This is a genomic window from Streptomyces sp. JLBJ103, from assembly GCF_058215575.1.
Genome location: NZ_CM177089.1, coordinates 1,138,709 through 1,365,943, shown reverse-complemented (window position 1 = coordinate 1,365,943; position 227,235 = coordinate 1,138,709). Strand labels below are relative to the sequence as shown.

Annotated in this window: 210 protein-coding genes, 7 tRNA genes, 6 pseudogenes and 1 riboswitch (2 of these 224 only partly in view); of the genes and pseudogenes, 140 read left to right on the top strand and 83 right to left on the bottom strand. The window is 71.4% G+C overall.

What is annotated here, in order from left to right:
- Positions 1–1,332, top strand: partial view of a class I adenylate-forming enzyme family protein gene (locus tag AC4BEG_RS05805; protein ID WP_490704830.1) — the 3' portion only. Its footprint begins 270 nt before the window's first position; the window shows 1,332 of its 1,602 coding nt (coding positions 271–1,602); the start codon falls outside the window, past its left edge; it ends in the stop codon at positions 1,330–1,332.
- A gap of 624 nt (positions 1,333–1,956) precedes the next feature.
- Here AC4BEG_RS05805 and AC4BEG_RS05800 read toward each other — a convergent pair.
- A pseudogene (locus tag AC4BEG_RS05800) lies at positions 1,957–2,259 on the bottom strand (transposase); the annotation flags it as partial.
- A 160-nt stretch (positions 2,260–2,419) separates the two neighbouring features.
- Here AC4BEG_RS05800 and AC4BEG_RS05795 point away from each other — a divergent pair.
- Both AC4BEG_RS05795 and AC4BEG_RS05790 read left to right on the top strand, forming a co-directional pair.
- Positions 2,420–2,716, top strand: a complete 297-nt coding sequence (locus AC4BEG_RS05795) for an NUDIX hydrolase (protein WP_490704829.1) — start codon at positions 2,420–2,422, stop codon at positions 2,714–2,716.
- Positions 2,713–3,321, top strand: coding sequence for an AAA family ATPase (locus AC4BEG_RS05790; protein WP_490704828.1), 609 nt, complete (start codon positions 2,713–2,715; stop codon positions 3,319–3,321). Before AC4BEG_RS05795 ends, AC4BEG_RS05790 begins: the two co-directional genes overlap by 4 nt.
- A 270-nt stretch (positions 3,322–3,591) precedes the next feature.
- Here the strand turns inward: AC4BEG_RS05790 and AC4BEG_RS05785 are convergent, their stop codons facing one another.
- From AC4BEG_RS05785 to AC4BEG_RS05740, 10 genes and pseudogenes are all read right to left on the bottom strand, one after another.
- Entirely contained in the window at positions 3,592–3,903 is a 312-nt protein-coding gene (locus AC4BEG_RS05785) for a transposase (protein ID WP_490706989.1), read from the bottom strand.
- Between the two features lie 135 nt (positions 3,904–4,038).
- A pseudogene (locus AC4BEG_RS05780) lies at positions 4,039–5,164 on the bottom strand (reverse transcriptase/maturase family protein); the annotation flags it as partial.
- A 524-nt stretch (positions 5,165–5,688) separates the two neighbouring features.
- Positions 5,689–5,772: a hypothetical protein gene (locus AC4BEG_RS05775; protein WP_490706988.1), complete on the bottom strand. Its 84-nt coding sequence runs from the start codon at positions 5,770–5,772 to the stop codon at positions 5,689–5,691.
- Positions 5,773–6,162: 390 nt separating this feature from the next.
- Positions 6,163–6,804, bottom strand: a complete 642-nt coding sequence (locus AC4BEG_RS05770; protein ID WP_490704827.1) for an MBL fold metallo-hydrolase — start codon at positions 6,802–6,804, stop codon at positions 6,163–6,165.
- A 476-nt stretch (positions 6,805–7,280) separates the two neighbouring features.
- The gene (locus AC4BEG_RS05765) at positions 7,281–8,273 is read right to left on the bottom strand and encodes an acyl-CoA dehydrogenase family protein (RefSeq protein WP_490704826.1); all 993 of its coding nucleotides are present in this window, start codon (positions 8,271–8,273) and stop codon (positions 7,281–7,283) included.
- Positions 8,273–9,352 carry an acyl-CoA dehydrogenase family protein gene (locus tag AC4BEG_RS05760; protein ID WP_490704825.1) on the bottom strand — a complete coding sequence of 360 codons (1,080 nt, stop codon included), beginning with the start codon at positions 9,350–9,352 and terminating at the stop codon, positions 8,273–8,275. Before AC4BEG_RS05760 ends, AC4BEG_RS05765 begins: the two co-directional genes overlap by 1 nt.
- A 5-nt stretch (positions 9,353–9,357) precedes the next feature.
- On the bottom strand, positions 9,358–10,152 hold the full coding sequence (locus tag AC4BEG_RS05755; RefSeq protein WP_490704824.1) for an enoyl-CoA hydratase/isomerase family protein: 795 nt from the start codon (positions 10,150–10,152) through the stop codon (positions 9,358–9,360).
- Positions 10,153–10,278: 126 nt separating this feature from the next.
- Entirely contained in the window at positions 10,279–11,043 is a 765-nt protein-coding gene (locus AC4BEG_RS05750) for an enoyl-CoA hydratase family protein (RefSeq protein ID WP_490704823.1), read from the bottom strand.
- Between the two features lie 72 nt (positions 11,044–11,115).
- Positions 11,116–12,426, bottom strand: coding sequence for an MFS transporter (locus tag AC4BEG_RS05745; RefSeq protein ID WP_490704822.1), 1,311 nt, complete (start codon positions 12,424–12,426; stop codon positions 11,116–11,118).
- 177 nt (positions 12,427–12,603) lie between these two features.
- Positions 12,604–13,842, bottom strand: a complete 1,239-nt coding sequence (locus AC4BEG_RS05740) for a CaiB/BaiF CoA transferase family protein (RefSeq protein WP_490704821.1) — start codon at positions 13,840–13,842, stop codon at positions 12,604–12,606.
- 135 nt (positions 13,843–13,977) lie between these two features.
- On the opposite strand from AC4BEG_RS05740, the gene AC4BEG_RS05735 reads away from it, so the two are divergent.
- Complete coding sequence (locus AC4BEG_RS05735; RefSeq protein ID WP_490704820.1) at positions 13,978–14,880, top strand: LysR family transcriptional regulator; 903 nt, start codon at positions 13,978–13,980, stop codon at positions 14,878–14,880.
- A gap of 214 nt (positions 14,881–15,094) precedes the next feature.
- On the opposite strand, the gene AC4BEG_RS05730 is transcribed toward AC4BEG_RS05735, so the two are convergent.
- Both AC4BEG_RS05730 and AC4BEG_RS05725 read right to left on the bottom strand, forming a co-directional pair.
- Positions 15,095–15,334 carry a hypothetical protein gene (locus tag AC4BEG_RS05730; protein WP_490704819.1) on the bottom strand — a complete coding sequence of 80 codons (240 nt, stop codon included), beginning with the start codon at positions 15,332–15,334 and terminating at the stop codon, positions 15,095–15,097.
- Between the two features lie 125 nt (positions 15,335–15,459).
- Positions 15,460–15,605 (bottom strand): annotated as a pseudogene (locus AC4BEG_RS05725) (3-oxoacyl-ACP reductase); the annotation flags it as partial.
- Positions 15,606–16,089: 484 nt separating this feature from the next.
- On the opposite strand from AC4BEG_RS05725, the gene AC4BEG_RS05720 reads away from it, so the two are divergent.
- On the top strand, positions 16,090–16,425 hold the full coding sequence (locus AC4BEG_RS05720) for a putative quinol monooxygenase (protein ID WP_490704818.1): 336 nt from the start codon (positions 16,090–16,092) through the stop codon (positions 16,423–16,425).
- Between the two features lie 161 nt (positions 16,426–16,586).
- A complete protein-coding gene (locus AC4BEG_RS05715) occupies positions 16,587–17,543 on the top strand; it encodes a GlxA family transcriptional regulator (RefSeq protein WP_490704817.1) in 957 nt (318 codons plus the stop codon).
- A 61-nt stretch (positions 17,544–17,604) separates the two neighbouring features.
- Here the strand turns inward: AC4BEG_RS05715 and AC4BEG_RS05710 are convergent.
- Positions 17,605–17,712: pseudogene (locus tag AC4BEG_RS05710) on the bottom strand (transposase); the annotation flags it as partial.
- Between the two features lie 55 nt (positions 17,713–17,767).
- A pseudogene (locus AC4BEG_RS05705) lies at positions 17,768–18,040 on the bottom strand (lantibiotic dehydratase); the annotation flags it as partial.
- Positions 18,041–18,058: 18 nt separating this feature from the next.
- On the opposite strand from AC4BEG_RS05705, the gene AC4BEG_RS05700 reads away from it, so the two are divergent.
- Positions 18,059–18,820, top strand: a complete 762-nt coding sequence (locus AC4BEG_RS05700; RefSeq protein ID WP_490704816.1) for a thymidylate synthase — start codon at positions 18,059–18,061, stop codon at positions 18,818–18,820.
- Complete coding sequence (locus tag AC4BEG_RS05695) at positions 18,817–19,329, top strand: carbamoyltransferase N-terminal domain-containing protein (RefSeq protein ID WP_490704815.1); 513 nt, start codon at positions 18,817–18,819, stop codon at positions 19,327–19,329. Before AC4BEG_RS05700 ends, AC4BEG_RS05695 begins: the two co-directional genes overlap by 4 nt.
- A gap of 142 nt (positions 19,330–19,471) precedes the next feature.
- On the opposite strand, the gene AC4BEG_RS05690 is transcribed toward AC4BEG_RS05695, so the two are convergent.
- On the bottom strand, positions 19,472–20,329 hold the full coding sequence (locus AC4BEG_RS05690; protein WP_490704814.1) for a 3-hydroxybutyryl-CoA dehydrogenase: 858 nt from the start codon (positions 20,327–20,329) through the stop codon (positions 19,472–19,474).
- 339 nt (positions 20,330–20,668) lie between these two features.
- Here AC4BEG_RS05690 and AC4BEG_RS05685 point away from each other — a divergent pair, with 339 nt between their 5' ends.
- Positions 20,669–21,901 carry a glycoside hydrolase family 10-like protein gene (locus AC4BEG_RS05685; protein ID WP_490704813.1) on the top strand — a complete coding sequence of 411 codons (1,233 nt, stop codon included), beginning with the start codon at positions 20,669–20,671 and terminating at the stop codon, positions 21,899–21,901.
- 17 nt (positions 21,902–21,918) lie between these two features.
- On the opposite strand, the gene AC4BEG_RS05680 is transcribed toward AC4BEG_RS05685, so the two are convergent.
- Both AC4BEG_RS05680 and AC4BEG_RS05675 read right to left on the bottom strand, forming a co-directional pair.
- Positions 21,919–22,122: a DUF1918 domain-containing protein gene (locus tag AC4BEG_RS05680; protein WP_490704812.1), complete on the bottom strand. Its 204-nt coding sequence runs from the start codon at positions 22,120–22,122 to the stop codon at positions 21,919–21,921.
- 48 nt (positions 22,123–22,170) lie between these two features.
- Positions 22,171–23,163 (bottom strand): DMT family transporter, encoded by a 993-nt coding sequence (locus AC4BEG_RS05675; RefSeq protein WP_490704811.1) that lies wholly within the window; start codon positions 23,161–23,163, stop codon positions 22,171–22,173.
- Between AC4BEG_RS05675 and AC4BEG_RS05670 the strand changes: the two genes are divergently transcribed.
- From AC4BEG_RS05670 to AC4BEG_RS05655, 4 genes are all read left to right on the top strand, one after another.
- Positions 23,162–24,610 (top strand): aminotransferase-like domain-containing protein, encoded by a 1,449-nt coding sequence (locus AC4BEG_RS05670; RefSeq protein WP_490704810.1) that lies wholly within the window; start codon positions 23,162–23,164, stop codon positions 24,608–24,610. The two genes, AC4BEG_RS05675 and AC4BEG_RS05670, sit on opposite strands and share 2 nt — an antisense overlap.
- 449 nt (positions 24,611–25,059) lie before the next feature.
- Positions 25,060–25,506: a GNAT family N-acetyltransferase gene (locus AC4BEG_RS05665; RefSeq protein ID WP_490704809.1), complete on the top strand. Its 447-nt coding sequence runs from the start codon at positions 25,060–25,062 to the stop codon at positions 25,504–25,506.
- 13 nt (positions 25,507–25,519) lie between these two features.
- On the top strand, positions 25,520–26,101 hold the full coding sequence (locus tag AC4BEG_RS05660) for a histidine phosphatase family protein (protein ID WP_490704808.1): 582 nt from the start codon (positions 25,520–25,522) through the stop codon (positions 26,099–26,101).
- A 223-nt stretch (positions 26,102–26,324) separates the two neighbouring features.
- Positions 26,325–26,834 (top strand): allene oxide cyclase barrel-like domain-containing protein, encoded by a 510-nt coding sequence (locus tag AC4BEG_RS05655; protein WP_490704807.1) that lies wholly within the window; start codon positions 26,325–26,327, stop codon positions 26,832–26,834.
- 52 nt (positions 26,835–26,886) lie between these two features.
- Here the strand turns inward: AC4BEG_RS05655 and AC4BEG_RS05650 are convergent, their stop codons facing one another.
- The gene (locus tag AC4BEG_RS05650; protein ID WP_490704806.1) at positions 26,887–28,131 is read right to left on the bottom strand and encodes a beta-ketoacyl-[acyl-carrier-protein] synthase family protein; all 1,245 of its coding nucleotides are present in this window, start codon (positions 28,129–28,131) and stop codon (positions 26,887–26,889) included.
- Positions 28,132–28,471: 340 nt separating this feature from the next.
- Between AC4BEG_RS05650 and AC4BEG_RS05645 the strand changes: the two genes are divergently transcribed.
- Positions 28,472–30,691, top strand: a complete 2,220-nt coding sequence (locus AC4BEG_RS05645; RefSeq protein ID WP_490704805.1) for an NADP-dependent isocitrate dehydrogenase — start codon at positions 28,472–28,474, stop codon at positions 30,689–30,691.
- 132 nt (positions 30,692–30,823) lie between these two features.
- On the opposite strand, the gene AC4BEG_RS05640 is transcribed toward AC4BEG_RS05645, so the two are convergent.
- Entirely contained in the window at positions 30,824–32,062 is a 1,239-nt protein-coding gene (locus AC4BEG_RS05640) for an SUKH-4 family immunity protein (protein WP_490704804.1), read from the bottom strand.
- Between the two features lie 41 nt (positions 32,063–32,103).
- On the opposite strand from AC4BEG_RS05640, the gene AC4BEG_RS05635 reads away from it, so the two are divergent.
- A complete protein-coding gene (locus AC4BEG_RS05635) occupies positions 32,104–33,768 on the top strand; it encodes a hypothetical protein (RefSeq protein ID WP_490704803.1) in 1,665 nt (554 codons plus the stop codon).
- Here AC4BEG_RS05635 and AC4BEG_RS05630 read toward each other — a convergent pair.
- The 5 genes from AC4BEG_RS05630 to AC4BEG_RS05610 all read right to left on the bottom strand — a co-directional run bounded on the left by AC4BEG_RS05630 (position 33,684) and on the right by AC4BEG_RS05610 (position 39,184).
- A complete protein-coding gene (locus AC4BEG_RS05630; protein ID WP_490704802.1) occupies positions 33,684–35,660 on the bottom strand; it encodes a hypothetical protein in 1,977 nt (658 codons plus the stop codon). The genes AC4BEG_RS05635 and AC4BEG_RS05630 overlap by 85 nt on opposite strands.
- Positions 35,661–35,679: 19 nt before the next feature.
- The gene (locus tag AC4BEG_RS05625; RefSeq protein WP_490704801.1) at positions 35,680–36,597 is read right to left on the bottom strand and encodes a hypothetical protein; all 918 of its coding nucleotides are present in this window, start codon (positions 36,595–36,597) and stop codon (positions 35,680–35,682) included.
- A gap of 137 nt (positions 36,598–36,734) precedes the next feature.
- A complete protein-coding gene (locus AC4BEG_RS05620) occupies positions 36,735–37,187 on the bottom strand; it encodes a TIGR03618 family F420-dependent PPOX class oxidoreductase (RefSeq protein WP_490704800.1) in 453 nt (150 codons plus the stop codon).
- A 276-nt stretch (positions 37,188–37,463) separates the two neighbouring features.
- Complete coding sequence (locus AC4BEG_RS05615; RefSeq protein WP_490704799.1) at positions 37,464–38,315, bottom strand: class I SAM-dependent methyltransferase; 852 nt, start codon at positions 38,313–38,315, stop codon at positions 37,464–37,466.
- A 542-nt stretch (positions 38,316–38,857) separates the two neighbouring features.
- Complete coding sequence (locus AC4BEG_RS05610; RefSeq protein ID WP_490704798.1) at positions 38,858–39,184, bottom strand: hypothetical protein; 327 nt, start codon at positions 39,182–39,184, stop codon at positions 38,858–38,860.
- A 343-nt stretch (positions 39,185–39,527) separates the two neighbouring features.
- On the opposite strand from AC4BEG_RS05610, the gene argC reads away from it, so the two are divergent.
- From argC to AC4BEG_RS05585, 5 genes are read left to right on the top strand one after another with little or no spacing between them, the layout of a single operon-like run.
- Entirely contained in the window at positions 39,528–40,556 is a 1,029-nt protein-coding gene (gene argC / locus AC4BEG_RS05605) for an N-acetyl-gamma-glutamyl-phosphate reductase (RefSeq protein WP_490704797.1), read from the top strand.
- On the top strand, positions 40,553–41,710 hold the full coding sequence (gene argJ / locus AC4BEG_RS05600; RefSeq protein WP_490704796.1) for a bifunctional glutamate N-acetyltransferase/amino-acid acetyltransferase ArgJ: 1,158 nt from the start codon (positions 40,553–40,555) through the stop codon (positions 41,708–41,710). The genes argC and argJ overlap by 4 nt, the downstream gene beginning before the upstream one ends.
- Positions 41,707–42,672 carry an acetylglutamate kinase gene (argB, locus tag AC4BEG_RS05595; RefSeq protein ID WP_490704795.1) on the top strand — a complete coding sequence of 322 codons (966 nt, stop codon included), beginning with the start codon at positions 41,707–41,709 and terminating at the stop codon, positions 42,670–42,672. The genes argJ and argB overlap by 4 nt, the downstream gene beginning before the upstream one ends.
- The gene (locus AC4BEG_RS05590) at positions 42,669–43,871 is read left to right on the top strand and encodes an acetylornithine transaminase (RefSeq protein ID WP_490704794.1); all 1,203 of its coding nucleotides are present in this window, start codon (positions 42,669–42,671) and stop codon (positions 43,869–43,871) included. The genes argB and AC4BEG_RS05590 overlap by 4 nt, the downstream gene beginning before the upstream one ends.
- 7 nt (positions 43,872–43,878) lie before the next feature.
- Complete coding sequence (locus AC4BEG_RS05585) at positions 43,879–44,436, top strand: arginine repressor (protein WP_490704793.1); 558 nt, start codon at positions 43,879–43,881, stop codon at positions 44,434–44,436.
- A 34-nt stretch (positions 44,437–44,470) separates the two neighbouring features.
- Here the strand turns inward: AC4BEG_RS05585 and AC4BEG_RS05580 are convergent, their stop codons facing one another.
- Positions 44,471–45,058 carry a pyridoxamine 5'-phosphate oxidase family protein gene (locus tag AC4BEG_RS05580; RefSeq protein WP_490704792.1) on the bottom strand — a complete coding sequence of 196 codons (588 nt, stop codon included), beginning with the start codon at positions 45,056–45,058 and terminating at the stop codon, positions 44,471–44,473.
- Between the two features lie 52 nt (positions 45,059–45,110).
- On the opposite strand from AC4BEG_RS05580, the gene AC4BEG_RS05575 reads away from it, so the two are divergent.
- Complete coding sequence (locus tag AC4BEG_RS05575; RefSeq protein ID WP_490704791.1) at positions 45,111–45,485, top strand: DUF488 domain-containing protein; 375 nt, start codon at positions 45,111–45,113, stop codon at positions 45,483–45,485.
- Between the two features lie 18 nt (positions 45,486–45,503).
- Here the strand turns inward: AC4BEG_RS05575 and AC4BEG_RS05570 are convergent, their stop codons facing one another.
- Positions 45,504–46,289: an FAD:protein FMN transferase gene (locus tag AC4BEG_RS05570; RefSeq protein WP_490704790.1), complete on the bottom strand. Its 786-nt coding sequence runs from the start codon at positions 46,287–46,289 to the stop codon at positions 45,504–45,506.
- Positions 46,290–46,447: 158 nt separating this feature from the next.
- On the opposite strand from AC4BEG_RS05570, the gene AC4BEG_RS05565 reads away from it, so the two are divergent.
- Positions 46,448–47,656 carry an RNA-guided endonuclease InsQ/TnpB family protein gene (locus tag AC4BEG_RS05565; protein ID WP_490704789.1) on the top strand — a complete coding sequence of 403 codons (1,209 nt, stop codon included), beginning with the start codon at positions 46,448–46,450 and terminating at the stop codon, positions 47,654–47,656.
- Between the two features lie 13 nt (positions 47,657–47,669).
- Here the strand turns inward: AC4BEG_RS05565 and AC4BEG_RS05560 are convergent, their stop codons facing one another.
- The 5 genes from AC4BEG_RS05560 to AC4BEG_RS05540 form a co-directional block, all read right to left on the bottom strand.
- Entirely contained in the window at positions 47,670–48,152 is a 483-nt protein-coding gene (locus AC4BEG_RS05560; RefSeq protein ID WP_490704788.1) for an FMN-binding protein, read from the bottom strand.
- Between the two features lie 36 nt (positions 48,153–48,188).
- Complete coding sequence (locus AC4BEG_RS05555) at positions 48,189–49,577, bottom strand: ferredoxin reductase family protein (protein ID WP_490704787.1); 1,389 nt, start codon at positions 49,575–49,577, stop codon at positions 48,189–48,191.
- A gap of 240 nt (positions 49,578–49,817) precedes the next feature.
- On the bottom strand, positions 49,818–50,060 hold the full coding sequence (locus AC4BEG_RS05550; RefSeq protein WP_490704786.1) for a DUF397 domain-containing protein: 243 nt from the start codon (positions 50,058–50,060) through the stop codon (positions 49,818–49,820).
- Entirely contained in the window at positions 50,057–50,887 is an 831-nt protein-coding gene (locus AC4BEG_RS05545; protein WP_490704785.1) for a helix-turn-helix domain-containing protein, read from the bottom strand. Before AC4BEG_RS05545 ends, AC4BEG_RS05550 begins: the two co-directional genes overlap by 4 nt.
- 243 nt (positions 50,888–51,130) lie before the next feature.
- A complete protein-coding gene (locus AC4BEG_RS05540) occupies positions 51,131–51,673 on the bottom strand; it encodes a Uma2 family endonuclease (protein WP_490704784.1) in 543 nt (180 codons plus the stop codon).
- A 140-nt stretch (positions 51,674–51,813) separates the two neighbouring features.
- Between AC4BEG_RS05540 and AC4BEG_RS05535 the strand changes: the two genes are divergently transcribed.
- From AC4BEG_RS05535 to AC4BEG_RS05525, 3 genes are all read left to right on the top strand, one after another.
- Positions 51,814–53,010, top strand: a complete 1,197-nt coding sequence (locus AC4BEG_RS05535) for an argininosuccinate synthase (RefSeq protein ID WP_201872816.1) — start codon at positions 51,814–51,816, stop codon at positions 53,008–53,010.
- A 121-nt stretch (positions 53,011–53,131) separates the two neighbouring features.
- Positions 53,132–54,577 (top strand): argininosuccinate lyase, encoded by a 1,446-nt coding sequence (argH, locus tag AC4BEG_RS05530; protein ID WP_490704783.1) that lies wholly within the window; start codon positions 53,132–53,134, stop codon positions 54,575–54,577.
- A 16-nt stretch (positions 54,578–54,593) separates the two neighbouring features.
- Entirely contained in the window at positions 54,594–55,568 is a 975-nt protein-coding gene (locus tag AC4BEG_RS05525; RefSeq protein WP_490704782.1) for an aldo/keto reductase, read from the top strand.
- Positions 55,569–55,776: 208 nt separating this feature from the next.
- Here the strand turns inward: AC4BEG_RS05525 and AC4BEG_RS05520 are convergent, their stop codons facing one another.
- On the bottom strand, positions 55,777–56,592 hold the full coding sequence (locus AC4BEG_RS05520) for an alpha/beta fold hydrolase (RefSeq protein ID WP_490704781.1): 816 nt from the start codon (positions 56,590–56,592) through the stop codon (positions 55,777–55,779).
- Between the two features lie 74 nt (positions 56,593–56,666).
- Complete coding sequence (locus AC4BEG_RS05515) at positions 56,667–57,341, bottom strand: lysophospholipid acyltransferase family protein (protein WP_490704780.1); 675 nt, start codon at positions 57,339–57,341, stop codon at positions 56,667–56,669.
- A 264-nt stretch (positions 57,342–57,605) separates the two neighbouring features.
- On the opposite strand from AC4BEG_RS05515, the gene AC4BEG_RS05510 reads away from it, so the two are divergent.
- From AC4BEG_RS05510 to AC4BEG_RS05500, 3 genes are all read left to right on the top strand, one after another.
- Positions 57,606–58,784, top strand: a complete 1,179-nt coding sequence (locus tag AC4BEG_RS05510) for a glycerophosphodiester phosphodiesterase (protein ID WP_490704779.1) — start codon at positions 57,606–57,608, stop codon at positions 58,782–58,784.
- A gap of 153 nt (positions 58,785–58,937) precedes the next feature.
- A complete protein-coding gene (locus tag AC4BEG_RS05505) occupies positions 58,938–59,468 on the top strand; it encodes a sigma-70 family RNA polymerase sigma factor (protein WP_490704778.1) in 531 nt (176 codons plus the stop codon).
- 122 nt (positions 59,469–59,590) lie between these two features.
- Positions 59,591–60,094: a GNAT family N-acetyltransferase gene (locus tag AC4BEG_RS05500; RefSeq protein ID WP_490704777.1), complete on the top strand. Its 504-nt coding sequence runs from the start codon at positions 59,591–59,593 to the stop codon at positions 60,092–60,094.
- A 93-nt stretch (positions 60,095–60,187) separates the two neighbouring features.
- Here the strand turns inward: AC4BEG_RS05500 and AC4BEG_RS05495 are convergent, their stop codons facing one another.
- Together AC4BEG_RS05495 and AC4BEG_RS05490 are read right to left on the bottom strand one after the other, a co-directional pair.
- Positions 60,188–60,637: a hypothetical protein gene (locus AC4BEG_RS05495; RefSeq protein WP_490704776.1), complete on the bottom strand. Its 450-nt coding sequence runs from the start codon at positions 60,635–60,637 to the stop codon at positions 60,188–60,190.
- Positions 60,630–60,998, bottom strand: coding sequence for a hypothetical protein (locus tag AC4BEG_RS05490; RefSeq protein WP_490704775.1), 369 nt, complete (start codon positions 60,996–60,998; stop codon positions 60,630–60,632). Before AC4BEG_RS05490 ends, AC4BEG_RS05495 begins: the two co-directional genes overlap by 8 nt.
- A gap of 635 nt (positions 60,999–61,633) precedes the next feature.
- On the opposite strand from AC4BEG_RS05490, the gene AC4BEG_RS05485 reads away from it, so the two are divergent.
- The 8 genes from AC4BEG_RS05485 to AC4BEG_RS05450 all read left to right on the top strand — a co-directional run bounded on the left by AC4BEG_RS05485 (position 61,634) and on the right by AC4BEG_RS05450 (position 73,302).
- Positions 61,634–62,701, top strand: coding sequence for a methionine ABC transporter ATP-binding protein (locus AC4BEG_RS05485; RefSeq protein ID WP_490704774.1), 1,068 nt, complete (start codon positions 61,634–61,636; stop codon positions 62,699–62,701).
- Entirely contained in the window at positions 62,698–63,498 is an 801-nt protein-coding gene (locus tag AC4BEG_RS05480; protein WP_490704773.1) for a methionine ABC transporter permease, read from the top strand. Before AC4BEG_RS05485 ends, AC4BEG_RS05480 begins: the two co-directional genes overlap by 4 nt.
- A gap of 97 nt (positions 63,499–63,595) precedes the next feature.
- Positions 63,596–64,417 carry a MetQ/NlpA family ABC transporter substrate-binding protein gene (locus tag AC4BEG_RS05475; RefSeq protein ID WP_490704772.1) on the top strand — a complete coding sequence of 274 codons (822 nt, stop codon included), beginning with the start codon at positions 63,596–63,598 and terminating at the stop codon, positions 64,415–64,417.
- 241 nt (positions 64,418–64,658) lie between these two features.
- A complete protein-coding gene (locus tag AC4BEG_RS05470; RefSeq protein ID WP_490704771.1) occupies positions 64,659–65,306 on the top strand; it encodes a GNAT family N-acetyltransferase in 648 nt (215 codons plus the stop codon).
- A 273-nt stretch (positions 65,307–65,579) separates the two neighbouring features.
- Entirely contained in the window at positions 65,580–66,836 is a 1,257-nt protein-coding gene (cbiE, locus tag AC4BEG_RS05465) for a precorrin-6y C5,15-methyltransferase (decarboxylating) subunit CbiE (RefSeq protein ID WP_490704770.1), read from the top strand.
- Between the two features lie 278 nt (positions 66,837–67,114).
- Entirely contained in the window at positions 67,115–71,071 is a 3,957-nt protein-coding gene (cobT, locus tag AC4BEG_RS05460) for a nicotinate-nucleotide--dimethylbenzimidazole phosphoribosyltransferase (RefSeq protein WP_490704769.1), read from the top strand.
- Between the two features lie 106 nt (positions 71,072–71,177).
- Positions 71,178–72,398 (top strand): uroporphyrinogen-III C-methyltransferase, encoded by a 1,221-nt coding sequence (gene cobA / locus AC4BEG_RS05455; protein WP_490704768.1) that lies wholly within the window; start codon positions 71,178–71,180, stop codon positions 72,396–72,398.
- 85 nt (positions 72,399–72,483) lie between these two features.
- On the top strand, positions 72,484–73,302 hold the full coding sequence (locus tag AC4BEG_RS05450; protein WP_490704767.1) for a TrmH family RNA methyltransferase: 819 nt from the start codon (positions 72,484–72,486) through the stop codon (positions 73,300–73,302).
- A gap of 230 nt (positions 73,303–73,532) precedes the next feature.
- On the opposite strand, the gene AC4BEG_RS05445 is transcribed toward AC4BEG_RS05450, so the two are convergent.
- Positions 73,533–74,870 carry a serine/threonine-protein kinase gene (locus tag AC4BEG_RS05445; protein WP_490704766.1) on the bottom strand — a complete coding sequence of 446 codons (1,338 nt, stop codon included), beginning with the start codon at positions 74,868–74,870 and terminating at the stop codon, positions 73,533–73,535.
- Positions 74,871–75,143: 273 nt separating this feature from the next.
- Here AC4BEG_RS05445 and AC4BEG_RS05440 point away from each other — a divergent pair, with 273 nt between their 5' ends.
- The 4 genes from AC4BEG_RS05440 (at position 75,144) to AC4BEG_RS05425 (ending at position 77,653) form a co-directional block, all read left to right on the top strand.
- The gene (locus AC4BEG_RS05440) at positions 75,144–75,392 is read left to right on the top strand and encodes a DUF8836 family protein (protein ID WP_490704765.1); all 249 of its coding nucleotides are present in this window, start codon (positions 75,144–75,146) and stop codon (positions 75,390–75,392) included.
- Between the two features lie 262 nt (positions 75,393–75,654).
- The gene (locus tag AC4BEG_RS05435; RefSeq protein ID WP_490704764.1) at positions 75,655–75,861 is read left to right on the top strand and encodes a hypothetical protein; all 207 of its coding nucleotides are present in this window, start codon (positions 75,655–75,657) and stop codon (positions 75,859–75,861) included.
- Between the two features lie 428 nt (positions 75,862–76,289).
- Entirely contained in the window at positions 76,290–77,279 is a 990-nt protein-coding gene (locus AC4BEG_RS05430) for a phosphotransferase (protein ID WP_490706987.1), read from the top strand.
- 74 nt (positions 77,280–77,353) lie between these two features.
- Positions 77,354–77,653 (top strand): TFIIB-type zinc ribbon-containing protein, encoded by a 300-nt coding sequence (locus tag AC4BEG_RS05425; RefSeq protein ID WP_201872872.1) that lies wholly within the window; start codon positions 77,354–77,356, stop codon positions 77,651–77,653.
- 67 nt (positions 77,654–77,720) lie between these two features.
- Here the strand turns inward: AC4BEG_RS05425 and AC4BEG_RS05420 are convergent.
- From AC4BEG_RS05420 to AC4BEG_RS05400, 5 genes are all read right to left on the bottom strand, one after another.
- Positions 77,721–77,792: transfer RNA gene (locus tag AC4BEG_RS05420), tRNA-Val, on the bottom strand.
- A gap of 11 nt (positions 77,793–77,803) precedes the next feature.
- A tRNA-Val gene (locus AC4BEG_RS05415) sits at positions 77,804–77,875 on the bottom strand.
- A 25-nt stretch (positions 77,876–77,900) separates the two neighbouring features.
- Positions 77,901–77,972: transfer RNA gene (locus tag AC4BEG_RS05410), tRNA-Val, on the bottom strand.
- A gap of 1 nt (position 77,973) precedes the next feature.
- A tRNA-Cys gene (locus AC4BEG_RS05405) sits at positions 77,974–78,044 on the bottom strand.
- Positions 78,045–78,073: 29 nt separating this feature from the next.
- Positions 78,074–78,146: transfer RNA gene (locus AC4BEG_RS05400), tRNA-Gly, on the bottom strand.
- Positions 78,147–78,329: 183 nt separating this feature from the next.
- Between AC4BEG_RS05400 and AC4BEG_RS05395 the strand changes: the two genes are divergently transcribed.
- From AC4BEG_RS05395 to AC4BEG_RS05385, 3 genes are read left to right on the top strand one after another with little or no spacing between them, the layout of a single operon-like run.
- Positions 78,330–79,400, top strand: a complete 1,071-nt coding sequence (locus tag AC4BEG_RS05395) for a chorismate-binding protein (protein ID WP_490704763.1) — start codon at positions 78,330–78,332, stop codon at positions 79,398–79,400.
- The gene (locus tag AC4BEG_RS05390) at positions 79,397–80,227 is read left to right on the top strand and encodes an aminotransferase class IV (RefSeq protein WP_490704762.1); all 831 of its coding nucleotides are present in this window, start codon (positions 79,397–79,399) and stop codon (positions 80,225–80,227) included. The genes AC4BEG_RS05395 and AC4BEG_RS05390 overlap by 4 nt, the downstream gene beginning before the upstream one ends.
- Before the next feature lie 52 nt (positions 80,228–80,279).
- On the top strand, positions 80,280–81,125 hold the full coding sequence (locus tag AC4BEG_RS05385; protein WP_490704761.1) for a GNAT family N-acetyltransferase: 846 nt from the start codon (positions 80,280–80,282) through the stop codon (positions 81,123–81,125).
- A 27-nt stretch (positions 81,126–81,152) separates the two neighbouring features.
- On the opposite strand, the gene AC4BEG_RS05380 is transcribed toward AC4BEG_RS05385, so the two are convergent.
- Positions 81,153–81,665 carry a DsbA family protein gene (locus AC4BEG_RS05380; RefSeq protein ID WP_490704760.1) on the bottom strand — a complete coding sequence of 171 codons (513 nt, stop codon included), beginning with the start codon at positions 81,663–81,665 and terminating at the stop codon, positions 81,153–81,155.
- Positions 81,666–81,844: 179 nt separating this feature from the next.
- Between AC4BEG_RS05380 and AC4BEG_RS05375 the strand changes: the two genes are divergently transcribed.
- Together AC4BEG_RS05375 and AC4BEG_RS05370 are read left to right on the top strand one after the other, a co-directional pair.
- Positions 81,845–82,288, top strand: coding sequence for a hypothetical protein (locus AC4BEG_RS05375; protein ID WP_490704759.1), 444 nt, complete (start codon positions 81,845–81,847; stop codon positions 82,286–82,288).
- 68 nt (positions 82,289–82,356) lie between these two features.
- On the top strand, positions 82,357–82,527 hold the full coding sequence (locus AC4BEG_RS05370; RefSeq protein WP_490704758.1) for a hypothetical protein: 171 nt from the start codon (positions 82,357–82,359) through the stop codon (positions 82,525–82,527).
- A 16-nt stretch (positions 82,528–82,543) separates the two neighbouring features.
- On the opposite strand, the gene AC4BEG_RS05365 is transcribed toward AC4BEG_RS05370, so the two are convergent.
- Both AC4BEG_RS05365 and AC4BEG_RS05360 read right to left on the bottom strand, forming a co-directional pair.
- The gene (locus AC4BEG_RS05365) at positions 82,544–83,113 is read right to left on the bottom strand and encodes a CGNR zinc finger domain-containing protein (protein WP_490706986.1); all 570 of its coding nucleotides are present in this window, start codon (positions 83,111–83,113) and stop codon (positions 82,544–82,546) included.
- A 279-nt stretch (positions 83,114–83,392) separates the two neighbouring features.
- On the bottom strand, positions 83,393–83,806 hold the full coding sequence (locus AC4BEG_RS05360; protein ID WP_003959770.1) for an SsgA family sporulation/cell division regulator: 414 nt from the start codon (positions 83,804–83,806) through the stop codon (positions 83,393–83,395).
- A 190-nt stretch (positions 83,807–83,996) separates the two neighbouring features.
- Here AC4BEG_RS05360 and AC4BEG_RS05355 point away from each other — a divergent pair, with 190 nt between their 5' ends.
- From AC4BEG_RS05355 to AC4BEG_RS05340, 4 genes are all read left to right on the top strand, one after another.
- Positions 83,997–84,455, top strand: coding sequence for a TIGR02611 family protein (locus tag AC4BEG_RS05355; protein WP_490704757.1), 459 nt, complete (start codon positions 83,997–83,999; stop codon positions 84,453–84,455).
- Between the two features lie 83 nt (positions 84,456–84,538).
- Positions 84,539–84,610, top strand: a tRNA-Val gene (locus AC4BEG_RS05350).
- Positions 84,611–84,764: 154 nt separating this feature from the next.
- Positions 84,765–85,259: an SRPBCC family protein gene (locus AC4BEG_RS05345; protein ID WP_490704756.1), complete on the top strand. Its 495-nt coding sequence runs from the start codon at positions 84,765–84,767 to the stop codon at positions 85,257–85,259.
- A gap of 66 nt (positions 85,260–85,325) precedes the next feature.
- Positions 85,326–85,397 (top strand) — tRNA-Val (locus AC4BEG_RS05340).
- A 103-nt stretch (positions 85,398–85,500) separates the two neighbouring features.
- Here AC4BEG_RS05340 and AC4BEG_RS05335 read toward each other — a convergent pair.
- Positions 85,501–86,226, bottom strand: coding sequence for a 3'-5' exonuclease (locus tag AC4BEG_RS05335; protein ID WP_490704755.1), 726 nt, complete (start codon positions 86,224–86,226; stop codon positions 85,501–85,503).
- Positions 86,227–86,389: 163 nt separating this feature from the next.
- Between AC4BEG_RS05335 and AC4BEG_RS05330 the strand changes: the two genes are divergently transcribed.
- From AC4BEG_RS05330 to AC4BEG_RS05315, 4 genes are all read left to right on the top strand, one after another.
- Positions 86,390–86,968 (top strand): DUF4365 domain-containing protein, encoded by a 579-nt coding sequence (locus AC4BEG_RS05330; protein WP_490704754.1) that lies wholly within the window; start codon positions 86,390–86,392, stop codon positions 86,966–86,968.
- Positions 86,968–88,167 (top strand): hypothetical protein, encoded by a 1,200-nt coding sequence (locus AC4BEG_RS05325; RefSeq protein WP_490704753.1) that lies wholly within the window; start codon positions 86,968–86,970, stop codon positions 88,165–88,167. Before AC4BEG_RS05330 ends, AC4BEG_RS05325 begins: the two co-directional genes overlap by 1 nt.
- 136 nt (positions 88,168–88,303) lie before the next feature.
- Complete coding sequence (gene thrS, locus AC4BEG_RS05320; RefSeq protein ID WP_490704752.1) at positions 88,304–90,283, top strand: threonine--tRNA ligase; 1,980 nt, start codon at positions 88,304–88,306, stop codon at positions 90,281–90,283.
- A 145-nt stretch (positions 90,284–90,428) separates the two neighbouring features.
- The gene (locus AC4BEG_RS05315; protein ID WP_201872933.1) at positions 90,429–90,989 is read left to right on the top strand and encodes an HIT family protein; all 561 of its coding nucleotides are present in this window, start codon (positions 90,429–90,431) and stop codon (positions 90,987–90,989) included.
- 82 nt (positions 90,990–91,071) lie between these two features.
- On the opposite strand, the gene AC4BEG_RS05310 is transcribed toward AC4BEG_RS05315, so the two are convergent.
- Positions 91,072–92,724 carry an AbeC-like domain-containing protein gene (locus AC4BEG_RS05310; protein WP_490704751.1) on the bottom strand — a complete coding sequence of 551 codons (1,653 nt, stop codon included), beginning with the start codon at positions 92,722–92,724 and terminating at the stop codon, positions 91,072–91,074.
- Between the two features lie 217 nt (positions 92,725–92,941).
- Positions 92,942–95,149, bottom strand: coding sequence for an elongation factor G-like protein EF-G2 (locus AC4BEG_RS05305; protein ID WP_490704750.1), 2,208 nt, complete (start codon positions 95,147–95,149; stop codon positions 92,942–92,944).
- A 206-nt stretch (positions 95,150–95,355) separates the two neighbouring features.
- Between AC4BEG_RS05305 and pgsA the strand changes: the two genes are divergently transcribed.
- From pgsA to AC4BEG_RS05230, 15 genes are all read left to right on the top strand, one after another.
- Positions 95,356–96,024, top strand: a complete 669-nt coding sequence (pgsA, locus tag AC4BEG_RS05300; protein WP_490704749.1) for a phosphatidylinositol phosphate synthase — start codon at positions 95,356–95,358, stop codon at positions 96,022–96,024.
- Positions 96,021–96,977 carry a phosphatidylinositol mannoside acyltransferase gene (locus tag AC4BEG_RS05295; RefSeq protein WP_490704748.1) on the top strand — a complete coding sequence of 319 codons (957 nt, stop codon included), beginning with the start codon at positions 96,021–96,023 and terminating at the stop codon, positions 96,975–96,977. Before pgsA ends, AC4BEG_RS05295 begins: the two co-directional genes overlap by 4 nt.
- Positions 96,974–98,134 (top strand): glycosyltransferase family 4 protein, encoded by a 1,161-nt coding sequence (locus AC4BEG_RS05290; RefSeq protein WP_490704747.1) that lies wholly within the window; start codon positions 96,974–96,976, stop codon positions 98,132–98,134. The genes AC4BEG_RS05295 and AC4BEG_RS05290 overlap by 4 nt, the downstream gene beginning before the upstream one ends.
- Positions 98,135–98,546: 412 nt before the next feature.
- Positions 98,547–99,089 carry a hypothetical protein gene (locus tag AC4BEG_RS05285; protein ID WP_490704746.1) on the top strand — a complete coding sequence of 181 codons (543 nt, stop codon included), beginning with the start codon at positions 98,547–98,549 and terminating at the stop codon, positions 99,087–99,089.
- A gap of 322 nt (positions 99,090–99,411) precedes the next feature.
- A complete protein-coding gene (pdxS, locus tag AC4BEG_RS05280; protein WP_490706985.1) occupies positions 99,412–100,260 on the top strand; it encodes a pyridoxal 5'-phosphate synthase lyase subunit PdxS in 849 nt (282 codons plus the stop codon).
- Between the two features lie 170 nt (positions 100,261–100,430).
- Complete coding sequence (pdxT, locus tag AC4BEG_RS05275; RefSeq protein WP_490706984.1) at positions 100,431–101,015, top strand: pyridoxal 5'-phosphate synthase glutaminase subunit PdxT; 585 nt, start codon at positions 100,431–100,433, stop codon at positions 101,013–101,015.
- 57 nt (positions 101,016–101,072) lie between these two features.
- Positions 101,073–101,825 (top strand): YebC/PmpR family DNA-binding transcriptional regulator, encoded by a 753-nt coding sequence (locus tag AC4BEG_RS05270; protein ID WP_490704745.1) that lies wholly within the window; start codon positions 101,073–101,075, stop codon positions 101,823–101,825.
- A 128-nt stretch (positions 101,826–101,953) separates the two neighbouring features.
- Entirely contained in the window at positions 101,954–102,487 is a 534-nt protein-coding gene (gene ruvC, locus AC4BEG_RS05265; RefSeq protein ID WP_490704744.1) for a crossover junction endodeoxyribonuclease RuvC, read from the top strand.
- Positions 102,484–103,095 (top strand): Holliday junction branch migration protein RuvA, encoded by a 612-nt coding sequence (ruvA, locus tag AC4BEG_RS05260; RefSeq protein WP_490704743.1) that lies wholly within the window; start codon positions 102,484–102,486, stop codon positions 103,093–103,095. The genes ruvC and ruvA overlap by 4 nt, the downstream gene beginning before the upstream one ends.
- Positions 103,096–103,162: 67 nt before the next feature.
- Positions 103,163–104,251 (top strand): Holliday junction branch migration DNA helicase RuvB, encoded by a 1,089-nt coding sequence (gene ruvB / locus AC4BEG_RS05255; protein WP_490704742.1) that lies wholly within the window; start codon positions 103,163–103,165, stop codon positions 104,249–104,251.
- A gap of 204 nt (positions 104,252–104,455) precedes the next feature.
- Positions 104,456–104,944 carry a preprotein translocase subunit YajC gene (gene yajC / locus AC4BEG_RS05250; protein ID WP_490704741.1) on the top strand — a complete coding sequence of 163 codons (489 nt, stop codon included), beginning with the start codon at positions 104,456–104,458 and terminating at the stop codon, positions 104,942–104,944.
- 146 nt (positions 104,945–105,090) lie between these two features.
- Positions 105,091–106,845, top strand: coding sequence for a protein translocase subunit SecD (secD, locus tag AC4BEG_RS05245; protein ID WP_490704740.1), 1,755 nt, complete (start codon positions 105,091–105,093; stop codon positions 106,843–106,845).
- A gap of 1 nt (position 106,846) precedes the next feature.
- On the top strand, positions 106,847–107,974 hold the full coding sequence (gene secF, locus AC4BEG_RS05240) for a protein translocase subunit SecF (RefSeq protein WP_490704739.1): 1,128 nt from the start codon (positions 106,847–106,849) through the stop codon (positions 107,972–107,974).
- Positions 107,975–108,108: 134 nt separating this feature from the next.
- A complete protein-coding gene (locus AC4BEG_RS05235) occupies positions 108,109–108,579 on the top strand; it encodes an adenine phosphoribosyltransferase (protein WP_490706983.1) in 471 nt (156 codons plus the stop codon).
- Positions 108,580–108,753: 174 nt separating this feature from the next.
- Positions 108,754–111,279 carry a RelA/SpoT family protein gene (locus AC4BEG_RS05230; RefSeq protein ID WP_490704738.1) on the top strand — a complete coding sequence of 842 codons (2,526 nt, stop codon included), beginning with the start codon at positions 108,754–108,756 and terminating at the stop codon, positions 111,277–111,279.
- Between the two features lie 83 nt (positions 111,280–111,362).
- Here AC4BEG_RS05230 and AC4BEG_RS05225 read toward each other — a convergent pair whose 3' ends face one another.
- A complete protein-coding gene (locus AC4BEG_RS05225; RefSeq protein WP_490704737.1) occupies positions 111,363–112,592 on the bottom strand; it encodes a DUF349 domain-containing protein in 1,230 nt (409 codons plus the stop codon).
- 208 nt (positions 112,593–112,800) lie between these two features.
- Positions 112,801–113,664 (bottom strand): peptidylprolyl isomerase, encoded by an 864-nt coding sequence (locus AC4BEG_RS05220; RefSeq protein ID WP_490704736.1) that lies wholly within the window; start codon positions 113,662–113,664, stop codon positions 112,801–112,803.
- 144 nt (positions 113,665–113,808) lie between these two features.
- On the opposite strand from AC4BEG_RS05220, the gene AC4BEG_RS05215 reads away from it, so the two are divergent.
- Both AC4BEG_RS05215 and hisS read left to right on the top strand, forming a co-directional pair.
- Complete coding sequence (locus tag AC4BEG_RS05215) at positions 113,809–114,525, top strand: MBL fold metallo-hydrolase (RefSeq protein WP_201873009.1); 717 nt, start codon at positions 113,809–113,811, stop codon at positions 114,523–114,525.
- Between the two features lie 13 nt (positions 114,526–114,538).
- The gene (hisS, locus tag AC4BEG_RS05210) at positions 114,539–115,801 is read left to right on the top strand and encodes a histidine--tRNA ligase (RefSeq protein WP_490704735.1); all 1,263 of its coding nucleotides are present in this window, start codon (positions 114,539–114,541) and stop codon (positions 115,799–115,801) included.
- A 72-nt stretch (positions 115,802–115,873) separates the two neighbouring features.
- Here hisS and AC4BEG_RS05205 read toward each other — a convergent pair whose 3' ends face one another.
- From AC4BEG_RS05205 to AC4BEG_RS05190, 4 genes are read right to left on the bottom strand one after another with little or no spacing between them, the layout of a single operon-like run.
- Positions 115,874–116,494, bottom strand: a complete 621-nt coding sequence (locus tag AC4BEG_RS05205) for a response regulator (protein WP_490704734.1) — start codon at positions 116,492–116,494, stop codon at positions 115,874–115,876.
- Positions 116,491–117,759 (bottom strand): sensor histidine kinase, encoded by a 1,269-nt coding sequence (locus tag AC4BEG_RS05200; RefSeq protein ID WP_490704733.1) that lies wholly within the window; start codon positions 117,757–117,759, stop codon positions 116,491–116,493. The genes AC4BEG_RS05205 and AC4BEG_RS05200 overlap by 4 nt, the downstream gene beginning before the upstream one ends.
- Positions 117,717–118,556 (bottom strand): ABC transporter permease, encoded by an 840-nt coding sequence (locus AC4BEG_RS05195; protein ID WP_490704732.1) that lies wholly within the window; start codon positions 118,554–118,556, stop codon positions 117,717–117,719. Before AC4BEG_RS05195 ends, AC4BEG_RS05200 begins: the two co-directional genes overlap by 43 nt.
- Positions 118,553–119,431 (bottom strand): ABC transporter ATP-binding protein, encoded by an 879-nt coding sequence (locus tag AC4BEG_RS05190; RefSeq protein WP_490704731.1) that lies wholly within the window; start codon positions 119,429–119,431, stop codon positions 118,553–118,555. The genes AC4BEG_RS05195 and AC4BEG_RS05190 overlap by 4 nt, the downstream gene beginning before the upstream one ends.
- A gap of 194 nt (positions 119,432–119,625) precedes the next feature.
- Between AC4BEG_RS05190 and AC4BEG_RS05185 the strand changes: the two genes are divergently transcribed.
- Positions 119,626–120,282: a vitamin K epoxide reductase family protein gene (locus AC4BEG_RS05185; RefSeq protein WP_490704730.1), complete on the top strand. Its 657-nt coding sequence runs from the start codon at positions 119,626–119,628 to the stop codon at positions 120,280–120,282.
- A 206-nt stretch (positions 120,283–120,488) separates the two neighbouring features.
- Positions 120,489–121,862 carry a replication-associated recombination protein A gene (locus tag AC4BEG_RS05180; protein ID WP_490704729.1) on the top strand — a complete coding sequence of 458 codons (1,374 nt, stop codon included), beginning with the start codon at positions 120,489–120,491 and terminating at the stop codon, positions 121,860–121,862.
- Positions 121,863–121,902: 40 nt separating this feature from the next.
- On the opposite strand, the gene AC4BEG_RS05175 is transcribed toward AC4BEG_RS05180, so the two are convergent.
- Positions 121,903–122,646, bottom strand: a complete 744-nt coding sequence (locus tag AC4BEG_RS05175; protein WP_490704728.1) for a DUF2470 domain-containing protein — start codon at positions 122,644–122,646, stop codon at positions 121,903–121,905.
- 193 nt (positions 122,647–122,839) lie between these two features.
- Between AC4BEG_RS05175 and rpsD the strand changes: the two genes are divergently transcribed.
- The 14 genes from rpsD (at position 122,840) to nusB (ending at position 136,838) form a co-directional block, all read left to right on the top strand.
- A complete protein-coding gene (rpsD, locus tag AC4BEG_RS05170) occupies positions 122,840–123,451 on the top strand; it encodes a 30S ribosomal protein S4 (protein ID WP_490704727.1) in 612 nt (203 codons plus the stop codon).
- 265 nt (positions 123,452–123,716) lie between these two features.
- A complete protein-coding gene (locus AC4BEG_RS05165) occupies positions 123,717–124,157 on the top strand; it encodes a DUF948 domain-containing protein (protein WP_490704726.1) in 441 nt (146 codons plus the stop codon).
- A gap of 8 nt (positions 124,158–124,165) precedes the next feature.
- Positions 124,166–124,489, top strand: coding sequence for a DUF6167 family protein (locus AC4BEG_RS05160; protein ID WP_490704725.1), 324 nt, complete (start codon positions 124,166–124,168; stop codon positions 124,487–124,489).
- Complete coding sequence (alaS, locus tag AC4BEG_RS05155) at positions 124,489–127,158, top strand: alanine--tRNA ligase (protein WP_490704724.1); 2,670 nt, start codon at positions 124,489–124,491, stop codon at positions 127,156–127,158. The genes AC4BEG_RS05160 and alaS overlap by 1 nt, the downstream gene beginning before the upstream one ends.
- A 5-nt stretch (positions 127,159–127,163) precedes the next feature.
- Positions 127,164–127,628 carry a Holliday junction resolvase RuvX gene (gene ruvX, locus AC4BEG_RS05150; RefSeq protein WP_490704723.1) on the top strand — a complete coding sequence of 155 codons (465 nt, stop codon included), beginning with the start codon at positions 127,164–127,166 and terminating at the stop codon, positions 127,626–127,628.
- 91 nt (positions 127,629–127,719) lie between these two features.
- On the top strand, positions 127,720–129,519 hold the full coding sequence (mltG, locus tag AC4BEG_RS05145) for an endolytic transglycosylase MltG (protein ID WP_490704722.1): 1,800 nt from the start codon (positions 127,720–127,722) through the stop codon (positions 129,517–129,519).
- A gap of 6 nt (positions 129,520–129,525) precedes the next feature.
- Entirely contained in the window at positions 129,526–130,371 is an 846-nt protein-coding gene (locus AC4BEG_RS05140) for a shikimate dehydrogenase (protein WP_490704721.1), read from the top strand.
- Positions 130,372–130,545: 174 nt separating this feature from the next.
- The gene (gene aroC / locus AC4BEG_RS05135; RefSeq protein ID WP_490704720.1) at positions 130,546–131,730 is read left to right on the top strand and encodes a chorismate synthase; all 1,185 of its coding nucleotides are present in this window, start codon (positions 130,546–130,548) and stop codon (positions 131,728–131,730) included.
- Positions 131,731–131,777: 47 nt separating this feature from the next.
- The gene (locus AC4BEG_RS05130) at positions 131,778–132,260 is read left to right on the top strand and encodes a shikimate kinase (RefSeq protein ID WP_490706982.1); all 483 of its coding nucleotides are present in this window, start codon (positions 131,778–131,780) and stop codon (positions 132,258–132,260) included.
- Positions 132,257–133,351 carry a 3-dehydroquinate synthase gene (gene aroB, locus AC4BEG_RS05125; protein ID WP_490704719.1) on the top strand — a complete coding sequence of 365 codons (1,095 nt, stop codon included), beginning with the start codon at positions 132,257–132,259 and terminating at the stop codon, positions 133,349–133,351. The genes AC4BEG_RS05130 and aroB overlap by 4 nt, the downstream gene beginning before the upstream one ends.
- A gap of 302 nt (positions 133,352–133,653) precedes the next feature.
- On the top strand, positions 133,654–134,550 hold the full coding sequence (locus AC4BEG_RS05120; protein ID WP_490704718.1) for a Pro-rich N-terminal domain-containing protein: 897 nt from the start codon (positions 133,654–133,656) through the stop codon (positions 134,548–134,550).
- An 82-nt stretch (positions 134,551–134,632) separates the two neighbouring features.
- Positions 134,633–135,748 (top strand): M24 family metallopeptidase, encoded by a 1,116-nt coding sequence (locus AC4BEG_RS05115; protein ID WP_490704717.1) that lies wholly within the window; start codon positions 134,633–134,635, stop codon positions 135,746–135,748.
- Positions 135,749–135,825: 77 nt separating this feature from the next.
- A complete protein-coding gene (gene efp / locus AC4BEG_RS05110) occupies positions 135,826–136,392 on the top strand; it encodes an elongation factor P (RefSeq protein ID WP_060950464.1) in 567 nt (188 codons plus the stop codon).
- A 2-nt stretch (positions 136,393–136,394) separates the two neighbouring features.
- Positions 136,395–136,838, top strand: a complete 444-nt coding sequence (nusB, locus tag AC4BEG_RS05105) for a transcription antitermination factor NusB (RefSeq protein WP_201873067.1) — start codon at positions 136,395–136,397, stop codon at positions 136,836–136,838.
- Between the two features lie 159 nt (positions 136,839–136,997).
- Here nusB and bldD read toward each other — a convergent pair whose 3' ends face one another.
- Positions 136,998–137,498: a transcriptional regulator BldD gene (gene bldD / locus AC4BEG_RS05100; RefSeq protein WP_014056259.1), complete on the bottom strand. Its 501-nt coding sequence runs from the start codon at positions 137,496–137,498 to the stop codon at positions 136,998–137,000.
- Between the two features lie 196 nt (positions 137,499–137,694).
- On the opposite strand from bldD, the gene pyrR reads away from it, so the two are divergent.
- The 14 genes from pyrR to AC4BEG_RS05030 all read left to right on the top strand — a co-directional run bounded on the left by pyrR (position 137,695) and on the right by AC4BEG_RS05030 (position 154,275).
- Positions 137,695–138,279: a bifunctional pyr operon transcriptional regulator/uracil phosphoribosyltransferase PyrR gene (gene pyrR / locus AC4BEG_RS05095; RefSeq protein ID WP_201873070.1), complete on the top strand. Its 585-nt coding sequence runs from the start codon at positions 137,695–137,697 to the stop codon at positions 138,277–138,279.
- A 133-nt stretch (positions 138,280–138,412) separates the two neighbouring features.
- Positions 138,413–139,384, top strand: coding sequence for an aspartate carbamoyltransferase catalytic subunit (locus AC4BEG_RS05090; protein ID WP_490704716.1), 972 nt, complete (start codon positions 138,413–138,415; stop codon positions 139,382–139,384).
- Positions 139,385–139,386: 2 nt separating this feature from the next.
- Positions 139,387–140,685 (top strand): dihydroorotase, encoded by a 1,299-nt coding sequence (locus AC4BEG_RS05085; RefSeq protein ID WP_490704715.1) that lies wholly within the window; start codon positions 139,387–139,389, stop codon positions 140,683–140,685.
- On the top strand, positions 140,682–141,269 hold the full coding sequence (locus tag AC4BEG_RS05080) for a PH-like domain-containing protein (protein WP_490704714.1): 588 nt from the start codon (positions 140,682–140,684) through the stop codon (positions 141,267–141,269). Before AC4BEG_RS05085 ends, AC4BEG_RS05080 begins: the two co-directional genes overlap by 4 nt.
- Positions 141,266–142,405 carry a glutamine-hydrolyzing carbamoyl-phosphate synthase small subunit gene (gene carA, locus AC4BEG_RS05075; RefSeq protein ID WP_490704713.1) on the top strand — a complete coding sequence of 380 codons (1,140 nt, stop codon included), beginning with the start codon at positions 141,266–141,268 and terminating at the stop codon, positions 142,403–142,405. Before AC4BEG_RS05080 ends, carA begins: the two co-directional genes overlap by 4 nt.
- On the top strand, positions 142,398–145,709 hold the full coding sequence (carB, locus tag AC4BEG_RS05070; RefSeq protein WP_490704712.1) for a carbamoyl-phosphate synthase large subunit: 3,312 nt from the start codon (positions 142,398–142,400) through the stop codon (positions 145,707–145,709). Before carA ends, carB begins: the two co-directional genes overlap by 8 nt.
- Positions 145,710–145,784: 75 nt before the next feature.
- Entirely contained in the window at positions 145,785–146,894 is a 1,110-nt protein-coding gene (locus tag AC4BEG_RS05065; RefSeq protein WP_490704711.1) for a quinone-dependent dihydroorotate dehydrogenase, read from the top strand.
- Positions 146,891–147,745, top strand: coding sequence for an orotidine-5'-phosphate decarboxylase (pyrF, locus tag AC4BEG_RS05060; protein ID WP_490704710.1), 855 nt, complete (start codon positions 146,891–146,893; stop codon positions 147,743–147,745). Before AC4BEG_RS05065 ends, pyrF begins: the two co-directional genes overlap by 4 nt.
- A gap of 204 nt (positions 147,746–147,949) precedes the next feature.
- Positions 147,950–148,273, top strand: a complete 324-nt coding sequence (locus tag AC4BEG_RS05055; protein ID WP_009713618.1) for an integration host factor — start codon at positions 147,950–147,952, stop codon at positions 148,271–148,273.
- A gap of 38 nt (positions 148,274–148,311) precedes the next feature.
- On the top strand, positions 148,312–148,878 hold the full coding sequence (gene gmk, locus AC4BEG_RS05050; RefSeq protein WP_490704709.1) for a guanylate kinase: 567 nt from the start codon (positions 148,312–148,314) through the stop codon (positions 148,876–148,878).
- 29 nt (positions 148,879–148,907) lie between these two features.
- Positions 148,908–149,180, top strand: a complete 273-nt coding sequence (rpoZ, locus tag AC4BEG_RS05045; RefSeq protein WP_005319902.1) for a DNA-directed RNA polymerase subunit omega — start codon at positions 148,908–148,910, stop codon at positions 149,178–149,180.
- Positions 149,181–149,306: 126 nt separating this feature from the next.
- Positions 149,307–150,524 (top strand): bifunctional phosphopantothenoylcysteine decarboxylase/phosphopantothenate--cysteine ligase CoaBC, encoded by a 1,218-nt coding sequence (coaBC, locus tag AC4BEG_RS05040; RefSeq protein ID WP_490704708.1) that lies wholly within the window; start codon positions 149,307–149,309, stop codon positions 150,522–150,524.
- Between the two features lie 242 nt (positions 150,525–150,766).
- On the top strand, positions 150,767–151,975 hold the full coding sequence (gene metK, locus AC4BEG_RS05035) for a methionine adenosyltransferase (RefSeq protein WP_201873118.1): 1,209 nt from the start codon (positions 150,767–150,769) through the stop codon (positions 151,973–151,975).
- 113 nt (positions 151,976–152,088) lie between these two features.
- Positions 152,089–154,275 (top strand): primosomal protein N', encoded by a 2,187-nt coding sequence (locus AC4BEG_RS05030; RefSeq protein WP_490704707.1) that lies wholly within the window; start codon positions 152,089–152,091, stop codon positions 154,273–154,275.
- Positions 154,276–154,342: 67 nt separating this feature from the next.
- Here AC4BEG_RS05030 and AC4BEG_RS05025 read toward each other — a convergent pair whose 3' ends face one another.
- Entirely contained in the window at positions 154,343–154,867 is a 525-nt protein-coding gene (locus tag AC4BEG_RS05025; protein ID WP_490704706.1) for a hypothetical protein, read from the bottom strand.
- A gap of 287 nt (positions 154,868–155,154) precedes the next feature.
- Between AC4BEG_RS05025 and fmt the strand changes: the two genes are divergently transcribed.
- From fmt to AC4BEG_RS05010, 3 genes are all read left to right on the top strand, one after another.
- Complete coding sequence (gene fmt, locus AC4BEG_RS05020; RefSeq protein WP_490704705.1) at positions 155,155–156,090, top strand: methionyl-tRNA formyltransferase; 936 nt, start codon at positions 155,155–155,157, stop codon at positions 156,088–156,090.
- Between the two features lie 205 nt (positions 156,091–156,295).
- Positions 156,296–158,218 carry an ABC transporter ATP-binding protein gene (locus AC4BEG_RS05015; protein ID WP_490704704.1) on the top strand — a complete coding sequence of 641 codons (1,923 nt, stop codon included), beginning with the start codon at positions 156,296–156,298 and terminating at the stop codon, positions 158,216–158,218.
- A gap of 42 nt (positions 158,219–158,260) precedes the next feature.
- Positions 158,261–159,739 carry an RsmB/NOP family class I SAM-dependent RNA methyltransferase gene (locus tag AC4BEG_RS05010; protein WP_490704703.1) on the top strand — a complete coding sequence of 493 codons (1,479 nt, stop codon included), beginning with the start codon at positions 158,261–158,263 and terminating at the stop codon, positions 159,737–159,739.
- 2 nt (positions 159,740–159,741) lie between these two features.
- Here the strand turns inward: AC4BEG_RS05010 and AC4BEG_RS05005 are convergent, their stop codons facing one another.
- Positions 159,742–160,668, bottom strand: coding sequence for a serine hydrolase (locus AC4BEG_RS05005; RefSeq protein WP_490704702.1), 927 nt, complete (start codon positions 160,666–160,668; stop codon positions 159,742–159,744).
- Positions 160,669–160,891: 223 nt separating this feature from the next.
- Between AC4BEG_RS05005 and rpe the strand changes: the two genes are divergently transcribed.
- The 3 genes from rpe (at position 160,892) to AC4BEG_RS04990 (ending at position 164,315) form a co-directional block, all read left to right on the top strand.
- Complete coding sequence (gene rpe / locus AC4BEG_RS05000; protein ID WP_490704701.1) at positions 160,892–161,590, top strand: ribulose-phosphate 3-epimerase; 699 nt, start codon at positions 160,892–160,894, stop codon at positions 161,588–161,590.
- Positions 161,591–161,702: 112 nt separating this feature from the next.
- Positions 161,703–162,692, top strand: coding sequence for a sugar-binding transcriptional regulator (locus AC4BEG_RS04995; protein WP_490704700.1), 990 nt, complete (start codon positions 161,703–161,705; stop codon positions 162,690–162,692).
- Between the two features lie 183 nt (positions 162,693–162,875).
- On the top strand, positions 162,876–164,315 hold the full coding sequence (locus tag AC4BEG_RS04990; protein WP_490704699.1) for a GuaB1 family IMP dehydrogenase-related protein: 1,440 nt from the start codon (positions 162,876–162,878) through the stop codon (positions 164,313–164,315).
- 382 nt (positions 164,316–164,697) lie between these two features.
- On the opposite strand, the gene AC4BEG_RS04985 is transcribed toward AC4BEG_RS04990, so the two are convergent.
- Positions 164,698–165,450 (bottom strand): DUF2637 domain-containing protein, encoded by a 753-nt coding sequence (locus AC4BEG_RS04985; protein ID WP_490704698.1) that lies wholly within the window; start codon positions 165,448–165,450, stop codon positions 164,698–164,700.
- Entirely contained in the window at positions 165,447–165,653 is a 207-nt protein-coding gene (locus AC4BEG_RS04980; protein ID WP_201873157.1) for a hypothetical protein, read from the bottom strand. The genes AC4BEG_RS04985 and AC4BEG_RS04980 overlap by 4 nt, the downstream gene beginning before the upstream one ends.
- Positions 165,654–165,955: 302 nt before the next feature.
- On the opposite strand from AC4BEG_RS04980, the gene AC4BEG_RS04975 reads away from it, so the two are divergent.
- The 4 genes from AC4BEG_RS04975 to AC4BEG_RS04960 all read left to right on the top strand — a co-directional run bounded on the left by AC4BEG_RS04975 (position 165,956) and on the right by AC4BEG_RS04960 (position 170,650).
- Entirely contained in the window at positions 165,956–167,428 is a 1,473-nt protein-coding gene (locus AC4BEG_RS04975; RefSeq protein WP_490704697.1) for an amino acid permease, read from the top strand.
- Positions 167,429–167,438: 10 nt separating this feature from the next.
- Positions 167,439–167,894 (top strand): Lrp/AsnC family transcriptional regulator, encoded by a 456-nt coding sequence (locus tag AC4BEG_RS04970; protein ID WP_490704696.1) that lies wholly within the window; start codon positions 167,439–167,441, stop codon positions 167,892–167,894.
- A gap of 177 nt (positions 167,895–168,071) precedes the next feature.
- Positions 168,072–168,878 carry a carbon-nitrogen hydrolase family protein gene (locus AC4BEG_RS04965; protein WP_490704695.1) on the top strand — a complete coding sequence of 269 codons (807 nt, stop codon included), beginning with the start codon at positions 168,072–168,074 and terminating at the stop codon, positions 168,876–168,878.
- Positions 168,879–168,943: 65 nt separating this feature from the next.
- Positions 168,944–170,650: a flavin monoamine oxidase family protein gene (locus AC4BEG_RS04960; protein ID WP_490704694.1), complete on the top strand. Its 1,707-nt coding sequence runs from the start codon at positions 168,944–168,946 to the stop codon at positions 170,648–170,650.
- Between the two features lie 37 nt (positions 170,651–170,687).
- On the opposite strand, the gene AC4BEG_RS04955 is transcribed toward AC4BEG_RS04960, so the two are convergent.
- A complete protein-coding gene (locus AC4BEG_RS04955; RefSeq protein WP_490704693.1) occupies positions 170,688–171,386 on the bottom strand; it encodes a DUF5995 family protein in 699 nt (232 codons plus the stop codon).
- A 152-nt stretch (positions 171,387–171,538) separates the two neighbouring features.
- On the opposite strand from AC4BEG_RS04955, the gene AC4BEG_RS04950 reads away from it, so the two are divergent.
- The gene (locus AC4BEG_RS04950; protein ID WP_490704692.1) at positions 171,539–172,189 is read left to right on the top strand and encodes an MmyB family transcriptional regulator; all 651 of its coding nucleotides are present in this window, start codon (positions 171,539–171,541) and stop codon (positions 172,187–172,189) included.
- A gap of 43 nt (positions 172,190–172,232) precedes the next feature.
- Here AC4BEG_RS04950 and AC4BEG_RS04945 read toward each other — a convergent pair whose 3' ends face one another.
- From AC4BEG_RS04945 to AC4BEG_RS04935, 3 genes are all read right to left on the bottom strand, one after another.
- Entirely contained in the window at positions 172,233–173,129 is an 897-nt protein-coding gene (locus AC4BEG_RS04945; protein WP_490704691.1) for an isocitrate lyase/PEP mutase family protein, read from the bottom strand.
- A gap of 54 nt (positions 173,130–173,183) precedes the next feature.
- The gene (locus AC4BEG_RS04940; RefSeq protein ID WP_490704690.1) at positions 173,184–173,891 is read right to left on the bottom strand and encodes an ArsR/SmtB family transcription factor; all 708 of its coding nucleotides are present in this window, start codon (positions 173,889–173,891) and stop codon (positions 173,184–173,186) included.
- 95 nt (positions 173,892–173,986) lie between these two features.
- Positions 173,987–175,225 (bottom strand): MFS transporter, encoded by a 1,239-nt coding sequence (locus tag AC4BEG_RS04935; RefSeq protein ID WP_490704689.1) that lies wholly within the window; start codon positions 175,223–175,225, stop codon positions 173,987–173,989.
- Between the two features lie 119 nt (positions 175,226–175,344).
- Between AC4BEG_RS04935 and AC4BEG_RS04930 the strand changes: the two are divergent.
- From AC4BEG_RS04930 to AC4BEG_RS04885, 10 genes and pseudogenes are all read left to right on the top strand, one after another.
- Positions 175,345–175,945 (top strand): annotated as a pseudogene (locus AC4BEG_RS04930) (ROK family protein); the annotation flags it as partial.
- Between the two features lie 88 nt (positions 175,946–176,033).
- Positions 176,034–176,164: riboswitch (FMN riboswitch) on the top strand.
- 152 nt (positions 176,165–176,316) lie between these two features.
- Positions 176,317–177,417 carry a bifunctional diaminohydroxyphosphoribosylaminopyrimidine deaminase/5-amino-6-(5-phosphoribosylamino)uracil reductase RibD gene (gene ribD, locus AC4BEG_RS04925; RefSeq protein ID WP_490704688.1) on the top strand — a complete coding sequence of 367 codons (1,101 nt, stop codon included), beginning with the start codon at positions 176,317–176,319 and terminating at the stop codon, positions 177,415–177,417.
- 1 nt (position 177,418) lies between these two features.
- Entirely contained in the window at positions 177,419–178,078 is a 660-nt protein-coding gene (locus AC4BEG_RS04920) for a riboflavin synthase (RefSeq protein WP_490704687.1), read from the top strand.
- 80 nt (positions 178,079–178,158) lie between these two features.
- On the top strand, positions 178,159–179,517 hold the full coding sequence (locus AC4BEG_RS04915; protein WP_490706981.1) for a bifunctional 3,4-dihydroxy-2-butanone-4-phosphate synthase/GTP cyclohydrolase II: 1,359 nt from the start codon (positions 178,159–178,161) through the stop codon (positions 179,515–179,517).
- A gap of 171 nt (positions 179,518–179,688) precedes the next feature.
- Positions 179,689–180,174, top strand: a complete 486-nt coding sequence (gene ribH / locus AC4BEG_RS04910; protein ID WP_490704686.1) for a 6,7-dimethyl-8-ribityllumazine synthase — start codon at positions 179,689–179,691, stop codon at positions 180,172–180,174.
- A gap of 36 nt (positions 180,175–180,210) precedes the next feature.
- Positions 180,211–180,483 carry a phosphoribosyl-ATP diphosphatase gene (locus AC4BEG_RS04905; protein WP_254741959.1) on the top strand — a complete coding sequence of 91 codons (273 nt, stop codon included), beginning with the start codon at positions 180,211–180,213 and terminating at the stop codon, positions 180,481–180,483.
- 101 nt (positions 180,484–180,584) lie between these two features.
- On the top strand, positions 180,585–181,433 hold the full coding sequence (hisG, locus tag AC4BEG_RS04900) for an ATP phosphoribosyltransferase (protein WP_490704685.1): 849 nt from the start codon (positions 180,585–180,587) through the stop codon (positions 181,431–181,433).
- 54 nt (positions 181,434–181,487) lie between these two features.
- Positions 181,488–181,943 carry a PH domain-containing protein gene (locus tag AC4BEG_RS04895; RefSeq protein ID WP_490704684.1) on the top strand — a complete coding sequence of 152 codons (456 nt, stop codon included), beginning with the start codon at positions 181,488–181,490 and terminating at the stop codon, positions 181,941–181,943.
- 245 nt (positions 181,944–182,188) lie between these two features.
- Positions 182,189–183,601, top strand: a complete 1,413-nt coding sequence (locus AC4BEG_RS04890; RefSeq protein WP_490704683.1) for a hemolysin family protein — start codon at positions 182,189–182,191, stop codon at positions 183,599–183,601.
- A complete protein-coding gene (locus AC4BEG_RS04885) occupies positions 183,598–184,743 on the top strand; it encodes a hemolysin family protein (protein ID WP_490704682.1) in 1,146 nt (381 codons plus the stop codon). The genes AC4BEG_RS04890 and AC4BEG_RS04885 overlap by 4 nt, the downstream gene beginning before the upstream one ends.
- Positions 184,744–184,751: 8 nt before the next feature.
- On the opposite strand, the gene AC4BEG_RS04880 is transcribed toward AC4BEG_RS04885, so the two are convergent.
- Positions 184,752–186,653, bottom strand: coding sequence for an AAA family ATPase (locus AC4BEG_RS04880; RefSeq protein ID WP_490704681.1), 1,902 nt, complete (start codon positions 186,651–186,653; stop codon positions 184,752–184,754).
- A 410-nt stretch (positions 186,654–187,063) separates the two neighbouring features.
- Entirely contained in the window at positions 187,064–187,738 is a 675-nt protein-coding gene (locus tag AC4BEG_RS04875; protein WP_490704680.1) for a uridine kinase family protein, read from the bottom strand.
- Between the two features lie 203 nt (positions 187,739–187,941).
- Between AC4BEG_RS04875 and AC4BEG_RS04870 the strand changes: the two genes are divergently transcribed.
- The gene (locus AC4BEG_RS04870; RefSeq protein ID WP_490704679.1) at positions 187,942–189,354 is read left to right on the top strand and encodes a C39 family peptidase; all 1,413 of its coding nucleotides are present in this window, start codon (positions 187,942–187,944) and stop codon (positions 189,352–189,354) included.
- Between the two features lie 97 nt (positions 189,355–189,451).
- Here AC4BEG_RS04870 and AC4BEG_RS04865 read toward each other — a convergent pair whose 3' ends face one another.
- Positions 189,452–191,110, bottom strand: coding sequence for a PucR family transcriptional regulator (locus tag AC4BEG_RS04865; protein ID WP_490704678.1), 1,659 nt, complete (start codon positions 191,108–191,110; stop codon positions 189,452–189,454).
- Positions 191,111–191,315: 205 nt separating this feature from the next.
- Here AC4BEG_RS04865 and AC4BEG_RS04860 point away from each other — a divergent pair, with 205 nt between their 5' ends.
- Positions 191,316–191,579, top strand: a complete 264-nt coding sequence (locus AC4BEG_RS04860; protein ID WP_490704677.1) for a UBP-type zinc finger domain-containing protein — start codon at positions 191,316–191,318, stop codon at positions 191,577–191,579.
- A 747-nt stretch (positions 191,580–192,326) separates the two neighbouring features.
- On the top strand, positions 192,327–194,600 hold the full coding sequence (locus tag AC4BEG_RS04855; RefSeq protein ID WP_490704676.1) for a putative bifunctional diguanylate cyclase/phosphodiesterase: 2,274 nt from the start codon (positions 192,327–192,329) through the stop codon (positions 194,598–194,600).
- 41 nt (positions 194,601–194,641) lie between these two features.
- On the opposite strand, the gene AC4BEG_RS04850 is transcribed toward AC4BEG_RS04855, so the two are convergent.
- Both AC4BEG_RS04850 and AC4BEG_RS04845 read right to left on the bottom strand, forming a co-directional pair.
- Positions 194,642–195,001 carry a DUF779 domain-containing protein gene (locus AC4BEG_RS04850; protein WP_490704675.1) on the bottom strand — a complete coding sequence of 120 codons (360 nt, stop codon included), beginning with the start codon at positions 194,999–195,001 and terminating at the stop codon, positions 194,642–194,644.
- 122 nt (positions 195,002–195,123) lie between these two features.
- On the bottom strand, positions 195,124–195,585 hold the full coding sequence (locus AC4BEG_RS04845; RefSeq protein WP_490704674.1) for a helix-turn-helix transcriptional regulator: 462 nt from the start codon (positions 195,583–195,585) through the stop codon (positions 195,124–195,126).
- On the opposite strand from AC4BEG_RS04845, the gene AC4BEG_RS04840 reads away from it, so the two are divergent.
- Complete coding sequence (locus AC4BEG_RS04840; protein ID WP_490704673.1) at positions 195,580–195,864, top strand: hypothetical protein; 285 nt, start codon at positions 195,580–195,582, stop codon at positions 195,862–195,864. The two genes, AC4BEG_RS04845 and AC4BEG_RS04840, sit on opposite strands and share 6 nt — an antisense overlap.
- Before the next feature lie 140 nt (positions 195,865–196,004).
- On the opposite strand, the gene exaC is transcribed toward AC4BEG_RS04840, so the two are convergent.
- From exaC to AC4BEG_RS04825, 3 genes are all read right to left on the bottom strand, one after another.
- Positions 196,005–197,528, bottom strand: coding sequence for an acetaldehyde dehydrogenase ExaC (gene exaC, locus AC4BEG_RS04835; protein WP_490704672.1), 1,524 nt, complete (start codon positions 197,526–197,528; stop codon positions 196,005–196,007).
- 200 nt (positions 197,529–197,728) lie between these two features.
- The gene (locus AC4BEG_RS04830; protein WP_490704671.1) at positions 197,729–198,994 is read right to left on the bottom strand and encodes a GAF domain-containing protein; all 1,266 of its coding nucleotides are present in this window, start codon (positions 198,992–198,994) and stop codon (positions 197,729–197,731) included.
- 46 nt (positions 198,995–199,040) lie between these two features.
- Complete coding sequence (locus tag AC4BEG_RS04825; protein WP_303331592.1) at positions 199,041–199,169, bottom strand: hypothetical protein; 129 nt, start codon at positions 199,167–199,169, stop codon at positions 199,041–199,043.
- A gap of 199 nt (positions 199,170–199,368) precedes the next feature.
- On the opposite strand from AC4BEG_RS04825, the gene AC4BEG_RS04820 reads away from it, so the two are divergent.
- Positions 199,369–200,091, top strand: a complete 723-nt coding sequence (locus AC4BEG_RS04820) for a hypothetical protein (RefSeq protein WP_490704670.1) — start codon at positions 199,369–199,371, stop codon at positions 200,089–200,091.
- 192 nt (positions 200,092–200,283) lie between these two features.
- Here AC4BEG_RS04820 and AC4BEG_RS04815 read toward each other — a convergent pair whose 3' ends face one another.
- A complete protein-coding gene (locus AC4BEG_RS04815) occupies positions 200,284–200,490 on the bottom strand; it encodes a zf-HC2 domain-containing protein (RefSeq protein ID WP_490704669.1) in 207 nt (68 codons plus the stop codon).
- 46 nt (positions 200,491–200,536) lie between these two features.
- Between AC4BEG_RS04815 and AC4BEG_RS04810 the strand changes: the two genes are divergently transcribed.
- Entirely contained in the window at positions 200,537–201,145 is a 609-nt protein-coding gene (locus AC4BEG_RS04810; RefSeq protein ID WP_490704668.1) for a sigma-70 family RNA polymerase sigma factor, read from the top strand.
- A gap of 267 nt (positions 201,146–201,412) precedes the next feature.
- Here the strand turns inward: AC4BEG_RS04810 and AC4BEG_RS04805 are convergent, their stop codons facing one another.
- The 4 genes from AC4BEG_RS04805 to AC4BEG_RS04790 all read right to left on the bottom strand — a co-directional run bounded on the left by AC4BEG_RS04805 (position 201,413) and on the right by AC4BEG_RS04790 (position 206,088).
- Complete coding sequence (locus AC4BEG_RS04805) at positions 201,413–201,883, bottom strand: copper chaperone PCu(A)C (protein WP_490704667.1); 471 nt, start codon at positions 201,881–201,883, stop codon at positions 201,413–201,415.
- The gene (locus AC4BEG_RS04800) at positions 201,883–204,360 is read right to left on the bottom strand and encodes a heavy metal translocating P-type ATPase (protein WP_490704666.1); all 2,478 of its coding nucleotides are present in this window, start codon (positions 204,358–204,360) and stop codon (positions 201,883–201,885) included. The genes AC4BEG_RS04805 and AC4BEG_RS04800 overlap by 1 nt, the downstream gene beginning before the upstream one ends.
- Complete coding sequence (locus AC4BEG_RS04795) at positions 204,357–204,590, bottom strand: hypothetical protein (RefSeq protein WP_490704665.1); 234 nt, start codon at positions 204,588–204,590, stop codon at positions 204,357–204,359. The genes AC4BEG_RS04800 and AC4BEG_RS04795 overlap by 4 nt, the downstream gene beginning before the upstream one ends.
- A gap of 181 nt (positions 204,591–204,771) precedes the next feature.
- Positions 204,772–206,088: a glycoside hydrolase family 18 protein gene (locus AC4BEG_RS04790; protein ID WP_490704664.1), complete on the bottom strand. Its 1,317-nt coding sequence runs from the start codon at positions 206,086–206,088 to the stop codon at positions 204,772–204,774.
- 416 nt (positions 206,089–206,504) lie between these two features.
- Here AC4BEG_RS04790 and AC4BEG_RS04785 point away from each other — a divergent pair, with 416 nt between their 5' ends.
- The gene (locus tag AC4BEG_RS04785) at positions 206,505–207,677 is read left to right on the top strand and encodes an acyl-CoA dehydrogenase family protein (protein WP_490704663.1); all 1,173 of its coding nucleotides are present in this window, start codon (positions 206,505–206,507) and stop codon (positions 207,675–207,677) included.
- 90 nt (positions 207,678–207,767) lie between these two features.
- Here the strand turns inward: AC4BEG_RS04785 and AC4BEG_RS04780 are convergent, their stop codons facing one another.
- A complete protein-coding gene (locus AC4BEG_RS04780; protein ID WP_490704662.1) occupies positions 207,768–208,148 on the bottom strand; it encodes a hypothetical protein in 381 nt (126 codons plus the stop codon).
- A gap of 228 nt (positions 208,149–208,376) precedes the next feature.
- Here AC4BEG_RS04780 and AC4BEG_RS04775 point away from each other — a divergent pair, with 228 nt between their 5' ends.
- The 6 genes from AC4BEG_RS04775 (at position 208,377) to fxsA (ending at position 215,414) form a co-directional block, all read left to right on the top strand.
- Entirely contained in the window at positions 208,377–208,817 is a 441-nt protein-coding gene (locus AC4BEG_RS04775) for an Lrp/AsnC family transcriptional regulator (RefSeq protein ID WP_020866923.1), read from the top strand.
- A 106-nt stretch (positions 208,818–208,923) separates the two neighbouring features.
- Positions 208,924–210,567, top strand: a complete 1,644-nt coding sequence (locus AC4BEG_RS04770) for an amidohydrolase (protein WP_490704661.1) — start codon at positions 208,924–208,926, stop codon at positions 210,565–210,567.
- 760 nt (positions 210,568–211,327) lie between these two features.
- Complete coding sequence (lnt, locus tag AC4BEG_RS04765; RefSeq protein WP_490704660.1) at positions 211,328–213,046, top strand: apolipoprotein N-acyltransferase; 1,719 nt, start codon at positions 211,328–211,330, stop codon at positions 213,044–213,046.
- 2 nt (positions 213,047–213,048) lie between these two features.
- Entirely contained in the window at positions 213,049–213,993 is a 945-nt protein-coding gene (locus tag AC4BEG_RS04760) for a polyprenol monophosphomannose synthase (protein ID WP_490704659.1), read from the top strand.
- Positions 213,994–214,416: 423 nt separating this feature from the next.
- Complete coding sequence (locus AC4BEG_RS04755; protein WP_490704658.1) at positions 214,417–214,605, top strand: Rho termination factor N-terminal domain-containing protein; 189 nt, start codon at positions 214,417–214,419, stop codon at positions 214,603–214,605.
- 167 nt (positions 214,606–214,772) lie between these two features.
- Positions 214,773–215,414 carry an FxsA family membrane protein gene (gene fxsA / locus AC4BEG_RS04750; RefSeq protein ID WP_490704657.1) on the top strand — a complete coding sequence of 214 codons (642 nt, stop codon included), beginning with the start codon at positions 214,773–214,775 and terminating at the stop codon, positions 215,412–215,414.
- Between the two features lie 110 nt (positions 215,415–215,524).
- Here fxsA and AC4BEG_RS04745 read toward each other — a convergent pair whose 3' ends face one another.
- Together AC4BEG_RS04745 and yczE are read right to left on the bottom strand one after the other, a co-directional pair.
- Complete coding sequence (locus AC4BEG_RS04745; RefSeq protein WP_014056358.1) at positions 215,525–215,899, bottom strand: RNA polymerase-binding protein RbpA; 375 nt, start codon at positions 215,897–215,899, stop codon at positions 215,525–215,527.
- 261 nt (positions 215,900–216,160) lie between these two features.
- Positions 216,161–216,859, bottom strand: a complete 699-nt coding sequence (yczE, locus tag AC4BEG_RS04740; RefSeq protein ID WP_490704656.1) for a membrane protein YczE — start codon at positions 216,857–216,859, stop codon at positions 216,161–216,163.
- A gap of 114 nt (positions 216,860–216,973) precedes the next feature.
- On the opposite strand from yczE, the gene AC4BEG_RS04735 reads away from it, so the two are divergent.
- Positions 216,974–218,497 carry an SCO1417 family PLP biosynthesis transcription factor gene (locus tag AC4BEG_RS04735; RefSeq protein ID WP_490704655.1) on the top strand — a complete coding sequence of 508 codons (1,524 nt, stop codon included), beginning with the start codon at positions 216,974–216,976 and terminating at the stop codon, positions 218,495–218,497.
- 38 nt (positions 218,498–218,535) lie between these two features.
- On the opposite strand, the gene AC4BEG_RS04730 is transcribed toward AC4BEG_RS04735, so the two are convergent.
- A complete protein-coding gene (locus AC4BEG_RS04730) occupies positions 218,536–220,188 on the bottom strand; it encodes a hypothetical protein (RefSeq protein WP_490704654.1) in 1,653 nt (550 codons plus the stop codon).
- Position 220,189: 1 nt separating this feature from the next.
- On the bottom strand, positions 220,190–220,384 hold the full coding sequence (locus tag AC4BEG_RS04725; protein ID WP_176179613.1) for a hypothetical protein: 195 nt from the start codon (positions 220,382–220,384) through the stop codon (positions 220,190–220,192).
- A gap of 303 nt (positions 220,385–220,687) precedes the next feature.
- Here AC4BEG_RS04725 and AC4BEG_RS04720 point away from each other — a divergent pair, with 303 nt between their 5' ends.
- The 5 genes from AC4BEG_RS04720 (at position 220,688) to AC4BEG_RS04700 (ending at position 225,400) form a co-directional block, all read left to right on the top strand.
- Positions 220,688–221,104, top strand: coding sequence for an ankyrin repeat domain-containing protein (locus AC4BEG_RS04720; RefSeq protein ID WP_490704653.1), 417 nt, complete (start codon positions 220,688–220,690; stop codon positions 221,102–221,104).
- 55 nt (positions 221,105–221,159) lie between these two features.
- Positions 221,160–222,416 carry an ROK family transcriptional regulator gene (locus tag AC4BEG_RS04715; protein WP_490704652.1) on the top strand — a complete coding sequence of 419 codons (1,257 nt, stop codon included), beginning with the start codon at positions 221,160–221,162 and terminating at the stop codon, positions 222,414–222,416.
- Positions 222,417–222,563: 147 nt separating this feature from the next.
- Positions 222,564–223,880 carry an ROK family protein gene (locus tag AC4BEG_RS04710; protein ID WP_490704651.1) on the top strand — a complete coding sequence of 439 codons (1,317 nt, stop codon included), beginning with the start codon at positions 222,564–222,566 and terminating at the stop codon, positions 223,878–223,880.
- 73 nt (positions 223,881–223,953) lie between these two features.
- Positions 223,954–224,820: a glycoside hydrolase family 16 protein gene (locus AC4BEG_RS04705; RefSeq protein ID WP_490704650.1), complete on the top strand. Its 867-nt coding sequence runs from the start codon at positions 223,954–223,956 to the stop codon at positions 224,818–224,820.
- Positions 224,821–224,944: 124 nt separating this feature from the next.
- Entirely contained in the window at positions 224,945–225,400 is a 456-nt protein-coding gene (locus AC4BEG_RS04700) for a peroxiredoxin (RefSeq protein WP_490704649.1), read from the top strand.
- 85 nt (positions 225,401–225,485) lie between these two features.
- Here the strand turns inward: AC4BEG_RS04700 and AC4BEG_RS04695 are convergent, their stop codons facing one another.
- Positions 225,486–227,235 carry the 3' portion of a glycoside hydrolase family 2 TIM barrel-domain containing protein gene (locus tag AC4BEG_RS04695; protein WP_490704648.1) on the bottom strand. The gene runs 1,214 nt beyond the window's last position, so the window shows 1,750 of its 2,964 coding nt (coding positions 1,215–2,964); the start codon falls outside the window, past its right edge; the stop codon is at positions 225,486–225,488.

Below are 227,235 nucleotides of genomic sequence, written 5' to 3'. Positions count from 1 at the left end.
GCACTGATCGGCGCGGTCATCGTGCCGACCGGTCCGCAGTGCAGCGTCGACGAACTACGGTACGTGTTCGACCACGCGCGGTGCCGGGTGATCATCTGTGGCGCCGAACAGGAGCCGACCGCCCGCGCCGCGTGCGGGCCCGGACAGACCGTGACCGTCACCGGTCCCGACTTCTCCACCCACTTCCAGGGGCCCGTCCCCGAACCGGACGCGCCGATCCATCCCCTCGACCCGCTCGCCGTCCTCTACACCTCCGGCACCACCAGCCGCCCCAAGGGCGTGGTCATCACCCACGCCGCCTACCTGGCGGCCGGCCAGGCAGTGGCCGGACAGCTCCGGATCCGGCCCGACGACCGCTGGCTGGTGGTACTGCCGTTGTTCCACGCGAACGCCCAGTACTACTGCCTGATGTCCGCGCTGGTGACCGGCGCGTCCGTGGCGGTCACCGCCCGCTTCTCCGCCAGCCGGTGGGCCGCCCAGGCCCGGCGGCACCGCGCCACCCTCGCCAGCCTGTTCGCCGCACCGCTCCGCATGATCCTCGCCCAGCCGACGACCGATCAGGACGACCACACCCCACTGCGTGCCACCCTCTTCGCCCAGAACCTGTCACCGCACCAGCTCACCGCGTTCGAGACGCGGTTCGACTGTCCGCTGATCCAGCTCTACGGAATGACCGAGACCGTCCTGCCGCCGCTGATGAACCCGCTGTACGGGCCACGTGACAACATGACGCTCGGTCTGCCCCTGCCCTCCTCACACCTGCGCGTCGTCGACGACACCGGTACCGATGTGGGGCCCGGACAGACCGGAGAGCTGCTTGTCGGTGGTGAACCCGGTCTCACCCTCATGTCCGGCTACCTCGACGATCCCGCCGCCACCGCCCAGGCCCTGAACGACGGCTGGCTGCGCACCGGAGATCTCGTCCAGATCCGCGGTGACGGCTTCGTCGTCTTCAAGGACCGGTGCAAGGACATGATCAAACGCTCGGGTGAGAACATCGCATCCGCCGAAGTCGAACGCGTCGTCAATGACCACCCCGCCGTCCTCGAATCAGCCGCCATCGGTGTCCCCGATCCCATCCGTGACCAGGCGATCAAGGTATTCGCCGTGCCGCACCCCGACGCCCAGGTCAGCGCGGAGGAACTGCTGGCGCACTGCGCACACCATCTCCCCCGCCACAAGAGGCCCGACCGGATCGAGCTCATCAGCGCCCTCCCGCGGACCTCGGTGGGAAAGATCCAGAAGCGTCTGCTGCACGCCCTCGATCCCCAGGAAGGAACCTGCCAGCCCGGCGAACGAACGAGCGCACCTCCCACCACCTCGACCAACTGAACAGCTTCTGACCAACCGCGGCCACGTTCCTGCGCGCACAGCGACGCGAGACTCGCCGCACGTGATGTAACGACGACACCGGCACCCTCCGTCACCACCGGAAGGTGAGACAGGGCCTCACAAGCGACTGATGCCCCGGACCTTAGGAGTCCTTGCAGAGTGATCTTCGTTCGGCACGGTGGAGGGCAAGTGATCTCGTTCCTCGGGGGGTGAGGATGGCTCGGCCAAAGCCGTGGGAGATCAGTGACGAGCTGCCGGCGCTTCCGGCGCGACGCGTTGGAACATCTCCCACAGCTCATCCGGCACCAGCCGCTCAACGATTCCCACACCAGGAGGCTATCGAACGCCCCAAATGAGATGACCTCTAAAGACGCCGGGAGAGAAGAGGCCACCGGATAGAGCACTCTCCAGCACTGCGGCGCGGCCCATCCACCAGATTCAGCAGACCGCTGACGACTCACGGGGCTTCAACCACCGGTTAAGTTTCCTTACACCCATTCCCTCTTCGCTTGCGGGCACGAACCGCCTGGTGGTGTCGATTCGCCCCTACGTTGTCGAGGCCGCTTCCGGCGCCACCCCCAACCCGGGGATCCACCTGCCTCCAGCTTCAACCAGTCACTGCGATGACCAGCGGCGGGTTCCTCCTCCCGCTCGATTCTCAGCGCCTCGTGGCGCACAGCCTGTCTCGTCGGTGATCAGGACACCGTCGGGCTCCCCGAGTCGTTCGGCCACGTATTCCTGCAGGTCATCAAGGACTTCGTCCGGATCCCACCGGGCCCGGTTCAGCAGGTGCTGCAGACCGGCCGGCACGTCATGGCCGACGTACTCGGCCAGCTGCCAGCCATTCTTCCGGCCGACAGGACCGAGCAGCCCGCGCACGTAGTCCCGCATCCGCCGCCGCAGATCGACCCGGCCGCCGCTCTCCCCCCGTAGCGGCGGCTGATCCCGCGGGTCACGGCCCCCGGGAAGCGCAGGCGGCGCCGGGCGGCCGCCCGCGAACGGCGGTGCCGGTGCGAGCTTCGTTTCACCGAGCCTCCCAAACCCGCGGGCGCACGGCACCCCCCCCGGGGGCCGCGGCTCCGTCCGCATGGGCGTCTTCGGCGTCGTCCGCGCCTGGACCGGCGAGCCGCACATCCGCGAACCCCACCTGTGCAGCGAGATGGCCTGGCACCCCCTGGACCGTCTCCCACCGGACATGGTCGCCTACGCCCACGCCGGACTGCAGGCCCTGCGCGCCGGACACCACTTCGCCATCCACTTCCAGCAGCCCGACGATCCCATCGCCCACACCGCGGACGACCCGAACCGACTGCGTCCGCTCCCCGAGACCGACTCCGCCCGAGGACCTCACGCTCCTTGGTCGTCCGCAAGGTTCCCGGTATGAGCGTGGGAAGCGAAGAGACCCGCCTGATTGTGATTCGGGGGAACTCTGCCTCTGGCAAGTCCTCGGTGGTGGCAGGGATCCGTGATCGCTTCGGCGGCGGCTTGGCTCTGGTCGGGCAAGACAACCTCCGCCGAGTCGTGCTCCGCGAAAGGGACCGGCCCGGTGCATCCAACATCGGCCTGATCTCCACTGTGGCGCGCTACGCGCTCGACTCCGGCTATCACGTGATCGTCGAAGGCATCCTGTATGCCGACCGTTACGGGGAGATGCTGGAGGACCTCGTACACGAACATCGCGGCACAACGCGTTGCTACTACCTCGACATCCCTCTCGCCGAAACCCTGGTGCGTCACGCGACCAAACCGGATCCGGAGTATCTCACGCAGGTCACCGAGAGGGAGCTGCGCGACTGGTACCGCCAACGCGACCTGCTGCCCCAGGGGGCTGAGACCGTCATAGGCACCGACAGCCCACTCAATGACACCGTCGACTTCATCATGCGCGACACCGGGCTCGCCGAGCTGCCCCCGGTGCGATCTCTGAGTCTGCAGGACAACTGTCGCCTCTCAGCCGGGGCTCGAGCGCACCGAGCCCTGGCGCCGTGAGCCACCACCGCGTACGCCTTGCCTGCCTCGTGGATGGCCACGACCACCTCCATGCGGCCATCTCCAGCGCGCCCGCAACGCCTAACCATCCGCCCCCTCGACCACAAGGAGCAGCCTCGGTGGGATACACGCAGCAGGACGAATGGCACGACCACTACGCCCGCGGTGAGAAGTTCCGGGCCCTGGGCCACCTTGGCCGCCAGAAGACCGCCGGGCCGGTCCGGCGCCTGGCGGAGCGCGGGTGGCTCCTCCTGGAGACGTCGGGGGCATTCAGTGCCGGTCGGCGGCCCGTGGCCGTGCCAGACGTCGGCTCATCCGCGTGACCATCGACCACCGGATCATCGCCTCGCTGGTGGCGGGCAGGGCCTCGTAGTCCCGGGCCAGACGGCGGGAGTTCATCAGCCATGCGAACGTGCGCTCTGCCACCCAACGCCTGGGCAGCACCATGAACCCTGTCATGTCGTCGGTGCGCTTAACGATCTCCAAGGTCAGGGCGAGCTTGTCCCGGCACCAGCCGACGAGGCCGCCGGTGTAGCCGCCGTCGGCCCAGACGAGGGTGCTGTCGCGGTGCAGGCGGCGCAGCCGCCTCAGCAGGCCCGTCGCGGCGTCCCGGTCGCCGGTGTTCGCGGCGGTGACGCAGGCGACCAGAGCAGACCGAGGGTATTGGTCACGATGTGTTGATCCGCATATCTCGCAGCAGTCCGCGAGGAGCCGCCCGATGGCACCGTTGACGGAGCGTCGTGGTCCCGTGAGCTTCGTGTCGCATCGCTGGGCTTTCACCTCGTAGCCGAGGAAGCGCGCCGCCTGGCTGGTGGCGTGCGTGACCAAGGTCTTGGATTCGGAGAGTTCCAGCCGGAGTTCATCCAGAAGGAATGCTGTGATCCGCGCCTTGATCTCCTCGGCTTCGTGCTTGGGCCCAGCGAAACCGAGCCCAGCCAGTCGTCGGCATACCTGACATACCGTAGGCGTCGAAAGCCTGGATCATAGGGGTCTTTGCTCGGCGGCTCCGCATTTGGAGCCGGAGTTGCCGTACTGCGGCGCGATCTCCGCGCCGCTTCGCCCAGTACATCCGGCTGTCGAGCCGATGGTACTCCGGATGATGCCGTCGTTTTCTGCCGCGGTTGAATTCCGGCAGCAGCTTCTGCTCAATGAACTGATCGAGCCTGTCAAGATAGATGTTGGAGAGGACGAGCGATGCCACACCGCCTTGGGGAGCCCCACTCAGCGTGGCGTTCCACCGCCAGTCTCCAAGTATCCGGCCCTGAGCATGGCCCTGAGCAGCCGCAGGAACCGGCCATGGTGGATCTTCTCCCCGAGGATCGTGAGCATGACCTCGTGGTCCAGGCTGCCGAAGCAGTCGGAGGTGTCTCCCTCGATGAACCAACGCGTTCCGGATCCAGTACTTCACCACGTCCTGCAACGCGGTGTGACAGCCCCTCTTGGGGCGGAACCCGTGGGAGCGATCGCAGAATTGGACGTCGTAGTACGCCTCCAATAACAGACGTATGACCTCGGCGACCAGTTTGTCCGACCACGTCGGCAGGCCAAGCGGGCGCTTCTTCTTCGCACCGCCTTTCTTGTCAATGTAGACCCGCTTGACGGGCGTCCATCGTTACGACTCCGACCGCAGTGTGCCGATGATCGTGTCAATCTTCGCCCGTGACATGCCGTCCACGGTCTCCCCGGTGGCCCCGGGCGTTATCGCACCCCAATTCCGGTAGATGCGCCCGTAGGCCATCAGAAAGTGCTGCGGATTGAACAGCTGCCGGTAGATCCTTTCCAACGGCAGGCTTTGCCTGCCGCGTTCCCGGATGACGTCCAGCAGCGTTTCGGCGCTCTGCATTGCGCATACCTCCCCTTACTGGACGTCGAGTTCACCTGTGCCCCTTCGCCCTCATTCCGGCTTTCCCGGACTTCACGGCCGGTCGCAACTCCGGCGACTACTATGGGCACTCCGTCGCCGTAGGGCTCGCGCCCCGTAGGCGATCCTGTGGTACGTCTTCGCTGTACGTATCGAGCACGACGTAGGCCGCCCACTCATCTCCTTGACCACCCTCACTGGGCGATGCCCCCTCCTTGGAGGTTGCCGTCCGAACCCGTTCTTCAGAGCCCGGCAAGGAAAGGGTACCGGTTTCAGGTATGGTTCCGATGAGTTTCTATTTTTGCCGCTGGAGATTGGGCTTCAAGCAATCCAGCCTTGGCCATATCACGCGGGTCTTGCGGCCCTCCGCCCTGGATACCTCCAGACGGCCATCGCTTTCCTGACATGCTGTTGTCCCCTTCGGCTTTCGCCTCCAGGTAAGTCAGGCGACCCAGAAACATTCCTCCAAGTTCCTCCCGAGTGAGTCGGGGATACAACGAAGCGCCTCACGGCGCACAGAAGGCGTAGACCCGGCTCCAGGCGGGAAAGTCCGCGGGCATCGCCCGCCAGGAGATCCCGCCCGCGACCAGGTGGCGGACCGCGTCCAGCAGCTGGCGGTGGCAGTAGCCCTCGGGCCGTCCGCCCCGCCCCTGGAGTCAGGCCGGCACCGGCAACAACGGCCGGATGGCCGCCCACTCCGCATCCGTCATGTCCGACGGGTACCGGCGAACCCGATCGGGATGATCGGCCGCGTTGCCGTACACGTGCGCGAAGCAATCGCACGACACTGCGGGCGAGTTGAAGCGGGCGGGCTCGGGCGCCTACAACAACGACAACAGGGCCTCCGGGAACCGCTCGGAGTGGGGTCGCACCCCCGAGCTACCAGGAGGCCCTGCCTTCATGCGCGTACCGCCGGAAGATCACCCGACCAGGAACTCCGTTCGAGCCGCACGTTCCAAGATCGGTTGAGATACGGCTTCTCAGCCGACCGCGGTGCTCGCGCCCGGGGTGAGCCGCCCGTGGTCGGAGCCTCCCAGTTTGTCGATCATGAAGTCGTAGAGCGGGCGCGCTTGGTCCCGGAGCAGGCTGTCGTGGACGTCGATGGCCCGCCGGGGTGCGACCGCGCGGACGTAGTCGATCACTTCGGCGACCTTGTTCCAGGGCGCGTGGACGGGCAGCAGCAGGGTGTCGACGGCGCGGCCCTCGGGGACGGTGAGGGCGTCGCCCGGGTGGAACACCGCGCCGCCGTCGAGGAGATAACCGACGTTGGTGACCTGGGGGACGTCGGGATGGATGACGGCGTGCAGCTGGCCGTGTACCTCGACCTCGAAGCCGGCCGCGGTGAAGGTGTCGCCTTCGCCCACGGTGTGCACCCGCCCGGGGAACGCGGCCGAGAGCTGCTCGGCGACGCTGGCCAGGGTCCAGATCTCGGCGCCCGGATTGGCCTCCATGCCCGCCCGCAGCCGGTCCTCGTTGAAGTGGTCCATGTGCTCATGGGTGACCAGGATCGCGTCCGCCCCCACGGCCGCGTCCTCCTCGCTGAAGCTGCCGGGATCGATCACGAGCGTCTGCCCGTCCTTCTCCAGCCGGACACAGGCGTGACTCTTCTTAATAAGTTCCATAAAACTATCTCATCTCCTGAGTTAAGGAAAAACTAGCGCGATTGACAACATCCCGGAACTAAGCCGCCGCCTCGGTGAAAGTGAATTCGACCTCGTCGCCGGGCGTATGCACCTGGCGGACCCGGCGCTCACGCGCAGGCTCCGCGAAGCATTGCCCCTTCCGGAGTTCGACAAGCAGCTACACCAACTACAGCTGAATTGGCGGTCTCTCCGCCGAAATCCATTCCCGGCGCTGGCGGGCAGAGGCGGCACGTGCGATGCGGCCGATCTGGACACGATCAAGCCAGACGAGAGAGCCCCCCGGCGGGCTGTCGGCACGGCGTGCGCGGGCTCCGTGCCGACAGCCCTGCCCTGTAGTCAGGCTTCACGGACCGTGACGCCAGCGACCGAAGCTCCTGAGCCCTCCACCGATCTTCTATCCGGAACAGTCGACGGCGCGAGGGCTGAACACGTCAGCGACGCTCAAGAGACCAGCCTTATGCTTCAGGCCCTTGCCCGATCGGTGCGGTGAGCGTCCACAGCTCCGACTCGTCCGTGGGCATAGCGTCCAGTCCCCGGTCGCGGGAGGTCACACCCTCGTCGCGGTCCGCCCACAGCAGCTTGGTGCGCCAGTGCAAACTCGCCTCTTCGGTGATGCCCATCGCGCCGTGCAGCTGGTGTGCCGTGGCGGCCACGTCCGTGGCGATGGCTGCGGCCACCGCGCGGGCGGTCGTTAGCGCAAAGCGCAGCGAGTGGCCGTTCCCCGTGAGGAAGCGATGGCGTGCCTCGTGGACCGATGTCTTCAACTGTAGCATGGATACGGTCAGTTCGCCGACGATCGTGCGGACCGCTGGGATCGTGATGAGCGGGCGGCCGAACTGGACGCGCTCGGTCACATAGCGGCGTGCTTCGGCCACCGCTCCCTCCGCGGCTCCGAGAATTTCCTGGAGCAGCAGGAGTTCGGCAATGTCCGCCACCCGCCGCGGGATCGTCTCACCGGGCTCACCACCTGCCTCGCCCGCCGTGCGGGCGAGGCTGTACGGGCGGTCCGCCAAGTCCACCTCGACTGCGATGCCGTCACCCGTCGCCGTGGTTGCCTTGCCGTCGGCGGCGACCAGCACGGTCGAGGCCGGCTCCCATACCCCGTACGCCGTGGGGTGGACGGCGATCACGTCGGCGGGTAGATCCTCGGAAGCTGCATAGCGTGCCACCAGGGTCTGGCGCAGGGGCAGGGCGAACCCGGCGCGGGCGAGTGCGGTCACCGCGCCACACGCTGCGTCCAGCAGTTCCCGGCTCTCGGGCGAGCCGGGGTCGGCGAAGTCGGCGTCGTCGAGGATGCCGGTCCAGCCCAGGTCCACGGCGGTTTGCCACTGGGCGCGGAAGGCATCGGTGTGGGTGAGGTCTTTGCCGACCTGAGGGCGGGGCCAGTCGGTGACGACCTCGCGGACCGCCTGGTCCAGGGCCGGGTCGAACTCTTCGGTAGTGCTCATCACTTCTGGCCCTTCGCGATGACGGACAGCATGACCTGGGCGGCCCCGCCGCGCAGGCCGGAGGCCGGGGACGCGGCGACGGCCTGGTCGTACAGGGCGCGGATATTCCGGTCGGCGCGCGGCATCAGCGGGCGCGCCCATTCGATGACGGCCATCTCGAACTTGTTGCCGAGATACTTGCTCATCGCAGCCTGGGTGACCGGGGTGTGTCCGGCGTCCATGGCGAGGGCGTTGTTCAGTGCCCAGCGCCGCAGTATCTGCAACTGCCCAGCCAGCGCAGGGAGTTCACGTAGGGCGGTTTCGTCCGCAAGACCGGCCTGCATCACGGCGGTGAGCAGGGGATACGTCGACAGGAACCGTTCGGGGCCGCCGCGCTCGAACGAGAGCTGCCCTACGACCTGTTGCCAGCCCGCGCCGATGTCGCCGATCACCCAGCGGCCGGGGATGTGCACGTCCTCCAGCACGACTTCGTTGAAGTGGTGCTCGCCGCGCATGTCGAGGATCGGGGAGACGGTGATGCCCGGAGAGTGCACGGAGAGGATGAACTCGGTGAGCCCGGCGTGCTTGTTCTCTTCCTGCGAGGTGCGGGCCAGCAGATAGAGATGGGTGGCGCGGTGGGCGACGCTGGTCCAGATCTTGCGGCCGGTGACGCGCCAGCCGTCCCCGTCGCGTACCGCTTTGGTGCGGACGGCGGCCAGGTCGGAGCCTGCATCGGGCTCGCTCATGCCGATGGCGAAGCGGTACTCGGCCCGGGCAAGCTTGGGGCAGAACTCCTCTTGGAGTGCGCGGGTGCCGTGGCGCAGGAGGGAAGGGCCGATCTGCCGCTCGCCGACCCAGTGGGCTGCCACCGGGGCGCCTGCTCGCAGGAGCTCCTCGCTCACCGCGAAGCGGTCGACATTGGTGCCCTCGCCGCCGCCGAACTCCTTCGGCCAGGTCACCGCGAGCAGACCGCGGCGTCCCAGCTCCTGGCTGAAGGAGGTGTCGTAGCCGCTTGCCCAGGAGTCGCAGCGTGGGGTGAAGTCCCACTCGGCGACGAGTTCGCGCACGCGGTGGCGCAGGTCCTCGGAGGTGTCGGTCATCTCGCTCACTTGCCTTCGAAGTGCGGGGGGCGCTTTTGGGTGAACGCGGCCATCGCCTCTGCCGAGTCCGCGGTCGCCTGGACGACAGCCTGGTGCGAGGCGATCAGATCGAGGGAGGTGCGCACGTCGGCGTGCTCGCCGGCGCGTACCGCGCTCTTGATCAGCTGAACGGCGACCGGTGGCTGCGCGGCGATCAGGGCGGCGAACTCGCCTGTACGGTCGCGGAGTTCGGCCGCTGGGTGCACCTCGTCGACCAGACCCCACTCCAGGGCCTGGCCGGCGCCGATGAACTCGCCGGTCCACAGCAGCCGCAGCGCCTTGGAGCGGCCGACGATGCGCGGCAGGTAGTGGCAGCCGCCGTCGCCGGGGACCAGGCCCAGGCGGACGTAGCCCTCGGAGAGGCGGGCCGTGTCGGAGGCGATACGGTAGTCACACATCAGGGCCATGTCCATCCCGGCGCCGACCGCGACCCCATTGACGGCAGCGATCAGCGGTTTGGTGAGGTCCTCGGCGGCGCGGGCGACGGGATGCACGTGGTCGGTCATCAGCCGACGGGTGTCGAGCGGGGCGCTGGCCCGCGTGCTGAGCACGCCGAGGTCGACCCCCGCGCAGAAGGCGTCCCCGTTACCGGTGACGACGACTACGCGGACGTCGTCGTCGGTCTGGAACGCGCGGTACGCCTCCGCCCAGGCATGGAGTGTCTGTGTGGTGAAGGCGTTCTTGCGCTGCGGGCGGTCCAGGACGATCCAGCCGACATGGTCCTTGGCGTGGATCTGGAGCCCGGCGTCCGTTTCGGGCATGTGTGACTCCTCAGATTTGGGCGCGATGCGGTGGGGCGGCGCCGCGTGGTGGTGGGGAAACGCCTTCGACGGCGGTCTCGATATCGCCGGTGCGGCCCGCGGTGGCGCGGCCGCACCAGGGATGGCTCAGGTGGCCCAGGCGGGCCGGCGCCGCTCCAGGAACGACGCCGCTCCCTCGCGGGCCTCGTCGGTGCCGAGCAGCCATGCGGCGACTGCAGGCAAGGTGTCGGCATTCTGGTGGAAGGAGCGCAGCACGTCGGCAGTTGTGAGGCGCTTCGTTGCGGTGAGGGCGTTCGGGGCGGCGGCGCGCAGTCCGTCGAGGATGGGTGAGAGCGCCGCGTCCAGGTCTGTCTCGGTGGCGAGGGTGATCAGGCCGATGCGCGCGGCCTCCGTGGGGCTGAACCGTTCGCCGGTCAGGAAGTAGCGTGACGCGGCCCGCGGGTCCATCCGTGGCAGGACCGTTGTCGCCAGCACGGCGGGCGCGAGCCCGATCCGTACTTCTGTGAACGCGAAGCTCGCCTGCGGGCCGGCGGCCACGATGTCGCATACGCCGAGCAGCCCGACGCCCCCGGCGCGGGCGTGCCCGGCCACGCGGGCGACCACAGGCTTGGGCAACTCGACGACGGTACGCAGCAGTTGGATGATGCGCCGGGCTCCTGTGGCCGTGTCATGGCCCGGGTGGCGGGCCTCGTACAGGTCGATGCCCGCGCAGAATGTGGTCCCGGTATGGGTGAGAAGCACCGCCCGAACGTCAGGTTCCTGTGCTGCCCTGCCCAGCTGGTCGGTCAGTTCGCCGATGAGGCGTGCGGACAGCGCGTTGCGGTTGTGCGGCGAATCAAGGGTGAGCGTCATGATGCCGCCCTTGGTCGCGCAGCGGACCACTTTCGTCATGCTCCTACGGCTCTCTCGGGATGCGGGTTGTTTGTACCTGGGGATGCCCGGGTGCGGGTTCGGGGGCGGATATCACTCGGGCAATGGCGCGCCATGGGTCTCGCGGAGCGTGAGGACGGTGATCATCGTGATGGCAGTGCAGGCCACGATGTACCAGCCGAACCAGTCGGCATGCCCGGCCGACTGCAGGGCGGTGGCGATCAGCGGCGAGGTGCCGCCGAAGACGGCCACGGACAGCGAGTAGGGGAAGCCGATGCCGCTCACCCGGACCCGCGCCGGAAAGAGTTCCACGCTGACTGCTGCCGCGATGGCGGTCATGCAGGCGAGCAGGATCAGGCCCATGGCCTGGACCAGGATCAGGCTCTGGACCGTGCCGCCGATGGCTCCCAGCAGTGGCACGGTGCCCACGATGAAACCGATCCCGTAGATGAACATCAGCGGTTTGCGGCCGATCCGGTCGGAGACCATGCCGACCAGCGGCTGGACGATGGCGAATGCCACCGCCGACACCGCCGCCGCCGTCAGCGTCTGCCCCTTGTCAATCCCGCCGACGGTCACCGCGTACGTGGGGAGATAGGCAGTCCAGGCGTAGAAGGCCACCGCCGGGCCGAGCGTGATGCCGAAGATCTGGCAGGTCTTGGCGGGGTAGCGGCGGACGAACTCGAACACTCCCGGACGCTCGATCGTGCCCGCCCGGATGCACTCGGCCTGGGCGGAGGTCTCCGCGGCGCCGCGGCGGATCCACCAGCCGACCACGGAAAGCAGTGCGCCGGCGCCGAACAGGATCCGCCAGCCGTAATCCTCCATCGCCCGCTCGCCGAGAGTCGCGATGAGCAGACCGCCCGTACCCGTGAGCGCGACCTTTCCGATGTTCGATCCGACGTAGAGGAAGCTCGAGTAGAGCCCGCGATGGTTGGGCGGAGCCGACTCGACCATGAACGCCGACGCTGCGCCCCATTCGCCGCCGGCGGCCAGGCCTTGTACCAGCCGGGCGACGACGAGCAGAGCCGGTGCGAGCACGCCAATCTGGGCGTAGGTAGGGGCTAGGGCGATCAGCAGACTGCCGCCGCCCATCAGCGCGATGGACAGGGAAAGCCCGGCGCGGCGGCCGTAGCGGTCGCCGAACGCGCCCAGGACCAGTCCGCCGAAGGGCCGGGCGAGGAACCCGACGGCGAACACCCCGAAGGTGTCGAGCAGCGGCCCCAGGCTGGAGCCCGACTGCTTGGGGAAGAACTGGTCGGCGAAGAAGATCGCGAGGTAGGCGTATGCCGACCAGTCGAACCACTCGACGAGATGGCCGATGGTGCCGGCGATCAGCTGTCGCCTGCGGTTGGTCACCTTCGTCATCGAAAGGCTGCTCGGGGCAGCGGTCATGTCGGTCATGGGGAGCGGTCCCGTCTGTACGATATGCAGGTGCAGGGAGATGGGGAGACCTGCGATGGACATGGCGAACTGGCGTGGTGGCTGAGCTGAGGAGCAGGGTTCTGCGTTCTGCGGCAGCCGGGGCCCTGCCAGCCCCGGGGGAAGGGCCGGTGGGAGGGCTTTGGGCGGACCGACGGATCAGCCGGCCAGCAACGGTTCGGACGCCGGTATGAGCGACGCCGGGTCGAAACCCACCTCGGCGAGCACCTCTTCGGTGTGCTCGCCGAGGTGCGGGCAGTGCCGAAACAGCCGGCCGGGCGTGCGGGAGTAACGGACGGGCGGTGCGACGTACTGGTAGGCACCCTCGCTCGGGTGCTCGACGGTCTGCAGCAGCCCGCCCTGGCGGGCGTAGCTGCTCTCCGCGGCCTCCTGGAGGCTGTGCACGGGGTGGGCAGGGATGCTCACCCGGTCGCAGAAGTCCTGCCACTGGGCGTTGGTGAACTTCGGGGTCACTTCGCGTACGTACGCGTAGAGCTCGTCGGCGTGCGCGATCCGCTGGGGCATGGTCGTGAAGCGGGGGTCGGCGGCCAGGTCGGGGCGGCCGGCGTGGGTGAAGAAGTCGCGCCAGTTGCGGTCGTTGTAGGGCAGGATGCACATCCAGCCGTCGGCCGTCGGACACGGCTTGCGCTCCTTGCTGAGCACGCGCGTGTATCCGTAGCCAGGCTCCTGGACCGGCTCCAGCGACGCGCCGGACAGATGCTCGACCAGGTTGAAGGCGATCATGGTGTCGGCCATTGGGACCTCCACGTGCTGCCCGGCGCCGGTGCGGTCCCGGTGACGGAGCGCGGCCAGTACGGACTGCACGATCACCAGGCCGCAGACCTTGTCCGCCAGGACGGTCGGTACGTAGTGCGCCTCGCCGCTCACCTGCTCGTTGAGTGACACCAGTCCGGAGGCGGCCTGCAGGATGTCGTCGTAGGCGGCGTTGTTGCCCTGGGGCGAATCGCTGCGGAAACCCTGGGCGTTGGCATACACCAGGCCCGGATTTGCGGGGGCCACGTCCTCGTAGCACAGCCCGAGCCGCTGCAGGGCCTGGGGGCGGACGTTGGTGATGAAGGCGTCGGCGGTGGCCAGGAGCGCGAGGAGCGCGCCCCGCCCGGCCGGGGTCTTCAGGTCCAGCCGCACACTGCGTTTGTTGCGGTTGAGGTTGAGGGTGGCACCGGCCATGCCCTCGTGGCGCCGGGGCTTGATGTGGCGGGTGGGGTCCCCGCCGGGGGCCTCGATCTTGATGACGTCCGCGCCGAGGTCGCCCAGTTGGGCTCCCGCGTACGGACCCATGATCACGGTGGCCAGTTCGACGATCCGCAGGCCAGCCAGCGGCCCGCCATTCGCGTTCTCGTCCCCGGCTGCGTCGTTCCTGTGGTGCTGTGGCGACATGCCTTGCGCCTCCTGCGTCCCTTCAGAAGCCCGGCCCCGCCAGCTGGACCGGACTGTGCTTCGGGCCACAATTCAACGCAGGGTCATTCATTGATCTCCAATACTTCTTCTAGACTTATTCATATGGCAGAGAGTATGGATCTGACGCAGCGCGTCCTGGAGCAGTTCGTGGTCCTGGCGGAGGAGCGACACTTCGGGCGGGCCGCCGAGCGGCTGTCGATGAGCCAGCCGCCGCTCAGTCAGGCCATCCAGCGCCTGGAGCGGCGCATGGGAGTGAGGCTCGTCGAGCGCAGCACCCGCGCCGTCCGGCTCACCCCGGCCGGCCAGGCGTTCGCCCGCGATGCGCGGCACCTGCTGCAGGCGCAGCACGCCACGGTCGAGCGTGCCCGCAGGATCGCCCACGGCACCGAGGGCGAACTGCACCTCGGCTTCGTCGGCGGTCTCACCTATGCCTTCCTGCCTCGCGTGCTGCGCTCGGCTCGGGAGCGACTGCCCGGTATCCGGGTCCACTTGCACCAGGGTGTCTCCGCTGAGCTGGCCGCGATGGTTCGCTCCGGCCGCCTGGATATGGCCTTTGTCCGCGGGCCGCTCGCGGACGCCGACGCGCTCGACCTGCGCACGCTCGCGGACGAACGGCTGGCCGTGGCCCTGCCCGAAGGCCACACCTTCGCCGGCCGCGAGGCCCTGCACCTGCTCGACCTGGCGGAAGAGGGCTTCGCACTGCCCTCCCCGACGGCCCTCGCGGGCATGGCGGAACAGGTGACGTCGGCCTGCCTCGCGGCAGGGTTCGCCCCGCGCGACACGGCGCGGGCCAACAGCCTTCCCGGCCTGCTTGCTCATGTCGCGGCGGGGAATTGCGTCGGCCTCGTGCCGGAACAGGTACGTGCCAGCGCTGTGCCCGCCGTGGTCTTCCGGCCCCTGCGGGACACCTCCAGCCACCTCGCTCTCAGCATCCTCGCCGCCACCCGCACCGGACAGGAAGATCCAGCAGTGCGCCGCATCCTGGATCTCCTCAACCAGCAGAGCCGCGAGGGGTGACGGGCGGGGGAGCCGAGGCCCGGACGCCAGCGCCCGCCAGGTGGCGGCACACATGGACGGTGGCCCGCTGGAAGCGGGACCGCCCTGTGAGCGCAGCCGAGGAGGCGTGGTCAGCCTCGGTGGCCTGAGGCCGTGGTCCGGGCTGCCCCGGCGGGTGCGGAAGGTCGTGGGGCGGCGGATGGTGGCTTCTGGTCGTGGCGCAGCTTCATGGCGATCAGCACGGCGAGCAGGCAGAGGGCCGCGGAGAAGGACCAGATGGGACGTATCCCCCCTCGCTCGCGAGGCCGGCCGCGCGGGCTTCGGGAGTGTCGATCAGCATCCGGTTGAGGATGCTGCCGAACAGGGCTCCGCCGATGCCGCCGGCCAGGGATTTCAGTGTGTTGTACAGGCCCGTGCCGATGGCGGTCCGGTCCTCTGGCGTGCGGCGGAGGATCAGCGTCGGCAGGGCGCTCATGGCCAGGCCGGCGCTCAGTCCGCTGGCGAACAGGCCGAGGCCGAACTGCCAGGGGGACTCGCCGCTGCCCTGTGCTGCTACAAACGCCTCGTCCGCCTCACCACATAGGACACTGTCAAAAAGGCGAGTACGTCGAGGACGTTGGAGCGCGCGATCGTGCGCGAAGTCGCGACGACGGCATAGCCGAGCTTGCGGTACGCCGCGACCAGTCGACTCCCATACCTTGCGACGCGCCGGTGATGACAGCGACCTTCTGCGCAGCAGAACTCATAGTGGCCTTCTCGATGGGAGGGGACTGGGCTCGACCATAAATAGCCGACCGGTCGCCTAATTGACGGTAAGCGGCCGGGTCCGCCCACGTCAAAGGGCCGTCCCGGCTGATGCGGAGCCGTCCACCGCCACTACCTGCGGGGGAAGCCTGCACCTATCGGAAGGGAGAAAGGCGGTCCTGGCGAGCACAGTGCGGCGGGCGCACGGTGAGCGCGAAAGCACCACATCCAGGCGCCCTTCTTCGGGGCGGGAACGCTCCAGGGCCGTGCCCTGCTGCTGTCCGGGGATCTGGGCGCAGCCTCAACTGCCCGCGTACAGGCTGCAGGCACGTCTGCACAGGTGATGGAGGGAAGCAACGACACCCCTATCCGCGCGACGGGAACCCTATTAACCGTGTCGTTTCTGCCGCTGACGTGGTGACGGGCTGTCACCGTACGTTCGTTGTGCGCCGGGAGTCCGGCAGTTCGTGAGCGAGGAGTGGTCACATGAAGGTCGGCCTGTTGGTACGCATCGAGGCGAAGCCGGAGTACGCCGACGAGGTGGAGGCCATGCTGCGCGGCGCGCAGGAGTTGGCCGAGCAGGAGCAGGGCACGGTGACGTGGTTCTCGTTCCGGGAGAACGCCACCACCTTCGGGGTGTTCGACACCTTCGAGGACGAGCAGGGACGTCAGGCGCACCTGACGGGCCGGATCGCCGCCGCACTGGGCGAGGCCGCACAGACGAAGCTCAGCGCGCCCCCGGTGGTCGCCCCGGTCGACCTGCTGGGGACCAAGGTACCGCCGGGGCGTTCGCCGTCATCGAAGCCGATCCCACAACCCTGACTTCATCGATCCAGCGCGAGAAAACTGAATCCACCCAGTGATATAGCGTTGCCCCCGTCCGGGAGGCGGCCTCCGGCAGTAGGCGGCGGCCGCCTCCCGGACAGTGCGATGCCTTCGAGGTATGTGCAGTTCAAAACATCAGGGAGAAAGGAATCCCCGCCATGCAAGTAGCAGTCGTCGTCTATGACGGGGTCTTCGACTCCGGACTCGCAGCGATCCTCGACGTACTGAGCAACGCCAACGCGCTGGGCGGGCAGATCCACCAACCGCCGACCTGGAACGTGACCATGGTCGGCGCCGGCCCGTCCGTGCGGACCGGGGCCGGGCTCCTCGTGGCGCCCAGACCACTCGCGCACGCGGACACGGCGGACCTGCTGGTCGTGCCGGCGCCGACGTTTAGCGATCCTTCGGCGCTGCTCGACCATGTCGGCGGCGACGAGTCCCTGCCCGTCCGCGACCTGATCGGCAGAACCCGTGCCCGCGGTACGACCATCGCCTCCGCGTGCTCGGGTACCTTCCTCCTGGCCGAGGCGGGAGTGCTCGATGGACTGCGCGCCACGACCACCTGGTGGCTGTCGCCGGCATTCCGCAACAGGTATCCCAAGGTCCATCTGGATCACAGCCAGATGGTCATCGGCAGCGAGGGCATCACCACCGCCGGAGCGGCCTTCGGTCACGTCGACCTCGCACTGGCGATCGTCCGGGCTGGTAGCCCCGCGCTCTCCGACATCGTCGCCCGCTACCTCGTGATCGACGAATGCCCGTCACAGGCGGCGTACACCATCCCCAGCGCTCTGGCCCAGAGCGACCCCACCGTCGCCGCCTTCGAACTCTGGACCCGCGAGCATCTGGCCGATCCCATCAGCATCCCCGAAGCGGCCAAAGCCATCGGCGTCAGCGAGCGGACCCTGCAGCGCGCCGTGCATCGCACCATCGGGACATCTCCCATCCGGTTCGTCCAGGACCTGAGAATCGAACGCGCTTCCCACCTGCTGCGGTCCACCGACATGTCTCTCGAGACCATCGCCCGGAAGGTCGGCTACGAACACCCCAACACCCTGCGGGTGCTCCTCCGCGAACGCACCGGCAAGACCACATCCGCCCTGCGCAGCAAGTAATTCCTTTCTTGGGTACGTCTCGCGCCGCTCCTCAGCCGATCCTCAGGAAGTTCCACGTCTGACGCCGCCAGCACGTCATCCCCGAGCCGAAGCCCAGTTCATGAGGCAGGAACTCCCAGGGAATGCCGGTGTACAGCACGAACAGGATGCCTGACAGCACCTTGCGGTCGGCCGGTGGAGAGCTGCACGAGGTGGAGGTTGCGGGCGTCGGCGGGTGACACCGATGTTCTCCAGGGCAATCGAACGGCGTCCTCGACGGGGGGCTCGGCGAGCGGGATCACGGCGGGCAGAAGCTGGGGAGTGCGGGAGACGTTCTCGTTGCGGCGACGGCGCGGGGTGAAGGAGAACTGTGCGGTGATGGCGTCGGGCCCGGTCGTATAGGAGTCGGCGATCAGGCGCTGTTGTTTGGTGTGCAGCAGGTGGGCGAAGCGCCCGAGCATGCTGCTTCCAGGGCAGGGTACGCCGGTGATTTCGAGGCTGAATTCGCCTCGAGCCAGGGCGTCTGTCGAAGGAGCGTGGACCTCGAAGCCGAGTTCGCAGCGGTCTGCGTACAGCGGATCTTCGACTACAACGGGCGGCTGCAGCGGTACGCCGACGACGGCATCCTCCGCCGCGCGTATGGGCCCAGGATGCGGAACTGGGGTGGGGAGGTCGACCAGCTCCACCGCGTCGTGGAGATCCTCAAGGACGACCCCGACTCCCGGCGGGCGACCATTCAGCTCTACGACCCTGCTCGCGACACCGCCGGCCACAAAGACGTCCCCTGCACACTCGGCTTCCGCTTCCACCTGCGTGGCGGACGACTGCACATGTCGACCACGATGCGCGGCCAGGACGTGTGGATCGGCATGCCGTACGACCTGTTCTTCTTCACCACGCTCCACGAACTCGTCGCCGGCTGGCTGGACGTCGACCTGGGGGAGTACCACCACCACGTCGACTCCCTCCACATCTACGAGCGCGACATCGAGAAGGCCGACGCGTTGACCGATGTGGCAGCGAGTCCGGTGATGCCTGAACTGTCTACGCCTTGGGAGGGGTTCGAGAAGCTCCTCGACCGGGTTCAAGCCGGTGGCGAGACAGGGCACCCGGGCTGCGATGCCATGGCTGAGACGATGCGCAGCTACCGGCTGTGGAAGGGCGGAGAGCGCGAGCAGGCGTGGCGTATCGCTGACGCCATCGAGGGGCCGCTCGGCGAGGCCCTGACCGGCTGGTACGGCGAGCTGAATCGTCGAGTTGGCGGCACGCCGCCTTCCGCACCGATGGGGACGAGGTGACCACCGCCGTGGACCACGTTCCGTCCGTCGTTCTGGGTGTGTGCTCCTTCACCCACGACTCCGCCGCAGCTCTCCTCATCGACGGCGAGCTGGTGGGCTTTGTCGAAGAGGAGCGCTTGTCCCAGCAGAAACACACCCGTGAGTACCCGCGTCAGGCCATCGGGTGGCTGCTGGGGGAGGCGGGCATCACGCCTGGTGACGTCGATGCCGTCGCGTACAACTTCCAACCCATCCGCTACCTCGCCGAGACTCCTGCTGCCCTGCGGATGGCTCTGTCGGGCACGACCCGCTCACGGGCCATACCGCGTGCGGCAGGGTTCGCCAAGGTCGCCGTGCGTACCCGGCGTCGCTTGCGGCTCCTCGCTCAGGACTTCCCCGACGCCCGCGTCACCCCTGTACTGCACCACCGCGCGCATCAACTGGCCGCGTTCACCGCGTCGGGCTGGGATGAGGCGGCTGTTCTCGTCGTAGACAGCCTCGGCGAGCGGCACAGGGCTACCCCTCGGTAGAGGCCACGCTGGCTGGGCAGGGCTCAGTGGCTGAGGAAGGGCACCGGGGCCGCGTGAGCCAACCTAGGGCGCTAATTTAGTTGGCGCTGCTTCAGGTGAACTCCCCCTGAAGCAGCGCCAGTTGGCGGCATCGTCGGACTCTTTAGTACGGGTAGAACCCCGACCCCGACTTCCGGCCCAGCCGCCCCGCGTCCACCATGCGCAGCAGCAGCGGGGGAGCGGCGTACAGCGGCTCCTTGTACTCGGAGTACATCGAGTCGGCGATGGCCGCGATGGTGTCCAGACCGATCAGATCGGACAGCTTGAGCGGGCCCATCGGATGGGCGCAGCCCATCTCCATGCCGTTGTCGATGTCCTCCCGGCTGGCGATCCCGGACTCGAACATCCGGATCGCGGAGAGCAGATACGGGATGAGCAGCGCGTTGACCACAAATCCGGAGCGGTCCTGGGCCCGGATGGCGTGCTTGCCCAGAACATCGTGCACCAGCGCCTCGGCGCGCTTGATGGTCTCGTCGCCGGTGGTCAGCGCCGGGACCAGTTCGACCAGCGCCTGCACCGGGGCCGGATTGAAGAAGTGGATACCGATGACCTGGTCCGGCCGCGAGGTGGCCACGGCCAGCTTGACCAGCGGAATGGAGGAGGTGTTGGAGGCCAGGATCGCGTCCGGGCGGGTCACCACCTGGTCGAGCACCTGGAAGATCTCGGTCTTGACCTGCTCGTTCTCCACGACGGCCTCGATGACCAGATCGCGGTCGGCGAATTCCCCCAGGTCCGTGGTGAAGCTCAGCCGCTCCAGCGTCGCGTCCCGCTCCTCCTCGGTGATCTTGCCGCGTTCGGCGGCCTTGCCGAGGGAGTTGGTCAAGCGGGTCCGGCCGATCTCCAGGGCCTCGCCGGTGGTCTCCGCGACCATGACGTCCAGGCCGGAACGGGCGCACACCTCCGCGATGCCCGCGCCCATCTGGCCGCAGCCCACCACTCCGACGCGTTCGATGTCGGTCACATCGTGCCTTTCGCTGATCACTGATCTGTCTGCCGGCTGTGTCGTCCCCCTGCCGCCCCAGACGTTACCTGCCGGTTATGGGCAAGGGACGGGTCGGGGCCGGATTCACCCGGCGCGCTCCGCCCGCTGTCACTGCTTCGTCACCACCCGTTTCCGCGTGGACGCGCGCGCCCGGACGCCCGCGCGGGAAGAGTGAAGTCACCGGGGTTCGGCGGCCGGCGGGGCCGACCGTCGCGGGAACCGCGGCAAGCATTGCCGGACGCGCCCAAGAGCCGCATCATCAGCGGGAGTTGTGGGCTACAGCGGGAGTCATCGGCACGCGGCGAGTGAGGAGTCGGCATGGGACAGATCACGCGCAGAAGTCTGACGGTGGCGGCCGCCGGGGCGCTGGCGGGCGCCGCCACGGCGGGCGAGGCGGCGGCGGCCGGACGGGAGACGCGTCGGCGCCCCGAGTTCCGCGGGATGTGGCTGGCCACCGTGGCCAACCGGGACTGGCCCTCCCGGCCCGGTCTCCCCGCCGAGCAGCAGCGGGCCGAACTGCTCGCAGCCTTCGACACCGCCGTCATGCGCAGGCTCAACGCGGTGATCTTCCAGGTGCGGCCGACCGCCGACGCGCTGTGGCCCTCGCCGTACGAGCCGTGGGCGGAGTACCTCACCGGCGCGCAGGGGCGGGACCCGGGCTGGGATCCGCTGGGCACCGCCGTACGGGAGGCGCACCGGCGCGGCCTGGAGCTGCACGCCTGGTTCAACCCCTACCGCGTCGCCAATCACACCGATCCCGGCAGGCTGGTCCCCGCCCACCCCGCTCGCCGCCACCCCGAGTGGATCGTGAGGTACGGCGGAAAGCTCTACTACAACCCCGGGCTGCCCGAGGTCCGCCGCTTCGTCCAGGACGCGATGCTGGACGCCGTCGTCCACTACGACGTCGACGCCGTCCACTGGGACGACTACTTCTACCCCTATCCGGTGGCGGGCCAGGTCTTCGACGACAACGACGCCTACGCCCGCTACGGCGCGGGCTTCCCCGACCGGGCGGCCTGGCGCCGGGACAACATCGACCGCCTGGTGCGCGAGACGGCCGTACGGATCAAGCGGCTCAAGCCGGGGGTGCGCTTCGGCATCAGCCCGTTCGCCGTATGGCGCAACGCGGCCACCGATCCGCGCGGCTCACGGACCACCGCCGGGGTGCAGACCTACGACGACCTGTACGCGGACACCCGCGGCTGGGTGCGGCGGGGCTGGCTGGACTACATCGTTCCGCAGGTGTACTGGAACATCGGATTCGCCGCCGCCGACTACGCCGAACTGGTGCCGTGGTGGGCGGACACGGTGCGTGGCACCGGGGCGCGGCTGTACATCGGTGAGGCGCTGTACAAGGCGGGCGATCCGGCGCAGCCCGCCCCCTGGCAGGACCACGCCGAGCTGTCCCGCCATCTCACCTTCGACCGGGACTACCCCCAGGTCAGGGGAAACGTCTTCTTCTCCGCAAAGGAAGTGGCCGCCGACCGCAACGGCGCCATGGCGCGTGTGGTCGCCGACCACTACGAGTGCTGGGTGCGTCCGCCCCGCTGAGCCGGATCGGCGGCGCGCTAGCGCCGCTTGCCGGTGGGCAGGTGGCGGACGACCGAGTCGGGACCGGGAGAGAACAGGCACTCGTGGCCGTCGTCCTCATAGCGGACGCGGTAGGGCGGTTCGCCGTGGTCCCCGAGCACTTCGATGATTTCCGCGGTCCGGTCGTGAATGCCGACAACCCTGCCGTGCACCAGCAGCTTGTCGCCTACGGTCGCCTCCATCTACATGACCTCCTACGGATTTCCTCCAGGACAATCCTTGAGGCCAGTTTATGGCCGGTTCTCCATGTTTGCGCCTGCCGGGATGCGGGTCCGTTCCGGCTTTTCCGGCATCCGGGCACGCTGGGTCACCCCGATGCACACCAGGACCGCGACCGCGGCTGCCGGGGCGGCGGGGGAGAGGTCCTCGTTCAGCAGCAGCACCGACCACACCAGTGTCAGCAGCGGCTGGGCCAGCTGGAGCTGGCTGGCCCGAGCCACCCCGATGGCCGCCATCCCGCGGTACCAGACCAGCAGCCCCAGGAACTGCGAGCCCACCGCCAGCCACAGCAGACCGGCGACCGCGTGGCCGCCGAGGTGCACCGGCTCGTACCGCAGTGCCAGCGCCGCGCCCGCCGCGGCGACCGGCAGACACCCCACCAGGGCCCAGCCGATCACCTGCCACCCCGGCATATGGGCGGCCAGCCGTCCGCCCTCGGTGTAGCCCGCGGCACACACCAGCAGCGCGGCGAACAGATACAGATCACCGGTGGTCGGGGCGCCGCCGCTCTGCTGCACCGCGAAGGCGATCACCACCGCGGCCCCGGCCAGCGCCGCCGCCCAGAACGCCGGGGACGGCCGTACGCCGGTGCGCACCGCGGAGAAGGCGGCGGTGGTCAGCGGCAGCAGCCCGACCACCACGGCCGCGTGCGAGGTGGTGGAGGTCTGGAGGGCGAGCGTGGTCAGCAGCGGAAAGCCCACCACCACCCCGGCGGCCACCACCAGCAGTCCGGGCCAGTGGCGGCGGTGCGGCGGCCGAACCCGCAGCGCCGCCAGCGCCCCGCCCGCGACCAGCGCGGCGAGCACCATCCGGCAGGTGGTCACCGACCAGGGGCCGAACCCCTCCAGACCCCAGGCGGTGGCGGGGAAGGTGAGCGAGAAGGCGGCCACGCCCAGCGCGGCCTGAAGGGTGCCGGTCGTCCCGGAGCTCTCGGCGCGCGCGGTGCCGCCGCCGCTGTTCACCGCTATCGTGCAGGGCTCGGTAGCGCTATCATCTACTGTCATGCATGAGCGTAGCAGTGTGGCTGAGTTGGCCGAAAGCCTGCGGAATGAGCTGAACCGCTACTCACCGGGTGAGAAGCTGCCATCCAGTCGGGCTCTGGTCGAGCGCCACCGGGTGAGCCCGGTGACCGTCTCCCGCGCACTGGCCGTCCTCGCCGCCGAGGGGCTGGTGGTCACCCGCCCCGGCGCGGGTGCCTTCCGCGCCGTCCGCTCCCGCCCCGAGGCGTCCCGGCCGGGCGACACCTCCTGGCAGGAGGTCGCGCTCAGCGTGGAGACGGCGGGCGAGGCCGTGCCGCGTTCGGTCGACGCCTCGGGGGTGCTGGCCACGCTTGCCGCCCCGCCGCCCGGCACCCTGGAGCTCAACGGCGGCTATCTCCACCCCTCCCTCCAGCCCGAACGCGCTCTGGCCGCCGCGCTGGCCCGCGCCGGGAGGCGGCCCGGCGCCTGGGGCCGCCCGCCCATGGAAGGGCTCACCGAGCTCCGCGAGTGGTTCGCCCGGGAGATCGGCGGCCCGGCCGGAACCCTCGCCGCCGCCGATGTCCTGGTCACCGCGGGCGGCCAGGCCGCGCTCACCTGCGCGCTGCGCTCCCTCGCCCCGCCCGGCGCCCCGGTGCTCGTCGAATCCCCCACCTACCCCGGGATGCTGGCCGCCGCCCGCGCCTCCGGGGTGCGCCCGGTCCCGGTCCCGGTGGACACCGACGGAGTGCGCACCGATCTGTTCGACGAGGCGCTGCGCGCGAGCGGCGCCCGCGTCTTCGTCTGCCAGCCGCTCTTCCAGAACCCGACCGGCGCGAGCCTGGCCGCCGAGCGGCGCCGCGAGGTGCTGCGGATCGCCCGCGCGGCGGGCGCCTTCGTGGTGGAGGACGACTTCGCCCGCCGTCTCGTCCACGAGGACTCCCCGCCGCTGCCCGCCCCGCTCGCCGCGGACGACCCGGACGGGGTCGTGGTCCACGTCTGCTCGCTCACCAAGGCCACCTCGCCCAGCCTGCGGGTCGGCGCGCTCGCCGCCCGCGGCCCCGCCTTCGAGCGGTTGCGCGCGATCCAGGTCGTCGACAGCTTCTTCGTCCCCCGGCCGTTGCAGGAGGCCGCCCTGGAACTGGTCGGCGCCCCCGCCTGGCCCCGCCATCTGCGCACCGTCGCGGCCGAGTTGCGCGCCCGCCGCCAGGCCATGGTCACCGCCGTCCGGCAGGAGCTGCCCGGTCTGGACCTGCCGCATGTGCCGCTCGGCGGCTACCACCTGTGGCTGCGGCTGCCCCAGCGCACCGACGAAGCCGCACTGGCCTCCGCCGCGCTGCGCGCCGGGGTCGCCGTCGCCCACGGCCGTCCGTACTTCTGCGCCGAGCCGCCCGCGCCGCACGTACGGCTGAGCTTCGCCTCGGTGGCCGGGGCCGGTGAGCTCGCCGAGGGTGTCCGCCGGCTCCGTACCGCCTGTGCCGAGGTGCTGGGCTGAATGGGACGAGGAGCCCTCGGCCGCGGGGGAAATCGCTGCCCTGTCGACGGGGCTTCCCCGGTCACGGGGGCAATGCGTCGGTCCCGCCGGCAGGCGGCTGGGCTGAGCTTCGCCTCGGTGGCCGGGGCCGGTGAGCTCGCCGAGGGTGTCCGCCGGCTCCGTACCGCCTGTGCCGAGGTGCTGGGCTGAATGGGACGAGGAGCCCTCGGCCGCGGGGGAAATCGCTGCCCTGTCGACGGGGCTTCCCCGGTCACGGGGGCAATGCGTCGGTCCCGCCGGCAGGCGGCTGGGCTGAGCTTCGCCTCGGTGGCCGGGGCCGGTGAGCTCGCCGAGGGTGTCCGCCGGCTCCGTACCGCCTGTGCCGAGGTGCTGGGCTGAATGGGACGAACGCCGCCGGTCACAGGGGAAACCGGTCGTCCCGCCGACGGGTGGCTGATAGGAACACCCCCATGACCGACGGCTTCGAGATATCCACCGACCCGGCGCGGCTCGACCCGGCCCGTATCCACCACTGGCTGTCCACCGACGCCTACTGGGCCCTCGGCCGCACCCGGGAGAAGCAGGACCGGGCGATCGCCTCCTCGCTCAACTTCGGCGTGTACGACACCGCTTCGGGCGCCCAGGTCGCCTACGCCCGCGTCCTCACCGACTACGCCACCTTCTCCTGGCTGTGCGACGTCTACGTCGACCGCTCCGTCCGCGGCAGGGGTCTGGGCACCGAGCTGGTCACCGCCGTCCGCGACCATCTCGCGCCGTACGGGCTGCGTCGCATCCTGCTGGCCACCGAGGACGCCCACGACGTCTACCGGAAGGTGGGCTTCGAGCCGCTGGACGTCCCGTCCCAGTGGATGCACCTTCTCTTCGCCCGGCAGTCGTCCGCCCGCGGCGAGGGGTGAATACCATGCCGGGATGACGTTCCGGTTCACGCTGGTCGCCGCCGCCCGCAGCTCCTCCCGGCTCGGCGAGCGGTTCGACGACGAACGACCTCTGGACATGGCGGGCCGCATCGCCGTGGAGCGGGCCGCGCCCGCCCTGCTTCCGCTGGCCGCGGCGGAGCTGCGCTACTGCTCGCCGTCGCCGCGCAGCCGGGAGACCGGTGGCGCCCTCGGCTTCACCCCCCTCGCCCAACTCGCCCTGCGCGACTGCGACATGGGCCGCTGGCGGGGCCGTACCCTGGCGGATGTGATGGCGCGCGAACCGGCGACCGTGGACGCCTGGCTCGCCGATCCGCGTTCCGCGCCGCACGGCGGTGAATGCCTGCTGGACTTCATCACCCGCGTCGGCGGCTGGCTGGATACCCGCCCGGCCGAGCACCCCTCCAAGATGCTCGCCGTCGCCGACCCCGGGGTGATACGCGCGGCCATGATGTACGCGCTCAAGGCACCCCCGCACTGCTACTGGAACGTGGACATCCAGCCGCTGTCCACCGTCACCCTCACCGGTCGGCCGGGGCAGTGGCGGCTGCGGATGGACGGTGACGCGCTCCGCTGACCGGGGATGCGCCGGGGGTTCGTCGGGGGTTCGTCGGGGGTGCGCCGGGGGTGCGCCGGGGATGCGCCGCACCGCCGCGCTGCGCCGTCCGGGGGCGGTCGTTCACCTGGATGATCTTGTCCGGTCGCCGTGGTGCGCGGCTCCGATGAGGCTGACTCCGGAGCGTTCATGGCATGACACAGGGTCAGGCCGGGCGGCTCCACAGAACCTCGGGAGACGTACGATGCCCCGCTTTGCCCCCCTCGCGCTGAGCGCCGCCGCTCTGGCCACCACCCTCGTCTGGGCCTCCCCGGCGGTGGCGGCCGCGCCGGTTCCCCTCGGTGGACACTCCGCGAACACCAGCCGCGAGCAAGTCCTCGAACTGGTCGCGCGGCAGACCCAGATCAACTTCATCGACAACGATGGCCCCGGCACCAGCCAGGGGGACGAACTCGTCCTGGCCGGGGATCTGTTGCGGGGCTCCGCCGTGGTGGGGAGCTTCGACGAGGTCTGCACCCTGACCCGGGTCGGCCCCGCTCCCGACACCTTCAGCCAGCAGTGCGTGGGCACGCTCAGCCTTGCCGACGGGGACCTCACCATCCAGGGGGTGGTCAGGGTCACCGCGGGCGGTCCTGGTGAGGTGACGGTCGCGATCACCGGAGGCACCGGGCGCTATCGCACGGCCCACGGGTACATCAACGCCGTCAACACCAGCGACACCGAGACCGAGCTCACCCTCCACATCATCCGCTGAGTGCGATAGGCGGGAGGGGAGCCAGGAATCCCGGACGACCGCCCGTCCCGCGTCAGGGCGCGGAGGTGAAGACCAGCGAGGCGTTGTGGCCGCCGAACCCGAAGGAGTTCGCCAGCGCGGCCGTCAGCGGGCCGCGCCGGGGGTCGCCGGTCACAACGTCGAGCTTCACCTCCGGGTCGAGGGTGTCCAGATTGCGGGTCGGCGGGATGACGCCGTCGCGTACCGCGAGAATCGCGGACAGCGCGCCGACGGCTCCCGCCGCCCCGAAGAGATGGCCGGTCATCGACTTGGTCGCGGTGACGGCCGGATGCAGCCCGATGGCCTCGGCGATCGACCGGGCCTCGACCAGATCGCCCTGGGGGGTCGAGGTGGCGTGGGCGTGGATGTGCCCGACCGCGAGCGGGGACAGCCCCGCCGAGGCCAGCGCCCTCCGCATCGCGCGGACCTGACCCTCGGGATGGCCCGCGGTGATGTGGTACGCGTCGGAGGTGACCCCCGCGCCCGCGAGCGCCGCATGGGCCCGTGCCGCCCGCGCCGCGGCGAACCCGGCGCGCTCCAGCACCACCACCGCCGCGCCCTCCCCGATGACAAAGCCGTCGCGGTCCACATCGAACGGGCGGGAGGCCAGGGCGGGTTCGTCATTGCGCGTCGAATGCGCCCTGGCCTGGGCGAACCCGGCCAGCGGCAGTGCGCAGACACAGGCTTCGGTGCCGCCCGCCACCACCACATCGGCCCGGCCCAGCCGGATCAGATCCAGGCCCATCGCGATGGCCTCGGCTCCCGACGCACAGGCGCTGACCGGGGTGTGGGCGCCGCCGCGCGCGCCGAGCTCGATGCTGACCCAAGCCGCGGGCCCGTTCGCCATCAGCATCGGCACGGTGTGCGGCGACACCCGCCGCACCCCCGACCTCTCCAGGACATCGTCCTGGCCCAGCATGGTCAGTGCCCCGCCGGTGCCGGTCCCGATCACCACGGCCAGCCGCTCCGGGTCGACGCCGGGCGTCCCCGCGTCCGCCCATGCCTCCCGCGCGGCGATCAGCGCGATCTGCTCACAGCGGTCCAGCCGCCGCGCCTGGACCCGGTCCATCACCTCGGTGGGCTCGACGGCGAGCCGGCCCGCGATCCGCACCGGCAGCCCGGCCGCCCATTCCTCCTCGATCGGGCCGATCCCGGACCGCCCGGCCAGCATCGCCTCCCAGGTCGAAGCCACGTCCCCGCCCAGCGGTGTGGTGGCCCCGAGCCCGGTGACCAGCACCGGTTCGGCCACCGGGCCGGGATGGGTGTGCGCTGTGGACATTCAACAACCCCCTTTGTCGTAGTGATACAACCCCTCCCATGGGTCGGAGCGGGCGGGGTTGTCTCTCGATGGCCAATCTGCCAGGGGTGTTGAGCGTGATCGCATGTTGTCCGGTGTCGAGAGTAGCGCCGGAGAATTGTAGGGATCCCTTATGGCGGGGTGTGGATCTCTCCGGTCGGAGCGCTCTCTGTGGACCGGCTGCCGCAGCGAGCGCCGGTGCGCGGCCGCGACCATGCCCAGCGTCACACGGCCGATTCCCGAGGGCTCTTTCGAGAGGGGCCCGAACACGAGATATCTTGATGTCGAGCAATGTTGCAGACGTGGAGGAGCGGAGCACCCGGTGACTGACTCGACGATCATCTACACGCACACCGACGAGGCCCCGGCCCTCGCGACGTATTCCTTCCTCCCCGTGATCGAGGCGTACGCCTCGACCGCCGGGGTGACCGTCGAGCGCCGGGACATCTCCCTGGCCGGACGGATCATCGCTCAGTTCCCCGAGCGTCTCGAGGAGGGCCAGCGGATCCCCGACGCCCTCGCCGAGCTGGGCGAGCTCGCCAAGACCCCCGAGGCGAACATCATCAAGCTGCCGAACATCTCGGCGTCGATCCCGCAGCTGAAGGCCGCGGTCGCCGAGCTCCAGCAGCAGGGCTACGCGCTCCCGGACTACCCGGACGACCCGAAGACCGACGAGGAGCGCGACATCCGCGCCCGCTACGACAAGGTCAAGGGCAGCGCCGTCAACCCGGTGCTGCGCGAGGGCAACTCCGACCGCCGCGCCCCCGCCTCGGTCAAGAACTACGCCAAGGCGCACCCGCACCGCATGGGCGCCTGGACGGCCGACTCCAAGACCAACGTCGTCCACATGACCGGCGACGACTTCCGCTCCACCGAGAAGTCCGCGGTCATCGCCGAGGACGGCACCCTGCGTATCGAGCTGGCCGGTGACGACGGCTCCACCACGGTGCTGCGCGAGTCGGTACCGGTGCTCGCGGGCGAGGTCGTGGACGCGTCCGTGATGCGCGTGGCCGTGCTGCGGGAGTTCCTCGCCGCGCAGGTCGCCCGCGCCAAGTCCGAGGGTGTGCTGTACTCGCTGCACCTGAAGGCCACGATGATGAAGGTCTCCGACCCGATCGTCTTCGGCCACGCGGTGCGCGCGTTCTTCCCGAAGACCTTCGCCGCCCACGGTGAGACCCTGGCCGCGGCCGGTCTGACCCCGAACGACGGCCTCGGCGGCATCCTCAAGGGCCTGGAGTCCCTCCCCGAGGGCCCGGCGATCAAGGCGTCCTTCGACGCCGAGCTGGCCGAGGGGCCGGAGCTGGCCATGGTCGACTCCGACCGCGGCATCACCAACCTGCACGTCCCGAGCGATGTCATCGTGGACGCCTCCATGCCCGCCATGATCCGTACCTCCGGCCACATGTGGGGCCCGGACGGCGAGGAGGCGGACACCCTCGCGGTCATCCCGGACAGCAGCTACGCCGGGATCTACCAGGTCGTCATCGACGACTGCCGCGCCAACGGCGCCTTCGACCCGGCCACCATGGGCTCGGTGCCCAACGTCGGTCTGATGGCGCAGAAGGCCGAGGAGTACGGCAGCCACGACAAGACCTTCGAGATCCCCACCACCGGCACCGTGCGCGTCCTGGACGCCTCCGGCGCCGTGGTGCTGGAGCAGGTCGTCAGCACCGGTGACATCTTCCGGATGTGCCAGACCAAGGACGTGCCGATCCGCGACTGGGTCAAGCTGGCCGTCACCCGCGCCCGCGCCACCGGCGACCCGGCCGTCTTCTGGCTCGACGAGGGCCGTGCCCACGACGCCAACCTCATCGAGAAGGTCACGGCGTACCTGCCCGAGCACGACACCGAGGGCCTCGAGATCAAGGTCCTGTCGCCGGTCGAGGCGATCAAGTTCTCCCTGGAGCGGATCCGCCGCGGCGAGAACACCATCTCGGTCACCGGTAACGTCCTGCGTGACTACCTGACCGACCTGTTCCCGATCCTCGAGCTCGGCACCAGCGCCAAGATGCTCTCCGTCGTCCCGCTGATCAACGGCGGCGGGCTGTTCGAGACGGGCGCGGGCGGCTCCGCCCCCAAGCACGTCCAGCAGCTGGTCAAGGAGAACTACCTGCGCTGGGACAGCCTGGGTGAGTTCCTGGCCCTCGCGGTCAGCTTCGAGCACCTCGCGCAGAAGACGGGCAACGCGCGCGCCCAGATCCTCGCGGACACCCTGGACCGCGCCACCGGCAGCTTCCTCAACGAGAACAAGTCGCCGAGCCGTCGCGTGGGCGGGATCGACAACCGCGGCAGCCACTTCTACCTCGCCCTGTACTGGGCCCAGGAGCTGGCCAAGCAGACTGACGACGCCGAGCTCGCGGGCGCGTTCGCGGCCCTGGCCAAGACGCTCACCGAGCAGGAGCAGACCATCGTCGACGAGCTGATCGCCGTCCAGGGCTCGCCCGCCGACATCGGTGGCTACTACCAGCCCGACGCGGCCAAGGCGTCGGCGGTCATGCGGCCGTCGGCCACCCTCAACCAGGCCCTCGCCACCCTCGGCTGACGCCGACGACGCGAGCGCCCGGCGCCGTCTCCTCCGTACCGCCCCGGCCGGCATCCGCCCGGCCGGGGCGGTCGTGGTTCACCGGTGCGCTGAAGAAGCGCAGTTGGCTGCCGAAGCCCCGGCTGCCGAAGCTCAGTTGGACAGCAGCCCGCCGGTGTACGGATCCTCGGCCAGCATCCGCCAGGAGTGCGCGGAGGTCCGGAACGCCTCCGGGTCCACCGCCTCCACCAACGCGTCGACCCGGCTGCTCAGCAGGGCGAACGGATCGAACACCCGCCAGGTGTCCGCGGCGGCCCCGTTGTCCCAGTGGTGCCACTCGTCGCGCAGCCGCTCGTAGATCCACCAGGCGTACAGCAGCGCCGACAGATCCCGGTTCAGATAGGCCGCGGGCTCGTCCTCCCCGTACCAGTCCGGCAGTTCCAGCCGTCCGGTGGCACCGTCGAGGGCGACCGAGAGGTCGTGCGGCCACCATCCGATGGCGAGGAAGTCGCGCTGGTGGCTCCGGCCCGTGGCCGTGCCGGAGCCGTCGTGGTCCGCCCCCGGCTCTCCTGTCCCCGCGAAGGTGTCGGGGTGGGCCTCCGCCATGGTGCGCAGCGGCTCGTCGCCGACGCCGAACAGCTCACCGTCGAGCGGCAGTCCGATCTCGGTGAGCAGCCGCCGGGTCGGTTCATGGCTCAGCCGGTCCGGCAGCTCCTCCGGGCGGTAGTGGCGCACCCGGCCCTCGCCGTCCAGCCGCGCGAGGTCCCGCACCAGGTCCGGACCGAAGAGATAGGCCGGCCCGTCCGCCGGACCGGGCCGGGCGCCCCAGGCCAGGGAACGCACCAGCAGACAGGTGCGCCAATGCGCGGGAGCGGCCTCGGTGCCGAACAGCTCCGGGTCGGCGGCGCGCAGCCGCCCCGCGGCGGCCTCGATCACCTCGGCCATGACACCCGGGCCGCGGCGCCCGTCGTAGGCGTCGGCCCGCAGCGCGGACTCCGACACCCACTCACAGGTGTCGATCAGCTCCGCGAGGGCGGGCAGTGAGGAGGCCAGCGGATCGTGGACCGGCTCCGCTCCTGCCGAGCCGCGGGAGGCGGCCCCGGCCCACCCGGCCAGCACCACCGCACCGGTGGCGCCGTCGAGCACCACCCGGCTGCCGCAGTAGTCGGTCGTGCCGAGCACCAACAGCCGTCCGTCGCCGATGAGTTGGCCGCCACGCGTGGTGAGGGGCGCCGGCCCCTGCCCGCGCAGCGCGGTGAAGTCGAGGTCGGCGGCGGCCTCGGGCAGCCCGCACTCGACCAGGAACTCCCGGCTCGGCCCGTGGGTCAGCCCTTCCGGCAGTGCCTCCACGGCCAGTGGGCACCCATTTCTCGCCGTCGGTCCGGTGTCCATACTTCGCCTCCCCCGCGATAGCGAGCTGCCAGTATGACGCCATGTCGAACTCGCGAGCGATGCCTGAGGGAGAGCGGACCGTTCGCACGCTGTGCGGCCTCGCGGCCAACCCCGCCCTGCCGCCGGAGCTGATCGACCGACTGATCGCACTCACGGACATCGCGGACCTGACGGACAGGGTGGACAGGGCGGCGGAGGCCGGGGACGCCTCGTTCGCCGACCTCGCCGACAGCCTGGCGGGCCGCGCGGACCTCAGCCGTCCGCAGGCGCTGGCCCTGGCCGCGCGGTCGGAAGGGGCCGCCGTATCGCTCGCGTACGAGGGGAAGCTGACCGCCGGTGACGTGGACCCCGTGACCCGGCCGCGGGCCGCCCTCGCGCTGCTCGACCAGGGGGCCGGACGGCCCGAATGGGCCCGCCGGTTCGCGGTGGACCCGGACGCCGGGCACAGGGTGACGCTGGCGGGCTGCCCCGGCCTGCCGCCCGATGTGGTGGAGACACTGGCCGCCGACCCCGACACCGAGGTGGTGGCGGAGCTCGCGCTCTTCGCCCCTCCGGAGGTGGCCGCCCGGCTCGCGGCACATCCGCACACCGCGGTCCGCTGCGCGGTGGCGGCGAACAAGGCGACACCACCGGCCGTACTGGCCGCCCTCCTCACCGGCGACGGGCTGCCGCCCGCGCGATGGTGCCCGGAGTGTGCCCCCGAACCCGGTGGTTCCGCGCCGCCGGACGCCCGGCGCGGTGGGGACCATGAGGCCGGCATGCAGACCATCCGTCAGCTGGCCCTGCGGAATCCGGCCACCCCCACCGAGGCCGTCATCGCCTTCGCCGACGACCCGTCCCCCCTCCTGCGCTGGGAGTTGGCCGCGCGCCCCGATCTGCCGCCCGGGACCGGCGCCCGGCTCGCCACCGACCCCCTCCCCGGCGTCCGCGGCGACCTCGCCGCCAATCCCGCCATCGACGAGGTCCTGATCCGTACGCTCGCCACCGACCGCGACGACACCGTACGGCGCGACCTCGCACACCATCCGCGGGTGCCGCTGGACGTCCTCGCGGAGCTGGCCCGCACCACCCGCATCGGCCCCACCCTGCTGCCGCGTATCGCCGCGGCGTCGCCCGCGGAGGTCACCGCCCTGGCCGCTTCACCGCATCCCGCCGTCCGGATGCTGCTGGCCCTACGCCGCGATCTGCCGCCCGCGGTCCGGGACGCCCTGGCCACCGACCCTGACGCCAAGGTCCTCGCCGCCATCGCGCCCCATCCGGGGCTGCCGGACGCCCTGTTGCGCACCATGGCCGACCGCCACGGGGTCCGGGTCGCCGGGAAGGTGGCGGCCAACCCCGACGCCTCACCGGCCCTGCTGGAGGAGTTGTCCCGCCGTGAACCGCCCGTGCGCAAGGCCCTCCGCGAGATCGCCCGGCACCCCCACGCCACACCCCGGGCCCTCGCCGTCTGCCTCACCGACCCCCGCGCCCGCCCCCTGGCCGCCGCCCATCCCGCCCTGCCGCCCCACCTCGCCACCGACCTGCTCACCGACCCCGACGACGAGGTGGCCGAAGCGGCGGCCACCCACCCCGCCCTGCCCCGCGCCGCCATGGAGCAACTGATCGCCCGGGGCGAAGCGGCTCACGCGGCCGCCGCGAGCAGCGCGTCAACCGCCGCGCGGAGGGACTCGTCCTCGGTGAACGCCCGCCACCCGGCGGAGGAGTGAAGACGACGATCGTCGGCCGGTACCTCGCGCAGCAGGCGCGCGGCGGGCCGGGCGGCGGGGCCCATACGGGTCAGGTGCCGGACCGCGGCGAGGGTGACCGGCAGGTATCTGCCGTCCGCCAGCGGCCGCACGGCCGTCAGCAGGGCGGGGACGGTGTGTTCGGTGTCGCCCGTCGCGGCCCACAGGGCGTGGGCGGCCTCGACCCCGGTCCAGTCGCCGACCGCGATCAGGGTCCGCAGCCGGTCCGCGTAGCGGGCGGCGTACGGGCCGAGCTCCGCCAGTCCGCGCAGGGCGGCACCGGGGTACGCACCGTCGGTGGCGGCGGGCCCCAGCACCGCCAGGGCCACATCGGGTTCACCGCCGGTCTTCCAGTACGCCCACGCGGCGAGTTGCACATCGGCGCCACCGTCGAGCACCCGGGCCCGCAGCAGTTCACCTGCGGCGCGGTCCGTCACCCCGATCCCCGCCAGGGCCGTCGCCGCCGCCGTCCACCGCCGGTCGTCCGCCAGCAGCGGCACCAGCCGCGGAACGGCCGGCTCGGCAGCGGTTCCCCAGGTGGCGAGCGCCGTGCCGAGTGCGGCGCGCAGATCGTCCTCCGCGGCGGTGGCGAGCCGGTCGCAGATCACCGGCAGCAACTGTTCGGCGTGGTCCGGAAGGCGCGCGAGGACCTCATGGAGCCCGGCCAACGCGGGGTAGTGAACGCCTCCGCGTGCGCTGCTGTACGGCGAGACCCAGGTGAAACCGGGGCGGGCCCCCGTCAGCAGCTCGATCACGGCCGGTACACAGCGCGGGTCGTTCATCCGGGCCAGCGCCCACAGCGCCGCGTCGCCGACCGTGCCGTCCCGGTGTGCCGCCGGGAGCCCGGGGTCGTCCAGCAGCCCGGCGACCGCGTCCGCGTGGGCAGCGGCCGATGGTCCGAGGCACGCCAGCAGCTCCGTCGCCAGATACCGTGCCTCGGCGGCCGGGTCGTCCAGCCGCGCCGCCAGGGCGGGCAGCAAGGCGGCGGTGGGTGACCGCCACTCCACCAGCAGCCCGCCCGCCCGTTCCAGCGCGCCGATCCGCTGCGCCTGGTCGGGGTGGTCGGCCAGCAGGCCCAGGACGAAGGCCGGGGACGGGCCCGTGAGCAGGGCGGCCGTCATCGCCTGGGCGCCCCTGGCCCCGCCGTTGTCCACCATGCTGGTGCCCTGCCACTCGGCCACGCTCGGATGCCGGATCGCCGCCAGGACGAGGTCCAGCTCTCGCGCCGGACGGCCGGGATCGGTCGGCGCCAGGGCGTGCCACGCCGCCAGCCGCACCTGCGGCTCCGGGCCGTACAGCAGCCCGCGCAGCAGATCGTGCACCCGGGCCGCCTCCGGACCGGTCGGTTCACGCAGGGCCGCCCGGCCGAGTGCGAGGACCAGGTCCAGCCGGGTCTTCGGCTCCTCCTCGGTCTCCCAGCACCGCAGCAGCGCGGGCAGGACAACCTCTCCGGGACTCTGGCAGACACCGAGGATCTCGGCCGCGGCCCGTCGGATCTCCGCCGCCGGGTCGGTCAACAGGGCCACGACGTCCGGCAGTACGCCTGCCCATGAGGGCGCCCACCCGGGATCCAGGAACCGTTCGGCGACCTGCCCGGCCTCGTACGCCAGCATCGCCACCAGGTCCAGTACCGCGCGACGGCTCGGCACCTCCGGCCGCGCGGCCAGCCGCAGCAGAAAGGGGAGCGCGGCCGAGGCGGCCGGGCAGATCCAACCGCCCTGGTGGTAAAGGAGATTGAGCAGATCGTCCGCCGCGTCGTCGGCCTCCTCCGGATCCGGCCCGACACAGCGGCGCAGCAGGTCCGGTACGGCCTCGGCGGATCCGCAGCCGTGGCTCAGCCCCGCCCAGCCGACCGCGTCCAGCCCCTCCCACATATGCGGGACCGTACCGCACTCAGACGGTGGCGGCCGGTCGGCGGATACCGACGAGCGCGCGCAGCATGCCGATGCCCGCCACCACGGCGGCGCCGTGCAGAACGAGGGCGACAGCAGGGTTCTCCGGCAGGGTGGCATCGGCAGGGTGGGCGAGCGCCACGAACAGGGTGAAGGGCAGTTTCCAGCCGCTCCAGGCGAAGAGCGAACCCGAGCCGAGCCAGCAGAGCGCGAGCAGCAGCCGGTGGGGCGGCCGTGGCCGATGCGGGCGGGTGAGCAGGAAGAGGGCGGCGGCCCCCGCGAGTGCCCAGAGAGCGCCCAGACCGGTCAGCACGGAACCGTCGGTGGTCCGCCGCCCGGGGTGCGCGATGCCGAGGGTGCCGCCAGCCGCCCAGTACAGCCAGCCCATCCCGACCACGGCCGCGATCGCCGCCGCCCAGGGCGCCGGGGCGTAGCCTTCCGCCCGCCGGGTGAAGGCGTCCGGCCAGCGCCGCCGCAGATAGGCGGGCAGGGCGACGGCCAGACCGGCCCCCATCCCCACAAAGCCGAACTGGACCAGGAACGCCTCCCACCCGGGCATCCCGGGCCCATCGTCTCCCTGGTCACCGCCACCGGAGTCCACCAGCGCGGTGAGCACGGCATACGGCAGCACCGACACCAGAAAGCCCGACCCCACCCAGGCACAGAACACCACCGGCCGCCCCGGGAGTTGCATCCCCCACGGCCGCACCAGGGCGAGCGCCAGCGCGATCCCGATCGCCGCCATGCCGACGGTCACCGTGTTGAGGACCACCCACCCGGTCAGGTCGAAGCCCTCTCCGATCGGCAGCAGCCCCAGCAGCGAGCCCACCACCCAGGACGCTTTGATCAGCGCATACGGCGTCAGTGCCACCGCCGCCCCGTACGCGGCCCAGCGCCCCGCCCGGTCCCACCGTTCCATCTGGATCCCCCTCGTCGGGATCCACTCTCGGGCCTCCGCGCGCCCACCGCGTCCACCGCCGGTCCGGTTCACCTCCGCCGCCCGGCGGAACCCGGCTCTCCTCCTCCCGGCCGAGCACACACCCGTGACCGAGTGCTTCAGCTGCCTGGCCTGGGGACGGGGCCACCGGGCCGGAACCGCTCGACCCCGACGATGTGCCGCACCTTGACCGGGCGCACGATCACCGCGACCCGCTGCTCTCCCGGCATGATCCACTCGAAGCGCTCGCTGCCCAGATACTTGCGGGCCAGCCGGTCCATCCGGTCGTGCGCCTCCTGGCCCTCGATGAAGCGGGTCACCACACCACTGATCTGTACGCGGTCGAAGGGATCGATGGCGTCCGCGTGCGAGAGATAGACGCGGGGGTCATGGCGCAGGTTCTCCTCCTTCACCCGGCCCACCGAGGTGTTGAACATCAGCTCCCCCTCTCCCTCCAGATCCACCCACATCGGGCTGACCTGCGGTGCTCCATCGGCGAACACGGTGCCGACGTACCAGATGTTGGGGGCTCGCAGCCGGGCGCGGACGGCTTCGTCGAAGATCACAGTCATCCCGGGAGGCTACCAACCTGAGACTCTGCGGCCGATCTGGCGGACTGAGCGGCCGATCTGGCGGATTGAGCAGCTGACTTGGCGAGGCTGATCTCGCCCGTTGGCGCCGCCGATGGCCCGCTGAGCCATGATGGGCTTGCCTGTCCAGACGGTCGATTCCAAGGGGGCCTGATGAGCGGAGCCAGGTTCATGCGCGGCCCGCCGGTCATGCGCGCACTGACGGCCTACGACCACTGAACCCCTTGGAATCGATCATCGAGGGAACCGGAAGGCGCTCTACCGGCGGACCGCCGAGATCAGTCCGCCGGGCCGTTCCTCGCGCTGCGGCGGGGTGCTGATCGGACGGCCGTAGGCGGCAGCGCACTCGTGCAGGGTGTGGCTGCTGGCCTCCCAGCCGTGCCCGGCCAGCCAGCCCACCGGGTCGTCGGGCATCTCCGAGACCCACATGGATGCCGCCGATCCCGGCGCGGCGTCCGCGCCGAAGCGCTCGATCACGCCGCGCGAGCCCAATGTCAGCCCCATCCGACTGCCTGCCGCCGACTGCGCGCTGATCCGGGCCAGCAGCAGCTCCACCGCGTCCTCGGGCAGATAGATCAGCAGTCCTTCGGCGATCCACGCGGTCGGTACGGCCGGGTCGTGCCCTGCGGCGGCCAGCGCGCCTGGCCAGTCCTCACGCAGATCCACCGCGACGGTGATCCGCTCGCAGCGTGCGACGGCCCGCTCCTGGCGCAGCACCGAAGCCTTGAAGTCCAGTGGCGCGGCGGTGTCGACCTCGAACAGCCGGGTGCCCTCGGGCCAGTTCATCCGGAAGGCCCGGCTGTCCATGCCGGCGCCGAGCAGCACGACCTGCCGGACCCCGGACGCGGCGGCCTGCCGCACCAGGTCGTCGAGGAACTTCGTCCTGATGACGATGGAGTACGACACGGCCCGTCGGCGGCGTCGCGCGGCCTCGTCATCGGGCAGCGGCGGCGAGGAGGGCCACAGGCCGCCGGCGGTGGCGAAGGCCTGTGCCAGTGGGTCGCGGAACAGCGCGTTCTCCCGCTCGGTCTCCAGCGCCCGCACCCTGGCCACCCCCACCGCCGTGGCCCACACTCCCGACGGCTGCACCCGCTCCTGCTCATCAGTCACCGCGCCACCCTAGGTGATCGATTCCAAGGGGGCTTGTGGGGCCAGGTTCATGCGGAGCGAAGAGGTGCTCGCCATGCGTGATGAGTGTCCAGATGAACACTGAGGCATCCTGGCGCTTGCGGTCATCGACCACGGGACGGATCGGGCCGGGGATGCGTGGGAGTTCGCTGACCAGCGCATCCCAGGTCCATCGATCGAGCGCCCAGTGTCGAAGGGCGTGTCGTCGGCGCTGGTAGTCGATAAGCGGTCGTGGATGCATCCGCAACTCTGAGGCGAGCTCACGGAGGGCTGCCTCGAATTCGATGGGATCACATCGCGTCGTTCCCAAAAATGAGCGAGATGGCGTTGATGCCATTCCGACTCCAGGAGCGCCGGGATGTGCTCGGGTCGGTAGTCATCGAGCATCGGTGCCCGGGTGCCCCGTTGGCCGCCAACCCTACAGGCCTCGGCGGCGCCAGGCGGTCGTGGCGCTGGCTGGCCGCACCCACCTGGTAGTGCCCTCGCGCTCCGTAGGGAGCGCGAGGGCACTACCGGTCAGGTGGTCAGCACTTCGGCATGTGGACCACGGAGTCGAAGTGGTCCGCTTCGGCCCAGATGGGATCCTGGCTCGCGTCAGGGATCTTGTACCACCCAGTCGTGGACATGCAGATGACCGGGGCGCTCTCGCCCTTGCGTATGCCCCTGCCCACCTTCGGGGAATGGGTGGTGGCCTCCTCGTAGGTCGGGGCATTCTCGAAGGCGTGCACCCAGATCTGCCCCTGCGCCTTGGGGGCCGGGGCCTGGCCGGCCGCATAGGCCACCGGCGACAGCACCGCCGCCAGCGCGAACCCCGCGCCTGCCACTACCGCGCTCCGCGCGAACTTCCTCATAGTCACACTCCTTGAAGGTCCGAAGGCCGTCGGTCTGGACACAGGTGGTTGTTCGCGGGCCGGACCTCTCTCAGGCACCGTGATCACCTGCGCCCTCCACCCTGTTGCCCCAGGATTCCGGTTTGCCGAGGCCAGGTCGTTAGCGCTGAGTGCACAGCCGCATTGGAGATGAGTCCACTCAAAGGGGAACTGGCGGCCTTCATCCTCGGGAAGCGGGCCAGCGAGGGTGCGGTGACAGACGGCGCGACCAGATGACAGCTATCTCGACCAGTCACAACAACGCAGCGCTTTGCATAAAACTGCCATCGATCGTATAGTCATGCCATACCTGAGGAGGACAGCGATGGCGGTACGTGCTGCGGTGGCAGGGGCGAGCGGATACGCGGGCGGCGAGCTGCTGCGTCTGCTGCTGGCCCACCCCGAGGTGGAGATCGGCACCCTGACCGGCAACTCCAACGCCGGACAGCCGCTCGCCGCCCTCCAGCCGCATCTGCTCCCACTCGCCGACCGCGTACTCGAGCCCACCAGCGCGGACGCCCTGGCCGGGCATGACGTGGTCTTCCTGGCGCTGCCGCACGGGCAGTCCGCCGCCGTCGCCGAGCAGCTCGGCGACCAGGTCCTGGTCATCGACTGCGGCGCCGACTTCCGGCTGACGGACGCGGCGGACTGGGAGCGGTTCTACGGTTCGCCGCACGCCGGTACCTGGCCCTACGGCCTCCCCGAGCTGCCCGGGGCCCGCGCCGCGCTGGAGGGGTCCAAGCGCATCGCGGTTCCGGGCTGCTATCCGACCGCCGTCTCGCTCGCGCTCTTCCCCGCCTACGCGGCGGGCCTCCTCGAGCCCGAGGCCGTGATCGTCGCCGCCTCCGGCACCTCCGGCGCGGGCAAGGCGCCCAAACCGCATCTGCTGGGCAGCGAGGTCATGGGCGCCATGAGCCCGTACGGCGTGGGCGGCGGCCACCGCCACACCCCCGAGATGATCCAGAACCTCTCGGCCGCGGCGGGCGAGCGCGTCTCCGTCTCCTTCACCCCGACCCTCGCGCCCATGCCCCGCGGCATCCTGGCCACCTCCAGCGCCAAGGTCAGGCCCGGGGTGACGGGGGAGGCGCTGCGCGCCGCGTACGACAAAGCGCTGCGGGACGAACCGTTCGTCCGGCTGCTGCCCGAGGGCCAGTGGCCCTCCACCGCCGCCGTCCACGGATCCAACACCGCGCTGCTCCAGGTCGCCCTCGACGAGGCGGCCGGCCGCGCCATCGTGATCAGCGCCATCGACAACCTCACCAAGGGCACCGCGGGTGGCGCGGTGCAGAGCATGAACATCGCCCTCGGCCTCCCCGAGGAGCTGGGACTTTCCACGATCGGAGTCGCTCCATGAGCGTTACGGCCGCCAAGGGCTTCACCGCCTCCGGCGTCGCGGCAGGGATCAAGGAGAACGGAGGCCCCGATCTCGCCCTCGTCGTCAACAATGGGCCGCGCCTCGCCGCCGCGGGCGTCTTCACCTCCAACCGCGTCAAGGCCGCCCCGGTGCTCTGGTCCGAGCAGGTGCTGGGGGGCGGACAGATCTCCGCGGTGGTCCTCAACTCCGGTGGCGCCAACGCCTGCACCGGTCCGCTCGGCTTCCAGGACACCCACGCCACCGCCGAGAAGGTCGCGGACGTCCTCGGGCACAACGCGGGCGAGGTGGCCGTCGCTTCCACCGGGCTCATCGGCATCCGGCTGCCGATGGACGCCCTGCTGCCCGGTGTGGAGAAGGCCGCCGCCGCCCTCTCCCCGCACGGTGGCGAGAAGGCCGCCATCGCCATCAAGACCACCGACACCGTGCACAAGACGGCCGTCGTGCAGAGCCCGGACGGCGCCTGGACGGTCGGCGGTATGGCCAAGGGCGCGGGCATGCTCGCCCCCGGCCTCGCCACCATGCTCGTCGTCCTCACCACCGACGCCGAGGTGGACACCCCCGCCCTCGACACCGCCCTGCGCGCCGCCACCCGCACCACCTTCGACCGGGTGGACTCCGACGGCTGTATGTCCACCAACGACACCGTGCTGCTGCTGGCCTCCGGCGCCTCCAAAGTCGCCCCCGGCCAGGCCGAGTTCGCCGAGGCCGTCCGCGCGGTCTGCGACGACCTGGCCCGCCAGCTGATCGGGGACGCCGAGGGCGCCTCCAAGGACATCCGGATCGAGGTCATCGGCGCGGCCACCGAGGACGACGCCGTGGAGGTGGGCCGCTCCATCGCCCGGAACAACCTCCTCAAGTGCGCCATCCACGGCGAGGACCCCAACTGGGGCCGGGTGCTCTCCGCGATCGGCACCACCTCCGCCGCCTTCGAACCCGACCAGCTCAACGTCGCCATCAACGACGTATGGGTCTGCAAGAACGGCTCGGTCGGCGAGGACCGCGAGCTGGTCGACATGCGCTACCGCGAAGTGCGGATCACCGCCGATCTGTCCGCGGGCAGCGCCTCGGCCGTCATCTGGGCCAACGACCTGACCGCCGACTACGTCCACGAGAACAGCGCCTACTCCTCATGACGCAGACCACTCCCGCCACCCCTGACCCCAACGCCCGGCCCGCCGCCCGTAAACACACCGCGCTGCCCAAGGCCCGCATCCTCATCGAGGCGCTGCCCTGGCTGACCCGTCACCACGGCAAGACCGTCGTGATCAAGTTCGGCGGCAACGCGATGGTCGACGAGGAGCTGAAGGCCGCCTTCGCCCAGGACGTGGTCTTCCTCCGGCACGCCGGACTGCGCCCCGTCGTGGTCCACGGCGGCGGCCCGCAGATCAGCGCCCAGCTCGACAAGCTGGGCCTGGTCTCGGAGTTCAAGGCCGGTCTGCGGGTCACCTCGCCCGAGGCCATGGACGTCGTCCGGATGGTGCTGGCCGGACAGGTCCAGCGTGAGCTGGTCGGTCTGCTCAACCAGCACGGCCCGCTCGCCGTCGGCCTGACCGGCGAGGACGCCCACACCATGACCGCCACCAAGCGCTGGGCCGACATCGACGGCGAACGCGTGGACATCGGCCGGGTCGGCGAGATCACCGAGATCGACCCGGGCGCGGTCCGGGCGCTGCTGGACGACGGCCGGATCCCGGTGGTCTCCTCCATCGCCCGCAGCGCCGACGACGGCCATGTCTACAACATCAACGCCGACACCGCGGCCGCCGCGCTCGCCGCCGCCCTGGGCGCCGAGACGCTGATGGTTCTCACCGATGTCGAGGGGCTGTACGCGGACTGGCCCAACAGCGACGAGGTGATCAGCCAGCTCACCGCGAGCGAGCTGGAGAAGCTGCTGCCGGAGCTGGCCAGCGGGATGGTGCCCAAGATGGAGGGCTGTCTGCACGCCGTACGCAACGGCGTCCACACCGCCCGGGTGCTCGACGGCCGGGTCCAGCACTCCATCCTGCTGGAGATCTTCACCGATGAGGGCATCGGCACCATGATCCTGCCGGACCCGGAGGGCACGGCCGACGACGACAAGGGGGAGGACCAGTGAGCAACACCGCACTCGCACAGCGCTGGCAGGGGGCGCTGATGGAGAACTACGGCACCCCCCGCCTCGCCCTCACCCACGGCGAGGGCGCCCGGCTGTGGGACGCCGACGGCAAGGAGTACCTGGACTTCGTCGGCGGTATCGCCGTCAACGCCCTCGGCCACGCCCACCCCGCTGTCGTCCGGGCGGTGTCCGACCAGATCGCCACTCTCGGCCATGTCTCCAACCTGTTCATGGCCGAACCGCCGGTGGCGCTCGCCGAGCGGCTGCTCCAGCGCTTCGGCCGCGCCGGGCGGGTCTACTTCTCCAACTCCGGCGCGGAGGCGGTCGAGGCCGCGTTCAAGATCGGGCGGCGGACCGGCCGTACCCATATGGTGGCCACCACCGGCGGCTTCCACGGCCGCACCATGGGCGCCCTCGCGCTGACCGGCCAGCCCACCAAGCAGGAACCCTTCCTTCCGCTGCCCGGTGACGTCACCCACGTCCCCTACGGCGACACCGAGGCGCTGCGCGCGGCCGTCACCACCGACACCGCCCTCGTCATCGTCGAACCGATCCAGGGCGAGAACGGCGTTGTGGTGCCCCCCGCGGGCTATCTGGCCGCGGCCCGCGAGATCACCCGGGCCACCGGCACCCTGCTGGTGATCGACGAGATCCAGACCGGTATCGGCCGCACCGGCCACTGGTTCGAGCACCAGGCGCAGGGCGTGGAGCCCGATGTGGTCACCCTCGCCAAGGGGCTCGGCGGCGGTCTGCCGATCGGCGCGACCGTCGCCTTCGGGCCCGCCGCCGAGCTGCTGACCCCAGGTCAGCACGGTTCCACCTTCGGCGGGAACCCCGTGGCGTGCGCCGCCGCCGTCGCCGTGCTGGACACCCTGGAAGCCGACGGGATCCTCGACCGCGTCAAGCGCGCGGGGGAGCGGCTGCGTGACGGAATCGAGTCACTCGGCCACCCGCTGATCGGGCAGGTCCGTGGCGCCGGGCTGCTGCTGGGTATCGTGCTCACAGAGTCCCTCGCGCCACAGGTGCAGCAGGCGGCTCAGGACGCGGGACTCCTGGTGAACGCGGTCGCTCCGGACGTGGTCCGGCTGGCCCCGCCGCTCGTCGTCGCCGACGGAGAGGTGGACACCCTCCTCCGGGAGCTGCCCGCCGTCCTGGACGCCGCACGCGGGGGCCACGGGGAACGACGATCCGGAGAATGACGAGACGATGACCGAGGCGCAGCACACCGAGGCCCAGGACGCCGGGACGAACCACAACGGACCGTCCGTGCCGCAGACCCGCACCGCGCGCCACCGCCGGATCGTGGACATCCTGAACCGGCAGCCGGTCCGCTCCCAGAGCCAGCTCGCGAAGCTGCTCGCCGACGACGGACTCTCCGTCACACAGGCGACGCTCTCCCGCGACCTGGACGAACTGGGCGCGGTGAAGATCCGCAACACCGGCGGCGAACTGATCTACGCGGTGCCCAGCGAGGGCGGCGACCGCACCCCGCGCGCCCCGCTCGGCGAATCGGCGAGCGAGGCGCGGATGGCGCGGCTCGCGGGTGAACTCCTCATCTCCGCCGAGGCGTCGGCCAACCTCGTGGTGCTGCGCACCCCGCCCGGTGCCGCCCAGTTCCTGGCCTCGGCCATCGACTCGGCGGAGCTGCACGCCATCCTCGGCACCATCGCGGGCGATGACACGGTGCTGCTGATCAGCCGTGACCCGGCGGGCGGCCAGGCGCTCGCCGACCATCTGCTGCGACTGGCCCAGAAGGCGCGCTAGCTGGTACGGGTACGGAGCCGGGGCCGCCGATCGCTCAGGCCGGGCTCGGCGGCAGGGGCAGCGGCAGCCCCGGCAGCCCGTCGATGCTGTGCCCGATGTGCTCCTTCTTCTCGAAGTAGCGGCCGAGCGAGGCGTCGTCCTCCCGCCGGAAGCGGTCGCCGTGCAGGGTGCGCTCCTCGCGGTAATCCAGATACGGAACGGCGTAGCCACAGGTGTCCCGGATCAGCTCGGCCGTCACCACGATGACCGCCCGCAGCCCGTGCGCGTCGAGGTCCACCCCGGGAAAGTGCTCCAGCAGCGCGGTGAACCGCGGATCGTCACGGAACACCGGCTCCCCGCGGCCGTGCACCCGCACGATGTTCGGCGGGCCGTCGAAGGCGCACCACATCAGCGTGATGCGCCCGTTCTCCCGCAGATGGGCGATGGTCTCGGCGTTGCTCCCGGCGAAGTCCAGGTACGCCACGGTCCGTTCGTCGAGCACGGCGAAGGAACCGGCCAGCCCCTTCGGGGAGAGATTCACCGTGCCGTCGCCGGCCAGCGGGGCGGTGGCGGTGAAAAAGATCTTCTGCTGTTCGATGAAAGTCCGCAGCCTGCCGTCGATCCGTTCGTACACCTTTCCCATATGGCGCATTATCCGCCGGGGTCCCGGCCGCGGAGATGGTTCCATAGGTGATATGGCCGACAGAAAACGGCCCGGCATCCGTGTCCGCCGGGTGTACGAGGCGCCGGAGCCGGACGATGGCACCCGCGTCCTGGTGGACCGTATCTGGCCACGGGGCCTGGCCAAGGACGACGCCGAGCTGGACGACTGGGCCAAGGCCGCGGCCCCCTCGACCGAGCTGCGCCGCTGGTACGGCCACGAGCCCGAGCGCTATGCCGAGTTCGCCCGGCGCTACCGCGCCGAACTGGCCGAACCGGAGCGGGCCGAGGCCGTGGACCGGCTGCGGGAACGCGCCGAGGCCGGGCCGCTCACCCTCCTCACCGCCACCAAGGACCTCGACCACTCCCACGCCCCGCTGCTCGCGGACGCCGTCCGCGGCCACCGCTGACCGCGGGCGGTCCCCGCTCTACACTCCGCACAAGTCCGCCACATACCGGGCGAAGCCGGAGGTGTGCCAGGTGGCGCCGTCCGCCGTCACCACGAACGCCTCGGCGCCCGCGAGCCGTTGCAGCCACGGGCGGGCCCGTTCCGCGCCCATCGCGCAGGCCGCGGTCGCCCAGGCGTCCGCGTCGGCCAGGCTGGTGGCGATCACGGTGACCGAGGCGAGGCCCTGCGCCGGGGGAAGTCCGGTGCGCGGGTCCAGGATGTGACAGCCCCGCTCGGCCGGGCCCGAGGTCGCCACCCCCAGCTCGCCCTGTGCCTCCACGACGGTGATCAGCTCACCGCGCCGGTGCGGATCGGCCACCCCCACCCGCCACGGCCCGCCGTGCACCTGGACATCCCCGCCGCCGTTGACACATACCGATCCGGCGCCCGCCGAGACCAGCATCCGCGCCGCGCGCTCCACCGCCCACCCCTTGACCAGACCGGTCGGATCCAGCTGCCCTCCGGCAAAGCGGGCGCTGAACCAGCCGCCGCTGCGGTACTCGGCGTCCTCGCACATCCGCAGCACATCCCGGACGTCCGGATCGCACTGCGCGAGTGTCAGCTCACCCCGGGCCAGCCGGCTGATCTGGCTCTCCGGCCGGTACGGGGAGAACAGCTCGTCCACCCGGTGCAGTCCGACCACGGCCCCGTCCAGCGCGGCCTGCACCCGCGGCCGGGCCGCGTCGGGGACCTCGCGCACATCGAAGGAGAAGACGGTGCCCATGACATGTTCGACATGGCGCAGCGGTTCGTGTTCACGGCTCATCGGGATTCCTCCGTGGATACCCTGGCCTTCAGGCCGGGGAGGAAACGGACTTCTGCGGAGCAGGGCAGGGAAAGCCGAGTCGCCGTCAGGGCGATTCGGCGTGTGCCGACCAGCGACCGAAACCCTTCAATCACATAGGAATTGATAGAGTGTGAGGCATGACGCGGCAGGTGAAGCGGGCGTTCAAGTACCGCTTCTGTCCCACGGGCGAGCAGGCGGCGGAGCTGTCGCGTACGTTCGGCTGCGTGCGTCTCGTCTACAACCGGGCGCTGGAGGAGCGCACCCGTGCCTGGTACGGCGAGCAGCGCCGCGTCTCCTACGTCCAGTCCTCCGCCGCGCTGACGGAGTGGAAGAAGACCGAGGAACTCGCCTTCCTGAACGAGGTGTCCTCCGTTCCGCTCCAGCAGGGGTTGCGCCACCTTCAGGCGGCGTTCGGGAACTTCTTCGCCAAGCGGGCCAAGTACCCCCGGTACAAGAGCCGGAAGAAGTCTCGCGCGAGTGCGGAGTACACCCGCTCCGCCTTCAAGTGGCGTGACGGGCGCCTGACGTTGGCGAAGATGACGGCGCCGCTGGACATTCGCTGGTCGCGCCCGCTCCCGGAGGGGGCGGAGCCGACCACGGTGACCGTCTCCCGTGACGCCGCGGGGCGCTGGTTCGTATCCCTGCTGTGCGAGGACACCATCGCCCCTGCCCCGGCCACGGACGCGGCGGTCGGTATCGACGCCGGGATCAGCTCGCTGGTGACCCTGTCCACCGGGGAGAAGATCACCAACCCCAGGCACGAGCGCCGCGACCGGACCCGGCTTGCGAAGGCTCAGCGGGAGCTGTCCCGCAAGGCCAAGGGCTCGAACAACCGAGAGAAGGCCCGCCGGAAGGCCGCCAGGGTCCATGCTCGGATCGCCGACCGCCGCCGGGACTTCCTGCACAAACTCACCACTCGGCTCGTCCGTGAGAACCAAACGGTCGTGATCGAGGACCTCACCGTCCGCAACCTGCTGAAGAATCACACCCTGGCGCGTGCGATCTCGGACGCGTCGTGGACGGAACTGCGCTCCATGCTGGAGTACAAGTGCGCCTGGTACGGGCGCGAACTCGTGGTGATCGACCGCTGGTTCCCCAGCTCGAAGCTGTGCGGGGCCTGCGGCACGGTCCGCGAGAAGCTGCCGCTGAACGTCCGTGAGTGGACGTGCGACTGCGGCACCGTGCATGACCGTGACGTGAACGCGGCACGCAACATCCTGGCCGCCGGGCTGGCGGCGTCTGCCTGTGGAGACGGTGTAAGACCTCAACGGGAGTCCTCCCGGACGGGGCGGTCGTCGGTGAAACAGGAACCCCAGCGGGTGACCGCTGGAATCCCCCGCCTTTAGGCGGGGGAGGAAGTCAATTGACACCTGCCTTGTCGAGTGCGCTCTGAAGCGAGGTGGCGTACCCCTGACTGGTGTAGGTGGCACCGGAGACGGTGTCCACCTTCGCCGCGGTCACCGCCTGCTGGTTCAGCTTGGGTACGGCGTTCTTGGCGATCTGTACGCTCTGCGGCTCGGAGTCGGGGGTCTTGACCGCCTGCGCTGCGGTGATCTTCGTCCCGCTGAGGGTGAGGCTCACCTGCACCGGCCCGTACTGGGTCCGGGCCTCGTCCCCGGTGACGGTCCGGGTGCCCGCGCCACCGCCGCCCGCCCTCCCGCCGCCCGCGCCACCGCCGTCCGCCGGTGCGGTGGCGGCGGCCGGTGGCGCCTGCCCCGCTCCGGGCTGGGCGACGGTCTCCCCGCCCGAACCGGGCTGCTTCAGGGCGAGCAGCGCCACCACACCGGCGACGGTCGCGGCCGTGCCCAGGATGATGCGGCGCAGCGGATGCTTCCTCTTCATGGCTTCACCTCGGCGTTGGTCACAGCGTTCGGAACGTCAGAGCTCGAAGGATTCGTGGTGGATACGGCGGTCCGGCACCCCGGCCTCGTGCAGCGCCTCATACGCGTGCTCGGCAAGACCCGGCGGTCCGCACAGATAGACGTCGTGGTCCTCGACATCGGGCAGCAGCGACCGCAGCCGCTCCGCGGTGATCTCCGGACGGGCGCCGTCCGGGCCGTTCACCGCGTACAGCAGGTGGGCCCCGCGTTCGTTCGCGATCTGCTTCAACTCGTCCCACAGCGCCAGATCGTCCACGCTCCGGGCGCGGTACAGCAGGGTGAGATCGCTGCCCCGGCCCGGCAGCGTCTCGAACAGCGCCCGGATCGGGGTGATCCCGGCCCCACCGGCGATCATCAGCACCTTGCCGCGGCTGCGCCGCGCCGCGGTCATCGCCCCGTACGGCCCCTCCGCCCACACCCGCGTACCGGGCTCCAGCGAGGCCAGCCCGGAGCTGTGCCCGCCCACCGCCTTCACGGTGATCCGCAGCAGCTCGGGCCGGGGCGGCGCGGACAGCGAGTACGGATGCGAGCCCCAGCGCAGGCCCGGCGCCAGGAAGCGCCACCGGAAGAACTGCCCCGCCTCGGCGCCGAGTCGGTGCAGGCGATGCCCCTTGATCAGCACCGACACCATCCCGGGCGCCTCCGGCACCACGGCCTCCACCCGCATCCGGTGCATCAGGTTCAGCTTCAGCGGCATCAGCAGCCGGTACCAGACGACCAGCGCGGTGACCGTGCCGTACAGCGCGTACCACGCGGTCCGGGCCATCTCGTCGCCGACGAACTCCGCACCGGTGGAGAGCTGGTGCCAGAACGTCAGGAACACCGCGGCGTAGGTGAGCAGATGCAGGTAGTACCAGAACTCGTAGGAGACCCGGCGCCGCACCATCCCCGCCGAGACCAGCCCGATCACCACCAGGGTCACGGTGCCGATGACGGCCTCGATCATGTCGGGGAAGTCCGTCACCACGGTCACGGCCTGCTCGACCAGCCCGGTGCCCGCCTGCTCGGCGTACCCGGCGACGATCAGCCCCACATGGGCCAGGATCAGGCACAGCGCATACCGCCCGCTCATCGCGTGCCACCGCGCCACCCGGTCCGACCCCACCCGCCGCTCCAAGGCGGGTACGCGTGCCATCAGCAGCACCACCAGCGCCAGTACGTACCCCGCGAGCAGCCCGCTGAGCCGCCCGGCCCCGGTGAGCCACTGGGTGGTGCCCTCGACGTTGGGGGTGTTCTGCCACCACAACGACAGCACCGCCGCGGCCCCCACCCAGCTCAGCACGAGCAGCGGCACGGCGGGCGAACGGCGCGGCTGGATCCGGCGCATCGCCTGCCGCCGCCCGGCCCGGCTGTTGAGTAGCGTCGTCACGGCCTGTCCCCTTCGCATAAGAGCTCCGGCGAAGGGGGATACGGCTGGGGGAGCGGACTGTCTCAATGACCGCCGAGATTCACCGGGTCGGGCCCGCTGCTTTCCTGGCCCGAGCCCTGCCGAGGAACCACGCGATCAGGCCCGTCAGCACGGCAACCCCGACCGCGTAGACCGGCAGCCACCGGGTCGTCGTGGCAGCCAGGCAGTCGGTCACGGCGTCATGGCCCTGGGCTCCCGCTCGGTTGGACCTTACGGGACTTACGAAACGCAGGAGGAGACGAACGCCGTCCAGGCGGTGGGGGAGAAGGCGAGCTGGGGTCCCTGCGTGTCTTTGGAGTCGCGTACGTGGACGGTGTGGGGGCAGGTGGCGACCTCGACGCAGTCGTCGCCGTCGCCTCCGCTGTGCGTGGATTTGCGCCAGGAGAGCGCGACTTCAACGCAGCTGTCGCCGTCGCCTCCGCTGTAGCTGCTCTTGAACCAGGCAAGCTCGGTGGTGGTCATAGCGCCCCTCGGATCTGCTTCAACAGGCTCGCGGAGTCCTCGGCGGTGAGAGCCTGTGAGCGCAGTTTGGCATACCGCATCTGGAGCACACTTACTTCTTTCCGGTCAGTGACCAACTGGCCGCTGCGTTGCACTTCGCAATACCCCAGCCATCGGTGGTCTGGGGTCTCCAGCAGTTGCATGGGCCCTTCCAGCCCGGCGTGATGCTCTTGTGCGAGCGGCATGATCTGCAACTCGACGTTGCGTAGCTCGGCGTGCTCCAGCACATGCCCGATGAGCTCTCGCATCGTGTCAGCGCCCCCTGTGCGACGCTGGAAGAGCGCCTCCTCGATGATGAAACTGAACGCCGTGTTGGGCCTGTCCCTGAGCAGGCGCTGCCGCTCTTGTCGGGCGGCGAGCTGAGTCTCGATCTGCTCGTCGGCCAGTGGCGGCACCCTGTTGTGGAACACCGCCCGCGCATACGCCTCCGTCTGCAACAGGCCCGGCACGACCCGGCACTCATACGTGCAGAGGCTGATCGCCTGCTCCTCCAGCCCCGCCCACTGCCGGAACCAGGACGCCAAGCCCTTCCGCCGCGCCAAGTGCTTCGCCGCCGCCCGCAGCACACCGAACGCGTCGAGCACATCCTCCGCCCGCTCGACGAAGTCCTGCTGCGGAAACCGCCGCCCCTGCTCGATCGAGGCGACGGTCTGCGCCGAATACTGCACCAGCGGGGCCAGTTCCTCCTGGGTAAGGCCCGCCCGTTCTCGGAAGACCTTGACCACGGCCCCGAATGCCCGCAGGCCGTCCGAAGGCTCCGGTTCGCTGTTGTTCGCGCTTTCCGCCATCTCGGCCACCTCCGGTGCGCGCTGTCCTGAGCCTGACTATCTGCTCAACGCGCCCAGGGGCGGGGTCGGTTACGCGTACAGTCGGATCAGCCGTACCCGTACGGCCCCTTCCCGTACGCGCCGCTGACCTGGTTCGACCCGTCGGGCAACCGGCCGTCCCGGACGGCCGCCGCCGCGATCGTCGCTGAGCGGCGTGGGCCGGGAAAAACGGTCTGGGCCGAGATCGGCTGCTGACCGCGAACGTCAGCCCCGGCGCTTGAACTCGGCCGTGGGGATCTCGACCGTGCTGCCATCCGTCAGATGGAGGGTGACGGTCTCGCCGTAGGCGTATTCATCACGTGACGCGTAGCTGTCGTCCTTGGGGCGGGTCAGCAGGATGCACTGGCCGAGGAACGGGTCGATGATCAGGTAGATCGGAACGCCGAACCGTGCGTACTGCCGCACCTTGACCGCGTAATCGTTGCCGTCGTTCTTCGCGGAGACGATCTCGACGGCGGCCAGGATGTCCTCGTACGAGTAGGGCTCGGTCGCGCCTTCCTCGAGGATCGTCACATCTGGTACTCGGGGGGATTCCCCCGGGAACTGGATCAGTACGTCGGACAGCAGGCGGGACTTGTCGATGCCCGCTGCCATTGCGGCCATCTGAACGTCGAGAATGGTCCAGCTCTGGATGCTGCTCTGCGGCGTCATGACGATCCGGCCCCCCACTACCTCGATCTTGAAGCCTTCGAACTCCGCCGCAGCGTGCTCGGCTGCCTGCCAGAGGATGTCGTCTTGCACGCTCATGCTGGCTACCTCCCCTTCAGGGCACCTGATAGCCGCATCGTAGCGCCGCCCGCCGACAGGCCCGTCCGGGCCGCGTTGACGAACCATACGGTCCAGTGCATACTTATGCCAGTCAGTGCATGGACCGTAAGGAGAAACCCGTGACCGAGCGCGTCGTACTCGCCTACTCGGGCGGCCTGGACACCTCCGTCGCCATCGGCTGGATCGCCGAGGAGACGAACGCCGAGGTCATCGCCGTCGCCGTGGATGTCGGCCAGGGAGGCGAGGACCTGGATGTCATCCGTAAGCGCGCGCTCGCCTGTGGGGCTGTCGAGGCCGAGGTCGCGGATGCCAAGGACGAGTTCGCCGATGAGTACTGCCTCCCGGCGATCAAGGCCAACGCACTGTACATGGACCGCTACCCGCTGGTGTCGGCGCTCTCCCGGCCGACGATCGTGAAGCACCTGGTCGCGGCGGCCAAGAAGCACGGTGCCAGCACCGTGGCTCACGGCTGCACCGGCAAGGGCAACGACCAGGTGCGGTTCGAGGCGGGCATCTCCTCCCTCGCCCCGGAGCTGAAGTGCATCGCGCCGGTCCGGGACTACGCCATGACCCGGGACAAGTGCATCGCCTTCTGCGAGGCGAAGGACCTGCCGATCGCCACCACCAAGAAGTCCCCCTACTCGATCGACCAGAACGTCTTCGGGCGGGCCGTGGAGACCGGCTTCCTGGAGGACATCTGGAACGCGCCGATCGAGGACGTCTACGAGTACACCTCGAACCCGGCCGACCCGCGGGAGGCCGACGAGGTCGTCATCACCTTCAAGGAGGGCGTGCCGGTCGCCATCGACGGCAAGCCGGTGACCGTTCTCCAGGCGATCCAGCAGCTCAATGAGCGGGCGGGGCTCCAGGGCGTCGGCCGGATCGACATGGTCGAGGACCGGCTCGTGGGCATCAAGTCCCGGGAGGTCTACGAGGCCCCGGGCGCCATCGCGCTGATCACCGCCCACCAGGAGCTGGAGAACGTCACCGTCGAGCGGGAGCTCGCCCGGTACAAGCGGCAGGTCGAGCAGCGCTGGGGCGAGCTGGTCTACGACGGCCTGTGGTTCTCGCCGCTGAAGCGGGCCCTGGAGGGCTTCATCAACGAGGCCAACCAGCAGGTCTCCGGTGACATCCGGATGACCCTGCACGGCGGGCGGGCCGTGGTCACCGGCCGGCGGTCCGAGCAGTCGCTGTACGACTTCAACCTGGCGACCTACGACACCGGCGACACCTTCGACCAGTCGCTCTCCAAGGGCTTCATCGAGATCTTCGGCATGTCCAGCAAGATCGCCGCCAAGCGGGACCTCCAGCAGTAGCCTCGGACCCGAGACGGTCGGACTACAGCGACAGTCGGACCCGAGACAGACCGCATGAGCCGCCTCCCCGCCCCGTCCGCGGGGAGGCGGTCGCACACCCACAGCCTTGAGGAGCAACAGCGTGAGCAACGGCAACAGCGGCGACGTCCGGCTCTGGGGCGGCCGCTTCGCCGACGGGCCGTCCGAGGCACTGGAGAAGCTCAGCGCCTCCGTGCACTTCGACTGGCGTCTGGCGCCGTACGACATCGCCGGGTCCCGCGCCCACGCCCGGGTGCTGCACACCGCCGGGCTGCTCACCGCGGACGAGCTGGCGCGGATGCTCGAGGGGCTCGACCGGCTGGAGGCTGACGTCGCCTCCGGCGACTTCACCGGCACCATCGCCGACGAGGACGTGCACACCGCCTTGGAGCGCGGACTGCTGGAGCGGCTGGGCCCCGACCTCGGCGGCAAGCTGCGCGCCGGACGGTCCCGCAACGACCAGATCGCCACCCTCTTCCGGATGTATCTGCGTGATCACGCCCGGATCATCGGCGGGCTGATCGCCGATCTCCAGAGCGCCCTGGTCGGGCTGGCCGAGGCACACCCGGATGTGGCGATGCCCGGCCGTACCCACCTCCAGCACGCGCAGCCGGTGCTCTTCGCCCACCATGTCCTCGCGCATGTCCAGGCGCTGTCGCGGAACGCCGAGCGACTGCGGCAGTGGGACGAGCGGACCGCCGTCTCGCCCTACGGCTCGGGCGCGTTGGCGGGGTCCTCGCTCGGGCTGGACCCGGAGGCCGTCGCCGCCGACCTCGGTTTCGAGCACGGCTCGTCCGCCAACTCGCTGGACGGCACCGCCTCCCGTGACTTCGTCGCCGAGTTCGCGTTCATCACCGCGATGATCGGCGTCGATCTGTCGCGGATCGCGGAGGAGATCATCATCTGGAACACGAAGGAGTTCTCCTTCGTGACCCTCCACGACGCCTTCTCCACCGGCTCGTCGATCATGCCGCAGAAGAAGAACCCGGACATCGCCGAGCTGGCGCGCGGTAAGTCCGGCCGGCTGATCGGCAACCTCACCGGGCTGCTGGCCACCCTCAAGGCGCTGCCGCTGGCGTACAACCGCGACCTCCAGGAGGACAAGGAGCCGGTCTTCGACTCCTGCGACCAGCTGGAGGTGCTGCTCCCGGCCTTCACCGGCATGATGGCCACGCTCACCGTCAACCGGGAGCGGATGGAGGAGCTGGCCCCGGCCGGGTTCTCGCTCGCCACCGACATCGCCGAATGGCTGGTCCGGCAGGGTGTGCCGTTCCGGGTGGCGCACGAGGTCGCGGGCGCCTGCGTCAAGGAGTGCGAGCTGACCGGTATCGAGCTGGACCAGCTGACCGACGAGCAGTTCGCCAAGATCTCCCCGCACCTGACGCCCGAGGTCCGCTCGGTGCTCAATGTGCCGGGCGCGCTCGCCTCGCGCAGCGGCCGCGGCGGCACCGCCCCCTCGGCGGTGGCCGTACAGCTGGCGGAGGTCAAGACGGACCTGGCCGCCCAGTACGAGTGGGCCAACGCCAAGGCTGCCGACGCCAAGGCTTAAGCGCACAATGGGCCCCATGGGCTTCTCGCGTCTCGCGGAGACCACCGCTCCCGCGGCCAGGATCGGACTCGGCCTGGCCGCGGTCGGCCGTCCCGCCTACATCACCCTCGGCCGGGACCGGGACCTCCCGGCAGAACGCACCGTCGAGGCGATGCGGCGGCGCAGCCAGGAACTGCTGGACACCGCCTACGTCCACGGAGTGCGCTATCTGGACGCCGCGCGCTCCTACGGCCGGGCGGAGGAGTTCCTCGCCGACTGGCTGGCGGACCACCCGGAGGTCCGGGACGTGGTGGTGGGCAGCAAATGGGGCTACACCTATGTCGCGGACTGGCGCACCGACGCCACCACCCACGAGGTCAAGGACCACACCACCGCCGCCTACGAACGGCAGCGCGGGCTGACCGACGCCCTGCTCGGCGACCGGCTCGACCTCTACCAGATCCACTCGCTCACCCCCGACAGCCCCGCCCTCACCGACCGCGCGCTCCACGAGCGGCTGGCCGCGCTCGCCGCCGAGGGCGTCACGATCGGGGTGTCCACCAGCGGACCGCACCAGGCCGACGCCATCCGCGCCGCGCTCGCCGTCGAGACCGATGGCGCGCCGCTGTTCCGCACCTTCCAGACCACCTACAACCTGCTGGAGCCCTCGGCCGGGGCCGCGCTCGTCGAGGCACGGGACGCGGGACGGTCGGTCATCATCAAGGAGGCCGTGGCCAACGGCCGGCTCGCCGCGCCCGAGGCGGCGCCGCCCGCGGTGCGGCAGGTCGCCGAGGAGACCGGGGTCACTCCGGACGCCGTCGCGCTCGCCGCGGTGCTGCACCGGCCGTGGGCGGATGTGGTCCTGTCCGGCGCGGCCACCATCCCCCAGCTGCGTTCCAACCTCGCCGCGGCCACCCTGCGGCTGAACGAACGCCAGCTCGCCCTGCTGGACGGGCTCGTGGAGGAGCCGGAGGCGTACTGGCGCCACCGCGCGGAGCTGCCCTGGGCCTGACCGCCCTGCTGCAAAGCCCGCCCGGCCCGGACTGCGGGGCGGCTAGGTCCTGTCCTGTCGATCTTCGTGGATCAGGCCGCGGCGTCTGGTGCCGTGGATCGCAAGGCGGAGGGTCCGTCCTCGTCCTGGGCGTACTCGGACGATCCCGACAACGCGGCGAGGCGCGGTGCCAGGCGTCGCGGGCCCGCGAAGATCGACAGGACAGGGCCTAGAGGGTGTTGAGGAAGGTGCCCACCGCGCGGGCGTACGCGCGCGGCGCGTCGTCGTGGATCCAGTGGCCGCACCCCCCGAACTCCCGCAGCCTGGTGTGCGGACGGCGGTCCGCCATCTCCCGGGCGTGACCGGGCGGCAGCAGCGGGCTGTGCTCACCGCGCATCAACAGCGCGGGACATGTCGAACCCAGCCATTCGTCCCAGAAGTCACCGCACAGGGCCCGCTGGGACTCCATCATGTGGGCCGGCTGGAACAGCAGCCGCCAGCCGCCCGCCGCGCGGTCCGGCTCCGCGCTGTCGACGAAGTACGTGGCGTCGGGGATGCCCCGGGCCTCGATCGCGGCCCGCAGCGCGTCCCGGTCCACCGCCCAGGTCGGCCACGCGGACACATCGAGCACCGGATGGGTGACCACCGGGCGGTCCGTCACCGCGCCGATGTCCTCGACGATCAGTGCGGACACCAGCTCCGGATGGCGGGCGGCCAGCGCGTAGGCCGCGACCGCGCCGGTGGAGTGGGCGACCACCGGGACGGGTCCGAGATCCAGCTCGGCCAGCAGCGCCGCGGCGTCGGCCACGTACTCGTCCAGGGTGAACGGACCACCGCCCCCGGTGAGCCCGTGCCCCCGCTGGTCGAGCGCGATCACCCGGCGGGCGGGGGCGAGCGCGGCGGCCAGCGGTGCGTACATCCGGCCGCGGCCGAAGTGGCCGTGGAGCGCGAGGACCGGGGTGCCCGGCCCGCCGAAATCGGTCACGGCGAAGCGCCGGCCCCGCAGCCGGACAAAGGCAGGGGAGGGCACGGTGGAGGTGGTCATCGGCGCACCCTAGTGGCCGTACCCGGCCGGTGGCCAGGGGGTTTGCCCTGGGGTGAAACAGGGATCCGCAGCCGTCAGGCGGCGGCCTTCGCCTTGGTGGCGTACATGTCCACATACTCCTGGCCGGAGAGCCGCATGACCTCGCTCATCACCTCGTCGGTCACCGCCCGCAGCACATACCGGTCGCGGTCCATGCCCTCGTAGCGGGTGAACTCCAGCGGCTCGCCGAAGCGCACCCCCACCCGGCCCGGCCGCGGCAGCCCCTTGCCGCCCGGCTGGATCCGGTCGGTGCCGATCATCGCGAACGGCACCACGGGGGCGCCGGTCATCAGCGCGAGCCGGGCGATACCGGTCCGGCCCCGGTAGAGACGGCCGTCGGGGGAGCGGGTGCCCTCGGGGTAGATACCGAAGACCTTGCCCTCGTCCAGCACCCGGCGGCCGGTCATCAGTGCCGCCACGCCGCCGCGACCGCCGTCCCGGTCCACCGGGATCATGCCGACACCGGTGAAGAACCAGGCCATCAGACGGCCCTTGAGCCCCTTGCCCGTCACATACTCGTCCTTGCCGATGAAGAAGACCTGACGGTCACAGACCAGCGGCAGGATCATCGAGTCGATGAAGGTGAGATGGTTCCCGGCGAGGATCACCGGGCCCGAGCCGGGAATGCGCTGTGCCCCCTCGACCCGCGGGCGGAACATCAGGCGCATCAGCGGACCGAGTACTGCCTTCAGAAACGCAAATCGGGACAACGGGTCCTCCGGTCGGGGTCATGGTCTGGTGCGTGAGGTGTACGGTCCGTCAACCCGGAACCGGACACCTGCGCCGCTTCAGGACGATACTCGCCGGTCGTACCCCGGCGCACACCGGGTTCACCCACCTGATACGCAGTGTTGACACGCGTTTCCGCTGCGTTTCCGCTGACGTCTCCCGTACATAAGGCGCTCCCGCCTACCATCGGCCCGTTCTCTGACGGTCGTTGACAGGTGTTACGGACACCAGAGCGAGGAGTGCTCATGGAGCGGGAGCAACAGCCCGGACGGCGCGCCCTCCTGGGGGCCGCGGCCCTCGGCGCGGGAGCGATGGCGCTCGGTGGCGCGGGCACGGCCGCGGCGGCCGGAACCTCCGGCGAGGCGGGTACGGCCACGGCGGGCGCGGCGAACTCCGGCGGGGTGTACGGGCTGCCGGTGCCCACCGTCATCGGCCACCGCGGGGCCAGCGGCTACCGGCCGGAACACACCCTCGGCTCGTACCAGCTCGCTCTCGACCTGGGCGCGGACGTCATCGAGCAGGACCTCGTCCCCACCAAGGACGGCCATCTGGTCTGCCGTCATGAAAACGACATCACGGCCACCACGGACGTCTCGGACCACCCCGAGTTCGCCGACCGCAAGACCACCAAGACCGTGGACGGGACCAATCTCACCGGCTGGTTCACCGAGGACTTCACCCTCGCCGAGCTGAAGACGCTGCGCGCCAAGGAGCGCATCCCGGGCACCCGCCAGCGCAACACGCTCTACGACGGCCGCTGGGAGGTGCCCAGCTTCGAAGAGGTGCTCCAGTGGGCCGAGCGGGAGGGCCGCAAGCGCGGCCGCCGGGTCTGGCTGCACGTCGAGACCAAGCACCCCACCTACTTCCGCAAGCTGGGTCTCGGCCTGGAGGAGCGGGTCGCCAAGCTGCTGCGCCGGTACGGCCGTCACAAGAAGGACTCCCCGACGTTCCTCCAGTCCTTCGAGCCCAGCAGCATCCAGCGGCTGCGCAAGCTGGTCGAAGCCCCCTCGGTGGTGCTGCTGTCCACGGTCACCAGCCGCCCCTGGGACTTCGTCGAGGCGGGCGACCCGCGCACGGTGGCCGACCTGGTCAAGCCCGAGGGGCTGAAGTGGATTGCGGGCTTCGCCCAGGGCATCGGCCCTGATCTGTCGGTGATCATCCCACGCACCCCCGACGGCAAGCTGGGTACGCCCACCAGCGTGGTCAAGGACGCGCATGCGGCGGGGCTGTTCCTGCACCCGTACACCATGCGCAACGAGAACAGCTTCCTGCCCGCCGACTTCCGCCGGGGCACGGACCCCAACGCCTACGGTGACGCCTTCGGCGCGTTCAAGGTGTACTTCGCCACCGGAATCGACGGCATCTTCTCCGACAACGCCGACACCGCCCTCCTCGCGCGGGCGGATTTCCTCGAGAAGCACTGAGCGAGCACTGAGAGAGCGCTGAGGGAGCACTGAGCGGTCCCGTACGACGGCCGCCGGGACACAGGCGTCAAGCCCCGTCCCGGCGGCCACCCGGTCGGGTGAGACGGCGGCGCAGCGGCAACCACGCCGCGACCGGCCCACGTCCCGCCCGGCATGGACCGCATAGACCTCGTGGAGGAACTGCGCCCGCTGCTGGCCGCCGAGGCGGCGGCCGAGGCGTACGCCGCCGGTGTCGAGCCCGCCGAACTGGAACAGGCCGTCTGGCTGCGGCTGCTGGAGCGCACCCAGAACACCGGCCCGCCATCGGAACCCGCCCGCTGGCTGCGCGGCGCCGTCCGCGCCGAGGTGCGCGGCGCCCGCCGCCGGGCCCGCCGCGAAGTGCCGTACGACCCGGTGGACGACGGACCGCCGGAGGGCCCCGAGCCCCGTCCCGCCGAAGAGGCCGTACTGACCGCTGAGACCCGGCGGGTACTGCGCGCGGCGGTGCGCAGGCTGCCCGGCCGCTGCCCCCGGCTGCTGGGCGCGATGCTGTCCCGTTCGGACCCGACATACCGGGAGATCGCGGGCGCGTTGGAAATGTCACAGGGCAGTCTGGGGCCGGTACGTTCCCGATGTCTGGGTTGCCTGCGCAGAATGCTCCAGGCGGAGATTGCGGCTCCTGAACCTTGGGGAAAGGAGCGTTAGACAATCGGCGCCCGGAGGCGACCGCGAACCACGCGGCGCTTCCGATCCCAGGGCCATCAACCCCGGTCGCACCCTCACCCTCACCGCGGCCGGAGGACCGAGAAAAGGGGAGGCATGCGCACATGGGCATGAGCGTGACCATCTCCGCGGCGACCGCGGACGACGCCGAGCAGATCCTCAAGCTCCAGTATCTGTGCTACCAGGGCGAGGCCGAGCTGTACGGGGACTACTCCATCGAGCCGCTGACGCAGTCGCTGGACGATCTGCGCGCCGAACTCGGTAAGGGATGCGTGCTCGTGGCCCGGCTCGGCGCGGAGGTCGTCGGCTCGGTGCGCGGTGCGGTCGACGACAAGGGCACCGCCGCCATCGGCAAGCTCATCGTCCACCCCCGGATGCAGCGCCACGGTCTGGGCGGGCGGCTGCTCGCGGCGATCGAGGCGCGGCTGAGCGAGGAGCGGGCCGCCAAGCGCTACCGCCTCTTCACCGGTCACCGCAGCGACGGCAATCTGCGGCTGTACCGCCGTAACGGCTACGCCCAGGTGGGCACCGAGGAGGTCAACCGCCGGCTGAGTGTGGTCACGCTGGAGAAGGACGCCTCGGCATCCACCTTCGCGGCCAGCGCATAGCGCTCCGCGGGACGTGCCGCGAGGCGCCGTCGTTCGTCCGCGGCCGCGTCGGATGAGACGAGGCACTGCCGGACGGGCCGGGCGGGATACCGCTCAGTCCGTCCGGCGCAGCCAGAGCAGACCGGTGACCGGCAGGAAGATCGGGATGAAGAGATAGCCCATCCCGTAGTCCGACCACACCGTCTGGTCGGGGAAGGCGGAGGGGTCGGCCAGTGTCCAGGTGCCGATGGTCAGCACCCCCACCAGCTCCGCCGCACAGCACACCATCGCCGCCCGGCGTGCCCCCTCGCCACCGCGCACCAGCGAGACGGTGATGAACGCGTAGACCGCGGCGGAGACCGCCGAGAGGATGTAGGCGAGCGGGGCCTCGTGGTACTGGGCGATCAGCTGGTAGATCGAGCGGGACGCCGCCGCGACGGTGAACACTCCGTAGAGCAGCACCAGCAGCCGCCCCGGCCCCTGGCCGAGACCGGTCCGCCGAGCCGTGGATCCCGCCGTCCGCGATGGTTCCGTGGACTCAGACGCTTCCGTGGACTCAGCCACCGATGCCTCCCCAGATGTCGTACAGCCGCACCTCGAGCACGGCCAGCACCACGGCTGCCGCCGCGACCGTCGCCGAACCCCACCGGGTCCGCTCGGCCAGCGACATGAACGCCGCGATCGGCACGGCGAGGGCGGAACCGATCAGATACGCCACGAAGATCGCCACACCCTGATCGGGCTTGTCCCCGCCCGCCAGCCGGACGATTCCGACGACCAGCTGGACGATCGCCAGCAGGGCCACCACGGCCATGCCGATGAAGTGCCAGTCCTTGGTGGGCTGGTCGCGATAGGTGGCGTAGCCGCACCAGGCGGCGAGCAAGAGCGCGGTCACACCGAGCGCGACCGTCAGCGCTGCGATCAACGGGACCTCCGTGCGGTGCGATGGCGCACACAGGGGGTGACAAGCATGGGACGACTGTAATCGCCCCTGATGACCGCGTTGTCATCGGCCCCGGGCCCGGGGCGGCCGCCGGGCCGTGGCGTTGACCACAACGGTGTCCCGTGCGGAGCGGATCGCCGATTGGGTGGTGGAGGGCCTCCCGGCCGTGTCGGCACAGGCCACCGACGGGGGAGTGGAGCTCACCGTACGGGCCTGAACGACCCCTTCCGGTTGTCCACGGGCCGGACGGCGATGTCCGCAATACGGACTCGGTTGATCGGTCGGTTCCGCTTTCTGTTTTACTTGCGGCCATGACCACGACGAGCATCCGCATCCCCGCGACCGAGGCGTTCACCACGCCCGGTGCTCGTTGTCGGTGTCGAATGTGTGACTGCTGAGGGCCCTTGTCCGAGCCTCGCGCCCCGAAGCGAGACCGCTGAGCCGGATTCCGCGCGCCAGTAACGCGCCGGACCGAGCCGCCCCGCGTCACCGGAACCCGTAGCCGCGCCGCGCGACCTCATGCCGTCGTGTCCGCTCGGCTCCCCCTGCCGCGTTCCGCAATGAACGAACCGTGCCCGGCGGCACCCCGCCGTGCACTCAACAGTGACGGAAACCCTGTGATCACCACCACGGACCTGACCAAGGTCTACCGCTCACGAGGCCGCGAGGTCACCGCCCTCGACGGCGTCGATCTGCATGTCCGCGAGGGTGAGGTGTACGGCGTCGTCGGCCAGAGCGGCGCCGGGAAGTCCACCCTCATCCGCTGCGTCAACCTCCTGGAGCGCCCCACCTCCGGCACCATCACCGTCGCCGGTCAGGACCTCACCGCGCTCGCCGGGCGCGGCCCGCGCGCCGGATCCGCGCTGCGCCAGGCGCGCAGCCGCATCGGCATGGTCTTCCAGCACTTCAACCTGCTCTCCTCGCGCACCGTGCGGGACAACGTCGAACTGCCGCTGGAGATCCTCGGCGTCTCTGGCAGGGAGCGCACCCGCAAGGCCCTGGAACTGCTCGAACTGGTCGGCCTCGGCGACAAGGCGAAGGCGTACCCCGCCCAGCTCTCCGGTGGCCAGAAGCAGCGGGTCGGTATCGCCCGCGCGCTCGCGGGCGACCCCAAGGTGCTGCTGTCGGACGAGGCGACCTCCGCGCTCGACCCCGAGACCACCCGCTCGATCCTCCAGCTGCTGCGCGATCTCAACCGTCAGCTGGGCCTGACCGTGCTGCTGATCACCCATGAGATGGACGTGGTCAAGACGATCTGCGACTCGGCCGCGCTGATGCGCGGCGGGCGGATCGTGGAGTCCGGCCGGGTCAGCGATCTGCTGGCCACTCCGGGCTCCGAGCTGGCCCATGAGCTGTTCCCGGTCGGCGGGGTGCCCTCGGCCGAGGACCGCACGGTCGTGGACGTCACCTTCCAGGGCGAGGCCGCCACCAAGCCGGTCATCTCCCAGCTGTCCCGTACCTACAACATCGACATCTCGATCCTCGGCGCCGCGATGGACACCGTCGGCGGCAACCAGGTCGGCCGGATGCGTATCGAACTGCCCGGCCGGTTCGAGGAGAACGTCGTCCCGATCGGCTTTCTGCGCGAGCAGGGGCTCCAGGTCGACGTGGCGGCGATCGCCGACGGTCCGAACACGAACACGGCCGCATCCACCCGCCAGTTGCTCAAGGAGGGCACCAAGTGACCTGGTCCGAGATGGAGCCCCTGCTGGAGCAGGCATGTTGGGACACCCTGTACATGGTCGGCTGGTCGGCGCTGATCGCGGTCGTCGGCGGACTGCCGATCGGTGTGCTGCTGGTCCTCACCGACCGGGGCGGTGTTCTTCAGAACGTGGTCGTCAACAAGGTTCTCGGCCAGATCGTGAATATCGCCCGCTCGATGCCGTTCATCATCCTGATGGTGGCCCTGATCTCCTTCACCCGCTGGATCGTGGGCACCACCATCGGGCCCGAGGCCGCGATCGTGCCCCTGGCGATCGGCGCCGTCCCCTTCTTCGCCCGGCTGGTGGAGACCTCGGTGCGCGAGGTGGACGGCGGTCTGGTCGAGGCCGTGCAGTCGATGGGCGGCTCCACCTGGACCGTTGTCCGCAAAGTGCTGCTGCCCGAGGCGCTGCCCTCGCTGATCTCCAGCGCGACCACCACCGTCGTGGCACTGCTCGGCTACTCGGCGATGGCCGGTACGGTCGGCGCCGGCGGACTGGGCGACCTCGCCATCCGCTACGGCTACCAGCGGTTCGAGACCGAGCTGATGTGGATCACGGTCGGCATCCTCGCCGTGGTGATCGCCATCGTCCAGTTCGCGGGTGATCTCGCCGCGCGCTCGCTGTCGCACCGCGGCCGCTCCTCGGCCGTCCCCCGGCTGGTACTGCCGCGCCCCGCCCGGAGCGCCCGGTCCGTTCCGACACCCGCCGCGACCGACCGAGCGACCGGCGGATCGGTCAGCGCCGAGCCCGCGGACATCGAACCCGCCAAGATCCCCTGAGCCAACTCCACCCCCACATCCCCCCACAGCCCCACCCCTCGCACCGTGCCTCCGCACCCGCGGCGGTTCCGTGCGCCCCAGAAGAAAGGCACTTTTCGTGCGTAACACCACCAAGACCGTCACCACCGCCCTCGCCGCCGGAACTCTCGCCCTCGGCCTGGCCGCCTGCGGACCGGACTCCGCCGAGAGCAAGGACGGCCCGCTCGTCGTCGCCGCGAGCCCCGTCCCGCACGCCGAGATACTCACCTACGTCAAGGACTACCTGGCCCAGAAGTCCGGCCTCAAGCTGGAGGTCAGGGAGTTCACCGACTACAACACCCCGAACCTGTCCACTCAGGACGGATCGGTCGGCGCCAACTACTTCCAGAACCAGCCATTCCTGGACGACTTCAACAAGAAGAAGGGCACCGACATCGTGCCCGTCGTCACGGTCCACCTGGAGCCGCTCGGCCTGTACTCGCACAAGGTGAAGAAGGCGGGCGACCTGAAGCAGGGCGCCACCGTCGGCCTCCCGAACGACACGGTCAACGAGGCCCGCGCGCTGAAGCTGCTGGCCGACCACAAGATCATCAAGCTCAAGGACGGCGTCGGCAACGAGGCCACCCCGAAGGACATCGCCGCCAACCCCAAGGGCCTGAAGTTCAAGGAACTGGAGGCCGCGCAGCTGCCGCGCACCCTTGACGACGTGGACGCCGCGGTCATCAACGGCAACTACGCCATCGAAGGCCACCTCAAGCCCGCCAAGGACGCCCTGGTCCTGGAGTCGCCCAAGAACAACCCCTACGGCAACTTCCTCGCCGTCAAGAAGGGCAACGAGAACGACCCGCGGGTCAAGAAGCTGGCCAAGCTGCTCACCTCGCCCGAGGTGAAGAAGTTCATCAAGGACAAGTACGCCGGCTCCGTCCTGCCCTCGTTCTGACCCAGCCCGCGTTCCGATCCCTTCCGCGTTCCGACTCCGTCCGCGTTCTGACTCCGTCCGCGTTCTGACTCCGTCCGCGCGATATCCGCGTCGAGGGAAGCGGCTCGGCTCCGCATTCCGGCCACACAACCGGATGCGGAGCCTTCCGCTTGCCACCCCGTGCTGCGATTCGCAGCGGCGATGCTGCATGCTGGGCTCTCTTGACGGCTACGGAAAATGACCCCCGATTACGGAGCGGCGCATGACATCCACCTTCCCGGACATCTCCATCAGCACCGAACGCCTGGTGCTGCGCCCGTTCGAGGAAGCGGACATACCCCCGCTCGCGGAGATGATGACCGACGAGCTGGTGGTCGCCTGGGCCAGGGCGCCCCATCCGTACACCCCGCGCGACGCCCGTGACCAGGCGCTGCGGCTCGCCCCGGCCGAACGCACCACCGGCCGCGGAATAGTCTTCGCCGTCGCCGAATTCCTCACCCAGCGACTGGTGGGAATCGTGCATCTGCGCAATACGGACTGGCGCGTTCTGGGCACCGAGGTCAGCTATATCACCGCCCCCTGGGCGCGCGGTGAGGGCTATGCCTCGGAGTCCGTGCTGGCCGTCGCCCGCTGGCTCTTCCAGGACCAGAAGTTCGAGCGACTGGAACTGCGCACCGCCGCCGACAACACCGCCGCCCAGCAGGTGGCCCAGAAGATCGGCTGTATCAGCGAGGGCGTGCTGCGCAACGCCGGGATAGCCCGCACCCAGACGGAGGACGGCGGCTGGACCGATCTGCGGACCGACCTCATCGTCTGGAGCCTGCTCGCCGAGGACCTCGACGGGGTCCCCGAATCCCTGGCCGGATCCGACGGTTTCGGCGGCTATCCCACCTACTCCGACTGGGGCTGACCCGCGCGCGGCGCGCCGGACGGCGCCCCCGGCGCACCACCCCGGCCCGTCCCCCCGCTCCAGCGGTCCGGACCAGGCGGGGTAACCTGCCCAGGCCCGTGTACCCACGTACCGGCCCGCCGAGCCGCACACCACGCCACCCCGGCGTCCGCGTCCGCGGTCGGCCGCGAACTCGCGAGCACACCCCGCGGCACCCGCCGCACCCGCCACACCCGCGGTACCCCGCACGGCGACCCGACCCACCCACACCACACCCCGGGGAGACAGACGACGATGGCCGACCGCGTCACGGTGATCGGCTGGGACGGCTCACCGCTCACGGACGTGGCCCGCTCCGCCCTCGGCGCGGCCACCCTCGTGGCCGGTGCCGCTCACCACCTGGCGCTGCCCGAAGTACCACCGGGCGCCGAACGGATCCGGCTGGGCAGTGTGGACCTCGCCGCCCGCCGTATCGCCCAGCACCGCGGCTCGCCCGTGGTACTCGCCGACGGCGACCCCGGGTTCTTCGGTGTTGTACGGGCCCTGCGCGCTCCCGAGCACGGCCTCGAGGTCGAGGTCGTGCCCGCCGTCTCCTCCGTCGCCACCGCCTTCGCCCGCGCCGGGATGCCCTGGGACGACGCCCAGGTCGTCGTGGTCGCCCACAGCCGCGATCTGCGCCGCGCCGTCAATGTCTGCCGCGCCCACACCAAGGTCGCCGTCCTCACCTCGCCCGGCGCCGGGCCCGCCGAACTGGCGCTGCTCCTCGGCCCGGTGCACCGCACCTTCGTCATCTGCGAGGGCCTGGGCACCGAGCGCGAGCAGGTGACCGTCCTGACCTCCGACAAGGTCGCCGACCACGCCTGGCGCGACCCCAATGTCGTCATCGTCATCGGCGGCTCCGGTGTCACCGCCCCGCCCGCCCGCCGGACCACCGGTGCCGCGCACGGCTCCCTCCACGGCGGCGGCTGGATCGCCGGACGCGACCCCGGCTTCCCCGGCGCCGTCCGCGGCTGGGCGCTGCCCGGCCCCGCCTACGCGACCGTGCTGGGCGAGAACGAGTCCCCGCAGCTGCGTGCCCTTCAACTCGCCCGGATCGGACCCCGGGTGGGCGACCTCGTCTGGGACATCGGCGCGGGCAGCGGCGCGGCGGCGGTGGAGACCGCGGGGTTCGGCGCCGCCGTCATCGCCGTCGACCGGGACGCGGATGCCTGTGAGCGCACCGCCACCCTCGCCCGCCGGTTCGGCGTCCAACTCCAGGTCGTCCACGGCACCGCTCCCGAGGTCCTCGAGGACCTGCCGGAGCCGGATGTGGTGCGGGTGGGCGGCGGGGGCGCGTCCGTGGTCGAAGCGTGCGCCGCGCGCCGCCCCGAACGCATCGTCACCCACGCCGCGACCCGGGACGAGGCGGAAGCCGTCGGACGGGCGTTGGAGGACGGCGGCTATGCCGTGGAGTGCGTCCTGCTCCAGTCGGTCGAGTTGGACACGCGAGGGTGGACCGAGCGCGAGCGCGCCGTCGCCTTCCTGGTCTGCGGCCACCGCCCGCACCAGTGATTTTGGCCTTGTGACGTTCGCCCCGAGCTTCGCCCTGGTGACCTTCCGCGGGCATCGCGCGGGGTAGGCTGGCGGACCGTTGTACTGCCTGTGCCGCTGCCCGGCGTTCGGTGCTTTATCGGTCAATGACCGGAATGTGCGCCTCCCTTGGCGGGGCCCGGTAGGCAAGCCACGGGCGTGCTACGTGCCGCGCACGGCGCACGCTCGTTCTTGCTCAGGGGGCTTGCTCTCGGCGGTAGGCGGTTGGAAGGAGCACTAGCGATGGGCGAGGGGTACGCATGACCGACACCGGCCAGATCCCGGGTGAGGGACAGCCGGAGAACGCAGGCGGACGACTCGGACACCCGCACCCGGCGGATGTCCATACCCCGCCCGCCGACGCCGGTTTCATCGAGCAGCCGCCACCCGGCGCCGCTCCCTACCCCTACCTCGACCCGCACGAGACCGGCGGCGAGGAGGACGATCTGCTGCTGATGCCAGGTGCCCAGGGCGCCTGGAGCGAGCAGCAGGCCCAGTACCAGCAGCCGTCGGCCGGCTTGCCGCCGCACGGGACGCACGGGACGCACGGGACGTACGAGGGCGGTGTGCCGGTTCCGGCGGCGGCCGAGTACGCCGGTGCGCAGCTGCCCGAACACCCGGGCGTGGCGCCGCAGGCCGCCGAACCGCAGCCCCAGCCTCAGTCCCCTGGGCAGCCGTTGGGTCGGCCCCAGCCGGTCCAGCAGTCCCAGCCGCAGCCCGCCGCCGTGCGGCGACCGCTGCACATGGGCCCGCCGGTGCCCGAATCGTCCAACGGCGTGGTGCGTTCACTCGCCGACCGTGGCCCGGCGGCCGCCCGGCACGGCGGCGGGTCCGCTCCGCACGTCGAGCCGCCCGTTACCGAGCCCGAGCCCGAGCCGGAGCTCCAGCCCGAGTACCCCATGGCGTCGGAGCAGCCGGCGAGCGGCGAGTTCATGGTGGGTGCGGCGGCGGACTACGCCAACGCACCCGAGTATGCGGCGGGGCCGCAGTACTTCGCGGTCCAGCCGGAGGAGCCCCCGCTTCCCGGGCCGCAGCTCGCGGACATTCCGCAGCCGGGGGAGGCGTGGAACTCCGCTCCGCCGCCCGCGCCGCAGCAGCTCCAGCCCGAGGTCCAGCCGGAGCCGATGCCCGCTCCCGCGCCGGAGCCCGTGCACGCAGAAACGGTCGGCCTTGAGGAGGAGGCCCCGGCGCCGGAGAGCGCCGAGGCACCCGAGGCGCCCGATTCGGCGCAGGGCGCGGAGATGCCCCCGGCCCCGATGCCCGCGGAGTACGCCGGGCCATCGCAGGGCGTCGCGCCGGAGTCCGCGGACACACCTCCGGCGGGCGCGGCCATCCCGGCCCAGGGCGGCGCCCCCGTGATGGAGCCCGCGCATGTGCCCGCGCCCCACACCGTGGCGCAGGGTGCGGACGCGGCCATGGCCGAGGAGCCGGTCGTCGGTATCCCGGCCCAGATCCAGCCCGGTCTGGCCCCCGAACAGCTCGACGCGCAGCCCGACCCGGCCCCGGACGCTGTACCGGGAATCCCGGCGCAGATGGCGCATGAGGCCCTGACCACAACGGCCGAACCGGCCCCGGCGGCGGAACCGGCCCCGGTGGCGGAGCAGGTCCCGGTGGAGCAGGCCCCGGTCGCCGATGAGGCCACGACGTCGGCGGAGGAGACGCCGCGGCCCGTCGCGGAGCAGCCCGCGGACACCGCGGAGCCGGTCGCGGTCGACCCCGGTCACTCGATAGTCACTGACGATCAGCCCCAGCCCGCCGAGGCGACCGAGGTCGCCGAGGAGCCCGCTGTCGGGGACGCGGTCGCGGAGTCGGAGGCCGGTACCCCGGCGTCCGAGGCGGACGTCGTGGAGGAGGCCCCGCAGCAGGAGCAGGCCGAACTCCCGCAGGCGGAGGCCGCCCCGGAGGAGGCCCCGCAGCCGGAGTCCGCCCCGGAGGAGTCCGTGGACGTGGAGACAGCCGCGGTCGAGCCGACGCCGGAGCCGGAGCACCAGCCCGAGCCCGAGCCCGTCGTGGAGGAGGCCCCCGAGGCCACCGCTGAGGAGGTCGCCGTGACTCCCGCCGACGCGACCGAGGCACCCGCGACCGAGGCACCCGCGACCGAGGCACCCGAGCCCGCAGTGGAAGAGGCCGTGGCCCCGGAGGCAGCGGGTTCTGAAGCCGAGCTTCCTGAAGCCGAGACTCCTGAAGCCGTGGTGCCCGAAGCCGAGGTGCCCGAAGCCGGGCCCGAGAAGACCCCGCAGCCCGCCGAGAGCACACCGGCCGAAGCCGAAGCCGAGGCCGACGCCGACGGGACGGGCGACGCCGACGGGACGGCCGAAGCCGGACCCGGCGCCCAGCCCGAAGCGGCGGCCCGAGCCGAGGAGCCCGCTCCCGGCACCGACAACAACATGGCCGTCGACGACGCCGAAGACACCGCCGACCCCACGACCGCGGAAGACGAGATCGCGGACGGCGAGCCGGAAGCGCCACTCGAGCCCCTCGGCCCTCCCGCCGAGGGATACGCCGAGGCCGAGCGCGCCGCCGTCCACCGCGTGATGCGCGAACGCCGCGACATCCGCAACGGCTTCCGGTCCGACGCCATCCCGCACGAGGTGCTGCTGCGGGTGCTCGAAGCCGCGCACACCGCGCCCAGCGTCGGCCACTCCCAGCCGTGGGACTTCGTGGTCATCCGCTCCGAGGAGACCCGGCGCACCATGCACGAGCTGGCCATGCGTCAGCGCGAGGCGTACGCCAAGTCCCTCCCCAAGGGGCGGGCCAAGCAGTTCAAGGAACTGAAGATCGAGGCGATCCTCGAGACTCCGGTCAACATCGTCGTCACGGCCGACCCGACCCGCGGCGGCCGTCACACCCTGGGCCGTCACACCCAGCCCCAGATGGCGCCGTACTCCTCCGCGCTCGCCGTGGAGAACCTCTGGCTCGCGGCCCGCGCCGAGGGCCTGGGCGTCGGCTGGGTCAGCTTCTTCGACGAGCGCGAGATGGTGCGGGCGCTCGGGCTGCCGGAGCATCTGGAAGTCGTGGCGTATCTGTGCGTCGGATACGTCGACGAGTTCCCGGACGAGCCGGAGTTGATGCGGTCCGGGTGGTCCAAGCGCCGCCCGCTGTCCTGGGTCGTCCACGAGGAGACGTACGGACGCCGTGCGCTGCCCGGCGAGGATCCGCACAATCTGCTCCAGGAGACCCTCCAGGGCATCCGCCCGCTGGACGCCAAGGCGCTCGGCGAGGCGTGGGAGCGGCAGAAGCGGATGACCAAGCCGTCCGGCGCGCTCGGCATGCTGGAGATCATCTCCGCGCAGCTGAGCGGGCTCTCGCGGCAGTGCCCGCCGCCGATCCCGGAGCCCGCGGCCGTGGCGATCTTCGCGGGCGACCACGGAGTGCACGCCCAGGGCGTCACCGCCTGGCCGCAGGAGGTCACCGGCCAGATGGTGGCCAACTTCCTGGGTGGCGGCGCGGTGTGCAACGCCTTCGCCAGCCAGGTCGGCGCCGAGGTGTGCGTGGTGGACGTGGGGGTGGCGAGCGATCTGCCGAGTACCCCCGGTCTGCTGCCGCGCAAGGTGCGGGCGGGTACCGGCGACTTCACCACCGGCCCCGCGCTGAGCCGCGAAGAGGTGCTGCGCGCCCTGGAGGTGGGCATCGAGACCGCCCGCGACCTGGTGGCCGCCGGGAACAAGGCACTGCTCACCGGTGAGATGGGCATCGCCAACACCACCGTCTCGGCCGCCCTGATCGCGGTGTACACGGGTGTGGGCCCGGCCGAGGTGACCGGGCGCGGCACCGGTATCAACGACGAGATGCACGCCCGCAAGATCGATGTCGTACGGCGTGGTCTGGAGCTGCACCAGCCCGACCCGGCGGACCCGATCGGGGTGCTGTCCGCGTTCGGCGGGCTGGAGCACGCCGCGATGGCGGGACTGCTGCTGGGCGGCGCCTCGCTCCGTACGCCCGTGATCCTGGACGGGGTGAGCGCGGGGGCGGCGGCCCTGGTGGCGCGGGCCATCGCGCCCGAGGTGCTGGCCGCCTGCATCGCCGGACACCGCAGCGCGGAGCCCGGCCATGTCGCCGCCCTCAACAAGCTGGGGCTGCGGCCGCTGGTCGATCTCGATCTGCGGCTCGGTGAGGGGACCGGCGCGCTGCTCGCCCTCCCGGTGGTGCAGAGCGCGGCGCGCGCGATGCACGAGGTGGCCACGTTCGACTCCGCCGGGGTCACGGAGAAGAACTGAGGCGCGCCCCCGCGACGTAGGGTGTCCGCGGGGGCCACGTCCCACTGTTGATCAGCCGCTCCAGTGCCGCAGCGGCAGGCATTCGCATGAGGAGAGCCGCACCGCCATGTCCGAGAACTTCGCCTACCCCGTCGGACTGCGCCTTGCCGGGCGGCGCGTTGTTGTGCTCGGAGCGGGCCAGGTCGCCCAGCGCCGGCTGCCCGCGCTGATCGCGGCGGGTGCGGACATCCTGCTGATCTCCCCGTCCGCCACCGCCTCGGTCGAGGCGATGGCGGAGGCGGGCGAGGTGCGCTGGGAGCGCCGCCGCTACCGCGCGGGTGACTTCGAGGGCGCCTGGTACGCCCTGATCACCACGGACGACCCGGAGGCAAACGCCGCCGCGTCCGCGGAGGCCGAGGAGCGCCGGGTGTGGTGCGTGCGCAGCGACGATGCCTCGGCCGCCTCGGCCTGGACCCCGGCCACCGGACGCAGCGAGGGCGTCACCGTCGCCGTGCTCACCGGGCAGGACCCGCGGCGTTCGGCCGCGGTGCGCGACGCGGTGGTCGAGGGACTGCGCGACGGCACGCTCGCCGCGCCCCGCCACCGGGCCCGCGGCCCGCGGGTGTCCCTGGTGGGCGGCGGCCCCGGCGATCCGGACCTGATCACCGTGCGCGGCCGTCGGCTGCTCGCCGAGGCGGACGTGGTGGTGGCCGACCGGCTGGGCCCCCGCGATCTGCTCGATGAACTTCCGCCGCATGTCGAGGTGATCGACGCCGCGAAGATTCCGTACGGCCGCTTCATGGCCCAGGAGGCGATCAACAACGCGCTGATCGAGCACGCCAAGGCGGGCAAGGCGGTGGTCCGGCTCAAGGGCGGCGATCCGTTCGTCTTCGGCCGTGGGATGGAGGAGGCGCAGGCCCTGGCCGAGGCCGGGATCCCCTGCACCGTGGTGCCCGGGGTGACCAGCGCCATCAGCGTGCCGGGCGTGGCCGGGATCCCCGTGACCCACCGTGGGGTGGCCCATGAGTTCACCGTGGTCAGCGGACATGTGGCACCGGACGACCCCAGCTCCCTGGTGGACTGGTCCGCGCTCGCCCGGCTGCGTGGCACGCTGGTGCTGCTGATGGCCGTCGAGAAGATAGGCGTCATCGCCACCGCGCTCATCGGGCACGGCAGGGCCGCGGACACCCCGGTCGCCGTGATCCAGGAGGGCACCACCGCCGCCCAGCGCCGGGTGGACGCCACCCTCGCCACGGTGGCGGAGGCGGTGGCGGCCGAGGGTGTGCGGCCTCCCGCGATCGTCGTGATCGGCGACGTCGTCGCGGTCGCCTCTCCCGACCACCGCTGACCCGGCCACCCGCCGCGTAACCGCCGGTAACGTTAATCGCGTCTGCCGCATTGGCACCGCAACCAGGACAAGGCAGTATCACCCTGTGGCTGATCTCATCACCGTCGATGATCCCGACGACCCGCGGCTGCGCGACTACACGGGTCTGACCGATGTGGAGCTACGGCGTAAGCGGGAGCCTGCCGAGGGCCTGTTCATCGCCGAGGGCGAGAAGGTGATCCGCCGCGCCCGGCAGGCCGGTTACGAGATGCGCTCGATGCTGCTGTCGTCGAAGTGGGTCGACGTCATGCGCGATGTCATCGAGGACGTCCCAGCGCCGGTCTACGCGGTCAGCCCCGAGCTGGCCGAGCGGGTGACGGGCTATCACGTCCACCGCGGCGCCCTCGCCTCCATGCAGCGCAAACCGCTGCCGGAGGCCGGGGAACTGCTCGCCGGAGCCCGCCGCGTCGCCATCATGGAGTCCGTCAACGACCACACCAACATAGGCGCGATCTTCCGCAGCGCGGCCGCCCTCGGCATGGACGCGGTACTGCTCTCCCCGGACTGCGCCGATCCGCTCTACCGGCGCTCGGTCAAGGTCTCGATGGGCGCCGTCTTCTCCGTTCCGTACGCCCGGCTGGAGAGCTGGCCGCGCGGGCTGGAGACGGTCCGTGACGCGGGCTTCGGCATCCTCGCCCTGACCCCCGACGAGAAGGCCACCAGCATCGACGACGCGGCCCCGCACCGGATGGACCGTGTCGCCCTGATGCTGGGCGCCGAGGGCGACGGCCTCTCCGCGCAGGCGCTGATGGCCGCGGACGAGTGGGTCCGTATCCCGATGGCGCACGGCGTCGACTCCCTCAACGTGGGCGCCGCGGCGGCGGTGGCCTTCTACGCGGTGACCGCGGGCCGCCCCCAGACCTGATCCACCGGACCCAACGGGACCGGAGCGACCGGGCGCAAGGCCCCGGACAGGGCCCAGGCCCTGTTCTGCCGATCTTCGCGGGCCCGCGACGCCTGGCACCGTGCCTCGCCGCGTTGTCGGGGTCTTCCGAGTACGCCCAGTACGAGGGCGACCCTCCCCCGGCTACTGCTTGGGAGGTGCCCCCTCACCAGACGCCGCGGGCTGATCCACGAAGATCGACAGGACAGGACCTAACGCAACGAGCCGTCGTGCCCGGCCGGGGCCGTGGACGAGACGCCGGCGGGTGACGACGGTGGGATGCCGAGGCCGTTCGCCGGGCCCTCACAGCCCTGCGCCGCGGCGATCCCCAGCGCCACCAGCAGCGTCACCACCACGAACACGGTCAGCCGCTGCCGCATCAGCCGCGGGTTGGGGCCGCCGGGCCGCCGCCCGTTCGGCGTCGTCCGCACGGTGCGGGCGGGTGGACCCGGACGGCGGCGCGGTGCGCCCGGACGCGCCGGGGTGTTGCGCCCCGTCGAACGGCCCGCGCCGGTCCCGGCCCCCGGCCGGGCCGAGGAGCTCCGCGACGCGGGACCGCGGGACGACTGCGCCCCTCGGGGTGCCGGGGTGTTCCCCGGCCGCCGCTCGGTGTGCTGCTCCGCGTACTGGTCGGCGCGCCGCCCGGCGGGCCGGGTATCGGCCGCGCCGTACGACCCGCCGGGTCCGGACCCGCCGCCGTACGCCTGCCCATGGCCGTCGCCATGGCCATGTGCCTCGCGCGCCGCGATCTCCTTCAGCCGCAGCGACAGTTGCAGGGTGCTGGGCCGGTCCTCCGGATCCTTCGCCAGACAGGCGTGGAGCAGCGGTGCCAGCGCGTCCGGAACCCCGATCAGCTGGGGCTCCTCGTGCACCACCCGGTACAGCATCACCTCGGAACTCCCGTGCCCGAAGGGGGAGTCGGCCGTCGAGGCGTACGCGAGCGTCGCGCCCAGTGCGAAGACGTCGGTCGCGGGGGTCACCGTCGCGCCCCGCACCTGCTCGGGCGCGAGGAAGCCGGGCGAGCCGACCGCCGTGCCGACATGGGTCAGGGTGCTGGCCCCGGTCGCCCAGGCGATACCGAAGTCGATGATCCGCGGACCCTTGGGGGACAGCAGGATGTTCGACGGTTTGAGGTCGCGGTGGACCACCCCGGCCTCATGAACCGCCAACAGCCCCTCGGCCAGCGCCGACCCGATCGAGGCGACCTGCGCCGCGGGCAGCGGGCCGTCCTCGTTCACTTTGTCGTGCAAGGACGGGCCCGGTACGTACTGGGTGGCGAACCACGGGCGGTCGGCCTCGAGGTCGGCGGCCACCAGCCGCGCCGTACAGCCGCCGCGGATCCGCCGGGCGGCCGACACCTCACGGGCGAACCGGGACCGGAACTCCCGGTCCTCCGCCAGATCCGGCCGGATCACCTTCAGCGCCACGCGCTGCCCGCGACGGTCGGATCCGAGGTAGACCACCCCCATACCGCCCGCGCCGAGCCGCCGGTGAAGGCGGAAGGAACCGACGACACGCGGGTCCTCGCGCCGGAGCCGCATCATCGCCATGTCCGTCCCCTGCCTCCGGGTGGGGCGGGCCCTTCCGGGCCCTGGTGTGAGCCCTGGAGGGGAGCCCCATCCGCTGCCGTCCACTGCTGTCCGTCTGACGTGCACAGCTTACGGATTGACGGCCCCGCGCGCTGAGAGGCGGCGCATGCGTCGGCCGACGGATTGTCAGTGCCCCCTGAGATCCTGGAGAAGTGGGCCGGAAACGTGGCAATCCGTGCTCGTGCTCACGTGTGCGTGATCTCAAGCAGCCGTCTCAGAAGGGGGATTGGGACCGTGAAGGGTGACCGTGTGGAGATAGTCGTGGACGCAGGGGACACGACCCGGACGTATGAAGTCACGGCGAGCAGGGCGGGCCGCCGGGTGGAGACAGCGGTCCGGCGCGGGGTGGTGGAAGTGAGCGAAGTCACCCGTAATGGGTCCGTAGTGCGCACCGCGCGCTTCATGTCCACCCGGGTGTTGGCGCTCGTGGAGCAGCCGTTGCCGCGGAGTGGTGGAGAAGAGGGGGAGGACGAGGAGGCGTAGCGGGCGGAGGCCGCCGGGGGAGGGGCCGGGGTAGCGGTCCGGGGCAAGCTCCGGGATGACCCCAATACCGGAGGGTGTATCTCCACCCAGGGGAGTAGTCAAAGCTCTCCGGGGTCATCCTCGGGGAGGCCCGGCAAGCGGTACGAAGGCATGACGCCGAGCCCCTGGGTGCGGGCCTAATGTTGTCGTCAAGCGGCGGGCGCAGCACTCGTCCCCCGAGGTCAGACGCTCGCCGCCCCCAGATGCGCAGCAAGGAGGGACGATGGCTGACACGGCTGGAGGTTCGGTCGTCCGGGCGCGGCGTCGCCAGGTCGTCGACGCGTTCCGTGGCCCGAGGTCGGGCACCCGCCATCCCTTGGTCGCGGTTGCCATGGTGCTTCCGCTGGCCGTCCTGCTGAGCATCGCCTTCGGCGGCTGGGAAGCCGTCGTCACACAAGCGTCGTCCGTGGCGGGAATGCTGGGGCGCTGAGCGCCCCAGGTCCAGGAGAGCGGCCTGGGCCGGGGACATCCTGCCATCAACCCCGTGGGGACGGGGGTGCGGCGGACGGCACGAATGCCCGGACAGCTGGGGAGCTGTCCGGGCATCGCGCCGTCCGGGGCCGTTGCGCGCCGCGGGGGCGGCCGTTGGGCGAACCGTGTGGGTCGTGCTCCGGCGTCGGCTGCCGATTCGAGTCGCCGCCGCGCCGCATGGGGACCCCGGCGGAGAGAGTGCGGCGCGGCCCGGCTGTCCGCTCCGGGCTGGCGGTCGCGTCGTAGAGATTGCCGCGAAGGTGTTGGCGTCCGTCGCGCGGGCCTCGTCTGCCCGCGCCGGTGCGTGCTCCAGGCCCGGCCGCTGGCCGAGAGCGGCGGTGGTTAGGATCCGGACGACGTCGTCCGACAGGGGGAGCCGTGAGCACAATGCGGGCGCAGTTGGCCGACGCCGTCAGCAGAATCCGACCCGGGGCCGGCGACGAGGCGGCCGTTCTGGCCGACCGGGCCGATGGAACCGTCGTCCGCTGTGGTGCGGTCGTCGCCAAGGCACATGCGCCGGACGCCGATCCGGTCGCGCTGGTCGCCCGGTTGCGGGTCGCCGCACATCACCGCTGTGCCGGGATTCTGCTCGCACCGCTGGCGGAGGCCGACACCCTGGCCGACGGGCGGCAGATCACCCTGTGGCCGTACGGGGAGCCCGTGGCGCCCGACGAGCCCGAGGCCGCGCCCTGGGTGGAGGCCGGGGTGCTGCTCGCGCGGCTGCACACCGTCCCGCCCACCGCGCTGCCCGGCCCGCTGCCGCCGATGCGCGGGCCCGCCAAGGCGGCCCGCGCCGCCGCCCGGCTCCGGGCGGCGGTCACCGACGCTACGGACACCGGCCCGGCAGCCGCCGAAGCGGGCGCCGGTACCGAGGCGAGCGCCGCCACCACTGCCACCCCCCGCTCACAGCTGGCCGCCGCCGCGCGGGAGGTGGGGCGGGCCTGGGCCGGGCTGCCCGGGTGGGCGCGCGGGGAGGGCCGCGCCGGAGCCGGTTCCGGCGCGCTCTGCCACGGCGATTTCCACCTCGGCCAGCTCGTCCGGCACCACGGCCGCTGGCTGTTGATCGACGTCGACGACCTCGGACTGGGCGACCCGGCCTGGGATCTGGCGCGCCCCGCGGCCTGGTACGCCGCCGGACTGCTCGCGCCCGAAGACTGGGCGCGGTTCCTCGGCGCGTACCGCGCCGAGGGCGGCCCGGCGGCGGGGCCGGACGACCCGTGGCCTCGGCTCGACGTACCGGCCCGCGCGCTCACCGTGCAGACCGCCGCGCTGGCCCTCGCCAAGGCGGCTGCCGCGCGGCGGGCGTTGGACGAGGCGGAGGAGGCCATGGTCGACGCCTGCGTTCGCATCGCGCGGCTCAGCGAGGCCGTAAGGTGAACCCACCGCGGCCGGGCGGATGTTCCGGCGGCGTTCTATCCGGAATTGACCGGAGTTGAGGAGTTGAACGCACCATGCAGTGTCCCAAGTGTCATGCGCCGATGCACACGTACAACCGCAACGGCGTGCAGATTGAGCAGTGCAGTGGCTGCCGGGGGATCTTTCTGGACTACGGGGAGCTTGAGTCGCTGACCCGCCTGGAATCGCAGTGGAACCAGCAGGTGCCGCCCGCGCCCCCGGCCCCGCCCGCCCCCGGCGCCCCGCAGGCGTATCCGGCCGCGCCCGCGTGGGGTGCTCAGCACGGCGGTCACCATGGTCATCACGGCCACCACAAGCATCACCGGGGCTTCGGGCACATGCTCTTCTCCTCCTGAAACTCCTCCTGAAATGACAAACGGCAGAGGGCCGGAGCTGATCGCTCCGGCCCTCTGCCGATCGGTGTGGACGATACTGGGATTGAACCAGTGACCTCTTCCGTGTCAGGGAAGCGCTCTCCCGCTGAGCTAATCGTCCTCGGGACTGCGTGCGCGATACTGGGATTGAACCAGTGACCTCTTCCGTGTCAGGGAAGCGCTCTCCCGCTGAGCTAATCGCGCGAGAGGGCCCGTATGAGGGCCCCAGTGGACGATACTGGGATTGAACCAGTGACCTCTTCCGTGTCAGGGAAGCGCTCTCCCGCTGAGCTAATCGTCCGAGGTGGAGACGGGATTTGAACCCGTGTAGACGGCTTTGCAGGCCGTTGCCTCGCCTCTCGGCCACTCCACCAAGCGCGGGGGCGTGAAGCCCCCACTCCGAGCGGACGACGAGATTCGAACTCGCGACCCTCACCTTGGCAAGGTGATGCTCTACCAACTGAGCCACGTCCGCAGGTGTCGTTTCCCCGGGGCGCTTCCGCGTCCCGGCGACGTGTTGAACTCTAGCGGATTCCCCGGCCAGCTCAAATTCCGTTTCCGCAGCGTGCTGCCCTGCTCGCGCGGCGCGGTCCCGCCCCAGGTCCCGCCACCGTTCCCTTTGAAGTTCCTGTGACCAGGGCGTCATAGACTCGCAGCCGTGTACGACCTGCCCCCTCTCGCCCGCTTCGGCGGCCTGCTCGCCACTGATCTTCGTGATGTGACCAGTGACCCCTCGGCCCTGGACTCCCGGGGTTTCTGGGCTGTTGTCGCGGATTTCGAGGGGCGTACGGTCTGTGCCCGTTTCGGTGACGTACGGTCCGCACCCGTGCCCGCCCCGGTGCCGGGCGCCTGGCGCGGCCCCGAGCCGGGGGACTGGACCTCCTCGCTGGACCGGGCCGCGTACACCGAGGGCGTACGGCGGATACGGCGCCATATCGCCGCCGGTGAGGTCTACCAGGTCAATCTGTGCCGGGTGATGTCCGCGCCGCTGCCCGACCCGGCCGCGGCCGATGTGGACGCGCTGACCGCCCAGCTGGCCCTGGGCAACCCCGCTCCGTACGCGGGCACGGTCCGGCTGCCCGCCCATGGGGTGGAGGTGGCCACCGCCTCGCCCGAGCTGTTCCTGCGCCGCTCCGGCCGCACCGTGGAGTCCGGCCCGATCAAGGGCACCGGCCGGAGCCCGGAGGAACTGCTGGAGAAGGATCACGCCGAGAACGTGATGATCGTGGACCTGGTCCGCAATGACCTGGGGCGGGTCTGCGGCACCGGCTCGGTCACGGTCCCCGCGCTGTGCGCGATCGAACCGCATCCCGGTCTGGTCCACCTCGTCTCCACGGTCCGCGGTGAGCTGGTCCCCGGCGCGGGCTGGCCGGAGCTGTTCGCCGCGGCCTTTCCGCCCGGCTCGGTGACCGGCGCGCCCAAGTCCAGCGCGCTGCGGATCATCGAGCAGCTGGAAACGGCCCCCCGCGGCCCGTACTGCGGCGCGGTGGGCTGGGTGGACGCCGACCGGGGCACCGCCGAGCTGGCCGTCGGGATCCGGACGTTCTGGATAGACCGGGCGCCGCCCGGTCCGGCCGGTGGCGGCGCCGTGCTGCGGTTCGGGACCGGAGCCGGGATCACCTGGGGCTCCGACCCGGAGGACGAATGGGAGGAAACGGAACTCAAGGCCGCCCGGCTGCTCGCGGTAGCGTCGGATGTACAGCAGCCGATGGGAAGGGCGACACGATGACGACGCTCACGCTCTGGCTCGACGGAACCCTGCACGAGGCCGACACCGCCCAGGTGTCGGTGTTCGACCACGGACTGACGGTCGGCGACGGTGTCTTCGAGACGATCAAGGCCGTCGACGGACGTCCCTTCGCGCTCACCCGCCATCTGCGGCGGCTGGCTCGCTCCGCGCACGGTCTGGGCCTGCCGGAGCCGGACGAGGACGAGGTACGGCACGCCTGCGAGGCCGTTCTGAAGGCCAACCCCATGGCGCTCGGCCGGCTGCGGATCACCTACACCGGCGGCTTCTCCCCGCTCGGCTCGGACCGGGGCACCCAGGGCCCCACGCTGGTGGTCGCGGTCGTCGAGGCCCAGCGGCGCCCCGACACCACAGCCGTGGTCACCGTGCCCTGGCCGCGCAATGAGCGCGGGGCACTCACCGGCCTGAAGACCACCTCCTACGGCGAGAACGTGGTCGCCCTCGCCCGCGCCCGGGAACACGGCGCCGACGAGGCGCTGTTCGGCAACACGGTCGGCGCCCTGTGCGAGGGCACCGGCTCCAACGTCTTCGTGGTTCTCGACGGCGAGCTGTACACCCCGCCGCTCGCCTCCGGCTGCCTCGCGGGCATCACCCGCGCCCTGGTCCTGGAGTGGGTGGGCGCGAAGGAGGCCGATCTTCCGCTGGATGTGCTGGAGCGGGCCGAGGAGATCTTCCTGACCTCCACCACGCGCGATGCGCAGGCGGTCCACCGGGTGGACGACCGGGCCCTGCCCGGCGCGCCCGGCCCGGTCACCGCCAAGGCCATGCGGATCTTCACCGAGCGGGCGGCGGCGGACATCGACCCGTGAGATCCGCCGAAATACTGATGACGGGCGCGCACCGGGCCGGTAGAACACCAACGTGACCACCACCCTGCGGCCCACCGGGCCCGAACAGCGCACCGAGGGCGGCGGGCGTGCCCGCTCGTACGAGGTGTGCGTCAACAGCCGCCCCGTCGGCACCATCCGCCTCGCCACGGACGCCCGGCTGGGCCCGGCGGCCGGGCGTATCGAGCACCTCCGTGTCGACGAGGCGGACCGCCACCGCGGCCGCGGTACGGTCGCCGCCCTCGCCGCCGAGGAGGTGCTGCGCGCCTGGGGCTGCGCCCAGCTGGAGGCGAGTGTGCCCGCGTCGGCCACCACCGCCCTGGGGCTGGCCACCGCCCTCGGCTACCAGGAGCGCGGACGCAACATGGTCAAGCGGCTCACCGAACCGCCCGCGCTCCCCACGGGCAGCGCGATCCGGCCGCTGACCGAGGCCGAATACCCGGGCTGGTACACCCATCAGCGGGCCGACTACATCAAGGATCTGCTCGAACGCGGAGTGAGCGAGCGGCAGGCCGAGGCCAAGGCGGACCACGACTGCGCGACGCTGCTGCCGCGCGGCCAGGACACCCCGGGCACCTCTCTGCGCGTCCTCGCCCACGACGGCGCCGATGTGGGCACCCTGTGGGTCGCGCTGCGCGAAGGGCGGCCGGATGCCGCGGAGACGGGGGAGGCGTACGTCTACGCGGTCGAGGTGGCCGAGGAGCACCGCGGGCGCGGCCACGGCCGCACGCTGCTGCTGGCCGCCGAGCGCGAGGCGCTGGCGGCCGGGGCGCACAGCCTGGGACTGCATGTCTTCGGCGGCAACACCCCGGCGCTGCGGCTCTACGAGTCCCTCGGCTACCAGGTGATCGAGTACCAGCTGTTCAAACCGCTGCTGTAGGACGGCCGCCGGGGCGGCCGCGCCCCGTCAGGAACGCCCCTCCAGCAGCCGGGCGGCGATCTCCTCGATCCGCTCCCGCAGCCCCTCCTGGCTCTTGCCGCCGTCGAGCCGCTCGCCGCCGATCACATACGTGGGGGTGCCGGTCACTCCGATCGCCTTGCCCTCGGCCTGGTCCGCGTCCACGATCAGGATGTGCCGCCCGTCGATCAGCGCGGTGTCCATCTCCTCGGCGTCCAGGCCCAGTTCGCGGGCGATCTCGACGAGCAGCAGCTCACCCCGCTCGGCCAGTTCCCCGGTGCGCGCCAGCACGGCTTCGGTGTACGGCCAGCCCTGCCCCTGCGCGAGGGCTTCCTCTGCCGCCTGGGCGGCGGCGTGGGCGTGGCGGTGCCGCTCGAGCGGAAAGTGCCGCAGCCGGATGTCCAAGGCGTCCCCGAAGCGGTCGCGCAGCGCGCGCAGGTCCGTCAGCGCGGTATGGCAGTCGGGGCACTGCAATTCGCACCACACATCGAGTACGGGGCGTGCGGGGTCGGTGTCGCTCATGGGGCCAGTCTTCCAGCCCACCGCCGCGGTACGGCACCCGGAGGGCGCTCGGCCCCGGGGAGGAGGGTTCTCCCGGAGATGACCCTGATCCTGTGCCCCGGCCGTGGCCCGTTCCGCTCCCGGGGGTGCACGATGGTGGTACCGGGCATCCGTCCCGGTACCACCGGCAGGAGGATGCGATGCTGACCGACACCGTCTGCGCAGCGCTCTCCGCGGCCGGTCTGGGAATCGCCGGTGTGACCGCGTACCGCAAGCGTTTCCTGGCCGCGGCCCGGATCGCCGCCTATGCGCTGCTGCCGCTGGGCCTTGCGATGACCGGCATCCTGGACTGGATCGCCGATCTGGTCTTCAAGCCGACCGTCTGGGCGGGCTTCGCCGTGCTGGGGCTCTCCTGGGCGCTGTTCATGGTCACCCGGGCCGTCGAGCGCCGCCGGGAAGGCACTGGCGAGCGGGGCGGCGCGGTGGACCCGGCGACCTCCCGGCCCGCCCTCGGCACGCCGGACACCAAGGCAACAACCAAGGCAACCAAGGCGGCCGGACGGTCCAAGAGCAAGGCCGGAAGCAGCTCGGACACAGAAGACTTCGCAGACATCGAAGCGATTCTCAAAAAGCACGGGATCTGACGAACTACCGGTCAAAATCGGCACGATGTCGCAGCTGGGGTTGGCGCTGCGCCATGATCTGCCGCGAGATGCTGCAAACACCCGGGGAGCAGTCCCCCATCGAAGGCCCCCCTGTGCCCCCGAGCGAGGAGCCGCGTGGCTGTCTCTTCGCCCTCTCCCAGCCGCCGCTGATGCTCTTCCTGGCGGTCATAGGCACCCTGCTGGTCGTCACCGCCGTGCACGACCTCTACCGGTGGTGAGACGCCGCTCAGGCGCTCAGCCCGCGGCCTCCCGCCGACGCGCCCGGTAGGCGGCGACATGCAGCCGGTTGCCGCAGGTGCGGCTGTCGCAGTAGCGGCGGGAGCGATTGCGCGACAGGTCCACGAACGCATGGCCGCAGTCCGGGGCCTCACAGCGCCGCAGCCGCTCGCGCTCGCCCGCCACCACCAGGAACGCCAGCGCCATACCGCCGTCGGCCGCGAGATGGTCGGCGACGGACGCGCCCGGCGCGAAGTAGTGCACATGCCAGTCGTAGCCGTCGTGATCGGTGAGCCGGGGCGTGGTGCCGGCCGCGGCGATCATCGCGTTGAGCAGTTCGGACGCGCGCTTGGTGCCACCGGCGTCCTCGGCCGCGGCGAACACCTCGGAGAACCGGGCCCGCACGGTCCGTACGGCGGCAAGATCACGGTCACCGAGCGTGCCGATGTCGCTGATCGCGTGGCGCTCGACAAATCCGCGCAGGGCCTCGACATCGGCGAGGCCGTCCGTGTCCGTGCCCTCGGACGCGGTGTTCACCAGAGCGACGACCACGTCGAGCGCGCACCGCGTGTCGTGATTGATCAGCACCATTGGCTCCCTGACCGGCCGGGTCGGAGGCTGCTTCTGCACCGCCCCTCGGACCTGACCGACTCTAGCGGCGTGCGGCGCCCGGTGTGACACCGCGTGCCGTCGCGGGGTCACACACGGTGGTGCCGTCGCCGCGGGCGGTCCCGCGGCGACGGCACCGTCGCCTGCGCTGTGTCGTGTCGGAATGCCATGGTCGGGATGTCACTACCGGAAATGTCGTCTCCCGGCTCGCGCCGTCTCCCCGAGTCGGACGGCCGCGCGCTCAGCTCTCGCCGGGTCTCAGCTCTCCGCCAGGATGTGGGAGAGCTCTGTGTCGAGATCGAAATGGCGGTGTTCGGTGCCGGGTGGCACCGCGGCGTCGGTCCGCTTCAGGAACGACTCCAGGGCCCGCGCCGGGGCCTCGAGCAGGGCCTCTCCCTCCGGTGAGCTCAGGGCGATGCAGACGACGCCCTGACCGTGGCTGCGGGACGGCCACACCCGGACGTCGCCGGTGCCGGTGGGCCGGTGCAGGCCCTCGGCGAGAAGGTCGCGGGCGAACACCCATTCGACCGTCTCTTCGGCTCCGGTGTGGAAGGTGGCGTGCACGGCGTAAGGGTCGGCCGTGTCATACCGCAGTCCCGCGGGTACAGGCAGTGAGGACTCGCTCGACACAACGAGGCGCAGGTGCAGCTCGCAGCTGACCGTGGTGTTCATAAGCGCCAGGGCCTTTCGCTCAGTGTGCGCTCGGGGATTCGCACGTCGGCGAAATCGACATGCCACCTACGGTGCCGTTGTAAACCCCTCTGACCGTTTTGCGGCTCTTCTGGTAGCTCGGGCGGCCCAGCTGCCAGGCGGTCTGTGCCGCCATTCCGGTGACCGAAAACGATCAGGTAAGTTGGTCCACATGAATGCGGAGAGTGACGAGCGGCAGGGGGGCGTCGCACCTGCGACGGCCGATGTCGCCACGGGGGACAATGCGCAGGACAAGGAGCCGGGTTTCGGCTCCCGGGCGCCGCAGTTCATTCAGCGGTCCCGCACGCTGCACGTCAGCTGGCAGGTCGGCGTCTTCATCGTGGGCCTCGCGGTCGTGGTCGCGGGGATCATCATGCTGCCGCTGCCCGGCCCCGGCTGGTTGGTGATCTTCGGCGGTATGGCGATCTGGGCGACCGAGTTCGTCTGGGCGCAGCTGGTGCTGCGCTGGACCAAGCGCAAGGTCACCGAGGCCGCCCAGCGCGCCCTGGATCCGAAGGTGCGCAAGCGCAATCTCATCCTCACCACCATCGCCGTGATCATCTGCGCCGCGGCGATCACGGTGTACGTGTGGAAGTTCGGCGTCGTCATGCCCTGGAAGATCAAGGAATGACGCCTGGGCCGGTCACCGGCCGGCCGTTCCCGGGGACTGGTCATGAGCACGGTCCGGCATGCGCTAATGTTGGCCGTGCGCCAGGGCGATTAGCTCAGTGGGAGAGCGCTTCGTTCACACCGAAGAGGTCACTGGTTCGAACCCAGTATCGCCCACCCTGGACCGAGGGCCCGTACGGCAGACCGCCGTGCGGGCCCTCGGCGTTGTGCGCCCCGGGTCCCCAACCGGCGGGCCGCGGCGGTCCCTTGGGGCGGGAGCGCACCGGCGGGTGGGGGTGTGCGCCGACCGCGTCCGGCGCAGACTGGCCCCATGGACTGGTGCCGTTACCGCTTCCGCAGCCGATGGGACCTCGACGCTCCGCCCGCCGCCGTCTATGCGGTGCTGGCCGACGGCGACACCTATCCGCGGTGGTGGCCGCAGGTCCGGGAGGTGCGGCGGATCGACGAACGGACCGGTGCCGCCCGCTTCCGTTCCCTCGTCCCGTACGACCTCGAGATCACCGTCAGTGAGGCGCGCCAGGATCCGGCCGCCGGAGTCCTGGAGATCATGCTCTCCGGCGACTTGGAGGGCTGGGTGCGCTGGACGGTCACTGCCTGTGACACCGGTACCCGCGCCTTGTACGAGCAGGAGGTGGTGGCCCGCAAGCCCCTGCTGCGTCGGCTCGCCCTCCCCGGGCGGCCCGTCTTCCGCCTCAACCACGCGTTGATGATGCGCGCCGGGCACCGGGGGCTGCGGGCGTATCTGGACGCCGTACGGGCCGGGCGGGCCGGGGCGCCACCTGCCGCCGGCGGGAATCCGGTTTGAACCAAACCCTTCGCGACCTGTATTGTTCAGGTCGTTCCACCGGGGGAGACCCCAACCGGACACCCCGGGCGATTAGCTCAGTGGGAGAGCGCTTCGTTCACACCGAAGAGGTCACTGGTTCGAACCCAGTATCGCCCACCCCGTGAGGCCGGGCCGCCACAGGCGGCCCGGCCTCAACTGTGTGCGCTCGCGCATACCCGCGGCCGCGTGAACCCGCAGCCCCCGCGGGGCCGTGGGGAGCTCAGGCCGCGGCCGGCAGATCGGGCCGCAGCGGCCAGGCCGGATCGCACACCTCGTCCGAGCCGTTGAGCGCGAACCACGCCTGGAGGCCGCGCGCCTGCGCCGCGTACCAGACGGTCTGCCGGGCGTGCAGCTCGGCGGTGCTCAGCGTCTCCAGCCGGGAGGCGAACCGGCGGCCCACCGCCCGCACCACCTCCAGCGCGGCCATCGCGTCCGCCGCCGCGTCATGCGCCCCGGTCAGCTCCACGCCGTAATGCGCGCACAGATCGGTGAGCGTACGGCGCCCTTTGCGATAGCGGTCCAGATGCTTGTCCAGCACCCGGGGGTCGAGCACACACAGCGAACGCAGCGACAGATAGCCGGACAGGCTGGAATTGCGGTGCCGCTTCAACTCGCGGTCCAGCAGCGTGAGATCGAACGGGGCGTTCATCACCACCAGCGGGGTGCCCCGCGCGCTCTGCTCCGCGATACCCCGCGCCAACTCCTCCATCACCGGCGCGGGCCAGCGGCCGTGGTGCTGGAGATGATCATCCGTCAGCCCGTGTATCTCAGTGGCAGCGGGCGGCACCGGTATCCCCGGACTCACCAGCCAGCGACGGACTTCCGGCAGACTTCCGGCCCCACGCTGGACGACAAGAGCGGCCGACACGATCCGGTCATCCTCGACATCGACACCGGTGGTCTCGGTGTCGAACGCGGCGAGCGGCCCCTCGAACCAGGACGGCATGGCCTCAACTCCTCGTGCATGATCGTGCGATGACACCTGCAACCCGCTCCGACCAGGTGATACCCGGAGGGAGATGGCCGAACCGCCGCTGTTTGCCACGGACCTGACGGGGAGACAACACAGGTGTACGGACCCCGGCGACGACCGGAAGGCGTCAACAGCCATGGCGCTCGCTCAGCCCGACCCGGCCCCGGCGGTGAGCGGTCTGCTGTCCGAACGGATCGCACCCCTGCGTGGCCATATCGCCACCACCGCCTGTATGGAGACCCTTCAGGTGGGCTATCTGCACGCCGTCGCGGCGGCCGCCGGCTGCTCACTGGCGCAGCCCTTCCCCGACCACGGCATCGACTGGCACGTCAGCCACAGCGCGCCCGGCCACGCGGTGGACGACGAGGTCACCATCAAGGTGCAGTTGAAGGCCACGTACCAACTGCCGCCGCGGCCGCGCGGACCGACCTTCGCCTTCACCCTGGACAACGACCATCTGGCGAAACTGGCCCGCACCCCGGTCTGCGTGCACAAGATCCTCGTCGTGATGATCGTGCCGCGCAGCCAGGACGACTGGCTGCGCGCCGGGCACGACCGACTCGCCCTGCGGCACTGCTGTTACTGGACCAATCTGGCGGGACACCCGGTCACGGGCCGCCGCCGGACCACCGTGCGGATCCCGACCTCGCGGGTCTTCGACGACCGCGCGCTCTGCGAGATCATGACCCGGGTCGGGGCGGGAGGGAGACCGTGATGGACCGGTACCGGCCCGGGGGCGAGCCCGCCCCGGACCCCGCCACCCCGCACCCCGACGAGGTCGACCCGGCCGTCCTCGGCGCCCTGCTCACCCGGCACGGCTGGCGCCGCCGCGGCGGCGCCCCGGGGCGGTACGCCCGCTGGTCCCCGCCGGGCCGGCCCGCGGGCGGCACCAGTCTGCTGGTGCCCGAGACCCGGGCCTTCCCCGACAGCGGCGATCTGCTCGCCGAGGCGCTGATGGCGCTGGCCCGCAGCGCCGCCCCGTCCGCCCGCGACGTGCTCACCGGCCTCGCCGTGCCCAGCGATGAGATCCGCTGGCGGCGCGAGGTCCCCGAGTCCCGTGGCGGCACCGCCGCCTGGACCGCCCAGGAGCGGCTGCGCACCGCCGCCCGCGGCATGCTGCTGGCCGGTGCGCTCGCCGCCCGCGGCCGCGCGGGCTATTACGGCGCGCGGCACCGCCGCGCGGCCGAGGAGTTCATGGAGCGGGTGCTCACCGGCCCGGCCGGACCGGCCTCCGGCGGCCGGGCGCTGACCGTCTTCGTCCCCGTCGAGGACGGCCGCGCGGCCACCGCCACGCTGCTCCGCGCGCTGCACGCCCTCCGGGACGCCATCGACTACCAGCGCGCCACCGGCGGGATGGAAGCCTTCGACGCGGCCGTCCAGGCGGGCGTGAGCCGGGAGCTGACCGAGGCCGTCGTGGCGCTGGTCCAGGGCACCGAGGGGGCGCGGGTGGCGCTGGAGTGGTCTCCGGCCGCCGGTGCGCCACCGGGCTTCGCGCCCCGCCCCGAGCCGGTGGAGTTCTCGCCGGGCGACCTCCCGGGGCTCCGCGAGGCGGGGGCGCGCTATGTACGGGACGAGCCGTCGGTGGCCGTGCGGCTCACCGGAGCGGTGGTCCGGCTGCGCCGTACCGGCCCCGGCGGCCCCGGTACGGTCCGGCTGCGGGTGCTGGCCGGGGCCGATGTGGCGCAGGTGCGCATCGTGCTGGAGGAGGACGACTACCGCGTGGCCGGTCATGCCCATCTGGTGGGGCTGCCGATCCGGGTCAGCGGGCGGCTGGAGAGCCGGGGCGGCTTCCGGCGGCTGACCGGGGCCGGCGGCGTCACCCCGGTACAGGTCGACGAGGCGGAGCGGGACCGGCTGCTCAAATCGCTCCAGGAGCACCTGGACTTCTTCGAGGAGGCGTGCGGCGGGCCCTGACCGCCGAACGCGGGTCGGTTCATGGGCGGGCGGTGAGCGGGCTCCCCGCCGTTTCGCGGTCGGACCGGTCGGCTCGGTACGATTCACGCTGCGCGGCATTCGCCGCGGTGAGCCACCCATCAGTCAGGAGAGACCGGTGTCAGACGTCCGTGTGATCATCCAGCGCGATTCCGAGCGGGAAGAACGCGTGGTGGCCACGGGCACTACGGCCGCGGACCTCTTCGCCGGCGACCGCTCGATCGTTGCCGCGCGCGTCGGCGGCGAGCTGAAGGACCTGGCCTACGCACCGGCCGACGGCGAGGAGATCGAGCCGGTCGAGATCACCAGCCAGGACGGTCTGGACATCCTGCGCCACTCCACCGCGCATGTCATGGCGCAGGCCGTGCAGGAGCTGTTCCCGGAGGCCAAGCTGGGCATCGGTCCGCCGATCAAGGACGGCTTCTACTACGACTTCGACGTCGAGACCCCGTTCCACCCGGACGATCTCAAGCGCATCGAGAAGAAGATGCAGGAGATCCAGAAGCGGGGACAGAAGTTCTCCCGCCGCGCGGTGACCGACGAGGCCGCGCGCGAGGAGCTGGCGGGCGAGCCGTACAAGCTGGAGCTGATCGGGCTCAAGGGCTCCGCCGCGGACGCCGCCGAGGGCGCGTCGGCCGAGGTCGGCGCGGGCGAGCTGACCATCTACGACAACCTCGACGCCAAGACCGGCGAGCTGTGCTGGAAGGACCTCTGCCGCGGTCCGCACCTGCCCAGCACCCGGAACATCCCGGCCTTCAAGCTGATGCGCAGCGCCGCCGCGTACTGGCGGGGCAGTGAGAAGAATCCCCAGCTCCAGCGGATCTACGGCACCGCCTGGCCGACCAAGGACGAGCTGAAGGCCCATCTGGACTTCCTCGCCGAGGCCGAGAAGCGCGACCACCGCAAGCTGGGCTCCGAGCTGGACCTGTTCTCCTTCCCTGACGAGCTGGGCTCCGGCCTCGCGGTGTTCCACCCCAAGGGCGGGGTGATCCGCAAGGAGATGGAGGAGTACTCGCGCAAGCGCCATGAAGAGGCGGACTACGAGTTCGTCAACACCCCGCACATCACCAAGGCGCGCCTCTTCGAGACCTCCGGCCACCTCCCGCACTACATGGACGGCATGTTCCCGCCCATGGAGTTCGAGGGCCAGGACTACTACCTCAAGGCCATGAACTGCCCGATGCACAACCTGGTGTTCCGGGCGCGCGGGCGGTCCTACCGCGAGCTGCCCTTGCGGTTGTTCGAGTTCGGCACGGTCTACCGCTATGAGAAGTCCGGTGTGGTCCACGGTCTGACCCGGGCCCGGGGCTTCACCCAGGACGACTCGCACATCTACTGCACCAAGGAGCAGATGGCGGATGAGCTCGACAATCTGCTGACCTTCGTGCTGAATCTGCTCCGGGACTACGGTCTGAGCGACTTCTATCTGGAGCTGTCCACGCGGGACGACTCCGACAAGTTCATGGGCAGCGACGATCAGTGGGAAGAAGCCACCGAGGAGCTGCGCAAGGCCGCCGAGAAGCAGGGTCTGGACCTGGTCATGGACCCGGGTGGCGCCGCCTTCTACGGTCCGAAGATCTCCGTGCAGGCCAAGGACGCCATCGGCCGTACCTGGCAGATGTCGACGATCCAGGTCGACTTCAACCAGCCCGCCCGGTTCGCGCTGGAGTACACGGCGGCGGACGGCTCGCGCCAGCAGCCGGTCATGATCCACCGGGCGCTGTTCGGGTCGATCGAGCGCTTCTTCGCGGTGCTGCTGGAGCACTACGCGGGCGCCTTCCCGGTGTGGCTGGCCCCGGTGCAGGCGGTCGGCATCCCGATCGGTGACACCCATGTGCCGTACCTGGAGGAGTTCGCGGCCAAGGCCAAGGCCAAGGGGCTGCGGATGGAGGTCGACTCCTCCTCGGACCGGATGCAGAAGAAGATCCGCAACGCTCAGAAGGCCAAGGTGCCGTTCATGATCATCGTCGGGGACGACGATGTGACGGCCGGAGCGGTCAGCTTCCGCTACCGCGACGGTTCGCAGAAGAACGGCATCCCGGTCGACGAGGCGCTGGCCGAGATCGTGGACGCGGTGGAGCGTCGCGTCCAGGTGTGATCCGGTCCCCGCGTGAGCGGGGATGATCCGAAGATTCGGAAGGCGCACAAGTCGAAGGTGCCGTTATCCCCGCGCACGCGGGGGTGTGAGGGGCGGTCCCAGCCGGGGCCGCCCCTCACCGCTTCCCCAGCCTTCCTGGGCGAATATGCTGGCCCGCATGACGAGTGAGCCGGAGCAGCAGTTCGGAGTGGGGACGCCCGATGCGTTCCAGCGCCTGTGGACGCCCCATCGGATGGCGTACATCCAGGGGGAGAACAAGCCCACCGGCCCGGGGGCCGGTGATGGCTGCCCGTTCTGCACCATCCCGGAGAAGTCCGACGAGGACGGCCTGATCATCGCGCGGGGGGAGCACGTCTACGCCGTGCTCAATCTGTACCCGTACAACGGCGGCCACCTCATGGTCGTGCCGTTCCGGCACATCGCCGACTACACCGAACTGGACGCTGGGGAGACGGTGGAGCTGGCCGAGTTCACCAAGGCAGCCATGACCACGCTGCGTACCGCCTCCGGTGCGCACGGTTTCAACATCGGGCTCAACCAGGGCTCCGTGGCGGGCGCCGGGATCGCCGCCCATCTGCATCAGCATGTGGTGCCGCGCTGGGGCGGCGACACCAACTTCATGCCGGTGATCGGCAACACCAAGGTGCTGCCCCAACTGCTCGCCGACACCCGCCGGATGCTCGCCGCCGCCTGGCCCAAGGCGTAGCTCGCGATCGTGGGCCCCGGGCTGTGGGCCCTGCGGCCCCGGCCCGGGTCCCGCCCGGCCGGGGCACGGCTGACCCCGGCCCTCAGGCGTCGTACAGATCGGCCTTCTTGGGGGACGCCTCCTGGACCTGGCCACTGAGCGCCAGCGAGCGGTTGCCGAAGCGCTCGGTGTCCACGCCGTGGTGCTTGAGCACACCGATCGCCGCCTCGTGGACCACCCGCAGCACCGGGGTGGCCGCCCGCAACGCGTCGTCCGCCATGAAGCGGTGGCGCCAGGGCTTGTCCGCCCAGGCGTGGCGCAAGCCGAACGGCTCGGGCAGCACCAGCTTGCCGCCCAGGTAGTCCAGTATCGGCGGGTACCAGGTGAAGGGGGCGCGCGCGGCCAGGCGCACCACCTCCTTCGCATCCACCAGCGGCAGCGGAACCGACTTGGTCTCCCAGAACCGGAAGGTCTTGCTCACGGTTTTGGACGGCGCCGACGGCTTGCTGGTGAACAGCGGGTGCACCGGCCCCAGGGCGTGTCCGGTGACCTCGATCCGCAGCGTCTTGTGCAGCAGGGTCACCGTGATCAACAGCGTGATCACCAACTGGCCGTCCCACAGCACGAACTGCACACCCAGGTAGTGCCGGTCACCGGCGCCGAACTGCTGCTGGTCGCAGATCCGCTGGAGCTCGACGCCCTTTATCTGGAAGCCCTCCTCCTCGGAGGTGCCGCCGCGCTCGACCGCCTTGGCCCCTTCGCCGATGGGCGAGACCACCCAGTGGCGCACCGAGGGGGTGGGGAAGCCGCCGGTGTGCAGCGGAGTGCGCTCCAGCATCCGCAGCTGGTCGTGGACCGCCCGTATCACGTCCCAGCTGCGGAACGGGTCGATCTCCTTGTCCGGGTCGGCGGAGACCAGGTCCTCGGCCAGCTGCCAGCTTCCCCAGCGGGTGCCCATGCCCAATATGCCCTTGGGCCCGGCGTAGAAGACCACATTGCTGTACTGCTCGGCGGTGAGCTTGTGCAGCGCCTTGCGCAGCACTTCGGCGGAGGTCTGGCCGGGGTGGTTGGGCACCGTCTCGGGCACCTTGGCACCCACTCCGCCGCCCGCGAGCAGACCGCCCCAGCAGTCCCTGAGGTCCTTGGCGGTGCGCTCGCAGATCTGCTTGGCGATGTACCAGCCGATCACCGGGGCCACTACCACCCCGCGCAGATAGATGCCCCAGAAGCCGCCGAACGGCAGCTTGATCAGGAAGATGAGGGTGATCACGGTGAGCGCGACCAGCAGCGCCGTGCCGAGCGCTCCCATCCGCTTGTCCTGGGAACCGGCGACCGAGCGCCGCAGCTGGAAGGCGCCGAGCCACAGCAGCACCCCGGGGAGGAAGAGCAGCCCGAAGACGACCATGACGGCGGTGAGCCGGGCGTCCCGGGTCTTGCGGATGCGATTGGCCGCGAGGCAGTGCTCGACGACCGTCTGCGGCTCGGTGCCGAAGGACTGGATCACCTGGCCGCGGCCGCCGCCGAGCATCCGCAGCTGGACGGCGCGGGAGAACGCCTCGCCCAGATTCGGCTCGAACAGCGACAGCTTCGGCGCCTTGACCTCCGAGACCGTCCACTCCGAGTTGGCGTCCAGCAGCTTGGCCACGGGGCCGTCACGGTAGGCGGCCGAGGCGAGTGCCTGCGTCGCCGCCGTCTGCCCCGCAGCCCCCGACAGGGGCACCTGTGCCCCGGGACTGAAATCGAATCCGTCCGTCACCAACGCCCCCAATACCGCACGCCGCTTGCGCTGCGACCTCAGCGTATCGGGGGTGTGCACCACCTGTCGCCAGGGCGTGGTGGCCTGTGGAAAACCGCTCCCGCCAACAGCCGCCCGCTCCGGTGGAGTCGGGGCGTCCGGTGCGCCAACCAGGCCCTGTCCAGCGGGTCTTATCGGGCTCTCAAAGACTCACCGGACAGGACCTACGCGTCCGCACCTACGCGTCCGCGTATACCCCTTCGCGGATCCGTTCGGCCAGCTGCTGCGGCATCGCCTCGTGCCGGGCGTAGGAGCGGCTGAACCGCCCGGTGCCGTGCGACAGCGAGCGCAGATCGACGGCGTACCGCCCGATCTCGATCTCCGGCACATCCGCCTTGATCAAGGTCTGGCCGCCGCCCGACTGCTCGGTGCCCACCACCCGGCCGCGGCGGCCGGACAGATCGCTCATCACCGCGCCCACATAGTCGTCCGAGACCAAGACCGACACCTCGACCACCGGTTCCAGCAGATCGATCCGGGCGTCGGCGGCCGCCTCGCGCAGCGCGAGCGCGCCCGCCGTCTGGAACGCGGCGTCCGAGGAGTCCACCGAGTGCGCTTTGCCGTCCAGCAGCGTGATCCGCACATCGACCAGCGGGTAGCCCGCGGCGACGCCGCGCGACGCCTGGCTGCGTACCCCCTTCTCGACGGACGGGATGAACTGCCGCGGTACTGCCCCGCCGACGACCTTGTCCACGAACTCGATGCCCGAGCCGCCCGGCAGCGGTTCCACCTCGATCTCGCAGATCGCGTACTGGCCGTGTCCGCCGGACTGTTTGACATGTCGTCCGCGTCCGCCGGCCTTGCCGCGGAAGGTCTCCCGCAGCGAGACCTTGTACGGCACCGCGTCCACCTGTACGCCGTACCGGCTGCGCAGCCGTTCCAGCGCGACGTCCATATGGGCCTCGCCCAGACACCACAGCACCACCTGGTGGGTGTCCGGATTCTGCTCGAGACGCATCGTCGGATCCTCGGCGACCAGCCGGGACAGCCCCAGCGACAGCTTGTCCTCGTCCGGTTTGCTGTGCGCCTGGATGGCGACGGGCAGCAGCGGATCGGGCATCTCCCACGGCGCCATGAGCAGCGGGGCGTCCTTGGCGGACAGGGTGTCGCCGGTCTCGGCGCGGGTCAGCTTGGCCACACAGGCCAGATCTCCCGCGATGGCCTGGGGGAGCATCCGCTGCTGTTTGCCGAACGGCGAGGAGAGGGCGCCCACCCGCTCGTCCACGTCGTGGTCCTCATGGCCGCGGTCCTCCAGGCCGTGCCCCGACACATGCACCGTCTCGTCCGGCCGTAGCGTCCCGGAGAAGACCCGTACCAGGGAGATCCTGCCGACGTACGGATCGGAGGAGGTCTTGACCACCTCGGCGGCCAGCGGGCCGTCCGGATCGCAGGCGAGCGCCGGACGCGGAACGCCCTCGGGGGTGGTGACCGCGGGCGCCTCGCGCTCCAGCGGGGTGGGGAAGCCGCCGGTGATCAGCTCCAGCAGCTCGGTGGTGCCCAGGCCCTGCTTGGAACCCTCGGCGGCCGGGGCCGCGGCCAGCACCGGGTGGAAGCTGCCGCGCGCGACGGCCTTCTCCAGGTCCTGGATGAGCGTCTTGACGTCGATCTCCTCACCGCCGAGATAGCGGTCCATCAGGGTCTCGTCCTCGCTCTCGGCGATGATCCCCTCGATGAGCCGATTGCGGGCCTCCTCGATCAGCGGGAGCTGGTCCGGGTCGGGCGGCGTCTCGGTCCTGACCCCCGAGGAGTAGTCGTAGACCCGCTGGGAGAGCAGCCCTATCAGCCCGGTGACCGGAGCGTGGCCGTCCGGCGCCGGTTCGCCGCGCAGCGGGAGGTACAGCGGGAGCACCGCGTCCGGGTCGTCGCCGCCGAAGGACTCCCGGCACAGCTCGGTCATCTCCTCGAAGCTGGCGCGGGCGGCCTCCAGGTGTGTGATCACGATCGCGCGCGGCATACCGACGGCCGCGCACTCGTCCCAGACCATCTGGGTCGCCCCGGCGATGCCCAGCGCGTCCTGGGCCGCGGAGACAACAAAAAGGGCCGCGTCCGCTGCCCGCAGACCGGCCCTGAGCTCCCCGACGAAATCGGCGTACCCCGGGGTGTCCAGGAGATTGATCTTCATCCCGCCCCATTCGACGGGGACCAGGGACAGCTGCACCGAGCGCTGCTGCCGGTGCTCGATCTCGTCGTAGTCCGAAAGGCAGCCGCCGTCCTCGACTCTGCCCGCCCGGTTGACCGCGCCCGTCGCCAGTGCGAGGGCTTCCACCAAAGTCGTCTTGCCCGTCCCGCTGTGGCCGACCAGCACCACGTTCCTCAGGGAGCTGGGCCGGTCGGCCGCCATAGCCCTTCCGGCGGCCCCTGGGTGCGTATTCGTTTTGTCGCCCATGTGTCTCGCCTCCCGGTCGACACCTCGCGATACTTCGAGCTTTCCACCGAGGTAACGGCGCGTCCATACGTCACACGTCCGGGCGTACCCCGAGGCCGGTGCGGGAGCCGTCCGACGGGTGCGCGGCGCCCCGTCAGGGCGTGGCTACGATGGGCCCGCCGGGGGCCGTTTGACCATCCGGCCCATTACGACCCACCGGGAAGGCCATGCTGAACAAGTACGCGCGTGCATTCTTCACGCGTGTTCTCACACCGTTCGCCGCCCTGCTCATCCGTCTCGGGGTCAGCCCAGACGCGGTGACCCTCGTCGGAACGGGTGGTGTGATCACGGGCGCACTGGTCTTCTACCCCCGGGGGGAGTTCTTCTGGGGGACGGTGGTCATCACCCTCTTCGTCTTCTCCGACCTGATCGACGGCAATATGGCCCGGCAGCTGGGCCGCTCCAGCCGCTGGGGCGCGTTCCTGGACTCCACCCTCGACCGGGTCGCCGACGGCGCGATCTTCGGTGGCCTGGCGTTGTGGTACGCCGGGACGGGCGACGACAATGTGCTGTGTGCGGTGACGATCTTCTGTCTCGCCAGCGGCCAGGTGGTCTCGTACACCAAGGCGCGCGGCGAGAGCATCGGCCTGCCGGTGAACGTCAACGGGCTTGTGGAGCGTGCCGAACGACTGGTGATCTCACTGGTCGCCTGCGGCTTCTCCGGACTGCACAAGTTCGGGGTGCCGCATGTCGACATCCTGCTGCCGATCGCGCTGTGGATCGTCGCCGTGGGCAGCGCGGTGACCCTGGTGCAGCGGGTGGTGACGGTGCGCCGCGAGGCCGCCGAGGCGGACGCGGAGGAGCCGACGGTACCCCAGGGGGGCGAGGCCCGGTGAAGGATCGGCTGACCGATGCGCTCTACGGACTGGGCTGGAGCACGGTCAAGAAGTTGCCCGAACCGGTCGCCACGGGGCTCGGGCAGCGCATAGCCGATCAGGCGTGGAAGCGGCGCGGTAAGGGCGTGCTGCGGCTGGAGGCCAATCTTGCCCGGGTCGTACCCGAGGCCTCCGCGCGGCGGCTCGCGGAGCTGTCCCGTGCCGGGATGCGCTCCTACATGCGCTACTGGATGGAGTCCTTCCGGCTTCCGGCCTGGAGCCCGGAGCGGATCCGCACCGGCTTCGACATCGAGGACGTGCACCAGCTGACGGACGGGCTGGCCAGTGGCCGGGGCGTGGTCCTCGCCCTGCCCCATATGGCCAACTACGACCTCGCCGGGGCCTGGGTCACCACCCGGCTCGGCGTGCCCTTCACCACCGTCGCCGAGCGGCTGAAGCCGGAGGCGCTGTACGACCGCTTCGTGGCCTACCGCGAGGGCCTGGGCATGGAGGTGCTGCCCCACCAGGGCGGCAGTGCCTTCGGAACGCTGGCACGGCGGCTGCGCGCGGGTGGTCTGGTGTGCCTGGTCGCCGACCGCGACCTGTCCGCCTCGGGCGTGGAGGTCGAGTTCTTCGGCGAACGGGCCAAGATGCCGGCCGGGCCCGCCCGGCTGGCGGCCCAGACGGGCGCCCTGCTGCTGCCGGTCACCCTCTGGTACGACACGACCCCGGTCATGCGGGGGAGGGTGCACCCGCCGGTCGAGGTCCCCGCGTCCGGTACCCGCGACGAACAGGTCGCCGCGATGACCCAGGAGGTCGCCGACGCCTTCGCGGCGGGGATCGCCGAGCACCCCGAGGACTGGCATATGCTCCAGCGCCTGTGGCTCGCGGACCTGGAGCCGCGACCGGCGGCCGGTGCGGCCGCCCGCCCGGTGACGGGGGCCTCCGACGGCTCCGGAACGGAGAAACCGTGAGGATCGGCATCGTCTGCCCGTACTCCTGGGACGTCCCGGGAGGCGTGCAGTTCCACATCCGCGATCTGGCCGATCACCTGATCCGACGCGGCCACCATGTCTCGGTGCTGGCCCCCGCGGACGACGAAACCCCGCTGCCGCCCTATGTCGTCTCCGCAGGACGCGCCGTCCCGGTGCCGTACAACGGCTCGGTGGCCCGGCTCAACTTCGGCTTCCTGTCCGCCGCGCGGGTGCGCCGCTGGCTGCACGACGGGGCCTTCGACGTCATCCACATCCACGAGCCGACCTCGCCCTCGCTCGGCCTGCTCGCCTGCTGGGCGGCGCAGGGACCCATCGTCGCCACCTTCCACACCTCCAACCCCCGCTCCCGCGCCATGATCGCCGCGTATCCGATCCTCCAGCCCGCGCTGGAGAAGATCAGCGCGCGGATCGCGGTGAGCGAGTACGCCCGGCGCACGCTGGTCGAGCATCTGGGCGGCGACGCGGTGGTCATCCCCAACGGTGTCGACGTGGACTTCTTCGCCGACGCCGAGCCCAAGGAGGAATGGCGGGGGGACACGATCGGTTTCATCGGCCGGATCGACGAGCCCCGCAAGGGCCTTCCGGTGCTGATGCGCGCACTGCCGAAGATCTTCGAATCACGGCCGGGGGCCCGGCTGCTGGTCGCCGGGCGCGGCGACGAGAAGGAGGCGGTCGCCGGGCTTCCGGCGGAGATGCGGGAGCGCGTGGAGTTCCTGGGCATGGTCAGCGACGAGGACAAGGCGCGGCTGCTGCGCAGCGTCGATGTCTACATCGCGCCCAACACCGGCGGTGAGAGCTTCGGGATCATCCTGGTCGAGGCGATGTCGGCCGGGGCCGCGGTCCTGGCCAGCGATCTGGACGCGTTCGCGCAGGTCCTGGACGGGGGAGCGGCGGGAGAGCTGTTCGCTGGCGGGGACGCCGACGCGCTCGCCGCGGCCGCCGTGCGGCTGCTGGAGAACCCCGAGCGGGTGGCCGAGCTGCGGGAGCGGGGCCGCCGCCATGTCCGCCGCTTCGACTGGTCCACCGTCGGCGCGGACATCCTCGCGGTGTACGAGACGGTCACCGACGGCGCGGCCTCCGTAGGCGCCGACGACCGCGCGGGCCTGCGCGCGCGACTGGGCCTCGCCCGCGACTAGGTCCTGTCCCGTCGATCTTCGTGGATCAGCCCGCGGTGTCTGGTGAGGGGGCACCTCCCAGCGGTAGCTGGGGGAGGAGCGCAGGAGGGTCGTCCGCGTACTGGGCGTACTCGGAAGATCCCGACAACGCGGTGAGGCGCGGTGCCAGGCGTCGCGGGCCCGCGGAGATCGGCAGGACAGCTAGCCTTCGGGCGCGCGCCGTATTCGGGCGTGCGCCGGGGTGCGCGTTCGTGAGCAGGGCGTGCGGCCGGCGCTGGGATCTCGCTGCGTCCTCGAGTCGGCGTGCGCCTGAGGCCGCGCCTGTGCCCGCGCGGCGGGCATCCACCGGCGTCGGTACCGTCGTGGGTCCGGGGTGCGCCCCAGGGCGGCTGAGGCGTCGGGCCGCGGGGGACAGACGGTAGCGTGGCGCGTCGTGAGCACATTGATCTGGATCGCGGTCGCGCTCGTCGTCATCGCCGTCTACCTGAGCTGGACCGCGGGGCGTCTCGACCGGCTGCACAGCCGGCTGGACGCGGCACGGGCGGCCCTGGACGCGCAGTTGCTGCGCCGCGCCTCGGTCGCCCAGGAGCTGGCCACCGCCGGAGTGCTCGACCCCGCCGCCTCGATGGTGCTGTACCAGGCCGCCCACGCCGCCCGGCAGTCCGAGGAGGAGCACCGGGAGGTCGCCGAGAGCGAGTTGAGCCAGGCGCTGCGGGCCGTCTTCGAGGAGAGCGCGACGGTCGACGCGGTACGGGAGGCGCCGGGTGGCGAGGAGGCGGTGGGCGAGCTGACCGAGGCGGTACGGCGGGTGCCGATGGCCCGGCGGTTCCACAACGACGCGGTACGCGCGGCCCGGGCGCTGCGCCGCCACCGCAAGGTGCGCTTGTTCCGGCTGGCCGGGCACGCCGCGTTCCCGCTGACCTTCGAGATGGACGACGAGCCGCCGTCCGCCCTCGCCGCCCGCGCCGGGCACTGACCCGGCTCACCGTCCCGGCCACCGTCGTCCCGGGCCGCCGATGCCGTGGGCTCCGGACGCGGCTCCGGATGTGGCCGCCTTCGAGCCACCGGCCGCCGATTGGCCCTTGCCGGGCGTGGTGCCCAGCCGCTTTTGTCATCCCTGTAGCACAGGCGCCGTCGACCTGGACCGAATGGCCGGGTCATGAACGCGTGTCGAACGGCCCTACGATGGGCTCATCGCACTTTTCATCATCGAGTGAGGTCAAACCGTGTCCAGCACGCCCGCCAGCACGTCCGCTTCCGAGACTCCCGCGACCGGCACCGCCCGCGTCAAGCGCGGTATGGCCGAGCAGCTCAAGGGTGGCGTGATCATGGACGTCGTCACCCCGGAGGAAGCCAAGATCGCCGAGGACGCCGGTGCCGTCGCGGTCATGGCCCTCGAGCGGGTTCCGGCCGATATCCGCAAGGACGGCGGAGTGGCCCGGATGTCCGACCCGGACATGATCGACGGGATCATCAACGCGGTCTCCATCCCGGTCATGGCCAAGTCCCGGATCGGCCACTTCGTCGAGGCCCAGGTGCTCCAGTCCCTCGGCGTCGACTACATCGACGAGTCCGAGGTCCTCACCCCGGCCGACGAGGTCAACCACAGCGACAAGTGGTCCTTCACCACGCCGTTCGTCTGCGGTGCCACCAACCTGGGCGAGGCCCTGCGCCGGATCGCCGAGGGCGCGGCCATGATCCGCTCCAAGGGCGAGGCCGGCACCGGCAACGTGGTCGAGGCCGTGCGCCACCTGCGTCAGATCAAGGGCGAGATCGCCCGGCTGCGCGGACTGGACAACCACGAGCTCTACGCGGCGGCCAAGGAGCTGCGCGCCCCGTACGAGCTGGTCCAGGAGGTCGCCGCGGTCGGCAAGCTGCCGGTCGTGCTGTTCTCCGCGGGCGGCGTGGCCACCCCGGCCGACGCCGCGCTGATGCGCCAGCTCGGCGCGGAGGGCGTGTTCGTCGGCTCCGGCATCTTCAAGTCCGGCGACCCGGCCAAGCGCGCCGCCGCGATCGTGAAGGCCACCACCTTCTACGACGACCCGAAGGTCATCGCGGATGTGTCCCGCGACCTCGGTGAGGCCATGGTCGGCATCAACTGCGACACCCTCCCCGAGAGCGAGCGTTACGCCCAGCGCGGCTGGTAACCCGGCTGGTCATCGACCACCGCACCGGCACCACCCGGCACCACGCGTCCCGGCGGACGCGTGGTGCCCCTGACGTCCCGAGAGGTCTTCGCTCCGTGTCTTCCTCGACTCCCGCGTCCCCGACTCCCGCGTCCGCGCCGTCGGCGCCGTCCACGGCCGATGACGCCCCCGTGATCGGCGTGCTCGCCCTCCAGGGCGACGTCCGTGAACATCTCGCCGCGCTCGCCGCGGCCGGGGCTCCGGCCCGGCCCGTCCGCCGTCCCGAGGAGCTCGCCGAGGTCGCCGGACTGGTGATCCCCGGTGGCGAGTCGACCACCATGTCCAAGCTGACGGTGATCTTCGGGCTGCTGGAGCCGCTGCGCGAGCGGGTGCGCGCGGGCATGCCGGTGTACGGCACCTGCGCGGGCATGATCATGGTCGCGGACAAGATCCTCGACGGCCGTGACGACCAGGAGACCATCGGCGGTATCGACATGATCGTCCGCCGTAACGCCTTCGGCCGTCAGAACGAGTCCTTCGAGGCCGGGATCGAGGTCAAGGGCATCGACGGCGGCCCGGTCGAGGGTATCTTCATCCGCGCGCCGTGGGTGGAGTCCGTGGGCGCCGCCGCCGAGGTGCTGGCGACGTTCGACGGCCACACCGTCGCGGTCCGCCAGGGCCACGTGCTGGCGACGTCCTTCCACCCCGAGCTGACCGGCGACCACCGCGTCCACGCGCTCTTCGTGGAGATGGTGCGGCAGTCCGCGCGGGGCTGAGCCCGGTAGGATCGCAGGCGTTCGTACAGCACTGGGTTACGCGAAGGAGACAGGCGGATGTCCGGCCACTCTAAATGGGCTACGACGAAGCACAAGAAGGCCGTGATCGATGCCAAGCGCGGCAAGCTCTTCGCGAAGCTGATCAAGAACATCGAGGTTGCGGCCCGGACCGGCGGTGCTGACCCGGACGGAAACCCGACGCTCTTCGACGCCATCCAGAAGGCCAAGAAGAGTTCCGTTCCGAACAAGAACATCGACAGCGCCGTCAAGCGCGGTGCCGGCCTGGAAGCGGGCGGCGCCGACTACGAGACGATCATGTACGAGGGCTACGGTCCGAACGGTGTCGCGGTGCTCATCGAGTGCCTCACCGACAACCGCAACCGCGCCGCCTCCGACGTACGCGTCGCGATGACCCGCAACGGCGGCTCGATGGCCGACCCGGGTTCGGTCTCCTACCTGTTCAACCGCAAGGGCGTGGTGATCGTCCCCAAGGGTGAGCTGAGCGAGGACGACGTGCTCGGCGCGGTCTTGGACGCGGGCGCCGAGGAGGTCAACGACCTCGGTGAGTCCTTCGAGGTCATCAGCGAGGCCACCGACCTGGTCGCGGTCCGCAGCGCGCTCCAGGAGCAGGACATCGACTACGACTCGGCCGAGGCCAACTTCGTGCCCACCATGCAGGTGCAGCTCGAAGAGGACGGCGCGCGCAAGATCTTCAAGCTGATCGACGCGCTCGAGGACAGCGACGACGTGCAGAACGTCTTCGCCAACTTCGATGTCTCCGATGAGGTCATGGCCAACGTGGACGCCTGAGGGCCCATCAGTACACGCGAATTGGGCGGGTCGGCGGGGACACACCCCACCGGCCCGTCGGCGTTGTCGGTGGCAGCCGCTAGCCTGCGTCAGCAGCTGATCGAAGCGGCGGTGAGGGGAGGAGCGTCGTGCGGGTGCTGGGCGTGGACCCGGGGCTGACCCGGTGCGGCATCGGCGTGGTCGAGGGGGTCGCGGGACGTCCCCTGCGGATGCTGGGCGTTGGCGTCGTGCGCACCCCGGCGGACAGCGAGATCGCCGATCGCCTCGTCCTGATCGAGCGCGGCATCGAGGAGTGGCTCGACGCCCACCGGCCCGAATTCGTCGCCGTGGAGCGGGTGTTCAGCCAGCACAATGTGCGCACCGTCATGGGCACCGCCCAGGCGAGCGCCGTCGCGATGCTCTGTGCGGCCCGTCGCGGGCTGCCGGTCGCGCTGCACACCCCCAGCGAGGTCAAGGCGGCCATCACCGGATCGGGACGGGCGGACAAGGCCCAGGTCGGCGCCATGGTCACCCGCCTGCTGCGGCTCGACGCACCCCCCAAGCCGGCCGACGCCGCCGACGCCCTGGCGCTCGCCATCTGCCACATCTGGCGGGCACCCGCGGTCAACCGCCTCCAGCGGGCCGTCGCCGCCCACCGCACCACGAAAGGCCGTCTCCCATGATCGCGTTCGTCTCCGGCCCGGTCGCGTCCCTCGCCCCGGACTCCGCCGTCGTCGAGGTCGGCGGCGTCGGCCTGGCGCTCCAGTGCACCCCGGGCACCCTGTCCGGGCTGCGGCTCGGCGAGCAGACCCGGCTCGCCACCTCCCTGGTCGTCCGCGAGGACTCCCTCACCCTCTACGGCTTCGCGGACGACGACGAGCGCCAGGTCTTCGAGCTGCTCCAGACCGCCAGCGGGGTCGGCCCCCGGCTCGCCCAGGCCATGCTGGCCGTCCACACCCCGGACGCGCTGCGGATCGCCGTCTCCACCGGGGACGAGAAGGCGCTCACGGCCGTCCCCGGCATCGGCAAGAAGGGCGCCCAGAAGCTGCTGCTGGAGCTCAGGGACCGGCTCGGCGAGCCGGTCGGCTCCGCCGTGCCCGGCGCCCGCCCCGCCCCCTCCACGGGCTGGAGCGATCAGCTGCACACCGCCCTGGTGGGCCTCGGCTACGCCCCGCGTGAGGCGGACGAGGCGGTTGCCGCCGTCACCCCGCAGGCCGAGGCCCTCGCCGGCCCGCCCCAGGTGGCCCAGCTGCTGCGGGCCGCCCTCCAGACCCTGAACCGCACACGGTGACCGGCCGTCGTCGCGCCGGGGCGCGACCGGTGGCACCGCTTGACACGACATCGCGAGGCGAAACGCAGTGAACTGGGACGAGACCGCACCGGACACCGCCGAGGAACTGTCCGCCGGAGCGGGCGGACGGCTGGTGGGCGCCGACGCCGATGGCGATGACCAGGCGGTGGAGGCCGCGCTGCGGCCCAAGGACCTCGGTGAGTTCGTCGGCCAGGAGCGGGTGCGCGAGCAGTTGGACCTGGTGCTCAAGGCGGCCCGGCAGCGCGGCGCCACCGCCGACCACGTCCTGCTCTCCGGCGCCCCCGGGCTCGGCAAGACCACCCTCTCGATGATCATCGCCGCCGAGATGAGCGCCCCGATCCGCATCACCTCCGGCCCCGCCATCCAGCACGCGGGCGATCTCGCCGCGATCCTGTCCTCGCTCACCGAGGGCGAGGTGCTGTTCCTGGACGAGATCCACCGCATGTCCCGGCCCGCCGAGGAGATGCTCTACATGGCGATGGAGGACTTCCGGGTCGATGTGATCGTCGGCAAGGGTCCCGGCGCCACCGCCATCCCCCTGGAGCTTCCGCCGTTCACCCTGGTCGGGGCGACCACCCGGGCCGGGCTGCTGCCGCCCCCGCTGCGCGACCGCTTCGGCTTCACCGGCCATATGGAGTTCTACGCCCCGGCCGAGCTGGAGCGCGTCATCCACCGCTCCGCCGGGCTGCTCGACGTCATCATCGCGCCCGAGGGCGCCGCCGAGATCGCCGGGCGGTCCCGCGGCACCCCCCGGATCGCCAACCGTCTGCTGCGCCGGGTGCGTGACTACGCCCAGGTCAAGGCCGACGGTGTGATCACTCGCGAGATCGCCGCCAGTGCCCTGGCCGTCTACGACGTGGACGGACGCGGGCTGGACCGGCTGGACCGCGCGGTGCTCAGCGCCCTGCTCAAGCTGTTCGGCGGCGGCCCGGTCGGGCTGTCCACCCTGGCGGTCGCCGTGGGGGAGGAGCGCGAGACGGTCGAGGAGGTCGCCGAGCCCTTTCTGGTGCGGGAGGGGCTGCTGGCCCGTACGCCCCGGGGGCGCGTCGGCACGCCCGCGGCCTGGGCCCATATGGGCCTCACCCCGCCCCAGCAGACCGGCGCGGGCGGCCAGACGGGTCTCTTCGAGGCATGAAGGCGCGGTTCTCCTGCATCATGGCGTGAAGAGCGAATAATGACGGCGTCAGGAACCCCGACGCCATGCCGGGCGTTGTTCCATTGGCGCGGGCTCGCTTAGACTCCGCCGATGCCGTCCGTATGCCGTCCGGGAACCGTGCGGCGTATCCCATCCCCGAAAACCAGGCCGCTCCCCGCGGTCGTGTGAAGGAATTTCCGTCCCGTGAATATCGTGTCTCTCCTGCCGTTCATCGTGCTCATCGGGGCTATGTTCCTGGTGACCCGATCGGCCAAGAACAAGCAGCGCCAGGCCGCGCAGATGCGCGATGACCTCCAGCCGGGCACCGGCGTGCGGACCATCGGTGGCATGTACGCCACGGTCAAGGAGATCAACGACGACACGGTCCTCCTCGAGGTGGCCCCTGGCGTGCACGCGATCTTCGCGAAGAACGCCGTGGGCGCGGTCCTGCCGGATGAGGAGTACAACCGCATCGTCCACGGCATCGACCCCGAGACCGACGGCCACAGCCCTGTCGTTCCCGACGACGCCTCCTCCCTGACCGGTGCGGCCCCCGCCGATGGATCCGACGACGTCCCGGCCGATGAGGCCGTCGAGGACGACGTCAAGAAGATCGACCTCGGCAAGGACGACGCCGACACGGCCGACGCGTCCAACGGCGACAAGCGGGACGACAGCACCGACGCGAAGTAGACACGTACTGGGAACCGCGGCGCCCACCGCTCGGCGTGCCGCGGTTCCCGGACGGTTAGGGCCTCGCAAGGGCCGTCCCCCACAAGACTTCGTGGCCGCTTGGCGCACCCCGGGTGCGGGGCGGTTGGACAGGGAGATACGACAAGGTGGCAGCACCGAAGAAGGGCCGCAGGTCACCCGGGTCACAGGGCAGGCCCGGACGCGCCCTGGCCGTGATCCTGATCGCCATCGTGGCGCTCACCGGGGGGATGTTCCTCTCCGGTCACACCACGCCGCGGCTGGGCATCGACCTCGCGGGCGGCACCAGCTTCACGCTGGAGGCCAAGAACCAGCCGGGCAAGCCCAACGCGATCAACACGGACAACATGAACACCGCCGTCAGCATCATCGAGCGGCGTGTCAACGGTCTGGGCGTGACCGAGTCCGAGGTCCAGACGCAGGGCGACAAGCACATCATCGTGAACATCCCCAAGGGGATGAACGCGAAGCAGGCCCGGCAGCAGGTCGGCACCACCGCCCAGCTCTACTTCCGGCCGGTGACCGCCTCCACCGCCTCCGGCGGGAAGACCCCCGAGCCCACCCCGACCCCCACCGCCAGCGGCAAGGGTGACAAGGGCAAGCAGGGCGACAAGAAGGGCGAGGAGAGCGGTAAGCCCTCGACCACTCCGTCCTCGAGCGCCAGCACCCAGGGCCGTGCCGTCCCGGGCGCGCTGAAGGCGGACAAGACGCCGACGGCCGACCCGTCGAAGTCCCCCAAGGGTGGCGAGACCAAGAAGCCCTCGGCCCCGGACAACCAGAACAACCTGGCCAAGGAATTCGCCGCGCTGGACTGCACCACCAAGAAGGGCCGTGCCGCGGCGGCCGAGAAGGCGGCCAACGCCAAGCCCAGCGACTCCATCATCGCCTGTGGCCAGAAGGGCGACGCCAAGTACGTGCTGGGCCCCTCCAAGGTCGAGGGCACCGATGTCGACGACGCCTCGTCCGTCTTCGAGAGCCAGAACGCCTCGGGCTGGATCGTGCAGCTCGACTTCAACAACAAGGGCGCCAAGAAGTTCGCCGATGTGACCGGCGAGCTGGCGGCCAAGCAGGACCCGCAGAACCGCTTCGCGATCACCCTCGACGGCGAGGTCGTCTCCGCCCCCTCGGTCAGCCAGTCGATCACCGGTGGCCGCGCCACCATCTCCGGCGGCTTCACCCAGCAGAGCTCCGAGGACCTGGCCAACGTCCTGTCCTACGGTGCGCTGCCGCTGTCCTTCGACATCGCGGACGAGACCACCGTCTCCGCCGCCCTCGGCGGTGAGCAGCTCCAGGCGGGCCTGATCGCCGGTGCCATCGGTATGGCCCTGGTCGTGCTCTACCTGGTCATCTACTACCGCGGTCTGGCCCTGGTGGCCATGGCCAGCCTCGGGGTCTCCGCGATCCTCACGTACACGATCATGGTGCTGCTCGGCCCCGGTATCGGCTTCGCGCTGAACCTCCCGGCCGTCTGCGGCGCGATCGTGGCCATCGGTATCACCGCGGACTCGTTCATCGTCTACTTCGAACGCATCCGTGACGAGATCCGGGAAGGCCGCTCGCTGCGTCCCGCCGTCGAGCGCGGCTGGCCGCGGGCCCGGCGCACCATCCTGGTCTCCGACTTCGTGTCGTTCCTGGCCGCCGCGGTGCTCTACATCGTCACCGTCGGCAAGGTGCAGGGCTTCGCCTTCACCCTGGGTCTGACCACGCTGCTCGATGTCGCGGTGGTGTTCCTGTTCACCAAGCCGCTGATGTCGATCCTCGCTCGCCGCCCGTTCTTCGGTAACGGCCACCCGTGGTCCGGTCTGGACCCCGAGCGCCTGGGAGCCAAACCGCCCCTGCGCCGGCGCCGTTCCGCCGCCCCCGCCGACACGAAGGAGGCGTGAGATGTCGCGACTCGGCACTCTCGGCGCCAGGCTCTACCGAGGCGACGTCGGTTACGACTTCGTCGGCAAGCGCAAGATCTGGTACGCCGTCTCGATACTGATCACCATCACGGCCATCGTCGGCCTGGCGGTGCGCGGCCTCAACATGGGCATCGAGTTCTCCGGCGGCGCCGTCTTCACCACGCCCAACACCAGCGTCTCGACCTCCGAGATCCGGCACACCGCCGAGCAGGCGGCCAATGACCACACCGTGGTCGTCCAGGAGCTCGGCCGCGGGGGCCTGCGGATCCAGATCAGCGAGCTGGGCACCAAGGAGGCGCTGCCGGTCCAGGAGGCGCTGTCCAAGAAGCTCGACGTCTCGACCAGCAAGATCGACACCCAGCTGGTCGGCCCGAGCTGGGGCGAGCAGATCGCCAGCAAGGCATGGCAGGGTCTGGCGATCTTCATGGTGCTGGTGGTGATCTATCTCGCCATCGCCTTCGAATGGCGGATGGCCATCGCCGCCCTGATCGCGCTGATCCACGACATCACCATCACCGTCGGGGTCTACGCGCTGGTCGGCTTCGAAGTCACCCCCGGTACCGTGATCGGTCTGCTCACGATCCTCGGTTATTCGCTCTACGACACCGTCGTGGTCTTCGACGGCCTCAAGGAAGCGTCGAAGGACCTCACCAAACAGAACCGCTTCACCTACAGCGAGGTCGCCAACCGCAGCCTCAACTCAACCCTGGTGCGGTCCATCAACACCACGGTCGTGGCGCTGCTGCCGGTCGGTGCGCTGCTGTTCATCGGTGGCGGTCTGCTCGGCGCGGGCATGCTCAACGACATCTCGCTGTCGCTGTTCGTCGGCCTGGCCGCCGGTGCCTACTCCTCGATCTTCATCGCCACTCCGCTCGTCGCCGATCTGAAGGAGCGCGACCCGCGGATGAAGGCCCTGGCCAAGCGGGTGCGCGCCAAGCGCGCCGCGGCCGCCAAGGCCGACGCCGCCGGCGACCGGTCGGCAGAAGAGGGCGATGACGGTCCGGACCTCGAGGACGCCGCGGCGGCTTCCGCCGGTGTCGTCGGCCAGCGTCGTCAGCCCGCCTCGCGCAACCGGGGCCGCGGCCGACCGTCGGGCAAGCGCCGATGAGCGCCGGGACGACGAGCGCCGCGACCGGTGAGCCGGGCGGCGCGGACGGATTCGGCGGCCATGCCGCCGAGGAGCTGCGCGGACTGCTGCTCAGCCGGATCCAGGACGTGCCGGACTATCCGAAGCCGGGAGTGATGTTCAAGGACATCACCCCGCTGCTGGCGGACCCCGCCGCGTTCACCGCGCTGACCGACGCACTGGCCACGCTGGCCACCCGGCACCGGGCGGACAAGGTCGTGGGCCTGGAGGCGCGGGGCTTCATCCTCGGCGCCCCGGCCGCCGTCCGCGCCGGAGTCGGCTTCGTCCCCGTGCGCAAGGCCGGGAAGCTCCCCGGGGCGACCCTGGGCCAGTCGTACGAGCTGGAGTACGGCACCGCGGAGATCGAGATACACGCCGACGCCCTCGCCCCGGGCGACCGGGTCCTGGTCATCGACGACGTGCTGGCCACCGGTGGCACCGCCGAGGCGTCCCTCCAGCTGATCCGACGGGCCGGCGCCCAGGTCGCTGGGGTCGCCGTCCTGCTGGAGCTCGGCTTCCTCCAAGGCCGCGGCCGACTGCTGGGCTCGCTCGACAGCGCCCCGCTGGAGGCTCTCATCACCATCTGAGCGGTATCGGCCCGATACCGCCGCCGGAGGGCGGGGACCTGCGATCATTCCGGGTCCCCGCCCTCCGTCATGCCCGGCACCGCCTGGTCCGCCCGACCGACAGGCAAGCGGAGTGGCGGGATCGATACCATGGCAGTCCGACCTCTTGAGGTCCGGACCGCTTGAGGAGTGCTCTTGCCAGACGAGGCCCAGCCGCTCTCGCCCCCCGTCCGTCCGGGAGAATCCCGCTCCGCGAAGCCGGACGCACCGACCGCCGCCCAGCCGACGGCGGCCTCCGGCACGCCCCGGAACAGCGGTGACAGCCCGGCGGCGAGCGGCACCGAGCAGAAGAGCCCGCGGCCCGCCGCGAGCCGCGGGAACGGCCTGCCGTCCACGGCCGCCCGCCCGACGCCCGGCCCCGCGCCCCGCTCGGGCTCCTCCAACCGCGTCCGGGCCCGGCTGGCCCGCCTCGGCGTCCAGCGCTCCAGCCCGTACAACCCGGTGCTGGAGCCCCTGCTGCGCATCGTCCGCGGCAACGACCCCAAGGCCGACGCCGGGACGCTGCGCCAGATCGAGCGCGCGTACCAGGTGGCCGAGCGCTGGCACCGCGGCCAGAAGCGCAAGAGCGGCGATCCGTACATCACCCACCCCCTCGCGGTCACCACGATCCTCGCCGAGCTGGGTATGGATCCGGCCACGTTGATGGCCGGGCTGCTGCACGACACCGTCGAGGACACCGAGTACGGCCTGGACACCCTGCGCCGTGACTTCGGCGACCAGGTCGCCCTGCTCGTCGACGGCGTCACCAAGCTGGACAAGGTCAAGTTCGGCGAGGCGGCCCAGGCCGAGACGGTGCGCAAGATGGTCGTCGCCATGGCCAAGGACCCCCGGGTCCTGGTCATCAAGCTGGCCGACCGGCTGCACAACATGCGCACCATGCGCTACCTCAAGCGGGAGAAGCAGGAGAAGAAGGCCCGCGAGACCCTGGAGATCTACGCCCCGCTCGCCCACCGCCTGGGCATGAACACCATCAAGTGGGAGCTGGAGGACCTCGCCTTCGCGATCCTCTACCCCAAGATGTACGACGAGATCGTGCGGCTGGTCGCGGAGCGGGCGCCCAAGCGCGATGAGTACCTGGCCGTCGTCACCGACCAGGTCCAGGGCGATCTGCGGGCCGCGCGCATCAAGGCCACCGTCACCGGGCGGCCCAAGCACTACTACTCCGTCTACCAGAAGATGATCGTGCGCGGCCGCGACTTCGCCGAGATCTACGACCTGGTGGGTATTCGCGTCCTCGTCGACACCGTCCGCGACTGCTACGCGGCGCTCGGGACCATCCACGCGCGGTGGAACCCGGTGCCCGGGCGGTTCAAGGACTACATCGCGATGCCCAAGTTCAACATGTACCAGTCGCTGCACACGACGGTCATCGGGCCCAGCGGCAAGCCGGTCGAGCTCCAGATCCGCACCTTCGACATGCACCGCCGCGCCGAGTACGGCATCGCCGCGCACTGGAAGTACAAGCAGGAGGCCGTCGCGGGCGCCTCCAAGGTGCGCACCGACGTGCCCCGCAAGGCCGGCAAGGACGACGCCATCAACGACATGGCGTGGCTGCGGCAGCTCCTGGACTGGCAGAAGGAGACCGAGGACCCCGGCGAGTTCCTGGAGTCCCTGCGCTTCGACCTCTCGCGCAACGAGGTCTTCGTCTTCACGCCCAAGGGCGATGTCATAGCGCTGCCGGCCGGGGCCACCCCGGTGGACTTCGCCTACGCCGTGCACACCGAGGTCGGCCACCGCACCATCGGGGCCCGGGTCAACGGCCGTCTGGTGCCGCTGGAGTCCACCCTCGACAACGGCGATCTCGTCGAGGTCTTCACCTCCAAGGCGGCCGGCGCCGGGCCCTCCCGCGACTGGCTGGGCTTTGTGAAGTCCCCGCGCGCCCGGAACAAGATCCGCGCCTGGTTCTCCAAGGAGCGCCGCGACGAGGCGATCGAGCAGGGCAAGGACGCGATCGTCCGGGCCATGCGCAAGCAGAACCTGCCCATCCAGCGCATCCTCACCGGTGACTCACTGGTCACCCTGGCCCATGAGATGCGCTACCCCGACATCTCCTCGCTCTACGCGGCCATCGGCGAGAGCCATGTCTCCGCGCAGAACGTGGTCAACAAGCTGGTCCAGGCCCTCGGCGGCGAGGAGGCCGCCAACGAGGACATCGCCGAGACCACCCCGCCCATCCGCCGCTCCAAGCGCCGCTCCAGCGCCGACCCCGGTGTGGTGGTCAAGGGCGTCGAGGACGTCTGGGTCAAGCTGGCCCGCTGCTGTACGCCGGTGCCGGGCGACCCCATCATCGGCTTCGTCACCCGCGGCAGCGGCGTCTCGGTGCACCGCGCCGACTGCGTCAACGTGGACTCGCTCTCCCAGCAGCCCGAGCGCATCCTCGACGTCGAATGGGCGCCCACCCAGTCGTCGGTCTTCCTGGTCGCCATCCAGGTCGAGGCGCTGGACCGGTCCCGGCTGCTGTCGGACGTCACCCGCGTCCTGTCCGACCAGCACGTCAACATCCTGTCCGCGGCCGTGCAGACCTCCCGTGACCGGGTGGCCACCTCGCGCTTCACCTTCGAGATGGGCGACCCCAAGCACCTGGGGCACGTCCTGAAGGCCGTACGCGGCGTCGAGGGCGTCTACGACGTGTACCGGGTCACCTCGGCCCGCCAGCGCTGAGTCCGGGCCCACAGACGGCGTACAGCACCGACAACGGCGGCCCCGGTGATCCGGGGCCGCCGTTGTCGTGGGTACGGGGCTCGTCAGCCGCCGAACTCCTCCAGGCCCTTGAGCGCCTGGTCCAGCAGCGCCTGCCGCCCCTCCAGCTCCTTGGCCAGCTTGTCGGCCTTGGCGTTGTTCCCCGCCGCGCGGGCCGCGTCGATCTGCCCGCGCAGCCTGTCCACCGCGTCCTGGAGCTGGCCGGTCAGCCCCGCGGCACGCGCCCGCGCCTCGGGGTTGGTCCGCCGCCACTCCACGTCCTCGGCGTCCTGGAGGGCGCGCTCGACCGCGTGCAGCCGTCCCTCGATCCGCGCCCGGGAGTCCCGCGGCACATGGCCGATGGACTCCCACCGCTCGTTGACCGACCGGAAGGCCGCACGGGCCGCCTTCAGATCGGAGATCGGCAGCAGCTTCTCCGCCTCGACGACCAGCTCCTCCTTGCGGGTCAGGTTCTCCCGCTGCTCGGCGTCGCGCTCGGCGAAGACCTCGCCGCGGGCCTGGAAGAAGATGTCCTGCGCCCCGCGGAAGCGGTTCCACAGGTCGTCCTCGGCCTCGCGCTGCGCACGGCCCGCGGCCTTCCAGTCCGACATCAGCTCGCGGTACCGGGCGGCCGTGGGCCCCCAGTCGGTGGAGCCGGACAGCGCCTCGGCCTCGGCGACCAACTTCTCCTTGGTCTGCCGGGCCTCCTCGCGCTGTGCGTCCAGCGACGCGAAGTGCGCCTTGCGCCGCTTGGAGAAGGCCGAGCGGGCGTGCGAGAAGCGGTGCCACAGCTCGTCGTCGGTCTTGCGGTCGAGCCGCGGCAGGCCCTTCCAGGTGTCGACCAGGGCGCGCAGCCGCTCCCCGGCGGCCCGCCACTGCTCGCTGGCGGCCAGCTCCTCGGCCTCGGCGACCAGCGCCTCCTTGGACCTGCGGGCCTCCTCGGTCTGGTGGGCCTTGGCCGCCTTGCGCTGCTCACGGCGCTTCTCGACATCCTCGGCGAGCTTGTCGAGCCGCTTCCTGAGCGCGTCCAGATCCCCGACCACATGGTGCTCGTCGACCTGCTGCCGGATGTGCTCGAGGGCGGTCGTCGCGTCCTTGGCGGACAGATCGGTGTTCTTCACCCGGCGCTCGAGGAGGCCGATCTCGACGACCAGGCCGTCGTACTTGCGCTCGAAGTAGGCGAGGGCCTCGTCCGGAGATCCCGCCTGCCACGACCCGACGACCTGCTCGCCGTCGGCCGTACGCACGTACACGGTCCCCGCCTCGTCGACGCGGCCCCAAGGCTCGCTGCTCACAGCGCCTCCTCCACATGATGCCGGGGCGGGCGCGCGGCCCGCCGGCATCGTCCACAGTTTCTTCCGGCCGGGAAACGCCCGAGCCGGTCTCACAGCAGGGTGGCAGCCATCGGGACGGGCACCCTACACAACGCCAACATAGGCGAACGGTGCCCCGGCTGTCCGTATCCTGCGCGACCGAAATTTCGCAGTACGCACGTCAGGGGCCTCAGGACGAGGCGACCGTCGCCTTGTTGATCTTCACGGTGGCGTTCGGGGCGGTGTTCCCCATCTGGTCCGGCGGGGCGGCGCCCGCCTTGCTGATCTTCTTCAGGACCTTCATCCCGTCCTTGGTCAGCGTGCCGAAGGGGGTGTAGTCCGGCGGCAGCTGGCTGTCCTGGTAGACGAGGAAGAACTGGCTGCCGCCGCTGTTCCGGCCCTTCTTGGCCTGGGCGTTGTACTGGTTGGCCATCGCGACCGTGCCCGCCGGGTAGACGTTCCCCTTGAGCGAGGGGTCCTTCAGGTTCTCGTCCGGGATGGTGTAGCCCGGGTCGCCGGCACCGGTGCCCTGCGGATCGCCGCACTGGAGGACATAGATGCCCTGGTTGGTCAGCCGGTGGCACTTCGTGTGGTCGAAGTAGCCCTTCTTCGCCAGGAAGTTGAAGGAGTTGACCGTGTGCGGCGCCTTGTCCGCCTTCATATCGATGGAGATGTCCCCACAGGTCGTCTCCAGCTTCATGGTGTACGAGGCCGCCTTGTCGATGGTGACCGCGGGCTCCTTCTTCCAGGTCATCTTCTTCGGCTTCTCGCCCTCGACCTTCTTCGCCCCCGCGGCGCAGGGGTCCGGCCCCTTCTTCGTCGGCTGTGGCGTGGGCGGCGTCGCGGCGGAGTCGTCCTTCTTGTTGTCGTCGCCGCCCCCGGACAGCGCGCCCACGGTCGCCACCGCACCGCCCGCCGCCAGCACCACGGCCAGCGTCGAGGCGATCACCGTGTTGCGGCGGCGCGCTTTGTCCCGGGCCTGCTGGCGCCGGGCCTGCTGCCGAAGGTACTTCTCCCGGGCGAGTTGCCGCCGCCGCTGCTCGTTACTGACCACCGGGTCGTCTCCTCATGGCGTATGCCGTCGGTCTCATGACTGATCGCTCGGCCGTACCGTATACGGGTTAGCTGTGGCAGGGCCGCCGCCGGTAGGCTCTGGAGCTGCCGACATTCTTCTGCCGGACGACTCTTAAGGACGATCGTGCTCATTGCCGGGTTCCCCGCCGGGGCCTGGGGGACCAACTGCTACCTGGTCGCCCCCGCCGCCGGCGAGGAGTGCGTCATCATCGACCCGGGCCATCAGGCGGCCCAAGGAGTCGAGGAGGCGGTCGCCAAGCATCGGCTCAAGCCCGTCGCCGTCGTCCTCACCCACGGCCACCTCGACCACGTCGCCTCGGTGGTCCCGGTCTGCGGCGCCCATGACGTACCGGCCTGGATCCACCCGGCGGACCGCTTCATGATGAGCGACCCCGAGAAGGCCCTCGGCCGCTCCATCGGACTGCCGCTGCTGGGCGAGCTGACCGTGGGCGAACCGGACGACGTTAAGGAGCTGGCCGACGGCGCCGAGCTGAAGCTCGCCGGGCTGGAGCTGACCGTCGCGCACGCGCCGGGCCATACCAAGGGGTCGGTGACCTTCCGGATGCCCGAGCAGGCGGACATCCCGTCCGTCTTCTTCTCGGGCGACCTGTTGTTCGCCGGCTCCATCGGACGCACCGATCTGCCCGGCGGCGACCACGCCGAGATCCTCGAGTCGCTGGCCCGTGTGGTCCTGCCGCTCGACGACTCGACCGTGGTGCTGTCCGGCCACGGCCCCCAGACCAGCATCGGCCGCGAGCGCGCCACCAACCCCTTTCTGCGGGAGGTGGCCGCCGGCCTCGGAGGCGGCACCCAGGAGCCGGCTCCGCGACGAGGAATGTGACGAGAGACGTACCGTGAGCACCTTCAAGGCCCCCCGGGGCACCTATGACCTGATTCCGCCGGTCTCCGCGACCTATCTCGCGGTGCGCGAGGCCATCGCGGCTCCGCTGCGGCGGTCCGGCTACGGCTATGTCGAGACCCCCGGCTTCGAGAACGTGGAGCTCTTCGCGCGCGGTGTCGGGGAGTCCACCGACATCGTGACCAAGGAGATGTACACCCTCACCACCAAGGGCGGCGACGAGCTCGCGCTGCGCCCCGAGGGCACCGCCTCGGTGCTGCGCGCCGCCCTGGAGGCCAATCTGCACAAGGCCGGATCCCTGCCGGTCAAGCTCTGGTACTCCGGCTCGTACTACCGCTACGAGCGCCCGCAGAAGGGCCGTTACCGCCACTTCTCCCAGGTCGGCGCCGAGGCGATCGGCGCCGAGGACCCGGCGCTCGACGCCGAGCTGATCTTGCTGGCCCACGACGCCTACCGCTCGCTGGGACTGCGCGACTTCCGCATCCTGCTGAACTCACTGGGCGACTCCGAGTGCCGCCCCGTCTACCGGGCCGCCCTCCAGGAGTTCCTGCGCGGCCTGGACCTCGACGAGGACACCCGCCGCCGGATCGAGATCAACCCGCTGCGGGTGCTGGACGACAAGCGCGACGCCGTCCAGAAGCAGCTCACCGGCGTCCCCCTGCTGCGCGACCACCTGTGCGAAGCGTGCCGCGCCTACCACGCCGAGGTGCGCGAGCTGATCAGCGCACAGGGCGTGACCTTCGAGGACGACCCCAAGCTGGTCCGCGGTCTGGACTACTACACCCGCACCACCTTCGAGTTCGTCCACGACGGCCTCGGCTCGCAGTCCGCGGTCGGCGGCGGCGGCCGCTACGACGGCCTCTCCGAGATGATCGGCGGCCCCGCGCTGCCCTCGGTCGGCTGGGCGCTCGGCGTGGACCGCACGGTGCTGGCCCTGGAGGCCGAGGGCATCGCACTGGATCTGCCCGACGCCACCAGCGTCTTCGCCGTGCCGCTCGGCGAGGAGGCCCGGAAGATCCTCTTCGGTGTGGTGGCCGAGCTCCGCGCGGCGGGCATCGCCACGGACTTCGCCTACGGCGGCAAGGGTCTCAAGGCCGCCATGAAGGCCGCCAACCGCAGCGGCGCCCGCTACGCGATCGTCGCCGGTGAGCGTGACTTCGCCGAGGGCGTGGTCCAGCTCAAGGACATGGAGTCCGGCGAGCAGACCCCGGTCCCCCTCGACAAGGTCGTCCCCACCCTCCGCACCAAACTCGCCTGACCGCTGACCGTGCCCCGTCACCCATGGCCGGTGTGACGGGGCACGGTGCGCCGGTGTGACGGGGCACGGCTCTCACAGCAGCCCCAGCCGCATCGCGCTCGTGACCGCGGCCGTACGGTCGTCCACGCCGAGCTTGGTGAAGGACCGCAGCAGATGCGTCTTCACCGTGGACTCGCCGATGTACAGCCGACGGCCGATCTCCGCGTTGGTACAGCCCTCGGCGACCAGCCGCAGCACGGCCGTCTCGCGCTCCGACAGCCGCGGCCGCTCGGGCCGGTCCCGGAGCCGGTCCACCAGCCGGGCGGCGACGGACGGGGCCAGCACCGTCTCCCCGCGGGCGGCCGAGCGGATCGCCTCGGCCAGTTCGGCGCGGGGCATGTCTTTGAGCAGGTAGCCCGCCGCCCCGGCCTCCACCGCGCGCAGGATGTCGCCGTCCGTCTCGTACGTGGTCAGGACGATCACCCGGCAGGGCAGTCGGGCCGCGGTCATCCGGGCGATCGAGTCCACCCCGTCGCCGTCCGGCATCCGCAGGTCCATCAGCACCACATCGGGCAGCAGCGAGGCGCTGAGCGCCTCCGCGCGCGGCCCGCTGGCCGCCTCGCCGACAACCTCCAGACCGGGTTCGGCGCTGAGCATCCCGCGCAGCCCCTCCCGTACCACCGGGTGGTCGTCCGCGATCAGTATCCGGATCACCGTGTGCTTCCCTTCCCCGCGGGCGCCGCTGCGGGCGCCCGTACCGGCAGTTCGACCGCCACCGTCGTGCCCGCGCCCGGTACGCCCCGCACCTCGGCCGTGCCGCCCGCCTCCCGGGCGCGGGCGCGCAGCCCCGTGAGGCCGTATCCGCCGTGCGGGACCGCAGGGTCGAAGCCGCGCCCGGTGTCCCGGATCCGCACCCGCAGCACCTCCTCGCCGTAGTCCAGCTCCAGCGCGACCGCGGCGCGGGGACCGGCGTGCCGACGGACGTTGGCCAGCGCCTCCTGGCACGAGCGCAGCGCCACCACCTCCACCCCGGCGGACAGCGGACGGACCGCCCCCGACACCTCGACCCGGGCGGGGGCGCTTGTCTCCTCCTCGTGCCGCGCGGCCAGCCGCCGCACCGCGTCGGGCAGCGAGCTGCCGTCCAGTCCGGCCGGGCCCGCCCCGGCGACCAGGGCGCGCGCCTCGGCCAGATTCTCGCGCGCGGTACGGGCCATCAGATCCAGATGGCGGCGGGCCAGCGGCACATCGCGTTCGACCTCCGACTCCACGGCCTGAACGAGCATCAGCAGACTGGTGAAGCCCTGGGCGAGGGTGTCGTGGATCTCCCGGGACAGCCGCTCCCGCTCGGCGAGGGCGCCGTGCGCCGCGGACAGCCGCGCCACCTCCTCCCGGCTCGCCTCCAGTTCGGCGATGAGCGCGGCGCGTTCCCCGCTCTGGTCGACGACCATGATGATCCAGCTTCCGAGGACCGCCGAGAACGCCAGGGTGACCACGGCGAACAGCGAGTTGAGGAACAGAGCGTTCGCATCGGGCCGGCGCACCAGCGCCCAGGCCACCACCGGCAGGAGGTTGAGGGAGGCCACGGCGGCCAGCGCCCAGCGCAGCCGCAGCAGGATGAAGCACTGCGGCGCCAGGGCGAACAGGGCGATCCGGGTCTCGCCGATGAACGCCGAGGGCAGCAGAAAGAACACGGCGAGCCCCACGAGATAGAGCACCCCGCGGCGCCGGTCCTCCTCCGCGTCCAGCAGAACCCGCCGGCCGACCAGCACGTACCAAGGCGCGCCCGCGGCGAAGAGCGCCGCCGCGGCCGCGCGGGCGCCGGGATCCGGATCGGACCCGAACACGATGAACAGCAGGGTCGCGATGAACACGATCGCGTAATAGGCGTCCCAGCGGCGGTGGAGGCGGGAGAACACATCGGTGTCGCGGGGACCGGTCATCCGTCGCGGCGGCTTTTCCAGCGGAACGTGAGCAGGCACAGCACCAATCCTCCGACGCACCAGGCGCCCAGCACCAGCGCGATCCGCCCGTACTCCCAGGAGCCCGTCTGCTCCAGCACCGCCGCCGACTCGGGCAGGAAGACCCCGCGGAATCCCTGGCACATCCACTTCAGCGGGAAGAGGGCGCCCACATTGAGCATCCAGTCCGGCAGGGTGTCGAAGGAGATGTAGACACCGGAGATGAACTGGAGCACCAGGAACGGCAGGACGACCACCGAGGTGGCGCTCTTGCCCGAGCGCGGCACACTGCTGATGGCGATGCCCAGCAGCGCGCAGCCGGTCAGCCCGAGGGCGAAGACCCAGCCGAATGTCAGCCATTTGTCCGCGCTCGTGGGCAGATCCAGATCGAACAGGGTCGCCCCGACGAGCAGCAGCAGGCCGGTCTCCACGATCCCGGTGACCAGCACCAGCCACAGCTTGCCGAGGAAGTACGCGGCCGGGGGCATCGGGGTGCCGCGCAAACGCCGCAGCACCTTCTCATCGCGTTCGACCGCGATGGAGACGCCCAGCGACTGGAAGCTCGTCGACATCACGCCCGCGGCGATCATGGCCGCCACATAGAGCTGTGAGGCGGTGACGCCCGCACCCTTCACATCGTCGCTGAAGATCGAGGCGAACAGGGCCAGGATGACCACGGGGAAGGCGAAGGTGAAGACCACCTGTTCGCGCTGGCGGAAGAACTGCCGCAGCTCGATGGCGCCACGGTGCAGTCCGACGCTCCAGGCGCCGGGCAGCGGGCGGGACGCGGCGGCGCCGCGGGTACGGATCGTGGTCATCGCGCGTTCTCCTCGTCCGCCGCCGCGCCGCCGAACTGGCCGCTGAGCCGCAGATAGACGTCCTCCAGAGTGGGGCGGGCGATCCGCAGCCCCGGTATCTCGCCGTCGAAGCGGCGCATCAGCGCGGCGACGGTACGGGTCGGGGTGGCGGTCTCCTCGCTGCACGGCCCGGTGCCGGGATCGGTCCAGTGGACCGTCGCCAACGATCCGTACCGGTCCCGGAGTTCGGCGGGGGTGCCCTCGGCGGCCACCTGGCCCGCGGCGATGACCGCGAGGCGGTCCGCCAGTTCCTCCGCCTCCTCCAGATAGTGCGTGGTCAGCACGATCGTGGTGCCCTCCGCGGCCAACTTCCGGATCAGCTCCCAGAACTGACGTCGCGCCACCGGGTCGAAACCGGTGGTCGGCTCGTCCAGGAGCAGCAGCTCCGGATCGCCGATCACCCCGAGCGCCACATCCAGCCGCCGCCGCTGGCCGCCCGACAGCGCCTTGACCCGGCTGCGCGCCTTGGCCTCCAGCCCGACCAGCCCGATGACCTCGTCGGGGTCGCGCGGCCGGGGGTAGTAGCGGGCGAAATGGCGCACCGTCTCCTCCACCGTCAACTCGGCGGGGGCCGATTCATCCTGCCAAACGATGCCGATCCGGGAACGCCAGTCCCGTCCCGCCGAGCCGGGATCCTGACCCAGCACGTTGACGTCTCCCGTATCCCGGTCGCGATGGCCCTGGAGGATCTCCACCGTCGTGCTCTTACCCGCCCCGTTGGGCCCCAGGATCCCGAACACCTCGCCCTGCTGGATGTCCAGGTCAACGCCGTCCAGCGCGGTGATCGCGCCGTATCTCTTGCGGAGTCCGCGGACCCGTACCGCTTGATGTGTCATGGTCACGAGACTGGCGCCCCGGGCGGCTTCCGGGGACGACCGGGCGGCCGACCTTATGTCCGTCGAACGGGGGACACGCGATGATGGCCGAGCTGTGGTAACCGGGCCGTACGGCGATGCCCGGTGCGGCACAATGGCCGTGCCCGGCGGGGGACTGGACACTCTGGACTCGGTGGAGAGCGACGGACGGCGATATGGCGACGACAGTGGTGGACGACGTGGAGACCGGCGAGGCACGGAAGAGCGTGCGGACCGGGACCGGAGGCGGTCGCGCCTTCTCCCTGCTGCTCGTGATCACCGGAGCGCTGGGGCTGCTCGCCGCCTGGGTCATCACGATCGACAAGAACAAGATCCTCGAGGCCAAGGCCGCGGGGAAGACCTACACCCCCGGGTGCAGCCTCAACCCCATCGTCTCCTGCGGCAACATCATGGAGAGCCACCAGGCCCAGGCGTTCGGCTTCCCGAACCCGATGCTGGGGCTCGTCGCCTACGGGATCGTCATCTGCGTGGGCATGTCCCTGCTGACCGGGGCCCGCTTCCCGCGCTGGTACTGGCTCACCTTCAACGCGGGCACGCTTTTCGGCGTCGCGTTCTGCACCTGGCTCCAGTACCAGTCGCTGTACGTCATCGGCTCGCTGTGCCTGTGGTGCTGCCTGGCCTGGGTCGCGACCATCGTGATGTTCTGCTACGTCACCGGCTACAACATCAAGCACGGCTACCTTCCGGCGCCCGAGGGGCTCAGGCGCGGGCTGCTGGAGTTCCACTGGGTGGTACCGGTGCTGTGGGTCGGGATCCTCGGCATGATGGTCCTCACCCGCTGGTGGGACTTCTGGACCGGCGCCCAGGGCTGAGGGTGCCGCTCGTTGAGCGGTACTGGGGTCCAGCGGCGAGTGAGCCGAAGGGGCGCGCCGCTGTCGAAAGGGAGAGCGCGCGGAGGCCCTGAGGAACGAAGGGCCGAGCACGGTCGACCGTCGTCAGTGGCTGAGGCGCCCCGGAGGTGAACCGAGCCCCCATAAAGAAGGCAAGCCCTGTCAGTGGGGTGTCATAGGCTTCCCGCGTGGAGCCAGACCTGTTCACCGCCGCCGCTGAGGAACGCCAGGAGAAGGACCCCGCCAGCAGTCCGCTGGCGGTGCGGATGCGCCCGCGCACCCTGGACGAGGTCGTGGGGCAGCAGCATCTGCTGCGGCCCGGATCTCCGCTGCGGAGGCTGGTCGGCGAGGGCAATGGGGGACCGGCCGGACCGTCGTCGGTGCTGCTGTGGGGGCCGCCGGGCATCGGCAAGACGACGCTGGCGTATGTGGTCAGCCAGGCCACCCAGAAGCGCTTTGTGGAGCTGTCGGCGATCACCGCGGGGGTCAAGGAGGTGCGGGCCGTCATCGACGGTGCGCGCCGTTCCTCCGGGGCGTACGGCCGGGAGACGGTGCTCTTCCTCGACGAGATCCACCGCTTCAGCAAGGCCCAGCAGGACTCGCTGCTGCCCGCCGTCGAGAACCGCTGGGTGACGCTGATCGCGGCCACCACCGAGAATCCGTACTTCTCGGTGATCTCCCCGCTGCTGTCCCGTTCGCTGCTGCTCACCCTCGAGTCGTTGACCGACGACGATCTGCGCGGGCTGGTGAGCCGGGCGCTGGCCGACGAGCGCGGGCTCGGCGGCGCGGTCACCCTGCCCGAGGAGGCCGAGGCGCATCTGCTGCGGATCGCGGGCGGTGACGCCCGGCGCGCGCTGACCGCGTTGGAGGCGGGGGCGGGCTCGGCGATAGCCAAGGGCGAGGCCGAGATCACGCTGACCACGCTGGAGGAGGCGGTTGACCGCGCCGCGGTGAAGTACGACCGCGCGGGCGATCAGCATTACGACGTGGCGAGCGCGCTCATCAAGTCCATCCGCGGCTCGGACGTGGACGCGGCGCTGCACTATCTGGCGCGGATGATCGAGGCGGGGGAGGATCCGCGGTTCATCGCCCGGCGGCTGATGATCTCGGCGAGCGAGGACATCGGTCTTGCCGATCCCACCGCACTGCCCACCGCGGTGGCCGCGGCGCAGGCGGTCGCGCTGATCGGTTTCCCCGAGGCCGCGCTCACCCTCAGCCACGCCACCATCGCGCTGGCCCTCGCGCCCAAGTCCAACGCGGCCACCACGGCGATCGGCGCGGCGCTGGCGGATGTACGGGCGGGGCTGGCCGGGCCGGTGCCGCCGCATCTGCGCGACGGTCACTACAAGGGCGCCGAGAAGCTCGGGCACGCCCAGGGCTATCTCTATCCGCACGACCTCCCGGGCGGGATCGCCGCGCAGCAGTACGCCCCCGACAAGATCCACGGCAAGCGGTACTACGAGCCGACGCGTTACGGGGCGGAGGCGCGTTACGCCGATGTGGTCGAGCGCGTGCGCGCCCGGCTGCGCGGCGACGCGCCCCCCGCACCGGACGCGTCGTAGGAACCGGGCACTCCCGCCGTCAGATTCATCCGGCTCAGATTCATCCGGCCGCGGCGTCGAAGAGCAGATGCATCGCCCGCCGCAGTTCGGACACACTGCCCACCGGCTCGGGGAAGTCGAAGCGCGCGTCGAAGGGTTGGCCCGAGCCATCGGTGAAGCGGACCCGCAGCCCGAAGCGGTCCAGGGCCACCGGGATCGCCGCACCGCGGGTGCACACCAGCGACGAGCGGTCGCCGAGCAGTGCGCACAGCCCGCGTACCTGGTCGCTGTGGGCCGCGTGCAGATGCTGGAGCAGATCGGCCTCGTGCGGGGCCAGCGGATCGGGGTCGGCGAGCGCGAACTCCTCCGGCTCGACGTCGTCGGCGCCCCACAGGTCGTCCACACCCGCCTCGGCGACCTCCAGCCGCAGCAGCGCCCAGGACGTCCGCGGGGAGGGGCCGTTGCCGGAGTCGGGCAGCAGTGCCTCCCGCAGCCCGAGCAGTTCCCCAACCGGGTGACGTTCGGCCATCAGTGCCGCCCCGGCCGCTCGCTCTCCGTTGCGTACCGGAGTGAGCCAGCCGGAGATCCAGGCGCGGCCGCGGATCCGGTGGGGCATCGCGACGGGGGCGACGTCCGTGATCTCCATCACGCAGGCCAGGTCGTCGTGCTGGGCGTAGGCGGCGGCGCGGGCCGCCGGGGAGCCGCCGGGGACCAGCAGCAGCACGTCCCCGTCGGGGGCCACCGTACGGGCCGCCGGTTCATGCGCTCCGAGATCGTCCGGGGCCTCGATTCCAGGAATTGTCAAAGACGCCGTAGCCTTGGCATCCACGAGAGTACGTATGCGCTCCGCCGCCGTCGGCCGCAGAGCGCCGTCCATGGGACGCGGCTGACCCTTCTCGGCGCTCTGACCAGTGCTGGGCAGGGGGATCCCAGGTCGAAACATGCGTCCTCCTCGGCTAAGGTAAGGCTAACCTAACGTACATGGAGGTTCGTTCCACGTGAACCAGTCGCGTCCCAAGGTCAAGAAGTCGCGAGCGCTCGGCATCGCGCTGACCCCGAAGGCCGTCAAGTACTTCGAAGCCCGCCCGTACCCGCCGGGTGAGCACGGCCGTGGCCGCAAGCAGACCAGTGACTACAAGGTCCGTCTGCTGGAGAAGCAGCGTCTGCGCGCTCAGTACGACATCAGTGAGCGCCAGATGGTCCGTGCCTACGACCGCGCTCGGAAGGTCGAAGGCAAGACGGGCGAAGCCCTGATCGTCGAGCTTGAGCGCCGTCTGGACGCGCTCGTCCTGCGGAGCGGTATCGCCCGCACGATCTACCAGGCCCGCCAGATGGTGGTCCACGGTCACATCGAGGTCAACGGCCGCAAGGTCGACAAGCCCTCCTTCCGCGTCCGCCCGGACGATGTGGTGATGGTCCGCGAGCGCAGCCGCGAGAAGCACCCCTTCCAGGTGGCCCGTGAGGGTGGCTACGCCCCCGATGGCGAGACCCCGCGCTACCTTCAGGTCAACCTGAAGGCGCTCGCCTTCCGCCTGGACCGGGACCCCAACCGCAAGGAGATCCCGGTGATCTGCGACGAGCAGCTCGTCGTCGAGTACTACGCCCGCTGATCCAGCGGACACCGCGTACTCACCCGGCCCGCGGGTTCCCTCGACACCGGTCGACGGGGGCCCGCGGGCCGTTTGGTCCCGCCTGCCCGGTCCGCCCCTGTCCGGCCGCGAGCGCGGGACCTCTTATGCGTTTCAGCCCGGCCCACGCGGCGCGATAAGGTCGATACCTGCCGCCCGCGCCCGGACGACCGCCCGAGAGCGGCGGGCGACGGACAACCGATACGACGACGACCGACGACGAGCGGCAGCAGGGGAGCGGTGCAACGTGTCCGGTGGAGAGGTGGCCGGGATCCTCGTGGCCGTCTTCTGGGCGATCCTCGTGTCCTTCCTCGCCTTCGCGCTGGTGAGGCTCGCGCAGACGCTCAAGGCGACCACCAGGCTGGTGGACGAGGTCACCGAGCAGGCCGTACCGCTGCTCAGTGAGGCGTCCGCGACCGTCCGTTCGGCCAACACCCAGCTCGCGCGGGTGGACTCGATCGCGGCCGATGTCCAGGAGGTCACCTCCAACGCCTCCGCGCTCTCCTCGACCGTCTCCACCGCCTTCGGCGGACCGCTGGTCAAGGTGGCCGCGTTCGGCTACGGCGTACGCCGCGCGATCGGCCGCAAGGGGCGCCCGGACGAGCGGCCCGCGCGCACCGTCGTCGTCGGCAAGACCCTGCCGTCCGCCCGCTGGGGCGGCCGCCGCAACCGTGGATCGAAGGGCTGACAGACCGGATGTTCCGCCGCACGTTCTGGTTCACCACCGGCGTCGCCGCCGGCGTATGGGCCACCACCAAGGTCAACCGCAAGCTCAACCAGCTCACCCCGGAGAGCCTGGCGGCGCAGGCCGCCGACCGGGCGGTGCTCGCGGGCCGGCGGATCAAGGTCTTCGCGCTCGACGTGCGGGACGGCATGGCCGACCGCGAGGCGGCGCTCAAGGACGCGCTCGGCCTGACCACGGCACCCGCCGACGACATCCGGCAGCTGCCCGCCCAGCGCAGCCGCGCCCAACTCACCCACCCCCACCACCACACACCCGCCGGAAATGAGGACCACTGATGGAGTCGGCTGAAATCCGCCGCCGCTGGCTGCGCTTCTTCGAAGAGCGCGGGCACACCGTCGTGCCGTCGGCGTCCCTCATCGCGGACGACCCGACGCTGCTCCTGGTTCCCGCGGGCATGGTCCCTTTCAAGCCGTACTTCCTCGGCGAGGTCAAGCCGCCCTTCGACCGGGCCGTCAGCGTGCAGAAGTGCGTCCGTACCCCGGACATCGAAGAGGTCGGCAAGACCACCCGGCACGGCACCTTCTTCCAGATGTGCGGCAACTTCTCCTTCGGTGACTACTTCAAAGAAGGTGCCATCCGCTACGCCTGGGAGCTGCTGACCGCCTCCGTCGAGGACGGCGGGTACGGTCTGGAGCCCGAGCGGCTGTGGATCACCGTCTACGAGCAGGACGACGAGGCCGAGCGCATCTGGCGCGAGGTCATCGGCATCCCCGCCGAGCGCATCCAGCGCCTGGGCATGGGCCCCAACTACTGGTCCATGGGCGTCCCCGGCCCCTGCGGCCCCTGCTCCGAGATCAACTACGACCGCGGTCCGGAGTTCGGCGAGGAGGGCGGCCCGGCCGTCAACGACGAGCGCTACGTGGAGATCTGGAACCTGGTCTTCATGCAGTACGAGCGCGGTCCGGGCGAGGGCAAGGAGAACTTCCCGATCCTCGGCGAGCTCCCCTCCAAGAACATCGACACCGGTCTCGGCCTCGAGCGGCTCGCCATGATCCTCCAGGGCGTGCACAACATGTACGAGACCGACACCCTGCGCGTGGTCATGGACAAGGCCACCGAGCTGACCGGGGTCGCCTACGGCGCCACCCAGGACAGCGATGTCTCGCTGCGCGTGGTCGCCGACCACATGCGGACCTCCGTCATGCTCATCGGCGACGGCGTCACCCCCGGCAACGAGGGCCGCGGCTATGTGCTGCGCCGCATCATGCGCCGCGCCATCCGCAATATGCGCATCCTCGGAGCCACCGGACCGGTCGTCGGCGAGCTGGTCGATGTTGTCCTGAAGACGATGGGTCAGCAGTACCCGGAGCTGCTCACCGACCGCAAGCGCATCGAGACCGTCGCCCTCGCCGAGGAGTCGGCCTTCCTCAAGACGCTGAAGGCCGGTACCAACATCCTGGACACGGCCGTCACCGACACCAAGGCCGCCGGTGGCACCGTCCTCCCCGGCGACAAGGCGTTCCTGCTCCATGACACCTGGGGCTTCCCGATCGACCTCACCCTCGAGATGGCCGCCGAACAGGGCCTGAGCGTGGACGAGGACGGCTTCCGCCGCCTGATGAAGGAGCAGCGGGAGCGCGCCAAGGCCGACGCCAAGGCCAAGAAAACCGGCCACGCCGATATGTCCGCCTACCGCGAGGTGGCCGACGCCTCCGGCTCCACCGTCTTCACCGGTTACAGCGACACCGAGGGCGAGTCCACCGTCGTCGGACTGCTGGTCGACGGGGTGTCCTCGCCCGCCGCCTCCGAGGGCGACGAGGTCGAGGTCGTCCTGGACCGCACCCCGTTCTACGCCGAGGGCGGCGGCCAGCTCGCCGACATGGGCCGGATCAAGCTGGACTCCGGCGCCGTGGTCGAGGTGCGGGACGTCCAGCAGCCGGTGCCCGGTGTCAGCGTGCACAAGGGCGTTGTGCAGGTCGGTGAGGTGACGGTCGGCTCCGGCGCCTACGCCCAGATCGACGTCACCCGCCGACGCGCCATCGCCCGCGCCCACAGCGCCACCCACCTCACCCACCAGGCGCTGCGCGACGCCCTCGGCCCGACCGCCGCCCAGGCCGGTTCGGAGAACTCGCCGGGCCGCTTCCGCTTCGACTTCGGCTCGCCGGCCGCCGTGCCCGGCACGGTGCTCACCGATGTCGAGCAGAAGATCAACGAGGTCCTCTCCCGTGAACTCGACGTCACCGCCGAGGTGATGAGCATGGACGAGGCCAAGAAGCAGGGCGCCATCGCCGAGTTCGGCGAGAAGTACGGCGACCGGGTGCGCGTGGTGACCATCGGCGACTTCTCCAAGGAGCTCTGTGGTGGCACGCATGTGCACAACACCGCCCAGCTGGGCCTGGTGAAGCTGCTCGGCGAGTCCTCCATCGGCTCCGGGGTGCGCCGGGTCGAGGCCCTGGTGGGCGTGGACGCCTACAACTTCCTCGCCCGTGAGCACACGGTCGTCTCCCGGCTGACCGAGCTGGTCAAGGGCCGCCCGGAGGAGCTCCCGGAGAAGATCTCCGGCATGCTCAGCAAGCTCAAGGAGGCCGAGAAGGAGATCGAGCGGTTCCGCGCCGAGAAGGTGCTCCAGGCCGCCGCCGGTCTCGTCGCGGGCGCCAAGGACGTCCGGGGCGTGGCCCTGGTCGCCGCTCAGGTGCCGGACGGCACCTCCGCCGACGATCTGCGCAAGCTGGTGCTGGACGTCCGAGGACGTATCCCTGGCGACCGCCCGGCCGTCACCGCCCTGTTCACGGTGGCGGGTGGCCGTCCGCTGACCGTCATCGCCACCAACGAGGCCGCCCGTGAGCGCGGTCTGAAGGCCGGTGACCTGGTCCGCGCCGCCGCCAAGACGCTCGGCGGCGGAGGCGGCGGCAAGCCGGACGTCGCCCAGGGCGGCGGCCAGAACCCGGACGCCGTCGCGGAGGCCATCGAGGCCGTCGAGCGGCTTGTCGCGGAATCGGCCTGACCGCGGTGCGGCGCGGCAGGCGGATCGCCATCGACGTCGGGGACGCCCGGATCGGGGTCGCCTCGTGCGACCCCGACGGGATCCTCGCCACCCCCGTGGAGACCGTGCCGGGGCGCGACATCCCGGCCGCTCACAAGCGGCTGGTGGCGATCGTCGAGGAGTACGAACCCATCGAGGTGGTGGTCGGCCTGCCGCGTTCGCTCAGCGGACGCGAGGGGCCGGCCGCGGCCAAGGTACGCACCTTCGCGCGGGAATTGGCCCGGCGGGTACAACCCGTTTCGGTGCGGCTGATCGACGAGCGTATGACCACTGTCACAGCGTCCCAGGGGCTGCGCGCGTCCGGTGTGACGTCCAAGAAGGGCCGTTCGGTGGTTGACCAGGCAGCGGCCGTGGTCATCCTGCAAAGCGCGCTGGAGGCGGAGCGTACCTCGGGACGGCCTCCGGGTGAGGTCGTCGAAGTGGTCATCTGATCGCGATACGGTAACGTTCCGCGCGACATGGCAGCCGCACACCGTGCCACGAGCACCCACCGCGGCTGCCACCACCGTCGCTAGGGGTTCGATGACTGAGTACGGCCGGGGATCCGGCTCCCAACCGTGGCATCCCGAGGACCCGCTGTACGGGGACCAGGGATGGGGACACCAGGCGGTTACGGGTCAGGATTCCCACTCCCAGGACCCTTACGCCCAGGATCCGTACGGCGGTTACGGTCACGACACCTACGGGCAGGATCCCTACGGGCACCAGCGCGATCCCCACGGATATGCGCGGGACCCGCAGCAGTTCCAGCAGCAGCCGCAGTGGAACGGCCAGGGCAACGGCCAGGGCAACGGTCATCCGCAAACGCAGGGTCAGGGACAGGGCCAGGGTCAGGGGCAGCCGTACCAGGGCGGCGGCTGGGACGGCGGCTACGGCGGCGGCCAGGATCCGTACGACCCCTACGCCCGGCCCGCCGATCCGTACGGCGGAGGCCAGGGTGTTCCGGCACCGGGCGACCACTACGCCCAGGACGGCTATCAGCAGCAGGTCCCGCAGGCGGCGCCGCAGACGCAGGCGATGCCGCGGATGCGGCAGCAGGCCCCGCAGACGCGGCAGATGCCGCGGGTGCCCCAGGAGCCCGCACCGGACGAGCCGGCCGCCGAAGAGCCCGCCGAGCGCGAGGACGACCACCCGTTCTTCCAGGACGGCAAGGGCAGCCGCGGCCGGATCGCCTCCGACGACATGGAGGACGAGGAGACCGAGGGCGATGAGCGGCGCGGCAAGAAGGGCGGATCGGGCAAACCCGCCAAACGCCGCAACGGTACCGCCTGTCTGTTCGTCAGCGTCGCCCTGGTGGGTGTGGTCGGCGGAGGCGGCTACTTCGCCTACGACTTCTGGCAGACCCGCTTCGGCCCGGCGCCGGACTACTCCGGTTCGGGCACCGGCTCGGTCACCGTCGAGATCCCCGACGGCTCCGGCGGCGCCGCGATCGGCGACATCCTCACCAACAAGGGTGTGGTCAAGAGCAGCCGGGCCTTTGTGAAGGCGGTGGACGACAGCGGCAAGGTCATCCAGCCCGGTACGTACACCCTGCGCAAGGAGATGTCCGGCGCGTCCGTGGTCAAGATGATGACCGACGGGTCGGCCAGCAACGCGCTCATGGTCACCGAGGGCATGCGCAACGCCATGGTCTACGCGGCCATGGACAAGAAGATCGGCCTCAAGTCCGGTACCACCGCGGGTATCGCCAAGAAGGAGGCCAAGAACCTCGGCCTGCCCTCCTGGGCCAACGACAACGCCAAGATCAAGGATCCGCTGGAAGGATTCCTCTACCCATCCCGCTACAGCGTGGGCAAGGGCGCCAAGCCTGAGGACGTCCTGCGCAAGATGGTCACCCTGGCCAAGCAGAACTACGCCAAGCAGGACCTGGAGGGCAAGGCGAAGGAGCTGGGTCTGAAGTCGCCGCTCCAGCTGATCACCGTGGCCAGCCTGGTGCAGGCGGAAGGCGTCACCCACAGCGACTTCCGCAAGATGTCCGAAGTGGTCTACAACCGGCTGAAACCGGGCAACACCGAGACCAATGGCAAGCTGGAGTTCGACTCCACGTACAACTACATCAAGAACCAGAGCAAGATCGACATCCCGATCAACGAGATCAAGAAGTACAACAACCCGTACAACACGTACTTCTACGCCGGTCTGACGCCCGGCCCGATCGGCAACCCGGGCGAGGACGCGCTCAAGGCGGCCATGAACCCGACCGACGACGGCTGGTACTACTTCATCTCGCTCGACGGCAAGACCAGCCAGTTCTCCAAGACCTACGCCGAACACCAGCGTTGGGTCGACAAGTTCAACAGGCAGCGCAGGAACAACGGCTGAGGAAAGATGTCGGAAAACCGCAGGGCCGCGGTGCTCGGTTCGCCCATCGCCCACTCCCTGTCACCGGTGCTGCACCGGACCGCCTACCGCGAACTGGGCCTGGACGGCTGGGTCTACGACCGCTTCGAGGTGGACGAGGCCGCACTGCCGGGCTTCTTCGCGCGGCTCGGCGAGGACGAGGGGCCCGCGTGGGCCGGGCTCTCCCTGACCATGCCGCTCAAGCGCGCCGTCATCCCTCTGCTGGATCGGATCAGCGACACCGCGGCGTCGGTGGAGGCCGTCAACACGGTGGTCTTCACCGACGACGGCGAACGGGTCGGGGACAACACGGATATCCCGGGCATGCTGGCCGCCCTGCGTGAGCGCGGCGTGGAGCGGGTGGAGCGCGCCGCGGTGCTGGGCGCCGGAGCCACCGCCTCCTCGGCGCTGGCCGCGCTCGCCCGGATCTGCGACGGCGAGGTCACCGCGTATGTCCGCAGCGAGGCCCGCGCGGCCGAGATGCGGCAGTGGGGCGAGCGGCTCGGGGTGGCGGTGCGTACGGCCGACTGGGCCGACGCGGCCACGGCCTTCGACGCGCCCCTGGTGATCGCCACCACCCCGGCGGGCACCACCGACGCGCTCGCCGGGTCCGTCCCGGACCACCCCGGCGCGCTCTTCGACGTCCTCTACGACCCCTGGCCGACCCCGCTCGCCGCCGCCTGGTCGGCGCGCGGCGGCGCGGTCGTCGGGGGTCTCGACCTGCTGGTGCACCAGGCGGTTCTCCAGGTCGAGCAGATGACCGGACGGACCCCGGCACCACTGGCCGCGATGCGCGCGGCGGGCGAGGCCGCGCTGGCGGCGCGCTCCCGCTGACCCGCTGCCATCCGGGTTGGTGCGGTCCGCCAGCTGGACCGGAGCCCCGGGCGCCCCCGCGGACGTGGGAGGATCGGAGGTGGCGGGCCAGGGCCGCGTACCCCCAGCCACCGCTGGGAGGTGTCCCCAGGCCGCGCCGCACGACGTCGAGGCGCGAAGCATGAGGGAGCACCGTTGAGCAGGTTGCGTTGGCTGACCGCGGGGGAGTCGCACGGCCCCGCACTCGTGGCGACGCTGGAGGGGCTGCCCGCCGGTGTACCGATCACCACTGACATGGTGGCGGACGCCCTGGCACGGCGGCGGCTCGGCTACGGCCGCGGTGCCCGGATGAAGTTCGAGCGTGACGAGGTCACCTTCCTCGGCGGCGTACGCCACGGTCTGACCATCGGCTCCCCGGTCGCCATCATGGTCGGCAATACGGAATGGCCGAAGTGGGAGCAGGTCATGGCGGCCGACCCGGTGGACGAGGAGATCCTGGCGGGCCTGGCCCGTAACGCGCCGCTCACCCGCCCCCGCCCGGGCCACGCCGACCTTGCCGGGATGCAGAAGTACGGCTTCGACGAGGCACGGCCGATCCTGGAGCGCGCCAGCGCCCGGGAGACCGCGGCCCGGGTCGCGCTCGGCACCGTCGCTCGCTCCTACCTCAAGGAGACGGCCGGGATCGAGATCGTCTCCCATGTGGTGGAGCTGGCCGCCGCCAAGGCCCCCTACGGCGTCTACCCCCAGCCCTCCGACGTCGAGAAGCTGGACGCCGACCCGGTGCGCTGCCTGGACGCCGACGCGAGCAAGGCGATGGTGGCCGAGATCGACCAGGCCCACAAGGACGGCGACACCCTCGGCGGTGTGGTCGAGGTGCTGGCCTACGGCGTGCCGGTGGGCCTCGGCTCGCATGTGCACTGGGACCGGCGGCTCGACGCCCGGCTGGCGGCCGCGCTCATGGGCATCCAGGCCATCAAGGGCGTCGAGGTCGGCGACGGCTTCGACCTCGCCCGGGTGCCCGGCTCCAAGGCGCATGACGAGATCCTGCCGAGCGACGACGGCATCAAGCGCGCCTCCGGCCGCTCCGGCGGCACCGAGGGCGGGCTGACCACCGGCGAGCTGCTGCGCGTCCGGGCCGCGATGAAGCCGATCGCGACCGTGCCGCGCGCCCTGGCCACGGTCGATGTCACCACCGGCGAGCCGACCAAGGCCCATCACCAGCGCTCCGACGTCTGCGCGGTCCCGGCGGCCGGGATCGTCGCCGAGGCGATGGTCGCGCTGGTGCTTGCGGACGCGGTCGCGGAGAAGTTCGGCGGTGACTCGATCACCGAGACCCGCCGCAATGTGCGGAGCTTCCTCGAGAACCTGGCCATCCGGTGAGCGCCGTGAGCGGGCCGGACGGGCCCGCGGTGATCCTGGTCGGGCCCATGGGCGTCGGCAAGACGACCGTCGGGCAGGTGCTCGCGGACCGGCTGGGCACCACCTTCCGCGACACCGACGCCGATATCGTCGCCACCTCGGGCAAGGAGATCTCGGAGATCTTCATCGACCTGGGCGAGCCGCACTTCCGCGAGCTGGAGCGGCAGGCGGTGCGGACCGCGGTCGCCGAGCACAGCGGCGTGCTCGCCCTGGGCGGCGGCGCGGTCATGGACGAGGGCACCCGCGCCCTGCTGGCCGGGCTGCCGGTCGTCTTCCTCGAGATGGGCGTCGCCGAGGCCGTCCGGCGCACCGGCCTGGACGCCCCGCGTCCGCTGCTCGCCGTCAATCCGCGGCAGCGCTGGCGTGAGCTGATGGAACAGCGCCGCCCGCTGTACACCGAGGTCGCCCGTGCCGTGGTGGCGACCGAGGGCCGTACCCCCGAAGACGTCGCCGACGCCGTCCTGGACGCACTGGAGCTGAAGAAGGCATGACCACCGATACCCCCACGCGCATCCACGTCGCCGGTACCGCGGGGACCGCGTCGTACGAGGTCCTGGTCGGACGGCAGCTGCTGGGTGAGCTCCCCGGGCTGATCGGCACGGCGGCCAAGCGCGTCGCCGTGCTGCATCCGGAGGCGCTGGACGAGACCGGTGAGGCCATCCGCCAGGACCTCGCCGACCAGGGCTACGAGGCCATCGCCATCCAGCTGCCGAACGCGGAGGAGGCCAAGACCGCCGAGGTCGCCGCGTACTGCTGGAAGGCGCTCGGCCAGACCGGCTTCACCCGCACCGATGTGATCGTCGGTGTCGGCGGCGGCGCCACCACCGATATCGCGGGCTTCGTGGCCGCCACCTGGCTGCGCGGAGTGCGCTGGATCGCCGTGCCGACCACCGTGCTGGGCATGGTGGACGCGGCGGTCGGCGGCAAGACCGGGATCAACACGGCCGAGGGCAAGAACCTCGTCGGCGCCTTCCACCCGCCGGCCGGAGTGCTGTGCGACCTGGCCGCGCTGGACTCGCTGCCAGTCAACGACTACGTCAGCGGTCTTGCCGAGATCATCAAGGCGGGCTTCATCGCCGATCCGGAGATCCTGGAGCTCATCGAGCGGGATCCGGCCGCGGCCCGCACCCCCACGGGTCCGCACACCGCCGAGCTGATCGAGCGCTCGATCCGGGTCAAGGCCGAGGTCGTCTCCAGCGACCTCAAGGAGTCCGGACTGCGCGAGATCCTCAACTACGGGCACACCCTCGCGCACGCCATCGAGAAGAACGAGCGCTACAACTGGCGGCACGGCGCCGCGGTGTCCGTCGGCATGGTCTTCGCGGCCGAACTCGGCCGTCTCGCGGGCCGTTTGGACGACGCCACCGCCGACCGGCACCGCACCGTGCTGGAGGCCGTGGGCCTGCCGCTGACCTACCGCGGCGACCAGTGGCCCCGGCTGCTGGAGACCATGAAGGTCGACAAGAAGTCCCGCGGTGACCTGCTGCGCTTCATCGTCCTCGACGGTCTCGCCAAGCCGTCGGTCCTGGAGGGGCCGGACCCGGCCGTGCTGCTCGCGGCGTACGGCGAGATCTCGGCCTGAGCGAGGCCGCTGTCCGATGGCGGACCACCGGTCGTATGGCCGGATTCCGTCACAACTCCGTCATCGCCGCCGGGGCCCGCGGTACCACCGCGGGCCCCGGCAAAACCGCTCCGGGAGCTGGCATCCGCAGCCCTGCGGCGAGGAATTGCCTGGCTGACGCGGTGTACCGGGCACGCAACAGGTTTCTCTGCCGTTCACACAGCGGACGTCCGGGCAGGTACCGTTCGGTACGAGCGGCCTCACCGCCGCCTCGCTGTGCGACAGTTGCCGTAACTTGCCTGTACGAGACGGAGTGCCACCGGATGCAGCACGCAGTGGGAGCTCCGCTGCCACCGCCCCACGGGCCGGGGCAGGGGCCCGGACCGCAGGGCGCAGGCTGGGCCCAAGGCGCAAGCCACCACCCGGGCCCGCACCCGAACCCTCCCGTTCCGCCCGTGCCCCCGGCGCCCGCCCATCCGGTCCCGCCCCCGCATCAGGCCCCGCCCCCGCACCTGCCTCCGCCCGTACCCCAGGCATCGGTTCCCTCCGTGGCGCCGCCGCCCGCCGAGACGGTGGGTGTCACCGGCCATGTCCAGCTGCCGCCCGGCGGCCCGGTGCCGCTGCCGCACCCCTCGCCGGACCAGGCGATGCCCGACGCCTCGCAGACCGCGGTGGCGGTGCTGCTGATCGGCCCGGCCGGGGCGGGCAAGACCACGGTCGCCCGCCACTGGGCCGACCGCCGGCGGGTGCCCACCGCCCACATCAGCCTGGATGACGTCCGCGAATGGGTCAGATCCGGTTTCGCCAACCCCCAGTCGGGGTGGAACGAGAACTCCGAAGCGCAGTACCGGCTGGCCCGCCGCACCTGCGGCTTCGCCGCCCGTAACTTCCTGGCCAACGGCATCTCCTGCATCCTCGACGACGCGGTCTTCCCGGACCGCCCGGTGGTCGGGCTCGGTGGCTGGAAGCGCCATGTCGGCCCCGGGCTGCTGCCCGTCGTGGTGCTGCCCGGTCTGGAGATCGTGCTGGAGCGGAACGCGGAGCGCAGCGGCACCCGCCGCCTCAGCGATGAGGAAGTGGCCCGGATCCACGGCCGGATGGCCGGGTGGTACGGCTCCGGGCTGCCGATCATCGACAACTCCACCCAGGATGTGGAGACCACCGCGCGGATGCTGGACGAGGTCGTCGCCCGCTCCATCGCGAGCCCGCCCACCTGGTAGTTCCCGAGGTCCGTCGCACGGGCCCGCCCATACGGACCCGCTCGACCGGCCGCCGGGCGTGACCCTGCGTACGCTCGGGGTCATGTCCGAGGTGTACGCCGTTCGCCGGGCCCGCCTGCGCGACCAGTGCGCCACGGCCGGGAACGGCGCCGCGCTGGTCTCCCGGCCGACCAATGTGCGCTATCTGTGCGGTGTCGCGCCGCCCGGCGCCGTACTGCTCCTCGGTCCGGCACAGGATGTGCTGGTGGCGGCCGAGACTCCGGCGGCACCGACCTGGGGGCTGGGGTCTCCGTCGCACCCCGAGGATCTGCGGCTGCTGATGCTGCCCGGCCCCGATGGCGATCCGGCCGTGGCCGCCGCCGACCTGGCCGCGGCCGACGGCGCCGAGTCACTGGCGGTCGAGGAGCACGATCTGACCGTCGCCCGGCACCGGGCGCTCGGCTGTGCCGCTCCCAAGCTGCTGCTGGCCGACCTCGGCCGGGCGGTGGAACAGCTGCGGCTGATCAAGGACGACGAGGAGATCTCCCGGCTGCGGATCGCCGGGGAGCTGGCCGATCAGGCCCTCGGTGAGCTGCTGGAATCGATCCTGGTGGGCCGGACCGAACGCCATCTGGCGCTGGAGCTGGAGCGTCGGCTGGTGGATCATGGCGCGGACGGACCGGCCTTCCCCACCGTGGTGGCCGCCGGGCCGAACGCCGGACGGGCCGGGCATCTGCCCACCGACCGCCGGGTCGAGGAGGGGGATTTCCTCACCATCTGTATGGGCGCGGAGTACCGCGGCTACCGCTGCCAGGTGGGGCGGACGTTTGTGATCGGCCCCTCGCCCGCGGACTGGCAGGTCGAGCTGTACGACCTGGTCTTCGCCGCTCAGCGGGCCGGACGGGAGGCCCTGGTGCCCGGAACCGGGTACCGGGACGTGGACCGGGTGACCCGTCAGGTGCTGGACGCGGCGGGCTACGGAGACGGGCTGGAACCCCGTACCGGACACGGTGTGGGCCTGGAAATCGACGAGGACCCTCGGCTCGCACCGTCGGCCATGGGTAAACTGGACGCTTGTGTGCCGGTCACCGTCGAGCCGGGGGTCCACCTCCCGGGCCGGGGCGGTGTCCGGATCGACGACACGCTCGTCGTCCGCCCCGAGGCGGATGGCGGACCCGAGCTACTCACCATCACGACCAAAGAGCTGCTCGCGCTCTAGCTTTGGCTTCGGCCGACAAACGGCGCGCCGCATCTTTCTGGTCTCCATCAGCTGCCAGTCCAGGAGATCCCGCAACCGTGGCATCCACGAACGACCTCAAGAACGGCATGGTGCTCAAGCTCGAAGGCGGCCAGCTCTGGTCCGTCGTCGAGTTCCAGCACGTCAAGCCCGGCAAGGGCCCTGCTTTCGTGCGCACCAAGCTCAAGAACGTGCTGTCCGGCAAGGTGGTCGACAAGACCTTCAACGCCGGCGTGAAGGTCGAGACGGCCAATGTCGACAAGCGCGGCATGCAGTTCTCGTACAAGGACGGCGAGAGCTTTGTGTTCATGGACATGGACACGTTCGACCAGATCTACATCACCCCCGAGGTCGTCGGCGACAACGCCCGCTACCTGCTCGAGGGGTTCGAGGCGGTCGTCGCGATGTACGAGGGCAACCCGCTCTACGTCGAGCTGCCCGCGGCCGTCGAGCTCGTGATCGAGTACACCGAGCCGGGCGTCCAGGGCGACCGCTCCACCGGTGGCACCAAGCCGGCCAAGCTGGAGACCGGCTATGAGATCGGTGTGCCGCTCTTCATCACCACCGGTGAAAAGATCAAGGTTGACACCCGTTCCGGTGAGTACCTCGGTCGGGTGAACAACTAACCGTGGCTGCCCGCAACAAGGCCCGTAAGCGTGCCTTTCAGATTCTCTTCGAGGCCGATCAGCGTGGCAGCTCCGTGCAGACCGTCCTCGCGGACTGGATACGGCACGCCCGGACCGACGACCGGCAGCCTCCGGTCAGCGAGTACACGATGCAGCTGGTCGAGGGGTACGCGCAGCACACCGCCCGGATCGACGAGCTGATCGCCACCTATGCGGTGGGCTGGACGCTGGACCGGATGCCGGTCGTCGACCGGAACATCCTGCGGCTCGGCGCGTACGAGCTGGTGTGGGAGGACGCGACCCCGGACGCGGTGGTGATCGACGAGGCGGTGCAGCTCGCCAAGGAGTTCTCCACCGATGACTCGCCGGCCTTTGTCAACGGCCTGCTGGGCCGCTTCAAGGAGCTGAAGCCGAGTCTGCGCCGGGATCTCGAGCACCCGGCATGATGCGCTGCCGCTGAGGCCGGACCTCATACGGAAGCCGCCGGGGGCGGTGGAGGACCTCAATGAGGTCCTCCACCGCCCCCGGCGGCACGTTTCTGCTGGTTGTGGACAGAAAGACGACCGAAGGCGTCCGAAAGCGTCTGAGGCGGCTCAGGCCGCCGCTCAGACGTCCTCGTGCTGGACGGCGCGACGAGCGTCGGCGCCCAGCACACCCCAGCTGATCAACTGCTCGGTCAGCACGGAGGGCGACTGGTCGTAGATAACGGCGAGGGTGCGCAGATCGTCCTGGCGGATCGAGAGCACCTTGCCGTTGTAGTCACCACGCTGGCTCTGGATCGTCGCGGCATACCGCTGGAGCGGGCCCGCCTTCTCGACCGGCACATGGGCCAGCCGCTCCAGGTCCAGTACCAGCTTCGGCGGCGGCTCGGCAGCGCCGGCCGGGCTTGTGCCCGGAAGCAGCTCCTGCACCGGGACACCGTAGAAGTCGGCCAGCTCGGCGAGACGCTGTACGGTCACGGCACGGTCGCCGCGCTCGTACGATCCCACCACGACGGCCTTCCAACGGCCCTGTGACTTCTCCTCGACACCGTGGAGGGAGAGGCCCTGCTGGGTGCGGATGGCGCGGAGCTTGGCCCCGAGCTGTTTGGCGTATTCGCTGGACATAAAGCTCCCCGGACGAAGACTGGTAACTCACTGTGAGGTTACGCAGCGTAATCTCGGTTCGTCAAGCCGAACGGGGCGGAGGGGCTCCCGCCAGGGGTGTTGGCGGACGACCCGCACGCCCCTGCTACTGTGAATGGCGCAAATCCGACGTCCTTTAAGGTCCGTCCCGTGAGGCGGAGAAGGAGGTCCGTTTCGTATGGACGCACACACCTCGAACGCCGCGCGCTCGGTGCTGGAAGCACCCGATATCGCGCGCGTCCTCACCCGCATCGCCCACGAGATCGTCGAGCGCGCCAAGGGCGCCGACGATGTGGTGCTGCTCGGTATCCCCACCCGCGGTGTCCATCTCGCCCGGCGGCTGGCCGCCCGGCTGGAGGAGATCACCGACCGGGCGCCCGGTGAGGTCCCCGTCGGCTCGCTCGACATCACCATGTACCGCGACGACCTGCGGCTGCGCCCAGCCCGCGCGCTCGCCCGCACCGAGATCCCCGGCGACGGCATCGACGGCCGCCTGGTGGTCCTGGTCGACGATGTGCTCTTCTCGGGCCGCACCATCCGCGCCGCGCTCGACGCCCTGGGTGACATCGGGCGCCCCCGCGCGGTCCAGCTGGCGGTCCTCGTCGACCGCGGCCACCGGGAACTGCCGATCCGCGCCGACTACGTCGGCAAGAACCTCCCGACGTCGCTGCGGGAGACGGTCAAGGTTCAGCTCACCGAGGAGGACGGCCGCGACAGCGTCCTCCTCGGCCTGCGCGAGACCACCCCCGCGGACGGGCAGTAGCGCCTGCCCGACGGCACGGCACCCGGCGATCCCGGGGACCGGCCGCCGGACGCCCCGGTGCCGCCCTGCCGCCACCGGGCCGCGCCTGCCCGCCCGTACGCCCGCTCACCTCCTTCACCCACGGAGCATCCGGATGAAGCGCCACCTCATCTCGGCCGCCGACCTCTCGCGCGATGACGCCGTCCTGATCCTCGACACCGCCGAGGAGCTGGCCCGGCTCGCCGACCGGCCGATCAAGAAGCTGCCGACCCTGCGCGGCCGTACCGTCGTCAACCTCTTCTTCGAGGACTCCACCCGCACCCGCATCTCCTTCGAGGCGGCCGCCAAGCGGCTGTCCGCCGACGTCATCAACTTCTCCGCCAAGGGCTCCTCGGTCTCCAAGGGCGAGTCCCTGAAGGACACCGCGCTCACCCTGGAGGCGATGGGCGCCGACGCGGTGGTCATCCGCCATCACGCCTCCGGCGCCCCACACCGGCTCGCCACCTCCGGCTGGATCGGCGGCTCCGTCGTCAACGCCGGGGACGGCACCCATGAGCACCCCACCCAGGCGCTGCTCGACGCCTTCACCATGCGCCGCCATCTGACCTCCGGCACCGGCCAGGACCTCAGCGGCCGCCGGATCACCATCGTCGGCGACATCCTGCACAGCCGAGTGGCCCGCTCCAACGTCCATCTGCTGTCCACCCTGGGCGCCGAAGTCACCCTGGTCGCCCCGCCGACCCTGGTGCCCTTCGGCGTCGAGAACTGGCCTTGCGAGGTCGCCTACGACCTGGACGCGGTGGTCGGCAAGTCCGACGCCGTGATGATGCTGCGCGTCCAGCGCGAGCGGATGAACGCCGCCTTCTTCCCGACCGAGCGTGAGTACGCGCGCCGCTACGGCCTGGACGGCGACCGGATGGCCCGGATGCCGGAGCACGCCATCGTCATGCACCCCGGCCCGATGAACCGCGGCATGGAGATCACCGCCGAGGTCGCCGACTCCGACCGCTGCACCGCCGTGGAGCAGGTCACCAACGGCGTCTCCATCCGCATGGCCGTCCTGTATCTGCTGCTCGGCGGGAACGAGTCCGCCGTCGCCGCCGCCCGCACCGAGGAGAGCAAGTAACCATGAGCGACACGAACACGACGCTGCTGCGCGGCGCGAAGGTGCTCGGCGGCGAGCCGCAGGACGTGCTGATCGAGGGCGAGCGCATCGCCGCCGTCGGCACCGGCCTGGACGCCCCCGCCGGCGCCACCGTGATCGAGGCCGCCGGACAGATCCTGCTGCCCGGCCTGGTCGACCTGCACACCCATCTGCGCGAGCCCGGCCGCGAGGACTCCGAGACCGTCCTCACCGGCACCAAGGCCGCCGCCGTCGGCGGGTTCACCGCCGTCCACGCCATGGCCAACACCTTCCCGGTCGCCGACACCGCGGGCGTCGTCGAGCAGGTCTGGCGGCTCGGCAGGGAGTCCGGCTACTGCGACGTCCAGCCGGTGGGCGCCGTCACCGTCGGCCTGGAGGGCAAGAAGCTCGCCGAGCTGGGCGCGATGCACGAATCCGCCGCCGGGGTGCGGGTCTTCTCCGACGACGGCAAGTGCGTCGACGACGCCGTGATCATGCGCCGTGCCCTGGAGTATGTGAAGGCGTTCGACGGTGTGATCGCCCAGCACGCCCAGGAGCCCCGGCTCACCGAGGGCGCCCAGATGAACGAGGGCGTCGTCTCCGCCGAGCTCGGCCTCGGCGGCTGGCCCGCCGTCGCGGAGGAGTCGATCATCGCCCGCGATGTGCTGCTCGCCGCGCACGTCGGCTCCCGGGTGCACATCTGCCATCTGTCCACCGCGGGTTCCGTCGAGATCGTCCGCTGGGCCAAGTCCAAGGGCTGGAACGTCACCGCCGAGGTCACCCCGCACCACCTGCTCCTCACCGACGAGCTGGTCCGGTCCTACAACCCCGTCTACAAGGTGAACCCGCCGCTGCGCACCGAGGCCGACGTCATGGCGCTGCGCGAGGCGCTGGCCGACGGCACCATCGACTGCGTCGCCACCGACCACGCCCCGCATCCGCACGAGGACAAGGACTGCGAGTGGGGCGCGGCGGCCATGGGCATGGTGGGCCTGGAGACCGCGCTGTCGGTGGTGCAGCACACGATGGTGGACACCGGGCTGCTGGACTGGGCGGGCGTCGCCGACCGGATGTCCCACCGCCCCTCGGTGATCGGCCGCCTCACTGGCCAGGGCCGTCCCATCGCCGCCGGGGAGCCCGCCAACCTCACCCTGCTCGACTCCGCTTACCGTGGTGTGGTGAACCCCGCGGGCTTCGCCTCCCGCAGCCGCAACACCCCCTACGAGGGCCGCGAACTGCCGGGCCGCGTGACGCACACCTTCCTGCGGGGCCGGGCGACGGTCGTGGACGGGAAGCTGGCGTGACACCTCTGAGTAATCCGGCGGCGGGCCTCGCGGTCCTGGCCGCCGAGCAGAAGTCGCAGGATGTGACGGACTGGGCCGCGCGGATCGGCTGGGTCGTCGGACTGCTGCTGGTCATCGGGCTCGTCTACTGGCTGATGCGCGAGGGCTGGAAGTGGCGCGGCACCCTCCAGGGCGATCTGCCCGAGCTGCCCCAGGCCCCCGCCGAGCCCGGCGAGCCCACATACACGATGACCGGCCGCTACCACGGCTCCACCACCGCGGGGCAGTGGCTGGACCGGATCGTGGCCCGTGGCCTCGGCACCCGCAGCCGCGTCGAACTGACCCTCACCGACCAGGGCGTGAACGTCGTACGGCCCGGGGCCCAGGACTTCTTCATCCCGGCCGGCAGCCTGCTCGGCGCCCGGCTCGACAAGGGCATCGCGGGCAAGGTCCTCGCCGAGGGCGGGCTGCTGATCATCACCTGGCGGCTCGGCGAGCGGGAGATCGACTCCGGTTTCCGCTCCGACCACGCCGCCGAACACGCGGCCTGGGTCGACGCCCTGGCCGTCAAGAACACCGAGCACAACCAGGAAGGCGCACGATGACGACCTCCACCCGGGGGGCCAAGACCCCCGCCGTACTCGTCCTGGAGGACGGCCGCACGTTCCGTGGCCGTGCCTACGGGGCCGTGGGGGAGACCTTCGGCGAGGCGGTGTTCTCCACCGGGATGACCGGCTACCAGGAGACCCTGACCGACCCGTCCTACCACCGCCAGGTCGTCGTCATGACCGCGCCGCACATCGGGAACACCGGCGTCAACGACGAGGACCCCGAGTCGAAGCGCATCTGGGTCTCCGGCTATGTGGTGCGCGACCCCGCCCGTACGCCCTCCAACTGGCGCTCCCGCCGCTCCCTCGACGAGGAGCTGACCGCCCAGGGCGTCGTCGGCATCAGCGGTATCGACACCCGCGCCCTCACCCGCCACCTGCGCGAGCGCGGTGCGATGCGGGTGGGCATCTTCTCCGGTGAGGCGATCGCCGACGAGGCCGCGCTGCTGGCCAAGGTGCAGGCCACCCCGCAGATGAAGGGCGCGGACCTCAGCGGCGAGGTCGCCACCGACGCGACCTATGTCGTCCCGGCGATCGGCACCAAGCGGTTCACCGTGGCCGCGATCGACCTCGGCATCAAGGGCATGACCCCGCACCGGATGGCCGAGCGCGGTATCGAGGTGCACGTCCTGCCCGCCACCGCCACCCTGGAGGACATCTACGCCGTCGGTCCGGACGGGGTGTTCTTCTCCAACGGACCGGGCGACCCGGCCACCGCCGATCACCCGGTCTCGCTGATGCGCGGCGTGCTGGAGCGCTCCACCCCGCTGTTCGGCATCTGCTTCGGCAACCAGATCCTCGGCCGGGCCCTGGGCTTCGGCACCTACAAGCTGAAGTACGGCCACCGCGGGATCAACCAGCCGGTGCAGGACCGTTCCACCGGCAAGGTCGAGGTCACCGCGCACAACCACGGCTTCGCCGTCGACGCCCCGCTCGACGCGCCCTCCGACACCCCCTACGGGCGGGCCGAGGTCTCCCATGTCTGCCTGAACGACAACGTGGTCGAGGGGCTGCGACTCCTCGACCGCCCCGCCTTCAGCGTCCAGTACCACCCCGAAGCCGCCGCAGGTCCGCACGACGCCGCGTACCTGTTCGACCGCTTCGTCACCCTGATGGAGGGCCAGCGTGCCTAAGCGCACCGACATCCAGTCCGTTCTGGTCATCGGCTCCGGCCCGATCGTCATCGGCCAGGCCGCCGAGTTCGACTACTCCGGCACCCAGGCCTGCCGTGTCCTCAAGGCCGAGGGGCTGCGGGTCATCCTGGTCAACTCCAACCCGGCCACGATCATGACCGACCCGGAGATCGCCGACGCCACCTACGTCGAGCCGATCACCCCCGAATACGTCGAGAAGATCATCGCCAAGGAGCGCCCCGACGCGCTGCTGCCCACCCTGGGCGGGCAGACCGCCCTCAACACGGCGATCTCCCTCCATGAGGCGGGCACCCTCACCGAGTACGGCGTCGAGCTGATCGGCGCCAATGTCGAGGCCATCCACAAGGGCGAGGACCGCGACCGGTTCAAGGAGGTCGTCGAGGCGGTCAACGCCAAGATCGGCCACGGTGAGTCCGCCCGCTCGGTCATCTGCCACTCCATGGACGACGTCCTCGCCGGAGTCGAGGAGCTCGGCGGCTACCCGGTCGTCGTCCGCCCCTCCTTCACCATGGGCGGCGCCGGTTCCGGCTTCGCCCACGACGAGGACGAGCTGCGCCGGATCGCGGGCCAGGGCCTGACCCTCTCGCCGACCACCGAGGTGCTCCTGGAGGAGTCCATCCTCGGCTGGAAGGAGTACGAGCTGGAGCTGATGCGCGACAAGCACGACAACGTCGTGGTCGTCTGCTCCATCGAGAACTTCGACCCCATGGGCGTGCACACCGGTGACTCCATCACCGTCGCCCCGGCGATGACGCTCACCGACCGCGAGTACCAGATCCTGCGCGACATCGGCATCGCCGTGATCCGCGAGGTCGGGGTGGACACCGGCGGCTGCAACATCCAGTTCGCGGTCAACCCCGAGGACGGCCGGGTCATCGTCATCGAGATGAACCCGCGCGTCTCCCGCTCCTCGGCGCTGGCCTCCAAGGCGACCGGCTTCCCCATCGCCAAGATCGCCGCCCGGCTGGCCGTGGGCTACACCCTCGACGAGATCCCCAACGACATCACCGAGCAGACCCCGGCGTCCTTCGAGCCCACGCTCGACTACGTCGTGGTCAAGGTGCCGCGGTTCGCCTTCGAGAAGTTCCCGGCCGCCGACGCCCGGCTGACCACCACCATGAAGTCGGTCGGCGAGGCCATGGCCATCGGCCGCAACTTCACCGAGGCCCTCCAGAAGGCGCTGCGCTCGCTGGAGAAGAAGGGCAGCCAGTTCGACTTCACCGGTGAGCCCGGGAAGAAGGCCGAGCTCCTCCAGCGGGCCGTGATCCCCACCGACGGCCGGATCAACACCGTCATGGCGGCCATCCGCGCCGGGGCCACTCCGGAGGAGGTCTTCGACGCCACGAAGATCGACCCGTGGTTCGTGGACCAGCTGTTCCTGATCAAGGAAATCGCGGACGAGCTGGCCGCCGCCGACTTGCTGGGCCCGGAGCTGCTCGCCGAGGCCAAGCGGCACGGCTTCTCCGACGCCCAGATCGCCGGGATCCGCTCGCTGCGCGAGGACGTGGTCCGCGAGGTGCGGCACGCCCTCGGCGTCCGGCCCGTCTACAAGACGGTCGACACCTGCGCCGCCGAATTCGCCGCGCGGACCCCGTACTTCTACTCCTCCTACGACGAGGAGTCCGAGGTCGCCCCGCGCGAGACCCCCGCGGTGATCATCCTCGGCTCGGGCCCCAACCGCATCGGCCAGGGCATCGAGTTCGACTACTCCTGCGTCCACGCCTCCTTCGCGCTGCACGACGCCGGCTACGAGACCGTCATGGTCAACTGCAACCCGGAGACCGTCTCCACCGACTACGACACCTCCGACCGGCTCTACTTCGAGCCGCTCACCCTGGAGGACGTGCTGGAGATCGTCCACGCCGAACAGCAGGCGGGCCCGGTCGCCGGAGTGATCGTCCAGCTCGGCGGCCAGACCCCGCTGGGCCTGGCCCAGGCGCTCAAGGACAACGGTGTGCCGATCGTCGGCACCTCGCCCGAGGCGATCAACCTCGCCGAGGAGCGCGGCGCCTTCGGCCGGGTGCTCACCGAGGCCGGGCTGCCCGCGCCCAAGTACGGCACCGCCTTCTCCTTCGAGCAGGCCAAGGGCATCGCCGCCGAGATCGGCTACCCGGTCATGGTCCGCCCGTCCTACGTACTGGGCGGCCGTGGCATGGAGATCGTCTACGACGAGCCCTCGCTCGCCGCGTACCTGGAGCGGCACGCGGGTCTGATCTCCGAGCACCCGGTGCTCATCGACCGGTTCCTCGACGACGCCATAGAGATCGACGTGGACGCGCTCTACGACGGCCACGAGCTCTATCTCGGCGGCGTCATGGAGCACATCGAGGAAGCCGGTATCCACTCCGGCGACTCGGCGTGCGCCCTGCCCCCGATCACCCTCGGTGGCTTCGACATCAAGCGGCTGCGGGCCTCCACCGAGGCCATCGCGCGCGGCGTCGGGGTGCGCGGCCTGATCAACATCCAGTTCGCGATGGCCGGGGATATTCTCTACGTCTTGGAGGCGAACCCGCGCGCCTCCCGTACGGTGCCCTTCACCTCCAAGGCCACCGCGGTACCGCTGGCCAAGGCCGCCGCCCGGATCTCGCTGGGCGCGACCATCGCCGAACTGCGCGCCGAGGGGCTGCTCCCGGCGGCCGGGGACGGCGGCACCCTGCCCCTGGACGCCCCGATCTCCGTCAAGGAGGCTGTGATGCCCTGGAGCCGGTTCCGCGACTCCTCCGGGCGCGGTGTGGACACCATCCTCGGCCCGGAGATGCGCTCCACCGGCGAGGTCATGGGCATCGACTCGGTCTTCGGCTCGGCGTACGCCAAGTCGCAGGCCGGGGCGTACGGCGCGCTGCCGACCAAGGGGCGCGCGTTCGTCTCGGTGGCCAACCGCGACAAGCGCTCGATGATCTTCCCGGCCCGTGAACTGGTGGGCCTCGGCTTCGAGCTCATGGCCACCTCGGGCACCGCGGAGGTCCTCAAGCGCAACGGCATCAACGCCACCGTGGTGCGCAAGCAGAGCGAGGGTGAGGGTCCGGACGGCGAGAAGACCATCGTCCAGCTGATCCACGACGGCCAGGTCGACCTGATCATCAACACCCCGTACGGCACCGGCGGCCGCCTCGACGGCTACGACATCCGTACGGCCGCCGTCGCCCGCGGCGTCCCCTGCCTGACCACGGTCCAGGCGCTGGCCGCCGCCGTACAGGGCATCGAGGCGCTGGGCCGGGGCACGGTCGGCGTCCGGTCGCTCCAGGAACACGCGGAACATCTGACCGCCGCCCGCGAGGAGTGAGGCGAGGGAGGGGGACACCGGCCGGTGTCCCCCTCTTCATGATCCCTCCCGCCGTTCCCCTCCCAGAAAGAGACCATGTACCAGCTCCTGTTCCGTCTGGTCTTCCGGCGCATGGACCCGGAGAAGGCCCACCACCTGGCCTTCGGCTGGATCCGGCTCGCCGCCCGCATCCCCGTGCTGCGTACCTTCGCCGCCGCCGTCCTCGCCCCCCGCCACAAGGGCTTGCGCACCGAGGCGCTGGGGCTGCGGATGCACGGCCCGTTCGGGCTCGCCGCCGGGTTCGACAAGAACGCCGCCGCCATCGACGGCATGGCCATGCTCGGCTTCGACCATGTCGAGATCGGCACCGTCACCGCCCAGCCGCAGCCCGGCAACCCCAAGCAGCGGCTCTTCCGGCTGATCGCCGACCGCGCCCTGATCAACCGCATGGGCTTCAACAACGATGGCTCGGCCGCGGTCGCCGCCCGGCTCGCCGCCCGCCGCGCGGTCTTCCGTACGACGGTGGGCGTCAACATCGGCAAGACCAAGGTCGTCCCGGAGGCGGAAGCCGTCGGCGACTATGTGACGTCCACCGAGCGGCTGGCCGCCCACGCCGACTACCTCGTCGTCAACGTCTCCTCGCCCAACACCCCCGGACTGAGGAACCTCCAGGCCGTGGACCATCTGCGGCCGCTGCTGACCGCCGTCCGCGAGGCCGCCGACCGCACCGTCACCGGCCGCCGGGTGCCGCTGCTGGTCAAGATCGCGCCGGATCTCGCCGACGAGGACGTGGACGCGGTCGCCGACCTCGCCGTCGATCTGGGCCTGGACGGCATCATCGCCACCAACACCACCATCGCCCGCGAGGGTTTGAACCTGCGCTCGGGCGCGGAGCTCACCGGCGAGACCGGCGGACTGTCCGGCGCGCCGCTGAAGGCCCGCTCCCTAGAGGTGCTGCGGCGGCTGTACGCGCGCGTGGGGGACCGGATCACCCTCGTCGGCGTCGGCGGGATCGAGACCGCGGACGACGTCTGGGAGCGCATCCTCGCCGGGGCCACGCTGGTCCAGGGCTACAGCGCGTTCATCTACCGGGGCCCGTTCTGGTGCCGGGAGATCCACCGCGGCCTCGCCGACCGGCTGGCCGCCTCGCCCTACGCCACCCTCGCCGACGCCGTCGGCGCCGACGCCCGTCAGGAGACCGCATGACCACCGCCCCGTTCGGCGCCCGGCTGCGCGCCGCCATGGACACCCGCGGCCCGCTGTGCGTCGGCATCGACCCGCACGCCTCCCTGCTCACCGAATGGGGGCTCGGGGACGATGTGGCGGGCCTGGAGCGGTTCACCCGCACCGTCGTGGACGCCCTCGCCGAGCGGGTCGCCGTCCTCAAGCCGCAGTCGGCCTTCTTCGAGCGCTTCGGCTCGCGCGGTATCGCCGTCCTGGAGCGGGCCGTGGCCGACGCCCGCGCGGCCGGAGCGCTGGTCCTCATGGACGCCAAGCGCGGGGACATCGGCTCCACCATGGGGGCGTACGCCGCGGCCTATCTGGACCCCGGCAGCCCGCTGTTCTCCGACGCGGTCACCGTCAGCCCCTACCTCGGCTTCGGCTCGCTGCGCCCGGCGCTGGACGCGGCGCGGGCGAACGGGGCGGGGGTGTTCGTACTGGCGCTGACCTCCAACCCGGAGGGCGCCGAGGTGCAGCACGCGGTGCGCGCGGACGGCACCTCCGTCGCCGCCTCGGTGCTGGCGTCCCTGAAGGCCGAGAACGCCGCGGAGGCGGCCGAGGGGCGGCTCGGCTCCTTCGGCGCGGTCGTCGGCGCGACCCTCGGCACCGCGGCGTCCCGGGCGGGCGCCGAGCTGACGGTCGACGGTCCGCTGCTCGCCCCCGGCATCGGCGCCCAGGGGGCGACCCCGGCCGACCTCCCCGGGGTCTTCGGCGCGGCGGTCCGGAACGTCGTCCCGAGTGTGAGCCGAGGGGTGCTCCGGTACGGTCCGGACGCGGCTTCGCTGGTCGAGGCGGCGGCACGAATGGCCGACGAGGTACGCGCTGTGGCTGAATAACCAGGTTATTTTGTCCAGAAATGTACCGGTCGAGCGAGTCTGACCAGGACTTTTCGTCTGTTCTCGCTGACTGGAGCGGGATGGGCCGCTAGTCTCCGACGAGAGCGAACGTGCGCTTGCGTTGCGCGTTGCTCCCCAGGTGAGGGCCGACTAGGTTCCTCACCGGTCCATATCCGACAGTTCGATATCCGAGGTGACGAAGGCGTGGCTCTTCCGCCCCTTACCCCTGAACAGCGCGCAGCCGCGCTCGAAAAGGCCGCCGCGGCTCGCCGGGAGCGCGCCGAGGTCAAGAATCGGCTCAAGCATTCCGGCGCCTCCCTGCACGAGGTCATCAAGCAGGGCCAGGAGAACGATGTCATCGGCAAGATGAAGGTCTCGGCTCTCCTCGAGTCCCTGCCCGGCGTCGGCAAGGTCCGCGCCAAGCAGATCATGGAGCGCCTCGGCATCTCCGAGAGCCGCCGCGTGCGGGGTCTCGGCTCCAACCAGATCGCATCTCTCGAGCGTGAGTTCGGCGGCGCCGCCGGCTGACGTTTCCAGGCACCTCCGGGAACCTGGATAATCGCTGCATGGCAGCACACTCCGCACGTCCGCGACTGACCGTGCTCTCCGGCCCCTCCGGGGTCGGCAAGAGCACGGTCGTCGCCCATCTGCGTACAGAACACCCCGCGGTCTGGCTCTCGGTCTCCGCCACGACCCGCAAGCCCCGCCCCGGCGAGCAGCACGGCGTCCAGTACTTCTTCGTGGACGACGGGGAGTTCGACAAGCTCATCGCCAACGGTGAGCTGCTGGAGTGGGCCGAGTTCGCGGGCAACCGCTACGGCACCCCGCGGCAGGCCGTCCTCGACCGCCTCGAAGCGGGCGAGCCGGTGCTCCTGGAGATCGACCTCCAGGGCGCCCGCCAGGTCCGCGAGTCCATGCCCGAGGCGCAGCTCGTCTTCCTCGCCCCGCCCAGCTGGGAGGAGCTGGTGCGCCGGCTCACCGGCCGGGGCACCGAGGCGCCGGAGGTCATCGAACGGCGGCTGGAGGCCGCCAGAACCGAGCTGGCCGCGGAGTCCGAGTTCGACCGGACCCTGGTCAATACCTCCGTCGAGGACGTGTCGCGCGAGCTGCTAGCCTTGATGAAGGTTCTATAGATCTTTTTCCCCCTTTCGGAAGGTAGAGCGTGTCCTCTTCCATCACCGCGCCCGAGGGCATCATCAACCCGCCGATCGACGAGCTGCTCGAGGCCACTGACTCGAAGTACAGCCTCGTGATCTACGCGGCCAAGCGTGCGCGTCAGATCAACGCGTACTACTCCCAGCTCGGCGAGGGCCTGCTCGAGTACGTCGGCCCCCTGGTGGACACCCACGTCCACGAGAAGCCGCTCTCGATCGCGCTCCGCGAGATCAACGCGGGTCTGCTGACCTCCGAGGCCATCGAAGGCCCGGCGCAGTAGTCTCAGATCGCTCATCACCGGCCCGGCACGGGGCACCTTCCAGCGGAGGCTGAAGGTCCTTCAGCGCCGGGCTCGTGGTGTGTCATGGGTGGGTACGAGGGCGTACACGGCGGGGAGAGGCAAGCGATGACCACGGCGGACAGGCCCAGGGTCGTGCTGGGCGTCAGCGGCGGGATCGCCGCGTACAAGGCGTGTGAGCTGCTGCGGCGCCTCACCGAGTCGGGGCATGACGTCCGTGTGGTGCCCACCGCCTCGGCGCTGCACTTCGTCGGCGAGGCCACCTGGTCGGCGCTGTCCGGACAGCCCGCGGGGACCGAGGTGTGGGAGTCGGTCCACGAGGTCCCGCACGTCCGCATCGGCCAGTCCGCTGACCTTGTCGTGGTCGCCCCCGCCACCGCCGACCTCCTCGCCAAAGCCGCCCACGGCCTCGCCGACGACCTGCTGACCAATACGCTGCTCACCGCGCGGTGTCCGGTCGTCTTCGCCCCCGCCATGCACACCGAGATGTGGGAGCACCCCGCCACCCGGGAGAACGTGGCCACCCTGCGCCGCCGGGGCGCGCTGGTCATCGAGCCCGCCGTCGGCCGGCTGACCGGGGTGGACACCGGCAAGGGCCGGCTGCCCGACCCCGAGCAGATCTTCGAGGTCTGCCGCCGGGTGCTGGCCCGCGGTGAGCGCGCCGGTGAGCAGGACCTCGCCGGACGCCATGTGGTGATCAGCGCGGGCGGCACCCGTGAGCCGCTGGACCCGGTGCGCTTCCTCGGCAACCGCTCCACCGGCCGCCAGGGCTACGCCCTCGCCCGCGCCGCCGTCGCCCGGGGCGCCCGGGTGACCCTGGTCTCGGCCAACAGCGAGCTGGCCGACCCGGCCGGTGCCGATGTGGTGCGCGCGGGCACCGCCGCCCAACTGCGGGAGGCGGTCCTGAAGGCCGCCGCGGACGCCGACGCCGTGGTGATGGCCGCCGCCGTCGCCGACTTCCGGCCCGCCCACTACGCCCAGGGCAAGATCAAGAAGCAGGAGGGGGCCGAGCCCGAGCCGCTCGCCCTAGTGCGAAATCCAGACATTCTCGCGGAGATCTCCGCGGATCGCGCCCGCCCCGGCCAGATCGTCGTGGGCTTCGCCGCCGAAACCGACGATGTGCTGGCCAACGGCCGCGCCAAGCTGGCCCGCAAGGGCTGCGATCTGCTCGTGGTGAACGAGGTGGGGGAGCACAAGACGTTTGGCTCCGAGGCCAATGAGGCCGTTGTGCTCGCGGCCGACGGCACCGAGACCCCCATTCCGTACGGCCCCAAGGACGCCCTGGCCGACACCGTCTGGGATCTTGTGGCGGCCCGGCTGCGCTGACCGGCCCGGCCCGTGGCCGGAGCGCCTCCGATCGGGCCATGACACCTTCCTGCATGGTGGCCCCTGCTGTTTTTCCGCTCCCGGCGAGGTATGTTCCAGGTCACGGCCTGCCCGTTCTGTGGGACGGGGATGCTCGACCGGCCCACCCGCCGGATAAACTGGCCGAGGAACCGCACCGGGCGCAGCCCCCGAGCGGTCCCGCCAATGATCAGCCAGCAGCCGCTGCAACCCCAGGGAGCGATGTGTCCCGCCGCCTGTTCACCTCGGAATCTGTGACCGAGGGCCACCCTGACAAGATCGCTGACCAGATCAGCGACACCATTCTCGATGCCCTCCTCAAGGAGGACCCGACCTCCCGGGTCGCGGTCGAGACCCTGATCACCACCGGCCTGGTGCATGTGGCCGGCGAGGTGACCACCAAGGCGTACGCCCCGATCGCGACGCTCGTCCGTAACAAGATCCTCGAGATCGGCTACGACTCGTCGAAGAAGGGCTTCGACGGCGCCTCCTGCGGTGTCTCGGTGTCGATCGGCTCACAGTCCCCGGACATCGCCCAGGGCGTCGACTCCGCCTATGAGCTCCGGGTCGAGGGCGACGAGGACGAGCTGGACAAGCAGGGCGCCGGTGACCAGGGCCTGATGTTCGGCTACGCATGCGACGAGACCCCCGAGCTGATGCCGCTGCCGATCAACCTGGCGCACCGGCTCTCCCGCCGGCTGTCCGACGTCCGCAAGAACGGGACCATCCCCTACCTGCGCCCGGACGGCAAGACCCAGGTCACCATCGAGTACGACGGCAACAAGGCGGTCCGGCTGGACACCGTCGTCGTCTCCTCGCAGCACGCCTCCGACATCGACCTGGACTCGCTGCTCGCCCCCGACATCCGGGAATTCGTCGTCGAGCATGTGCTGAACGAGCTGGTCGAGGACGGCATCAAGCTCGACACCGAGGGCTACCGCCTGCTGGTCAACCCCACCGGCCGCTTCGAGATCGGCGGCCCGATGGGTGACGCCGGTCTCACCGGCCGCAAGATCATCATCGACACCTACGGCGGGATGTCCCGCCACGGTGGCGGCGCCTTCTCCGGCAAGGACCCGTCCAAGGTCGACCGCTCCGCCGCCTACGCGATGCGCTGGGTCGCCAAGAACGTCGTCGCCGCCGGGCTCGCCCAGCGCTGCGAGGTCCAGGTCGCGTACGCCATCGGCAAGGCCGAGCCGGTCGGTCTCTTCGTCGAGACCTTCGGCACCGCCACCATCGACCACGAGAAGATCGAGAAGGCCATCTCCGAGGTCTTCGACCTGCGCCCGGCCGCGATCATCCGCGATCTCGACCTGCTGCGCCCGATCTACGCCCAGACCGCGGCCTACGGTCACTTCGGCCGTGAGCTGTCGGACTTCACCTGGGAGCGCACCGACCGCGTGGACGCGCTCCGCGCCGCCGCGGGTCTGTAAGCCCCCTCGGCCCATCGGAAGGCCCGGCACCCCGGCAGGGGTGGCCGGGCCTTCGGACGTCCGGCGGCCGGTGACGCGCTCCGGTGTCCGCGCCGTCTGCTAAGACTTGAGCTGTGAGCAGCGAGAACGAGCGGTCGAAGCGGGACGCCGAGGCGCGGCCGCCCGCCGGGGAGCAGCTCGCGCTCATCCGGGACACCGTGCGCAAGGCCAAGGTGCCGCGGGCCAAGCCGCGCACCTGGCGGGGGGCGGCGCTGGCCGCGGAGCTGCCGGTGGCCAAGGTCCTCGTCGATAAGGGGCCGGTGCACCTGGACAAGCTGTGGGACTACGCCGTTCCGGCCGAGATGGACGCCGAGGCCCGGCCCGGGGTGCGGGTGCGGGTGCGGTTCGGAGCCGGTACGGGCAAGGTGCGCGAAGGCCGCCGGGAGGGCGGCGGACTGCTCGACGGCTACATCATCGAGCGGGTCGCCGAATCCGACTTCCGCGGCCCGCTGGCCGCGGTGGCCCAGGTGGTCTCCCCGGAGCCGGTGCTCGCCCCCGGGCTGCTGGCGCTGTGCCGGGCGGTCGCCGACCGCTATGCCGGATCGCTCGCCGATGTGCTCCAGCTCGCCCTGCCCCGGCGCAGCGCGCGCGCCGAGGCCGAACCGTCCCCGCCGCCGCTGCCGCCCCCTCCGCCTCCCGCGCCCGGCACCTGGGCGCGCTATCCGGCCGGGCCCGGGTTTCTGGAGGCGCTCGCGCGCGGCGACCGGCCGCGCGCCGTATGGACCGCCCTGCCCGGACCGCACTGGCCCGGCGAATGGGCCGCCGCCATGGCCGCCACCCTCGCTTCCGGGCGCGGGGCCCTGGTCGTGGTGCCCGACGGGAAGAAGGCCGCCCGGGTGGACGAGGCACTCACCCGCGCGCTCGGTGGCCCGGGGCGGCATGTGCTGCTCACCGCCGAGCTCGGGCCCGAGGAGCGCTACCGCCGGTGGCTGGCGGTCAGCCGCGGCGCGGTACGGGCCGTGGTGGGCACCCGGGCGGCGATGTTCGCCCCCGTCCGGGAATTGGGCCTGGTGGGGATCTGGGACGACGGGGACCAGAGCCACAGCGATGACCATCTGCCGCGTCCGCACGCCCGCGATGTGCTGCTGCTGCGCGCGGTCCAGGAGCGGACCGGCTTTCTGCTGGGTGACCTCGGCCGCACCGTGGAGGCCGCCCAGCTGGTGGAGAACGGCTGGGCGCGGCCCCTGGAGGCCGGTCGTGACCAGGTCCGCGCCGCCGCGCCGCTGATCCGTACGGTCGACGAGGGCGAGGTGGCCCGGGACGCCGAGGCCCGTGCCGCCCGGCTGCCCACGCTCGCCTGGCAGACGGTGCGCGAGGCGCTGACCCGCGGCCCGGTGCTGGTGCAGGTGCCGCGCCGGGGCTATGTGCCCCGGCTGGCCTGTGAGCGCTGCCGGGAGCCCGCGCGCTGCGCCCACTGCTCGGGCCCGCTGGAGGCGCGGGACGCCGACCGTCTGGGGTGCGGCTGGTGCGGACGGCCCGAGACGGGCTGGCACTGCGCGGCCTGCGGGGGAGCGCGACTGCGGGCGAGCGTGGTGGGCGCCCGGCGCACCGCCGAGGAGCTGGGCCGGGCCTTCCCGGCCGTGCCCATCCGGACCTCCGGCCGGGACCATGTGCTGAGCACGGTGCCCGACCGCCCGGCGCTGGTGGTCAGCACCCCGGGCGCCGAGCCGGTCGCCGAGGGCGGCTATGCGGCGGCGCTGCTGCTGGACGGCTGGGCCCTGCTGGGCCGTCCCGATCTACGGGCGGGCGAGGACGCGCTGCGCCACTGGCTGGAGGCGGCGTCCCTGGTCCGCGGCCATGGCGAGGGCGGCGGTGCGGCCGGTGGCGGCGCGGACGGCGGCGGCACGGTGGTGGTGATCGCGGAGCCCACGCTGCGCCCCGTCCAGGCGCTGGTGCGCTGGGACCCGGCCGGTTACGCGGCCCGGGAGCTGGCCGAGCGGGCCCAGTTGGGCTTTCCGCCGGTCTCGCGGATGGCGGCGGTGTCCGGTCCCGCGGAGGCGGTGGCCGAGCTGATCGCATCGGCGGGGCTGCCGGAGGGCGCGGAAACCCTCGGGCCCGTACCGCTGCCGGTCACCGAGCCGGGCCGCCCCCGCCGCCCCGGCGATCCACCGCCGGGCGAGCAATGGGAGCGTGCGCTGATCCGCGTCCGCCCCGGCCAGGGCAGCGCGCTGGCCGCGGCCCTGAAGGAGGCGAAGGCGCGCCGTCTGGCCCGGGGCGAGAAGGACCCGGCGGTCCGGGTGGATCCGCTCGAGATCGGTTGAGGCGGTGGCCCGTCCGCGGTTGTCGGCGATCCGCGGAGTCCGGCCATGCCGGGGAGAGGACCTCGGGTCAGCCGTTGCGCGGGCTGGGGAAGGCGCTCGGGCGGGCTTCTTCCCGCAAGGGAGCGGGCTGCGGAGGGCCGGACCGGGCGGCGGGGACCGACGGCAGGGTGGGCGAGGGCAGCGCGGTCGGCCCGTCCGGACGGGCCGCCGGGGCCTCGCCGCCCTCGCCCGTGGTCTGCGCCGCGGCCCGCCGGGCGCCGTAACGGCGGTGCACCGCCTGCTTGGTGACGCCCAGTGCGGAACCCACCGCGTCCCAGGAGAAGCCGAGCGAGCGGTCGAAGTCCACCGCCGCCGTGACCAGTGTCTCGACGCTGTCCCGCAGTTCCTGGGCCAGCCGCACGGTGGGGGCCGGGGCGCGACCGTAGACCACGAAGCCGGCGGACGGGCCGGTGCGTCGCGGACGGTAGACATTGCCGAGCTGGGCGGTGAGCGTACGCAGCGCGTCCACCTGTCGGCGGACCCGCTCGATGTCCCGGACCAGGAGGTGCAGGCTGGCCCGTGCCTGGGCGTCGTGGGTTGCGTGGTCGGCCATGAACAAGCCTCTCGAACCGGCGTGGAAGGGAAACGGAGATGGGGGGTTGGGGGACTGGGGGGATGGGGGAGCGGGGAGGGTCGGGGGAGTCCGGAGATGACGATGGGTCGGGGAGACAGATCGGGCCGCTTGGCGCGGCCCGATGGGGTCAATCTCTCTTGACCAACGCGGCACCCGCCCGTCGGTCACGGTCCGGGGCGTGCGGGGGTCGGGCCGTACGCCCCCTGGATGGCGGACCATAGACTGAGGCGCCGTTTCCGCTGTGTGTGAGAGGTAGTTCACCACCCATGAGGCTCGTCTTCGCCGGTACCCCCGAGGTCGCACTGCCCGCCCTGGACGCGCTGATCGCGTCGGACCGGCACGAGGTGGTGGCCGTGGTGACCCGTCCCGACGCACCCGCGGGGCGCGGCCGCCGGCTGGTGGCCAGCCCGGTCGCGGAGCGGGCCGAGGAGGCGGGGATCGAGGTGCTCAAGCCCGCCAAGCCGCGGGACCCGGAGTTCCTGGCGCGGCTGGGCGAGATCGCACCGGACTGCTGTCCGGTGGTGGCGTACGGGGCGCTGCTGCCCAAGGCGGCGCTGGAGATCCCGGCGCATGGCTGGGTCAATCTGCACTTCTCGCTGCTCCCCGCCTGGCGCGGTGCGGCACCGGTACAGCACGCGGTGCTCGCGGGTGACGAGGTGACCGGGGCGTCCACCTTCCAGATCGAGGAGGGTCTTGACTCCGGCCCGGTGTACGGGGTGGTCACCGAGGACGTCCGGGCCACCGACACCAGCGGCGATCTGCTGACCCGGCTGGCCTTCGCCGGGGCCGGGCTGCTCGCGGCGACGATGGACGGCATCGAGGACGGCACGCTGCGCGCCGTACCGCAGCCCGCCGAGGGCATCTCGCTCGCTCCGAAGATCAATGTGGAGGACGCGGAGATCGACTGGGCCGCGCCCGCGCTGCGCGTGGACCGGGTGGTGCGGGCGTGCGCCCCGGCGCCCGGTGCGTGGACGACCTTCCGCGGTGAGCGGCTGAAGGTGGTGTCCGCGGCACAGGTGCCGGACCGCACGGACCTGGAGCCGGGTGCGATGGCGGTGACCAAGAAGGCGGTCTACGTGGGCACCGGCAGCCATGCGGTGGAGCTGAGCTGGGTCCGTCCGCAGGGCAAGAAGCCGATGCTCGCCGCCGACTGGGCCCGCGGGGTGCGGATCGCCGAGGGGGAGCGTTTGGGAGCGTCGTAGGACGCGACGCATCCGGCGAACGCGCCGGGCGGCGCCGGGGGCGTGCCCAGGTGAACGACACGCCCCGGGCGCGCCCCGACGCACCCGCGTCATCCGCGGGCCGCTTGACTTCAACCTTGCTTGAAGTCTTAGCGTCCCTGGTGTGCCGCTGGTCCGGATCGGCCGGTCTCATTGGGGGCGGCACCCCGGACCTCGGAGGTGCGCGATGGACATGGAAGTCACCGCCTGGCATTCCCTGCACCACGCCTCGAACGCCAGCGATGACCGCCGTCCCTTCTCCCGCGCGACGCTGCGCCGTATCGGCGCGTTCGCCCGGCCCCACCGCCGTCCGCTGCTGCTGTTTCTGCTGCTGAGCACGGTCACGGCGGCGCTCGCGGTGGCGACGCCGCTGCTGGCGGGCCGGGTGGTGGACGCGATCATCCACCGTTCGGGACAGGGCACTGTCCTCGGGCTGGCCGCGCTCATCGCCCTGATCGCGGTGGCCGAGGCGGCCCTCGGACTGCTGACGCGATGGCTGTCCTCGAACATCGGCGAGGGGCTGATCCTCGATCTGCGCACCGCGGTCTTCGACCACGTCCAGCGGATGCCGGTGGCCTTCTTCACCCGCACCCGCACCGGTGCGCTGGTCAGCCGGCTCAACAACGATGTCATCGGCGCGCAGCGGGCGTTCAGCGACACCCTCTCCGGTGTGGTGAGCAACCTGGTGACCCTGCTGCTCACCCTGGTGGTGATGATCGGCATCTCCTGGCAGGTCACCCTGGTGGCACTGCTGCTCCTGCCGCTGTTCCTGCTGCCCGCCCGCCGGGTCGGCGGCAGGCTCGCCGGACTGCGGCGCGAGGCGGCGGCCCACAACGCCGCCATGAGCACCCAGATGACCGAGCGGTTCTCCGCCCCCGGCGCGACCCTCGTCAAGCTCTTCGGACGCCCCGCCGAGGAGTCCCGGGAGTTCGCCGCGCGGGCCCGGCGGGTGCGGGACATCGGGGTGCGCACCGCGATGGTCCAGGTCTCCTTCGTCACCGCCCTGACCCTGGTCTCCGCACTGGCCCTGGCCCTGGTCTACGGCCTCGGCGGCTGGTTCGCGCTGAACGGCCGGCTGGACCCCGGCGCGGTCGTCTCGCTCGCGCTGCTGCTCACCCGGCTCTACGCCCCGCTGACATCGCTCGCCGGGGCGCGGGTGGAGGTCATGAGCGCGCTCGTCAGCTTCGAGCGGGTCTTCGAAGTGCTCGATCTCAAGCCGCTGATCAGCGAGAAGCCGGACGCCCAGGAGGTCCCGGACGGCCCGGTGTCCGTCGAGTTCGACCGCGTCGGCTTCGGCTACCCGGCCGCCGACAAGGTGTCCCTCGCCTCCCTGGAGGAGGTCGCGAACCTCGACACCCGCGGCGGCGTCCAGGTGCTGCACGAGGTGTCCTTCCGCGCCGAACCGGGCCAGATGGTCGCCCTCGTCGGCTCCTCCGGCGCGGGCAAGTCGACCATCGCCCAACTGCTGCCCCGGCTCTACGACACCGACAGCGGCGCGGTGCGGCTGTCCGGTGTGGACGTCCGCGACCTCACCGCCGAATCCCTGCGCAGCACGCTCGGCATGGTCACCCAGGACGGCCATCTCTTCCACGAGACCATCCGCGCCAACCTGCTGCTGGCCCGCCCCGGGGCCACCGACGAGGAGCTGTGGGAAGTGCTGCGCCGGGCCCGTCTCGAGGGCATGATCGCGGCGCTGCCGGACGGTCTGGACACCGTCGTAGGGGAGCGCGGCTACCGGCTCTCCGGCGGTGAGCGCCAGCGGCTGACCATCGCCCGGCTGCTGCTGGCCCGCCCCCGGGTGGTGATCCTCGACGAGGCCACCGCACATCTGGACTCCACCTCCGAGGCGGCCGTGCAGGAGGCGCTCGCCGAGGCCCTGGACGGACGCACCGCGGTGGTCATCGCCCACCGGCTGTCCACCGTGCGGGCCGCGGACCTCATCCTCGTCGTCGAGGACGGACGGATCGTGGAGCGCGGTACGCACCCCGAACTGCTCGCCGTCGAGGGGCGTTACGCGCAGCTGTACCGGACCCAGTTCGAGCGGCCGGGCACCGAGACGGCCGGACCGGCCGCTGACGGCGCGCGGACCGTGCCCACCCCGGCCGCGTAGGCTGGCCTTTTCAGCCCGATCCTGCACCGGAGCACATTCCCCGTGACCGACCAGCCCCCTCGTCGCCCCCGCCGTTCCGCCGCGCCCGGAAACCCCGGCAAGGGGGGCACATCCGGTCGGCCCTACCGGCGGCCGAAGAAGGACCCCGTGCGGATCCTCGCCTTCGAGGCGCTGCGGGCCGTCGACGAACGGGACGCGTACGCCAACCTCGTCCTCCCGCCGCTGCTCCGCAAGGCACGGGAGGACGAGGGCTTCGACGCCCGGGACGCGGCGCTCACCACCGAGCTGGTCTACGGCACCCTGCGCCACCAGGGCACCTACGACGCGATCATCGCCGCCTGTGTGGACCGTCCGCTGCGCGAGGTCGACCCGCCCGTGCTGGACGTCCTCAGCCTCGGTGCCCACCAGCTGCTGGGCACCCGTATCCCCACCCACGCCGCGGTCTCCGCCAGTGTCGAACTGGCCCGGGTGGTGCTCGGCGACGGGCGCGCCAAGTTCGTCAACGCGGTGCTGCGCCGGATCGCCTCCGACGACCTCGACGGCTGGCTGGAGCGGGTCGCCCCGCCGTACGACGAAGACCCCGAGGACCACCTCGCCGTCGTCCACTCCCATCCGCGCTGGATCGTCTCCGCGCTGTGGGACGCGCTCGGCGGCGGCAGAGCCGGGATCGAGGACCTGCTCGCGGCCGACAACGAACGACCCGAGGTCACCCTCGTCGCCCGCCCCGGCCGCGCCACCCCGGACGAACTGCTGGCCGCGGTCGGAGACCAGGCCGCGGCGCCGGGCCGCTGGTCGCCGTACGCGGTGCGGCTCACCGAGGGCGGGGAGCCCGCGGCGCTGGAGGCCGTACGCGAGGGGCACGCCGGGGTCCAGGACGAGGGCAGCCAGCTGGTGGCCCTCGCACTCGCGGCCGCCCCGCTGGACGGGCCGGACCGGCGCTGGCTGGACGGCTGCGCCGGCCCCGGCGGCAAGGCCGCGCTGCTCGCCGCGCTCGCCGCCCAGCGTGGCGCCTCGCTGCTCGCCGCGGAGAAGCAGCCGCACCGCGCCCGGCTGGTCGGCCGGGCCCTCGCGGGCAACCCCGGCCCGTACCAGGTGATCGCCGCGGACGGCACCCGGCCGCCGTGGCGGCCGGGTACCTTCGACCGGGTGCTGGTCGACGTCCCGTGCACCGGGCTCGGCGCGCTGCGCCGCCGTCCCGAGGCGCGCTGGCGGCGCAGCCCCGAGGACCTGGCCGGATTCGCCCCGCTCCAGCGCGGGCTGTTGCGCGAGGCGCTCGCGGCGGTACGGATCGGCGGCGTGGTCGGCTACGCCACCTGCTCACCGCACCCGGCCGAGACCCGGGCCGTGGTCGAGGACGTCCTCAAGGGCCGGGGCGGTCCCGCGGCCACAGCGGAGTGGATCGACGCCCGCCCGCTGATGCCCGGTGTCCCCGCGCTCGGCGACGGCCCCGACGTCCAGCTGTGGCCGCATCTGCACGGTACGGACGCGATGTATCTGGCCCTGCTGCGCCGTACCGGCTGACCTCACTTGCCCGGCACCGCCGGAAGCGTCTCCTGCGGGCTGCCGGTCGGCAGGTAGAGCTTGGCGTCGTGGGTGCCCGGGTTGAGATCCCGGTGCACCGCGCGGGAGACCGCCTCGATGGTGGAGACCCCGGTCTCCATCGCGGAGTTGTCCTGGGTGAGCACCGTGATCGTGTAGTTGTGTCCGCCGCCGGTGAACGCCCCGACGCTGTGCACCCGCCAGCCGTGGGTGTCCCGCTCCAGCCAGCCGTTCTTCACCTGGATCCGCACCCCGGCCGGCGCTCCGGCCGGGGTGCCCCAGCGCTGGGAGGGGACGACCTTGCCCATCAGCTCGAGCATGGAGGCACGGGAGGCGTCGCTGAGCACCCGGTTGTGGCGGGTCACCAGCGTCAGCAGCTTCTCCTCGTCGTTGGCGGTGATCTGGGTGAGCCCCCAGTAGCCGTCGTGGCCGGGCACGGTGTGGCGCATCCCGGCGGCCCGGACGAACGCGCAGACCTTCTCCCGGCCCAGCTGCCGCCAGAGCTTGGTGGTGGCGTCGTTGTCCGACTTGGTGATCATCTTGGTGGCGAGCGTGGACTCGCGGCCGGTCAGCTGCCGGTGGTGCTTGCCGGCGTCCCACAGCAGGGTGGCCAGCACCGTCACCTTGACCACGCTCGCGGAGTCGAACTTCTGGTCCGCGCGCAGGGTGCAGACGGTTCCCGTGGTGCGGTCGCGGAGGCTGACCGCGGTGCTCGCGGACTTCCCGCGCAGCGCCGCGGTGATGTCCCTGGAGAGCTTGCCGGCCAGTCCGGCCCGGTCGGAGGTGCAGACCGCCTGCGGCGCCGCGGCCGCCGCCGACCCCGCCCCGGCCACCGGAGGCGCGAGCACGGCCGCGGCCAGTGCCACGGACAGTGCGGCGCGGGGGCGCCGGGGTGTTCGGTGTCGCGTCATCGTCGTATGCCCGTTTCCCTTGTCATGTCGCGGGTGCGTCATGGGGTGTGTCATCTCTGTCCCGAGCGCACATCGGGTGCGCTCGACTGACACGACCCCCATGCGACAGCCAAGGGTTGCCTCTCAGTGTCCATAATTTCCCCAGGACAGGATTTCGCACGTCGTGAGCGGCCGCGATCATCCCGGCTCCCTGGACCGGCGCCGGCCATGGGAGGCTGGGGGCATGGCCGCGCAGATCAATCCCAGCATCCTGTCCGCCGACTTCTCCCGCCTGGCGGATGAGGCGAAGGCCGTCGAAGGCGCCGATTGGCTCCATGTCGACGTGATGGACAACCACTTCGTCCCCAATCTGACCCTCGGTGTGCCGGTGGTCGAAGCCCTGGGGAAGGCCACGGACACCCCGCTGGACTGCCATCTGATGATCGAGGACCCGGACCGCTGGGCCCCGCAGTACGTCGAGGCCGGAGCCGGTTCGGTCACCTTCCACGTGGAGGCCGCGGCCGCGCCGGTACGGCTGGCGCGCGAGATCCGGGCCAAGGGCGCGCGGGCGTCGATGGCGCTCAAGCCCGCGACCCCGATCGAGCCCTACGAGGACCTGCTGCCCGAGCTGGACATGCTGCTGGTGATGACCGTGGAGCCCGGTTTCGGCGGGCAGGCGTTCCTCGACATCATGCTTCCCAAGATCCGCCGCACCCGCGAACTGATCGCCAAGCACGGCCTTGAACTGTGGCTCCAGGTGGACGGCGGGGTCTCCGCCTCGACCATCGAGCGCTGCGCCGAGGCGGGCGCCGATGTGTTCGTGGCCGGTTCCGCGGTCTACGGTGCCGAGGACCCGGCCAAGGCCGTCCAGGAGCTGCGCGCGCTGGCAGAGAAGGCGACGGGCACCACCGGACTGTGCGGCCACTCCGCTACGGGGCGGTGAACTGAACGGTAAAGGCCGGACCAACTCCACCGTTTCTGACAGGATGAACGGTGAGTCCAGAACATTGACAAGTGAGGAGACCGCGGTGTCGACGGGCCGTTCAGCCACGCGGATGGGACCCGCCGAACTGGTGCAGGCGGCAGCCATGGCGCGCCGCTTCTACCTCGAGGGCAAGTCCAAGATCCAGATCGCCGAGGAGTTCGGGGTCAGCCGCTTCAAGGTCGCGCGCGTACTGGAGACCGCGCTCGAGCGCGACCTGGTGCGTATCGAGATCCGGGTTCCCGCCGAGCTCGACGCGGAGCGTTCCGACGCGCTGCGCGCCCGCTACGGCCTGCGGCACGCGGTGGTCGTCGAGTCACCGGCCGACGCCGAGGCCGACACCCCCGACCCGGAGAACCTGGGCGAGGTCGCCGCCGATCTGCTGGGCGAGCTGGTCAACGAGGGGGATGTGCTGGGGCTGGCCTGGGGGCGGTCCACGATCCACATGGCGGCCGCGCTGCACCGGCTCCCGCCCTGCACCGTCGTCCAGCTCACCGGTGTGTACGACGCGGGCACCGCCGAGCGCGGCTCGGTGGAGGCGGTCCGCCGCGCCGCCGCCGTCTCCGGCGGCGAGGCGCACCCCATCTACGCCCCGATGCTGCTGCCCGACACGGCCACCGCGGACGCGCTGCGCGGCCAGACCGGGATCGCCCGGGCCTTCGAGTACTTCGACAAGGTCACCGTCGCGGCCGTCTCCATCGGCTCGTGGGAGGCCGGTATCTCGACCGTCTACGACATGCTCAGCGAGGAGGAGCGGGCCCACTACGCCGGGCTCGGCGCCGCCGCCGAGATGTCCGCCCACCTCTTCGACACCGAGGGCCGCCGGATCGGCCGCGACCTCGGCGAGCGCTGCATCACCGTCGAGGCCGACCGGCTGCGCCGGATCCCCGAGGTGGTGGCCATCGCGGGCGGTGGCCGCAAGGCCGCGGCGATCGGCGCGGTGCTGCGGTCCGGCCTGGTCACCAGCCTGGTGACGGATACGGCCGCGGCCGACCATCTGCTGCTGGAGACCGGCCCCGGACCGCGTCCGGCGCTGGACCGCGCCGATCCCGACGGTTCGTAGCGCCGCCCTCGCCCCGGCGTCCCGTCCCGTTGCGGATTTGGACGATCCGACCACCGGGCCCGGCGCGGACTGGATGATCGTCCGGGCCCCCGCGGCGGGGGTGGCATGGGAGAATGAAGTACGTGCGTTTTCCTCGGCTTCCTGCGTCGAGGGCTGATTCCGAACGACTGGGAAGTTGAGCACGTGCGTTTCCTGAATGATCAGAAGCCCCCGTACGACCTGACCTACGACGATGTGTTCATGGTGCCGAGCCGCTCCGCGGTCGGCTCCCGTCAGGGGGTGGATCTGAGCTCGCCCGACGGCAGCGGCACCACCATCCCCCTCGTCGTCGCCAACATGACCGCGATCGCGGGCCGCCGGATGGCGGAGACGGTCGCGCGCCGCGGCGGGCTCGTCGTCATCCCGCAGGACATCCCGATCGACGTGGTCACCGATGTGGTGCGCTGGGTCAAGGCGCGTCATCTGGTGCTGGACACCCCGATCGTGCTCGCGCCCACCGGGACCGTCGCCGACGCGCTGTCCCTGCTGCCCAAGCGGGCCCATGGCGCGGGTGTGGTGGTCGAGGACGGGCGCCCGGTGGGCGTGGTCACCGAGTCCGACCTCACCGGTGTCGACCGCTTCGCCCAGCTCTCCGAGGTCATGTCCCGGGAGCTGCTGGTCCTCGACGCGGACATCGACCCGCGCGACGCGTTCACCCGCCTCGACGGCGCCCACCGCAAGCTGGCCCCCGCCGTCGACGCCGACGGCCGTCTGGCCGGCATCCTGACCCGCAAGGGCGCGCTGCGCGCGACCCTCTACCAGCCCGCCGTGGACGCGGCGGGCAGGCTGCGGATCGCCGTCGCCGTGGGGGTCAACGGCGATGTGGAGGGCCGCGCCAAGGCCCTGCTGGACGCCGGAGTGGACACCCTCGTGGTGGACACCGCCCATGGCCACCAGGAGTCGATGATCGGCGCGCTCAGGGCCGTTCGCGGCCTCGCCCCCCGGGTGCCGGTGGTGGCGGGCAACGTGGTCGCCGCCGAGGGGGTGCGCGACCTCATCGAGGCCGGTGCCGACATCGTCAAGGTCGGCGTCGGACCGGGCGCGATGTGCACCACCCGGATGATGACCGGTGTGGGCCGCCCGCAGTTCTCCGCGGTGCTCGAATGCGCCGCCGAGGCACGGAAGTTCGGCAAGCACGTCTGGGCTGACGGCGGCATCCGTCACCCGCGTGATGTCGCCATGGCGCTGGCCGCCGGGGCGTCCAACGTGATGGTCGGCTCCTGGTTCGCGGGCACGTACGAGTCGCCGGGGGACCTCCAGCACACCGCCGACGGGCGGCCGTACAAGGAGAGCTTCGGCATGGCCTCCGCGCGGGCGGTGCGCAACCGCACCAGCGAGGAGTCGGCCTACGACCGCGCCCGCAAGGGGCTGTTCGAGGAGGGCATCTCCACCTCGCGGATGTTCCTGGACCCGGCCCGCCCGGGTGTCGAGGACCTGATCGACTCGATCATCGCGGGCGTCCGCAGCTCCTGCACCTACGCGGGCGCGGGCTCCCTGGAGGAGTTCCACGAGCGCGCCGTGGTGGGGGTGCAGAGCGCCGCGGGCTACGCGGAGGGCAAGCCCCTGCACGCCAGTTGGGACTAGGTCCTGTCCGGTGGGTCTTTGAGGAGCAGCCCGCGGCGTCTGGTGCCGTGCATCGCAAGGCGGAGGATCGCCCTCGTACTGGGCGTACTCGGGCGACTTTCGACAACGCGGCGAGGTGCGGTGCCAGGCGTCGCGGGCCCGATAAGACCCACCGGACAGGGCCTAGCCCCCTCTTTTAGGGGCTCGGTTCGCCTCCGGGGCGCCTCGGCCCCTGTCGACGGTCGACCGTGCGCGGCCGCCCGCGCGGCGGAGCCGCATATCGACAACAGCCTCGCGGCCTCCGCGCGCTCGTGAGCCGACCGCATGGCTGTGGCCCCCACTCGGCTCGGGTGAGTGGGGGCCACAGCAGTGTGCCCTGGTGCCGGCCTTCAACTGCCCCGTGTCACCGCTGCATTCCGCGCTGCTCACCGCGCGTGCGGGGCAGGGCGTGACGCGGCGGGTTGTTGAGCGTGATCTGCCGTACCAACTGGTGGAACGAGACCAGCGCGGCGACCGGTGGCAGACCGGCGACCGCCATGCTGGGCGCGTCCTTGGGAGAGTGGGCGACACACAGGAAGACCGCGATGGTGGAGAAGAGCACCACCACGGCCCAGGAGTGCGCGGCGCCCCGCCGGTGCAGCGCGGCCCGCAGCACCGACAGCGAGGCGACCAGCCACGGCCCGTAGACCAGCAGCGGCCACCATGCGGCCATGGACTCCGAGGTGCTGGGGGAGGCCAGATAGCGCAGCGGGGGATAGGAGATCATCCCGCCCAGCACACTCAGCATGGCGACGATGACCGTCGTGACCGCCGCGAACAGCAGGCTGGTCAGCTGGAGCCAGGGCATCGTCGGCACCCGGAAGCGCACCCGGCGCCGCTTGCCGCGGCCACCGCGGACCTGGGCGTGGGAGGGGGAGCGGATGGAGTCGGTGGGGTGCTGCGGCGGTTCCTCGGGGGAGGTCGTCTGGAGCAGCCGTGCCAGATCCCCTTCCAGGTCCCAACGGCCCTCGATGCTCTCGGGGTCCGGGAGAGGGAAAGGATTCACGTCGTAGTCGACGCCCGCGTCGAACCGCTCTCCGGGGCCGGGAGCGTGGGCGGGTCGATGGCCGGTGGGTGGGGGCCCGTAGCCGCCCGGCCTCGGCTCGGTGTACGTCATGCCTTGACGCCCGGTTCCGTGGTGCCGGAGCGCTGGAGGAAGTCGGCTTCGATCCGGTTGAGCGCCCGGAGGAAGTCCTCCCACACCCGCGAACAGTATTCGAGCGGGTAGCGTTCGTCCTCACCCCCGTGGTCCCGGGCCCGGAACACGGGTTCGGTACGGAGCGCTGAGTGTTCGGGTGGTTGCAGGCTGTCAGTGGTCACGTCCCCACCAACGACCGCTAAAATGGTGCAGTATCGCGGCATTCGGGTGAATCGCGCGCTCACTCTTGCAGTGGGCCGCAACAATTCCCCGCCGCACGCCCCCGCGCGCAACGTTCATCCGCCCATGCGCAAGAGTGGTGCATTACGGCCGTGGGCGGACGGCTCATAGGGTCTTGCGCTGACGTGGAGTGGCGGGGACCGACTGCTCGGCGATTCCCACCTGCGGGTTTGTCTACGGGCAGCCGCATGTCCGCCGTCGGTCGTCGTCACCCCTGACCGGCAGTGAAAAAGGAGCCACCTAAGTGTTGGAGCACGGCGCAGCCCCGCCCACGACCCCGCGCACGGAGCAAGAGCCTCCGGCGACCGGGTTCGGCGCCCGGCTGATGCGGCGTAAGCCCGTGGAGCAACTGGTCGCCGAGGGCGGTCAGGGCGCGGGCGGAACCCTGCGGCGTTCGCTCGGAATGTGGCAGCTCACCATGATCAGCATCGGTGCCACCCTGGGCACCGGCATCTTCGTGGTGCTCGGCGAGGCCGTCCCGGATGCGGGACCCGCGGTCATTGTGTCGTTTGTCATAGCCGGGCTCACGGCCCTGTTCTCGGCGCTGTCCTACGCGGAACTCGCGGGCACCATCCCGGTCTCCGGGTCCTCGTACTCGTACGCCTACGCCACCATGGGCGAGCTGATCGCCTGGGTGTGCGGCTGGTGCCTGATCCTGGAGTACGGCGTCTCGGTGGCGGCGGTCGCCGTCGGCTGGGGCGACTACCTCAACGAACTGCTCGACGGCACGCTCGGCATCACCATCCCGGACGCGCTGTCCGCCCCGCCCGGCGACGGCGGAATCTTCAACCTGCCCGCGCTGCTGGTGGTGTTGCTGTCCATGGCGTTCCTGCTGGGCGGCGCCAAGGAGAGCGCGCGGGCCAACACCATCATGGTCGGGGTGAAGATCGCTGCCCTGGTCCTCTTCTGCGCCGTCGCCTTCACCGGCATCCGGGCGGGCAACTACACCCCGTTCATGCCGCTGGGCATGGCGGGCGTCAGTGCCGCCGGTGCCACCCTGTTCTTCTCCTACATCGGTTTCGACGCCGCCTCCACCGCCGGTGAGGAGGCCAAGAACCCGCAGCGTGACCTGCCCCGCGCGATCATGCTCTCGCTGGTCATCGTCACCGCGCTGTACTGCCTGGTCGCGGCGGTGGCCGTGGGTGCGCTGCCGTGGAAGAAGTTCTCCGGCACGGAGGCCGCGCTCGCCGGGATCATGGAGGACGTCACCGGTCAGAGCTTCTGGGCCGTCCTGCTGGCGGCCGGCGCGGTCGTCGCCATCGCCTCCGTGGTGCTGACCGTGCTCTACGGCCAGACCCGCATCCTCTTCGCGATGTCCCGCGACGGCCTGGTGCCCAAGGTGTTCTCCACCGTCCACCCCACGACGGGTGTGCCGCGCGCCAACACCGTGATCGTCTCGCTGTTCTGCGGCGTCCTGGCCGCCGCCATTCCGCTGGGCCAGCTCGCCGACGCCACCAGCATCGGCACCCTCTTCGCCTTCGCGCTGGTCAACATCGCGGTGATCGTGCTGCGCCGGACCCGGCCCACCATGGAGCGCACCTTCCGGGTGCTTCTCTCGCCGCTGTTCCCGCTGATCGGCTTCGGGCTCTGCCTGTGGATGATGACCAGTCTGGAAGTTGTGACCTGGGTGGTCTTCGGTGTCTGGATGGCCGTCGGGCTTGTGCTGTACTTCGGATACGGCATGCGCCGATCCCGACTGGCCACAGCAGAAAAGTGACTCCCCCGCAGTGCGACTGAACGACCTCGACGAACGCATCGTCCACGCCCTCGCCGAAGACGCCCGCCGCAGTTACGCCGATATCGGCGATCTGATCGGCCTGTCCGCCCCCGCCGTCAAGCGGCGGGTGGACCGTCTCCGGTCCGAGGGGGCCATCACCGGCTTCACGGTGCGGGTGGACCCGGCGGCGCTGGGGTGGGAGACCGAGGGCTTCATCGAGCTCTTCTGCCGCCACAACACGTCTCCCGACGACATCCGCCGGGGTCTGTCGCGCTATCCCGAGGTGGTGTCCGCGTCGACCGTCACCGGCGACGCGGACGCCGTCGTCCAGGTCTTCGCCTCCGATATGCGCCACTTCGAACGGGTGCTGGAGCGCATCGCGGGCGAGCCGTTCGTGGAGCGCACCAAGTCCGTGCTGGTGCTCTCGCCGCTGCTACGGCGCTTCACCTCCGGCGCTCCGGCCTGATCCGGACGGGGTATCCAGCCGTTTCCGGCCCGTGCGCAACGAATCGCTGCCACGGGCCGGAAACGCGTAATGAATCGACGGCGGATGCGCAACGGTCGCGCCTTGTCGGTGGTTCTCGGCCACACGTACCTTTTGGGTGTCGTTTCCTCCCCCTCCTGGATTCCCCAAGGTCTGCCCATGCCGCCGCTGCGCACCGCCCTGCTCCAGAGCTCCGGTCACCCCGGCGACCCCGCCCGTAACCTCACGGTCCTCGACGCGGCCGCCGAGCGTGCCGCGGCCGACGGGGCCGGGCTGCTGATCGCCCCGGAGATGTTCCTCACGGGCTACGCCATCGGCGACGGCGTCCAGGAGCTGGCCGAGCCCGCCGACGGGCCCGGCGGGCAGGCGGTGGCCGCCATCGCCGCCGCGCACGGCCTCGCCGTCCTCTACGGCTACCCCGAGCGCGACCGGACGCGCGCGGAGGTCGTCTACAACTCCGCGCGGCTGGTCGGCCCCGACGGCACCGAGCTCGCCAACTACCGCAAGACCCATCTCTTCGGCTGCTTCGAGCGCGACGCGTTCACCCCCGGTGACGCCCCCGTCGTCCAGGCCGAACTGGGCGGGCTCACCGTCGGCATCCTGATCTGCTACGACGTGGAGTTCCCGGAGAACGTCCGGGCCCACGCGCTGGCCGGAACCGATCTGCTGGTGGTGCCCACCGCACAGATGCACCCCTTCCAGTTCGTGGCCGAATCCCTGGTCCCGGTGCGGGCCTTCGAGAGCCAGATGTACATCGCGTACGTCAACCGCACCGGCCCGGAGGGCGAGTTCGACTTCGTGGGGCTGAGCTGTCTGGCGAGCCCCGACGGCACCACCCGGACCCGGGCGGGCCGGGGTGAGGAGCTGGTCATCGGCGACGCCGACCCCGAGCTGCTCGCCGCCTCGCGCACCACCAACCCCTATCTGCGCGACCGCCGCCCCGGGCTGTACGGGTCGCTGACCTGAGCCCCGGCGCCCGTTCCCCCTCCCTCACGCGCACACCCCCGCACGACCGCAAGGAGTCCGTACCGATGACGTCCATGCCCACCGCCGTGCCCGGCGAGCACGAGCCGCAGCAGGCCGACGCCCTCCCGCCCATCACGATGTTCGGGCCGGACTTCCCCTACGCCTACGACGACTTCCTGGCCCACCCGGCGGGCCTGGGCCAGATCCCGGCCACCGAGCACGGCGCCGAGGTCGCGGTCATCGGCGGCGGTCTGTCCGGCATCATCACCGCGTACGAGCTGATGAAGATGGGCCTGAAGCCCGTCGTCTACGAGGCCGACCGGATCGGCGGACGGCTGCGCACCATCGGCTTCGAGGGCTGCGACGAGTCGCTGACCGCCGAGATGGGCGCGATGCGCTTCCCGCCGTCCTCCACCGCGCTCCAGCACTACATCGACCTGGTGGGCCTGAAGACCCAGCCCTTCCCGAACCCGCTGGCCGAGTCGACCCCGTCGACCGTGGTCGACCTCAAGGGCGAGTCGCACTACGCCGAGACCATCGACGACCTGCCCCAGGTGTACCGGGACGTCGCCGACGCCTGGAACAAGTGCCTCGAAGAGGGCGCGGACTTCTCCGACATGAACCGCGCCATCCGCGAACGGGATGTGCCGCGCATCCGCGAGATCTGGTCGCGGCTGGTGGAGAAGCTGGACAACCAGACGTTCTACGGCTTCCTCTGCGACTCCTCGGCCTTCACCTCCTTCCGGCACCGGGAGATCTTCGGCCAGGTCGGCTTCGGCACCGGCGGCTGGGACACCGACTTCCCCAACTCCATCCTGGAGATCCTGCGCGTCGTCTACACCGAGGCCGACGACCACCACCGCGGCATCGTCGGCGGCAGCCAGCAGCTTCCGCTGCGGCTGTGGGAGCGCGAGCCCCAGAAGATCGTCCACTGGCCGCACGGCACCTCGCTGTCGTCCCTGCACGGCGGCGATCCGCGCCCGGCCGTGACCCGGTTGCACCGTGCCGCGGGCGACCGCATCGTGGTCACCGACGCGGACGGGGACATCCGCTCGTACCGGGCGGTCGTCTTCACCGCGCAGTCCTGGATGCTGCTCTCCAAGATCGACTGCGATGACTCGCTCTTCCCGATCGACCACTGGACGGCGATCGAGCGCACCCACTACATGGAGTCCAGCAAGCTCTTCATCCCCGTGGACCGCCCGTTCTGGCTGGACAAGGACGAGACCACCGGGCGCGACACCATGAGCATGACGCTCACCGACCGGATGACCCGCGGCACCTACCTGCTGGACGACGGCCCGGACCGCCCGGCCGTCATCTGCCTCTCCTACACCTGGTGCGACGACAGCCTCAAGTGGCTGCCGCTGTCGGCGAACGAGCGGATGGAGGTCATGCTCAAGTCGCTTGCGGAGATCTATCCGAACGTGGACATCCGCAAGCACATCATCGGCAGCCCGGTCACCGTCTCCTGGGAGAACGAGCCCTACTTCATGGGCGCGTTCAAGGCCAACCTGCCCGGCCACTACCGCTACCAGCGGCGGCTGTTCACCCACTTCATGCAGGACCGGCTGCCCGCGGACCAGCGCGGCATCTTCCTCGCGGGCGACGACATCTCCTGGACCGCCGGGTGGGCCGAGGGCGCCGTACAGACCGCGCTCAACGCGGTGTGGGGCGTCATGCACCAGTTCGGCGGCGCCACCGACGCCACGAACCCGGGGCCGGGCGACCGTTACGACGAGATCGCGCCGGTGGAACTGCCGGAGGACTGAGCCGGGCCGGGCTCCGGCCGTCCGCATCGCGCGTCGATCAGGACGGCAGGGGAGTGAGCAGAAAGCGCCCGACCAGGCCCACACTCGCATCGACGCGCTCGGTGAACTCCTCGGCCAGCTCGGGGAGTCGGCGCAGCCCCCACAGGGCGCGGAACGCCGCCCACGCGGCGTCCCGCGCCCGGTCCAGGCTCCAGGAACCCACCAGATGGGTCAGCGGATCGGCCACGTCGAGCAGATCGGGGCCGGGCATCAGCTCCTCCCGGATCCGCTCCTCAAGACCGGTGAGCAGGACGCCGACCCGGTCGAAGTCGCCCTCCAGCGCGGCCGGTTCCACGTCCCGGGCCTGGCAGGTGTCCACCAGCGCGAGCGCCAGGTCATGGCCGATATGGGCGTTGATCCCGGCGAGCGCGAACTGCACCGGACGCACCTCCGGATGGCACCGCAGCTCGAACAGCGGCCGCCAGCAGGCGGGCGGCCGGTGCCCCGCCGCCACCGCCTCCACGGCCGCCAGATAGCGCCCGGCGAAGCGCACATCCAGCTCCTCGGTGGCGGCCGGGTCGTGGAAGTACCCGGCCGCGAGCCCCCGGCCGACCTCCTCGGTGACCGACAGATACACCTGGTTGAAGACCGCCACCCCGTCCCCGGGCGGCAGCTCCGCGCCGAGCGCGCGCATCCGCGCCACGACGCTCCTCACACTCCGCGGCGGTGCGGGCCGCGCGCCGGTCGGCATCGTCATGGACGCAAGCGTGGCAGCCCGGCCCCGTCCCGTCCGGCCGAGCGCCCTCGCTTCCCCGTATCGGCCTAACGCCCGTCAACAACGCACTTGGCATCCCATCATGGGACCGGCACAACCTGGATACGCGTCCGGGACGCGGTGACGATGGAGGCGTGCACCGATCGGAATTCGCGGACTTCCTGCGCCGCCGCCGTGCCCGGCTCGCCCCCGCCGATGTCGGGCTGACCCCCGGCCCGCGGCGCCGTACCCCCGGACTGCGCCGGGAGGAGGTGGCCCGGCTCACCGGGATGTCGGCGGACTACTACACCCGGCTGGAACAGGCCCGCGGCCCGCACCCCTCCCGCCGGATGCTCACCGCGCTGGCCCGTGCGCTACGGCTCACCGACGCCGAGCGCGACCATCTCTTCCGGCTGGCGGGGGAGGAGCCACCGCACGATCCGGCCACCGCCGGGCATATCCGCCCCGGGCTGCTGCGGGTCCTGGACCGGCTGTACGACACCCCGGCGCAGGTGGTCACCGACGGGGGTGAGGTGCTGGCCCGGAACACCATGGCGACGGCCCTGTTCGGTGACCTGACGGCGAGGCCGCCGGGCGAACGCGAGGAGCGTGCCGAAGGGCGTTCCCCGGTGCGGCGGTTGCGGCATCCGGTAGTGGGGGAACTGGAGCTGGAGTGCGAGGTGCTGCTGAGCGCGGACCACGGCCAGCGGCTGATCGTGTACACCGCCCGCCCCGGCAGCGACTCCGCCGAACGGCTGGAACTGCTCCGGGTCGTGGGCCTCCAGGACCTCGCCCCGAGCGGATGAGATCCCGGTTTGCGTCCCGGTTGCGTCCCGGTTGTGTCGCTCCTTATACGCGCGCTTCTGTGCAGAAGTCGGACAGCGACGCTGCCTCCGCATAGCTGGCAAGCGCGGTGCGGGAGTTGTCCGGGTGGGCCGCCTCCGGGTGGGCGATGGACCAGGCCAGCTCGACGGCGCTGTGCAGTGCGGCGCGGAAGAGCAGCGAACCGCAGCTGATCCGCCGTACGCCCAGCTCGGCCAGGCGCTCATAGGTGTGATGGCCGGGGGAGAAGAGGACGTTGAGCGGGGTGTCGCCGAGGTCGTCCGCGAACGCGGCGATGTGGTGCTCGTCGGTGAGCGCGGGGACGAAGACACCGTCGGCGCCCGCCTGGACATACGCCGCGAGGCGCTCGGCGGTCACCGACAGCCGGGGCGCGTCCGCGAATCCGATGGCGGCGAGCCAGTGGGTGTCGGTGCGCGCGTTGACGAACAGCCGGGGGACCCGCTCCTTGATCGCCGCGATCACCGCGCACTGGTGCGCGAGCGGGGCGAGGGTGCCGTCGGGGCGTCCGTCCTCGATGTTCACCCCGACGACCCCGGCCGCGTCCAACTCGGCCGCGAGCGCGGCGATCTCCTCGGGCCGCTCGCTGAACCCGCCCTCGATGTCCACGCTCACCAGCGCGGGAAGGCGGGCCAGCCCGCGTGCGAGGGTGAGCGTCTCCGCGCGGGTGGCGCCCGCCGCGTCCGGCAGCCCGGCCGCGACGGCGACCCCCAGGCTGGTGGTGCCGATGGCGGGGAAGCCGCGGCGGACGAGGGCGGCGGCGGAGGCGTGGTCCCAGGCGTTGGGGAGCAGCAGCGGGCGTTCGGTGTGATGGAGCCGGTGAAAGGCGGCGTGGCCGGTGGAGCCTGTGCGTTCTGTATGACCGTCGGCCCGCGGTGTCGGTGCGGGGTTCTGGTGATCGCTCATGGTTCCGACGGTAGGTCCGTATCGCTTCGGTCCCCGCCGAACCGTCGCGGGGGCTCAGGCCAGGGCGGTGACGCCGAGCAGGTCGCGCAGGGCCCGTTCGCCGTCGGGGCTGACGCGCAGCGCGCGTCCGCTGCCGATACGTACGCACCAGCCGGTGTCCAGCGCGTGCCGGCACAGCGCGGCCCCGGCCACCCCGGCCAGATGCGGCCGCCGCTCGGTCCAGTCCAGACAGCTGCGGGCCATCGGCCGCCGCCTGCGCGAGGCGGCATCCGGCAGATCGATGCCCAGCTCCCGGAACCAGTCCATCCCGCTGCCGGTCAACGCGAACCCCGTCGCCCCCTGGAGCAGCCCGCGCTCCAGCATCGCGTCGGTGATCGCGGTGCCCAGCCGCCCGGCCAGATGGTCGTAACAGGTCCGCGCCCGCGCCAGCGCGGCGCTCGCGCTGGAGGCGCGCAGCGTACGCGGCGGGGCCGGTGGCGCGGCATATGCGGACAGATCCTCGATCAGCTGCGCCACCTGCGGACCGGCCAGCCGCACGTAGCGATGCCGGCCCTGGCGCTCCTGGGCCAGGAGATCGCCGTCGATCAGCTTGTTCAGATGCTCGGTGGCGGTCGAGGCGGCCACCCCGGCGTACCGCGCCAGCTCCCCCGCGGTCCACGCCCGCCCGTCGAGCAGCGCCAGACACATGGCGGCGCGCGTCTCGTCGGCGAGCAGCGCGGCCAGCCGCGCGAGTTGCGGACCGCTGTGCGGGGACTGCGTCATGCCTCCATGGTGCGCCCCCGACCTTTCGGCGGTCCCCGAAGGGCCGGGGGCTCGCGGTTCTGTCGGGGTGCGCGGTCGCCGCGGCGCGGGCCGGGTCAGCCGGAGGTGGTGCGCTGTGCGGTGTTGCCGTCGTGGGGCGCGGCGCCCGGCGTGTGGGGGGTCTCGTGGGCCGCGCCGCGGAGGACGCCCGCGCCTGCGACCAGGCCCAGTGCGAGGACTGTGACCAGGCAGAACGACACCGTCAGTGAGGTCATGTCCGCGATCGAGCCCATCGCCGCGGGGGCGATCAACCCCGAGGTGTAGGTGATCGTGGCCACGCCCGCGATGGCCTGGCTGGGGGCCGGGCCGCTGCGGCCCGCGGCGGCGAACGCCAGCGGCACCACGACCGCGATGCCCAGCCCGATGAGGGCGAAGCCCGCGATGGCGAGGGCCGCGTTCGGCGCCGTGACGACCCCGAGGCCGCCGAGCGTGGCGAGCGCCCCGCCCGCCCGTACCGTCCGTACCGGGCCGAACCGGCCCACCACCGCGTCGCCCGCCAGCCGGGCCGCGGCCATGGTGCAGGAGAAGGCCGTGGTGCAGGCGGCGGCGACCCCGGGGGAGGAGTCCATGACGTCCCGCAGATAGACCGCCGACCAGTCAAGGCTCGCCCCCTCGGCGAACACCGCGCAGAACCCCACCGCGCCGACGATCAGCGCGGAGCGCGGCGGAAGCGCGAAACGTGGCGGCGGGTGCTCCTCGGCCGCGCTGCGCAGATCCAGGACCCAGTGACAGGCGATCGCGCCCAGCACCGTCAGGGCCCCGGCCGCGATGGCCAGATGCAGCCGGGCGTCCGCCTCCGCGTGGGCCGCGACCGTGCCCGCCGCCGAGCCGATGAGCGCGCCCGCGCTCCACATCCCGTGCAGTCCGGACATGATGGGGCGGCCCAGCCGGGTCTCTATCTCCACGCCGAGGGCGTTCATGGCGACGTCGGACATCCCGGCGGTCGCGCCGAACACGAACAGCGCGCCGCACAGCCAGACCAGGCCGGGGACGAGCGGGGGGACCGCGAGCCACAGGCACCACAGGGCCAGCAGTCCGCGCAGCGCCGCGCGGGCGCCGAAGCGGTGGCTGATCCGCCCCGCGAGCGGCATCGCGAAGGAGGCCCCGATCGCGGGGAAGGCGAGCGCCAGGCCGAGTTGGCCCGCGCTGATGTCCAACCGCTCCTGGATCCAGGGGATGCGGGTGGCGAAGTTCCCGGTGACCGCGCCGTGGACCGCGAAGACCGCCGCGACGGCCATCCGCGCCCGCCGTACCGGGATCATCCGGAGCGCCCCGGATTCCGTACCACTGCTCATGACGGTCGCTCCCTCCCCGACGCACGGCAGCACGGCCCGTCCCCGTCTGATGCCGGTGGGAAGCTATCAGGGAGCCTGCCTGGTGGATAGGCGATTTCTCCGGCCGGCGCCGGCGTCGGCGTCTGCACCACATCGGTGTCGGCGCGCCCGGTCTGGTGGACCCCGCCACCGGTGGGCTCAACTCCCCGGCCGGGCTGCCCTCCTGGCACCGCGAACCGGCCGCCGCGCCGCACACCGGGCTGGCGGCGCCGGTGCCTGGAGAACGAGGTCAACCTCGCCGTGGTCGCCGAGCAGCGGCTCGGCGTGGTGCGCGACCGGGACACCTCCGTCCTGCTGTGGCCGGGCCACGGGGTGGGCGCGGCCGTGGTGCTGGACGGGGTGCTGCGCCGCGGCGCCTCGGGCGGCACCGGCGAGATCGGCTTCCTGCCGCTGCCGGGGACCACCGCGGTGAGCGCGGTGCTCGACCCGGGCTGTGCGGTCCTCGGCGGCGAGGTCGGTCGTGCCGGGGGTACGGCCCTCGCCCACCGCGTCGAAGCGCATGTCGCCCGAATGTCCCCGCTGCGCACCGAGGTCCGACCCGGAGCAGTCGGCGGCGGCGCGGTCCTCCGCGGCGCGGTGCTCACAGCGACGGACGCGGCCCAGAACGACCTGTTCGGCGCGGGCTGGCCGAGTCCGGCCGACCCCATCCGGGGCCCCATTCCCGCAGGCTCCCGGGGCTGATTCCCGCCCCGTGGGTGAGAGAAGCCACAGGGGGTGGGGCTCCATGTCCGCTGATCGTCATGGCACACTGGGCCCGTACCAGTGACGTCAGCGCACTCCGGGGTCGGTGAAAATCCGAACCGGCGGTTACAGTCCGCGACCCGTCCGCCGCCAGCGGCCGGTTGACCAGGTGAAATTCCTGGACCGACGGTGAAAGTCCGGATGGGAGGCAGTGCGCGGCGAATGCGACATCACCGGTGCGCCGCTATCGGCGGTCCGCGCTGTTCTCGTGCGGGCCCGTCCGCCGATCCCGGCGCGTCGGCGGCGCCGTCGTTCGTTCGTGTCGTTTCCGACAGCCCCGGAGTCCGTGCCCGAAGAGGCAGGAGGACCCGGTGGCCACCACAGCCGAAGCCGACGCGATGCGCCATGCCGTCGCGCTCGCAGCCCGCGGCCTCGGCCACACCAGCCCCAACCCCGTCGTCGGCTGCGTCATCCTCGACGCCCAGGGCCGCACCGTCGGTGAGGGCTGGCACCAGCGGGCCGGTGGCCCGCATGCCGAGGTCCACGCGCTGCGCGCCGCGGGTGAACGGGCCCGTGGCGGGACCGCGCTGGTCACCCTCGAACCCTGCAACCACACCGGCCGCACCGGACCCTGCGCCCAGGCGCTCATCGACGCCGGGGTGGCCCGCGTCCGCTACGCCGTCGCCGACCCCACCGCCGAGGCCCGGGGTGGCGCCGCCACCCTCGCGGCCGCCGGGATCGATGTCGCGGCCGGACCGCTGACCGACGAGGCCGAAGCGGTCAACGAAGCCTGGCTGACCTCGATGCGGCGCGGCCGCCCCTTCGTGCTGTGGAAGTACGCCGCCACCCTCGACGGGCGCAGCGCCGCGGCCGACGGCACCAGCCGCTGGATCACCTCCGCCGCCTCCCGCGCCGATGTGCACCGGCTGCGCGCCGAGGCGGACGCCGTGGTCGTCGGCTCCGGCACGCTGCGCGCCGACGACCCCCACCTGGCCGTACGCGACCGGGACGGGGCGACCCAGCCGCTGCGCGTCGTCGTCGACACCCGCGCGACCATCACCCCCGGCGCCCGGGTCCTGGACGACGTGGCGCCCACGCTGATCGCCGTCGCCGAGGACGCCGACACCGGCCATCTGCCGGGCGTGGAGACCGTACGGCTGCCCCGCTCCGCCGACGCCGAGGGGCTCGACATCGGCGCGCTGCTGACCGCGTTGCACCACCGCGGGGTGCGCTCCGTACTGCTGGAGGGCGGGCCCACGCTCGCCGGGGCGTTCCTCGCCGCCGGAGCCGTCGACAAGGTCGTCGGCTATCTGGCCCCCGTTCTGCTCGGCGCGGGCCCGGCGGCCCTCGCCGACGCCGGAATCACCACCATCGCGCAGGCGTTGCGCCTCGAGCCGGCCGATGTCACCCGGCTCGGGCCCGATCTGCGCGTCACCGCTGTTCCCGCAGCCACCCTCGCCGAGGAGAACTGAAGTGTTCACCGGAATTGTCGAAGAACTGGGTGAGATCGTCGCCATCGAGAACCTGGGCGACGCCTCCCGCTTCCAGGTGCGCGGCCCCGTCGTCACCGACGGTGCGAAGCACGGCGACTCCATCGCGGTCAACGGCGTCTGTCTCACCGTCGTGGACCGCGAAGAGGGCCCCGCGGGCGGCGAGTTCAGTGCCGATGTGATGGCCGAGACCCTGAACCGCTCCAGCCTCGGCGCGCTCGCCGTGGGCTCCCGGGTCAACCTGGAGCGCCCCATGGCGCTCGGCGGGCGGCTCGGTGGCCACCTCGTCCAGGGCCATGTCGACGGCACCGGCACCATCGTCGAGCGCAAGCCCTCCGAGCACTGGGAGATCGTCAAGATCTCGCTCCCCGCCGACCTCAGCCGCTATGTCGTGGAGAAGGGCTCCATCACCGTCGACGGCATCAGCCTGACCGTCGTGGACGCGGGCCCCGACTACTTCACCGTGAGCCTGATCCCGACGACGCTCGCCCTCACCACCCTCGGCGTCAAGGAGACCGGAGACCCGGTCAACCTCGAGGTGGACGTGGTCGCCAAGTACGTCGAGCGAATGCTCGGGGACCGCGCCCACGGCCCCGCCGCCACCCCCGCTTCCGGAACCACCCATGGGGAGGCCGTCTCATGACCGCCCTCGACCGTCTGGGCACCGTCCCCGGACAGATCCACCGCGAGGCCGCCAGCGCGCCCGTCCTTGGAAGGAGTGTCATGAGCGAGGCATACGCGGAGACCGCGCAGCAGACCGCCGAGCCGCAGCCGACGACCCCCGCCCCCCTGCGCACCGCGCGCACCGCCGAGGAATGGCCCGACGAGCTGGCGCTGGACTCCGTCGAACGGGCCATCGACGAGATCGCCGCGGGCCGCCCCGTCGTGGTCGTGGACGACGAGGACCGGGAGAACGAGGGCGATCTCATCGTCGCCGCCGAGAAGGTCACCCCCGAGATCGTCGCGTTCATGATGTCCGAGTGCCGCGGGCTGATCTGCGCCACGCTGGACGGCTCCGATCTCGACCGGCTGGAGCTGCCCCAGATGGTGGAGCAGAACTCCGAGTCCATGCGCACCGCCTTCACCGTCTCGGTCGACGCCACCGCCGAGCACGGCGTCAGCACCGGTATCTCCGCCGCCGACCGGGCCACCACCCTGCGGCTGCTGGCCGATCCGCACAGCGTCCCCGGTGACTTCGCGCGACCCGGCCATATCTTCCCGCTGCGTGCCCGCCACGGCGGAGTGCTCGCCCGGGACGGCCACACCGAGGCCGGGGTCGATCTGGCCCGGCTCGCGGGGCTGCGGCCGGCCGCCGCGATCGTCGAGATCGCGGGCGAGGACGGCGCCATGCTGCGCCTGCCGGACCTGGTCGCCTTCGCCCGTAAGCACGATCTGGCGATCATCTCCATCGAGGACCTGATCGCCCACCGCAAGGCGCTGGAGCCCAGCGTGCGGCGCGAGGCCCAGACCCGGCTGCCCACCGCCTTCGGGGACTTCCAGGCGTACGGCTACCGCTCCACCGCCGACGGCGTCGAGCACATCGCGCTCGTCCAGGGCGAGATCGGCGACGGCGAGGACGTGCTGGTGCGCGTCCACTCCGAATGCCTCACCGGCGATGTGTTCCACTCGCTGCGCTGCGACTGCGGCCCCCAGCTGCACGCCTCGCTGGAGCGGGTGGCCGCCGAGGGCCGCGGCGTGGTGCTCTATCTGCGCGGCCACGAGGGGCGCGGTATCGGGCTGCTGTCCAAGCTGCGCGCGTACCAGCTCCAGGAGCTGGGACGGGACACCCTGGACGCCAATCTGGAGCTGGGGCTGCCCGCCGACGCACGGGACTACGCCGCGGGCGCGGACATCCTCACCGACCTCGGTGTGCGCTCGCTGCGGCTGATGACCAACAACCCCGAGAAGACCACGGCCCTGGTCCGCCACGGACTGCGGGTGCTCGGCCGGGAGCCGATGCCGGTCAAGGCCGGGGAACACAATCTGCGGTATCTGCGGACCAAGCGGGACCGGATGGGGCATGAGCTGCCCTGGCTGGACGGCGACCAGGCCGAACCCGTGTCCGCCTGCGGCAACCAGTAGCCGCGCCGGTCACCGGCACCGCGTACATCCGAACCACCAGAACCACCAGAACCACCAGAACCACCAGAACCACCAGAACCACCAGAACCACCAGAACCACCAGAACGACCTGAACGATCCGAACGACCCGTACGGAACCCGTACGAGGGCACAGACGCACCGAGGAGAGACGTGAGCGGTAAGGGCGCCCCCGAACTGTCCGTGAAGAACTGCGGCGACCTGCGCGTGGCCGTCATCGCCGCACAGTGGCACGAGAAGGTGATGGACGGGCTGGTCGACGGCGCGCTGCGCGCCCTCGGCGAACTCGGCATCTCCGAGCCCACTGTGCTGCGGGTGCCCGGCAGCTTCGAGCTGCCGGTGGTCGCCAAGGTCCTGGCGGGCCGCGGCTACGACGCGGTCGTGGCCCTCGGCGTGGTCATCCGCGGTGGCACCCCCCACTTCGACTATGTGTGCCAAGGCGTCACCCAGGGCCTCACCCAGGTCAGCGTGGACACCGGGGTCCCCATCGGCTTCGGCGTGCTGACCTGCGACACCGAGGAGCAGGCACTCGACCGGGCCGGGATCGCCGGATCCAGCGAGGACAAGGGCCACGAGGCGGTCACCGCCGCCGTCGCCACCGCCGCCACCCTGCGCTCGGTCGCCGAACCCTGGCGCTGAGCCGGGTCGGCCCGCACCAGTAGGATGACGGGCATCATGGCCAACAAGACGTTCGAGGAGCTCTTCACCGAGCTCCAGCAGAAGGCCGCCACGGCCGATCCCGCCACCTCCCGCACCGCCGAGCTGCTCCAGTCCGGTGTGCACGCCATCGGCAAGAAGGTGGTGGAGGAAGCCGCCGAGGTGTGGATGGCCGCCGAGTACGAGAGCGACGCGGCGACCGCCGAGGAGATCTCACAGCTCCTCTATCACCTTCAGGTGATGATGGTCGCCAAGGGCCTCTCCCTCGACGACGTCTACGCTCATCTCTGAGCCCTGTGCCGTCGGGTCCCCGAGCCGCCGCGCCTGTCGAGTTCACCGAGCTCCACGCCACCCCCTCGCAAACCGCATCGCAATCGAAGGAAAGAACGCTCATGCTGCGCATCGCCGTCCCCAACAAGGGTTCACTGTCCGAGCCTGCGGCGGCGATGCTCCATGAGGCGGGCTACCGGCAGCGCAAGGACCGCAAGGAACTCGTCCTCGTCGACTCCGACAACGACGTGGAGTTCTTCTTCCTGCGCCCCCGTGACATCGCCGTCTACGTCGGCTCCGGCCGGCTGGACATCGGTATCACCGGCCGCGATCTGCTGCTGGACTCCGGCTCGAAGGCCGAGGAGATCATGCAGCTCGGCTTCGCCGGGTCCACCTTCCGCTACGCCACCCTCCCCGGCACCGCCAAGGACGTCAGCGAGTTCGGCGGGAAGACCGTGGCCACCTCCTTCGCCGGACTGGTCACCAAGCACCTGGCCGACCACGGGGTGGACGCCGATGTGGTCCACCTCGACGGGGCCGTCGAGACCGCCATCCAGCTCGGGGTCGCCGAGATCATCGCGGATGTCGTGGAGACCGGCACCACCCTGCGCAACGCCGGACTGGAGATCATCGGCGAGCCGATCCTGCACTCCGAGGCCGTGGTGATCCGCCGCACCGGCGCCCCCACCGACGACCCCAAGGTGCAGCAGTTCCTCCGCCGGATGCAGGGCGTCCTGGTGGCCCGGCGCTACGTGATGATGGACTACGACATCCGCGTCGAGCACGTCGAGCGCGCCGTGGCGCTCACCCCTGGCCTGGAGTCGCCCACCGTCTCCCCGCTGCACCACGAGGGCTGGGTCGCGGTCCGTTCCATGGTCCCGTCCAAGGACGCCCAGCGGATCATGGACGAGCTGTACGACCTGGGGGCTCGGGCGATCCTGACCACCGGGATCCACGCCTGTCGGCTCTGACCCACGGCCGCCACGGCCATCCCGCCCACCCGCCTCCCACGAGAGACCGACCACGTGTCCGCCGCCGCGCCCCTGCCCGCCCTGCCCGTCACCTTCCGGCCGACCAGGACCCGGGCGGTCCTGATGACCGTCGGCACCGCCGTGGTCATCGTGCTCACCGCGGTCGGGCTGCTCCTGGATCGCCTGAGCCCTGGGGAAAAGGCCAGCTTCATCATCACCGGCCTGATCTTCTTCGGGGTGCTGGTGCTGCTCAGCCGCCCCAAGGTGGTGGCCGACGCGGACGGGGTGACCGTGGTGAACCTCACCACCAAGCGCCGCCTGGCGTGGGCCGAGGTGCTCCGGGTCAATCTGCGGCCCGGCGATCCCTGGGTCTTCCTGGACCTCGCCGACGGCACCAGCCTGCCCGCCATGGGCATCCAGCCGGGCATCGCCAAGGAGCGGGCCATCAACGACGCGCGGGCGCTGCGGGCCCTGGCCGAGAAGCACGGCACGGGCGGTGAATCGGTATGAACCGGGCCTTCGCGGCCGGTCCGCGGAGGCCGGGCGGCACTCCATCGGCCCGAGGGGCCTGCCCGTGACGCCCCATCCTTGATTACCCTGTTGCCGGGGCCGAACGGTGCCCCGCCCCGCCTTCTTCTGTTCGCGTGCCCCCCGCGCGGCCGGCGGGCTCCCCTGCGACCCGAGGAGTGACTCCCTCCGCAGATGGACGGATCGTCCTGTAGTACCTGCGCCGCCGCCGACCCCAAGGCGGCGGCATGAGCACCACCCTGTCCCTTCTGCTGCTCTCCGCGGCACTTGTTCTCATCCTTGCCAACGGCTTCTTCGTGGCGGCGGAATTCGGCCTCATCACCGTCGAGCGGCCGGACGCCGAGCGCGCCGCCGACGAGGGCGACCGACGCGCCCGCACCGTGGTCGAGGCGCTGCGCGAACTGTCCTTCCAGCTCTCCGGCACCCAGCTGGGCATCACCATCACCTCGCTGGTGGTCGGCATGCTCGCCGAGCCCGCGCTCGGCCATCTGCTGACCGCGCCGCTGGAGGCCGCCGGGCTGCCGCACGGAGCCGTGTCCGGCGTCGCCGTGGTGATCGGCATGCTGGTGGCGTCCGCCGTGCAGATGGTCATCGGTGAGCTGGTGCCCAAGAACTGGGCCGTCTCCCGGCCGCTCCAGGTCGCCCGGTTCGTCGCGGGCCCGCAGTACGCCTTCGCCCGCTTCTTCCGGCCGGTCATCGCCTTGCTCAACACGGTCGCCAACCGGCTGGTGCGGATGCTGGGCGTGGAGCCCACCGAGGAGCTGGCCTCCGCCCGTACCCCCGGTGAGCTGGTCTCGCTCGCCCGCCACTCGGCACGCGCGGGCGCCATCGAGCAGGACACCGCCGATCTGTTCGTACGGACCCTCTCCCTGGGCGATCTCACCGCCCAGCATGTGATGACACCGCGGGTCAGGGTCAGCGCTCTCCAGTCCACGGCCACCGCCGAGGACGTCCTCAACCTCACCCGGGCCACCGGGCTCTCCCGCTTCCCGGTCTACCGCGACCGCCTGGACGAGGTCATCGGGATGGTGCACCTCAAGGACGCCCTCGCGGTGTCGGCGCCCGACCGGCTGCGCACCCCCGTCGGCCGGATCGCCCAGCCCCCGGTGCTCGTCCCCGAGACCCTGCCGGTCCAGCCGCTGCTGGAGCAGCTCCGCAGCGAGCAGCCGATAGCCGTGGTCGTCGACGAGTACGGCGGCACGGCGGGCGTGGTCACCCTGGAGGACATCGTTGAGGAACTGGTCGGCGAGGTCCGCGACGAACACGATGACGAAGCCGCCGAAATGCCTGATCTGACCCAGATCGTCACCGAGGATGGCCGCCACGCCTGGGATGTCGACGGCGGCTGCCGCGTCGACACCCTGCGCCGGATCGGCCTCGAGGCGCCCGACGGGCCGTACGACACCGTCGCCGGACTCGTCGCCGACCTGCTGGCGCGGATCCCCGTACCCGGCGACACCGCCGAGCTGCCCGGCTGGAAACTGGCCGTCCGGCAGGTCGGCCACCACCGGGCGGAGCTGGTACGCATCGTCCGCGCCAAGACGGGTACGCCGGTGGGACAGGCGGGCACCGCCGCCGCCACCTGCCCGGCTGCCAGTACGGCCGCCGGTACGGCCGCCGGGAAGGGGACCGAGCGATGAGTCTCGTCCAACTGCTCTTCGCCGCCCTGCTGGTGCTCGCCAACGGCTTCTTCGTGGGCGCCGAGTTCGCCCTCGTCTCGGTGCGCCGCAGCCAGATCGAGCCGCGTGCGGCCGAGGGCTCCGGCCGCGCCCGTACGGTGCTCACCGGTCTGGAGAACCTGCCGCAGATGATGGCGGCCGCCCAGTTCGGCATCACCGTCTGCTCGCTGACCCTCGGCGCGGTCGCCGAGCCGACCGTGGCCCATCTGCTGGAGCCGGTCTTCCACGCCGTCCATCTCCCCGCCGGGCTGGTCCACCCCCTCGGCTACGCCATAGCGCTCGCCGCCGTGGTCTTCCTGCACCTGGTCATCGGTGAGATGGTGCCGAAGAACCTGGCCATGGCGGCGCCGGAGAAGACCGCGCTGTGGCTCGGCCCCGGACTGGTCGGCTTCGCCCGGCTGTGCCGCCCGGTCACCGCGGCGCTCGGGGCCAGTGCCCGGGTGGTGCTGCGGCTGTTCCGGGTCGAGCCCAAGGACGAGGTCGAGGCGGTCTTCACCAGCGAGCAGCTGACCCACTTGGTGGAGGACTCCCGACAGGCCGGACTGTTGGAGCCCGGTGAGCACGAGCGGCTCGCCGACGCCCTGGAGCTGGGCAGCCGCCCGGTCACCGATGTGCTGCTCGACCCGGCGGGCCTGGTCACCGTCGACCCCTCGGTCACCCCGCGGCAGATCGAGGAACTGACCGTACGGACCGGCTACTCACGCTTTCCGGTGTGCGGCCCCGGCGGCGCCTTCATGGGCTATCTCCATGTGAAGGACGTCCTGGATCTGGAGCACCCGGAGCGTGCCGTACCGCAAGCCGTCTGGCGGCCGATCGAGACCCTGGGCGCGGAACTGCCGCTGGACGACGCGCTCACGGTGATGCGCCGTGCCGCCTCCCATCTGGCGGCGGTCGCCGACGCCTCGGGGAAGGTGCTGGGCCTGGTGGCCCTGGAGGACGTCCTGGAGATCCTGGTCGGCGAGGTCAGGGACCCCGCCCACCGGGCCGGGGGGCGCCGCCGGGTGGCCGAGCCGCGCGGTGCCGTGGCGGAGCCGTCCGGACGGGAGCCCGCGCAGCCGAACGGAACGGAACCGGCGGAGCAGCCCGCGATGGTGGCGCGCTAGCGGGGAGGTCAGCTCAGTGGGTCCTGCGGGTCGCGGTACATCGGACCGCGGCCCGACAGGACCTCCCCGTACGCCTGCATCAGATCCGGCAGCCGCAGCGTGGCCAGATCGTCACGGGTCGGCGTGCCCGTCCACCCGGACAGCCGCAGATCCCGGTAGGCACAGCTCTTCTCGTACAGCGTGCGCAGAAAGCGGCCGTTGCCCAGCTCGTCGATCCAGCCCTGGTCCACCACATGGCCGCTGATGCTGCGCAGCTCCTCCACGGCCTCCTCGTCCCACCCATCGCCGTTTTCGGCGGCCAGCACCTCGCCGATGCGGGTCAGTTCGAGCGGACGGTAGCTGGGGAAGTCCACCCGGGTGGTGAAGCGCGAGCCGAGGCCGGGGTTGGCGGCCAGCAGCCGGTCCATGCCCTCCGGATAGCCCGCCAGGATCACCACCAGCCGGTCGCGGTTGTCCTCGGCGCGCTTGAGCAGCACCTGGAGCGCCTCGTCGCCATACGCGTCGCCCTTGCTGTAGCCGGAGTTGGACAGGCTGTACGCCTCGTCTACGAAGAGCACCCCGCCCAGCGCCGAGTCGATCAGCTCATTGGCCTTCACCGCCGTCTGGCCCAGATACTCGCCGACCAGATCGGCCCGCCCGGCCTCCACCAGATGGTCCCCGGCCAGCAGTCCGAGCGCGTAGAAGACCCGGCCGAGGATGCGGGCCACGGTCGTCTTGCCGGTGCCCGACGGGCCGGAGAAGACGAAGTGCCGCTTGGGGGGCTGGACCGGCAGGCCCTGACCGGCGCGCAGCCGCGCCATATGGAGCTGTGCGGACAGCGCCCGCACCTGCCGCTTGACCGGCTCCAGGCCGACCATGCGCTCCAGCTCCTGCAACGCGCTCTCCAGCAGCACCGGATCGGAGGGGCCGGGCTGGGCGGGCGCCCCGGACCGCTCACGGGTGTCGCCGGAGCCCACCACGGCGGAGCCGAGCAGGGCCGCGCCACCGGGACCGGTCTCACCGCCCGGCCGCAGCTCACGGCCGTCGCCCGGGTCGGCGGCGGGCAGCGGGTCGGGGTCGGTGGCCGTGCCGTCGCGGATATCGCCCGCGTCCTGGCCGCCGACACCGGCCAGCGAGACGGCCGCCAGGTCCGCCGGCTCGTCAAGGCCGTCGGACTGGGCTATCGCCGCCAGTCGTGCCGAGGTGTCCATGAAGGTGGGATCGATCCGGTGCACCGCGCGGTACAGGGGGAGCGCGGCGGCGCTGCGCCCGGTTCCCTCATGGGCGCGGGCGAGCCAGTAGCGCAGCTCCTTGCGCTGGGGCTGTTCGCTGCGGCAGCGCATCAGGGCGGCGGCGAGCAGCGGTTCGGCCTGGCCGAACATCTCCAGCCGGACCCGGGCCATCCCGCCGAAGAGCCCCGCCTCGATACCGAGGAGCGGATCGTCCAGCAGCGGTTCGGTGTGCCGCACCAACTGCTCCCAGTCCTTGACCAGATAGGCGCGGCAGGCGTGCAGAAAACGGGCCTGGGGGTCCGCCTCCACCGGCGGGCATCCGGCCAACGCCCGGTCCAGCTCGGGGACATGGCGGCCGTCGAGCCAGTGGGAGGCGTGGGCGAGCAGCAGATCGCGGCTGGTCTCCAGCACCGGCTGGACCCACCAGCCCAGCCAGTACCAGGAGTTGAGGGTTCGGCGGTGCCGGGCGCGCTGCTCGCCGAAGCGGTCACGATGGCGGTACATCCGCAGCAGCGCGGTGGCGGTGTCGGCGCGCAGCGCGTGCAGACCGAGCCAGGCGTCGGCCATCCCGGGGTCGTGTCGCACGGCGGCCCGGAACTCCTCCTCGGCCTGTGCGTAGGCGCCCATCGTGTAGGCGTCGACAGCTCGCAGCCAGGCGAGGTCGGCCGGGGCGTGCGATCCTTGCGTGCCGAAATCCATCACGTCCCCCACAACCCCTGCCCCCGTGGATGCCGCAGGGGCGACTGCCCCTTGGGCATCGTACCTGCGCAGGCGGCACCGGCCGAGGGTGCCGCACTGTTGTTCGTCGCAATCGCACAATGCGGAGCGGGTGTGCGCGGGAGGCGTATACGGGGCGCGAGCCGCGCTGTCCGCCGCGGAGCCCATGGTCACTGAGGGTGAGGCGTGCGGTGCGCAGCGCATCGGGAAAACGGCTCAAGACAGGACGAAGCCCCCGATCACGGGGGAACAACCGGGGGCTTCGCGTTGTGGGGCGACTCGTACGAGTCGCACATTGAGAACGTAAGACCTGTATGGCCCCCAGGTCAAGCCGAGTTGGGGCACGCGTTACACCTCGGGCACCGGGGTGCGGACTGGTCGGCCACGCTAGCTCACGCTGTGTGAGACGGGGGACCGTTTCGGTCGACCGCCGCCGGTCCCGGCAGCAACATGTACCCCTGGTTTCCCTGCCCCACCAGCGTGTCGGCATGCGGGCGCGAGGGGTCGGCGGCGAAGTGCAAACGTTCGGCATGTCGCCAGCCGTCCCAGAATGCGGACAGTTCCGGTCCATCGCGGAGCTCGCCCCGCCGCCAGGCGAGATGGTCGGGCAGATCCATCCACAACAGATGGGACAGATACGGGCGTACGGCGCGACGGCCGCTGCCCACCCCCTCCAGCAGGACGACCGGCGCGGGGTCCAGCCGCAGCCGCTGCGCCGCGAAGCGGCGCGCCACCCAGTCGTACGGGGCGTACCGGGCGGCGGTGCCGCGGGCGAGGGGCTCCAGGACATCCCGGCGCAGTCGCCCCGCCCAGCCGAACAGCTCGTCATGGGTGGCGAGGTCGTCGGTGTGCAGCACCGGGGCGTCGCCGAGCGCCGCCGCCAGCCGCCCCGCGAAGGTGGTCTTCCCCGAACCGGCGTGACCGTCCACGGCGACGACGCGGACCGTGCCGCAGGAGGGCGGCAGGGAGCGCAGCCGCCGCGCGAGCGCGGCGAGAGTGCCGGGAGTGCCGGGAGTGCCGGGAGCGCCGGGAGCGCCGTCCGGGGTGGTTGGTTCGGGTGAGTACATCGCCGCCCAGCCTACGGCTCCCGCCCCTCCGTTCACTCCACTGGTCCACACCAATATTGATGAGCGGACCGGGCGGGAATCACTGGTCCGAGACCATCCGCAGCGGCCATAGTTGGGCGACCGTCACACACCCGCCGCCCCCTTGGACGACTGCACGACTTGGACGACCTGGACGACTGGACGACGACTGGGGGAACCCTCGTATGAGCAGATCCGGATCCACACCCCGCCGTTCCGTGCTCGCCGCCGCGCTCGGTGTCGCGGGCGCGGCCGCCGTCTCCACCACCGCGGCCTCCGCCGCCGGTACGGCCCGCCCGGCCGGGGCGCCGCGGGCCGGGACGGTGGCCGGCGAGCCGAAGGGCCGCAAGGCCGCGGCGCTCGCGGAGTACTACGGCTGGAGCAGCAGCGCCGACTGGAAGGCCGGAACCGCCAAGGGCGTCCGCGCCCAGGGCGGTACCCGCCCCGGCATCGTGATCGCCACCCCCGCGGGCAGCACGGACTACACCGATCCGCACACCGGCACCAAGGCCACATGGGAGTACGCGACCTGGACCTCCCCGGTGCGCAAGCTCTCGGTCCCCGCGACCGAGGCCATCGTCTCCTGGAACGCCCGTACCCCGGCCGGCACCTGGATCCAGGTCGAGCTGAAGGGCACCTACTCCGACGCCACCAGCACACCCTGGTATGTGATGGGCCGCTGGGCCTCCGACGACGGCACCACCTCCATCCGGCGCACCTCGGTGGACGACCAGAGCGACAACAAGAGCTCGGTGTGGACCGACACCCTCTCCGTCGACGCCCCGGCGAGTGGGCTGCGGCTGGTCTCCTACCGGATCCGGCTCACCCTCCACCGCAGGCCCGGCACCACGCTCACCCCCACCGTGTGGCGGGTCGGCGCGATGGGCTCGGACGTACCCGACCGCTTCGAGGTGCCCGCCTCCGAGCCCAGCCTGGGCAAAGGCAGTGAACTCACCGTCCCGCGCTATTCGCAGGAGATCCACAAGGGCCAGTACCCCGAGTACGACAACGGCGGCGAGGCGTGGTGCAGCCCCACCTCCTCGCAGATGATCATCGAGTACTGGGGCCGCAAGCCCACCGCCGACGATCTGGCCTGGGTCAACCCCGACTACGCCGACCCCCAGGTCTGCCACGCCGCCCGCGCCACCTTCGACTACCAGTACGACGGCTGCGGCAACTGGCCCTTCAACGCCGCCTACGCCGCCACCTACCGCGACCTTCAGGGTGTGGTCACCCGGCTCGGCTCGCTCACCGATGCCGAGAAGCTGATCAGCGTCGGCATTCCGCTGATCACCTCGCAGTCCTTCCTCAAGACCGAGCTGGACGGGGCGGGATACGGCACCGCGGGCCATCTGATGACCGTCATCGGCTTCACCGCCGACGGTGATGTCATCGCCAACGACCCGGCCTCGCCCGGCAACGACGCCGTCCGCCGCATCTACAAGCGTCGGCAGTGGGAGAACATCTGGTTGCGGACCAAGCGCTATGACGCGAACGGCCAGGTCAAGGGTGGTTCGGGCGGAGTGTGCTACCTCTACTTCCCCGCCAAGCCCACCGCCGCCCAGCGCAAGGTGCTGGAGGAGCTCGGCATCCGCTGAGCGCCCCTTCCCTCCCGGCGGGCCGCGGCGTGCCCCTCACTCGGGACCGGTTTCCCTCACTCGGGACGGGGTTTCCTCACTCGGGACCGGGTTTCCCTCACTCGGGACCGGTTCGGGTGATCTTCCATATCCGGGTGGCCACCTGGAGGTTGAGCCTGCTCTCCGCATCCGCGAGATCCATCCCGGTGATCTCGCGGATGCGCCGCAGCCGGTAGCGCAGGGTGGAGCGGTGGATGACCAGCACCGCCGCGGCCTCGCTGTAGTGGCCCCCGCAGTCGAAGTACCGGGACAGGGTCTCCACCAGGGCGCCGTGGTGCCGGGCGTCGTAGTCCAGCAGCGGACCCAGCCACTCCCGGACGAAGCGGTCCACCTCCCGGTGGTCACCGCCGGGCGGCAGGATCCGGTACAACCCCAGGTCGTCGAAGAACGTCATCCCGTGCGCGGGGTGCGAACGGCTGCGCACCTCCAGTGCCCGCAGCGCCTCCTGGTAGGAGCGCGGCACCTCGTGCGGGCCCTCGCAGCGCCCGCCCACACCGATCACCCCGGCCTCGCTGCCGACCTCCCGGCTCAGCGCCCGGTACAGCGATCGCTCGCCCGGCGCGCCCCGGGCCACCAGCACCGCCGTACCGTCGCGCCGGGTGGACAGCACCGGCAGACCCAGGCCCGCGGCCGCCCGGCCGACCGCTTCGAGGAGCGCGTCGTCCGCTGTCCGGCCGGACCAGCGCACCGCGATCACGTGGTGCGGACCGTGCAGATCGTGGCCCACTGCCTCGGCACGGGCATGGGCGCCGTGGACATCGGCGCCCGTGAGCAGATCGTCGACCAGTTCATGCCGCAGCCGCAGCTCCACCTCGGCCAGTTCGCGCAGGTGCGCCAGCTCCAGGGCGAGCGAGGCCGCGGCGTGGTCCAGGGCCCGTACCGTCCGCTCGCCCGCCCGGCCCCCGGGGTCGACCAGCGACAAGACACCCAGCACCTCACCGCGCGGGGCGGCCACCGCCACCAGCCGGTCCCTGGTCCGCACCGGTCGCGGCCGCCGGGCGGCGTCGCGCAGCAGCTCCTCGCGGTGGACCGGATCGGGCTTGGGATACGGATCCGGGCGCCCCGGGCCCGCCCAGGCCCGCAGATTGCCGAACCGGTCCTCGATCGCCGCGGGCAGACCGGTGACCCGGTGCAGCGCCCGGACGATGCCCTCCTCACCGTCGCCCCGGGCGACCGCGCGGGCCAGGGCGTCATGGAACGTACGCAGATGCCCCAGGTCGGACAGGGAGGAGTGGAGTCGCCGCCGGATCGCCTCCCGTTCGTCCCGGGCCCGGCGCGCCTCCGCGGCATGGGCCCGCTCCCGGCGGTGCGCGGCGGCGATGGACAGCGCCGCGGCCGTCTGCCGCACCAGCACCGCGAGCAGAAACCGTTCGTCGTCACCGGGCCGGTCGCGTGAGCTGACCACCAGCGCGCCGCGCAGCCCGCCCGGCTCACGCAGTCCGAACGCCCAGCCCCAGTCGCGCCGGGGGAACCGCACCGGTCCGTCCCGTCCCGCCAGCTCCCGCACCTGGGCGTCGAGGGCCGCGGTGGCCCGCGGCCCGTCGTGCGGACAGCGGACCAGGGCATCGCCGAGCAGCAGATAGCCCGCTTCGGCACGGCCCGGCCCGACCGCGCTGACCTGCGCCATCGCCCGGCGCAGTATCTCGGCCTCATCCCGGCTGTCGAACATCGTCAGACAGCGCGACAGCAGATCGTGTATGACGCCTGAAGGTGCCATAGCGGGCGGAGTACCCATTTCCTGATGAACCACCCCATGCGGCGGTGATTCCTCTGTATCCGCAGGGTGACTCCCGCGGTGCACTCTCGACCCGCCAGGAGCAGGACCATCGGCCGCTGTCTTGTCACTCTGGTCACTGTGGTGTCACCAGTGGTTCTACCGGTGGCGACGGCCGCGGTTCCGGCGGGCGGCGAAGGGCGAGGCGATGGCCATCGAAGCGGATCCGCATCTGGCGATGGTGCGGGAGGTCACCCCGCGCACCCTCGAGGGGTGCGAGGAGTGTCTGCGTATGGGGTCCCTCTGGGTCCAGCTGCGGCTCTGTCTGACCTGCGGGCATGTGGGCTGCTGCGACTCCTCGCCGCTGAAGCACGCGCGTGTCCACGCCGCCGATCAGAGGCATCCGGTTGTGGCGCCTTTGGAGCCGGGGGAGGACTGGCGGTGGTGCTATGTGCACGAGGCGCCGGTCTGAGCCGGGGGTGACCGCGCGGTGACGTCAGACCGCGCGGTGACGTCGGTCCGTGTGGTGACGTCGGTCCGCGCGGTGACGTCGGGGCGCCGAGGGGCGTGAGGTGGCACCGGGGCGCGAGACGGCGCGCCGCTGTGAGACAGTGCGCCGATGGGAGTCGCCCAACGCCCCTGCGCGCTCCCCCAGATGGGGGACGATGAGCACACTTCCCCCTGAGGCGGGGCGGATTGGCGGACAGTGTGCTCAGCATCACCGTCCTTGTTCCGGGCGGCCGAACCCCGCCGGATCGCGCCCGCGGGCCCTCTCGGGCGCCGTGGACGCGGACCCCGGGTGTACGCCCCGTGAGCGGCCCGGCGCCGCCCCCCGCGGAACCGCCCCATTCCCGCGCCGTCCTGCGGCGGGACCCGTTCCGGGGGGTGCATGATGGCGCGATCCGGACGGTGGCAGGTGCCGCTGACAGGTGCCCGGCTTCTCCCGGCTTCTCCCTTCTCCCCGGGCTGGATGTGGACTGTCGATTTCCGTTTTTCCTTTCCCTATCGAACGGTTGATCAGTAATCTCGCCTCAGCAGCGGGTTGCCCTGCCGCTCATCGTCGTGCTCCACTTCCCCGAGGACGCGGACGACCCGAGGGCGGCCCCGGAAGCCGGAAGAGGGCGAAGGAAGTGCAGGACGTGGACTGGCGGCCGGAGGGAACGTACGCCGCGGGCAAGGACGGAACGGTCCAGGAGGGTCATTCCGCGGAGCATGCGAAATGACGTCGGAACCGGGCGGGCCGAGACGTGACGGCGGTGCTGGACAGACCGCCAACGACACCGTCGAGGACCGTACCGAAGACACCGTCGGCGACGCCGCCCGCGACACCGCCCGCGCGGAGGACCCCGGGCTGAAACAGTTCGCGGCCCTGTGGAGCCGCGCCGTCCACCCGGTCGCGGCCACGACCATGACCCTCGAGGAGTTCGAGGGCCATCTGCTGCCGCTGGCCCGTGAGTTGGCTACCGCGCTGCACACCCATCCCTTCGACACCACGGCGGCCTACGAGGTCGGGGCCGCCCTGGTGGACGCCGAGTGCACCGAACCCGAGGCACTGCCCGCCGTCCTGGGCACCGTCGACACCCACCTGGTGGACCACTGCCCGCCGGACCCGGCGAGCGGCGCGCCCGATGGGCGGGGCCGACTCGACCAGAATGAAGCGCGCGCCCGCTGCGCCCGGTTGCAGCACGCGCTGGCCGCCGGGTTCGTCCGCGAGCTGCGCGCCCGCGAGCGCGACGCCCAGCGGGCCATCTCCCGGGCCGCGCTGGCCGCCCGCACCGAGGCCGAGAAGGCGTTGCACGCCAGCGAGGCCAAGTTCCGCGCGGTGTTCGAGGGCGCCGTCATCGGCGTCGGCATCGCCGCGCTCGACGGCGAGATCCTCGTCGTCAACGACCCCATGGCCGCCATGTTCGGCGGCCGCGACCTCTTCCGGCCCGGCCGCAACGTCAGCGAGTTCGTCCACCCCCAGGACACCCCGCCGGGCTCCCAGGAGCTCTACCGCCAGCTGGTGAACGGCGAGCGCGACCACTTCCGCATCGAGAAGCCGCACCACCGCCACGACGGCAGCGTGCTGTGGACCAATCTGACGGTCACCCTGCTCCGCGACTCCACCGGCGCCCCGCAGTACCAGCTCACCCTGGCCGAGGACATCACCGAGCACCGCGAACTCCAGGAGCGGCTGCGCTACGAGGCCACCCACGACGAGCTGACCGGACTGCCCAACCGCGCCCAGTTCCTGGAACGACTCGACCAGGTGCTCGCCGCCGGCGCGGACGCCGAGCGGTTCGGTGTCTGCTATCTGGACCTCGACGGCTTCAAGGCCGTCAACGACAGCCTCGGCCACTCCGCCGGGGACCGGATGCTCCTGGCCGTCGCCGAGCGGCTGCGCGCCTGTCTCACCACTCCCGACGAAGTCATCGCCCGCGTCGGCGGCGACGAGTTCATGGCGCTGGTCACCGGCCCCTCGGCGCAGGCCGACGGCACCGAACTGGCCCGCCGGATGCTCGCCGCACTCGCCGAGCCCGTCCGCGTCGAGGGCCGCGAACTCCAGGTGCGGGTGAGCATCGGCGTCGTCGACGGACGGGCCGGTGAGATCGGCCGGGCCGAGGTGCTGCGCAGCGCCGACATCACCATGTACCGGGCCAAGGCCGCGGGCGGCAACCGCTACGAACTCGCCGACGCCGACTCCAACGCCCGGGTGATCGCCCGGCACAGCCTCACCAACCGGCTGCCCGCCGCCCTGGAGAAGGGCGAGTTCTTCATCGAGTACCAGCCCCTGGTGCGGCTCGCCGACGGCACCGTACGCGGCGCCGAGGCGCTCGTCCGCTGGCTGCACCCGGTGCACGGGGTCCTCGGCCCCGACCAGTTCATCCCGCTGGCCGAGGACACCGGACTGATCGTGCCGCTCGGCCGCTGGGTGCTGGAGCAGGCCGCCCGGCAGGCCCGGAAGTGGCGGGACGGCGCCGAGGACAACAGCGAGCCGCTGCGCGTCAACGTCAACCTCTCGCCCTGCCAGCTCAGCCACGCCACCCTGGTCTCCGACACCGTGGCGGTGCTGGAGAACGCCGGGCTCTGCCCCAGCACCCTGTGCCTGGAGGTCACCGAGAACGACCTCATCGGCGCCGACGAGGACGCCCTGCGGCCGCTGCGCCAACTCGCCGACCTGGGCGTGGACATCGCCCTGGACGACTTCGGCACCGGCTACTCCAACCTCTCCTACCTGCGGCGGCTGCCGGTCAGCCAGCTCAAACTGGACCGCTCCTTCACCCGCGGAATGCAGCGCGCCCCGGCCGACCCCGTCGACGTCAAGATCGTCGAGGGCATCGTCTCGCTCGCCCACACCCTCGATCTCGCGGTGACCGTGGAGGGCGTGGAGACCGCGGTGCAGGCCGACCATCTGCGGATGCTCGGCTGCGACACCGCGCAGGGCTGGTACTACGCCCGCCCCGGCCCGCCGGAGCGGCTGCACACCCTGGCGCTGGCCGACGCCAGCTGAGACACCGTCCGCGCCCCTTCGGCTCACTCGCCCAGGGTGCGCTATCCGGCGTCCAGCAGCCGTGAGCGGATCAGGAAGCGCACGCCCTCCGGCGCCTCCAGCGAGAAACCGCTGCCCCGCCCCGGCACCACATCCACCGTCAAATGGGTGTGCCGCCACCGCTCGAACTGCGACGCCGACATCCAGAAGCCCACCGGCCGCTCGACCCCGTCCACCGCAAGCTCCCCGAGCAGCACATCGGACCCGCCGGTACGGAACTCACCCAGCGGATAGCACATCGGCGCACTGCCGTCGCAGCAGCCGCCCGACTGGTGGAACATCAGCGGCCCGTGGGCCGCGCTCAGCCGGCGGATCAGATCGGCGGCGGCCGGGGTCAGCGCGATCCGCGACACCTCGGACATCCTGCGACTCCTCTCCTGGCCGTGATCCCACGGTACCGAGCCAGCCAACCCGCTTTCACGTTGCGAGATGGTTGCACGGGCGCGTACCCGGGCGCGCGGTGCGCACCGCCGAGCGCCGCACATCATGAGGACAGCAACTGCCGCAGATGTCGTCGGTCGGTGGCACCGATCTTCTGGTAGATCCGGTACAGGGTGTTGCTTACGGTCCGTGGTGAGATCACCAGTTGGCCTGCGATCTCCTTGTCCGTCAGCCCCTGCGCGGCCAGCCGCGCCACCGTACGCTCGCGCGCCGACAGCGGCACGCTCTCCCCGAGGAAGTCCAGCGGCGGGGTCACTATGTCGTCGCAGCGCTTGAGCAGCGTACGGGCCTGCGCCGTCGCCGCGGTCGCGGCCCGGTCGCGCCCCGCCCGGCGGTGCAGCCGCGCGAGTTCGGCGTAGCCCTCGGCCGCGTACAGATGGGCCCCGGTCTCGGCCAGTGTCCTGGCCGCCTGCCCCAGGAGCTTGGCGTCCCCGTCGGCCACCGCGCGGGCGTAGAGCAGCCGGGCGCGCAGCAGCTGCCCCTGGACGGGGTGTTCGCGGTGCACCGCGGGGTGCTGCTCCAGGCCCAGACGCGCGCGGTCGCCACCAAGGTCTTCAAGCCCGCCTTCGCCAGCAAGAAGCCCTGGGTGGGGAAGCTGAAGGCGAACACCACCGCGGGCCCGCGCAAGGACGGCCGCGGGACGATCCTCGGCGGCACGGGAGAGTTCGCGGGCATCCGCGGCAGCGGTGTCGAGATCGCCGACCTCAAGCGCTTCGACCCGGCTACCGGCGGCCTCGAGGGTGTCTTCGAACTTCGTTTCCGCTACCAGCTGCCCCGTCGGTGACCCGTCCGGCCGCCACGGCTATCGGCTCAAAAAATAGTGTGCCAAGCTGACACGCCTTCCGCTGGAATGCGTCGGGGCGAAACGGCGCCTGACGGGCAAGAGCCCGAGTCAGGCGCCCTTCCGTGCACCTCTCCGCGCCTCTAGAAGAAGCCCAGCTTCTTGGGCGAGTACGACACCAAGAGGTTCTTGGTCTGCTGGTAGTGATCCAGCATCATCTTGTGGGTCTCGCGGCCGATTCCGGACTGCTTGTAGCCGCCGAAGGCGGCGTGGGCCGGGTAGGCGTGGTAGCAGTTCGTCCAGACGCGGCCCGCCTGGATGGCGCGTCCCGCGCGGTAGGCCGTGGAGCCGTCGCGGGTCCAGACGCCCGCGCCCAGGCCGTAGAGCGTGTCGTTGGCGATCTCGATGGCGTCGTTGAAGTCGGCGAACGTGGCGACCGCCACCACCGGGCCGAAGATCTCCTCCTGGAAGACCCGCATGTGGTTGGCGCCTTCGAAGATCGTGGGCCGGACGTAGTAGCCGTCCTCCAGCTCACCGCCGAGCTCCGCGCGGGTGCCGCCGGTGAGGATGCGGGCGTCCTCCTGCTTGCCGATGTCCAGGTACGAAAGGATCTTCTCCAGCTGGTCGTTGGACGCCTGGGCGCCGATCATGGTCTCGGTGTCGAGGGGGTGCCCCTGCACGATCTTCTCGGTGCGGGCCACGGCCGCGTCCATGAAGTCCTGGTAGTGGCCGCTCTGGACCAGCGCCCGCGACGGACAGGTGCACACCTCGCCCTGGTTGAGGGCGAACATGGTGAACCCCTCCAGCGCCTTGTCCCGGAAGTCGTCGTCGGCCGCCCAGACGTCGTCGAAGAAGATGTTCGGGCTCTTGCCGCCCAGTTCCAGCGTGACCGGCTTCAGGTTCTCGCTCGCGTACTGCATGATCAGGCGGCCGGTGGTGGTCTCACCGGTGAAGGCCACCTTCGCCACCCGAGGGCTGGACGCCAGCGGCTTCCCGGCCTCCACGCCGAAGCCGTTGACGATGTTGACCACACCCGGCGGCAGAAGATCGGCGATCAGGCTCATCCACACATGGATCGAGGCGGGCGTCTGCTCGGCGGGCTTGAGGACCACCGCGTTGCCCGCGGCCAGCGCCGGGGCCAGCTTCCAGGCGGCCATCAGGATCGGGAAGTTCCAGGGGATGATCTGCGCGACCACTCCCAGCGGTTCGTGGAAGTGGTACGCCACCGTGTCGTCGTCGATCTCGGAGAGACTGCCCTCCTGGGCCCGGATCGCCCCCGCGAAGTAGCGGAAGTGGTCGATGGCCAGCGGGATATCGGCGGCCAGCGTCTCGCGCACCGGCTTTCCGTTCTCCCAGCTCTCGGCGACCGCCAGCTCCTCGAGGTGCTGTTCCATCCGGTCGGCGATCTTCAGCAGGACGGCGGACCGGTCCCCGGGCGCGGTACGGCCCCAGGCGGGGGCGGCGGCGTGCGCGGCGTCCAGGGCGCGTTCCACGTCCTCGGCCGTTCCCCGGGCGATCTCGGTGAACGTCTTCCCGTTCACCGGACTCGGGTTCTCGAAGTACTGCCCCTGGGCGGGCGGTACGTACTCCCCGCCGATCCAGTGGTCATAGCGTGACTGGTAGGTGACGACCGAACCCTCGGAGCCCGGGGTTGCGTATCGCGTCATGGGGCGGCCCTCCCGTGGTGGTTCCTCTTCTCGGCCGCTCACCCCGGGAACCTCAGCCCCTCGGCGGCGCTCCTCGCGGCGGCGGCACTCCTCGTCGAAGACGGAACGACGCTAGGCACCGGGACGTTGCGCGGACGTTGCGCCCCGACGGCCGATTCAAGCCAGCGGTTGCGGTAGGGGATGCGAGCCGGGCCGCCGGCTCACGCCAGTCCGTACACCTCGCGCAGCCGCCGCACCCGCGCCGCCGGAACCGCCCGGCCCGCGGCACCCTCCGGCACCGCCGCCACCAGCGCCTCCGCCACCTCCAGGTCGTCCTCGCCCCACGGCGTCTGCGCCCACCGCCGCAGCAGTTCCGGATCGCCGTGGGACAGTACGGCACGCCGCAGCCCGTCCTCCAGCACCTGCCGCATCCGGCACACCCCCGGAGCGTCCGACAGCGGCAGCAGCGGCCCCGGATAGGCCCCGAGCGCCGCCCTCGTATCGCCCGCCGCCAGCGCGTCGGCCGCCACCGCCACATCGCTGCGCACGGGCGCGCACAGCCGGTACGGACGTGACCCCAGCAACGGCCCCACCAGCCGGCGCAGCCGGGACAGCTCCGCGCGCAGCGTCACCGGGGACTGCCGGTCGGCCCGCTGCCCGTACAGCTCCAGCGCCAGCCGGTCGCCGCTCAGCCCCTCGGGGTGGCCCGCCAGCAGCACCATGATCTCGCTGTGCCGCCGCCCCAGCCGCAGCCGTCGACCGTCGGTCACCAGCAGCGCCTCGTCCCGGCCCAGCGCCGACAGGCTGATCCGCGGTCCGCGCGGACGCGGCGCGGTGGCGGCGAGTTGTGCCTCGGCGGCGCGGGCGGTCGCCTGCACCAGGGCCAGGCTGTGCGGTGCGGCCAGATGGTCCCCGCCGGTGATGTCCACCGTGCCCAGCAGCCGCCCGGTGTGCGGATCGTGGACCGGGGCCGCGGCACAGGTCCATGGCTGCACGGTGCGGTTGAAGTGCTCGGTGGCGAAGATCTGCACCGCGTGGTCGATGCTGAGCGCCGTGCCGGGCGCGTTGGTGCCCGCGTGGCGCTCGTCCCAGCGCGCCCCGGCCACGAAGTTCATCCGCTCGGCCCGGTCCCGTACGCCCGTGTGTCCCTCCACCCACAGCAGCCGCCCCTGCTCGTCGCAGACCGCCATCAGATGGGCGCCGTCGTAGGCGATCGTGCCCAGCAGCTCCCGGAACAGCGGCATCACCCGCGCCAGCGGATGGTCGGCCCGGTACGCCTCCAGCGCGTCGTCCGTCAGCTCGATCGGCGCCACGCACTCCTGGGCCACCCGGGCGTCGGCCGAGCGCCGCCACGAATCCGCCACCACCGCACGGACGGCCGGATCCACGGCTCCCTCCGTCAGGAACTCCTCATGGGCGCGGCGCACGGCGCGGGTGCGCTCCGCCGGGTTCGTACCGGGTGCCATCGCCAGCCAGGGGTTGACCACGGGGGCCTCACTCAGCAGTACGGACGGGTGGGTCGGGGTGGACGGTTCAGGTGGGGAGGGATGGGGCGGGGGCGACGCCGGGCGGTGAGGCATAGCCGCAGGAGTGACAGATCTTCCACCCGTCCTGGTTGACCGCGAGGTGGCCGCCGCAGTTCGGGCACTGCTCGGAGCTCATGATCGATCCTTTGGTTCACACACGGGGCGGTGGGGGCCGCCCGCGTTCAGATTTCCTTGTGAGGCGGATGCCCCGCAATAGTCAGAACAAGTCGCGTTCAGGTACGGCGTCGCGCCTCTCCGCGTTCATACGGTGGTGCGGTGCGTCAGCGCGCCCCCGGCGTGGGCGCGGATGCCGCGAATGCGACGATGAGGGCGTCATGGAAGCGGGGTACGGGCTACGGGCGTTGCGGGCAACGGTGTTCGCGGCGGTCTGTGTGCTGCTCGCCGCGCTCGGCCACGCGGTGATGTCCGGTACCGGGGTCCCGTGGTGGGCCATCGCGGTGGCCACTCTGGCCACGGGCGCCGCAGCGTGGGCGGTGGCGGGGAAGGAGCGCGGCCCGCTGCTGGTCACGGCCGCGACGGTGGGGGTGCAGTCGGCGCTGCACCTGGGTTTCAATCTCGCGCAGGAGCTGACGGTGGGGGCGGCCGACGCGGTGTCCCGGGCATCGGTGTCCGGGTCGTCGATGTCTCCGTCGTGGGTGTCCGGGGCCGGACATGACCACCGCGCGGCGCACATGCTCCATACCCACGCCCATGACGCCATGGACACCATGCCCATGGACGGTGTGGCCCCGCACGGCGCCATGGGCCACGGCGCGCTCGGCATGTGGTCCGCCCACGTCCTCGTCGCTCTGGTGTGCGGTATGTGGCTCTCGGGTGGCGAACAGGCCGCGTTCCGGCTCTTCCGGCTGGTCCGCACCCTGGCCACCCGGCTCTTCGCCCCGCTGCTGGCCCTGCCCCTCGGCACCTCGCCGCCACCAGGCCCAGCGCGCCCGCGCGCCGCGCGCGAGGGCACCGCACAGCGGCTGCGCCGACTGCTGCTCGTCCATGTCATCGCCACCCGTGGTCCGCCGGTGCGGTCCGCCGTCCCCGCCCGCTGACGGGCGTCCCACGACGGCACGCGCACCGAACCATGTCACCGGACCGACCGCCCAGCGGAGGTGTCCGGACTCCAGGAAGGACCGCAGGCGATGACCCCTGTCCGCAGCCGTCCGGCCGTGCCACGACGGCACCCGGCCCCGGCCACTCCACCTGTGCCACCGGATCAGGCCGTGCCACCGGCCCCGGGGCGCTCACGTCCCGTCGAGGCGCGTGTCATGGAGCCGCTCGTCATCGAGGTGGGCCGCCAACTTCCGCAGTTCCCGGGCCTGTTGACCCCAGTTACGACACTCCGGACACACCCGCAGATGGGCGTCGAGCGCCCCCTCGGACACCTCCGGCGGGAGCTCCTCGCCGTCGATACGAGCGGAAAGGGCGATACGGAACGCTGCGCAGCTCACACCCTCATCGTCCCCGATGGTGTCCGCCGCATGACCGGAGGTGGCCGTGCCGGAGCGTGATGACGAGACCGTGACGGACTGGGCGCTCGCCGCGCGTGGTGGCGACCCCGATGCCGTCGACCGCTTCATCCGTGCCACCCAGCGCGATGTGTGGCGCTATGTGTCACGGCTGAGCGACCCGCAGTCGGCCGACGACCTCGTCCAGGAGACGTATCTACGCGCGCTGCGCGGTCTGCCGCGGTTCGAGGCGAGGTCCTCCGCGCGCACCTGGCTGCTGTCGATCGCCCGCCGCGCGGTCGTCGACCGGCTGCGCCGCAACGCGGCCCGCCCGCGGCTGTCGGACACCGACGACTGGCAGGCGGCGGCCGAACGCACCCAGAGCCGGGGGCTGCCGGTCGTCGGCTTCGACGAGGGTGTGGCGTTGACGCAACTGCTGGCGCTGCTGCCGTACGAGCGCCGCGAGGCGTTTGTGCTCACTCAGATGCTGGGCCTGCCGTACGCCGAGGCGGCCGTCGTCGCGGGCTGCCCGGTGGGCACGGTCCGCTCCCGCGTGGCCCGTGCCCGCGAGGCCCTGATCGGGCAACTGACGGCGCCGGACCAGCCCGACGCGGTCCCGTCGCCCCTGCCCGAACCCGTATTGGCGGGCACCGGGTAGGACATGCCCGGCCGGTCACGCGTGGCTCGCGTGACCGGCCGGGGCTGGGGCAGCAGCGCCTGGCGCCCGGTGGCGCGCGGTGCTGACGGCGCGTTGTGCGGGAGACGGCGGCATCGTCCGCGCGGCGGGCGGTCCGGTGCCCGGGGCGGGCGCCGCGCAGGTCTCGGCAATGCCGGTCTCGGCAATGCCGGTGTCAGCATGAATGCCGGTGCCGACAAGGGGGAGAGGCCGGTGCGGACCGCGCGGGTGCCGCACCGGCAAGAGTGATCACGGGTTGCCCGGCCGGACGACAACCGCCTCCACCCGCACCCGCCCGCTCTCGCGGAAGTGCAGGACCAACGGCACCCGGTCACCGGCCCGCAGCCGCCTCGGCGCGGGCCGGAGCATCACATCCAGCTCCTCCGCCGACATCCGCAGCGTGCTATGCGCGGCGATACGCGCCGAGGACACCATCCGCATCGAGCCCGCGCCACGCCGTACGACCCGGCGGCTGAGCATGGCGCGGTCGGCCGACGGCGTGGTGACCCGCAGGAGCTCGTCCGCCGCGCCGCCGGTATTGCGGAGGTCGAAGAAGGCGGCGGTGGCATCGGGGTTCGAGGGCAGCAGCACACGGGCGCGGGTGACCTCGACCTCGGCGGGGGAGCCCGCGGCACCGGCCGCGGTCCAGGCGACGAGCCCGGCGAGGGTGAGCACACACGCCACGACGGGCGCCAGCGCGGCGCGCAGCAGAGAAGTCATCACCGGCCGGACCTCTCCAGCGAGCCGCGTGCACCGGACGGCTCCCAGCCGCGCAACCGCAGGCTGTTGCCGACCACCACGACCGAACTCACGGACATCGCGGCGGCCGCCACCATCGGACCGAGCCGCCCGACGGCCGCCAGTGGCAAGGTGACGAGGTTGTAGCCGAACGCCCAGAGGAGATTGGCCCGTACGGTGCCCAGGGTGCGGCGGGCCAGTCGTACCGCGTCGGCGAGGGCGTGGATGTCCTCGCGCACCAGCGTCACATCGGCCGCGCCGATCGCCGCGTCGGTACCGCTGCCCATGGCGATGCCGAGGTCGGCGTGGGCGAGGGCGGCGGTGTCGTTCACACCGTCCCCGACAACCGCGACGCGGTGTCCGCGCGCCTGCAACTCCCGTACCAGTTCGGCCTTGCCCTCGGGCGTCATCCGGGCGTGCACCTCGTCGATGCCGAGTTGGCCGGCGGCGGAGCGGGCGGCGGCCTCGCTGTCGCCCGTGGCGAGGACGGGCCGCACCCCGAGTCGCTTGAGGTGGTCGACGGCGCGGTAGCCCCCGGAGCGCAGACCGTCCCCGAGCGCGACCACGGCCGTGTCCCGGCCGTCCACGCGCACCAGTACGGCGGTACGGCCGTCCCGTTCGGCGGTCCGGACGGCTTCGCCGAGCGGGTGCGGCAACGGCCGTCCGCCGTCGGCCGGGGTGGAACCGGCGGACGGCTTGTCCGCCGAGGATGTGTCCGCTGAAGCAGCCTCCGCCGAGACCGCGTTCGCCGGGTTCGTAGCGTGCGCCCGCCCCGTGGGGCGGGGCACGTTCTTCATGGCATCCGCCCGGGTCACCTCCACCCGGTGTCCTTCCACCACCCCCACGACGCCACGCCCCGCCGTGCCCGCGAAGTCCGTCACGGCGGGCAGCCCGGCGCCCGGCGCGAGCGCGGCACGGGCGTACGCGGCGAGCGCGCGGCCCACCGGATGTTCGGAGCCGTGTTCCACGGCGCCCGCCAGACGGATCACCTCTTCCTGACCGAGGCCGTCCGGGCGGGTCGTCACCTCGGCCACCTCCATCACACCGTGGGTCAGCGTGCCCGTCTTGTCGAGGACCACGATGTCCACCCGCCGCAGCCGCTCCAGCGCGCGCGGACCGCTGACCAGGATGCCCAGTTGGGCGCCGCGGCCGGTGGCGGCCAGCAGTGCGGTGGGGGTTGCCAGACCCAGCGCGCAGGGGCAGGCCACGACCAGGACGGCCACGGCCGCCGTGATGGCCGCCTCGGGGGCCGCGCCCGCGCCCAGCCAGAAGCCGAGCACGCTGACGGCGACCGCGAGTACGGCCGGTACGAAGACGGCGGCGATGGCGTCCGCGAGCCGCTGCGCGCGGGCCTTGCCGGACTGGGCCTCGGCCACCAGCCGGGTGATACGGGCCAGTTGGGTGTCGGCCCCGACCGCCCCGGCCCGCACCTCGAGCAGTCCGCCGGAGTTGACCGCGCCACCCACGACGGGCGACCCCGGAGCCACCTCGACCGGTGCGCTCTCGCCCGTCACCAGCGACAGATCGAGGGCCGAACCGCCCGCCGTCACCACACCGTCGGTGGCCACACGCTCCCCGGGACGTACCACGAACCGGTCGCCGACGCGCAACTCGCCGATGGGCACCCGGCGTTCGGGGGTGTCCCCGTCCGCCGCGAGGACGACGTCCTTGACGGTCATCGAGGCCAGGGCGCGCAGCGCGGAGCCGGTGCCGCGCCGGGCGCGCGCCTCCAGCAGCCGTCCGGTGAGGACGAACAGCGGGACACCGACGGCCGCCTCCAGATACACATGCGGTGTGCCGCCCGGAGCGCTCGGCAGCAGTGAGAACGGCATCCGCATCGACGGTTCCCCGGCGCCGCCGAGGAACAGGGCGTACGTGGACCACGAGAACGAGGCGAGGACGCCCAGCGAGACCAGCGTGTCCATCGTGGCCGCGCCGTGCCGCAGTCCGCGCAGCGCACGGGTGTGGAACGGCCAGGAGCTCCACACCACCACCGGGGCGGCCAGTACGAAGCACAGCCACTGCCAGTTGCGGAACTGGAGGGCCGGGACCATGGACAGCACCAGGACCGGCACCGAGAGCAGTGCGGTGACCAGTACGCGGTGCCGGTCGGCCGCGTCGTCCGCAGCCGCGGCCGTCTCCACGGCCGTCTCCGCGGCCGTCTCCGCGGCTGTCCCGTCCCGGCCGCGTTCCGTGGGCTTCTCCGTGGGCTTGTCAGGGGGCGGAACCGGATGGGCGGTGAATCCCGCGCCCTCTACGGCGGCCACCAGTTCGGCGGTCCGCACGGCGGCCGGGTGGATCACCCGGGCCCGTCCCGTGGCCAGGTTGACGCTCGCCTCGACACCCTCGACCCGGCCGAGCCGCTTCTCGACCCGGCGCACACACGCCGCACAGGTCATCCCGCTCACCACCAGCTCGGTGGTGACGACGGCGGCTCCGGTGGCCGCGGGGGCGCTCATCGGGCTTCCCCCATGCCGTGCATCCCGCCCATGTCACCGCTGTCCGCGGCACCGCCGTCGTGCCCCGTACCGCCGTCGCCCGGACCGGTTCCGGAACCGCCGCCGTCGTGCATTCCGGGGGCGACGGGGCCCACCGCCGCCCCGGCGGCGTACGCCGCGCCGAACATCGCGGCGAGCAGCAGGACGAAGGCGGTCAGGAGCACGAACGGACTGTGCTGACGTGGGGTCATCGCCGCATCGTGGCACGGCCGGAGCCGCCCCGGCCGCCCTCCGGGCCCCCGCCGCGGGGTGACATTCCTCCTGTGCGTTCCGGGGAACCGGAGCCCTCCCACGGACGACGCGGACGACGCGGTGTGCCTTACGGGCGGGGAGCCGCGGTCCGGCTCCCCGCCTCAAGAGTGGTGCGGACGGTCAGCTGATGGATTTGATCAGCTCACCGTTGGTGGTGTCTCCGCTGAGCTCCCAGAAGAAGGTGCCGCCCAGCCCCTGCTGCTGCTTGTAGGTCATCTTTCCGGCGATGGTGGCGGGGGTGTCATAGCTCCACCACTGGTTGCCGCAGTGGGCGTAGGCCGTACCCGCGACGGTGCCGTTGGCCGGGCAGGAGCTCTTGAGCACCTTGTAGTCCTCGATGCCCGCCTCGTAGGTGCCGGGGGCGGGACCGGTCGCGGTGCCACCGGGGGCGCTCTGGGTGACGCCCGTCCATCCGCGGCCGTAGAAGCCGATGCCCAGGAGCAGCTTGGAGGCCGGGACACCGAGCCCCTTGAGCTTCTTGATGGCGGCGTCGGTGTTGAAGCCCTGCTGCGGGATGCCGCTGTAGGAGGTGAGCGGGGAGTGCGGGGCGGTCGGGCCCTGAGCCGCCCAGGCGCCGAAGAAGTCGTAGGTCATCGGGTTGTACCAGTCGACGTACTGGGCGGCGCCCGCGTAGTCAGCGGCGTCGATCTTGCCGCCGGACGAGGCGTCCGCGGTGATGGCCGCGGTCACCAGGTTGTTCTGCCCGAACTTGGCGCGCAGCGCGGACATCAGCTTGGGGAAGGCGTCCTTGCCGCTGGTGTCACAGGTGTTGCCGCAGGCGTTGGGGTACTCCCAGTCGATGTCGATGCCGTCGAAGACATCGGCCCAGCGCGGGTCCTCGACCAGGTCGTAGCAGGACTGGGCGAACGCGGCGGGGTTCTTCGCGGCCTCGCCGAACCCGGCCGACCAGGTCCAGCCGCCGAAGGACCACAGCACCTTGAGGTCCGGGTGCAGCTTCTTGAGCTTGCGGAGCTGGTTGAAGTTGCCGCGCAGCGCACCCGCGTCCCAGGTGTCGGCCTTGCCGTCGACGCTGGTCCCCGCGTCGTATGCCTTGTCGTAGTCGGCGTAGGAATCGCCGATGGCGCATTTGCCGCCCGTGACGTTGCCGAAGGCGTAGTTGATGTGGGTCAGCTTGGCGGCCGAGCCCGAGGTCTCGATGTTCTTCACGTGGTAGTTGCGCTGGTATATGCCCCATTCGGTGAAGTAGCCGACGACCTTGTTTCCGGCGGCTTTCCCGGCGGCCTTTCCCGCGACTTTGTTTCCGGCGGCCTTTCCCGCGGCCTTGTTTCCGGCGGCCTGGGCGGCGGAGGTTCCGGCCGTGTCACGCTTGGTGGTGGAGCCCGCGTCGGCCACGGCCGAACCCGCGAGCAGGGTGGCGGCCAACACCGCCGTACAGAGCGCCGCGAGAGCGGCGAGCAGTCCGCGTGGTCTGAGCATGGAATCTCCTCGGTGGGGGGTGAGGGGAGAGTGGAGTGCCCGACGACCTGCAAAAATCTTGACATGCACGCGCAGGGCGCGGTGCTGAAACGGTAGAAGGACTAGACCAGTGGGGTCAATGGTCTGGGCCAATGCTCTTTCGGTGCCGCCGACGGCCCTGTCCCCGCGCCCAGCCCGGCACCTCGCCCGGCATGCCGTCCCGCACCCCGTCCGGGAAGCTGTCCGAGAAGGTGGCTGAAGATCGATCGACCGGTGACGGACCGCTGCCGATCGGGCATACTCCAACCGCCGCGGTGCAGGTCATCACCCGTTCGAGACCCGACGGGAACCGACCGGCCAGCGGTGACAACGGCGGCGCCGCCCCACCCCTGGCCGCCCGCCGCCGCCGCGCCCGACAGGGAGAGGAGAGCGCCGCCATGACCGACCACGGCCCGCAGCCGGTGGAACGCGAACTGCCCACCGAGGAGGCCCGCGATCTGATCGCGCTCGTACGTGAGCTGATCGACCGCGAGATCAGGCCCCATGCCGCCGAGGAGGAAGCGGCCGGCCGCTTCCCCCGCGAGCTGTTCACCCTGCTGTCCGAGTCCGGGCTGCTGGGGCTGGTCCACCCCGAGGAGTTCGGTGGCGGCGACCAGCCGTACGAGGTCTACCTCCAGGTGCTCGAGGAGCTGGCCGCGGCCCGGCTCACCGTCGGTCTCGGCGTCAGCGTGCACACCCTCGCCTGCCACGCCCTCGCCGCGTTCGGCAGCAAGCAGCAGCTGGCCGAGCATCTGCCCGCGATGCTGGGCGGCGGACTGCTCGGCGCGTACTGCCTGTCCGAGCCCTCCTCCGGCTCCGACGCCGCCGCCCTCACCACCCGCGCCACCCGCGACGGCGACACCTGGACGCTGGAGGGCACCAAGGCGTGGACCACCCACGGAGGCATCGCCGACTTCTACACGGTGCTCGCCCGCACCGGCCCCGAGCGCACCCGCGGGATCAGCGCCTTCCTCGTCCCCGGTGACGCCCCCGGGCTCAGTGCCGCCGCGCCCGAGCGCAAGATGGGCATGAACGGTTCGCCCACCGCGCAGATCCACTTCGACGGCGTACGGATCCCCGACGCACGCCGTATCGGTGACGAGGGCCAGGGCTTCGCCATCGCCCTGTCCGCCCTCGACGCGGGACGGCTGGGTATCGCGGCCTGTGCGACCGGCGTCGCCCAGGCCGCCCTGGACGAGGCGCTCGCGTACACCGCGCAGCGCCGCCAGTTCGACCGGCCGATAGCCGACTTCCAGGGGCTGCGCTTCATGCTGGCCGACATGGCGACCCAGATCGAGGCCGGACGCGCGCTCTATCTGACCGCCGCGCGGCTGCGGGACGCGGGCCGTCCGTTCTCCAAGCAGGCGGCCATGGCCAAGCTGTTCTGTACCGACACCGCGATGCGCGTCACCACCGACGCGGTCCAACTGCTCGGCGGATACGGCTACACGGCGGACTTCCCCGTGGAGCGCTACATGCGCGAGGCCAAGGTCCTTCAGATCGTGGAAGGCACCAACCAGATCCAGCGGGTCGTCATCGCCCGTGCCCTGGCGGGCCCGGAGAGCCGCTGAGCGGGTCGCGGGTCCGGGGGCGCGGCGACGCCGGGCCCCCGCCGCCGGCCGATGGGCGCGAGGTGCTGCGCGGGCAGTGTGCCCGGCCCGCTATACGCGGGGCGCCACGCCCCGCCGCAGGAACGGCATGCTGACCGGGCGCGACCCGGGGCCGCCGATGTGCGAGAACGGCTGCATACGCCAGTCCAGGCCCTCCGGCAGCGTCAGCAGCAGCGCCGCGTCCTGCTCCTGGGCGTCGAGCGACGCGTCGGCGGGGGAGGCGTCGGCCACCCCGCGCCCCGTACCGGCGCACACCGTGAGCCCGAACGGGTCCCACGGGGACGGGCACAGCGCGTGCTCCGGGAGGACGTCTTCGTCCGCGAGCAGGGCGATGGGCCGCGCGCAGTCCGGGCAGACGACCCGGAACATCTCGTAGGTCTCGGTCTCGTGGGATTCGATGTCGCCTTCGGCGAGGCGCTCAACGTAGGGCATGAGTTTCCCCCTCGGGTGGGCTGGCCAGGCGCTCCGGCCTCGACCACAGCAAGCATTTCCCGCACCGCCCGGGAGGTAATCTCCGCACTTCCGCGGACGCCCCCGACAGGATGTGGCGTTCGTCACACGCTCTGCTCGGCCGCGGGGGGCAAGGGCCGTCCGGTCCCTTGCTCCGGGCCGGTGCACCCGCTGTGCCGGAACGCCCGCGACCACATAAGGTGATCGACTGTGGAGGAGTTGGACAGACAAATCGTGGAGCTGCTCGTCAAGGACGGCCGGATGAGCTACACGGACCTGGGCAAGGCCACCGGCCTGTCCACCTCGGCCGTGCATCAGCGGGTCCGCCGCCTCGAGCAGCGTGGAGTGATCCGCGGCTATGCCGCCGTGGTGGACCCGGAGGCCGTGGGCTTGCCGCTGACCGCCTTCATCTCGGTCAAACCCTTCGACCCCAGCGCACCGGACGACATCTCCGAGCGGCTGGCCGAGGTGCCCGAGATCGAGGCGTGCCACAGTGTCGCGGGGGACGAGAACTACATCCTCAAGGTGCGGGTCGCCACGCCGTTGGAGCTGGAGCACTTGCTCAGCCGGATCCGCTCGCTGGCCGGCGTCTCCACCCGCACCACCGTGGTCCTCTCCACCCCCTACGAAGCGCGCCCGCCGCGCGTCTGACCCGCCCCGGGCGCGCGCCGCGCGCCCGACCCGACAGGACGCGCCCGACGCGCGTTATTCGAGAACCGATCCCACTTCGAGAACCGACCCCACGAGGCAGCCCGCCGTGAACGAGCCCACCCCTGACCGGACCGCCGAGGGCCGCACCGTGCTGCTGCGCGGCGGCGAGGTCCACAGCCCCGCCGATCCGTTCGCGACCGCGATGGTCGTCGAGCGGGGCGCCATCGCCTGGGTGGGCTCCGAGGGCGCCGCCGACAGCTTCGCCGATGGGGTCGACGAGGTGATCCAGCTGGACGGGGCGCTGGTGACGCCCGCGTTCACCGATGCGCATGTGCACACCACCGCCACCGGGCTCGCCCTCACCGGACTGGACCTCGCGGGCGCCCGTTCGCTCGCCGACGCCCTGGCGCGGGTCCGTGCCCACGCCGCCGCCCGCCCTGAGGACCGGGTGCTTCTCGGCCACGGCTGGGACGCCAGCGGCTGGCCCGAGGGCCGCCCGCCGACCCGGGCCGAGCTCGACGAGGCCGGCGGCGGCCGCCCCGTCTATCTGACCCGCGTCGATGTGCACTCCGCGGTCGTCACCACCGCCCTGCTCGATCTGGTGCCGGGCGTGTCCGGTCTGGCGGGCTACCACCCCGACGCGCCGCTGACCAGCGCCGCCCACCACGCCGTACGCGCCACCGCCCAGGCGAGCGTGACCGCGCGGCAGCGCGCCGACGCCCAGCGCGCCGCCCTCGCCCGCGCCGCCTCCCTGGGCATCGGCTCCCTCCACGAGTGCGCGGGCCCCGAGATCTCCGGCGAGGCCGACTTCACCGGACTGCTGAAGCTGGCCGCCGAGGAGCCGGGGCCGCGGGTGTTCGGCTACTGGGCCGAGGCCGCGGAGCGCGCCGCCGACCTGGAGAAGGTACGTGCCCTGGGCGCCCTCGGCGCCGCCGGTGACCTCTTCGTGGACGGCTCGCTCGGCTCCCACACCGCGTGTCTCCACCAGACCTACACCGACACATCGCACACCGGCACCGCCTATCTGGACCGGGCGGCCGTCGCCGCCCATGTCGCCGCCTGCACCGAGGCCGGGATGCAGGCCGGATTCCACGCCATCGGCGACGCCGCCGTCACCGACGTCGTCGAGGGCGTACGGGCCGCCGCCGAGCGGGTCGGACTGGCCAGGGTGCGCGCCGCCCGCCACCGCGTGGAACACGCCGAGATGATGACCCCCGAGACCATCGCGGCCTTCGCCGAACTCGGCCTCACCGCCTCCGTGCAGCCCGCCTTCGACGCCGCCTGGGGCGGCGAGGACGGTATGTACGCCCAGCGCCTGGGTGCTGAACGGGCCCGGACCCTCAACCCCTTCGCGGCCATGCTGCGTGCCGGAGTGCCCCTCGCGCTCGGTTCCGACAGTCCGGTCACCCCGCTCGATCCGTGGGGCACCGTGCGCGCCGCCGCCTTCCACCGCACCCCCGAGCACCGCGTGTCGGTCCGCGCCGCCTTCACCGCCCATACGCGCGGCGGCTGGCGCGCGATCGGCCGCGACGACGCGGGCGTTCTGGTGCCCGGCGCGCCCGCGGACTACGCGGTCTGGCGCGCCGGTGAGTTGGTCGTGCAGGTTCCCGACACGCGTGTCGCCGATTGGTCGACCGATCCGCGCTCGGGCACGCCCGGCCTCCCCGACCTCACCCCGGGCGGTCAACTGCCCGTGTGTGTGCGCACGGTGGTCGGCGGACGCGCCGTGCACCTCCGGCCGGACGAGTGACGCACGGGCGCCCCGTACCGCCGAACGATGTCCCCCCGGCCTGTCGCGGCATCTGAACACCGTCCGTACTGACCTGGTCATTTGAGGAAACGGCGCAGGTCATGCGGCTGTTGACAGGGTGCGGTCGGTGGCCGGTAGGTTCGGCCGAGTCCACCACTGGACGCCCGACCGGGGAATCTTCACGCAGTCGTCGAACGCCGCTGGGCCAGAGGGAGACGCACCGCACCGGTGCGCCACCACTGGGAGCCAGGTCCAGCGCACGGGGGCGAGGGAGGGATCGCCGGGTCGGCAGGTGCGACCCGGGAGGGGCCCGGACGCTCAGTAGACAACGGCTCTCGGTCGACCCGCAGCCAGCGGGTCCCAGGTCGGCCCGAAGGGCGTCGGGCCCCCATCCGCACGCGCACACGGCGGACCGCCCCCGGCCGCGGGGGCGGCGCCGCCGAGCCCCGGGAACCCCGGCCGTGGCCTAGGCCCTGGCCTGCCGATCTTCGCGGGCCCGCGACGCCTGGCACCGCGCCTCGCCGCGTTGTCGGGATCTTCCGAGTACGCCCAGTACGAGGACGACCCTCCTGCGATCCTCCCCCAGCTACCGCTGGGAGGTGCCCCCTCACCAGACGCCGCGGGCTGAGCCACGAAGATCGACAGGATAGGACCTAAGCGTTCCGTACCCCAGGAGCACATTTCGTACCTCGGGACCACTTCCGCGCGCCCGCGTTATACGGTCACCTCACCACAGCACGCATTGCAGGAAGGCCGCACCGTGCCCTCGGGTTCCGACACCACCGCCGAAGCCGCCTCGTCCGGCCCGGCCGCAGACCGACCGGGCGAGACGCCCAGTCCCGCCGCCGCGCCGCCCCCCGGCGACGGCGAGGCCGGAGTGCCCGTGCCCGCCGCCGGGGACCGGCCGGGCCGGTTCCGCCGTCTGGGGCGGCTGGCCCGCCGTGAGGCGGTCCGCAGCCTGCTCGCGGCCGTGAGCGGCCTTGCGCTCGGCTTCGCCTTCCCGCCGTTCGGCGTGTGGCCGCTGTCCCTGCTGGCGGTGGCCGCCCTGGCGCTGCTCACCCATGGCCGCACGGCCCGCCAGGGCGCCTGGACGGGCTTCGCCTTCGGGCTGCCGTTCTTCGTGCTGCTGCTGAAGTGGCTCAGCGTGGTCGGCTGGGACGCGGCGGTGGGGCTGTCGGTCATCGAGGCGGCCTTCATGGCGCTGCTGGGCGCCGGGCTCGCCCTGGTCTCCCGGCTTCCGGTGCCGGCCCTGTGGCCGCTGTGGACGTCCTGTCTGTGGGTCGCCGAGGAGTGGGCCCGCGACCGGACGCCGTTCGGGGGCTTCCCCTGGGGGCGGCTGGCCTTCGCCAACACCGGCTCGCCCTTCACCCCGCTCGCCGCGCTGGGCGGCGCCCCGCTGGTCACCTTCGGGGTGGCGCTGGCCGGTGGGCTGCTGGCCGCCGCGGCGCTCGCCCTGTGGCGGCTGCGCGGTGCCTTCTCCCCGCGTGCCGTGCTGCCCGCCGCTGCCTCCCTGGTGGTCGCCGGGGCGGTGACCGCGGCCGGGGCCGCGGTGCCCATCCCGACCGCCGCCGCGAAGTCGGTCGACATCGCGGTCGTCCAGGGCAATGTGCAGCAGCCCGGAATGGACTTCCTGGGCCGCCCGATGAAGATCCTCAACAACCATGTCGAGGCCACCCTCGCACTGGCCAAGGACGTCAAGGCCGGCCGGATGCAGAAGCCGGACCTGGTGATCTGGCCGGAAAACGCCTCCGACCTCGATCCTTTCCAGTACAGGGAGGCATACGCTCAGATCGACAAGGCCGTGAAGGCGATCGATGTCCCGGTGCTGGTCGGCGCCCTGGTGGACCACCCCACCAAGGAGGGCTATGTGGAGAACCAGGGCATCGTCTGGGACCCGAAGAAGGGCCCCGGCGCCTCGTACACCAAGCAGCACCCGGTGCCCTTCGGTGAGTACGTGCCCTTCCGCCAGCAGCTCAGCAAGGTCATCACCCGGCTCCAGCGGGTGCCCCGCGACTTCTACCCCGGTGACCACACCGGTGTGCTCCAGGTCGGCCCGGCCCGGCTCGGCGATGTGATCTGCTTCGAGGTGGCGTATGACGAGATCGTCCGCGACACGGTCAACGCGGGGGCCCGCGCGATCGTCGTACAGACCAACAACGCCACCTACGGCCGCAGCGGACAGCCCGATCAGCAGCTGGTCATGTCCCGGCTGCGGGCCATCGAGCACGGCCGTCCGGTGATCACGGCGGCCACGAGCGGGATCAGTGCCGTGGTCTCCCCGGATGGCACGATCGAGCAGCGGACGAAAGAATTCACGCAAGATGTGCTCACCGCGCGCATCCCGTTGCGTGACGGCAAGACCCTCGCCGACCGCGTCGGTGCGACCCCGGAGTGGGTGCTCGCTATGGTGGGCCTTCTGTCCTGCGCGGCCGCGATCATGATTGGCCGTCGGGGACGTACGGACGAGAAGGGGCAGTAGCCGTGAGCGACGCACGCGAGGCCGACGAGCCGCGAAACAAGGCCGACGAGCCGCGCACCGAGGCGGATGAACCGCGTACCGAGGCCGATGAGCCGCGTACCGGGGCGGAGGAACAGGTCACCGAGGCCGAGGAGCGGCCGGGTACCGGGGACGTGGCCGTGGAGCCGCGCCGCACCCCCCAGGACGACGGCGGCCGCCGGAAGTACGGCCCGCTCGGCAGCACCTTGGTGATCATCCCGACCTACAACGAGGCGGAGAACATCAAGCCCATCGTCGCCCGGGTCCGTGAGTCCGTGCCCGACGCGCACATCCTCGTCGCCGACGACAACAGCCCGGACGGCACCGGCAAGGTCGCCGATGAACTCGCGGCCGAGGACGACCATGTGCGGGTGCTGCACCGCAAGGGCAAGGAGGGCCTGGGCGCCGCCTATCTGGCCGGGTTCCGCTGGGGCATCGAGCACGGCTACGGCGTCCTGGTGGAGATGGACGCCGACGGCTCCCACCAGCCCGAGGAACTGCCCCGGCTGCTCACCGCGCTCAAGGGCGCCGACCTGGTCATCGGCTCGCGCTGGGTGCCGGGCGGGCGGATCGTCAACTGGCCCAAGTCGCGCGAGTTCATCTCCCGCGGCGGCAGCACCTACTCCCGTCTGCTGCTCGACGTACCCATCCGCGACATGACCGCCGGTTTCCGCGCCTTCCGCAAGGAGACCCTGGAGGGCCTCGGCATGGAGGAGGTCGCCTCCCAGGGCTACTGCTTCCAGATCGACCTGGCCTGGCGAGCGGTCAAGGCGGGTTTCCATGTCATCGAGGTCCCGGTCACCTTCATCGAACGCGAGCGCGGCGAGAGCAAGATGAGCAAGGACATCGTCACCGAGGCGGCGTGGCGGGTGATGACTTGGGGCGTGACCACCCGGGTCAACAAGCTGCTGGGCCGCAAGAACGCCTAGGTCCTGTCCTGTCGATCTTCGTGGCTCGGCCCGCGGCGTCTGGTGAGGGGGCACCTCCCAGCGGTAGTTGGGGGAGGATCGCAGGAGGGTCGTCCTCGTACTGGGCGTACTCGGAGGATCCCGACAACGCGGCGAGGTGCGGTGCCAGGCGTCGCGGGCCCGCGAAGATCGGCAGGACAGGGCCTACGCGCTCTGCGGGAAGTGCCGCGAGGTGCCGTCGTTCGTCTGCGGCCGCGTCGTGGTCGGCTGCGCCCACGCGGCGGAGCCGCACATCGCCACAGCCCCGCGCCCCTTCGGGGCGCACCCGAACCGCACCGGACTTCAGCGAGTCCGCTCAGCCACCGCCTGCCCCTACCGCTCGGAGTAGTCCCACGGGCATCCGGCCGCCCCGTCCCCGAGACTTGAGGCGGAAGGAGGCGGAACATGCCTAAAACGACCATGAAGAGCAGCAAGAGCACATCGCGCCGGTCGATGCCCCGCCGGGGCACCAAGTCCGGCACGATGGAGTCGCAGACCAAGGAAGAGCTCTACCGCAAGGCCAAGAAGGCCGGTATCGAGGGCAGGTCGCAGATGTCGAAGAGCGAGCTCATCTCGGCACTGCGGCATCGCTGACCCGGCCGCGGGCGGTTCCCCTGCCCCTGCCCCCCGCCCGTGGGAGGGGCGGGGGGCAGGGGACCATCCATGTCGTGGCGTCCGCTGTCGTGGCGTCCACCGGGATCCCGGAGGGATCTTCGGCCCCGGGACCCGAGTTCCCCGGGGGGCCGGGCACACTGGAGGGCATGACGACCGGCGCATCGCAGCAGAGCGACCCGACCCGCCCGAAGCGCTCGCGCGCCCGCACCTTCGTCCCGCTGGGGGTCGCCGCCTGGCTGGTGCTGGAGATCTGGCTGCTGACCGTGGTGGCGGACGCCGCGGGCGGGCTGACCGTCTTCCTGCTGCTGGTGGCGGGAGTGGTGGTGGGCGCGGCCGTGGTCAAGCGCGGCGGGCGCCGGGCCTGGCAGAGCCTGACCCAGTCCATGCAGCCCGGCGCCGACCCGTCGAAGCCCGCGGCGCGGCCCGGGTCCTCGTTCACGATGCTGGGCGGGCTGCTGCTGATGATGCCGGGGCTGCTCTCCGACGTGGCCGCGCTGGTGTGTCTGTTCCCGCCGACCCGGGCGCTGCTGCGGCGCCGCGCGGAGGGGGCGCTCTCGCGCCGGATGGGGTACGTCCCGGGGGCGCCCGGAGATCCGTTCCGCCAGGACCGTCAGGGCCGGGAGCGGCCGGGCCAGGGCGGCCAGGGCGGCACGGTCATCCAGGGCGAAGTGATCCGCGACGAGGAGCGTGCCGGCAGCCCCGACGCCGCTCGTGACGGCAGCCGCGACACCATCCGGGGTGAGATCCGGGGCGACGAGGGCGGTCCGCACTCCGCGCGGCGCGACTGAGGCGCACCAGACTGCGGCACACCAAGGGGTTTGTGGACGCACGAGGGCCGGGGCCACCGCTCGGCGGTGGCCCCGGCCCTCGTGCGTCAGTGCTTCCGCAGGTCTGCGGGTCAAGCAGACTTGCGCGTATCCCGCGGATGCACGGCGATGTTCATGGCGCCGGAGCGCAGGACCGCCAGCCGCTCGGCCAGCACCTCCTCCAGCTCCTCGCGGGTGCGCCGCTCCATGAGCATGTCCCAGTGCGTGCGCGCGGGCTTGCCCTTCTTCTCCTCAGGACCGTCGCCGTCCACCAGGAGTGCCATGGCGCCGCACGCCTTGCACTCCCACTCCGGCGGGATCTCCGCCTCTACCGAGAACGGCATCTCGAATCGATGTCCGTTCTGGCATGCGTACTCCACCGCCTGGCGCGGGGCCAGATCGATGCCGCGGTCGGTCTCGTAGCTGGTCACCACGAGTCGCGTGCCGCGGAGAGCTCGCTCACTCATGAATCGTGCCTCCCGGGCTTGTCGCCCACAGGACAGGTGTCGCTGTCGTCGTCATCCGGTCAACGTCCGGTCGGCGGTGAAGATTCCCGTGTTGGGACATGCGTCGCCCGTCGTGCCGCCCCGTTGTTCTACCCACAGGCGCCCGGTTTGTCACATCTGGCAGCAGATGTCACCCAGCGTTTCTGGTACTTTAGCGCGCAGTAACGGTCCGCCTGGTGGGCCAAGGGCGTACACTACCGCTCCACTGCCTCGACCTCGAAATCAGGTCCCCGTTCTGTCCGGGATCCGACCCTCGGCGCTGCCCCGTGCGACCACCTCGCAGCACTCCGTGCCCGGGGTGGGGATCGCGAAGAGCCGCAGGAAGAACTGTGACAGCGGCCCGATGGCCAGCGCGAAGAGTACCGTGCCCGCGCCCACGGACCCGCCCAGCGCGAACCCCGTCACCAGCACCGCCACCTCGATCCCGGTCCGCACCAGACGGACCGAACGGCCGGTGCGTTTGTGCAGTCCGGTCATCAGCCCGTCCCGCGGCCCCGGTCCGAAGCGCGCCGAGATGTACAGCCCGGTGGCCGCGCCGCACAGCACGATCGAGAACACCAGCAGCGGAATGCGCACCGCCAGTGCCTCGGGGGTGGGTACCAGCCACAGCGTGGCGTCCGCCGCCGGTCCGATCACCAGCACATTGGACACCGTCCCCAGTCCGGGCCGCTGCCGCAGCGGTATCCACAGCAGCAGGACGGCGGCGCCCACGACGATCGTCACCGTGCCGAACGAGAGCGGGATCCGCTTGGCGATGCCCTGGTGGAGGACGTCCCACGGGTCGAGGCCGAGCGAGGCCCGCAACTGGAGCCCCATCGACACGCCGTACAGCGCGAGCCCGATGTAGAGCTGAACGAGACGGCGGACGAGGCGGCGCCCCGGTGGATCTGAGGGCAACGCGTCCTCGTTCTTCCTTTTCATGCCTCTTCCTTCATGGGTCGTCCCGCCCTGGTTGCGGTGGGCGGTGGCATGACACTCTGTGGTCCGGAGCCAGTCCGGTTCCATGGCCAATCCGGGAAAGGTGGACCGCTTGCGATGAGTCCGTGGACCTCCGCGGTGGGGGCACCGCAACTGGCGCGGCTGCTCGGATCACAGCACACCCGCGAACATGTGCCCGCGGGCGCGACCGCCTCCCTCAACGGCGGCCGCAGGGTGCCCGCCTACCGCGCCCTGGCCGGCGGGGTGCGGCTGCTCATCCTGGAGGGCCGGGTTCCGGTCGCCGCCCGGCTCCCCGCCGAGCGCGAACTGGCCGCCGCGCTCGCGGTCAGCCGTACCACCGTGGCCACCGCCTACGAGGCACTGCGCGGTGAAGGGTTCCTGGAGTCGCGGCGCGGCGCCGGGAGTTGGACCGCGATGCCCGCCGGGAGCCCGCTGCCCACCCGGGGGCTCGACCCGCTGCCGCCGGAGGACGCCGCCTCCGTGATCGACCTCGGCTGTGCCGCGCTGCCCGCCCCCGAGCCCTGGCTCACCCGCGCCATGCGCGGCGCCCTGGACGATCTCCCGCCCCACGCCGGCACCCACGGCGACTACCCCGCCGGGCTGCCCGCCCTGCGCCAGGCGCTCGCCGACCGCTACACCGCGCGCGGCATCCCGACCATGCCCGAGCAGATCATGGTCACCACCGGTGCCATGGGCGCGGTGGCCGCCGCCTCCCGGCTGCTGGTACGCCCCGGTGAGCGGGTCGCCGTCGAATCCCCGTCGTACGCCAACATCCTCCAGCTGATGCGGGAGGCGGGCACCCGGCTCGTCCCCGTCGCGATGGCCGACCGGCTCGGCGGCTGGGACATCCCGTCCTGGCGCCAGGTGCTGAGCGCCGCCGCGCCCCGTATGGCCTATGTGGTCGCCGACTTCCACAACCCCACCGGCGCGCTCGCGACCGAGGAGCAGCGCCGCCGGCTGGTGGACGCCGCCCGGTCGGCGGGGACCGTGCTGGTCGCCGACGAGTCCATGGCCGAACTGTGCCTCGACGAGGACGTGGAACTGCCGCCTCCGCTCTGTGCCTTCGACCCCGCGGGCAGCACCGTGATCACCGTCGGCTCGGCGAGCAAGAGCTTCTGGGCCGGGCTGCGCATCGGATGGGTGCGTGCCACTCCCGAGGTGATCCGCAGTCTCGTCGCCGCCCGCGCCTACGCCGATCTGAGCACCCCCGTCATCGAACAGCTCGCCGTCACCTGGCTGCTGAACACCGGCGGCTGGGAAGAGGCCGTCGCGGTCCGCCGCGAGCTGGCGCGCGGCCACCGCGACGCGCTGGTCGGCGCCCTGCGCCGGCACCTCCCCGACTGGGAGTTCACCGTGCCGCACGGCGGGCTCGCGCTGTGGGTCCGCACCGGCGGCCTCTCCGGGTCGCGGATCGCGGAGGCGGGCGAACGGCTGGGGGTACGGGTGCCGTCCGGGCCGCGGTTCGGGGTGGATGGGGCCTTCGAGGGCTATGTGCGGCTGCCGTTCACCGTCGGCGGCGCGGTCGCCGAGCAGGCCGCCACCCGGCTGGCCGCCGCGGCCGAACTGGTCGCCACCGGCGCCGTCACCGAGGCCGAGGCCCCGCGGACGTACGTCGCCTGAGCCCGGGGCGTCGGCCGCTGTCACGCCCCGGCGACGGCTCAGGCGCCGGACGGAGCCGAGGTCCGGGGCTGTTCCACCGGCGGGACCTCCGGCCGCGGCAGCAGCCTGAGCACCGCCTGCCGCTGTGCCTCGCTCGTCGCGTCGTCGTACGGATCCGGGGTGGCGGGCACCTGGAGCCGGTGCACCGGGCCGGTGCCGAGCCGGGCGTAACCGCGGCCCGCTGGCATCTCCTGGGTGGGCGTGGTGTGCGGGGGGATACCGAGGACTGCGGCGGCCTGGTCGAACGAGGCCGGGCCCAGCACCACCCGGGCCCGGGTGTGGGTCCGTACGGCCTCGGAGAGCCCGTCGGCCGCGTCGAGCTGGTCGGCCACCACGACCCGTACGTTCGCCGCCCGGCCGTACCGCAGCGGTACGGCCAGCAGCTCCTGTGGATCGGGGCGGCCGTCGGCGGCGGCCAGATGGCTGAGCACCGACGGGCGGTCCAGCAGGATCCACAGTGGACGCTGGATGTCGTCCGGCAGCGGATGGCCCAGCTGCCGTGCGCGGTTGGCGGCGATCAGCCGCCGCTCGGTCTCGTGCCCCGCCCACTCCAGCGTCGCCAGCGTCCCCGCAAGACCGCACTCCACCGCCAGCACGCCGGCCCGTCCGCCCAGACACGCGTACTCGCTGGTGCCGCTGCCGTCCACCACCAGGACGTCCCCGTGGTGCAGTGCCTGGAGCGCGATGGAGCGCAGCAGGGTCGTGGTGCCGCTGCCGGGCTGGCCCAGCGCAAGCAGATGCGGTTCGGTGGAGCGCGGTCCGGTGCGCCAGACCACCGGCGGGACATCGCGGGTCGCGGGCGCGGCGGGCGTGCCGCCGCCCCGGCCGCCCCCGGAGCCGCTGCCGCCGTCCACGGCCGGGCTCGCACCGCCCTCACCGGTGGCCGCACCTTCGCCTTCGAGCACCGGAAGGGTGCGCTGCACGGACGAGTCGTCGGTGAAGCCGAGCACGGTCTCGCCGGGGGTGGTGACAAAGCGCTGGGCGCAGATCGTGGTGGACAGCGGGGGCAGCACCGTCAGGGTCAGCCGGTTGGCCTCCTCGTCCCATGCGAAGAGGTACTCCCGGCCGCGTCCGGACTTGGCGTGCAGCAGCTGCTCGATCCGGGCCCGGGAGCCGGGCTCGGCGTCGGTGAAGTACGCGGGGTAGCGCAACTGGAGCCGGGACAGCCGCCCGCCCTCGTCGAACGCGTAGGACTCGAAGGCGCTCTCCCAGTCCCCGCCGTGGGCGTACAGCGGACTGGGGTCCTCCGGTGCCGAGAAGTACGGCACCAGCGCCTCGTAGAGGGTGCGCAGCCGCTCGGTACCGTCCGGGCCGAGGCCACCGCCCGGGGCGGCGGTGGCGCGCTCCCGGCCCGCCCAGCACGCCCCTCCCAACACGCAGACCACCGCCACCAGCGGCCCGTACGGCAGCAGGAAGACGCCGAGCACGGCCGCTGCCGCGAGGAACAGCGCGGGGCCGCGGCGCTCGCCCGGCAGCTCCACCCACGTCCGCCGCACGGCGGAGGCCATCACCCGCAGCCCCCGGGTGAGCGCGATCAGCGGGTGGAGCACATCGGCGGCGCTGTCGGCCGCCGTGCGGGCGAAGTCGCGGCCGCGCAGCAGCGGGGCCGGGGCACTGCCGAGACGGAGTCGGGGGAGCGGTCGCCGAGTCACGTCAGATCTTGATTCCGCCCAGCAGGCTGGCCAGGCTCGCGCCGCCCGCCTTGATGCTCGGGGCGATCGCGGTGCTCGCCAGATAGAAGCCGAAGAGGGCGCAGACGACGGCGTGGGACCCCTTGAGGCCGTCCTTGCGGAAGAACACGAAGACGACGATGCCGAGCAGTACGACACCGGAAATGGAGAGGATCATCACGGTCTCCTGGCTGGTGGGGGACGGTCACCATGAGTGGTTCCAGGCTCACAGCATGTATCCATCTAGGGAAAGGTGCAAATGGGTGGATTATCGGTGTAATCATCACAATGGGTGTGCAGTGGGGTGTGCAGTGGGGTTCCATGGCGGGCCGGTACGGCTCCGGCGCGGGGTCCGCTCCGGAGCCCCGCCCTCCTTAGGGTGTACGTGATCAGGGTGTACGTGATCGCGTAGAAGTGATCACGTACACGGACAAGGACACGTACACGGACAAGCCGGAAGCCGAGCCGGAGGCGAGACGCCATGAGCGAACCGAACCCCGAGACCGAGCCCGCCCACGACCCTGAGGTGCTGCAACTGGCCGCCAAGGTCTTCGACCTGGCCCGGCACGGCGACACGGACACCCTCGCCGCCTACGTGGACGCGGGCGTCCCGGCCAACCTCACCAACGACAAGGGCGATTCACTGCTCATGCTGGCGGCCTACTACGGCCACCCCGCGGCCGTATCGGCCCTGCTGGAGCGCGGCGCCGACCCCAACCGGGTCAATGAGCGGGGGCAGACCCCCATCGCCGGGGCCGCCTTCAAGGGTGAGGAGGAGGTGCTGCGGGTGCTGCTGGCCGGCGGCGCCGATCCACGGGCCGGGTCGCCCTCGGCGGTCGAGACGGCGCGGATGTTCGGGCGGGAGGACCTGCTCACCCTGTTCGGGGCGCCGGAGTGACCCCCGGTCCTCCGGGGCCCGGGGCCGGTAGATTCGGGCCGGGGGAAGGAGCCCGATGGCCGAGAACCGGTGGACCGTACATGACCTGAGGCGCGGCAACCGCTCGACGCTGCTGCGCGCACTGTACTTCCGGGGTCCGGTGAGCCGTCGGGAACTGGGGGCGCTCACCGGGCTCAGCGCGGGCTCGGTCAGCAATGTTGTCGCCGAGTTGTGCGCCGACGGACTGGTGGAGGACGCCGGTTCGGTGGACTCCGACGGCGGGCGCCCCCGGACGCTGCTGCGGGTCGCCCCCGGCAGCGGCCACCTCATCGGGGTCGACGTCGGTGAAACCCACGTCCGGGTGGAGCTGTTCGACCTCGGGTTGACCGAACTCGCCCGATGGGAGCATCCGCTGCTCCCTCATCGCTATGAGATCGGACCGATCGTCGATCACATCCTGACCGGACTCGAGATGGTCCTGACCAAGGCCGAGGTGGCGCCGGAAGCGGTCATCGGCGTGGGGGTCGGAGTGCCCGGCATCGTCGAGCGGGGGCCCGAGGCCGTTGTCCACGGCCAGACGTTCGGCTGGGAGGCGGTGCCGTTGGAGCGGCTGCTGCGTGCGGGCACCGCGCTGCCGCTGTTCGTCGACAACGGTGCTACGGCGCAGGGCCAGGCCGAGATGTGGTTCGGTGCCGGGCGCGGTGCGGACACCGCGGTGATCGCGCTGATCGGCTCGGGCGTCGGCGCGAGCATCGTGACCGGCGGGGCGCCGTACCGCGGTGCCACCAGCAGCGCGGGGGAGTGGGGCCACACCGTTGTCCAGGTCGGCGGGCGCACCTGCCGGTGCGGGGCGGTCGGCTGCCTGGAGGCGTACATCGGCGCACAGGCGGTGCTGGACCGGTACCGGGACAGAGGTCGGTGCGGCGGCGGTATCGCGCCGGCCGGGAGCTCCGGCGACGACCGCGGGTCCAGCGCCGCCCCGGTGCCCGCCGCCGGACAGCAGGAGGCGTTCGCCGCGCTGCTGCGGGCCGCCGACGGAACCGACCCCCGGGCGCGCGAGGCACTGGAGGAGACCGTCGGCTACCTCGGCGCGGGCATCGCCGACCTGATCAACCTCTTCAATCCCGAGCGGATCATCCTCGGCGGCTGGGCCGGACTGCTGCTGGGCGCCCACGCCCTCCCCCTGATCCGGGAGGCCACCGCCTCCTATGCCCTGCGCCGCCCGCTGGCCCGGACCGAGATCGAGCCGGCCGCGCTCGGGCCGGATGGCGTGGCGCTGGGTGCGGCCACCCTTCCGCTGGCCCACTTCCTCGCCACCGGTGGGGACGTCTGACGTTCCGCTGGTTCGGTGGGTTCGACTTCTGTCCGTTTCAAGGGAGTTGAGGCCCGTGTCGTCTCAAGTTCTTTGAAACAAGAAGGTCCAGACCTGTTGACATGTCCTGAATCCGGCTGGACATTATGACTCCCCGGGAGGTGATGTATGACGGTCCAGACAGCCCAGCTCCACCCGCGCACCACCGCGCATGACGCCCGGCGTGACGTCCGCTCCTCGGTCCTGTGGGCGCTGTACTTCAACTCCCCGCTCAGCAGAGACCAACTCGCCCTGCGTACGGGCCTTGACGTCGGCGCTGTGGACACGGCTGTCGGTGAACTGCTCACCGAGGGCGTCCTCATCGAGCCGGACACGGACCCGCCGCGGCTCCGGCTGGTCCGTGCACACCGGTACGTCATCGGCGTCGACATCGGTGAAACCCGGGTGCGTATCGCGCTGTTCGACCTGGCCCTGAACCAGCGGGCCACCGCCGACTATGCGCTGTGCGTCGGACGGCACGACGCCGACATCGTTGTCGGCCACATCCTGGCCGGCCTCGACACCGTCATCGACAGCGCCGGTGTGCCACCGTCCGCGATCCTCGGCGTCGGCATCGGCGTCTCCGGCGTGGTGGAGCGCGGACCCGACCCCCTCGTCCACGGCCAGTCCTTCGGCTGGGAGGCGGTGCCGTTGGAGCGGCTGCTGCGTGCGGGCACCGCGCTGCCGCTGTTCGTCGACAACGGTGCTACGGCGCAGGGCCAGGCCGAGATGTGGTTCGGTGCCGCGCGTGGCGCGGACACCGCGGTGATCGCGCTGATCGGCTCGGGCGTCGGCGCGAGCATCGTGACCGGCGGGGCGCCGTACCGCGGCGCGACCAGCAGCGCGGGCGAGTGGGGCCACACCACCGTCCAGGCCGGGGGCCGCCGTTGCCGGTGCGGCGCCCGTGGCTGTCTGGAGGCGTATGTGGGCGCCGAAGCCGTCCTGGAACGCTTCCGCCAGGCCCGGCGCGGCCGTCCGGTTCCTGGGGGGGACGAGGAGTCCGCGTTCACCGCGCTGCTGGCCGCGGCCGGCACCTCACCCGCCGCACAGCGTGTCCTGGAGGAGGCGGCGGTGTACCTCGGTGCCGGGATCGCCAACCTGGTGAACCTCTTCAACCCGCAGCGCGTCATCCTCGGGGGCTGGGCCGGGCTGCTGTTCGGCGCCCGGATGCTGCCCAGGATCCGGGAGTCGGTGGCCGCGCAGGCGCTGCGCCGGCCGTACGCCCACACCACCATCGCGCTGGGGCGGCTGGGACCGGGCGGTGTCGCACTCGGCGCCGCGACCCTCCCGGTGCGCCGCTTCCTCGCCGACGGCGCGCATCCGGACCGGACTCCCGTGCCCCAGCGGTCCGTTCGGCCCGTTGGGCCTGTTCGGTCCGCGCGACCCGTCCGGGCCGAAATCACTCCCCCTGGATGTCCCACCGGACCGATGTTCCACCGGCCGTGACGGCACCGGCCGCAGCACCTTCCCCGGACCGGCGACCACCGGCCCACCCCCCACAGGAAGGCACCACGGTTCCATGCGAACGCCCCTGCGCACCACCGTGATCGGCCTGCTCTCGGCCACCGCGCTGGCCGCCATCCCCTGGTTCACCGCCCCGGCCAACGCCACCGGGCCGCACACGGAGAAGACCACTACCGCCTCCGCCGCCACTTTCACCGAGAACTTCGACGGCCCCGCGGGCAGCGCCGTGGACAGCTCCCGCTGGGGCTACGAGACCGGTGACAACGTCAACAACCACGAGCGGCAGTACTACACCGACGGCACCAAGAACGCCGCGCTCGACGGCCAGGGCAACCTGGTCATCACCGCACGCAAGGAGAACCCGGCCGACTACAACTGCTGGTACGGCCGGTGCGAGTACACCTCCGCCCGGCTCTCCACCGCCCGCACCTTCTCCACCGCCTACGGCCATGTGGAGACCCGGCTGAAGGTGCCGCGCGGCCAGGGCATGTGGCCCGCGTTCTGGATGCTGGGCACGGACATCGGCAGCGCGGGCTGGCCCGACTGCGGTGAGATCGACGTGATGGAGAACGTCGGCTTCGAGCCGGGCACCGTCCACGGCACCATCCACGGCCCCGGCTACTCCGGTTCGGGCGGGATCGGCGCCGGTTACACCCTCCCGGATGGAGCCGCGTTCGCCGACGACTTCCACACCTTCGCCGTCGACTGGTCCCCCGACAAGATCACCTGGTCTGTCGACGGACAGGTCTACCAGACCCGCACCCCCGCCGATCTGGGCGGCAAACGCTGGGTCTTCGACCACCCCTTCTATCTCATCCTCAACCTCGCCGTCGGCGGCGACTGGCCCGGTGACCCGGACGGCGGCACCACCTTCCCGCAGTCGCTCGTCGTCGACTACGTCAAGGTGACCGGCGTCAACTGAGCCACCCCGTACCGCACCTCACCCCCCACACCCGGCCGCGGCCCCGCACCCCGCGGGGCCGCGGCCGGGATCACGATCCCGACCGCGTGGAACGGGCCGTCCGGGCGGCGAGTAGCGTGCTCCCATGGACATCGGTGATGTGGTCGAGGACTTCGAACTTCCCGACGAGACCGGCACGGCCCGTACGCTGAGCGGACTGCTCGCGGACGGGCCGGTGGTGCTCTTCTTCTACCCCGCGGCGATGACTCCCGGCTGCACCAAGGAGGCGTGCCACTTCCGCGATATCGCCGCGGAGTTCAGGGCGCTGGGCGCACAGCCGGTGGGCATCAGCGCCGACTCGGTGGAGCGGCAGGCGGAGTTCGCCGACCGCCACTCCTTCGGCTATCCGCTGCTCTCCGACCCGGAGGGCACCGTACGGGAGCGGTTCGGCGTCAAGCGCGGACTCGCGGCCGTACCGACCAAACGGGTCACCTTTGTGATCGGTACCGATCGCCGGGTGCTGGAGATCGTCAAGAGTGAGTTCCGGATGACGGTGCACGCGGACAAGGCGCTCGATGCGCTGCGGAGCGCGGGGAGCTAGACCCTGTCGGGTCAGCGAGCCCGCTGCGAGCGTACGGACCCATCGGCGGGCCGCGCGGTGCGGCCCGCCGAGGGGCGGTCGGCGCTCACTCCAGCAGGCAGAAGGCAAAGGTGAATTCCGCCGGTGCGGCCATGAGGCGGTACGGCTCGAGCACCCCGGGCCCGCACGACAGACTGCCGATGCCCTGCTGACCGTGGTCGAGGTTGACCCACACCGTGTCCTCCGACGCCACCAGATCCGGGGTGTGCGTGGCGGCGGCGAGCTGCTCACCGGTCCAGCGGCGCGCGGTGAACCAGAACGGCGGGGCGCCCTCGATCCGCACCCCCCGTCCGTCGGGCGCGGACAGCCGCGCCCAGCGGACATCCGGCCGCGCCCCGTTCTCCTGCGGCCGGACGTACGGCGTCTGCATCGCGTCGACCGGCATGGCCCAGCGCCCCAGCCGGCACGCCGCCCTGGTGTCCGGGTATCCCTCGCCGGGGCCGCCGCCGAACCACTCGGCATGGCCCAGCGCGGCCGGGACCTCAAGCCGCAGCCCCAGCCGCGGCAGCGGACAGCTCCACTCACCGCGCGGGGTGACCGAGACCGCCAGCCGGAGCCGGTCCCCGGCGGCGGTCCAGCGGTAGACCGTTTCCAGGGCGAGATCGGTCGCCGCGGCGGCCACCCGCACCCGCACCGTCAGCCCGGTGGCGTCCGGCTCCACCGCGTCCACCCGGTGCTTCATCCGGTGCAGCCCCAGCTCCCGCCAGATCAGCCCGTAGCGCTCATCGGGTTGCCAGGACGCGCCGTTGTCGTTGTCGGTGGGCGCCCGCCAGACGTCCAGCCGCGGCCCGCCGACCGCGAGCGCGCCGAGCGCCGTGAGCTCACCGGTGGTGGCGTCGAAGACGCCCGGACCGAGCACGATCCGCCCGATGTCGCGGCGCGGCGCCTCCTGCGGGGCGGTGGGGTGCGGCTGCTCGGTCCGCACCCGGGCCGGGAGTTGGCCCCAGGCCACCGGATGGCCCGCCCCCGCCCACCCCGTGGTGGCGGCGAGCCGCGCCTCCACGGTCCACCGGGTCTCCTGGCCGGGCTCGGTCTCCGGCGGCGTGGGCAGTTTGAGCTCGGCGGCGAGCCCCGGGCCGAGCGGGGGAACCGCCAGCTCGCCGGTGGCCAGCACATCGCCCTCGGCCTCGTACGCCCAGGAGAAGGCCAGATGGGACAGATCGGCGAAGTCATGGTGATTGGCGATCCGTACCGTGCCCGCTGCGCCATCGCCGTCGATCCGGACCGGCTCGATGACCTTCTTGTACTCGGTCAGTCCTGGCGAGGGGGTGCGATCGGGGAAGACCAGACCGTCGCAGACGAAGTTGCCGTTGTGCAGCTCCTCGCCGAAGTCCCCGCCGTACGCGAAGTACGGTGTGCCGTCGGCGGTGCGCTTGGCCAGACCGTGATCGATCCACTCCCAGACAAAGCCGCCCTGGCAGCGTTCATGGGTGTCGAACGACCGCTGGTACTCGCTGAGTCCGCCCGGTCCGTTGCCCATGGCGTGCGCGTACTCGCACTGGATGAACGGCAACCGGCGGCGCTTGGCGTCCAGCTCCGGATCGCCCAACGGCGGTTCGACGCGCCGCCCGATCTGCTCGACCTCATCGTGCGGCGCGTACATCCGCGAGTAGATGTCGGTGTCCGCGCAGGACAGATCGCCCTCGTAGTGGATCACCCGGGACGGGTCGCGCTCGCGGATCCAGTCGGCCATCGCGGACAGCCCGCGGCCGGTGCCGCACTCGTTGCCCAGCGACCACATCACGATGGACGGATGGTTCTTGTCGCGTTCGACCATGCGGGCGGCGCGGTCGATC

Coding starts and splice junctions, on each gene's coding strand:
- AC4BEG_RS05795 (WP_490704829.1), top strand. CDS start 2,420: ATGGGCGTCTTCGGCGTCGTCCGCGCCTGGACCGGCGAGCCGCACATC.
- AC4BEG_RS05790 (WP_490704828.1), top strand. CDS start 2,713: ATGAGCGTGGGAAGCGAAGAGACCCGCCTGATTGTGATTCGGGGGAAC.
- AC4BEG_RS05770 (WP_490704827.1), bottom strand. CDS start 6,804: ATGGAACTTATTAAGAAGAGTCACGCCTGTGTCCGGCTGGAGAAGGAC.
- AC4BEG_RS05765 (WP_490704826.1), bottom strand. CDS start 8,273: ATGAGCACTACCGAAGAGTTCGACCCGGCCCTGGACCAGGCGGTCCGC.
- AC4BEG_RS05760 (WP_490704825.1), bottom strand. CDS start 9,352: ATGACCGACACCTCCGAGGACCTGCGCCACCGCGTGCGCGAACTCGTC.
- AC4BEG_RS05755 (WP_490704824.1), bottom strand. CDS start 10,152: ATGCCCGAAACGGACGCCGGGCTCCAGATCCACGCCAAGGACCATGTC.
- AC4BEG_RS05750 (WP_490704823.1), bottom strand. CDS start 11,043: ATGACGAAAGTGGTCCGCTGCGCGACCAAGGGCGGCATCATGACGCTC.
- AC4BEG_RS05745 (WP_490704822.1), bottom strand. CDS start 12,426: ATGACCGACATGACCGCTGCCCCGAGCAGCCTTTCGATGACGAAGGTG.
- AC4BEG_RS05740 (WP_490704821.1), bottom strand. CDS start 13,842: ATGTCGCCACAGCACCACAGGAACGACGCAGCCGGGGACGAGAACGCG.
- AC4BEG_RS05735 (WP_490704820.1), top strand. CDS start 13,978: ATGGATCTGACGCAGCGCGTCCTGGAGCAGTTCGTGGTCCTGGCGGAG.
- AC4BEG_RS05730 (WP_490704819.1), bottom strand. CDS start 15,334: ATGAGCGCCCTGCCGACGCTGATCCTCCGCCGCACGCCAGAGGACCGG.
- AC4BEG_RS05720 (WP_490704818.1), top strand. CDS start 16,090: ATGAAGGTCGGCCTGTTGGTACGCATCGAGGCGAAGCCGGAGTACGCC.
- AC4BEG_RS05715 (WP_490704817.1), top strand. CDS start 16,587: ATGCAAGTAGCAGTCGTCGTCTATGACGGGGTCTTCGACTCCGGACTC.
- AC4BEG_RS05685 (WP_490704813.1), top strand. CDS start 20,669: ATGGGACAGATCACGCGCAGAAGTCTGACGGTGGCGGCCGCCGGGGCG.
- AC4BEG_RS05680 (WP_490704812.1), bottom strand. CDS start 22,122: ATGGAGGCGACCGTAGGCGACAAGCTGCTGGTGCACGGCAGGGTTGTC.
- AC4BEG_RS05670 (WP_490704810.1), top strand. CDS start 23,162: ATGCATGAGCGTAGCAGTGTGGCTGAGTTGGCCGAAAGCCTGCGGAAT.
- AC4BEG_RS05675 (WP_490704811.1), bottom strand. CDS start 23,163: ATGACAGTAGATGATAGCGCTACCGAGCCCTGCACGATAGCGGTGAAC.
- AC4BEG_RS05665 (WP_490704809.1), top strand. CDS start 25,060: ATGACCGACGGCTTCGAGATATCCACCGACCCGGCGCGGCTCGACCCG.
- AC4BEG_RS05660 (WP_490704808.1), top strand. CDS start 25,520: ATGACGTTCCGGTTCACGCTGGTCGCCGCCGCCCGCAGCTCCTCCCGG.
- AC4BEG_RS05655 (WP_490704807.1), top strand. CDS start 26,325: ATGCCCCGCTTTGCCCCCCTCGCGCTGAGCGCCGCCGCTCTGGCCACC.
- AC4BEG_RS05650 (WP_490704806.1), bottom strand. CDS start 28,131: ATGTCCACAGCGCACACCCATCCCGGCCCGGTGGCCGAACCGGTGCTG.
- AC4BEG_RS05640 (WP_490704804.1), bottom strand. CDS start 32,062: ATGGACACCGGACCGACGGCGAGAAATGGGTGCCCACTGGCCGTGGAG.
- AC4BEG_RS05635 (WP_490704803.1), top strand. CDS start 32,104: ATGTCGAACTCGCGAGCGATGCCTGAGGGAGAGCGGACCGTTCGCACG.
- AC4BEG_RS05630 (WP_490704802.1), bottom strand. CDS start 35,660: ATGTGGGAGGGGCTGGACGCGGTCGGCTGGGCGGGGCTGAGCCACGGC.
- AC4BEG_RS05625 (WP_490704801.1), bottom strand. CDS start 36,597: ATGGAACGGTGGGACCGGGCGGGGCGCTGGGCCGCGTACGGGGCGGCG.
- AC4BEG_RS05620 (WP_490704800.1), bottom strand. CDS start 37,187: ATGACTGTGATCTTCGACGAAGCCGTCCGCGCCCGGCTGCGAGCCCCC.
- AC4BEG_RS05610 (WP_490704798.1), bottom strand. CDS start 39,184: ATGAGGAAGTTCGCGCGGAGCGCGGTAGTGGCAGGCGCGGGGTTCGCG.
- argC (WP_490704797.1), top strand. CDS start 39,528: ATGGCGGTACGTGCTGCGGTGGCAGGGGCGAGCGGATACGCGGGCGGC.
- argJ (WP_490704796.1), top strand. CDS start 40,553: ATGAGCGTTACGGCCGCCAAGGGCTTCACCGCCTCCGGCGTCGCGGCA.
- argB (WP_490704795.1), top strand. CDS start 41,707: ATGACGCAGACCACTCCCGCCACCCCTGACCCCAACGCCCGGCCCGCC.
- AC4BEG_RS05585 (WP_490704793.1), top strand. CDS start 43,879: ATGACCGAGGCGCAGCACACCGAGGCCCAGGACGCCGGGACGAACCAC.
- AC4BEG_RS05580 (WP_490704792.1), bottom strand. CDS start 45,058: ATGGGAAAGGTGTACGAACGGATCGACGGCAGGCTGCGGACTTTCATC.
- AC4BEG_RS05575 (WP_490704791.1), top strand. CDS start 45,111: ATGGCCGACAGAAAACGGCCCGGCATCCGTGTCCGCCGGGTGTACGAG.
- AC4BEG_RS05570 (WP_490704790.1), bottom strand. CDS start 46,289: ATGAGCCGTGAACACGAACCGCTGCGCCATGTCGAACATGTCATGGGC.
- AC4BEG_RS05565 (WP_490704789.1), top strand. CDS start 46,448: ATGACGCGGCAGGTGAAGCGGGCGTTCAAGTACCGCTTCTGTCCCACG.
- AC4BEG_RS05560 (WP_490704788.1), bottom strand. CDS start 48,152: ATGAAGAGGAAGCATCCGCTGCGCCGCATCATCCTGGGCACGGCCGCG.
- AC4BEG_RS05555 (WP_490704787.1), bottom strand. CDS start 49,577: ATGCGAAGGGGACAGGCCGTGACGACGCTACTCAACAGCCGGGCCGGG.
- AC4BEG_RS05550 (WP_490704786.1), bottom strand. CDS start 50,060: ATGACCACCACCGAGCTTGCCTGGTTCAAGAGCAGCTACAGCGGAGGC.
- AC4BEG_RS05545 (WP_490704785.1), bottom strand. CDS start 50,887: ATGGCGGAAAGCGCGAACAACAGCGAACCGGAGCCTTCGGACGGCCTG.
- AC4BEG_RS05540 (WP_490704784.1), bottom strand. CDS start 51,673: ATGAGCGTGCAAGACGACATCCTCTGGCAGGCAGCCGAGCACGCTGCG.
- AC4BEG_RS05525 (WP_490704782.1), top strand. CDS start 54,594: ATGGGCTTCTCGCGTCTCGCGGAGACCACCGCTCCCGCGGCCAGGATC.
- AC4BEG_RS05520 (WP_490704781.1), bottom strand. CDS start 56,592: ATGACCACCTCCACCGTGCCCTCCCCTGCCTTTGTCCGGCTGCGGGGC.
- AC4BEG_RS05510 (WP_490704779.1), top strand. CDS start 57,606: ATGGAGCGGGAGCAACAGCCCGGACGGCGCGCCCTCCTGGGGGCCGCG.
- AC4BEG_RS05505 (WP_490704778.1), top strand. CDS start 58,938: ATGGACCGCATAGACCTCGTGGAGGAACTGCGCCCGCTGCTGGCCGCC.
- AC4BEG_RS05500 (WP_490704777.1), top strand. CDS start 59,591: ATGGGCATGAGCGTGACCATCTCCGCGGCGACCGCGGACGACGCCGAG.
- AC4BEG_RS05470 (WP_490704771.1), top strand. CDS start 64,659: ATGACATCCACCTTCCCGGACATCTCCATCAGCACCGAACGCCTGGTG.
- cbiE (WP_490704770.1), top strand. CDS start 65,580: ATGGCCGACCGCGTCACGGTGATCGGCTGGGACGGCTCACCGCTCACG.
- cobT (WP_490704769.1), top strand. CDS start 67,115: ATGACCGACACCGGCCAGATCCCGGGTGAGGGACAGCCGGAGAACGCA.
- cobA (WP_490704768.1), top strand. CDS start 71,178: ATGTCCGAGAACTTCGCCTACCCCGTCGGACTGCGCCTTGCCGGGCGG.
- AC4BEG_RS05445 (WP_490704766.1), bottom strand. CDS start 74,870: ATGGCGATGATGCGGCTCCGGCGCGAGGACCCGCGTGTCGTCGGTTCC.
- AC4BEG_RS05435 (WP_490704764.1), top strand. CDS start 75,655: ATGGCTGACACGGCTGGAGGTTCGGTCGTCCGGGCGCGGCGTCGCCAG.
- AC4BEG_RS05430 (WP_490706987.1), top strand. CDS start 76,290: ATGCGGGCGCAGTTGGCCGACGCCGTCAGCAGAATCCGACCCGGGGCC.
- AC4BEG_RS05425 (WP_201872872.1), top strand. CDS start 77,354: ATGCAGTGTCCCAAGTGTCATGCGCCGATGCACACGTACAACCGCAAC.
- AC4BEG_RS05390 (WP_490704762.1), top strand. CDS start 79,397: ATGACGACGCTCACGCTCTGGCTCGACGGAACCCTGCACGAGGCCGAC.
- AC4BEG_RS05380 (WP_490704760.1), bottom strand. CDS start 81,665: ATGAGCGACACCGACCCCGCACGCCCCGTACTCGATGTGTGGTGCGAA.
- AC4BEG_RS05375 (WP_490704759.1), top strand. CDS start 81,845: ATGCTGACCGACACCGTCTGCGCAGCGCTCTCCGCGGCCGGTCTGGGA.
- AC4BEG_RS05370 (WP_490704758.1), top strand. CDS start 82,357: ATGCTGCAAACACCCGGGGAGCAGTCCCCCATCGAAGGCCCCCCTGTG.
- AC4BEG_RS05360 (WP_003959770.1), bottom strand. CDS start 83,806: ATGAACACCACGGTCAGCTGCGAGCTGCACCTGCGCCTCGTTGTGTCG.
- AC4BEG_RS05355 (WP_490704757.1), top strand. CDS start 83,997: ATGAATGCGGAGAGTGACGAGCGGCAGGGGGGCGTCGCACCTGCGACG.
- AC4BEG_RS05345 (WP_490704756.1), top strand. CDS start 84,765: ATGGACTGGTGCCGTTACCGCTTCCGCAGCCGATGGGACCTCGACGCT.
- AC4BEG_RS05335 (WP_490704755.1), bottom strand. CDS start 86,226: ATGCCGTCCTGGTTCGAGGGGCCGCTCGCCGCGTTCGACACCGAGACC.
- AC4BEG_RS05330 (WP_490704754.1), top strand. CDS start 86,390: ATGGCGCTCGCTCAGCCCGACCCGGCCCCGGCGGTGAGCGGTCTGCTG.
- AC4BEG_RS05325 (WP_490704753.1), top strand. CDS start 86,968: ATGGACCGGTACCGGCCCGGGGGCGAGCCCGCCCCGGACCCCGCCACC.
- AC4BEG_RS05315 (WP_201872933.1), top strand. CDS start 90,429: ATGCTGGCCCGCATGACGAGTGAGCCGGAGCAGCAGTTCGGAGTGGGG.
- AC4BEG_RS05305 (WP_490704750.1), bottom strand. CDS start 95,149: ATGGGCGACAAAACGAATACGCACCCAGGGGCCGCCGGAAGGGCTATG.
- pgsA (WP_490704749.1), top strand. CDS start 95,356: ATGCTGAACAAGTACGCGCGTGCATTCTTCACGCGTGTTCTCACACCG.
- pdxS (WP_490706985.1), top strand. CDS start 99,412: ATGGCCGAGCAGCTCAAGGGTGGCGTGATCATGGACGTCGTCACCCCG.
- AC4BEG_RS05270 (WP_490704745.1), top strand. CDS start 101,073: ATGTCCGGCCACTCTAAATGGGCTACGACGAAGCACAAGAAGGCCGTG.
- ruvA (WP_490704743.1), top strand. CDS start 102,484: ATGATCGCGTTCGTCTCCGGCCCGGTCGCGTCCCTCGCCCCGGACTCC.
- secF (WP_490704739.1), top strand. CDS start 106,847: ATGTCGCGACTCGGCACTCTCGGCGCCAGGCTCTACCGAGGCGACGTC.
- AC4BEG_RS05235 (WP_490706983.1), top strand. CDS start 108,109: ATGTTCAAGGACATCACCCCGCTGCTGGCGGACCCCGCCGCGTTCACC.
- AC4BEG_RS05195 (WP_490704732.1), bottom strand. CDS start 118,556: ATGACCACGATCCGTACCCGCGGCGCCGCCGCGTCCCGCCCGCTGCCC.
- AC4BEG_RS05190 (WP_490704731.1), bottom strand. CDS start 119,431: ATGACACATCAAGCGGTACGGGTCCGCGGACTCCGCAAGAGATACGGC.
- AC4BEG_RS05185 (WP_490704730.1), top strand. CDS start 119,626: ATGGCGACGACAGTGGTGGACGACGTGGAGACCGGCGAGGCACGGAAG.
- AC4BEG_RS05160 (WP_490704725.1), top strand. CDS start 124,166: ATGTTCCGCCGCACGTTCTGGTTCACCACCGGCGTCGCCGCCGGCGTA.
- alaS (WP_490704724.1), top strand. CDS start 124,489: ATGGAGTCGGCTGAAATCCGCCGCCGCTGGCTGCGCTTCTTCGAAGAG.
- mltG (WP_490704722.1), top strand. CDS start 127,720: ATGACTGAGTACGGCCGGGGATCCGGCTCCCAACCGTGGCATCCCGAG.
- AC4BEG_RS05140 (WP_490704721.1), top strand. CDS start 129,526: ATGTCGGAAAACCGCAGGGCCGCGGTGCTCGGTTCGCCCATCGCCCAC.
- AC4BEG_RS05130 (WP_490706982.1), top strand. CDS start 131,778: ATGGGCGTCGGCAAGACGACCGTCGGGCAGGTGCTCGCGGACCGGCTG.
- aroB (WP_490704719.1), top strand. CDS start 132,257: ATGACCACCGATACCCCCACGCGCATCCACGTCGCCGGTACCGCGGGG.
- AC4BEG_RS05120 (WP_490704718.1), top strand. CDS start 133,654: ATGCAGCACGCAGTGGGAGCTCCGCTGCCACCGCCCCACGGGCCGGGG.
- AC4BEG_RS05115 (WP_490704717.1), top strand. CDS start 134,633: ATGTCCGAGGTGTACGCCGTTCGCCGGGCCCGCCTGCGCGACCAGTGC.
- bldD (WP_014056259.1), bottom strand. CDS start 137,498: ATGTCCAGCGAATACGCCAAACAGCTCGGGGCCAAGCTCCGCGCCATC.
- pyrR (WP_201873070.1), top strand. CDS start 137,695: ATGGACGCACACACCTCGAACGCCGCGCGCTCGGTGCTGGAAGCACCC.
- AC4BEG_RS05090 (WP_490704716.1), top strand. CDS start 138,413: ATGAAGCGCCACCTCATCTCGGCCGCCGACCTCTCGCGCGATGACGCC.
- AC4BEG_RS05085 (WP_490704715.1), top strand. CDS start 139,387: ATGAGCGACACGAACACGACGCTGCTGCGCGGCGCGAAGGTGCTCGGC.
- carA (WP_490704713.1), top strand. CDS start 141,266: ATGACGACCTCCACCCGGGGGGCCAAGACCCCCGCCGTACTCGTCCTG.
- AC4BEG_RS05065 (WP_490704711.1), top strand. CDS start 145,785: ATGTACCAGCTCCTGTTCCGTCTGGTCTTCCGGCGCATGGACCCGGAG.
- pyrF (WP_490704710.1), top strand. CDS start 146,891: ATGACCACCGCCCCGTTCGGCGCCCGGCTGCGCGCCGCCATGGACACC.
- gmk (WP_490704709.1), top strand. CDS start 148,312: ATGGCAGCACACTCCGCACGTCCGCGACTGACCGTGCTCTCCGGCCCC.
- coaBC (WP_490704708.1), top strand. CDS start 149,307: ATGACCACGGCGGACAGGCCCAGGGTCGTGCTGGGCGTCAGCGGCGGG.
- AC4BEG_RS05025 (WP_490704706.1), bottom strand. CDS start 154,867: ATGGCCGACCACGCAACCCACGACGCCCAGGCACGGGCCAGCCTGCAC.
- fmt (WP_490704705.1), top strand. CDS start 155,155: ATGAGGCTCGTCTTCGCCGGTACCCCCGAGGTCGCACTGCCCGCCCTG.
- AC4BEG_RS05015 (WP_490704704.1), top strand. CDS start 156,296: ATGGACATGGAAGTCACCGCCTGGCATTCCCTGCACCACGCCTCGAAC.
- AC4BEG_RS05005 (WP_490704702.1), bottom strand. CDS start 160,668: ATGACGCGACACCGAACACCCCGGCGCCCCCGCGCCGCACTGTCCGTG.
- rpe (WP_490704701.1), top strand. CDS start 160,892: ATGGCCGCGCAGATCAATCCCAGCATCCTGTCCGCCGACTTCTCCCGC.
- AC4BEG_RS04995 (WP_490704700.1), top strand. CDS start 161,703: ATGGGACCCGCCGAACTGGTGCAGGCGGCAGCCATGGCGCGCCGCTTC.
- AC4BEG_RS04985 (WP_490704698.1), bottom strand. CDS start 165,450: ATGACGTACACCGAGCCGAGGCCGGGCGGCTACGGGCCCCCACCCACC.
- AC4BEG_RS04965 (WP_490704695.1), top strand. CDS start 168,072: ATGCCGCCGCTGCGCACCGCCCTGCTCCAGAGCTCCGGTCACCCCGGC.
- AC4BEG_RS04960 (WP_490704694.1), top strand. CDS start 168,944: ATGACGTCCATGCCCACCGCCGTGCCCGGCGAGCACGAGCCGCAGCAG.
- AC4BEG_RS04955 (WP_490704693.1), bottom strand. CDS start 171,386: ATGACGATGCCGACCGGCGCGCGGCCCGCACCGCCGCGGAGTGTGAGG.
- AC4BEG_RS04945 (WP_490704691.1), bottom strand. CDS start 173,129: ATGAGCGATCACCAGAACCCCGCACCGACACCGCGGGCCGACGGTCAT.
- AC4BEG_RS04940 (WP_490704690.1), bottom strand. CDS start 173,891: ATGACGCAGTCCCCGCACAGCGGTCCGCAACTCGCGCGGCTGGCCGCG.
- AC4BEG_RS04935 (WP_490704689.1), bottom strand. CDS start 175,225: ATGAGCAGTGGTACGGAATCCGGGGCGCTCCGGATGATCCCGGTACGG.
- AC4BEG_RS04915 (WP_490706981.1), top strand. CDS start 178,159: ATGAGCGAGGCATACGCGGAGACCGCGCAGCAGACCGCCGAGCCGCAG.
- AC4BEG_RS04905 (WP_254741959.1), top strand. CDS start 180,211: ATGGCCAACAAGACGTTCGAGGAGCTCTTCACCGAGCTCCAGCAGAAG.
- hisG (WP_490704685.1), top strand. CDS start 180,585: ATGCTGCGCATCGCCGTCCCCAACAAGGGTTCACTGTCCGAGCCTGCG.
- AC4BEG_RS04890 (WP_490704683.1), top strand. CDS start 182,189: ATGAGCACCACCCTGTCCCTTCTGCTGCTCTCCGCGGCACTTGTTCTC.
- AC4BEG_RS04885 (WP_490704682.1), top strand. CDS start 183,598: ATGAGTCTCGTCCAACTGCTCTTCGCCGCCCTGCTGGTGCTCGCCAAC.
- AC4BEG_RS04880 (WP_490704681.1), bottom strand. CDS start 186,653: ATGGATTTCGGCACGCAAGGATCGCACGCCCCGGCCGACCTCGCCTGG.
- AC4BEG_RS04875 (WP_490704680.1), bottom strand. CDS start 187,738: ATGTACTCACCCGAACCAACCACCCCGGACGGCGCTCCCGGCGCTCCC.
- AC4BEG_RS04870 (WP_490704679.1), top strand. CDS start 187,942: ATGAGCAGATCCGGATCCACACCCCGCCGTTCCGTGCTCGCCGCCGCG.
- AC4BEG_RS04865 (WP_490704678.1), bottom strand. CDS start 191,110: ATGGCACCTTCAGGCGTCATACACGATCTGCTGTCGCGCTGTCTGACG.
- AC4BEG_RS04860 (WP_490704677.1), top strand. CDS start 191,316: ATGGCCATCGAAGCGGATCCGCATCTGGCGATGGTGCGGGAGGTCACC.
- AC4BEG_RS04855 (WP_490704676.1), top strand. CDS start 192,327: ATGACGTCGGAACCGGGCGGGCCGAGACGTGACGGCGGTGCTGGACAG.
- AC4BEG_RS04850 (WP_490704675.1), bottom strand. CDS start 195,001: ATGTCCGAGGTGTCGCGGATCGCGCTGACCCCGGCCGCCGCCGATCTG.
- exaC (WP_490704672.1), bottom strand. CDS start 197,528: ATGACGCGATACGCAACCCCGGGCTCCGAGGGTTCGGTCGTCACCTAC.
- AC4BEG_RS04825 (WP_303331592.1), bottom strand. CDS start 199,169: ATGAGCTCCGAGCAGTGCCCGAACTGCGGCGGCCACCTCGCGGTCAAC.
- AC4BEG_RS04820 (WP_490704670.1), top strand. CDS start 199,369: ATGGAAGCGGGGTACGGGCTACGGGCGTTGCGGGCAACGGTGTTCGCG.
- AC4BEG_RS04805 (WP_490704667.1), bottom strand. CDS start 201,883: ATGACTTCTCTGCTGCGCGCCGCGCTGGCGCCCGTCGTGGCGTGTGTG.
- AC4BEG_RS04800 (WP_490704666.1), bottom strand. CDS start 204,360: ATGAGCGCCCCCGCGGCCACCGGAGCCGCCGTCGTCACCACCGAGCTG.
- AC4BEG_RS04795 (WP_490704665.1), bottom strand. CDS start 204,590: ATGACCCCACGTCAGCACAGTCCGTTCGTGCTCCTGACCGCCTTCGTC.
- AC4BEG_RS04790 (WP_490704664.1), bottom strand. CDS start 206,088: ATGCTCAGACCACGCGGACTGCTCGCCGCTCTCGCGGCGCTCTGTACG.
- AC4BEG_RS04785 (WP_490704663.1), top strand. CDS start 206,505: ATGACCGACCACGGCCCGCAGCCGGTGGAACGCGAACTGCCCACCGAG.
- AC4BEG_RS04780 (WP_490704662.1), bottom strand. CDS start 208,148: ATGCCCTACGTTGAGCGCCTCGCCGAAGGCGACATCGAATCCCACGAG.
- AC4BEG_RS04755 (WP_490704658.1), top strand. CDS start 214,417: ATGCCTAAAACGACCATGAAGAGCAGCAAGAGCACATCGCGCCGGTCG.
- fxsA (WP_490704657.1), top strand. CDS start 214,773: ATGACGACCGGCGCATCGCAGCAGAGCGACCCGACCCGCCCGAAGCGC.
- AC4BEG_RS04745 (WP_014056358.1), bottom strand. CDS start 215,899: ATGAGTGAGCGAGCTCTCCGCGGCACGCGACTCGTGGTGACCAGCTAC.
- yczE (WP_490704656.1), bottom strand. CDS start 216,859: ATGAAAAGGAAGAACGAGGACGCGTTGCCCTCAGATCCACCGGGGCGC.
- AC4BEG_RS04735 (WP_490704655.1), top strand. CDS start 216,974: ATGAGTCCGTGGACCTCCGCGGTGGGGGCACCGCAACTGGCGCGGCTG.
- AC4BEG_RS04725 (WP_176179613.1), bottom strand. CDS start 220,384: ATGATCCTCTCCATTTCCGGTGTCGTACTGCTCGGCATCGTCGTCTTC.
- AC4BEG_RS04720 (WP_490704653.1), top strand. CDS start 220,688: ATGAGCGAACCGAACCCCGAGACCGAGCCCGCCCACGACCCTGAGGTG.
- AC4BEG_RS04715 (WP_490704652.1), top strand. CDS start 221,160: ATGGCCGAGAACCGGTGGACCGTACATGACCTGAGGCGCGGCAACCGC.
- AC4BEG_RS04710 (WP_490704651.1), top strand. CDS start 222,564: ATGACGGTCCAGACAGCCCAGCTCCACCCGCGCACCACCGCGCATGAC.
- AC4BEG_RS04705 (WP_490704650.1), top strand. CDS start 223,954: ATGCGAACGCCCCTGCGCACCACCGTGATCGGCCTGCTCTCGGCCACC.
- AC4BEG_RS04700 (WP_490704649.1), top strand. CDS start 224,945: ATGGACATCGGTGATGTGGTCGAGGACTTCGAACTTCCCGACGAGACC.